The sequence below is a fragment of the Achromobacter sp. GD03932 genome (assembly GCF_029839485.1).
Classification (GTDB): Bacteria; Pseudomonadota; Gammaproteobacteria; order Burkholderiales; family Burkholderiaceae_B; genus Achromobacter; species Achromobacter bronchisepticus_A.
This window is the reverse complement of sequence record NZ_JAOCAT010000015.1, coordinates 1-165,034: the sequence shown is the minus strand read 5'-3', so window position 1 is coordinate 165,034 and position 165,034 is coordinate 1. Positions and strand designations below refer to the sequence as shown.

143 protein-coding genes, 3 tRNA genes and 2 pseudogenes are annotated in these 165,034 nt (G+C 66.5%); 78 read left to right on the top strand and 70 right to left on the bottom strand.

The features are described from left to right. Positions 1–137 precede the first annotated feature (137 nt). The 3 genes from ilvD to N5C88_RS16065 all read right to left on the bottom strand — a co-directional run bounded on the left by ilvD (position 138) and on the right by N5C88_RS16065 (position 3,884). Positions 138–2,006, bottom strand: coding sequence for a dihydroxy-acid dehydratase (gene ilvD, locus N5C88_RS16075; RefSeq protein ID WP_059377972.1), 1,869 nt, complete (start codon positions 2,004–2,006; stop codon positions 138–140). A 107-nt stretch (positions 2,007–2,113) separates the two neighbouring features. Then, on the bottom strand, positions 2,114–2,929 hold the full coding sequence (locus N5C88_RS16070) for a helix-turn-helix transcriptional regulator (RefSeq protein ID WP_280015759.1): 816 nt from the start codon (positions 2,927–2,929) through the stop codon (positions 2,114–2,116). Positions 2,930–2,993: 64 nt separating this feature from the next. Then, positions 2,994–3,884, bottom strand: a complete 891-nt coding sequence (locus N5C88_RS16065; RefSeq protein WP_280015758.1) for a LysR family transcriptional regulator — start codon at positions 3,882–3,884, stop codon at positions 2,994–2,996. A gap of 113 nt (positions 3,885–3,997) precedes the next feature. Between N5C88_RS16065 and N5C88_RS16060 the strand changes: the two genes are divergently transcribed. Together N5C88_RS16060 and N5C88_RS16055 are read left to right on the top strand one after the other, a co-directional pair. Beyond that, on the top strand, positions 3,998–4,543 hold the full coding sequence (locus N5C88_RS16060; RefSeq protein WP_280015757.1) for a GNAT family N-acetyltransferase: 546 nt from the start codon (positions 3,998–4,000) through the stop codon (positions 4,541–4,543). After that, the gene (locus tag N5C88_RS16055) at positions 4,540–5,730 is read left to right on the top strand and encodes an MFS transporter (RefSeq protein WP_280015756.1); all 1,191 of its coding nucleotides are present in this window, start codon (positions 4,540–4,542) and stop codon (positions 5,728–5,730) included. Before N5C88_RS16060 ends, N5C88_RS16055 begins: the two co-directional genes overlap by 4 nt. Positions 5,731–5,763: 33 nt before the next feature. Here N5C88_RS16055 and queC read toward each other — a convergent pair whose 3' ends face one another. Further along, complete coding sequence (gene queC, locus N5C88_RS16050; protein ID WP_118931684.1) at positions 5,764–6,483, bottom strand: 7-cyano-7-deazaguanine synthase QueC; 720 nt, start codon at positions 6,481–6,483, stop codon at positions 5,764–5,766. A 223-nt stretch (positions 6,484–6,706) separates the two neighbouring features. On the opposite strand from queC, the gene ppc reads away from it, so the two are divergent. The 7 genes from ppc to N5C88_RS16015 all read left to right on the top strand — a co-directional run bounded on the left by ppc (position 6,707) and on the right by N5C88_RS16015 (position 17,377). Then, positions 6,707–9,556 carry a phosphoenolpyruvate carboxylase gene (ppc, locus tag N5C88_RS16045; RefSeq protein ID WP_280015755.1) on the top strand — a complete coding sequence of 950 codons (2,850 nt, stop codon included), beginning with the start codon at positions 6,707–6,709 and terminating at the stop codon, positions 9,554–9,556. Positions 9,557–9,653: 97 nt separating this feature from the next. Then, positions 9,654–10,175: a sigma-70 family RNA polymerase sigma factor gene (locus N5C88_RS16040; protein ID WP_280015753.1), complete on the top strand. Its 522-nt coding sequence runs from the start codon at positions 9,654–9,656 to the stop codon at positions 10,173–10,175. Between the two features lie 6 nt (positions 10,176–10,181). After that, complete coding sequence (locus N5C88_RS16035) at positions 10,182–11,183, top strand: FecR domain-containing protein (RefSeq protein ID WP_054459435.1); 1,002 nt, start codon at positions 10,182–10,184, stop codon at positions 11,181–11,183. Positions 11,184–11,303: 120 nt separating this feature from the next. Further along, the gene (locus N5C88_RS16030; RefSeq protein WP_280015752.1) at positions 11,304–13,763 is read left to right on the top strand and encodes a TonB-dependent siderophore receptor; all 2,460 of its coding nucleotides are present in this window, start codon (positions 11,304–11,306) and stop codon (positions 13,761–13,763) included. 278 nt (positions 13,764–14,041) lie between these two features. Further along, complete coding sequence (locus N5C88_RS16025) at positions 14,042–14,977, top strand: 3-hydroxyacyl-CoA dehydrogenase family protein (RefSeq protein WP_059378003.1); 936 nt, start codon at positions 14,042–14,044, stop codon at positions 14,975–14,977. A gap of 179 nt (positions 14,978–15,156) precedes the next feature. Beyond that, positions 15,157–16,497 carry a TIGR00366 family protein gene (locus N5C88_RS16020; RefSeq protein WP_118931682.1) on the top strand — a complete coding sequence of 447 codons (1,341 nt, stop codon included), beginning with the start codon at positions 15,157–15,159 and terminating at the stop codon, positions 16,495–16,497. Positions 16,498–16,648: 151 nt separating this feature from the next. Then, the gene (locus N5C88_RS16015) at positions 16,649–17,377 is read left to right on the top strand and encodes an SDR family oxidoreductase (RefSeq protein ID WP_054459427.1); all 729 of its coding nucleotides are present in this window, start codon (positions 16,649–16,651) and stop codon (positions 17,375–17,377) included. A 47-nt stretch (positions 17,378–17,424) separates the two neighbouring features. Here N5C88_RS16015 and N5C88_RS16010 read toward each other — a convergent pair whose 3' ends face one another. Next, entirely contained in the window at positions 17,425–18,207 is a 783-nt protein-coding gene (locus N5C88_RS16010) for an IclR family transcriptional regulator (protein ID WP_059378008.1), read from the bottom strand. Positions 18,208–18,352: 145 nt separating this feature from the next. Here N5C88_RS16010 and N5C88_RS16005 point away from each other — a divergent pair, with 145 nt between their 5' ends. Genes N5C88_RS16005 through N5C88_RS15980 form a run of 6 tightly spaced genes read left to right on the top strand, consistent with a single transcriptional unit; the run spans position 18,353 to position 22,171 of the window. Next, positions 18,353–19,042, top strand: a complete 690-nt coding sequence (locus N5C88_RS16005) for a 3-oxoacid CoA-transferase subunit A (protein ID WP_013396544.1) — start codon at positions 18,353–18,355, stop codon at positions 19,040–19,042. Then, complete coding sequence (locus N5C88_RS16000) at positions 19,039–19,683, top strand: 3-oxoacid CoA-transferase subunit B (RefSeq protein ID WP_013396545.1); 645 nt, start codon at positions 19,039–19,041, stop codon at positions 19,681–19,683. The genes N5C88_RS16005 and N5C88_RS16000 overlap by 4 nt, the downstream gene beginning before the upstream one ends. 57 nt (positions 19,684–19,740) lie before the next feature. Then, positions 19,741–20,016: a muconolactone Delta-isomerase gene (gene catC, locus N5C88_RS15995; protein ID WP_042796227.1), complete on the top strand. Its 276-nt coding sequence runs from the start codon at positions 19,741–19,743 to the stop codon at positions 20,014–20,016. Between the two features lie 13 nt (positions 20,017–20,029). After that, positions 20,030–20,326, top strand: coding sequence for a YciI family protein (locus tag N5C88_RS15990; protein ID WP_059378009.1), 297 nt, complete (start codon positions 20,030–20,032; stop codon positions 20,324–20,326). 19 nt (positions 20,327–20,345) lie between these two features. After that, the gene (gene pcaD / locus N5C88_RS15985) at positions 20,346–21,125 is read left to right on the top strand and encodes a 3-oxoadipate enol-lactonase (protein ID WP_280015751.1); all 780 of its coding nucleotides are present in this window, start codon (positions 20,346–20,348) and stop codon (positions 21,123–21,125) included. Between the two features lie 5 nt (positions 21,126–21,130). Next, positions 21,131–22,171, top strand: coding sequence for a cyclase family protein (locus tag N5C88_RS15980; protein ID WP_251878060.1), 1,041 nt, complete (start codon positions 21,131–21,133; stop codon positions 22,169–22,171). Between the two features lie 72 nt (positions 22,172–22,243). Here N5C88_RS15980 and N5C88_RS15975 read toward each other — a convergent pair whose 3' ends face one another. From N5C88_RS15975 to hemA, 5 genes are all read right to left on the bottom strand, one after another. Next, positions 22,244–22,807 carry a UbiX family flavin prenyltransferase gene (locus tag N5C88_RS15975; RefSeq protein WP_054457626.1) on the bottom strand — a complete coding sequence of 188 codons (564 nt, stop codon included), beginning with the start codon at positions 22,805–22,807 and terminating at the stop codon, positions 22,244–22,246. A 7-nt stretch (positions 22,808–22,814) separates the two neighbouring features. Further along, a complete protein-coding gene (gene grxD / locus N5C88_RS15970; RefSeq protein ID WP_042797530.1) occupies positions 22,815–23,141 on the bottom strand; it encodes a Grx4 family monothiol glutaredoxin in 327 nt (108 codons plus the stop codon). A 94-nt stretch (positions 23,142–23,235) separates the two neighbouring features. Beyond that, entirely contained in the window at positions 23,236–24,060 is an 825-nt protein-coding gene (gene prmC, locus N5C88_RS15965) for a peptide chain release factor N(5)-glutamine methyltransferase (protein ID WP_118931679.1), read from the bottom strand. Between the two features lie 8 nt (positions 24,061–24,068). Next, entirely contained in the window at positions 24,069–25,151 is a 1,083-nt protein-coding gene (gene prfA / locus N5C88_RS15960) for a peptide chain release factor 1 (RefSeq protein WP_054457628.1), read from the bottom strand. 90 nt (positions 25,152–25,241) lie between these two features. Beyond that, positions 25,242–26,516 carry a glutamyl-tRNA reductase gene (hemA, locus tag N5C88_RS15955; RefSeq protein WP_280015750.1) on the bottom strand — a complete coding sequence of 425 codons (1,275 nt, stop codon included), beginning with the start codon at positions 26,514–26,516 and terminating at the stop codon, positions 25,242–25,244. Between the two features lie 301 nt (positions 26,517–26,817). On the opposite strand from hemA, the gene N5C88_RS15950 reads away from it, so the two are divergent. From N5C88_RS15950 to N5C88_RS15920, 7 genes are all read left to right on the top strand, one after another. Further along, positions 26,818–26,893, top strand: a tRNA-Phe gene (locus N5C88_RS15950). 169 nt (positions 26,894–27,062) lie between these two features. Further along, positions 27,063–29,561, top strand: coding sequence for a mechanosensitive ion channel domain-containing protein (locus N5C88_RS15945; RefSeq protein ID WP_280015749.1), 2,499 nt, complete (start codon positions 27,063–27,065; stop codon positions 29,559–29,561). Between the two features lie 35 nt (positions 29,562–29,596). Beyond that, positions 29,597–29,672: transfer RNA gene (locus tag N5C88_RS15940), tRNA-Phe, on the top strand. A gap of 112 nt (positions 29,673–29,784) precedes the next feature. Beyond that, positions 29,785–31,524, top strand: coding sequence for an ABC transporter ATP-binding protein (locus tag N5C88_RS15935; protein WP_251878066.1), 1,740 nt, complete (start codon positions 29,785–29,787; stop codon positions 31,522–31,524). A 41-nt stretch (positions 31,525–31,565) separates the two neighbouring features. After that, positions 31,566–32,333, top strand: a complete 768-nt coding sequence (locus tag N5C88_RS15930; protein WP_280015748.1) for a hypothetical protein — start codon at positions 31,566–31,568, stop codon at positions 32,331–32,333. Positions 32,334–32,468: 135 nt separating this feature from the next. Further along, the gene (locus tag N5C88_RS15925; protein WP_118931673.1) at positions 32,469–32,864 is read left to right on the top strand and encodes a hypothetical protein; all 396 of its coding nucleotides are present in this window, start codon (positions 32,469–32,471) and stop codon (positions 32,862–32,864) included. A 128-nt stretch (positions 32,865–32,992) separates the two neighbouring features. Continuing rightward, complete coding sequence (locus N5C88_RS15920; protein WP_280015747.1) at positions 32,993–35,350, top strand: copper-translocating P-type ATPase; 2,358 nt, start codon at positions 32,993–32,995, stop codon at positions 35,348–35,350. 392 nt (positions 35,351–35,742) lie between these two features. On the opposite strand, the gene N5C88_RS15915 is transcribed toward N5C88_RS15920, so the two are convergent. From N5C88_RS15915 to N5C88_RS15900, 4 genes are all read right to left on the bottom strand, one after another. Continuing rightward, entirely contained in the window at positions 35,743–36,435 is a 693-nt protein-coding gene (locus N5C88_RS15915; RefSeq protein WP_280015746.1) for an RNA polymerase sigma factor, read from the bottom strand. A gap of 21 nt (positions 36,436–36,456) precedes the next feature. Further along, positions 36,457–36,831 carry a cupredoxin family copper-binding protein gene (locus tag N5C88_RS15910; RefSeq protein WP_240633189.1) on the bottom strand — a complete coding sequence of 125 codons (375 nt, stop codon included), beginning with the start codon at positions 36,829–36,831 and terminating at the stop codon, positions 36,457–36,459. Further along, positions 36,824–37,351 carry a DUF4142 domain-containing protein gene (locus tag N5C88_RS15905; RefSeq protein ID WP_280015744.1) on the bottom strand — a complete coding sequence of 176 codons (528 nt, stop codon included), beginning with the start codon at positions 37,349–37,351 and terminating at the stop codon, positions 36,824–36,826. Before N5C88_RS15905 ends, N5C88_RS15910 begins: the two co-directional genes overlap by 8 nt. A gap of 117 nt (positions 37,352–37,468) precedes the next feature. Continuing rightward, positions 37,469–37,930 (bottom strand): Lrp/AsnC family transcriptional regulator, encoded by a 462-nt coding sequence (locus N5C88_RS15900; protein ID WP_280015743.1) that lies wholly within the window; start codon positions 37,928–37,930, stop codon positions 37,469–37,471. Between the two features lie 194 nt (positions 37,931–38,124). On the opposite strand from N5C88_RS15900, the gene N5C88_RS15895 reads away from it, so the two are divergent. Then, entirely contained in the window at positions 38,125–38,769 is a 645-nt protein-coding gene (locus N5C88_RS15895; RefSeq protein WP_118931668.1) for a LysE family translocator, read from the top strand. A 43-nt stretch (positions 38,770–38,812) separates the two neighbouring features. After that, positions 38,813–39,718, top strand: coding sequence for a DMT family transporter (locus tag N5C88_RS15890; protein ID WP_088143173.1), 906 nt, complete (start codon positions 38,813–38,815; stop codon positions 39,716–39,718). A gap of 37 nt (positions 39,719–39,755) precedes the next feature. Here the strand turns inward: N5C88_RS15890 and N5C88_RS15885 are convergent, their stop codons facing one another. The 11 genes from N5C88_RS15885 to N5C88_RS15835 all read right to left on the bottom strand — a co-directional run bounded on the left by N5C88_RS15885 (position 39,756) and on the right by N5C88_RS15835 (position 52,417). Next, entirely contained in the window at positions 39,756–40,331 is a 576-nt protein-coding gene (locus N5C88_RS15885) for a hypothetical protein (RefSeq protein ID WP_280015742.1), read from the bottom strand. 114 nt (positions 40,332–40,445) lie between these two features. Next, complete coding sequence (locus tag N5C88_RS15880) at positions 40,446–41,426, bottom strand: tripartite tricarboxylate transporter substrate binding protein (RefSeq protein ID WP_059378039.1); 981 nt, start codon at positions 41,424–41,426, stop codon at positions 40,446–40,448. 112 nt (positions 41,427–41,538) lie between these two features. Then, a complete protein-coding gene (otnI, locus tag N5C88_RS15875; protein WP_280015741.1) occupies positions 41,539–42,324 on the bottom strand; it encodes a 2-oxo-tetronate isomerase in 786 nt (261 codons plus the stop codon). Positions 42,325–42,394: 70 nt separating this feature from the next. Continuing rightward, complete coding sequence (locus N5C88_RS15870) at positions 42,395–43,348, bottom strand: hydroxymethylglutaryl-CoA lyase (protein ID WP_059378042.1); 954 nt, start codon at positions 43,346–43,348, stop codon at positions 42,395–42,397. Between the two features lie 11 nt (positions 43,349–43,359). After that, positions 43,360–44,550: a CoA transferase gene (locus tag N5C88_RS15865; protein ID WP_280015740.1), complete on the bottom strand. Its 1,191-nt coding sequence runs from the start codon at positions 44,548–44,550 to the stop codon at positions 43,360–43,362. Between the two features lie 10 nt (positions 44,551–44,560). Continuing rightward, positions 44,561–45,283, bottom strand: a complete 723-nt coding sequence (locus N5C88_RS15860) for an ABC transporter ATP-binding protein (RefSeq protein WP_280015739.1) — start codon at positions 45,281–45,283, stop codon at positions 44,561–44,563. A gap of 9 nt (positions 45,284–45,292) precedes the next feature. Continuing rightward, on the bottom strand, positions 45,293–47,059 hold the full coding sequence (locus N5C88_RS15855; RefSeq protein ID WP_059378048.1) for a branched-chain amino acid ABC transporter ATP-binding protein/permease: 1,767 nt from the start codon (positions 47,057–47,059) through the stop codon (positions 45,293–45,295). Then, complete coding sequence (locus N5C88_RS15850) at positions 47,056–47,970, bottom strand: branched-chain amino acid ABC transporter permease (RefSeq protein WP_118931661.1); 915 nt, start codon at positions 47,968–47,970, stop codon at positions 47,056–47,058. The genes N5C88_RS15855 and N5C88_RS15850 overlap by 4 nt, the downstream gene beginning before the upstream one ends. 78 nt (positions 47,971–48,048) lie before the next feature. Next, positions 48,049–49,251 carry an ABC transporter substrate-binding protein gene (locus N5C88_RS15845; protein ID WP_280015738.1) on the bottom strand — a complete coding sequence of 401 codons (1,203 nt, stop codon included), beginning with the start codon at positions 49,249–49,251 and terminating at the stop codon, positions 48,049–48,051. Positions 49,252–49,294: 43 nt separating this feature from the next. Next, complete coding sequence (locus N5C88_RS15840) at positions 49,295–50,929, bottom strand: GMC family oxidoreductase N-terminal domain-containing protein (RefSeq protein WP_280015737.1); 1,635 nt, start codon at positions 50,927–50,929, stop codon at positions 49,295–49,297. 18 nt (positions 50,930–50,947) lie between these two features. After that, positions 50,948–52,417 carry an NAD-dependent succinate-semialdehyde dehydrogenase gene (locus tag N5C88_RS15835; RefSeq protein WP_118931658.1) on the bottom strand — a complete coding sequence of 490 codons (1,470 nt, stop codon included), beginning with the start codon at positions 52,415–52,417 and terminating at the stop codon, positions 50,948–50,950. A 190-nt stretch (positions 52,418–52,607) separates the two neighbouring features. On the opposite strand from N5C88_RS15835, the gene N5C88_RS15830 reads away from it, so the two are divergent. Next, positions 52,608–53,498, top strand: a complete 891-nt coding sequence (locus N5C88_RS15830) for a LysR substrate-binding domain-containing protein (RefSeq protein WP_059378055.1) — start codon at positions 52,608–52,610, stop codon at positions 53,496–53,498. A 95-nt stretch (positions 53,499–53,593) separates the two neighbouring features. On the opposite strand, the gene N5C88_RS15825 is transcribed toward N5C88_RS15830, so the two are convergent. Then, positions 53,594–55,717 carry a TonB-dependent receptor gene (locus N5C88_RS15825; RefSeq protein ID WP_118931692.1) on the bottom strand — a complete coding sequence of 708 codons (2,124 nt, stop codon included), beginning with the start codon at positions 55,715–55,717 and terminating at the stop codon, positions 53,594–53,596. A gap of 143 nt (positions 55,718–55,860) precedes the next feature. Here N5C88_RS15825 and N5C88_RS15820 point away from each other — a divergent pair, with 143 nt between their 5' ends. Then, positions 55,861–56,568, top strand: a complete 708-nt coding sequence (locus N5C88_RS15820) for a FadR/GntR family transcriptional regulator (RefSeq protein WP_059378058.1) — start codon at positions 55,861–55,863, stop codon at positions 56,566–56,568. A gap of 36 nt (positions 56,569–56,604) precedes the next feature. Here N5C88_RS15820 and otnK read toward each other — a convergent pair whose 3' ends face one another. From otnK to N5C88_RS15780, 8 genes are all read right to left on the bottom strand, one after another. Next, positions 56,605–57,861 carry a 3-oxo-tetronate kinase gene (otnK, locus tag N5C88_RS15815; protein WP_280015736.1) on the bottom strand — a complete coding sequence of 419 codons (1,257 nt, stop codon included), beginning with the start codon at positions 57,859–57,861 and terminating at the stop codon, positions 56,605–56,607. Further along, positions 57,858–58,766 (bottom strand): L-threonate dehydrogenase, encoded by a 909-nt coding sequence (gene ltnD / locus N5C88_RS15810; RefSeq protein ID WP_280015735.1) that lies wholly within the window; start codon positions 58,764–58,766, stop codon positions 57,858–57,860. Before ltnD ends, otnK begins: the two co-directional genes overlap by 4 nt. A gap of 46 nt (positions 58,767–58,812) precedes the next feature. Next, positions 58,813–59,787: a D-erythronate dehydrogenase gene (gene denD, locus N5C88_RS15805; RefSeq protein WP_280015734.1), complete on the bottom strand. Its 975-nt coding sequence runs from the start codon at positions 59,785–59,787 to the stop codon at positions 58,813–58,815. Then, on the bottom strand, positions 59,784–60,584 hold the full coding sequence (gene otnI / locus N5C88_RS15800; RefSeq protein WP_280015733.1) for a 2-oxo-tetronate isomerase: 801 nt from the start codon (positions 60,582–60,584) through the stop codon (positions 59,784–59,786). The genes denD and otnI (N5C88_RS15800) overlap by 4 nt, the downstream gene beginning before the upstream one ends. A gap of 14 nt (positions 60,585–60,598) precedes the next feature. Next, positions 60,599–61,240 (bottom strand): aldolase, encoded by a 642-nt coding sequence (locus N5C88_RS15795; RefSeq protein WP_059378071.1) that lies wholly within the window; start codon positions 61,238–61,240, stop codon positions 60,599–60,601. Positions 61,241–61,322: 82 nt separating this feature from the next. Further along, a complete protein-coding gene (locus N5C88_RS15790) occupies positions 61,323–62,300 on the bottom strand; it encodes a tripartite tricarboxylate transporter substrate binding protein (RefSeq protein WP_059378074.1) in 978 nt (325 codons plus the stop codon). 119 nt (positions 62,301–62,419) lie between these two features. Next, complete coding sequence (locus N5C88_RS15785) at positions 62,420–63,337, bottom strand: NAD(P)-dependent oxidoreductase (RefSeq protein WP_280015732.1); 918 nt, start codon at positions 63,335–63,337, stop codon at positions 62,420–62,422. Continuing rightward, the gene (locus N5C88_RS15780; RefSeq protein WP_059378339.1) at positions 63,334–63,747 is read right to left on the bottom strand and encodes a carboxymuconolactone decarboxylase family protein; all 414 of its coding nucleotides are present in this window, start codon (positions 63,745–63,747) and stop codon (positions 63,334–63,336) included. The genes N5C88_RS15785 and N5C88_RS15780 overlap by 4 nt, the downstream gene beginning before the upstream one ends. 209 nt (positions 63,748–63,956) lie before the next feature. On the opposite strand from N5C88_RS15780, the gene N5C88_RS15775 reads away from it, so the two are divergent. The 8 genes from N5C88_RS15775 (at position 63,957) to N5C88_RS15740 (ending at position 71,312) form a co-directional block, all read left to right on the top strand. After that, positions 63,957–65,174 carry an ABC transporter substrate-binding protein gene (locus N5C88_RS15775; RefSeq protein WP_059378078.1) on the top strand — a complete coding sequence of 406 codons (1,218 nt, stop codon included), beginning with the start codon at positions 63,957–63,959 and terminating at the stop codon, positions 65,172–65,174. A 22-nt stretch (positions 65,175–65,196) separates the two neighbouring features. Continuing rightward, on the top strand, positions 65,197–66,057 hold the full coding sequence (locus N5C88_RS15770; protein ID WP_059378080.1) for a branched-chain amino acid ABC transporter permease: 861 nt from the start codon (positions 65,197–65,199) through the stop codon (positions 66,055–66,057). Next, positions 66,057–67,031 (top strand): branched-chain amino acid ABC transporter permease, encoded by a 975-nt coding sequence (locus tag N5C88_RS15765; RefSeq protein ID WP_118931650.1) that lies wholly within the window; start codon positions 66,057–66,059, stop codon positions 67,029–67,031. The genes N5C88_RS15770 and N5C88_RS15765 overlap by 1 nt, the downstream gene beginning before the upstream one ends. After that, on the top strand, positions 67,024–67,764 hold the full coding sequence (locus N5C88_RS15760; protein ID WP_280015730.1) for an ABC transporter ATP-binding protein: 741 nt from the start codon (positions 67,024–67,026) through the stop codon (positions 67,762–67,764). The genes N5C88_RS15765 and N5C88_RS15760 overlap by 8 nt, the downstream gene beginning before the upstream one ends. After that, positions 67,761–68,474 carry an ABC transporter ATP-binding protein gene (locus N5C88_RS15755; protein WP_251878103.1) on the top strand — a complete coding sequence of 238 codons (714 nt, stop codon included), beginning with the start codon at positions 67,761–67,763 and terminating at the stop codon, positions 68,472–68,474. The genes N5C88_RS15760 and N5C88_RS15755 overlap by 4 nt, the downstream gene beginning before the upstream one ends. Before the next feature lie 117 nt (positions 68,475–68,591). Then, positions 68,592–69,335, top strand: coding sequence for a GntR family transcriptional regulator (locus N5C88_RS15750; RefSeq protein WP_059378088.1), 744 nt, complete (start codon positions 68,592–68,594; stop codon positions 69,333–69,335). Continuing rightward, entirely contained in the window at positions 69,280–70,512 is a 1,233-nt protein-coding gene (locus tag N5C88_RS15745) for an alpha/beta hydrolase (protein ID WP_280015729.1), read from the top strand. The genes N5C88_RS15750 and N5C88_RS15745 overlap by 56 nt, the downstream gene beginning before the upstream one ends. Beyond that, positions 70,509–71,312: an N-acyl homoserine lactonase family protein gene (locus N5C88_RS15740; RefSeq protein WP_059378094.1), complete on the top strand. Its 804-nt coding sequence runs from the start codon at positions 70,509–70,511 to the stop codon at positions 71,310–71,312. Before N5C88_RS15745 ends, N5C88_RS15740 begins: the two co-directional genes overlap by 4 nt. A gap of 30 nt (positions 71,313–71,342) precedes the next feature. Here N5C88_RS15740 and N5C88_RS15735 read toward each other — a convergent pair whose 3' ends face one another. From N5C88_RS15735 to acnA, 4 genes are read right to left on the bottom strand one after another with little or no spacing between them, the layout of a single operon-like run. Continuing rightward, on the bottom strand, positions 71,343–72,335 hold the full coding sequence (locus tag N5C88_RS15735; RefSeq protein ID WP_280015726.1) for a GTP-binding protein: 993 nt from the start codon (positions 72,333–72,335) through the stop codon (positions 71,343–71,345). A gap of 7 nt (positions 72,336–72,342) precedes the next feature. Further along, positions 72,343–73,068: an isochorismatase family protein gene (locus N5C88_RS15730; RefSeq protein WP_280015725.1), complete on the bottom strand. Its 726-nt coding sequence runs from the start codon at positions 73,066–73,068 to the stop codon at positions 72,343–72,345. Between the two features lie 33 nt (positions 73,069–73,101). Further along, the gene (locus tag N5C88_RS15725; protein ID WP_059378100.1) at positions 73,102–74,463 is read right to left on the bottom strand and encodes an amidohydrolase family protein; all 1,362 of its coding nucleotides are present in this window, start codon (positions 74,461–74,463) and stop codon (positions 73,102–73,104) included. A gap of 30 nt (positions 74,464–74,493) precedes the next feature. After that, positions 74,494–77,193 carry an aconitate hydratase AcnA gene (gene acnA / locus N5C88_RS15720; protein ID WP_280015724.1) on the bottom strand — a complete coding sequence of 900 codons (2,700 nt, stop codon included), beginning with the start codon at positions 77,191–77,193 and terminating at the stop codon, positions 74,494–74,496. A gap of 298 nt (positions 77,194–77,491) precedes the next feature. Between acnA and N5C88_RS15715 the strand changes: the two genes are divergently transcribed. The 5 genes from N5C88_RS15715 to N5C88_RS15695 are packed head-to-tail and all read left to right on the top strand — an operon-like array spanning position 77,492 to position 81,543. Then, positions 77,492–78,214 carry a GntR family transcriptional regulator gene (locus N5C88_RS15715; RefSeq protein WP_059378105.1) on the top strand — a complete coding sequence of 241 codons (723 nt, stop codon included), beginning with the start codon at positions 77,492–77,494 and terminating at the stop codon, positions 78,212–78,214. Positions 78,215–78,235: 21 nt separating this feature from the next. Continuing rightward, entirely contained in the window at positions 78,236–79,132 is an 897-nt protein-coding gene (locus tag N5C88_RS15710) for an isocitrate lyase/PEP mutase family protein (protein WP_059378107.1), read from the top strand. A gap of 10 nt (positions 79,133–79,142) precedes the next feature. Continuing rightward, positions 79,143–79,682: an SDR family oxidoreductase gene (locus N5C88_RS15705; RefSeq protein ID WP_280015723.1), complete on the top strand. Its 540-nt coding sequence runs from the start codon at positions 79,143–79,145 to the stop codon at positions 79,680–79,682. Then, positions 79,679–80,452: an SDR family NAD(P)-dependent oxidoreductase gene (locus N5C88_RS15700; protein ID WP_280015722.1), complete on the top strand. Its 774-nt coding sequence runs from the start codon at positions 79,679–79,681 to the stop codon at positions 80,450–80,452. Before N5C88_RS15705 ends, N5C88_RS15700 begins: the two co-directional genes overlap by 4 nt. A gap of 59 nt (positions 80,453–80,511) precedes the next feature. Further along, positions 80,512–81,543: a tripartite tricarboxylate transporter substrate binding protein gene (locus N5C88_RS15695; RefSeq protein WP_280015721.1), complete on the top strand. Its 1,032-nt coding sequence runs from the start codon at positions 80,512–80,514 to the stop codon at positions 81,541–81,543. Positions 81,544–81,594: 51 nt separating this feature from the next. Here the strand turns inward: N5C88_RS15695 and N5C88_RS15690 are convergent, their stop codons facing one another. From N5C88_RS15690 to N5C88_RS15680, 3 genes are all read right to left on the bottom strand, one after another. Beyond that, a complete protein-coding gene (locus N5C88_RS15690; RefSeq protein ID WP_059378111.1) occupies positions 81,595–83,850 on the bottom strand; it encodes a TonB-dependent siderophore receptor in 2,256 nt (751 codons plus the stop codon). Between the two features lie 326 nt (positions 83,851–84,176). Continuing rightward, positions 84,177–84,545 carry a hypothetical protein gene (locus N5C88_RS15685; RefSeq protein ID WP_223283298.1) on the bottom strand — a complete coding sequence of 123 codons (369 nt, stop codon included), beginning with the start codon at positions 84,543–84,545 and terminating at the stop codon, positions 84,177–84,179. A gap of 128 nt (positions 84,546–84,673) precedes the next feature. Next, positions 84,674–85,156: a hypothetical protein gene (locus tag N5C88_RS15680; RefSeq protein ID WP_059378114.1), complete on the bottom strand. Its 483-nt coding sequence runs from the start codon at positions 85,154–85,156 to the stop codon at positions 84,674–84,676. Between the two features lie 196 nt (positions 85,157–85,352). Here N5C88_RS15680 and N5C88_RS15675 point away from each other — a divergent pair, with 196 nt between their 5' ends. Then, positions 85,353–85,742 carry a hypothetical protein gene (locus N5C88_RS15675; protein ID WP_280015720.1) on the top strand — a complete coding sequence of 130 codons (390 nt, stop codon included), beginning with the start codon at positions 85,353–85,355 and terminating at the stop codon, positions 85,740–85,742. 7 nt (positions 85,743–85,749) lie between these two features. Here the strand turns inward: N5C88_RS15675 and N5C88_RS15670 are convergent, their stop codons facing one another. The 7 genes from N5C88_RS15670 to N5C88_RS15640 form a co-directional block, all read right to left on the bottom strand. Further along, on the bottom strand, positions 85,750–87,612 hold the full coding sequence (locus N5C88_RS15670) for a 7TM diverse intracellular signaling domain-containing protein (RefSeq protein ID WP_280015718.1): 1,863 nt from the start codon (positions 87,610–87,612) through the stop codon (positions 85,750–85,752). Then, positions 87,609–88,301 (bottom strand): response regulator transcription factor, encoded by a 693-nt coding sequence (locus tag N5C88_RS15665; protein ID WP_059378118.1) that lies wholly within the window; start codon positions 88,299–88,301, stop codon positions 87,609–87,611. Before N5C88_RS15665 ends, N5C88_RS15670 begins: the two co-directional genes overlap by 4 nt. Before the next feature lie 106 nt (positions 88,302–88,407). Further along, positions 88,408–89,193: an EAL domain-containing protein gene (locus tag N5C88_RS15660; protein ID WP_059378119.1), complete on the bottom strand. Its 786-nt coding sequence runs from the start codon at positions 89,191–89,193 to the stop codon at positions 88,408–88,410. Positions 89,194–89,273: 80 nt separating this feature from the next. Beyond that, positions 89,274–89,648, bottom strand: a complete 375-nt coding sequence (locus tag N5C88_RS15655) for an Hpt domain-containing protein (RefSeq protein ID WP_118931637.1) — start codon at positions 89,646–89,648, stop codon at positions 89,274–89,276. 48 nt (positions 89,649–89,696) lie between these two features. Then, positions 89,697–90,326, bottom strand: coding sequence for a response regulator transcription factor (locus N5C88_RS15650; protein ID WP_118931636.1), 630 nt, complete (start codon positions 90,324–90,326; stop codon positions 89,697–89,699). A gap of 13 nt (positions 90,327–90,339) precedes the next feature. Continuing rightward, entirely contained in the window at positions 90,340–92,019 is a 1,680-nt protein-coding gene (locus N5C88_RS15645) for an ATP-binding protein (RefSeq protein WP_280015717.1), read from the bottom strand. A 23-nt stretch (positions 92,020–92,042) separates the two neighbouring features. Next, the gene (locus N5C88_RS15640) at positions 92,043–93,896 is read right to left on the bottom strand and encodes an ATP-binding protein (RefSeq protein WP_280015716.1); all 1,854 of its coding nucleotides are present in this window, start codon (positions 93,894–93,896) and stop codon (positions 92,043–92,045) included. Positions 93,897–94,418: 522 nt separating this feature from the next. Between N5C88_RS15640 and N5C88_RS15635 the strand changes: the two genes are divergently transcribed. From N5C88_RS15635 to N5C88_RS15590, 10 genes are all read left to right on the top strand, one after another. Continuing rightward, positions 94,419–94,955 (top strand): fimbrial protein, encoded by a 537-nt coding sequence (locus tag N5C88_RS15635; RefSeq protein WP_280015715.1) that lies wholly within the window; start codon positions 94,419–94,421, stop codon positions 94,953–94,955. Positions 94,956–95,090: 135 nt separating this feature from the next. Further along, entirely contained in the window at positions 95,091–95,873 is a 783-nt protein-coding gene (locus tag N5C88_RS15630) for a molecular chaperone (RefSeq protein ID WP_251878134.1), read from the top strand. A gap of 41 nt (positions 95,874–95,914) precedes the next feature. Further along, complete coding sequence (locus tag N5C88_RS15625) at positions 95,915–98,413, top strand: fimbrial biogenesis outer membrane usher protein (protein ID WP_280015713.1); 2,499 nt, start codon at positions 95,915–95,917, stop codon at positions 98,411–98,413. Between the two features lie 41 nt (positions 98,414–98,454). After that, positions 98,455–99,477, top strand: coding sequence for a fimbrial protein (locus N5C88_RS15620; RefSeq protein WP_280015712.1), 1,023 nt, complete (start codon positions 98,455–98,457; stop codon positions 99,475–99,477). A gap of 35 nt (positions 99,478–99,512) precedes the next feature. After that, complete coding sequence (locus N5C88_RS15615; protein ID WP_280015711.1) at positions 99,513–100,328, top strand: winged helix-turn-helix domain-containing protein; 816 nt, start codon at positions 99,513–99,515, stop codon at positions 100,326–100,328. 527 nt (positions 100,329–100,855) lie between these two features. Next, on the top strand, positions 100,856–101,416 hold the full coding sequence (locus N5C88_RS15610; protein ID WP_059378141.1) for a fimbrial protein: 561 nt from the start codon (positions 100,856–100,858) through the stop codon (positions 101,414–101,416). A gap of 13 nt (positions 101,417–101,429) precedes the next feature. Further along, on the top strand, positions 101,430–102,161 hold the full coding sequence (locus tag N5C88_RS15605; protein WP_223283296.1) for a molecular chaperone: 732 nt from the start codon (positions 101,430–101,432) through the stop codon (positions 102,159–102,161). Between the two features lie 81 nt (positions 102,162–102,242). Further along, positions 102,243–104,867 carry a fimbrial biogenesis outer membrane usher protein gene (locus tag N5C88_RS15600; RefSeq protein ID WP_280015710.1) on the top strand — a complete coding sequence of 875 codons (2,625 nt, stop codon included), beginning with the start codon at positions 102,243–102,245 and terminating at the stop codon, positions 104,865–104,867. Continuing rightward, on the top strand, positions 104,864–105,625 hold the full coding sequence (locus tag N5C88_RS15595; protein WP_280015708.1) for a molecular chaperone: 762 nt from the start codon (positions 104,864–104,866) through the stop codon (positions 105,623–105,625). The genes N5C88_RS15600 and N5C88_RS15595 overlap by 4 nt, the downstream gene beginning before the upstream one ends. 36 nt (positions 105,626–105,661) lie before the next feature. Beyond that, positions 105,662–106,852, top strand: coding sequence for a fimbrial protein (locus N5C88_RS15590; protein ID WP_280015706.1), 1,191 nt, complete (start codon positions 105,662–105,664; stop codon positions 106,850–106,852). Positions 106,853–106,920: 68 nt separating this feature from the next. Here N5C88_RS15590 and N5C88_RS15585 read toward each other — a convergent pair whose 3' ends face one another. Together N5C88_RS15585 and N5C88_RS15580 are read right to left on the bottom strand one after the other, a co-directional pair. Next, positions 106,921–109,947, bottom strand: coding sequence for a filamentous hemagglutinin N-terminal domain-containing protein (locus N5C88_RS15585; protein WP_280015704.1), 3,027 nt, complete (start codon positions 109,945–109,947; stop codon positions 106,921–106,923). Positions 109,948–110,027: 80 nt separating this feature from the next. Then, positions 110,028–111,716: a ShlB/FhaC/HecB family hemolysin secretion/activation protein gene (locus N5C88_RS15580; protein WP_280015703.1), complete on the bottom strand. Its 1,689-nt coding sequence runs from the start codon at positions 111,714–111,716 to the stop codon at positions 110,028–110,030. 343 nt (positions 111,717–112,059) lie between these two features. On the opposite strand from N5C88_RS15580, the gene N5C88_RS15575 reads away from it, so the two are divergent. Together N5C88_RS15575 and N5C88_RS15570 are read left to right on the top strand one after the other, a co-directional pair. Next, the gene (locus N5C88_RS15575; protein ID WP_347881399.1) at positions 112,060–112,839 is read left to right on the top strand and encodes a response regulator; all 780 of its coding nucleotides are present in this window, start codon (positions 112,060–112,062) and stop codon (positions 112,837–112,839) included. Between the two features lie 172 nt (positions 112,840–113,011). Then, positions 113,012–116,395: a hybrid sensor histidine kinase/response regulator gene (locus N5C88_RS15570; RefSeq protein WP_280015702.1), complete on the top strand. Its 3,384-nt coding sequence runs from the start codon at positions 113,012–113,014 to the stop codon at positions 116,393–116,395. A gap of 20 nt (positions 116,396–116,415) precedes the next feature. Here N5C88_RS15570 and N5C88_RS15565 read toward each other — a convergent pair whose 3' ends face one another. Both N5C88_RS15565 and N5C88_RS15560 read right to left on the bottom strand, forming a co-directional pair. After that, positions 116,416–117,942: a sulfatase-like hydrolase/transferase gene (locus tag N5C88_RS15565; protein WP_280015701.1), complete on the bottom strand. Its 1,527-nt coding sequence runs from the start codon at positions 117,940–117,942 to the stop codon at positions 116,416–116,418. Then, on the bottom strand, positions 117,939–118,919 hold the full coding sequence (locus N5C88_RS15560) for a tripartite tricarboxylate transporter substrate binding protein (RefSeq protein ID WP_280015700.1): 981 nt from the start codon (positions 118,917–118,919) through the stop codon (positions 117,939–117,941). The genes N5C88_RS15565 and N5C88_RS15560 overlap by 4 nt, the downstream gene beginning before the upstream one ends. A gap of 124 nt (positions 118,920–119,043) precedes the next feature. Here N5C88_RS15560 and N5C88_RS15555 point away from each other — a divergent pair, with 124 nt between their 5' ends. Further along, complete coding sequence (locus N5C88_RS15555; protein WP_280015699.1) at positions 119,044–120,009, top strand: LysR family transcriptional regulator; 966 nt, start codon at positions 119,044–119,046, stop codon at positions 120,007–120,009. A 39-nt stretch (positions 120,010–120,048) separates the two neighbouring features. Here the strand turns inward: N5C88_RS15555 and N5C88_RS15550 are convergent, their stop codons facing one another. The 4 genes from N5C88_RS15550 to N5C88_RS15535 form a co-directional block, all read right to left on the bottom strand. Then, complete coding sequence (locus tag N5C88_RS15550; protein WP_280015697.1) at positions 120,049–122,184, bottom strand: LamG-like jellyroll fold domain-containing protein; 2,136 nt, start codon at positions 122,182–122,184, stop codon at positions 120,049–120,051. A gap of 160 nt (positions 122,185–122,344) precedes the next feature. Further along, positions 122,345–122,421 (bottom strand) — tRNA-Pro (locus tag N5C88_RS15545). A 124-nt stretch (positions 122,422–122,545) separates the two neighbouring features. Next, positions 122,546–123,511: an octaprenyl diphosphate synthase gene (gene ispB / locus N5C88_RS15540; protein WP_054457702.1), complete on the bottom strand. Its 966-nt coding sequence runs from the start codon at positions 123,509–123,511 to the stop codon at positions 122,546–122,548. Between the two features lie 196 nt (positions 123,512–123,707). Beyond that, positions 123,708–124,871, bottom strand: coding sequence for a fumarylacetoacetate hydrolase family protein (locus tag N5C88_RS15535; RefSeq protein ID WP_280015695.1), 1,164 nt, complete (start codon positions 124,869–124,871; stop codon positions 123,708–123,710). Positions 124,872–124,975: 104 nt separating this feature from the next. Between N5C88_RS15535 and N5C88_RS15530 the strand changes: the two genes are divergently transcribed. The 5 genes from N5C88_RS15530 (at position 124,976) to proB (ending at position 129,146) form a co-directional block, all read left to right on the top strand. Beyond that, the gene (locus N5C88_RS15530; RefSeq protein ID WP_280015693.1) at positions 124,976–125,734 is read left to right on the top strand and encodes an IclR family transcriptional regulator; all 759 of its coding nucleotides are present in this window, start codon (positions 124,976–124,978) and stop codon (positions 125,732–125,734) included. A 284-nt stretch (positions 125,735–126,018) separates the two neighbouring features. Beyond that, a complete protein-coding gene (gene rplU, locus N5C88_RS15525) occupies positions 126,019–126,330 on the top strand; it encodes a 50S ribosomal protein L21 (protein WP_006216228.1) in 312 nt (103 codons plus the stop codon). Between the two features lie 34 nt (positions 126,331–126,364). After that, on the top strand, positions 126,365–126,625 hold the full coding sequence (gene rpmA / locus N5C88_RS15520; protein ID WP_006216229.1) for a 50S ribosomal protein L27: 261 nt from the start codon (positions 126,365–126,367) through the stop codon (positions 126,623–126,625). A gap of 191 nt (positions 126,626–126,816) precedes the next feature. Then, positions 126,817–127,953: a GTPase ObgE gene (gene obgE / locus N5C88_RS15515; protein WP_059378158.1), complete on the top strand. Its 1,137-nt coding sequence runs from the start codon at positions 126,817–126,819 to the stop codon at positions 127,951–127,953. 56 nt (positions 127,954–128,009) lie between these two features. Next, positions 128,010–129,146: a glutamate 5-kinase gene (gene proB / locus N5C88_RS15510; RefSeq protein ID WP_059378159.1), complete on the top strand. Its 1,137-nt coding sequence runs from the start codon at positions 128,010–128,012 to the stop codon at positions 129,144–129,146. Here proB and N5C88_RS15505 read toward each other — a convergent pair. After that, positions 129,115–129,825, bottom strand: coding sequence for a transcriptional regulator (locus N5C88_RS15505; RefSeq protein WP_280015691.1), 711 nt, complete (start codon positions 129,823–129,825; stop codon positions 129,115–129,117). The genes proB and N5C88_RS15505 overlap by 32 nt on opposite strands. A gap of 79 nt (positions 129,826–129,904) precedes the next feature. Here N5C88_RS15505 and N5C88_RS15500 point away from each other — a divergent pair, with 79 nt between their 5' ends. The 3 genes and pseudogenes from N5C88_RS15500 to nadS all read left to right on the top strand — a co-directional run. Next, on the top strand, positions 129,905–130,357 hold the full coding sequence (locus tag N5C88_RS15500; RefSeq protein ID WP_059378162.1) for a helix-turn-helix transcriptional regulator: 453 nt from the start codon (positions 129,905–129,907) through the stop codon (positions 130,355–130,357). A 182-nt stretch (positions 130,358–130,539) separates the two neighbouring features. Continuing rightward, positions 130,540–130,847: pseudogene (locus tag N5C88_RS15495) on the top strand (type II toxin-antitoxin system RelE/ParE family toxin). 1 nt (position 130,848) lies between these two features. After that, positions 130,849–131,097, top strand: a pseudogene (nadS, locus tag N5C88_RS15490) (NadS family protein); the annotation flags it as partial. Between the two features lie 152 nt (positions 131,098–131,249). On the opposite strand, the gene N5C88_RS15485 reads toward nadS, so the two are convergent. After that, positions 131,250–131,813: a hypothetical protein gene (locus tag N5C88_RS15485; protein WP_059378164.1), complete on the bottom strand. Its 564-nt coding sequence runs from the start codon at positions 131,811–131,813 to the stop codon at positions 131,250–131,252. Positions 131,814–132,184: 371 nt separating this feature from the next. On the opposite strand from N5C88_RS15485, the gene thiC reads away from it, so the two are divergent. Beyond that, on the top strand, positions 132,185–134,098 hold the full coding sequence (thiC, locus tag N5C88_RS15480) for a phosphomethylpyrimidine synthase ThiC (RefSeq protein ID WP_059378166.1): 1,914 nt from the start codon (positions 132,185–132,187) through the stop codon (positions 134,096–134,098). Positions 134,099–135,094: 996 nt separating this feature from the next. Here the strand turns inward: thiC and N5C88_RS15475 are convergent. Further along, positions 135,095–136,864: an acyl-CoA dehydrogenase gene (locus tag N5C88_RS15475; protein ID WP_251880771.1), complete on the bottom strand. Its 1,770-nt coding sequence runs from the start codon at positions 136,862–136,864 to the stop codon at positions 135,095–135,097. Between the two features lie 39 nt (positions 136,865–136,903). Continuing rightward, positions 136,904–138,562 carry an acyl-CoA synthetase gene (locus N5C88_RS15470; RefSeq protein WP_059380269.1) on the bottom strand — a complete coding sequence of 553 codons (1,659 nt, stop codon included), beginning with the start codon at positions 138,560–138,562 and terminating at the stop codon, positions 136,904–136,906. Between the two features lie 162 nt (positions 138,563–138,724). Here N5C88_RS15470 and N5C88_RS15465 point away from each other — a divergent pair, with 162 nt between their 5' ends. Further along, a complete protein-coding gene (locus tag N5C88_RS15465) occupies positions 138,725–139,435 on the top strand; it encodes a Crp/Fnr family transcriptional regulator (RefSeq protein ID WP_280015690.1) in 711 nt (236 codons plus the stop codon). A gap of 10 nt (positions 139,436–139,445) precedes the next feature. On the opposite strand, the gene N5C88_RS15460 is transcribed toward N5C88_RS15465, so the two are convergent. Both N5C88_RS15460 and N5C88_RS15455 read right to left on the bottom strand, forming a co-directional pair. Continuing rightward, entirely contained in the window at positions 139,446–140,150 is a 705-nt protein-coding gene (locus N5C88_RS15460) for an amino acid racemase (protein ID WP_280015689.1), read from the bottom strand. Beyond that, on the bottom strand, positions 140,147–140,605 hold the full coding sequence (locus tag N5C88_RS15455; protein WP_280015688.1) for a MarR family transcriptional regulator: 459 nt from the start codon (positions 140,603–140,605) through the stop codon (positions 140,147–140,149). The genes N5C88_RS15460 and N5C88_RS15455 overlap by 4 nt, the downstream gene beginning before the upstream one ends. 239 nt (positions 140,606–140,844) lie before the next feature. Here N5C88_RS15455 and N5C88_RS15450 point away from each other — a divergent pair, with 239 nt between their 5' ends. Then, positions 140,845–143,130, top strand: coding sequence for a nitric-oxide reductase large subunit (locus tag N5C88_RS15450; RefSeq protein WP_280015760.1), 2,286 nt, complete (start codon positions 140,845–140,847; stop codon positions 143,128–143,130). 105 nt (positions 143,131–143,235) lie between these two features. Further along, positions 143,236–144,111 carry an SUMF1/EgtB/PvdO family nonheme iron enzyme gene (locus tag N5C88_RS15445; protein ID WP_280015687.1) on the top strand — a complete coding sequence of 292 codons (876 nt, stop codon included), beginning with the start codon at positions 143,236–143,238 and terminating at the stop codon, positions 144,109–144,111. A 17-nt stretch (positions 144,112–144,128) separates the two neighbouring features. Here N5C88_RS15445 and N5C88_RS15440 read toward each other — a convergent pair whose 3' ends face one another. Then, positions 144,129–144,953, bottom strand: a complete 825-nt coding sequence (locus N5C88_RS15440) for a Crp/Fnr family transcriptional regulator (RefSeq protein ID WP_280015686.1) — start codon at positions 144,951–144,953, stop codon at positions 144,129–144,131. Positions 144,954–145,109: 156 nt separating this feature from the next. Between N5C88_RS15440 and nirK the strand changes: the two genes are divergently transcribed. The 3 genes from nirK (at position 145,110) to aceE (ending at position 149,424) form a co-directional block, all read left to right on the top strand. After that, the gene (gene nirK / locus N5C88_RS15435; RefSeq protein ID WP_059380265.1) at positions 145,110–146,192 is read left to right on the top strand and encodes a copper-containing nitrite reductase; all 1,083 of its coding nucleotides are present in this window, start codon (positions 145,110–145,112) and stop codon (positions 146,190–146,192) included. Positions 146,193–146,274: 82 nt separating this feature from the next. After that, entirely contained in the window at positions 146,275–146,601 is a 327-nt protein-coding gene (locus tag N5C88_RS15430; RefSeq protein WP_059380264.1) for a c-type cytochrome, read from the top strand. A 159-nt stretch (positions 146,602–146,760) separates the two neighbouring features. Then, the gene (aceE, locus tag N5C88_RS15425) at positions 146,761–149,424 is read left to right on the top strand and encodes a pyruvate dehydrogenase (acetyl-transferring), homodimeric type (protein ID WP_280015685.1); all 2,664 of its coding nucleotides are present in this window, start codon (positions 146,761–146,763) and stop codon (positions 149,422–149,424) included. A gap of 7 nt (positions 149,425–149,431) precedes the next feature. Here aceE and N5C88_RS15420 read toward each other — a convergent pair whose 3' ends face one another. Continuing rightward, complete coding sequence (locus tag N5C88_RS15420) at positions 149,432–150,055, bottom strand: LysE family translocator (RefSeq protein WP_059380262.1); 624 nt, start codon at positions 150,053–150,055, stop codon at positions 149,432–149,434. Positions 150,056–150,226: 171 nt separating this feature from the next. On the opposite strand from N5C88_RS15420, the gene gorA reads away from it, so the two are divergent. Continuing rightward, the gene (gene gorA / locus N5C88_RS15415) at positions 150,227–151,585 is read left to right on the top strand and encodes a glutathione-disulfide reductase (protein ID WP_280015684.1); all 1,359 of its coding nucleotides are present in this window, start codon (positions 150,227–150,229) and stop codon (positions 151,583–151,585) included. A 6-nt stretch (positions 151,586–151,591) separates the two neighbouring features. On the opposite strand, the gene N5C88_RS15410 is transcribed toward gorA, so the two are convergent. Then, positions 151,592–152,407 carry a DUF72 domain-containing protein gene (locus N5C88_RS15410; protein ID WP_280015683.1) on the bottom strand — a complete coding sequence of 272 codons (816 nt, stop codon included), beginning with the start codon at positions 152,405–152,407 and terminating at the stop codon, positions 151,592–151,594. 151 nt (positions 152,408–152,558) lie between these two features. On the opposite strand from N5C88_RS15410, the gene N5C88_RS15405 reads away from it, so the two are divergent. Together N5C88_RS15405 and N5C88_RS15400 are read left to right on the top strand one after the other, a co-directional pair. Beyond that, complete coding sequence (locus tag N5C88_RS15405) at positions 152,559–153,191, top strand: LysE family translocator (protein ID WP_059380273.1); 633 nt, start codon at positions 152,559–152,561, stop codon at positions 153,189–153,191. Further along, positions 153,191–153,487: a hypothetical protein gene (locus N5C88_RS15400; RefSeq protein ID WP_059380259.1), complete on the top strand. Its 297-nt coding sequence runs from the start codon at positions 153,191–153,193 to the stop codon at positions 153,485–153,487. The genes N5C88_RS15405 and N5C88_RS15400 overlap by 1 nt, the downstream gene beginning before the upstream one ends. Here N5C88_RS15400 and N5C88_RS15395 read toward each other — a convergent pair. Then, positions 153,458–154,420 carry a LysR family transcriptional regulator gene (locus tag N5C88_RS15395; protein ID WP_280015682.1) on the bottom strand — a complete coding sequence of 321 codons (963 nt, stop codon included), beginning with the start codon at positions 154,418–154,420 and terminating at the stop codon, positions 153,458–153,460. The genes N5C88_RS15400 and N5C88_RS15395 overlap by 30 nt on opposite strands. Positions 154,421–154,517: 97 nt before the next feature. On the opposite strand from N5C88_RS15395, the gene N5C88_RS15390 reads away from it, so the two are divergent. The 5 genes from N5C88_RS15390 to N5C88_RS15370 are packed head-to-tail and all read left to right on the top strand — an operon-like array spanning position 154,518 to position 159,354. Further along, complete coding sequence (locus N5C88_RS15390) at positions 154,518–155,495, top strand: tripartite tricarboxylate transporter substrate-binding protein (RefSeq protein WP_280015681.1); 978 nt, start codon at positions 154,518–154,520, stop codon at positions 155,493–155,495. 14 nt (positions 155,496–155,509) lie between these two features. Continuing rightward, positions 155,510–156,766 (top strand): CoA transferase, encoded by a 1,257-nt coding sequence (locus tag N5C88_RS15385; RefSeq protein WP_280015680.1) that lies wholly within the window; start codon positions 155,510–155,512, stop codon positions 156,764–156,766. 23 nt (positions 156,767–156,789) lie between these two features. Further along, positions 156,790–157,692 carry an SDR family NAD(P)-dependent oxidoreductase gene (locus N5C88_RS15380; protein ID WP_280015679.1) on the top strand — a complete coding sequence of 301 codons (903 nt, stop codon included), beginning with the start codon at positions 156,790–156,792 and terminating at the stop codon, positions 157,690–157,692. Beyond that, positions 157,671–158,855, top strand: coding sequence for a beta-ketothiolase BktB (gene bktB / locus N5C88_RS15375; protein ID WP_280015678.1), 1,185 nt, complete (start codon positions 157,671–157,673; stop codon positions 158,853–158,855). Before N5C88_RS15380 ends, bktB begins: the two co-directional genes overlap by 22 nt. A gap of 7 nt (positions 158,856–158,862) precedes the next feature. Then, positions 158,863–159,354 carry a MaoC family dehydratase gene (locus N5C88_RS15370; protein WP_118933762.1) on the top strand — a complete coding sequence of 164 codons (492 nt, stop codon included), beginning with the start codon at positions 158,863–158,865 and terminating at the stop codon, positions 159,352–159,354. Here N5C88_RS15370 and N5C88_RS15365 read toward each other — a convergent pair. Beyond that, on the bottom strand, positions 159,329–160,807 hold the full coding sequence (locus tag N5C88_RS15365) for a PLP-dependent aminotransferase family protein (RefSeq protein ID WP_251880749.1): 1,479 nt from the start codon (positions 160,805–160,807) through the stop codon (positions 159,329–159,331). The genes N5C88_RS15370 and N5C88_RS15365 overlap by 26 nt on opposite strands. A 123-nt stretch (positions 160,808–160,930) precedes the next feature. On the opposite strand from N5C88_RS15365, the gene N5C88_RS15360 reads away from it, so the two are divergent. Next, positions 160,931–161,659, top strand: a complete 729-nt coding sequence (locus N5C88_RS15360) for a GNAT family protein (RefSeq protein ID WP_280015677.1) — start codon at positions 160,931–160,933, stop codon at positions 161,657–161,659. Next, a complete protein-coding gene (locus tag N5C88_RS15355; RefSeq protein ID WP_059380251.1) occupies positions 161,650–162,549 on the top strand; it encodes a DMT family transporter in 900 nt (299 codons plus the stop codon). The genes N5C88_RS15360 and N5C88_RS15355 overlap by 10 nt, the downstream gene beginning before the upstream one ends. Positions 162,550–162,560: 11 nt before the next feature. Here the strand turns inward: N5C88_RS15355 and N5C88_RS15350 are convergent, their stop codons facing one another. The 3 genes from N5C88_RS15350 to N5C88_RS15340 all read right to left on the bottom strand — a co-directional run. Next, positions 162,561–163,499 (bottom strand): DMT family transporter, encoded by a 939-nt coding sequence (locus N5C88_RS15350; RefSeq protein ID WP_280015676.1) that lies wholly within the window; start codon positions 163,497–163,499, stop codon positions 162,561–162,563. Continuing rightward, complete coding sequence (locus tag N5C88_RS15345) at positions 163,496–163,831, bottom strand: thioredoxin family protein (protein WP_042793046.1); 336 nt, start codon at positions 163,829–163,831, stop codon at positions 163,496–163,498. Before N5C88_RS15345 ends, N5C88_RS15350 begins: the two co-directional genes overlap by 4 nt. A 111-nt stretch (positions 163,832–163,942) precedes the next feature. Beyond that, positions 163,943–165,034, bottom strand: a 1,092-nt coding sequence (locus tag N5C88_RS15340) for a Zn-dependent hydrolase (protein WP_280015675.1), incomplete at its 5' end; no start/stop codon positions are given.

Below are 165,034 nucleotides of genomic sequence, written 5' to 3'. Positions count from 1 at the left end.
CGGGCGGCCTACGAAGCACCACGGCACCGGCACCCACACCGGCACCCACACGGCGTCACCACCAACCAGCACTCACCAAACGACCAAAAAAAAGCGGCGCTAAAAAGCGCCGCCCTCTTATCCACCAGCAAGCAAAATCAACGCTTGCCCTTCTGCTTCAGCTGCGACAAATCCCGCACAGCCCCACGATCCGCCGAAGTCGCCAACGCCGCATACGCCTGCAGCGCCTGTGACACGACACGTTCGCGGCCGACCGGCTCCCAGCCGTCAGCACGAGCATCCATGGCCGCCCGGCGGCGCGCCAGTTCCTCATCGGACACCGCCAGATGCATCTTGCGGTTCGGGATATCGATCTCGATCACGTCACCCTCTTCCACCAGGCCGATCGTGCCGCCTTCCGCCGCTTCCGGCGAAGCATGGCCGATCACCAGACCCGACGAACCGCCCGAGAAACGGCCATCCGTAAACAGCGCGCAAGTCTTGCCCAGGCCCTTGGACTTCAGGTACGACGTCGGATACAGCATTTCCTGCATGCCCGGACCGCCCTTCGGGCCTTCATAGCGGATCACCACCACGTCGCCCGGAACGATCTGGTCGCCCAGGATGCCTTCCACCGCATCGTCCTGGCTTTCGAAGACGCGCGCGCGGCCGGTGAAGACCCATTGCGACTCGTCCACGCCCGCCGTCTTGACGATGCAGCCCTTTTCAGCCAGATTGCCGTACAGCACGGCCAGGCCGCCATCCTTGGAATAGGCGCTTTCCTTGCTGCGGATGCAGCCCGTCTTGCGGTCGGTATCCAGCGTCAGGAAGGTTGCGTCCTGGCTGAACGCCACCGTGGTCGGAATGCCGCCCGGAGCCGCACGGTAGAACTTCTGCGCCTCTTCGCCAGCGCCGCCGGCCACGTCCCATTGCTTGATTGCGTTGCCCAGCGTGCCGCTGTGCACGTTGCCGCAGGACAGGTCCAGCAGGTCCGCGCGCGCCAGTTCACCCAGGATGCCCAGGATGCCGCCAGCGCGGTGCACGTCTTCGATGTGGTACTTGTCGGTGGCGGGCGCCGCCTTGCACAGGCAGGGCACCTTGCGCGAAATGCGGTCGATGTCGGCCATGGTGAAGTCCACGCCCGCTTCCTGCGCCGCGGCCAGCAAGTGCAGCACGGTGTTGGTCGAGCCGCCCATGGCCACGTCCAACGCCATCGCGTTCTGGAACGCGCTCTTGGTGGCGATGCTGCGCGGCAGGACCGACTCGTCTTCTTCCTGGTAGTAGCGGCGGCACAGGTCCACCACCAGGCGGCCGGCCTGTTCGAACAGCCCCTTGCGCCAGGCGTGCGTGGCGACGATGGTGCCGTTGCCCGGCAGCGCCAGGCCGATGGCCTCGGTCAGACAGTTCATCGAGTTGGCGGTGAACATGCCGGAACAGGAGCCGCAGGTCGGGCAGGCGCTGCGTTCGACTTCGGCCACTTCGGCATCCGACACCTTGGGGTCGGCGGCCTTGATCATGGCGTCGATCAGGTCGATCTTGGCGATGACCTTGCCATCGGTGGGCGACTTGACCTTGCCCGCTTCCATCGGACCGCCCGACACGAACACGACCGGGATGTTCAGGCGCATCGCGGCCATCAGCATCCCCGGGGTGATCTTGTCGCAGTTCGAGATGCAGACCATGGCGTCGGCGCAATGCGCGTTGACCATATATTCGACCGAGTCGGCGATCAGTTCGCGCGAGGGCAGCGAATACAGCATGCCGCCGTGGCCCATCGCGATGCCGTCGTCCACGGCGATGGTGTTGAATTCCTTGGCGACGCCGCCTGCGGCCTCGATTTCCTTGGCGACCAGTGCGCCCAGGTCGCGCAGGTGCACGTGGCCCGGCACGAACTGCGTGAACGAGTTCACTACCGCGATGATCGGCTTGCCGAAGTCGCCGTCCTTCATGCCGGTGGCGCGCCACAAGGCGCGGGCGCCGGCCATGTTGCGGCCGTGGGTCGAGGTGCGGGAGCGGTAGTGCGGCATGGTTTGTCTCTGGCTGTAGCTGTTAGCGTAGGCGGCAAAACGTTAAATAATACGCTGGTTCGGGCCGCGCCCGCCCGCTGGCCGCCCCCGGGCCGCGGCCGCGGCCATCAGGCGGACGCCATGCCACGGGCCGCAAAGGCGCTGGGCGGCTCGCCCACGGCCTTGCGGAACATGGCCGCGAAGGCGCTGGGGCTTTCGTAGCCCAGGTCCAGCGCCACCTCCAGCACGCGCTCGCCGCGCGCCAGCCGCTCCATCGCCGCCAGGAGCCGCGCCTGCTGGCGCCAGCGGCCGAAAGTCATGCCCGTATGCCGCAGGAACAGGCGGTGCACAGTCTTCGGGTCCACCCCCAGCGCGCGCGCCCAATCGGCCGCGCCGTCCTGGCGTTCCGGGTGGCGCACGATGGCCCGGCAGATGCGCGCCAGGCGGGGCTCGGCGGGCTGCGGCAGATGCAGCGGCAGCACCAGCTCCTGGCGCAATTCATCCAGCAGCAGCATCATCAGCCGGCCGTCGCGCGTGTCGGGCGCCCAGTCCAGCGGCACCTCGGGGGCCGCGACCATCAGCTCCCGCAACAGGGGGGAAATCGACAACACGCAGCAGCTGGACGGTAGGTGCGCGGCCGCGCCGGGCTCGACGAACACGGTGCGCATGCGCGGCTCGCCGCTCATGCGCAGGCCGTGCGATACCCAGGCCGGCACCCAGACGCCGCGCGTGGGCGGCACCACCCAGATCCCGGCGTCGGTATCCACCACCATCACGCCGGAGATCGCATAGAGCAATTGGGCGCGGCGGTGGCGGTGCCGGCGGACGCGATGGCCGTCTTCGTAATCCACTGCCAGCCCGGCCACCGGACGCCGCGAGGACTCATAGGGAAACAGGTCCAGCTCTGCGGGCTTGTAGGGCTTGCGGGCAGCAGGCTTGTCCATTTTGCGATGATTGCGATTCAAGTGGCGTGGAATGGTCTGCGCCAGTGTACCCACGTCCTCGGATTCATCCACGCAACGCCAGCAGCGACTCCTGCAGATGCCGCACCCCCCGGCTGAGCGGTTTGTCCCGCCGCAGCACGATGGCCAGGCTGCGCGACAGGCGCGGCGCCAGCGAGCGCACCTCCAGCGCCTGGCGCCGGCCCGCGCCCGACACCGCCAGCCTGGGCAGGATCGCGCAGCCCAGGCCGGCGGCGACGATCTCCTTCATGGCTTCGGTGCTGCCCAGCTCCATCACGGGCTTGGCGGCCAGCCCGGCGTCCTCGAACCAGTCGTCCACCAGGCGGCGGGTGCGCGCGCCCGGTTCGAACAGCACCAGCGGCAGCTGCGCCAGCGCCTGCGGCGTGGCGGCCGCGGGAATGGCGGCAGCATCGCCGGCGGGAAAGATCGCCACGAACTCGTCATCCAGCACCGGCGTGACCTGGAACATGCGTCCCGGCGCGGGCAAGGTGACCAGGCCGATATCGAGCGTGTTGTTCTCCAGCCCGCGCAGCATGTCCGCCGTATTGCCGGTGCTGGCCACGATGTCCAATGCCGGAAAGCGCCGCCGCAGATCCGCCAGGATAGGCGGCAGCAGATAGGTGCAGGCGGTAGCGCCCGTGCCCAGCCGGACCCGGCCGGACACCTGCGACGCATGCGCGGTCATGGCAAGTTCGGCCTGCGCCAGCGCCGCGTCGATGACGCGCACGTGCGACAGCAGCTCCAGCCCTGCCGCTGTCGGCCCGGCGCGGCGGCCGATGCGTTCCACCAGCTTCATGCCGAAGCGCCGCTCCAACTGGCGGATTTGCAGGCTGACGGCGGGCTGCGTCACGCCGCCCCGCTCCGCGGCGGCGGAAAAACTGCCCAGTTCGATCACCTGCGCAAAGGTGCGCAGGTGATCCAGGTTGAGACCGCGCATCGCTCAATCCAAAGTTTTACTTATGCAAATCATAATGGACCAAAGCTTTATTAATAAATAAGCTTGCGCGACACTGGCGGCTTCTATTTTTCTTTCCTGCTCACGGCCCGCCCATGTCGTCCCCCGCTCCCACCGTCCTCATCCGCGACAGCGCGGAAGCCGACCTTCCCGCCATCAAGACCATCTACGCCCACCACGTGCTGCACGGCACGGCCTCGTTCGAGCTGGAGCCGCCGTCCATCCAGGAAATGCGCCAGCGCCGCGGCGCCGTACTGGAAATGGAAATGCCCTATCTGGTGGCCGAGATCAACGGCGAGGTCGTGGGTTACGCCTACGTCACGCCTTACCGCCCGCGCCCGGCCTACCGCCACACGGTCGAAGATTCGGTGTACGTGAAGGCGGGCCGCTCCGGACTGGGCATCGGCGGCAAGCTGCTGGCCGCGCTGATCGAGCGCTGCACCGCCGCCGGCTGGCGCCAGATGCTGGCCGTGGTGGGCGACAGCCGCAACGCCGCGTCGCTCGCGCTGCACGCCAGCCAGGGCTTCCATCCCGCCGGCACCCTGCGTTCGGTGGGGCATAAGCACGGCGAATGGCGCGACACCGTGCTGATGCAGCGCGCGCTGGGCGAAGGCGACGCCACGCCGCCGCAACGGCCGTGATTGCGCCGCGCGCCATCGTCTGCCTGGGGCTGACGCAGCTGGTCGGCTGGGGCGTGACGTACTACCTGATCGGCGCCCTGGGACCCGCCATGGCCGCCGACCTGGGCTGGAACGCCGCCACCGTCTACGGCGGCTTTTCGGCGGCCATCGTGGTGATGGCCCTGGTGTCGCCGCTGGCCGGCATGGCCGTGGACCGCTGGGGCGGACATCGCGTCATGCCGCTGGGCGCGGTACTGGGCGCGCTGGGCTGCGCGGGCCTGTCGATCGCGCACGCCATCCCTTGGTACTTCCTGTCCTGGGCCGTGCTGGGCATCGGCATGCGGCTGAGCCTGTACGACGCGGCTTTCGCCTCGCTGGCGCGCGCGGCCGGACCGTCGGCGCGGCGGCCCATGTCGCAGATCACGTTGTTCGGCGGACTGGCGTCCACGGTGATGTGGCCGGTAGGTCATGCGCTGTCGGGCTGGCTGGGCTGGCGCGGCGCGGCGTTGGCCTATGCCGGTCTGGCGCTGGCCACGGTGCCGCTTTACCTGGCGCTGCCGCGTGAACGCTATGCCGCGGCGCCCGGCAGCAAGGACAAGGCGCCCGCCGGCCTCACCCGCAACGCCGCCGAGCGCCGCCTGGCGGGCGCGCTGTACGCGCTGGTCGCCATGCTGACCAACTTCCTGGCGGCGGGCAACGCGGCCCATCTGATTTCATTGCTGTCGGGCCTGGGCTTGGCCGCGGCCGCCGCGGTCAGCGTCGCGGCCCTGTGGGGCGTCGGCCAGTTCGCGGCCCGTCTGGCCGATGTGGCGTTGGGCTCGCGCCTGCATCCGCTGACCTTGACCCTGGCGGTCGGCGCGATGCTGCCCCTGTGTTTCCTGCTGGCGCTGCTGTCCGGCGGCAACCTCTATGCCACCGCCGCCTACGCGCTGCTTTATGGCGCCTGCAACGGCCTCTTGACCATTACCCGCGGCACCCTGCCGCTGGCGCTCTTCGACTTCCGCAGCTATGGCACGCTGGTAGGTTCCTTGCTGATCCCCAGCTTCCTGCTCACCGCCGCCTCGCCGGTCGCCTATGCCTACATCGTGGACAGCTACGGTGCGCGCGGCGCGATGGCGCTGTCGCTGGGCCTGGCCGCGGCTATCGGTGCGGCGGCGTTCGCGCTGAGGTGGAAGTTCATCGCCAGGACGCGCGCGGCATTAGCCTGAAGCGCCCGCCGCGCGATGGCGGCGGCCGGCGTTTCAGCCTTCGGCGGCGGAAGCCACCACCCATTTTTCCCAACCGATCTTGCGCAGCTTGCAGGCGGGACACTCGCCGCAACCGTAGCCCCAGTCATGGCGCGCGCCGCGCTCGCCCAGGTAGCAGGTGTGGCTTTCCTCGACGATGGTTTCCACCAGCGCGTCGCCGCCCAGCTGATGCGCCAGCGCCCAGGTCTCGGACTTGTCGATCCACATCAGCGGCGTCTCGATCGTGATCCGCGAGCCCAGTCCCAGGCCCAGCGCCACCTGCTGCGCCTTGATGGTGTCGTCGCGGCAGTCGGGATAGCCGGAGAAATCGGTTTCGCACATGCCGCCCACCAGCACGTCCAGCTGGCGCCGGTAGCCCAGCGCGGCGGCCAGCGTCAGGAACAGCAGGTTGCGCCCAGGCACGAACGTGTTGGGCAGGCCGTTGGCCTGCATCTCGATGGCGCGGTCGCTGGTCATGGCGGTGTCGCCCACCTGGCCCAGCACCTTCAGGTCCAGCAGGTGGTCCTCGCCCAGGCGCGGCGCCCAGTCAGGGAAGTTGCTGCGGATCTCGCGCAGCACGTTCAGCCGCGCTGTCAGTTCGATGTGATGGCGCTGCCCGTAATCGAACGCCACGGTTTCCACATGGGCATAGCGGTCCAGCGCCCAGGCCAGGCAGGTAGTGGAATCCTGGCCGCCCGAAAACAGCACGAGCGCGCGACGTTGATGATTTTGCATAAATGGGGGCTTCTGGAAAGACGAAGGGACTGAAGGCTTGTACGCACAGGTGACGGCCTGCCTTTAGTGTAAACATGCTGCTGGCGGACTTTAAACCGACGCCGGCGGCTGGCGTAAAAAGTCTGCGTAAAATCTTCCTGGTTCTTTTTCCCGGTTTACCTGCAACGCCTCTTCTTTCCCACCCCTTCCCCCTCTCTCAGCAGCCTCGACGGATCCCCGCCAGATGAATGCCATGCGCCCGCAGTCCGATTCAGCAGAACCCTTGCGTCACGATATCCGGCTATTAGGCCGATTACTGGGCACCGTCATCGAGGAATGTGAGGGCAAACGCGTCTTCGACACCATCGAAACCCTGCGCCGCACGGCCGTGAAGTTCCGCCGCGAAGGCAACGACGCCGACGGCAAATTGCTGGAGCAACGCGTCAAGCGCCTGCAAGGCAGCGACCCCAACTCGGTGGCGCGCGCCTTCAGCTACTTCCTGCACCTTTCCAATATCGCCGAAGACCGCGACCAGAACCGCCGCCAGCGCGCCCGCGCCATCGCCAGCGGCGCGCCCGAGCGCGGCAGCCTGCGCGACGCCGTGCAGACCCTGGGCCGCCAGGGCGTGGGCGTGGCCCGCATCCGCCGCCTGTTGGCCGAAGCCTGCGTGATGCCGGTGCTGACCGCGCACCCCACCGAAGTGCAGCGCAAGAGCACGCTGGACGTGCACCGCGAGATCGCCAGCGCGCTGACGCAGCGCGAAGGCACGCTGACGCCGGAAGAGCTGGCCGACCTGGACGCCTCCCTGCTCGGCCGTGTCGCCACGCTGTGGCAGACCCGCATGCTGCGCTACACGCGCCTCACGGTGGCCGACGAAATCGAGAACGCGCTGTCGTACTACCGCAGCACCTTCCTGCAAGTCATTCCCCGCGTGTACGGCGACCTGTCCAAGCTGCTGAGCCGCGAATCCGCGAAGCCCTTCGCCGCTCCGCCCGCGCCGCTGGAGCCCTTCCTGCGCATGGGCAGCTGGATCGGCGGCGACCGCGACGGCAACCCCAATGTGGATGCCAGCACCCTGGAACGCGCGCTGCTGCGCCAGGCCACCGTGCTGTTCGAGCACTATCTGCAAGAGGTCCACGCGCTGGGCGCGGAGCTGTCCGTCACCACCTTGCTGATCGGCGTGGATGCCGAACTGCTGGCGCTGGCCGACGCCAGCGGCGACGATTCGCCGCACCGCCGCGATGAGCCCTACCGCCGCGCGCTGGTCGGCGTGTACGCCCGCCTGGCCGCCACCGCGCAACGCCTGACGGGCCAGGACCTGGCCCGCCGCAGCACCGTCGCAGCAAGCGCCTACGAAGGTCCGGAAGAACTGTCCGCCGACTTGGCCGTGATCGCCGCGTCGCTGGCCGCCCACCATGGCTCGCCCATCGCCAAGCTGCGTCTGGCCGGCCTGCAGCAGGCCGTGGAAGTGTTCGGCTTCCATCTGGCTACGGTGGACCTGCGCCAGAGTTCCGACGTGCACGAGCGCGCGCTGGCCGAGCTGTTCGCCCTCGCCGGCACGCAGCGCGACGGCAAGCCGCTGGACTACCTGGCGCTTACCGAAGAAGAACGCGTCGAACTGCTGCGCGCCGAACTGGCGCAGGCGCGTCCACTGGCTTCGCCCTGGATCGCCTATAGCGAAGACACCACGCGCGAACTGGCCGTGCTGCGCGCCGCCGCCGCCGGCCGCGCGCGCTACGGCAAGCAGGCCGTGCGCCAGACCATCGTGTCGCACACCGAAACCCTGAGCGACCTGCTGGAAGTGATGGTGCTGCAGAAGGAAGCCGGTCTCATCGCCCCCGCCGGCCAGGAGATCCAGCCCGAAGACGGCCTGATGGTGGTGCCGCTGTTCGAGACCATTCCCGACTTGCAGCGCGGCGCCGAGATCATGGCCGCCTGGCTGGACCTGCCCGAAGTCCGCCAGCGCGTGAAGCTGGCGCAGAACGGCGCGCAGGAGGTCATGCTGGGCTATTCAGACAGCAACAAGGACGGCGGCTTCCTCACGTCCAACTGGTCGCTCTACCAGGCCGAACGCGCGCTGGTCGACGTGTTCTCGGCCCGCAACGTGCGCCTGCGCCTGTTCCACGGCCGCGGCGGCTCGGTCGGACGCGGCGGCGGCTCCAGCTTCGACGCCATCCTGGCGCAGCCCCCGGGCACCGTGGCCGGCCAGATCCGCCTGACCGAACAGGGCGAAGTCATCCAGAGCAAGTACAAGGACGCCGAGGTCGGCCGCTGGCACCTGGAACTGCTGGTCGCCGCCACGCTGGAATCCAGCCTGGCGCCGCGCGCCGAAGCCACCAGCGCCGAAGACGCGCACATGGCCCAGCACGGCCCCGCCATGTCCTTCATGTCCGAAACCGCGCAGCGCACCTACCGCGGCCTGGTCTACGACACCCCGCGCTTCGCCGACTACTTCTTCGCCGCCACGCCCATCAGCGAAATCGCCGGCCTGAATATCGGCTCGCGTCCCGCCTCGCGCAAGAAGGGCCAGCGCATCGAAGACCTGCGCGCCATTCCCTGGGGCTTCTCCTGGGCGCAATGCCGCCTGATGCTGACCGGCTGGTACGGCATGGGCTCGGCCATCGAGGCCTATCTGGAAACCGGCGCCCCCGACGCGCCCCGCTCGCGCCGCGGCCGCCTGGCCCAGTTGCGCGAAATGGCGCGCGACTGGCCCGCCTTCCGCACGCTGCTGTCCAACATGGAAATGGTGCTGGCCAAGTCCGACCTGGCGATCGCCGCGCGCTACGCGCAGCTGGTGCCGCAGCGCGGCGTGCGCGAGCGCATCTTCGGCGCCATCAGCGCCGAGCACGGCCGCACGCTGGCCATGCTCAAACTGCTGACCCAGCGCGAACTGCTAGCCGACAATCCCACGCTGCAGGCTTCGCTGCGCGAGCGCTTCGCCTACATCGATCCGCTCAATTACCTGCAGATCGACCTGATCCGCCGCCACCGCGCGGCGCAGAAGCATCCCGAGGCCGAAATGGACAAGCGTGTGCAGCGCGCCATCCACCTGACCATCAACGGGATTGCGGCGGGGCTGCGCAACTCGGGCTAGCGCATTGCTGGCGAAATGGTGCGCGGTATAGAATGAGTCCGATTCTCATCTTTTACCCGCGCCATTTTTACCGCCTTCGCGCGTTGCAGGGGCCCGCATGTCGACCAACCAATCCGCAGCGCAGCAGGGCATCGAAGGCCTGTATGCCGATCATCACAGCTGGCTGAGAAGCTGGCTGCGTCGAAGGCTGGGCAATGCGTTCGACGCGGCGGATCTGGCGCACGACACCTATCTGCGCATCCTGCACACTGGCCGGCTGCCCGAACCGCACCAGTCGCGCCAGCATCTGGTGCAGGTCGCCCGCGGCCTGGTGATCGACCTCTACCGCCGCCGCCAGATCGAGGCCGCCTATCTCGAAGCCCTCGCCGGTCTGCCGCAGGCGCATGCGCCGTCGGAAGAAGCCCGCGCCATGGCGGTACAAGCCCTGGTCGAGATCGACGCCGTGCTGCAGAGCCTGCCAGCCAAGGCACGCGAGGCGCTGCTGCTGCGCAAACTGGACGGTTTGAGCTACCGCGACATCGCGTCGCGGCTGGCCGTGTCGGTGTCGTCGGTGGAGAAATACGTGGCTTCCGCGCTGCTGGCCTGCTACCAGGCCCTGCACGCGACCCCTGGCGGCTGACCGGGCATGTCCGCCACGCCCGGCATTCCGTCAAATCCCCAGGGCTTGAATAGGGCCATCGACCCCGCCATCGTGCAGCGGGCAGCCGAATGGATGGCGCGCTTGTGGTCGGAAGACGTCAACCCCACCGACCAGTCCGACTGCGCCCGCTGGCGCGCGCAACATGCCGACCATGAACTGGCCTGGCAACGGCTGCTGGAATTCGAGGACAAGCTCGGCAGCGTATCGCCGCAGGCCGCCAGCCACGCTCTGCGCAAACGCCCGGCTGGCGTCTCGCGGCGCCGCGCGATCAGCCTGCTGGGGCTGGGCGCAACCATCGTGGGCGTGGGCTACGTCCTGCGCGGCACCGACTCCTGGCAAACCGCAACGGCCGACTACCGCAGCGGCACTGGCGAAATCCGGACCATCACCCTGCCGGATGGGTCCAGCGTGACGCTGTCCACCGCGACCGCCATCGACCTCAGGTTCACCGCGGACGAACGCGTGGTGGTGCTGCACGCCGGAGAAATCCTGGTAGCAACCGCGCCAGATCTGGCAGCCATGGCCCGGCCGTTCCGGGTGCGCAGCCGCCATGGCTCCATCCAGGCCCTGGGCACCCGATTCTCGGTCAGGGACGATACCGAAACCTCCCGCGTGGCCGTGTTCGAAGGCGCCGTGGAAATCCGTCCCCTCGGCGCACCGGAACAGGCAGTCCTGCTTCAAGCCGGCCAGGGTTCGCGCTTTTCATCAGGCGGGGCCGCGGCACCTAGTCCTGCGCAGGAAAGCGCGGCGGCCTGGAGCCGCGGGGTATTGGTGGCCGATGCCATGCGCCTGGACGAATTCCTGGCAGAACTGGCCCGCTACCGGCCAGGCCTGCTGCGCTGCGATCCCGAGGTTGCGGGCCTGCTGGTGAGCGGCGTCTTTTCCGTACGCAACACGGACCGGGCGCTGGACAACCTCACGCGGGCTCTGCCGGTGGCGGTGAGCTACCGGACGCGCTACTGGGTGACAGTGCAGGCAGCGCAATGACAGCCAATCGGCTGTCGCCGTTACAAACTTTTCGAGGCGGCAATTGCGGATTCGGCGTTCTTGCTCGGGATATAGGGTGACCCCCTTTCATCTCCAGCACGAACCGCAAGGCATCACCCAATGTCCCGTCACCCGCAGCCCAGGTCCCATTCCCACGCGCCAGCCACGCCAGCGCTCCGCCCCGCGATTCCCCGCCTGATGCGCCTGGCGCTGTTTCTCAGCGTGGCGTTCTGCGTCATCCCTGGCGCGACCGCCACCGCGCAGGCGCAGAGCGTCGAGACCAGGCGCAGCTACGACATCGCCGGCGGCCCGCTGAGCCAGGTGCTCAATGCCTACGCCAGCGCGGCCGGCGTAGAACTGAGCATGGACGCCGCGCTGCTGCATGGAAAGCGCAGCAACGGCCTGTCAGGCAGCTATTCGGTGCGCGAAGGCTTCGGTGAATTGCTGCGCGGCCAAGGCCTGCAAGCCCTGCCGGAAAGCAACGGCAGCTACACGCTGCGCCCCGCGCCGGCGTCGCACCACGACGCCACCACGCTCGAAGCCGTGACCGTCACCGCGCAGGCCGCGGAGACCGCCACCGGCCCCCTGCATGGCTACGCGGCCCGGCTCAGCGCGACCGGCACCCGCACCGACACGCCCATCATCGAAACGCCGCAATCGATCTCGGTCGTGGGCGCGGAGGAAATCGACACCCTGAAATCCCAGAGCATTCAAGATGCGCTGGGCTACGTGGCGGGCGTCAGCCGCGCTGAAGGCATGGACCGCACGTCTGACAGCCTGTTCCTGCGGGGCTTCCGCAGCAACCTGGGCAACTACTACCGCGACGGCATGCTGTACACCGTGAACATCTACAACGGGCGGCAGGAGGTGTATGGGCTGGAGCGCATCGAGTTCCTCAAGGGCGCATCCTCCGTCCTCTACGGCTCCGCGTCGCCCGGCGGCATCATCAATACGGTCAGCAAACGCCCCACCGTGGAGCCGCTGCGCGAACTGAACGTTGAAGCGGGCAACTACAGCCGCAAGCAGATCTCCGGCGATTTCGGCGGCGCGCTCGATGAAGATGGCAAGTGGTCGTACCGATTGACCGCCTTGCTGCGCGAGAGCGATACGTTCATCGACCATGTGCCTGACGATCGGACCTACATCGCGCCTGCCATCACGTGGCAGCCCAGCGCCGCCACCTCGCTGACCCTGCTTGCGGAATACCAGAAGGACCACACCGTCTACGTTTATGGCCTGCCGGCGCAAGGCACGGTGCTCCCCAACGTCAACGGCCGGATCCCACGCAATCGTTTTACCGGCGAGCCTGGTTTCGACAAGTTCAACATGGAACGCTATTCGATCGGCTATCTGTTCGAACACGCGTTCAACAGCCAGCTTAAGCTGCGCAACAGTGCGCGCTATTTCCATGCGGACAGCACCTATCACTCCACCGACATCTGGCAGCTCGCGCCCGACCAGCGCTGGACCGCCGATCGCGGCGCCATGCCACGCTGGGATCGCTCCTCCGCCCTGATCTCCGATACGTCCCTGCAGTACGAGGTGGGCAGCGGCATGGTGCGCCACACGCTGTTGGCGGGCATCGATTACTCGCTGCCCAAACACGAAACCGAACGCTATATCCGCAGCAACAACAACATCGACCTCTACGATCCTGTGTATGGCATGCCGCTAGGCCCCGTCGCGCCGTTCCCCGGGTCCTCCTCCGTCACCGACATGAAGCGCCTGGGCATCTATCTTCAGGACCAGATCAAGATCGCCGACAAATGGGTCGTCCTGCTGGGCGGACGACAGGATTGGGTCACGGTCGACGAGCGCAACTTCTTCACCGACGAAAAATATGCGGACGGCGAAAAGAGCAAGGCCTTCACCGGCCGCGCCGGCCTGGTCTACCTGGCCGACAACGGGCTGGCGCCGTTCCTCAGCTATAGCGAGTCATTCGAGCCCACCAGCGGCCAGGACCGCCAGGGCAGCCGCTTCCAGCCCACCACCGGCCAGCAGTACGAAGCCGGTCTGCGCTACCAGCCCGCCGGCTCGGACACCATGCTGTCGGCGGCGGTCTACCAACTGACCCGCAAGAACATGACCGTGACCGACCCCTTGGACACGTCCTATCAGATACAGGCCGGCGAGGCGCGGACCCGCGGCCTGGAACTGGAGGCGCGCACCCGCATCGGCCGCAATGCCAACCTGATCGCCGCCTACGCCTACACCGACGCGCGCACGCTCAAGGCCAGCCCCCTGCAACCCGACGAGGAAGGCAAGCGCCTGAGCTCGGTCCCCTACAACCAGTTCTCGCTATGGGGCGACTATGGTTTCGGCGACTTCGGCCTGCCTGGCTTGAGAATCGGCGCTGGCCTGCGCTATGTGGGCAGCACCCGCGGCATGGCGCACGGCATGCCGGTGGAGGTGCCATCCTTCACCTTGTTCGACGCCATGATCAGCTACGCGACGGGGCCATGGAAGTTCGCGCTGAACGCGTCCAACCTGACCGACAAGACCTATATCGGCAGTTGCACCTACGGCTGCTTCTACGGCGAACCGCGCCGGGTGATCGGCACCGCCACCTACCGCTGGTGAAGTCAGGCCGGCCCGCGCTCGCGCCAGAGCGCGGGCCGGCGTCCCCTGCCTGCGAACCGTCCACCAGTCGGACACCAAAAATTCCCCATTTGTCCGCCCCCCGCGACTTTTAGTACTATCTCTTTCAGAAATTCTATATACGCACAAATGTTCGCATATAGAACAAAACGATTTTTCTGGCCAGGCGCACAGGAAGGCACCCCGGAAGAGACAGAAAGCACCCTGGTTCCGCCCGTGCCCGCCCGCAAGCCCGGCGTGTCAGCATCGAGCGAACCATCATGGATACTCCCCTCAAGAATCTCGCCATCGTCGGCGCAGGCGCCATGGGCAGCGGCATCGCCGCGCTGTTCGCCTCGAAGGGCTTGAACGTCGTCCTGATCGACCCGATGGAAGGCGCGCTGGACCGCGCGCTGCAGACCATAGACCGCCAGCTGAATGTGTACGCCCCGGGCAACGTCCAGGAAGCGATGCAGCGCATTCAAGTCGCGCCCGGGCTGGAAGCAGCCTGCAACAGCGACCTGGTGATCGAGGCCGTGCCAGAAAACCTGGAACTCAAGCGCGGCATCTTTGCCAAGCTCGATTCCCTGTGCCCCGCGCACACCCTCTTCGCCACCAACACTTCCGGCCTGTCCATCAACGCCATCGCCAGCGCGGTGGTGCGCCGCGACCGTTTCGTCGGCACCCATTTCTTCACGCCCGCGGACGTGATTCCGCTGGTGGAAGTGGTGCGCAACGACGGTACGTCTGAAGACACCGTCGCCCGGGTGATGGCCACGCTGCGCTACGCGGGCAAGCGTCCGGTGCTGGTGCGCCAGGACATCCCCGGCTTCATCGCCAACCGCATCCAGCACGCCCTGGCCCGCGAAGCCATCTCGCTGCTGGAGAAAGGCGTGGCCAGCGCCGAGGACATCGACGAAGTGGTCAAGTGGAGCCTGGGCATCCGCCTGGCCCTGTCAGGACCGCTGGAACAACGCGACATGAACGGCATCGACGTGCACTACGCGATCGCCAGCTATCTCTACAAAGACCTCGAAAACCGTACCGAACCCTCCGAACTCCTGAAGAGCAAGGTCGAAAGCGGTCAGATCGGCGCCAAGAGCGGCCAGGGCTTCTATACCTGGAGCCCCGAACGCCGCGAGCGCGTGCTGCGCGAGAAAAGCGCCGCGCTGGGCGAACTGGCTGAGTGGCTCAACGGCAAGGCCAGCGGCTCCTGACGGGCGAGCAAGCAAAGCATTCACACCATAAGGCGCGGGGCATCCCGCCACCAGCGCCAGCGGGCCACAAGCCCAACCACACAAAGAAAGCAATCGTCCCACCCGCCCCCGCCGACACCCGGCGCCGGGCGGCGCAAGACGCAAGAAAACCAGCCTGACCGGAGTTTGTAGGAAGCATCATGAATAAACTGGCTTCATTCTTTACGGAGCTGATGCGCAAGTATCTGCCCGACCCCTTCGTCTTCGCGATCGCGCTGACCCTGCTTACCGTGCTGCTGGCCATGGGCGTCGAGGGCAAGGGCATCGGCGACATCACGCGCGCCTGGGGCAACGGCTTCTGGAGCCTGCTGGCCTTCACGACCCAGATGGCCGTGATCCTGGCGATGGGCTACGTGCTGGCTACCGCGCCGCTCACCGACCGCATGCTCAACCGCATCGTCAGCCACGTGCACAAGCCGCACACCGCCATCATCGTGGCAACGCTGGTCGGCGGCATCGGCAGCTACCTGAACTGGGGCTTCGGCCTGGTCATCGGCGGCATCGTCGCCAAGAAGCTGGCCTTGAAGGTCAAGGGCGTGCACTACCCCCTGATCATCGCCGCGGCCTACAGCGGCTTCACCATGTACGGCCTGGGCCTGTCGGCCAGCATCCCCGTGCTGGTCGCCACCCCCAACCACCCCACCGCCAAGCAGATGGGCACCATCCCGCTGTCGGAGACCATTTTCTCGGTGCCGATGCTGATCACCAGCCTGGTCATCATCGTGACGCTGCCGCTGCTCAACGCCTGGCTGCACCCCAAGAAGGGCGAGAAGATCGTTGAAGTGGACCCGGCCATCGACCGCGACGCCAATACGTCCAACGCTGCCGAAGACATGCTGGAAAAAGGCACCATCGCCTCCAAGCTGAACAACAGCCGCATCCTGAGCCTGCTGATCGGCGCGCTGGGCATCGCCTACGTGACCTTCCACTTCATGGACGGCGGCTCGCTGGACCTGAACCTGATCAACTTCATCATCCTGTTCCTGGGCATCATCCTGCTGGGCACGCCGGCCGCCTACGTGGCCAAGCTGACCGAAGGCATCAAGACGATCTCCGGCATCATCCTGCAATACCCCTTCTACGCCGGCATCATGGCCATCATGGCAGCCTCTGGCCTGGTCACCACGATCTCGCAAGTGTTCGTCGACGTGGCCACGCCCGAGTCGCTGCCGTTCTGGGGCCTGATCAGCTCGTTCGTCATCAACTTCTTCGCGCCGTCGGCCGGTGGCCACTGGGTCATCCAGGGTCCGTTCATGATCGACGCCGCCAAGGAAATCGGCAGCGCGCTCAACCAGACCACCATGGCCGTCATGCTGGGCAATGCCTGGAACGACCTGGTGCAGCCCTTCTGGATCCTGCCCGCGTTGGCGCTGTCCAAGCTCAAGCTGCGCGACGTGATGGGCTATACCGTCATCATGATGCTGTGGGTCGGCGTGATCCACATCACCGCCGTCCTCCTGTGGGGTTATCTGACGCATTAAGCCCCCCCGTACGCGCTTGCGCGCGCCCCCCAGGGGGCGACACCTGCAGACCGGCAAGCCGGATCTGGCGGTGTCCCCGCCAGGGGAGGGACGGACGAATAAGTACCGCCGGCGTTTTTGCAAGCGTTGGAATTTGGAATAGGGAACCGATATGAGCAAACCTACTGCGTATCTCGTGACCGGCGGCAGCGCCGGGATCGGGGCGGCGATCATCCGCATGCTGCTGGATGCGGGACACAAGGTCGTCAACATCGACTACAAGCTGCCCGAGAATCCGCCCGCGGGACTGGTGTCGTATCAGGCCGACCTGACCGACGAAGCGCGCACCAAGGAGGTCGCCCGCGAGGTGACCGCGGCCTACAACATCGTGGGCCTGGTCAACAACGCCGGCGCGACCCGCCCCGGCACGGCCGACACGGCCACGCTGGCGGATCTGGACTACGTGGTCAACCTGCATCTGCGCACCGCCCTGATCCTGGTGCAAGCGGCGCTGCCCGCCATGCGCGAAGCCGGCTTCGGCCGCATCGTGAACATGTCGTCGCGGGCCGCGCTGGGCAAGCCTGACCGCGTGGTCTATTCGGCCACCAAGGCCGGCCTGGTGGGCCTGACCCGCACGCTGGCCATGGAGCTGGGCGGCGACGGCATCACCGTCAACGCCATCGGTCCCGGCCCCATCGCCACCGACCTGTTCACCAAGAGCAACCCGGCAGGCGCGCCGCAGACCGAACGCATCATCAACAGCATCGTGGTCAAGCGCCTGGGCACGCCCGAAGACGTGGCGCGCGCCGCGATGTTCTTCCTGTCGCCGGACAACGGCTTCGTCACCGGCCAGATGCTGTACGTCTGCGGCGGCACGACGCTGGGCGTCGCACCCATCTGAGGCCCGCCATGCGCCTGTCCGCCGCCCTCCTCCATCCCCTGCGCCGCCTAGCGGCGCAGCAGGGCGTGGTTGATCTGGTCGGCCGCACGGCGCAAGGGCGGCAGGAACGCCGCCAGCATTTCCTCACGCGTAAAGCGGTTGGCATGGCCGCTGACGTTCATCGCGGCGATCACGCGGCCGCTGCGGTCCATGATGGGCACGGCAACCGACTGCAGCCCCGGCTCCAGCTCCTGCGCGACGCAGGCGTAGCCGTCGGCGCGCACGCCAGCCAGCACCCGCTTCAACTCCGCGATGTCGGTGATGGTGTGCGGGGTGTAGGACTGGATCTGGCTCAGCGCCAGCACCCGGTCCAGCTCCGGCTCCGTCAGGCCCGCCAGCAGCACGCGGCCCATCGACGTCACCCAGGCCGGCAGGCGGCTGCCCACGGCCAGGTTGATGGTCATGACCTTGTGCGTGGACAGGCGCAGGATGTAGACGATGTCCGCGCCTTCCAGTACCGACACGGAACACGACTCCCGCGTCTGCTCGGCCACTTCTTCCATGTACGGCAACGCCAGGTTCCACAGCGGCGTGCCGGACAGGTAGGCGTAGCCCAGCTCCAGGATGCGCGGGGTCAGCGAAAACTTGCGGTCGTCGACGGTGACATAGCCCAGGTGCTCCAGCGTCAGCAGGATGCGGCGCGCGCCGGCGCGGGTCAGCCCGGTCACCGCCGCAACCTCGGACAAGGTCATCTGCGAACGGTCGGGGCCGAAGGCCCGGATCACGGACAAGCCGCGCGCGAAGGACTGCACGTAGCTGTCGCTGGGTTGCTGGGTATCTTGCTCGGCCATCCGTCTACCGCAAAAAGAGTAAATGGGGATGACGCCGCGCCGGCTCGCCTTGACGCTCGGCACGTCCCCATGAAACGATGTTCTTCAGAAGAACGAAAGTTCTAATTAAGAACAAATTATGACACGCCACCTATGAGCAAACATCATGATTTCTAAGCTTGTTGCAAGCGCGGCGGCCGCCCTGGCGGACGTACCCGACGGCGCCACCGTCATGATCGGCGGCTTCGGCACCGCCGGCCAGCCCATGGAACTGATCGACGCCCTGCTGGAGCAGGGCGCGAAGGACCTGGTCATCATCAACAACAACGCCGGCAACGGCACCACCGGCCTGGCCGCCCTGCTGGGCGCGAACCGCGTGCGCAAGATCATCTGCTCGTTCCCGCGCCAGGTGGATTCGCAGATCTTCGACGGCCTGTACCGCAGCGGCAAGATCGAGCTGGAACTGGTGCCGCAGGGCAACCTGGCCGAGCGCATCCGCGCCGCCGGCGCCGGCATCGGCGCATTCTTCACGCCCACCGGCTACGGCACCCCGCTGGCCGACGGCAAGGAAATCCGCGAGATCAACGGCCGCCAGTATGTGCTGGAGTATCCGCTGCACGCCGACTACGCGCTCATCAAGGCCGAACGCGGCGACCGCTGGGGCAACCTGGTCTACCGCAAGACCGCCCGCAACTTCGGCCCCATCATGGCCAGCGCGGCGCGCGTGGCCGTGGCGCAGGTGCGCGAAGTGGTTGAACTGGGCGAGCTGGACCCCGAAACCGTCGTGACCCCCGGCATCTTCGTGAAACGCGTCGTGCAGATCGCAGCCACCCCGGCCGCCAAGGAGCAGCAATGAGCACCAAACTGACCCGCGACCAGATCGCCGCCCGCGTGGCGCAGGACATTCCTGAAGGCGCCTACGTGAACCTGGGCATCGGCCTGCCCACGCTCGTCGCCAACCATCTGCCGGCGGACCGCGAAGTCATCCTGCACACCGAAAACGGCATGCTGGGCATGGGCCCCGCCCCCGCCAAGGGCGAGGAAGACTACGACCTGATCAACGCCGGCAAGCAGCCCGTGACCGAACTTCCGGGCTGCTCGTTCTTCCATCACGCCGACTCGTTCGCGATGATGCGCGGCGGCCACCTGGACATCTGCGTGCTGGGCGCCTTCCAGGTGTCGCAGCACGGCGACCTGGCCAACTGGCATACGGGTGCGCCCGACGCGATTCCCGCCGTGGGCGGCGCGATGGACCTGGCGATCGGCGCCAAGGACGTCTTCGTGATGATGGAACTGCAAACCCGCGAAGGCCAAAGCAAGCTGGTCGAGGCCTGCACCTATCCGCTGACCGGCGTGCGCTGCGTGTCGCGCGTGTACACCGACGTGGCGGTATTCGACATCCGCGCCGACGGCGTGACCGTCATCGACATGTTCGGCGACACCACCGCCGACGAGCTGCTGCGCCTGACCGGCCTGCCGCTGAAGTTTTCCCGCTGAGTTTTCATGATCCCGCGCTCCGGCTCCGCCGGAGCGGCATTCCTGGAGAGAGTCATCATGTTGTTCATGGTTCAAATGCAAGTCAATCTTCCCGTCGACATGCCCGCCGAGCGCGCCGACAAACTGAAGGCCGACGAAAAGGCCCTGGCGCAGCAGCTGCAACGCGACGGCAAATGGAAGAACCTGTGGCGCGTGGCCGGCCGCTACGCCAACGTCAGCATCTTCGACGTCGAAAGCAACGACGAACTGCACACGCTACTGTCCTCGCTGCCGCTGTTCCCGTACATGGACATCAACGTCACGGCGCTGGCGCGCCACCCCTCGGCAATCTGACCAGGAGCGGCTGATGCCCTACATCATCGAAACCTTCGACAAGCCCGGCCACCAGGAAGTGCGCCAGCAGCATCGCGCCGCGCACCTGGAATACCTGGACGCCAACAAGCAGCTGCTGCTGGCCTGCGGCGCCAAGCTGCAGGACGACGGCAAGGACGCCGGCGGCGGCCTATATATCGTGGCCCTGGAAACGCGCGAAGCCGCGCAGCAGTTCATCGACGCCGACCCGTTCTCCCAGGCCGACCTGTTCGAGCGCGTGACCATCACGCGCTGGCGCAAGGCCTACGTCGACGGCGTCTGCCATCTGTAATCGCAAGGAATAAACCCACATGTCTTACGCCGATCTCAGCCAGGCACGGCTGTACTACGTCATCGATGGCCCCGCCGACGCGCCGGTGCTCGTGCTCTCCAACTCGCTGGGCACCTGCTCCGACATGTGGGCCCGCCAGATTCCCGAACTCAGCAAGCACTTCCGCGTGCTGCGCTACGACACCCGCGGCCACGGCAAGTCGTCGATCCCCGAAGGCGAATACAGCTTCGAACAACTGGGCAACGACGTCGCCGAGCTGCTGGCGCACCTGAACATCAAGCGCGCGCACTTCTGCGGCCTGTCGATGGGCGGCCCCACCGGCCTGTGGCTGGCGCTCGCGCGTCCCGAACTGCTGGACAAGCTGATCCTGTGCAACACCGCCGCGCGCATCGGCTCGGCCGAAGGCTGGAGCGCCCGCATCGCCGCGGTCGCCGAGCAGACCCTGGAAAAGATGGCGCCCACGCTGGTCGAACGCTGGCTCACCGACAGCTACCGCGCGGCCGAGCCGGGCCTGACCCAGGTGCTGATCGACATGCTGCGCCGCACGCCGGACGCCGGCTACTCGGGCAACTGCGCCGCGCTGCGCGACGCCGACTTCCGCGAACAGGTGGCCTCGATCAAGGCGCCCACGCTGGTCATCAGCAGCACGCACGACCTGGCCGCCACCCCGGCCCAGGGCCGCGAACTGGCCGCAGCCATTCGCGGCGCGCGTTACTTCGAAATGAACACCTCCCATATCTCGAACTGGGAACAACCGGAAGTCTTCACCCGCACGGTCGTCGACTTCCTGAAGGGGTAAGCGGCATGCAGCGCTGGAAAAACCGGCCCGAAGGCTCCAACTGGGGCGACTTCGGACCCGACGACCAACTCGGCCGCCTGAACCTCATCACCGAAGAACAGGTCTTGAAGGGCGCACGCGAGATCCGCGCCGGCAAGACCTTCTGCCTGTCGCTGCCGCTGGACCTGCCCGGCGGCAACGTGCTCAACCCGCGGCGCCATCCGCCGCAGTTGAGCCCCACGCGCCTGGCGGACACGCCGTACTTGAACTTCCCGCTGCGCAACGTCAACCCGGACGCGGTGGACGTGCTGAGCGATGACCAGGTGCTGCTGTCGATGCAGTATTCGACGCAATGGGACGCGCTGGCCCACGTGGGCGCCCTGTTCGACGCCGACGGCGACGGCAAGCCCGAACTGCGCTACTACAACGGCTACCAAGCCGGCGTGGACGTCATCGGTCCGGCCGATGGCGACCATACCGGCTGCGGCTGCAACAGCGGCGGCCCGTCGGCGGCGCTGAAGCTGGGCGTGGAAAACCTGGCGCAGAAAGGCATGCAGGGCCGCGGCGTGCTGGTGGACCTGTTGCGCCACTACGGCCCCGGCCGCACGCTGATCGGCCACGCCGAACTGATGCATGTGCTGGCGACGGACGGCATCAGCGTCGAAGCCGGCGACATGCTGGTGCTGCGCACCGGCTACGCCGAAGCGGTGGTCGCCATGAACGGCAAGCCCGACGCCGAAACGCTGCACACCTACGGCGCCGCGCTGGACGGCACCGACCAGGCGCTGCTGCAATGGATCACGGACAGCGGCATCGCCGCCATCTGCGCCGACAACTACGCCGTGGAAGCCTACCCCGCGCGCGAGCAGACCGGCCCGCGCGCCATGCTGCCGCTGCATCACCATTGCCTGTTCAAGCTGGGATTGCCGCTGGCGGAACTCTGGTACCTGAAGGACCTGGCGGACTGGCTGCACGCCAACGGCCGCCACCACTTCATGCTGACCGCTCCGCCCCTGCGCCTGCCGCATGCCATTGGATCGCCGGTCACGCCGATCGCAACGGTGTAGTCGTCCGCGACCAAGCGCCATCGCGCAAATGAAAAGAGCTCCAGACTGGAGCTCTTTTTCATGCAGCAACCGCTACTTCATGCCTTCCCAATGCGGTCCGGGCACGATGATATCGAACAGTTCCAACACCCGCGCCACGGTGTGGTCCACCATCTCTTCGATGGAGGCGGGCCGGTGATAGAACGCGGGCAGCGGCGGAAACACGATGCCGCCCATTTCGGTGACGGCCGTCATGTTGCGCAGATGCGCCAGATTGAACGGCGTCTCGCGCACCATCATCACCAGGCGCCGGCGTTCCTTGAGGGTGACGTCGGCGGCGCGAGTAATCAGGTTATCCGACAGGCCATGGGCCACCGCCGCCAGCGTGCGCATGGAGCACGGCACGATCACCATGCCGGCCGTCTGGAACGCGCCGCTGGCCAGCGTGGCGCCCACGTCGCGCACGCTGTGCACGTGGTCGGCCAGGGCATAGACATCGTGGCGGCTGACGTCCAGCTCGTGCTTGATGTTCAGCACGCCCGAGGCCGACACCACCAGATGCGTTTCGACATCGTCCACGCCGCGCAATGCCTGCAGCATGCGCACGGCGTACAGGGAGCCCGTGGCGCCCGTGATGCCGATGACCAATCGCCGCATGGGCTGATCAGGCCGTTGCGCCGGACTGGTCCAGCAGCGTCTTCAGTTCGCCGGACTCGTTCATCTCGTTCATGATGTCCGAGCCGCCGATGAATTCACCGGCCACGTACAGCTGCGGAATCGTGGGCCAGTTGGAGAATTCCTTGATGCCCTGGCGGACTTCGTCGTCCTCCAGCACATTGACGGTGACCAGCTTCTTCACGCCACAGCCCTTCAGGATCTGAATGGCCTTGCCGGAAAAGCCGCATTGCGGGAACTGGGCGGTGCCCTTCATGAACAGCACGACGGGGTGCTGGGTCACGGTTTCGCGGATGAATTCTTGAACGTCGCTCATGGTGGTCTCTTGGACAGGCATAACGGAATACGCCAATTATAGGTACAGCAGGAAAATCCGCCCGGATACCCCGGGCGTCCCGCCGGGAATGCGGTCAGGCGGACTGGCGCCCCCCGGAAATACGCTCGATGCCGGCCAGGTCCTGGCGGCTGTGCACGTCCTGGAATCCAGCCGCGGCCAGCAGGTCCCGCACGGCCTGCGCCTGGTCCCAACCGTGCTCCAGCCACAGGGAGCCGCCCCGTTTCAGGTGGCGGCCGGCGCCCTGGACGATGCGGGCCAGGTCTTCCAGCCCGCCCGCGCCGTCGGTCAGCGCGCCGCGCGGCTCGAAACGCACGTCGCCCTGGTCCAGGTGCGGGTCGTCGCAGGCCACGTAGGGCGGATTGGACACGATCAGGTCGAAGCCCTCCCCGGCCGGCACGGCCTCGTACCAACTGCCTTCGACCAGGCGCACGGAGGCGGCCAGGTCCCAGGCGTTGCCGGCGGCGACCGCCAGCGCGGCCGCGCTGACGTCGGACGCCATCACCCGGGCGTCGCGGCGCGCCAGCGCAATCGAAATGGCGATCGCGCCGCTGCCGGTGCCCAGATCCAGCACCGCGGGCGCGGCCAGGCCGGCCAGGCATTCCAGCGCGGTCTCCACCAGCACCTCGGTGTCCGGGCGCGGAATCAGCACGTCCGGGGTCACGCGGAAGCGGTGGCCCATGAATTCGCGGTGGCCCAGCAGATAGGCCATGGGTTCCCCGGCCAGGCGCCGCTGGGCCAGGGCCTCGTAGGCCGCGGCCGTTTCGGGCAGCAAGGGATCGGTATCGTGCGCCAGCAGCCAGGCGCGCGGCTTGGCCAGCACGTGCTCCAGCAGCATGCGCACCTCCAGGCGGGGCAGGCGGGCGTCGAGCAGCAGGCTTTTCAGCTGGGGCGGCGTCATGACCGGTCTCAGATGTCGTCGCCCAGGGCCGCCAGCTGCTCGGCCTGGTGTTCGGAGATCAAGGCGCCGGTCAGCTCTTCCAGGTCGCCTTCCATGATCTGCTGCAGCTTGTACAGCGTCAGGTTGATGCGGTGGTCGGTCACGCGGCCTTGCGGGAAGTTGTAGGTGCGGATGCGCTCGGAGCGGTCGCCCGAACCGATCAGGCTCTTGCGTTCGGCGGCCTCCTTGCTCTGCCGTTCGCGGGTTTCCTTGTCCTTCAGGCGAGCGGCCAGCACCTGCATGGCCTTGTCCTTGTTGCGGTGCTGCGAGCGGTCGTCCTGGCATTCCACCACCAGCCCGGTCGGCAGGTGGGTGATGCGCACGGCCGAATCGGTCTTGTTGATGTGCTGGCCGCCCGCGCCGCTGGCGCGGAAAGTGTCGATGCGCAAATCGCTGGGATTGATGACGATTTCGGACATCTCGTCCGCTTCGGCCATGATGGCCACCGTGCAGGCCGAGGTATGGATGCGGCCCTGCGCCTCGGTGGCTGGCACGCGCTGCACGCGGTGCGCGCCGGACTCGAACTTGAGGCGGCCATAGGCGCCGTCGCCGTCGATGCGCGCGATCACTTCCTTGTAGCCGCCGAGCTCAGAGGCGCTTTCAGACATCAGCTCCACGCGCCAGCCGCGCTGCTCCGCGTAGCGCGTGTACATGCGCAGCAGGTCGCCCGAGAACAGCGCGCTTTCGTCGCCGCCCGTGCCGGCGCGGATTTCCAGGAACACGCTGCGTCCATCGTTGGGATCGCGCGGCAGCAGCAGCAACTGCAATGCGCCTTCCAGCTCTTCGAGCTTGACGCGGCCGGACTTGATCTCGTCCTCGGCCATGGATTTCAGGTCCGGGTCGGACAGCATTTCTTGCGCCGCGGCCAGATCATCCTCGGTGCGGGCAAAGGCGGTGAACGCCTCGACCACGGGCTCCAGTTCCGCGCGTTCACGCGAGAGCTTGCGGAAACGGTCCATGTCGGACGCGGTTTCCGGTTCGGCGAGCAATGCGTCGACCTCGATGAGGCGGTGGCACAGGTGCTCCAGCCGGCTGCGCATGGAAGATTTCATGGGGAATGACCAAAAAGAAAAGCGGGAAAGCGGATAGCGGGCGCCCAAAAGACGAACGCCCGCCAGGAGGCGGGACGTGGGGCAGAGTCGCTAACGGCGGGAGTCGCGGCCGGGGAACAGGCGCGGCATCCAGGCAAGCAGCTGCTTGCGGTCCTCGCCTTCGCTGCGGTTCAGGGCCGCCAGCGGGCCGTGCAGGTACTTCTGCGTCAGGCCGTGAGCCAGTTGTTCCAACACGGCTTCCGGCGATTCGCCCCGCGCCAGCAGGCGGCGGGCGCGTTCCAGCTCGGCGCTGCGCACGTCTTCGGCGGCCTGGTGCAGGTCGCGGATGACGGGCACCACTTCGCGGGACTGCATCCAGTGCATGAAGCCCTGGACGCGGGTTTCGATGATGGCTTCGGCCTGCACCACGGCCGCGCGGCGCGCGTCGGTGCCGGTCTGCACCAGGCGGCCCAGGTCGTCCACCGAATACAGGTAGACGTCGTCCAGGCGGCCGACCTCGGGTTCGATGTCGCGCGGCACGGCCAGGTCGATCATGACCATGGGGCGGTGGCGGCGCAGGCGCGTGGCCCGCTCCACCATCCCCAAACCGAGGATGGGCAGGGAGCTTGCCGTACAGGAGACGATGACGTCGAACTCGGACAGGCGGTCCGTCAGGTCCGACAGCTTCATCGTGCTGGCCGCAAAGCGGTTGGCCAGGACCTCGGCGCGTTCGGCCGTGCGGTTGGCCACCACCATGCTGCGCGGACGCTGCGCGGCGAAGTGCGTGGCGCACAATTCGATCATTTCGCCCGCGCCGATGAACAGCGTGCGGGCCTGGTCCAGGTTGCCGAACACGCGCTCGGCCAGACGCACCGCGGCGGCGGCCATGGATACCGACTGCGCGCCGATGGCGGTTTGCGACCGCACTTCCTTGGCCACCGAGAAGGTGCGCTGGAACATCTGGTGCAGCAAGGTGCCCAGCGACCCGGCTTCGCCGGCCGCGCGCACGGCGTCCTTCATCTGGCCCACGATCTGGGTTTCGCCCAGCACCATGGAGTCCAGGCCGCTGACCACGCGGAAGGCGTGGCGCACGGCGTCGTCCTGATGATGGCGGTAGAGATGCGGGCGCAGCGTGCCGGCGTCCAGGCGGTTGTAGTCAGCCAGCCAGGCCGGCAGTTGATCGGCCACGTGGCCGTCGGCGGCGCAATAGATTTCGGTGCGGTTACAGGTGGACAGGATGGCGGCTTCGCGGACCGAGCCGCCGAACGCCGAACGCAGGCCTTCCAGCGCGGGCTTCACCAGATCGACGGGCATGGAAACGCGTTCGCGGACCGAAACCGGCGCGGACGTGTGATTCAGACCGAAGGCAAGGACAGCTACCGACATGTGGGAAGGATGGCCGGGCCATCCGCGCGTAAGCGTTAAGTACTGCCACTAAGAACGAGGCGCCGCACCGGGGATATACAAACCTGGATGCAGCGTCAGACCGCTAATCATTATACCCCTGCGGGTAATCCCCAGGCCATTTCACCCCCGGGCCGCGACTCTGGGTCGCACCTTTCGTGCCGTCCGCCCAACAATTCGGCCCTTGATTCAGGCGACGCCCCGGCAGGGCGGCGAAATATCCAGGGATTTTCTCCCCGACTGGCGCAAGCCTCAAAAATTGTGTATAGTTGCGGACTTCGTTGGCCTGGTAGCTCAGTCGGTAGAGCAGAGGATTGAAAATCCTTGTGTCGGTGGTTCGATTCCGCCCCAGGCCACCAGAATTATTGGAAAGGGCCCCGAATCTTCGGGTTCCTTCCCAAAAAAAGCCCAGCCCTTACCGGCTGGGCTTTTTGCTTTCCGGACGCCCCTTTCCCTCAAGCGCGCTTCCGCGATATCGTAAGACGCCATTTTTCGTAGCCCGCCGCATCCATCCACCGGAGCCGCGACATGCGCGCCCAAGCAACGGCAAGAGCAAAAGCGCTTTTCGGTCTGATTGCACTGCTGGCCAGCCTGCTCGGCCCCGCCTACGCCCAGGGTACCGCGACGGAGCCGGCCCGTCCCGTCCCGGCTTCCACGCAGGCCCACGCGATCCTGGTGGCAGAGATCCCGCTGCGCGCGGATACCGATCACCGCTATGCCGAAAGCGTCATGGAGCGCATCTCGGGGGCCGACCCCACCGACTCGCTGGCGCCGCGCCTGGAATCGATTTCCCGGTCCGTGGACGAAAAGCTCCAGCAGTTCCTGCCGGCTCAATTGCGCACCCTGCCCATCATGCGGCTGGAAAGCCTGGAGCGGCACTGGATGTTCGATGCGAGGCGTTTCGCCGACTGGCAGGCGGACATGCGCCAGGCGACCGCCGCCTACGCCAGCGATGCCGCCGAGCTGGCGCGCCGCCGCGAAGCATGGCAAGTGCTCAAGGGCGCGCCCGGCGCCGCCGATCTGCCGCCTGCCCTGACCGCGCGGATGGATTCAGTCATCGCGCAACTGGCCCGGGCCGAACAAGCCTTGTCGGTGCCGCTGGGCCGCCAGATCGCGCTGGGCCAGCGCGCCAACTCCGTCGAAGAACGCATCCAGGCCGGACAGCGCTCGGTAGCCGACGCCATCAGCTACATCGACGCCCGCCTGCTCGAACTGGACGGACCGCCGCTGTGGGCCGCCACCTTCACGCCCACCGCCCGCAGCGACGCAAGGGCCTATCTGCGCAGCGGCCTGGACATGGAAATGCGCTTCGCCCGCCAATACGCGGCGGCCGATACCGGCAACCAACTTGCCCTGCACGTGCTGCAAGTGGTGCTGCTGCCCCTGCTGCTGTGGCTGGCCTGGCACAGCCGCCACGCCATCCGGGCCGGCGAAATGAGCGAGACAGCCGCGCGGGTGCTTGGGCGCCCGCTGTCAGCCTGGCTGCTGCTAGCCATGATGGGCGTGCAACTGCTGGAGTCGGACGCGCCACTGATCGTGCTGCAGATCGCCCTGCTGCTGGCGGTCGTCCCCGTGCTGCGCCTGCTGCCGCCAACCGCGCGCGAGCAACTCGACCTGTGGCCCTACGCCATCACCGGGCTGTATCTGGCGGAGCGGCTGGGCATCTTCTTCCTGGCCAGCGAAACGCTGTACCGGCTGCACAACCTCGTCATCACCCTGCTGGCCCTGGCCACGGCGCTGTGGCTGCATGCCCGGGCCAAGCGCCGCGGCAGTGCGGCCCAGGCGCCCGGCCGGCTGCACCAGGCCGTGCGCATCGGCGCCTGGGCCGCGGTGGCGCTGCTGGCCATTGCCGGCATCGCCAACCTCGTCGGCAACCTGTCGATGGCCGAGATGCTGACCAGCGCCGTCATCAGCAGCGGCTATTTCGGCCTGATGCTCTACGCCGGGGTCACCATCATCGTCACCCTGCTGCAACTGATGCTGGCGCGGCCCGGGGTGTCGCGCTTTCGCATCGCGCGCGAGCATGCTCCGCCTCTGGTGCAATTGCTGATCCGCCTGGTGATGGCCAGCGCGGTCGCGGGCTGGGCCATCTACACGATGGACCGCTTCCGCATCCTGCGCGCCACCTACGCCTTCACCACGAAGGTGCTTTCGTACACGCTGGCGCTCGGCGACATCACCATCAGCCTGGGCAACATCCTGGTGTTCGCGATCTCGGTGCTGATCGCGTTCTGGGCCGCGCGCGCGATCCGCCTGGTACTGCACGACGAAGTGCTGGCCCGCATGCCGCTGCCGCGCGGCGTGGGCAACAGCATCGCCTCGCTGACCTACTACTCGGTGCTGCTGCTGGGCCTGGCGGTGGCGCTGTCGGCCGCCGGCGTCAGGACCAGCCAATTGGCCCTGGTGCTCGGCGCCCTGGGCGTGGGCATCGGCTTCGGCCTGCAGAACGTGGTCAACAACTTCGTGTCGGGCCTCATCCTGATGTTCGAGCGCCCGATCCAGCCCGGCGACGTGGTGGAAATCGGCGAAACCTCCGGCCAGGTGCGCGAGATCGGGATGCGCGCCACCCGCATCCGGACCTTCGAGGGCGCCGACGTGGTGGTCCCGAACGGCACCCTGCTGTCGGAGAAGCTGACCAACTGGACCATGCTGGACCGCAACCGCCGCATCGAAATCAACCTTGGCCTGGCCTACGGCACGGACCCCGCGCAGGCCATCGAACTGCTGGGCTCGGTGGCACGCGGCACGCTGGGCGTCTCCACCCAGCCGGCGCCCATCGCGCTCTTCATGGGCTTTGGCGCAAGCTCCCTGGATTTCAGCGTCCGCGCCTGGACGCCGGACTTCGACCAATGGATGTCCATCCGCAGCGACATGCTGTCGCGGATGTACGAGGCGCTGACGCAGGCCGGCATCGAGATCCCCTATCCGCAGACCGATCTGCACCTGCGCAGCATTTCCCCGGAAGCCGGCGCCGTCCTAGCGCAAGCCCGCCGCGCGGCGCCGGATGGCGGGCCGCCGCCCACATGACGCGGATATTGTGTATAGTGGCGGACTTTCGCGTTGGCCTGGTAGCTCAGTCGGTAGAGCAGAGGATTGAAAATCCTTGTGTCGGTGGTTCGATTCCGCCCCAGGCCACCAATGAATTCAAGCACTTGGCCCCGCCTTTGGCGGGGCTTTTTGCTTTGGGGCGCGGCGGCGCGTGTCGGATAGCATAGTCATGCCGTGCCATCCCTGACTTCCCCCCTACGCGATGAAGCCTGACTCCACCTCCCCCTCTTCCTCCATCGGCATGGGCCGCGCGGCGCTCGTGCTGTATCGCGCGCTCTGGCACTACGCCGAAGGCGCCCGGCGGCAGCTGATGGGCGCCATCGCGCTGCTGTCCGGCGCGCAACTGGTCAAGCTGACCCTGCCCTGGCTGGCTTCGCACGCCATCAATGCCTTGCAGCAGAACGACATGCCCACCGCCGGCCTGTGGATCCTGTTCCTGGTCGGCAGCTACATGATGTCCTGGGTGTTCCACGGGCCGGGACGCGTCCTGGAAGGCAATGTGGGCGTGCATGTCCGCGAACGGCAGGCCGACGATCTCTATGCCCGCATCGCCGCCGCCCCGCTGACCTGGCGCGACGGCCGCCACTCCGGCGATCTGCAACACCGCGTGCTGCAATCCAGCCGCGCCTTGTCGACGTTCGCCCGCAGCATGTACGGCTACCTGCACAGCGCCTTGAATTTCATCGGCCCGCTGGTGGCGCTGACCTTGCTGTCCCACGTCAGCGGCATCATCGCCGTAAGCGGCTACCTGATCATCGCCCTGGTCACCTTGCGCTTCGACCTCGCGCTGATGCGGCTGGCCCGCGACGAAAACGACCAGGAACGCCGCTACGTCGCGGCACTGCTCGATTTCGTCAGCAATGCCGGCACCGTGATCGGCCTGCGGCTGCAAGCCGCCTCGCGCAAGATCCTGGGCCGCCGCCTGCAGGCGGTCATGAAGCCCTTGCGCCGCGCCCTGTGGGTCAACGAAGTGAAATGGTGCGTGGTGGACCTGGCGGGCATGTGCCTTACCTGGATCCTCGTCGTGGAGTATGTGCTGCGGCACCGCGAACCCGGGCAGGCGCTATTGCTGGGCACCATCTTCATGATCTATCAATACGCCCAGCAGGCCGCGTCCGTGGTCAGCGCCATCGCTTCCAACTTCCAGAGCTTTGCGCGCATGCACACCGACTACAGCAGCGCCGAACCCATCTGGCAGGCGCCTGGCAACCCCAATGCCGCCGTCCCCGCGGTCCAAGCCGACGCGCCATGGCAGACCCTGGAGTTGCGCGGCGCGACCTGGCGCTATTCGGATGAAGGCCGCGGCGGCCTGCATGGCGTCGACCTGGTGCTGCGGCGCGGTTCGCGCGTCGCGCTGATCGGCGCCAGCGGCGGCGGCAAGAGCACCCTGCTGCGCACTCTTGCCGGACTCTATCCGCCGCAGCAGGGCGAGCTGCTGCTCGACGGCAAGCCGGTGGACTGGGCCGAACTGCGCACGTTGGCCACGCTGATTCCGCAGGAAGCCGAAGTCTTCGAAGCCAGCGTGCAGGAAAATCTCACCTTCGGCGAACCTGCCGAAGCGGCCGCGCTGCAAGCCGCCGTGCACACCGGCGTGTTCGACGAAGTGCTGCAACGCATGCCCGACGGCCTGGCCAGTCCGATGAATGAACGGGGCAGCAACCTGTCCGGCGGGCAACGCCAACGCCTGGCCCTGTCGCGCGGGGCGCTGGCCGCGCACGGCAGTTCCCTGCTGCTGCTGGACGAGCCCACCAGCGCGCTCGACCCGCAAGCCGAAGGCCGGGTGTTCGACCGCATGTACGCCGCGTTCCCCACGGCTTGCATCGTGGCCTCGGTGCACCGGCCCAGCCTGCTCAACCGCTTCGACACCATCGTGGTGATGGACGCGGGGCGCGTGGTCGATGCGGGACCGCGCGACGAAGTGCTGGCCCGGCATCATCCTTGATGGGCGACAACGGCCGCCTGGGACCAATACACTCACCATCCATGACACAGCCGCCCACCCTCCATACCGCGCAGCGCCCTCCCCGCCGAAAGCGGACCAGCCTGCTCGTCTACGTCTGCCTGATCATCAGCCTGGTGTTTGTCTACCTGGGCACGGAAATGATCCGGGACGGCGCCGAGGCGGGCATTCCCGTCACGCTGTTCTTCGGCATCTGCGCCGCGACCGGTGTTCTGCAGATATGGCCGCAACTGCTGCAGCGCGACTCGCGCTCGGCCGCAACGATGCTGGTGCGGTATCCAGGCCCCCTGGAGCTCAAGGCAGCAAAAGGCAAGCTGCTGGTGTTCTCCCTGCTGTCGGCGGGCTTCGGCGGCGTGATCCTGTGGATGCTGCTGCACGAATCGCTGCCGCCGCTGAAGCAATTGATCCTGTGGCCAGGCGCCGCGTTCTTTCTGTTTGGCGCAGTCATGCTGCTGCTGCGCGCCGCCAAGGACGGCACCAGCCTGCGCCTGGGCCGCGATGGCTTCGAAACACAACAGGTATGGAACGGCAGGACGATACGCTGGCAAGACACCAGCGAGTTCAGCGTGATCAACGTCAGCCGCGCGGTGTCCAAGCTCATTGTTTTCGACGACGCGGCGGTCGAGCGGGCGGGCACGATGGGGCTCAACCGGCATTTCGTCGGCCGCAATTCCAGCCTGGGTGAGACTTACGGGCTGACCCACGAAGCGTTGGCCGAACTGCTCAATGCGTGGCGCAAGCGCGCGCTGGAGCAGGATGCGATTTTTACGCGGTGGCCTGATAACCAATGACCGGCGCATCGTGTCGGATGTACGCCCACCTGTGCCGCAACATTACAGAAAAGTAATCCCCACGTAACCTCCCCGCCCCCGTCAGCCCCCCACACTGGGGTCCATGCACTTCCAGACCACAGAAAGGAGCTGAACATGAAGACCCTGACCACCTTTTTCAGCGCATGCGCGTTGAGCCTGGGCTTGATCGGCGCGGCCCACGCGCAGGCCGCGGGCAGCGAGCATTCCACGCATCACGCCACTCCCGCCGCGGCGAGCGAGCCGGCCTCGAAGCCGCAAATGGCGCCGGGCGGCGGCATGATGAAGAACATGGAGGCGCACATGCAGGCCATGAATGGCATGCATCAGAAAATGGCTACGGCCCGGACGCCGGAAGAGCGCCAGGCCTTGATGGCCGACCACATGAAGTCCATGCCCGCCAATGGCGCCCGCATGCAGGGCTGCCAAGAGATGATGGGATCGATGATGAACCCGGCGGGTGATGCGCCGTCGGCGGCGGAACCCGCAACTTCCCCGGCGGCCAAGGGCTGACCGCCATGAGTCATCGCTGCGGCCCGCCCCGCAGCGATACCACTGCGGCAAGTCTGTTGCGCCGCAGGCGTCCGGCCTGGGCATAATAGGCGCACGAAGGATCACACCGGCACTCGAAAGGGATGGGTATGAATCACTCTCGTCACGGCGACGCTGCATCGAAGGACGGCACGCTCTATGTGTGCCCCATGCACCCGGACATCCGCCAGGACCACCCGGGACGCTGCCCCAAGTGCCAGATGCATCTGGTGCCAGAAGGACAGGTACAGGATCAGGCTGCGCATGCACACGACGGCCATGAAGCGCACCAGCATCACGGCCCCGACCACGGTAGCCGCCACGCAGGCCACGACGCCGCCGCCCAGCCTGCCGCGCCCCCCGAGATCCCCCCAGGCACCATCTACACCTGCCCCATGCACCCGGAGATCCGCCAGGATCACCCTGGGAACTGCCCCAAATGCGGCATGACGCTGGAACCGCTCATCCCGTTGGACGAGGAAGACAACAGCGAACTCAAGGATTTCCAGCGCCGCTTCTGGTGGACGCTGCCCCTGACCCTCATCGTGGCCGTGATGGCCATGTTCGGCCATCGCCTGGGCTGGTTCGACATGGCGACCCAGAGCTGGCTGGAGTTGGCGCTGTCCCTGCCGGTGGTGTTCTGGACGGGCTGGCCGTTCTTCGTGCGCGGCTGGCAATCCCTGGTGCATCGCAGTCCGAACATGTGGACGCTGATCAGCCTGGGCACGGCGGCCGCGTTCATCTACAGCGTGGTCGCCACGCTGGCGCCTGGCGTGTTCCCGGATTCCTTTGTCTCGATGGGCCGCGTGGCGGTGTATTTCGAGGCCGCCGTGGTCATCATCTCGCTGACCATGCTGGGGCAGATCCTGGAACTGAAGGCGCGTTCGCAAACGTCCGCCGCGATCAAGGCCCTGCTCGGCCTGGCGCCCAAGACGGCGCGGCGCATCAACGCCGACGGCAGCGAGGAAGACGTGCCGCTGAATCACGTGCACGTGGGCGACCTGCTGCGCGTGCGCCCCGGCGAGAAAATTCCGGTGGACGGCGTCGTCACCGAGGGCCGCAGCGCCGTGGACGAGTCCATGCTTACCGGCGAGCCCGTACCCGTCAGCAAGCGCGAAGGCGACAAGCTGATCGGCGCCACGCTCAACACCAGCGGCACCCTGGTGATGCGGTCAGAAAAGGTCGGCGCGGCCACCATGCTGGCGCAAATCGTGCAGATGGTCGCCAACGCCCAGCGTTCCAAGGCGCCCATGCAGCGCATGGCGGACGTGGTGGCGGGCAAATTCGTCATTGGCGTGGTGCTGGTGGCGATCTCCACGCTGCTGGTATGGGGCTTTTTCGGGCCGGAGCCCAGCTGGGTGTATGGCCTGATCAACGCAGTCGCGGTGCTCATCATTGCCTGCCCCTGCGCGCTGGGGCTGGCCACGCCCATGTCGGTCATGGTGGCCACGGGCCGCGGCGCCGCACAGGGCGTGCTGTTCCGCGACGCCGGCGCCATCGAAAAGATGCGCGAGGTGGACACGCTGATCGTGGACAAGACCGGCACCCTGACCGAAGGCAAACCGGCCTTCGACACCGCGGTCGCCGCGCCCGGGTACACGCCCGACGAGGTGCTGCGCCTGGCCGCCAGCCTGGACCAGGGCAGCGAACATCCGCTGGCCGACGCCATCGTCAGCGCGGCGCGCGCGCAGGGCCTGACGCTGGCCAAGGCCGAGGACTTCGATTCCGGCAGCGGCATCGGCGTGCGCGGCATGGTGGAAGGCAAGCGCCTGGCGCTGGGCAACACCGCCCTGATGGAACAGCAAGGCGTGCAGGTCGACGCGCTGCGCGCTGACGGCGAACGCCTGCGCGGCGAAGGCGCCAGCATCATGCACCTGGCCGTGGACGGCCAGTTCGCCGGGATCCTGGCCGTGACCGACCCGATCAAGCCCAGCACGCATGAGGCCATCCAGAACCTGCACGGCAGCGGTCTGCGCATCGTGATGGCGACAGGCGACGGCCTGACCACCGCCCGCGCCGTCGGCGCCGCGCTGCGCATCGACGAGGTGCACGGCGAGGTCAAGCCGGCCGACAAGCTGGCGCTGGTGGAAAAGCTGCAACAGGACGGCCATGTGGTGGCGATGGCGGGCGATGGCATCAACGACGCGCCGGCACTGGCGCGCGCCGACGTGGGCGTGGCCATGGGCACGGGCACCGATGTGGCGATGAACAGCGGCCAGGTGACGCTGGTCAAGGGCGACCTGCGCGGCATCGCCGCCTCGCGCCAGATCTCCATCGACACCGTGCGCAACATGCGGCAGAACCTGATGTTCGCCTTCGTCTACAACGGCATCGGCGTGCCGATAGCGGCGGGTGTGCTGTATCCGTTCACGGGCTGGCTGCTGTCACCGATGATTGCGGCGCTGGCGATGAGCCTGAGTTCGGCTTCGGTGATATTCAATGCGTTGAGGTTGCGGGGCGAAAAATAAACGCCCCATACTGCATGGACGTCCATTACTTGGGGTAGTACGAACGGCCACGTCAATGCGCTCGCACTGGCCAAACTCGATTCATCGCAGAAATGAGAAACCCGCCCTGGGAGCACTGTGCCTGCGCTCGTGCACAGGCCTGAAGTGTGGCGGGTGTTGTTAAGCGCAGTATACCTAGAGGCTCGGCAATGGAAACGCCCATTCTTGCACTATAAGACTGACACACGGGCCCTTGCTTCGCCGGTTGCATACGCTTCTCTCGTCGTTGCGGATTTCAGCAATTCTGGCTCTACATCGACGATGCACACAACAGCGTATGGGACGTTTTCGGCCTATAAGGTGCCTGCGCTCAGACGCGTTGTTCCTATATGCAGGTACATATCAACATTTACCTAGTTTCCGGAACACTCGCCCAACCGCTGCAGCGTCCTCGCCACCACCCTGTCGCAATCATCCCCATCGAACTCAAACAAGCTCTTCTCCACCACCCCCACATCCCGCGCCAGCGCCTCGCGCAGCAAGGCGTTGGCGCGGAAATGGCGGCTGCGGACGGTGGCTTCGGGGATGCCCAGGCAATGCGCCGTTTCCTCGACGGAAAGCTCCTCGACCGAGCGCAGCACGAACACGGTCCGGAACGAGACCGGCAAGGCGTCCAGCCGCGCTTCGAGCAGGCCCCTGAGCTCGGCTCGAGCAGCGGCGTGGTAAGGCGGGTTGAAGTCGTTGATGGTCATCGCATCAATCTCTTTCTCTATGTCGTCGGCGATGGGCAACAGCGCCTCGCGCCGGCTGTGCTTGCGCAGCCGGCCGTAGCATTCGTTGAGCAAGAGCCGCGTCAGCCAGGTGAACAGCGTCGATTCGCCGCGGAACGCGGCCATGTTCCGGTATGCCGCCAGGTAGGCTTCCTGCAAGGCATCCTCGGCGTCGGCGTCGTTGCGCAGGGTGGCTCGCGCCAGGCGGTAGAGCCGCCGGTTGTGCCGCCGCATCATCAATTCGAACGCGGTCTGCTCGCCCGCAACGATACGATGCGCGAGCGCCAGGTCTTCATCTTCGGCCAGCGGTGCCGCCAGCGCCGCAAGTGCAGTCATGGGTCTGACCTCCGCCATGCGTCATTGCGCAATCAACGTGCCCTGCATCGTCGGATGGAACAGGCAGACATAGGCGCTGCTGCCCGCCTCCCGCACAGTGTAGGTCCATGAGGCGCCGGCTGCGATAACCCCTGAGTCGAACGCCTTGGATACTGCGGAGGCGGTATGCGGGACCAGGTCCTTGTTGATCCAAGTAACCTTTTCGCCCGGCTTCAGCGTCAGCGTCGCAGGCGTGAACTGCATCCCTTCGATGGTCACCACATGTTCGGCCTGCTGAGTGGCGGGCGGGATCTGTTGGGCGGTGGCCAACCCGCCCGCCAGCAACAGGCCCGCAGCCAGCGCGGCCAGACTTGCGCGTCCGGACCCGCGCGCGCCGGGGATCGTTCTTTCAGCCACCGTTGAGCCTCTTTTGCAGGGATTTGGCATGCTCCAGGTGCGCGATGAACGCCGGCCGCACCTTGACCAGCAAGGCCTTCAACTCCGCGTTGGTCGCGCCCGGAATCAGGGTCGTATCCAACGCCTGGATCACGGCCTCGTGATAGGCCACCTCGTGATCCACATAAGCCTTGTCGAACGCGGCGCCGCTCATGCCCTTGAGCGCGGCGAGGTTCTTGTCGCCGCCTTGCTGCAGGTTGTCGCTGGTCGGATTGGGTTCGGGCGTGACCTTCAGCTTTTGCACCAGTTCGCCGGCCGACTGGTTGACGGCGCCATGGTCGGTCACCATCAACGCGGCGAACTCGCGCACATCCTTGTTGCCGGTCTTGTCCTGCGCCAGTTTGCCGGCGTCGATGTCGACCTGGTTGGCAACCACGACTATGGCCGCGATCTGCGGATCCGTCGGCCCGTTGCCATGGGCAAACACGCCGCAGCTCACCAGGGCCAGCGCATAGAACCATCTTGCTTGAATCGCTTTCATCTCATCCCCCAAACCATGAATGCAGGCGCGGCCGGAATGGCCAGGAACCTTGCCTGCTTATGGGGTTGGATGTCGCGAAAACGCGCCGCGTTCCGGCGCGGACTGCACGGGGGGGAATCAGCCCACCGGCACCGCCATGCCGTACTTGGCGCGGTTCAGCACCACCAGCGTGGAAAAGCGCTTGACGTTGGGATTGCCCCAGAAATTGCGCTGGGCGAAGGCCTCGTATTCGGCCATGTCGCGCATGGTGATGGTCAGGACGAAGTCCACCTCGCCCGTCACCGACAGGCACTGCATGATTTCCGGCGCGGACTGCATGGCGCGCTTGAACTGGTCGAGCTTGTCGGCGCGTTCGCTTTCCAGCGTCACCAGCACGACCATCATGATGCCGCGGCCCACGGCGACCGGATCGACCACGGAAACGTCCCCCAGCACCACCTTGGATTCGCGCAGCCGCTTCATGCGGCGCAGGCAGGACACCGGCGACAGGTTCACGCGCTGCGCGACTTCCTGGCTGGTGCGCTGGTTGTCTTCCTGCAGGCTTTGCAGGATCTGAAGGTCAAAATCGTCTAGTTCCATAAGGGTCTCGGAACGGCTGGAAACGGGCTGGAAAGGGCTCGCCAACAGATTCTAAGCCCGGCCGCGCCGGAATCCGGCCCCATTTTGACGGGAAACTTCATTTCCGCGTCCCGCGATGCAGGAATTATTCAGCAGGCTTGCTTACACTGGGAGCCCTCTGCCCGCGCCGCGGGTACGTCCGTCCCCCCCGTATCATGCCGTCACTCCAGCTTTTCCTGCTGTTCCTCGCTGCCGACGCGGCGCTCAAACTCACGCCCGGCCCCGATATGGCGCTGACCCTTTCCCGGGGCATGACGCAGGGGTTCCGGCCCGCCTTCCATAGCGTCCTGGGCAACGTCGCCGCCGGATTCATCCAGGTGCCGGCGGTGGTGCTGGGCCTGGCCTCGGTGCTGCAGGCGTTCCCGTCGCTGTTCATGGGGATCAAGGCGGCCGGCGGCATGTACCTGGGCTACCTGGGCGTCAAGGCCATCGTCCGCTGCGCGCGCTCGGCCGACGTATCGCTGGCCGCGCGCCCCGGGGATGCGCGCGACGCCTTCTGGCAGGGCTTCACGACCAATCTGCTGAACCCCAAGGTGCTGTTGTTCATGATCGCCTTCCTGCCGCAGTTCACCACGCCGGACAATGGGCCGGTGTGGATCCAGATGCTGGTGCTGGGCGTGACGATGAAAGTCTTGAGCCTGCCCTACGGCAGTTTCTTCGCCTACGGCGCTTCCCGCATCCGCGGCTGGGTGGGGCGCAATCCCTGGTTCCTGCGCATGCAGCAAGGCCTGCTGGGCGCCGTCATGCTCGGCCTGGCGCTGTATGTGCTTTACTCCACCGCCGCAAATCTGACGCCCTGAGCCGCCCGCCGTCCTGTACGTATCCAGCCTTTCCGCCATTGCCATGACCGCCGCAACCCTGAACACCGGACGCAACGCGTCGTCCTCCACCCTGCTCCCCATCCTGTCGTTGATCGGCGCGATGGCCTCGCTATGCGTTGGCACGTCGTTCGCCAAGTCGCTCTTCCCGATGGTGGGCGCGCAGGGCACCACCGCCTACCGCATCGCCATCGGCGCGCTGATCCTGGTGGCGATCTGGCGCCCGTGGCGCTTTCCGCTGACGCGCCAGGCCGCGGCCAAGATCGCGCTGTACGGCGTGACGCTGGCCTGCATGAACCTGCTGTTCTACATGGCCTTGCGCACGCTGCCGCTGGGCGTGGCCATCGCCATCGAATTCATCGGCCCGCTGACCCTGGCGGTGGCGCTGTCGCGGCGCGCCATCGACTTCGTCTGGATCGGCTGCGCCATCGCCGGGCTGGTGCTGCTGATTCCCACTGGGCAATCGGTGCATGACCTGGATCCCGTCGGCATCGCCTTTGCGCTGGGCGCGGCGGTGTGCTGGGCGCTCTACATCATCTTCGGCAAGATGGCCGGCAACGTGCATGGCGGACAGGCCACCTCGCTGGGACTGACCGCGGCAACGCTGGTGGCGCTGCCCATAGGCGCTGCGCACGCCGGCACGGCCCTGCTGGACCCGACCCTGATCCTGGCCGGCATCGCGGTGGGCGTGCTGTCCAGCGCCTTGCCCTATTCGCTGGAAATGGTGGCGCTGCGCCGCCTGCCGCAGAAGACCTTCGGCGTGCTGCTCAGCATGGAACCCGCCATGGGCGCGCTGGCTGGCGTGATCGTGTTGAACGAGCAACTGTCGCAGACGCAATGGCTGGCCATCTGCGGGATCATCGTCGCTTCCGCAGGCTGCGCGGCGACCGCCCGGCGGCAAAATACCGCCCCCACGCCCGCGCCGGACTGAGCGCGGACGCGCGCCGCCGCCGTGGCCAAGGGCCGCTTCAGCCGAATCCGATCTCGCGCTGGGGCGGCGCCAGCGGGTCGAAGTCTTCCCAGTGGTTGTTGCGCCAGCGGCCGTTGGCGTGTTCCACGTCCACGCCGCCGGCATCGCGCAGGACGCGGCATGCCAGCATTTCGCGCTGCGGCCGCGTGCGTACCGCGACCATCACGCCGGCCTGCCGGATCTCGGCATGGGAATCGGGATTGAAATGGCCATGCTGGGTGCTGCCGTGGCCCGTCACCCAAAGGGCGCCAAAGAGCGATCCCAGATAGGCGCCGACGCCGGCCGCGGCCAGGATCAGCGGCGTGGAATCGCTGATCTCGGACATCACGAACCCGCCAAACACCGCAAAACCTGCGCCCACCCCGCCCGCGCCCAGAAATGCGCCGATGTCGGCGCGTCCCGAGTCCGGGTCGGAGTGGCGGTCGCCGCCCAAGGGGTAGCGGCCATGCTCGCCGGCCGGATTGACGTAAAACGTATTGATGTCCCAGTCGGGAAAACCGCTGGCGGACAGGCGCTCGGCCGCGGCGTTCGCCGCTTCGAAACCCTCGAACCGGGCTGCTACGATCAGAGACATGATGTGCTCCTTGCCCGGGCTGCCGGGCAGGATGTACGTGTCTTTATCGTACGCCCGCGCCGCCTGCGCGCGCGCGCGCCGGTTACACCTTGCGGCGGCTGTTACCGGCCGCCGTCAGTTGGCGGAAATGTTCTTGCTCCGGATCACCGCCCCCCAGCGCTCGTATTCCTTGCGCGCATAGTCCGCGAAGGCCTGCGGCGTGCTGCCCGTGGGTTCCATGCCCTGCAGCTTCAACTGCTCGGCCACCTCCGGCGAACGCAAGGCCTGCGCGATGGCCAGGCTGAGCTTCTCCACCACTGGCGCTGGCGTGCCAGCGGGTGCCACCACGCCCTGCCAGGCGGCCGCCTCGAACGCCGGACCACCCGCCTCGGCGAAGGTCGGCACCTGCGGCAATTGCCCGGAACGCTGCGCCGCCGGCACCGCAATGGCGCGCAGCTTGCCCGCCTGGATCAAGGGCCGGGCGGCGGCCAGGTCGGCCATCATCATCGGCACCACGCCGGAAGCCACGTCCTGCAGGGCGGGCGGCGTGCCCTTGTAGGGAATGGCCGTGGCGCGGCCCTGGACGGTATCCAGGAACAGCTCCATGGCCAGGTGATGGGGGCTGCCCACGCCCAGGGACGCATAGCTGCCCGGCTGATCGCGCTTGAGGTAAGCCTTCACGTCGGCCAGCGTATGCATCCGGGAATCGGGCGACACCACCAGCACAATGGGCAGCGACACCAGCGTGGAAACCGGGGTCAGGTCCTTCCCCGGATCGTAGGGCAGCTTCTGGTACAGCCAGGGGTTCAGCGCCAGCGTGCTCATGCCGGCCGTCAGCAGGGTGTAGCCATCAGGCGCCGCGCGGGCGGTTTCCTGCGCGGCAACGATGGTGGCCGCGCCCGGACGATTTTCCACCACCACCGGCTGTCCCAGCGCGTCACCCACATGCTTGGCGACGATGCGGGTGGCGATGTCGCTGCCCCCGCCCGCGCTGAACGGCACCAGCCAGCGGATCGGATGATCGGGAAACCCTGCCGCCGCAGCCTGGCCCGGGACGATCGCAGCCCCTGCCAGCACCGCGGCCAGCAAGGCGCGATGCAGTGTGCCTTTGAACATGACGCGCTCTCCTCGCCTGCTTATTTATTTAACATATTAATGATTTATTATCGGGCCCGGCACGCAGGTACACACCACGGGAGAAACCCGAAGTCCGTGGACGCGGCACGGGTCAGGTGCGCGCGGCGGCAAGCCAGCGCAGGCCCGTCGACGTGCCGGCGGCCGGCCGATACTCGCAGCCTATCCAGCCGCCGTATTCCAGTTCGCGCAGCACGTTGAACACCCAGCCATAGTCCAGTTCGCCGCGGTCGGGCTCCTGGCGCAGCGGCACGCCGGCAATCTGCAGATGGCCGACCCGCCCGGTAGGCAGGTATTCGCGCAGCTTCATGGTGACGTCGCCCTCGACGATCTGGCAGTGGTAGAGATCCATCTGCACTTTAAGGTTGGACGCATTGACCGCCTGCACCACGGCATGCGCCTCGTCCTGGCGGTTCAGGAAATAGCCGGGTATGTCGCGGGTATTGATGGGTTCGATCAGCACGGTGACCCCGGCCGAGCGCGCCTGGCGCGCGGCCCAGTCCAGGTTCTCGCTATAGCAGTCCAGCATGGCCTCGCGCGCCGCGCCGGGCTGGACCAGCCCCGCCATCACATGGAGATTCGGACAGGCCAGCGCCGTGGCGTAGGACAGCGCCTGTTCAATGCCCGCCTGGAATTCCGCCTGCCGGCCCGGCTGCGCGGCCAGTCCGCGATCGCCGCGAGCGGCCACGCCAGGCGGCGCGTTGAAGAGCACCTGCGTCACGCCGGCCGCGTCCATGCGCTCGCGCACGAAGGCGGCCGGGGCCTCGTAGGGAAACATGCATTCCACGCCGGCGTACCCGTCCGCCGCGGCGGCCGCGTAGCGGTCCAGGAACGCGTGTTCCGTGTACATCATCGAAAGATTGGCGGCGAACTTCAACATGGCGGAGGCTCCGGACCGGGCGGCATGCATGGAAATTAGCACAACCGCCCGCCCCGCCATCGCCGCGGCGCTAGGCGCCGAAGTCCGGCGCCGGGTGCAGGGTCAGCCGCGGTCCCGCCTTGAGCAGCTGGCTGGGAATGTCGTGCCCCACCAGCGCGGGCAAGGTCGCCGATACGCCAAGTATGGCGTCCAGGTCCACGCCGGTGTCATAGCCCATCAGTTCCAGCATGTGCACCAGTTCTTCAGTGCAGACGTTGCCGCTGGCGCCAGGCGCGTAGGGGCAGCCGCCCAACCCGCCCAGCGACGCGTCGAAGCGGTCGATGCCCGCCTCGATGGCCATCAGCGTATTGGCCAGCGCCATGCCGCGCGTATTGTGGAAGTGCATGGTGGTGATCAATCCCGGGAACAGCTTGCGAACCTCGCGCCCGATCTTGCCGACCTGCGTGGGAAAGGCCATGCCGGTGGTATCGCACAGCGTCACCCCGTCCACGCCTAACGCCGCGAAGCGCCCCACCAGTTCGAACACCTCGAAGGCATTGATGTCGCCTTCCATGGGGCAACCGAACACGGTGGACAGCGACACGTTGATGGCGACGCGGCTGCCGCGCACCGCATTGACCACATCGCTCAATTGCTCGAACGACTGCTCCCGCGTCATGCGCAGGTTGGCGCGGTTATGGGTCTCGCTGACCGACATCACCAGATTGACCTCGTCCACCTTGCACTCCAGCGCCCGCTGCGCGCCGCGCACGTTAGGCACCAGCACCGTGTAGACGACGTCCGGATTGCGCTCGATCTCGTGCATCACGATCTCGGCGTCGCGCAGGGCCGGAATGGCCTTGGGCGACGTAAACGACGTAGCTTCGATCTTGGCGAATCCGCTGGCGGACAGCCGGTTGATGAAGGCGATCTTGTCCTGCGTTTCGATGAACTGCTTTTCGTTCTGGAAGCCGTCGCGCGGCGCGACTTCCTGGATGTACAGCCGCGGGCGGCTGGCAGTGGTTTCGGGGTTGGTCATATTCATGGCCGCTATCCTCAGATGATGCCGCGCGTGCGCCAGTCCTGGCGCTGCGTCTCGCCGATGCCCAGGCCAGTCAGCACCTCGTCGGTGTCCTGGCCCAGGGCGGGCGCCGGGCTGCGCACTTCGCCCGGGGTTTCCGACAGCTTGGGCACGATGCCCGGCACCTGCACGGGCGTGCCGTCGGGCAGCGCGCCGTCCAGGATCATGCCGCGCGCCTGGTAATGCGGGTCGGCCGCGATGTCGGCCACGTCATAGATCTTGCCCGCGGGAATCTGCCCGTCATTCAGGCGCTCCAGCACCAGGTCCAGCGGATGCTGTCCGGTCCATTGCGAAATCGCGTCGTCCAGCATGACCACGTGCTTCACGCGTCCGGCGTTGTTTGCCAGTTCCGGCGCTTCGGCCAGGTCGGGCCGGCCGATCACGCCCATCAGGCGCTTGAAGATGCTGTCGCCATTGCCGGCAATCAGCACGTACTTGTTGTCCTGACAGCGGTAAGCATTGCTGGGCGCGATGCCCGGCAGGCTGCTGCCGGCCGGCTGGCGGATCTCGCCGAACACCGAATACTCGGGCAGCAGGCTCTCCATCATGTTGAAGACGGATTCATACAACGCCACGTCGATCATCTGGCCCGTGCCATTCTGGTCGCGCGCGCGCAGCGCCAGCAGGATGCCGATGACGCCGTGCAACGCTGACAACGAATCGCCGATGGACACGCCCACGCGCACCGGCGTGCGGTCGGGCTCGCCGCTCAGGTGGCGCAGTCCGCCCATGGCCTCGCCGATAGCGCCGAATCCGGGCAGATCGCGGTACGGACCGGTCTGACCGTAGCCAGACACGCGCAGCATCACCAGCCGCGGGTTGATGGCGCGCAGTTCTTCCCAGCCCAGGCCCCAACCTTCCATGGTGCCGGGCTTGAAGTTCTCGACCACCACGTCGATGTCCTTGACCAAGGCTCGGATCAGGTCCTGCGCTTCGGGCTTGCGCAGGTCCAGGCTGACCGATTTCTTGTTGCGCGACTGCACCTGCCACCAGACGGAAGTGCCGTCGTGAATCAGGCGCCAGTTGCGCAGCGGGTCGCCCTTGCCGGGCGGTTCGATCTTGATGACCTCGGCGCCGAATTCGCCCAGCATCTTGGCGGCGAACGGTCCGGCGATCAGCTGGCCCAACTCCAGCACTCGGATACCGCTCAATGGTTTGGATGACATGATTGCCTCGTCAGCTCTTGTGTTTGCCCAGATAGGCCTCGCGCACGCGCTCGCTGGCCAACAACTCCTGGCCCGTGCCCTCCATCACAATGGAGCCCACTTCCAGGACATATGCGCGGTCGGAGATAGCCAACGCCTGGTTGGCCATCTGCTCGACCAGCAGGATCGTCATGCCGCGCTCTTTCAACGACTTGATGATCTTGAAGATCTCGGCCACGATCAGCGGCGCCAGTCCGAGCGACGGCTCGTCCAGCATCAGGATGCGCGGCTTGCTCATCAGGGCCCGGCAGATGGCCAGCATCTGCTGTTCGCCGCCAGAAAGCGTGCCCGCGTACTGCGCGCGGCGCTCTTTCAGCCGCGGGAACATCGCAAAGCACTGCTCGATCTGCGCGGCCAGTTCAGCGGGCGGCTCCTTGCGCAGGAACGCGCCCAGCATCAGGTTGTCGTAGACGGTTTGGTCGGGGAACACCTGGCGCCCTTCCGGCACGTGGGCGATACCCAGCCCTACGCGCTTGTGCGCGCTGATTCCGCCCAAGTCCTGCCCGGCGAACGCAATGTCGCCGGTGGATTTCTCGATGCCCGACAGCGCGCGCATCATGGTGCTCTTGCCCGCGCCGTTGCCGCCGATGATGGTCACGATCTCGTTCGTGTCCACATGCAGCGACACCTGCTTCAGGGCATTGACGGCGCCATAGCTGACCGCCAGGTTCTTGATGTCGAGTAAACGGCTCATTGCGGTCTCCTATGCCGGCGCGCCCAGGTAGGCTTCGATGACTTTCGGATTCTCCTGGATGTGGTTCGGCAGGCCTGAGGCGATCTTCACGCCGTAATCCAGCACCACGATATGGTCGGAAATCGCCATGACCAGATCCATGTGATGCTCGATCAACAGGATGGTCAGGCCCATGTTCTTCAGCTTCACGATCAGGTCCGTCAGCTGGTCGGTTTCTGCGGGATTCAGGCCGGCGGCAGGCTCGTCCAGCAGCAACAGGTCCGGCATGGCCGCCACCGCGCGGGCGATTTCCAGGCGGCGTTGCAGGCCGTAGGGCAGGCTGTTGGCGGCCTCGTCCGCGTAGCGGTCCAGTTCGAAGAACTTGAGGATGGCGTAGGCCTGGCGGCGGATGCGTCGCTCTTCCGCCAGGCTGCCGGGCAGGCCCAGCAGGTTGGAGAAGAAGCTGGATTGCTGCACCCGATAGAAGCCCACCATCACGTTCTGCAGGGCGCTCAGCCCGTCGAACAGCTTCAGGTTCTGGAACGTGCGGCCGATGCCCGACGCAGCAATCTCATTGGGCGACAGGCCCACCATCTGGCGGTTCTTGAAGCGGATGCTGCCGGCGTCCGGCGCCACCAGGCCCGACAGCAGGTTCAGCGTGGTGGTCTTGCCGGCGCCGTTGGGACCGATCAGCGACACGACGGAACCGCGCTCCAGCGAGAACGACACCTTGTTGGTCGGCACCACGCCGCCGAAGGCCTTGTACAGGTCCTTCACTTCCAGGAAGCCGGACGCCGCGCCGCCATGGTCGGCAGGAGGCGCCGGCGTCCAATCGGCCGCGCCCGCCTCGGCGGCCAGCGCCTCGCGCTGGCCGCGCTTGGGCAGCACCTTGGCCAACAGGCCAGCCAGTCCTTCCGGCATGGCGTACAGCGCGAACAGCAGGATCAGGCCGTAGGCGAAATGCTGCACTTCCGGCCAGCGCGCCAGCATGGCGTCGATCACCGTCAGCACCACGGCGCCCAGGAAGGAGCCCGCCGGCGTACGGCCGCCGAACAGCACCAGCACCAGGAAAAACACCGACAAGTTGAAATTGACGAAGTCCGAATTGATGTACTGGTTCTGCTGCGCCACCAGGCCGCCCGCGATGCCGCAGGTGATGGCGCTGATGGCGAAGGCCAGGATCTTGAAGCGGTAGACGCTGATGCCCACGCTCTCGGCCGCAATTTCAGAGGTGCGCACCGCGGCAAAGCCGCGGCCGAAACGGCCGTTCAACAGCAGCGAGGTCATGGCGTGCAGCGCCAGGCCCAGCACCACGACCACCACCACCCACTGGCGGCTGTCCAGCGTGGCGCCGCCGAAGGTCAGGCCGGTGATGCCGTAGAAGCCTTCCTGGCCCTTGAACACGTCGGTCCATTCGGACACGATCTTCTCGATCAGCAGGCCGAAGGCGATGGTCACCATCGCCAGGCTCGGCCCCTTGACCTTCAGCGCCGGGATGGCGATCACCACGCCGAAGACCGCGGACACAACCGCGGCGCAGCCCAGCGCCAGCCAGGGATCGACCTGGTAATTCACGGTCAGGAGCGCCACCGTATAGGCGCCCACGCCGAACAGGCCGGCATGGCCCAGCGATTTCTGGCCGGTCTGGCCGACCAGGATGTTGAAACCGGTGGCAGCGATGTAATAGACCCCGATGTTGAACAGGATCAACAGATAGAAGTCATTCAGGCCCGAATAGGCGTAGCCGATGGCAAGCGCCGCGATGACCAGCGGAATGAGAATCTTGGAGAGCTTCATACTTTCTCCGCGTGCACGCGGCCGAGGATGCCGGCCGGGCGGAAATACAGCACCACGATGATCAGCGCGAACACGGCGATTTCGCGCAGGTTCGAATACCAGAGGCCGATCAGCGATTCCAGCAACCCGATCAGAAAGCCGCCAAAAATGCAGCCGCGCGGATTCTCCAGCCCGCCCAGGATCGCGGCCGAAAAGGCCTTGAGCGACAACAGCGTGCCCACGAATACCGAGGCGGTCGCAATCGGCGCCACCATCACGCCGGCAATCGCGGCCAACGCCGAACTGATCGCGAACACGGCGATCGCCACCGCGTTGGCATTAATGCCCATCAAGCTCGCGGCGGTCTTGCTGAACGCCACCGCGCGCACTGCCTTGCCCATCTTGGTCTTGTGCAAGACCCAATCGAACACGATCATCAGCGCCAGCGTGGTGCCGAAAACCAGGATCTCCTGCGGCCGCACGCCGGTCCCCAGGACCGTGATGATGCCCTCGCCCAGCGGCGAAGCCACTGCTATCGGCGCCGGTCCCCAGACCAGCAGCGCCAGGTTCTGGATGATGATGCCAAAGCCGATGGTGCTCATCACCCAGGACAGGCCCGCCTCGCCCACGAAGTGGCGGATGGCGGTGATGTAGAGCACGTACCCCAGCAAGCTCAGGACCAGCATGGCGGCCAGCAGGGCGAACAGGAACGTGCCCCAGGTCACGTCCTCCGGATTTGGAAAGCCGATCAGCTTGCCCTGGCTGACCAGCAGGATGGCGCTGATGCCGATCAGGCCGGCCAGCGCCAGGAACGCACCCTGTCCGAAGTTGAAGGTCTTGGTCGTGGTGTACGTGATGCTGAACCCGAATGCGACCAGGGCATAGACGCTGCCCATGGCCAACCCGCTCAAGATGGCTTGTAGTATTTGCATGCTGGATGCCCCCCTATTGACGACTCCCCGGCGCGCCGCGGCGCACCGGGGAGAGATCTTTCTCGTTGCCGCGCCGTCTTACAGCTTCAGGTCTTCCGGCTTGATCGCGCGGGTGTATTCGTCATCCACCGACACCACCTTGCCGTCGATCCAGCGCACCAGGCGGAAGTCCTTCACCGACAGGGCTTCGTGGTTTTCCGCGGTGAACGGCTTCTCGTAGGTCTTGATGACGCCCTTGGCCTGGGCCAGGTTCTGCAGCGCGGCCTGCACGGCTTCGCCTTCGGTCGACTTGGCCTGCTCCATGGCGGCAGCGATGAGCTTGACGGAGTCATACGCCTGCGCGGCCATGACGTAGGTCGGCACGCGGCCGTCGCGCTTCATCAACGTGTCATACAGCGCCTTGGACTCGGGCGAGGAGTCTTCGGTGATCGACGCCGTGAAGATCATCTTGCTGGCCAGCTCGGGACCGGCGATGCGCAGGAACGGCGAGCTCAGGTTGGCCCAGGAGGCCAGCGTGGTCGGGAAGTAGCTGATCTTCTCCAGGCTGCGCATGACGTGCGCGTTCGAATCCGCCAGCGCATAGACGATCAGCGTATCGGCGCCCGAACTCTTGATCTTGTTCAGCTGCGACGACATGTCCGTGTCCTTGGGACCGAACTTCTCGTTGGCCACGGGCGTGATCTTGTGCAGGGCCAGGATCTCGACCGCGTCCTTGGCGCCTTGCTGGCCGTAGCCGGTGGTGTCGGCAATGATGGCGACCTTGCCGTTCTTGCTGGCGCGGGCGGCGTAGGCCGCCAGCAACGCGATTTGGTCGCGATCGCGCATGGACACGCGGAACACGTAGTTGGGTGGCGACTTGGCGTAGCGGCCGGTGATGTCGGTGGCAGTGGCCACGGGCGAGATCGTCGGGATCTTCTTCTGCTGCACCAGATGCAGCCAGGCCAGCATATTGCCGGAGTTGACCCCGCCCAGCATGGCGTTGACCTTGACGTTGTCGACCAGTTCGTTGGTGTTCTGGATGGCCTTGGGCGGCGCGCCCACGTCGTCGCGCTCAACGATGACGATCTTCTTGCCCAGCACGCCGCCGGCCGCGTTCAGCTCGTCGGCCGCCTGGCGCGCGCCGGCCAGGGCCGAAATGCCGAAGTCCGCCGAGCCAGTGGCCGACATGTCGCTGTTGAAGCCGATCTTGATGTCGTCGGCCAGCGCGGCGCCGCTGGCGCCCGCCAACGCCGCCGCCAGCAGCAGGGATTTCATGGTCTTGGGGAAATATTTGAAGTACATCTTGTCTCCTTCTGGATCACTCTGGTGACCGCTGATTGGCAATTCAGGATTGTTTGAGGAGGTCGGCGGCCTTGTTGCCGATCATCATGGTGGCCGCGCAGATATTGGCCGACGGCATGGCCGGCATCACCGAGGAGTCGATGACGCGCAGATTGCCCACGCCGTGCACCCGCAGCTGGGGGTCGACCACCGCGTACTTGTCATCGGCCTGGCCCATGCGGGCCGTGCCGTTGACGTGATAAGACGACACGCCATAGCGGCGCGCGAAGTCCAGCAATTCGGAATCGGATTCGCACAGCGGGCCGGGCAGCACCTCGCTGTCGAAGTAAGGCGCCAGAGCCTGTGAACGCAACAGCTGGCGCGCCAGCCGGATACCGCGCACCAACGTCATCTGGTCGCGCTCGTTCTCCAGGTAGTTGGCCAGGATCACGGGGTCCTGCAGCGGGTCCGCCGAACGGATGCGCACCTGGCCGCGGCTTTCGGGCCGGTGCTGCCAGACGCCCGCTGTCATGCCGGGGAAGTCATCCAGCATGCCCACATAGCCTTCCTTGTAGCTGGCCGGCGTGAACACGCCCTGCAGGTCGGGCAAGACGAGGTCAGGCGTGGACTTCCAGAAGTAATGCAGCAGCGACGGACTCAGGGCCATGATGCTGGGACGCTTCATCATCCAGCGGCTGATCTGGCCGGCCAGGCTCAGACCCTTGACCAGCTGGTTCATGGTCTGGCTGTTCTTCACGCGCGCCACGACCCGCACCGAATAATGGTCACTCAGGTTCTCGCCCACGCCCGGCAGATCGCACACCACGTCGATATTGTGCTGGCGCAGCAGGTCCGCCGGCCCCAGGCCCGACAGCTGCAGCAGCTTGGGCGTGTTGATCGCGCCGCAGGACACGATCACTTCCCGACGAGCACGCACCGCGCGGATCTGCGAAGGATGCGCCGGGTGGCAATAGGCCACGCCGGCAGCTTTGCCGCCATCGAACAGGATGCGCGTCGCCTGCGCGTAGGTACGCACTTCCAGGTTCTTGCGGCCCATGGCGGGCTTGAGGAAGCACTTGGCCGTGCTCATGCGCCAACCGCGGTCGATGGTGCGCTGGAAGTAGCCCACGCCGGCCTGATCCGCGCCGTTGTAATCGGGGTTGCGCGGGATGCCCTGTTCCACCGCGCCGGCAATGAAGGCCTCGCAAAGCGGATGGATCCAGTCTATGTCCGTGACCGGCAGCTCGCCCTTGCGGCCGCGGTAGCGGTCGTCGCCGCCCACGCGCCGTTCCATGGACTTGAAGTACGGCAGCACTTCGTCGTAGGACCAGCCGCTGTTGCCCAGCGCGGCCCAGTGGTCGAAGTCGGCCGCCTGGCCGCGGTTGTAGACCAGGCCGTTGATGGAAGTCGACCCGCCCAGGGTTCGGCCCTGCGGAATCGGCACGCGCCGTCCGTTGGTCTGCGCCGTACCTTCGCTGGAAAACTGCCAGGCGTACTTCTTGTTGAATACCGCCTTGATGAAGCCTGCGGGTATGTGCAGGTAGGGACTGCGGTCCGGCGGGCCGGCCTCCAGCACGCAGACCGTCGAGCCGTCCGCGCTCAGGCGGTTGGCCAGGATGGAACCGGCCGCGCCGGATCCCACGATCACATAATCGAACTGATCCGCGTCGCGGAGGGAGGGCTGCTGTGCTTGGCTCATGTCTGGAATCCGCGGGCGTCAGGGAATCGCGTTGAACGACTTGCCGGCAAGGCAGACGTACTTGATTTCCAGGAACTCTTCGATGCCGTACTTGGAGCCCTCGCGGCCCACGCCCGACTCCTTGATGCCGCCAAAGGGTCCGACCTCGTTGGACACGGCGCCGGTGTTCACGCCGACGATGCCGTACTCCAGCCCTTCCATCATGCGCCAGACCCGTTCCAGGTTGGCGGTGTAGAAATAGGCGGCCAGGCCCGAGGCGCTATCGTTGGCCCGCGCCAGCACGGCGGCTTCGGACTCGAAGGTGCTGATACCCACCACCGGGCCGAAGATCTCTTCGTGCGCCAGTTCCATGGCATCCGTGATGCCGGCCAGTAGGGTCGGCTCATACAGCAGCGAGCCGGGCTCGCGCAGCTTGCCGCCTGCCAAGAGGTGTGCGCCGCGCGCCGTGGCGTCGTCCACCAGGCGGGCCACCTTGTCCACGGCGCGCTGGTCGATCAGCGGCCCTTGGGTAACCCCCTCTTCCAGCCCGCCGCCCACCTTCATGCGGCGCATTTCCGCCAGCAGCTTGTCATTGAAGGCGTCGGCGACCCTGGCGTGGACATAGACGCGGTTGGCGCAGACGCAGGTCTGGCCCGCGTTACGGAACTTGGAAAGGACCAGGCCTTGCACGGCCTCGTCCAGGTCGGCATCCTCGAACACGATGAAGGGCGCGTTGCCGCCCAGTTCCAGCGACAGCTTCTTGATGTTGGAGGCGCTCTGCTGCATCAGCAGCCGACCCGTCTGGGTGGACCCGGTGAAGGTCAGCTTGCGCACCGTGGGGTTCTGCGTCAGTTCCGTGCCGATTGGCGCGGGATCTCCAATGACCACGTTGAGCACGCCGGGCGGTATGCCGGCCTGCTCGCCCAGCCAGGCCAGCGCCAGCGCGGTGAACGGCGTCAGTTCGGACGGCTTGAGCACCACCGTGCAGCCGGCGGCCAGCGCCGGGCTGACCTTGCGCGTGACCAGGGCCGACGGAAAGTTCCAGGCGATGATGGCCGCGCATACGCCCACGGGCTGGCGGATGGCCAGCATGCGCTGGTCGCCTCGCGTGTGGGGCAGCACGTCGCCGTAGACGCGCTTGGCCTCTTCCGCGAACCATTCGACGAAGGACAAGGCGTAATTCAGTTCGCCGCGGGCCTCGGCCAGCGGCTTGCCCTGCTCCAGCGTCAGCAGCAGCGCCAGGTCGTCGGCATGCGCCTCGATCAGGGCATGCCATTTGCGCAGGATGGCACCGCGCTCCTTGCCCGTCCTGGCCCGCCAGGCCGGCAGGGCGTCATCGGCGGCCGCGATGGCGCGGGCCGTCTCGGCCTGGCCCAGATTGGGCACCGTGCCCAGTACGCTGGCGTCAAAGGGATTGCGCACCGTGATGGTGGCGCCGTTGTCGGCGTCGCACCAGGCGCCGCCGATGTAGGCCTGCTGCCGCAGCAGCTGGCTATTCTGCAGATTCATTTGTCTCGCGCTCCATCCATCATGCTCCGCACCGTCCGCGCTTGGGCCGTGCGAAATTTTTTGGGGAGGATAGCCCTGGCGCCCGCCTGCGCAACAGCAGTCATTAGCGATGCCGCCATCACCATCCGCGATGACAAGCCCGCCCATGGCTACAATGGAACCTCTCGTCCGCTTTCCCGCCCGTCCCGCCATGCGTCTCGACCCCACCTCCCTCAAGCTCTTCATCAGCGTGGTCGAGCAAGGCACCATCGCCGCGGCGGCCGAACACGAGCACATCGCCGCGGCCGCCATCAGCAAGCGCATCAGCGAACTGGAAGAGAACCTCAAGATCCGGCTGCTCATCCGCACCAACAAGGGCATCCGCCCCACGCCGGCCGGCGTCGCGCTGTCCACCATGGCGCGGCGCGCGCTGCATGAACTCGATGAAATATCGGTGCACATGCGCGACTACTCGCGCGGCCTGCGGGGCTTCATCCGGGTACACGCCAATATTTCCGCGATCACCCAGTTCCTGCCTCAGGACATCAAGCTCTTCCTGAACGACTACCCCAACGTGCAAGTCGATCTGGAAGAAAAAATCACCTCGACCATCATCAAATCGGTCGCCGAGAACGCGGCGGACGTGGGCATCTTTTCGGGCACCGCGCCGGACCACGACGTCGAGATCCACCCCTACCGCGAAGACACGCTGGCGCTGGTGGTGCCCGCTGACCACCCGCTGCAGGACAGGCCTGGCTTTCGTTTCGCCGACGCGCTGGAATACGACTTCGTGGGGCTGCACCGCGGCAGCGCCATCAACCGCATCCTCTCCAACGCCGCCAGCGATGAAAAGCGCAACATCCAGCTCAAGGTGCAGGTCACTGGCTTCGACGCGCTGTGCTTCATGGTGAACTCTGGGCTGGGCATAGGCGTGCTGCCGCTGGACATCGCGCGCCGCTACTCGGCCATGTTCGACATCCGCATCATTCCCCTGACCGAACCCTGGGCACGACGGCAGATCCAGATCTGCGTGCGCTCCTTCGACGCCCTGCCGACCGCCGCCAAGCTCTTCGTAAACCATCTGAGCAAGCGCCAGCCCTGAGCGGACGCCGTGGAACCGGTCCCTGCATCGGCGCGCGTGCAAAAAAAAACGGAGACGGGGTTGCCGTCTCCGCTGCTGCTGTGTGTTTCCGAGCCTCAGTACGTCATGCGCACGCCCAGCAGCACACTGCGCCCGGGCAGCGGCGCCACCGTCGAAATGAAGGAGGCATGGTTGTACGCCAGCTTGTTCAGCAGGTTGGTGCCGCGCAGGTAGACCTCATAGCCCGTGGCGCCATACTGGCCGCGATAGGCCACCACCGCATTGACCATGTTGTAGCCAGGCGTGCTTTCCTCGTAGGCGGCGATGTCCTTCTGCGCAAACACGCGCGCGTATTCGACGCCGCCCGACCACTGCTGCCACTTCATATCGGCGCGCACGCCGGCGCGCGCTGCCGGGATGCGCGGCAGGTTGCCGTCGCCGCCCGTCAGTTTGCCGCGCACATAGTCGCCGAACACCGCGGCCGAGAACACCGGGGTGAACTGGTGGCGCAGTTCGCCTTCCACGCCCGTGAACTCCGCGTCGCGCTGGGTGTACTCGATCAGGCGGAAGTCCTCGTAGCGGTCCAGCGTGTTGGCGTAGATGTAGTTCTTCACCCGGTTATGGAACACGCTGGCCGAGAACGTCGTGTCGCCGGAATGCTTGCGCAGGGTCAGGTCGATGTTGTGCGATGTCTCGCGGCCCAGGTCCGGATTGCCCAGTTCGTAGGTGTTGGTGGCCAGGTGCACGCCGTCCGCATACAGTTCCTGCGCGGTGGGCAGGCGCTGCGAGCGCGACAACGACAGGGCCACGGAATACTGCGGCGCGAAGTCCCAGATGGCCGCGGCCGACAATGACGTACCGGACAGGCTGCTGCGTTGCGCGCCGCCCGTGGGCGAGATGCGCTGCCAGTCCTGCCGCGCGCCCAGTTCGAAGCGCCAGTCGTTCAGTTGGTACTCCTCCAGCACGAACAGGCCGTAAGAGCGCGTCTTGCTGCGCGGCAGGAAGGCCTCTTCGCCATCGGCGCGGAAATCGCTGTAGGCATTCTGCACGCCCACCACCCCGCGCCAGCCTGCGATGGGCTTGTGCTGCATTTCCACGCGCAGGTCGTAGCCCTTGTTCTTGAAGCGGGTACCCACCTCGCCGCCTTCGATTTCGTCATGCTGGTAGTCGGTCAGGCCGCCACGCACGCGGATTTTCTCGAAGCCAGCGAACGGGTCCTGGTACTCGGCGCGCAGATCGAGGCGGTTGCTGCGCAGCTTCACGTAAGGCACGCCGCCGTGTTCGTGCTCGTGGTCGTGATCGTGGCCGTCTTCGTCGTGGCCATGATCATGGCCGCCGCAATGCAGGTGCGTGCCATGCGGGTGGCACCCTTCGTATTCGTGGTTGTGTCCGGGCAGGCCGTACTTGCTTTCCAGATGCGTGAACGCCAGGCCGACGTAGCCGCGCGGCGTAATCCAGGACATGCCCACCGTGCCCTGCGTCGACTCGCTGTACGAGCCCTCCAGCTTGCCGCCCGGCCAGTCGGGCACGTCGTAGTCGCTGGTGCGGCGCTTCAGGCCCTCCACGCGCACGGCGAACTGCCCCTCGCCCGCGGTAATGCCGACCGCGCCCGCACGTTCCTTGGTGCCCGTGGCGCCGCGCAGTTCGGCCTCGGCCTCGATGCCCTTCTCCGGCACCGCCGTCGGGATCTTCTTGTCCACCACATTGACCACGCCGCCGATCGCGCCGCCGCCATACAGCAGCGTAGCCGGACCGCGCAGCACTTCGATGCGTTCGGCCAGCAGCGGCTCCACGGTCACGGCATGGTCGGGAGAAATGCTGGACGCGTCCATGACCTCGGAACCGTCGGACAGCACCTTCACGCGCGGCGCGGTCTGCCCGCGGATCACGGGGCGGCTGGCGCCGCCGCCGAAGGTGTCGCTGTTAACGCCGGGCAGATTCTTCAGCGTGTCGCCCAGGGTGCCGTTGCGCTGTTCGATCAGCGCGTCGCCTTCCAGCACCGAAGCCGGCAAGGTGGTGCTGTTCAGGTCCAGCCCCAGCGGGTTGGCGGAAACCGTGATCGGCGCCAGGGTTCTGGCGGCCGAACGTTCCGCGGCGGCTTCCGCAGCTTCGTCGGCCTGCGCGGCGGGCGCGGCCAGCATCAACGCGCAGACCAGAGGCTTCAGCGCGCCCCGGCGCCCCGCCCGCAGGGCAACCCTGCCGCCGCGTTCTCTCTGCCACCCCAGTTTCTTGCCATTCATCATCGCCCTCTTTCAAATGTTATAACGTACCAAATAATTGGCGAATGATATAACATTTCGAAAATGGCGCAAGCTTGGGGACGCCGTGAATCGGCCGCCGCGGCTCATGGCCGGGCCGGCGCGGGCGCGCGTATCATAGGGCGATGGTGTTCCCCCGACTCCCGACTCCTCCCACGCTGACCGACACGGTCGCCAAGCGCCTGCTCGCCGAGATTGACGAGGGTCGCGTGCCGCCCGGGGAAAAATTGCCCACGGAGACCGCGTTGGCCGAACAATTCGGCGTCAGCCGCACGGTCATCCGCGAAGCGGTTTCGCGGCTGCGGCAGGACGGTATCGTCGAAGCGCGGCAAGGCAGCGGCGTATACGTCACCGGCCACGCCGGCAACCGCGCCCTGCGCATCGATGCGGCCGACCTGTCCTCGCTGGACGCCGTGCTGCATATCGTGGACCTGCGCCGCGCGCTGGAAACCGAGATCGCCGCGCAAGCCGCGGCAGTGCGGAAAAAGCAGGACATGGCGGAGATCGACGCCGCGCTGGCCGCCATTTCGCAGGCGGTGGAAAACGGCGGCGACGGCGTGCAGGAAGACGTAGCCTTCCATCGCAGCATCGCCCGCGCCACCGGCAATCCCTATTTCCTGACGACCCTGGCCTTCGTCAGCCAGTTCCTGGAAGCGGCCACACGCGTCACGCGCGCCAACGAGGCCCGCCACGCCAGCCTGATGCGCGACGTGCTGCAGGAACACGTCGCCATCGTCGAAGCCATACGCAGCAAGGACGTGGACGGCGCGCGCGAGGCCGCGCGCATTCATATGGTGAACGCGGCCAAGCGCTTGAGCCAGGCGCACCGCTAGGCGGGAAAGCCGCGGCGCGCGCGCTGCGGCCGGCGCCTAGCCGAATGCCTTGATGAAGAAATCCCGCGTGCCGAAATTGCCTGATTTCAGCGCGATGCTGATGTCGCCTTGTGCCGCGGGCGCATGGCCGGAACACCAGGGCACGCCGGGATCGATCTGCTCGCCAATGACGACCTGCTGCAATCCCAAGGCCTGCACCACCGCCCCCGAGGTCTCGCCGCCCGCCACGATCAGTTGCCGCACGCCGCGTTCGACCAGGCCCGCCGCGATGCGCGCAATGGCGTCCTCGATCATGGCGCCCGCGCGCGCGGCGCCGAGTTCGCTCTGCGCCTGCCGCACCTGCTCGGGCTGAGCGGTGGAGTAGATCAGCACCGGGCCGTCATGCATGCGCGCATCGGCCCAGGCCAGCGCCTCTCCCACGGCGTCGTGGCCCGCCGCCAGCCGCAACGGATCCAGCGCCAGCGCCGGCCGGCCGCTTTCCATGAACGCGGCCACCTGGCCATTGGTCGCCGCCGAGCAACTACCCGCGACCACCGCCTGCAAACCGGGCGCGCGCGGTTGCCGCGCGTCTGCGGACGCCGCCGTCAGACCCCAGTTGCCGGGCAGTCCGATCGCCACGCCCGAACCCGCCGTCACCAGCGGCATGCCGGCAAGCGCGGGTCCCAAAGCCAGCAGGTCGGCATTGGACACGGCATCCACGATCGCGATCTCCACCCCCTGCGCCCGCAACTCCCGGATGCGGGCGCGGATGGCCTCGCTACCGCGCGCCACGACGCTGTAGTCGATCAGCCCGACGCGGCGCGAAGTCTGCGCGGACAACACGCGCACCAGATTGGGATCGGTCATGGGCGTCAGCGGATGGTGCTGCATGCCCGATTCGTTCAGCAGCACGTCACCCGCGAACAGATAGCCCTTGAACACCGTGCGCTTATTGTCCGGAAAGGCCGGCGTGGCGATGGTGAAATCCGTGCCCAGCCGCGTCATCAGCGCATCCGCGACCGGTCCGATGTTGCCCTCGGGCGTGCTGTCGAAGGTGGAGCAATACTTGAAGTAGATCTGTTCCGCGCCCTGCGCCAGCAACCAGTCCAGCGCCGCCAGCGACTGCGCCACGGCCTCGGCCGCGGGCAGCGTGCGGGTCTTGAGCGCGACCACCACCGCATCCGCCTCGCCGCGCAGGGGTTCGCCAGGAACGCCTATGGTCTGCACCGTGCGCATGCCGGCGCGCACGAGGTTGTTGGCCAGATCGGTGGCGCCGGTGAAGTCATCGGCGATGCAGCCCAGTTTGATGCTCATTTAGCCTCCGGCAAGGCGATGCCCGGGAATATCTTGATGACCGCGCTGTCGTCCTCGCGGCCGTGGCCGGCGCTGGAGGCCTGCATGAACATCTGATGCGCGGTGGAAGCCAGCGGCAAGGGAAAGCGGGTATGCCGGGCGGTGTCCAGCACCAGTCCCAGGTCCTTGACGAAGATGTCGACCGCGGACAGCGGCGTATAGTCGCCCGCCAGCACATGGGCCATGCGGTTCTCGAACATCCAGCTGTTGCCCGCGCTGTGCGTGATCACTTCATACAGGGCGTCCGCGTCCACGCCCTCGCGCAGGCCCAGCGCCATGGCTTCCGCCGCAGCGGCGATGTGCACGCCCGCCAGCAGCTGGTTGATGATCTTGACCTTGCTGCCCGCGCCGGCGCGATCGCCCAGGCGGTAGACCTTGCCGGCCATGGATTCCAGCACCGCGCCGCAGGCGGCGTAAGCCGCCGCGCGGCCCGCAGTCATCATGGTCATCTCGCCGGAGGCCGCGCGCGCGGCGCCGCCCGAGATGGGCGCATCCAAGTACAGGATGCCCTGCGTTTCGAGCCGCGCCTCCAGCGCGATGGACCAGTTGGGATCCACGGTGGAACACATCACGAACACCGCCCCCGGGCGCAGCGCGGCGGCCAGGCCGCCTTCCCCGTACAGCACCTCCTCGGTCTGCTGGGCATTGACGACCACGCTGATGACGATGTCGCAGGCGGCCGCCATGTCGGCCAGGGTGGCGCAGGCCACGCCGCCCTGCGCCGCGAACGCCGCGCAAGCTTCCTGGCGGACGTCGAACACGTGCACGTCGTGGCCGGCCCGGCGCAGGCTTTGCGCGATGCCCGCGCCCATGGCGCCGAGGCCGATGACGCCGACGCGGCGGGAGGGGGTTTGAGGATTGCTCATATCGGTGGCGGTCCCGGCTACGGTAGGAATGGAGAGCAGCCTGCGCTCAGCGCGGCAGGTCGTCGGCCATGTAGGCGCGGATGATGTCCGCGAAATCGGCGTCGCCGCGCAAGCCCAGGCGCTCGGCCCGAGCAGTGTCCCAGCGGCCAGGCCAGCTGCCCACGATGCGCTCGACGCGCTCGTCAGGCTGCCAGCCGACGCGGCCGGCGACCTCCTCGCCCGCGACCTGGCGCAGCGCCTGCACCATCTCGCTTGCCGTGACCGAAACCCCTGGCAGATTGATGGGCGCACGGTCCGCGACGGCGGCCGCTTCCAGTTCGCAGCCGGCGATCAGGGCCTGGATCGCGCCGCGCGGCGACAGCAGCCACAGGCGCGTGTCGGCGCTCACCGGGCAGGCGGCCTCCAGGCCGTTCAAGGGTTCGCGAATGATGCCGCTGGCGAACGAGGAAGCCGCCGCATTGGGCCGCCCCGGACGCACGCTGATGGTGGGCAGGCGCAGCACGCGTCCGTCCACATAGCCGCGCCGCGTGTAGTCCGCCAGCAGCAGTTCGGCAATGGCCTTCTGCGTGCCGTAGGACGATTGGGGATTGAGCGCGGTATCGTCGCGCACGGTGTCGGGCAGCACGCCGCCGTATACCGCGACCGAACTGGTGAAGATCACCCGCGGCTTGTGGCCCAGCGCGCGGCAGGTCTCCAGCAGCGCGCGCGATGCGTCCAGGTTGATGCGCATGCCCAGATCGAAATCGGCCTCCGCCTGCCCGCTGACGATGGCCGCCAGATGGAAGATGGCGCGAGTCTCGGCGTCGATGGCCTGCCGCAACACTGCGGGATCGGCGATATCGCCGACCTGCGCATGGATGCGCGGATCGTCCGGCCCCGGAGCCAGCACCACGTCCAGCAGGTCGATCCGCGTGATGGCTTCAGGCTTGCCGCCATCCAATGCCAGCGTGCCGCGCTCCAGCAGCTTGCGGGCCAGGCGCTGCCCCAGGAATCCGGCGCCGCCGGTGATGAGTATCTTCATATCGCGGTATGCCCCGTGTGGGTCAGATAGGACCGGGCCCAGCCCAGCCCGGCGGAGGTGCCGGCCCGAGGCCGGTATTCGCAGCCGATCCAGCCGGCATAGCCCAGCGCATCGATCTGTTCGAACAGATAGGGATAGTTCAGCTCGCCCAGGTCCGGCTCGTGGCGCTCCGGCACGCCAGCGATCTGGATATGGCCAATGCCCGCCATGTCCCGCTTGAGCTTGACCGCGATATCGCCTTCCACGATCTGGCAGTGATAGATGTCGAACTGCACCTTCAGGTTATCGGCGCCGACCTCGGCGCATATGGCCTGGGCCTCGTCCTGACGGTTGAGGAAAAAGCCCGGAATGTCGCGCGTGTTGATCGGCTCTATGACCACCGTCACGCCGGCGGATGCCGCGGCGCGCGCGGCCCAGGCGAGGTTCTCCAGATAGACCGCGCGATGCGCTGCGCGGTCCTGCCCGTGCTGTATCAGCCCGGCCATGAGATGCAGCTTGCGGTTGCCCAGCACGGCGGCATATTCCAAGGCCAGGTCGACCCCGCGCCGGAACTCGCTGGCGCGGCCCGGCAGCGAGGCCGTGCCGCGCTCGCCTGCGGCCCAATCGCCGGGCGGCGCGTTGAACAGCGCCTGGGTCAGCCCCTGCCCCTGCAGCCGCGCCTGGAGCTCGGCCGCCGGATATTCGTAGGGAAACAGGAACTCAACACCCGCGAACCCGTCCCTCGCAGCCGCCGCAAAGCGGTCCAGGAAGGGATGCTCGGTGTACATCATGCTGAGATTGGCGGCCAGGCGCGGCATCGCGGTTCCTTGATTCAGTAGCGCGCGCCGAACACGACCCGCAGTTCATCGATGGCCGCGGCGCTCAATGGCGCCGGCCGGGGATCGCTCATCAGCCACAGGCGGGCGGTTTCTTCCAGTTCTTCCAGCGCGTAGGAGGCATGCGCCACGGAGCGTTCCCATACCACCGGCCCCAGGCGCTCGAACAGCGCCCCGCGCACCTCGCCGGCCACCGCGGCGACCTCGGCCGCGGCTTGCGGATCGCCGGGACGGCGATAGGGGATCAGCGGAATCCGGCCGACCTTCATGACCTGATAGGGCGTGATGGGCGGCAGCACTTCATCGGGCCGCCAGACGCCCGCCAACGTCAGCGCCACCAGATGCGTGGAATGCGTGTGCACGATGCCGCGGGCGCCGGGACTGGCCTGGTAGATGCCGCGATGCAGCTCCAGCGTCTTGGACGGCTTGCTGCCCGACACGTGCCTGCCCGCCGCATCGACCTTGGACAGTTCGGCGGGATCCAGCCGTCCGAGGCAGGCGTCGGTCGGCGTGATCAGCCAGCCGTCGTCCAGGCGCGCGCTGATGTTGCCGGCGGCGCCCACGGTATAGCCGCGGTTGTAAAGACTGGCGCCGACGGCGCAGATCTCTTCGCGAATGCGGGATTCTTCAGAATTCATAAGGTCATCATACAAATTTTGGCAAAAAAAGACACCCAGGGTAAGTCCCGGGCAGGAATCCGCGATCCCTGCCCGGCCAGCCTCAGTTCACCGTTATCCCGGCATCCCGGATCAGTTCGGCGAAACGCGGCACGTCGCGCGCGATCAAGGCCTGGAAGGCCGCGGAGCCCTGCTCCTGCGTCCCCGGCGCCTGCGCCGCCAGCTTGTCGAGCGACTCGCGTACATTCGGGCTCTTCAGCGCCGCCGCCAGCGCCTCCTCCAGCCGCGCCACCACCGCCGGCGGCGTGCCCGCCGGCGCGGCAATGCCATTCCAGACGCTCATATTGAATTGCGGCACGCCGCCTTCCGCGAACGTAGGCACATCGGGGATCTGCGGCAGCCGGCTCGGGCTGGCCACGGCCAGCGCCGTGACGCGCTTGCCTTCATGGATGGGAATCATGGTGACCGTCTGGTCGATCACGGCTTCCACGGTGCCCGCCATCAGGTCGCTGATCGCCGGCCCCGCGCCCCGATACGGAATCTGCATGCCCTGGGTCCCGGTGACGTGCAGGAAATAGGCCGCCGCGATATGGCTGGTGGAACCCGAGCCGGCGTTGCCGAAGTTCACGTCCTTGCCTTGCTTGCGCAGGCGTTCGACGAAATCGGACAGCTTGGTGATGCCGCTGGCCTTGCTGACGGAAAGCACCATCGGCACGGTCGCCACCAGTCCGATCGCGGTCATGTCGCGGCGCGGATCGAACTTGCTTGCGGGATAGAGCGACGGCGCGATCGCCAGCGATCCCATATTGCCGAAGGTGATGGTGTAGCCGTCCGGCGCCGCGCGCGCCACGCGCTGGTTGCCGATCATCGTGCCGCCGCCGCCCTGGTTTTCCACCACGACGGGTTGCCCCAGATTCTCGCCCATGGCTTGCGCCACGATGCGGGCCAGGCCGTCCGTGGACCCGCCGGGCGCATAAGGCACCACCATCGAAATGGCGCGGGCGGGATAGCCCTGCGCCCCCGCCAGGGCGCTGAATGCAAACAGGCAGGCGCCAGCAGACGCCAGTATGGTCTTCCTCATGGTTTTGCTCCTCGGTTTTCATGGTTGCCGGCAACAGCCGGCCCTCCGCCTTGTGCCGGCGGATTCTTGCGCTACGTTGGAAGGGAAGCGGCGCGGGCGACAGCCCGGCCGCGGCTTGCTCAGCCTTTGGGCTTGGCGCCCAGCTCCACGCCTGCGAGCTGTTCGGACAGGCGCGCAACGGCGGTATGGTCCTGGCCCTTGCCCAGCGTCTTGCCGGCCGAGGCCCACAGTTCGCGGCACAGCGAGGCGAACGGCGTGGGCGTGCCGGTATCGGTCGCGATGCCCAGCGCGATGCCCAGGTCCTTGACCATCAGGTCCATGCCGAATCCCGAGTTGAACTGGCGCGACAGCACGAATTGCTTGAACTTCTTCTGGGTCGAATTGTTCATGCCGGTCGACGCGTTGAGCACGTCGACGATCACGTTCGGATCCAGGCCGAACTGCTGGCCAATCAGCATCGCCTCCACCCCGATCAGGAAACCGCCGGCCGACACCAGGTTGTTCAAGGCCTTCATGGCGTGGGCGCTGCCGACCTCGCCCACCGGCGTAATCGTCGTGCCCATGCTGGACAGGGCCGGGCGCACCCGCTCCAGCGTCGCGGCGGGTCCGCCGTACATGATGGCCAGCTCACCCGTACGTGCGCGCGGCACGCCGCCGGACACCGGGGCGTCGACCATGACGCCGCCGGCGGCGGCAACGGCCTGCGCCAGGCGCTGCGTATGCGCCGGCACGCCGGAACTCATGTCGACCACCACGCTGCCCGGGCGCAGGCCCGCCAGCACGCCTTGTTCGCCGTTGAGCACCTGCTCGACGATCGCGCTGGTGGGCAGCATGGTGAAGACGATGTCGGACTGAGCCGCCAATTCCGCGCAGGTGGCGGCGGCCTGGCCGCCCACTTCCTGGGCGAACTTGTCCGCCTGGCCCGGCACGGCGTCGAACACCGTGACGGCAAAGCCGGCCTGTACCAGACGGGCCGCCATGGGCCAGCCCATGCTGCCGATGCCGATCAGGCCCACGCGCTCCTGCGCGGCGCTCATGCCTTGGACTCCTTGAAGGCGCCCTCTTCTTCCAGCACCTGGTTGGCGACCTTGAACGCATCCAGCCCCGCCGGAATGCCGCAGTAGACCGTGGCCTGCAGCAGGATTTCCTTGATCTCCTCGACCGTCACGCCGTTGTTCAACGCGCCCTTGACGTGCAGCTTGATCTCGGCGGGACGGTTCAGTGCCGTGAGCATGGCCAGGTTAAGCATGCTGCGCGTCTTCTTCTCCAGCCCCGGGCGGCCCCAGGTGTAGCCCCAGCACCACTCGGTGGTGATGTGCTGGAAGGCCATCATGAATTCATTGGCGCGGGCCAGCGAGCCGTCCACGTATTCGGTGCCCAGCACTTCGCGGCGCAGGTTCAGGCCTTGGTCGAACAGGGCCTGGGTTTCGGATTTGGTGTCTGCCATGAGTTCCTCTTGCGTGATGGGATGAGGGGTTGCGGAGCAGGCGTCCGCCTGGTCCATTTTGTCTGATTGTCCGGCAACTTTCCCGCAATCGTCAATAGTCAGATTGTCAGACAATCTTCTTGACTGCTTAAAATTTGAGCAGAATAATGTGCCGCAGAGCGCCGGGCCGGCAGCCTTGCGCCACACCCGAAAAAAGCCAGGAGACAGACATGACAAAACCCCAACAGGCCATGCGCCGCGGGCGCAGGGAATTCGTCGCTGGATTGGGCGCGGCCGCGCTGGCCGCCAGCTTGCCCGGCCGCGCGCTGGCCGCGCCGGCGGAAATCAACGTCGGCGTGATCCTGCCGCTGTCGGGCGCCAACGCCCAGTTCGGCATCAATTCGCGCCAGGGACTGGAGCTGGCCGCCGACGAGATCAACGCAGCCGGCGGCATCAAGGCCATGGGTGGGGCCAAGCTCAAGCTCATCATTGCCGACGCCACTTCCCAGCCCACCACCGCGGCCACCGTGGCGCAGCGCCTGATCACGCAGAACCGCTGCGTGGCCATCATCGGCGCCTACGCCTCGTCGCTGACGCTGGCAATCTCGGAAGTGACCGAGCGCCGCGGCATCCCCCTGCTCACCATGTCGTTCTCCGACGTGCTCACCGAGCGCGGCTTCAAGCACATCTTCCAGGTGGTATCCAAAGGCTCGGTGCTGGGCCGCGCGCAGTATGACTATGCGGCCTCGGTGGTGGCGGGCGCTTCGGACATCAAGAAGATCGCGCTGCTGTACGAGGACACCGCCTACGGCACCTCGCAGGCGGTCGGCGTGCGCAATGCGGCCAAGGCGGCGGGCGCGCAGGTCGTGCTGGACGAGGCCTATCCGCTGGGCATCACCGACGTCACGCCGCTGATCAGCAAGCTGCGCGGATCGGACGCCCAGATCGTGTTCCCGATCTCGTACCTGAACGACAGCCTGCTGATCATCCGCGTCATGCGGCAGCAGCGCCTGACCGTGCCCATCGTGGGCGGAGCCGCGGGCTACGTCATTCCCGACTTCGCCAAGGCCCTGGGGCAGTACTCCGAGGCGGTGCTGTCGATCGCCCCCGCCAACTACGACCAGGCGCCCGAATACACCGAGCGCTACCGCAAGCGCTTCGGCACCTTCATGCCGCACGAGGCGCTGGAACATGCGGTGTGCGCGGGCGTGCTGGCCCAGGCGCTGGAAGTCGCCGCGTCCGACAAGCCGGAAGCGGTCTCCCAGGCGCTGCGCGCGCAGAAGTACGACCAGGGCTGGGCCGGCGTGATGTCGGGTGGCGGCGTGCATTTCGACGCCAACGGCCTGAACACCATGGCGCAGCCCATCATGGTCCAGTGGCAAAAGGGCGAACTGGTCTCGGTCTGGCCGCAGGCGCTGGCCAAGGGCCGCGTCATCACGGCCTCCTGAACCCCACGCGCGGAGCACGGTCATGCAATTTCTGCAGGCACTGGTGGACGGCATTCTGCTGGGCGGGGTCTACGCGGTCATCTCTATCGGACTCACGCTCGTCTTCGGCGTGGTGTCCATCGTCAACTTCGCCCAGGCCGAATTCCTGATGGTGGGCATGTTCGTGGCGTACTTCGCCTGGAAGCTGCTCGGCCTGGACCCCCTGCTGGGGTCGCTGCTGTCGTTCGCGGTGGCCTTTGCGCTGGGCGTGCTGACGCAGAAGTACCTGATCAACCGGGTACTGAAGGCGCCGGCGGTCGCGCAGATCTTCCTGACGGTGGGCCTGCTCATCGTCATGGAGAACCTGGCGCTGATCCTGTTCGGATCCGAGTTCCGCTCGGTACAGACGCCCTACCAGATGACCGCGCTGGCCGTGGGCCCCATCCTGCTCAGCGCCCCCTACCTGCTGGCCTTCGCGGTCGCGTCGGTGGCGGGCCTGGCCCTGTGGTGGGTCCTGAAGAAAACCTGGTGGGGCATGGCGGTGCGGGCCACCGCCCAGGATCCCATGGCCGCCAGGCTGTCCGGCATCTCCACCCACCGCGTGCACCAACTGGCTTTCGGGCTGGGCGTGGGCATGACGGCGCTGGGCGGCGGCATCATCCTGCCCTACTTGACCGCCTCGACCACCGTCGGCGCGCAGTTCAGCGTGCTGATGTTCACGGCGGTGGTGCTGGGCGGGCTGGGCAGCGTGATAGGCGCGGTGGTGGGCGGCGTGGCGGTCGGCGTGATCCAGTCGCTGTCGTCGCTGGTGCTGCCGATGCAGCTGCAGAACCTGGCGCTGTTCGCCATCTTCATCCTGGTGCTGGCCGTGCGCCCGGAAGGTCTTCTGAAAAGGGCGGGCTGATGACCAAGAACCGACAACTCCTGCTGTGGGCGCTGCCGCTGGCGGCCGCCCTGATCGTGCCGTGGCTGATGGAAGACCAGGGCTACGGTATCCGCGTGCTGACGCTGGTGCTGCTGTTTGCCGCCATGGGCCAGTCCTGGAACATCGTGGGCGGCCTGGCCAACCAGATCTCGCTGGGCCATGCGGCCTTCTTCGGACTAGGCGCCTACACCTCGACCCTGCTGCTCATGCGCTACGGGATCTCGCCCTGGCTGGGCATCGTCGCCGCCATGGCGGTGGCCGCGGCCGCGGGCGCGCTGCTCAGCCTGCCCACCATGCGGCTGCGCGGACATTACTTCGCGCTGGCCACGCTGGCCTTCGGCGAAGTGCTGCGCGCCATCGCCAACACCTGGGCCTCCGTAACGGGCGGGCCGGTGGGCGTGTCCATCCCGTTCTCGGAAGGACTGGCCCAGATGCAGTTCAAGTCCAGCATCCCCTACTACTACCTGATGCTGGCGGCCGCGGTGATTACCTCGATCGTGTTCGCGCTGATCAGCCATTCGCGCCTGGGCTACCGCCTGCGCGCGGTCAAGGCCAACCCGCAGGCCGCCGAAGTCATCGGCGTCGACACCGCCCGCACCCGCATCCTTGCCGCCGTCATCTCGGCCGCGCTGATGGGCGCCTGCGGCACGCTGTACGCGCAGTTCATCTACTTCTTCGACCCGGACACGGTCTTCTCGCTGGTCGGCATCTCGGTGCGCGTGGCGCTGATCTGCATCATCGGCGGCGTGGGCACGGTAGCCGGCCCGCTGATCGGCGCGCTGGTCATCATCCCGCTGGAAGAGACGTTCAACGACTGGCTGTCGGGCCACACCGCGGGCGTATCGCAGCTGGCCTTCGGGCTGATCCTGATCGCCATCATCCTGATCGAGCCGCGCGGCCTGTCGGCGCTGTGGACTCGGCTGCGCAACCTGACGCGAGGCCAGCATGCCTGACATCCTCAAGGTCTCACGCATCCAGCGCCGCTTCGGCGGCCTGAAAGCCGTGGACGACGTGTCGTTCACCGTGGCCCGCGGCGACATCCTGGGCCTCATCGGCCCCAATGGCGCCGGCAAGACCACCCTGTTCAACCTGCTGGTCGGGCTGTACCGCGGCAATGGCGGCAGCATCGAACTGGAAGGGCGCGACATCAGCGGCCTGCGGCCCCACCAGATCGCGGCGCTGGGCATGACCAAGACCTTCCAGAACGTGGCGCTGTTTCCCGAGATGACGGTGCTGGACAACGTGCTGGTCGGCGGGCTGCTGCGCCACGACGTCGGCCGGGCGCGCCGGCTTGCGCTGGACAATCTCGACCGCGTCGGCCTGTCCGGCATCGCCGCCAAGCCCGCCGGCGAACTGTCGTTTCCCGAGCAGGCGCGGGTGGAACTGGCGCGCGCGCTGTGCACCGACCCCAAGGTATTCCTGCTGGACGAGGTCATGGCGGCGCTGAACGAATCCGAGATGGACGCCCTGCTGGACCTGATCCGCACCCTGCGCGACGAGTCCGGCATCACCTTCATCGTGGTGGAACACCATATGCGCGCCATCATGCGCCTGTGCAACCGGATCCTGGTGCTGTCGTTCGGCCAGAAGATCGCCGAGGGCAGCCCGGCGCAGATCGCGGCCGATCCCACGGTGATCGAGGTCTACCTGGGCAAGTCGCTGGAGCAGTTGGAGGTGCCGGCATGAGCCTGTTGCAGATCCAGGGGCTGACCGCCGCCTACGACCGCAGCCCGGTGCTGCGCGACATCACGCTGGACGTGCCCGCGGGCGGCTTCGTCGCGGTGGTCGGCGCCAACACGGCCGGCAAGAGCACGCTGCTGCGCTGCATCTCCGGCCTGCTCGACAAGGTCGGCGGCAGCATCAGGTTCGACGGGCAGGAGATCCTGCGCCTGGCGCCGCACCGCGTCCCCGAGCTAGGCATCGCCCACGTGCCGGAAGGCCGTCACGTCTTTCCGGAAATGACGGTCGAGGAAAACCTGTACCTGGGCGGCTACACCCGCCGCCGCGACATGGCGGCGGTCAGGCGCGGCTGCGAGCGGATCTACGCGCTGTTTCCACGGTTGCGGGAACGGCGCCGCCAGCAGGCCGGCACGCTGTCCGGCGGCGAGCAGCAGATGGTGGCCTTCGGCCGCGCCTTGATGCTGGAGCCGCGGCTGTTGCTGCTGGACGAGCCCAGCCACGGCCTGGCACCCAAAATCGTCGAGGAGATGCACCAGGCCATGATAGACATCCACCGCAGCGGCCTGACCATCTTGCTGGTGGAGCAGAACACGCGCCTGGCGCTATCGGTGGCCGAGTACGCGTACGTGCTGCAGTCGGGTTCCCTGGTGCTGTCCGGCCCCAGCGCCGAACTGCTGGAAGACGGCCGCGTGCGGGCGGCCTACCTCGGTTTGTAGCCATGGCCCGCCGACGGGATATATTGCGTCTTTACGTAGACACGGCGGTTCGCCGCGGCGCGGCCATGAGCCTGCGCCGGCGCGCCGGCCCGCCGCCAGCTTAAGCGAGAGACAGCCATGGCCAGCCCGACAGGCGCGGTATTCGAAAAACCCGGCACCCTGCGCACCCGCGTGGAGGAATTCCTGCGCGCGTCCATCATGGACGGACGGATCAAGGGCGGAGAACGCCTGCGCGAACAGGAACTGTGCGATCAGCTCGGCATCAGCCGCAGCACGCTGCGCGAGGCGCTGCGCACCCTGGAGGCCGAGCGCCTGATTTCCATCGAACCGCACCGCGGCCCCACCGTGGTGCGCATCACCGAAAAAGCGGCCCGCGACCTCTATGCCCTGCGCGCCCTGCTGGAAGGCTACGCCGCGCATGAATTCGCCAGGCTGGCAAGCGATGCCGACGTCGAACGCCTGCGCAAGGCGGTGGACGCCCTGCACCGCCAGGCCAAGGGCAGCAACAAGGCGGCCCTGCTGGCGGCCAAGCGCGACTTCTACGACGTGCTGCTGAGCGGCTGCGACAACGACCTGGTCAAGGACATGCTGCCGGGCCTGCTGTCGCGCATCAATCTGCTGCGCGCCACCTCGTTCGCGCGCGCCGACCGCCTGCCGGAAAGCATGGCCGAAATCGACCTGATCTTCGAGCGCATCCGGGCTCGGGATCCGCAAGGCGCGCAAAGCGCGGCGCAGAGCCATATCGTGAACGCGGAACGCACCGCGCTCGAAGTGCTCAAGCGCCAGCAACAGGAGACATCCGACAGTGAAGGCGATCGTCCAGAAACTAAAGGCCGGGGCAGCCCTGGCTCAGCAGGATAGCGAATTCATCCTGGCCGCGCGCGGCCTGCCCTGCGCCATCTGGCTGCAAGCAGGACCCGCTCCCGATGAAAGAATCGCGGCCTGGGCAGGCCAGCCCGCCGCCCCCTCGCAATGCATTGTCGTCAGCGCGCCGCCCGAAACCTGGCACAAGCTGCTCAGCGACACCCCGCCCCCGGGCTACCACTCCTTCACCGCGGCCCGCCGCCAGGCGCAAGGCCTGCGCGTCAGCGGCGACGCGCTGGCCGTCGCCCAGGCCCTGCACCCGCTGGAACGGCTGTTCGAGATCCTGCGCGGCCAGCTCGCCGCCACTCCCGAATGGCTGGACCGCAGCCCGATTTCCGGCGCCTACGCCACCCTCGATATCGGCCCGGCCCGGACCTCTCTCTACTATGAAACCAGCGGCCTCGACGCCGCCCCCCCACTGCTGATGCTGCACACGGCGGGCGCGGACTCCCGCCAGTACCATGCGCTGATGGCCGATCCCGAACTGCGACGGCAATGGCGCATGATCGCCTTCGACATGCCCGGGCACGGGCGCAGCATGCCACTGTCCGGCCAGGCCTGGACCGCTGAAGGTCTCACGCGCGACGCCTATCTGCAGACCTGCCTGGCGGTGATCCGCCAGATCGCGGGCGCGCCGGCGGCGCTGCTGGGCTGCTCGATGGGCGCGGCGATGGCGCTGGTGGTCGCGACAAGCAGCCCCGCCGACGTGGCCGGCGTGGTCGCGCTGGAGGCTCCTTATAAGGCCGCTGGACGGCGCACCCCCATGCTGTGCCACCCCCAGGTCAACCAGGCGGCGCACAACCCCGCCTACGTGCGCGGCCTGATGGGACCGGCTTCCACCCTGCAGGCGCGGCGCGACGCGGCCTGGATCTACTCGCAGGGCGGCTTCAATGTCTATGCCAACGATCTCTGGTTCTACAGCGAGGATTTCAACGCCGCCGAGCACCTGGCCGGCCTCAACGCCGATGCCTTCGGCATATCGCTGCTGACTGGCGCCTACGATTATTCGGCCAGCCCCGAGGATTCCCGCCGGGTCGCGGCCCTGATTCCCGGCGCGCGCTTTCAGGCCATGCCGGAACTGGGACATTTCCCCATGGTCGAGAACCCGCAACGCCTCATGGACTATCTGCGGCCCGAGCTGGACCGCCTGCGCAAACACGGAGCCATCGAATGACGCTGCCCAACTACGAGGTCTACGCCCTGCGCTACGCCACGGTGGCGCGGCAGCGCAGCCAGAACTTCATCACGCCGCCCGACCCGCACGACGGCCCCATGCCGATGGACTATTTCGTCTGGGTCATCCGCGACGGCGCGCGCGCCTACCTGGTGGACACGGGATTCAATGAAGAGGCTGCGCGCGCCCGTGGCCGCGAGTTCCTGCGCTGCCCAATAGAGGCGCTGGCGAAACTTGGCATCGCGCCCGCCGACATCCGCGACGTCATCGTCACGCATCTGCACTACGACCATGCCGGCAACATCCGCAAGCTGCCGCAAGCCCGTCTGCATCTGCAGGAAAGCGAGCTGCATTACGCCTGCGGCTGCAATATGCGCTTCGACATGCTGCGCCACGCCTATGCGGTGGAAGACGTGGTGGACGTGGTGCGGGGCGTGTACGACAAGCGTGTGGCCTTCTACCACGGCCACGACGAGATCGCGCCCGGCCTGCAGTTGCTGCACATCGGCGGCCACACCCGCGGGCTGCAGGCGGTGCGCGTGCACACCGCGCGCGGCTGGATGGTGCTGGCCTCCGACGCCAGCCACTACTACGACAACATGGGCCGCGATGCGCCCTTTCCCATCGTCGACAACGTGGCCGACATGCTGGCGGGCTACGAGATCCTGCTGAAATTCGCGGAATCGCCCGACCACATCGTGCCAGGACACGATCCTCTGGTCAGGACGCGGTATCCGGGCCTGAGCGGCGCGGATACCGAAGTGGTGGCGCTGCACCTGGGCCACGGCGCGCGCCCCTGAATGCTGGCGTTTCGCGCCAGCGGCGCGGCATCACAAGCCCAGCGGCCGGATCGCCTCGTCCACGTCTTCCGCCGACATGTCCTGCACGATGAGGACCATGGCGCCCGCCCGCTGCGCGCCATCCGCTCCTTCCACAGGCTCGGGCACCGAGAAGACATGGCGCACGCCGTGGACAGCCCGCAGGGTCCCGTCCGTCCAGAGCAAGAGCCCCTTCGCACGCAATAGCCGGTCGCCGACCTGGCGCTGCATGTGCCGGGTCCAGCGCGCATAGTCCTCCCAACCCACCGGCCGGCTCTGGGTAAAGGCGTAGGACACGATGCCGTAGCGCAACACGTGCGCCAGCGGCCCCGCGGTTGGCGCCGCGTGCAGCGCCGCAACATCCAGATGCTCGGCGCGCAGTCCGTCGAACAGCGCGGGCGCGTCCCCATCCACGGTGTCCGGCGACACGGGGCGAATGGGCGCGCTGGCGTTGTAGCCGCGCAGCGCAACGCGCAGTGCGCCCACGGCGGCCTCATCGGCCAGATCGGTCTTGGTCATCGCGATGCGGTCGGCGATGGCGATCTGGGTGCTGGCTTCGCGGTAGGCGTCCAGCGTCGGCAGGCCATGCAGCGCGTCCGCCGTCGCCACCACGCCGCCGAAGCGGTAGTGGCGGGCAATGAGCGGATCCGCCGCCAGCGTGTTGATGACCGGACAGGGATCCGCCAGCCCCGAGGTTTCCACCACCACCCGCGTAAACGCGGGGATCTCGCCGCGCTGGCGCCGGTAATAGAGCGACTCCAGCGTATCCTGCAGCGAACTGGTCGCCGCGCAGCACAGGCAGCCGGAATCCAGCAGCACCACGTCGGTATCGTCGGCGCGGCCCACCAGCATGTGGTCCAGGCCGATCTCGCCAAACTCGTTGATGACCACCGCCGTGTCGGCAAAGCGCGGGCTGCGCACCAGGCGCGACAGCAGCGTGGTCTTGCCGCTGCCCAGGAAGCCCGTCAGCAGGTAGACCGGCAACGGTCCGGCGGTCGTGGGCATGGGCAGCTCAGGCCTGTTCCGCGGCGGGCGCGGGCAGGTTGCGCAGATAGTCCTGCACTTCGCGCGACGGAATCACGTCGGCGTACTTGCAGTTCAGGTCGAACAGGCTCATCGCGTGGCTGGCCTGGAAGCGGTCGAACGCAGCCTCTTCGGGAATGATGACCTTGAAGTTGTACGAGTAGGCATCCACCGTGGTGGCGCGCAGGCATCCCGAAGACGTGCAGCCCACCAGGATGAGGGTGTCCACGTCCAGGAAGTTCAGGTGGCTCATGAAGATGGTGCCGAAGAAGCAGGACGGCTTCTGCTTGGTGATGCGGATGTCCTGCGGCCGCGGCGCCAGCGGCTCCACGGTCTGCGTGGCGTGGGTATTGGCGAGCACGGTCTTCTCGCCGCCGCGATGGTTCTTGCCCACTTGCACGCCGCTGTCCAGCAGATCGGCGCGGCGGCCGCTTTCGGTATAGAAGACCGGAATGTTCTTGTCGCGCGCCAGCTCCAGCAGCGGCACGATGTGCGCCACCGCGTCCCAGGCCTCGCGGCCGCAATGGGTGCGGTACTGCTTCAGTCCTTCCAGGATGTCCTCGGGCGTGTCACCGCAGAAGTTGTACTGCACGTCGATGATGAACAGGGCCGGACGTTTGCCGAAGCCGCCGCGCTTGCCATAGCCGGCCTGCGCCAGCACCTGCTTGTCGCGCTCGGTCAGAAAATCGTCCCAGATTCGCTTGGTTTCGCTCATGGTAATGCCTGCCAGAAAAAGAGTAGGTTCAGTTCAAAGACGCTTGAGATAGCGGCCGCCCGGATTGCTGCGCGCGGCGTCGGTAATGCGGCCGTCCAGCGCCACGGTGCGCCCGCGCACCAACGTGCGCACGGGCCAACCCTTCAGGGTCATGCCCTCGTAGGGCGAGTAATCGGAATTGGATTCGAGCGCAGCGGGATCGACGGTGCGCTCCAGGTCCGGATCCACCAGCACCAGGTCGGCATCCTTGCCGATCTCGATGCTGCCCTTGGCCGGCATGCGATAGATGCGGGCGGAGTTCTCCGTGCCGACCTTCATCAGCGTTTCCAGCGGCACGCCACGGCGGTGATAGCCCTCGTGCAGCAAAATCGGCAGCATCAGGCCGGTACCGGGAAAACCGTTGCTGGCCGCCCAGATGTCGGTGTCCTTGGTGGCGCGCTTGCGCGGCACATGGTCGGTGCCGATGGTGGTGATGGAACCGTCCAGCACGCCCTCCCACATCGCGTCCACATCGGCCTGGCCGCGCACCGGCGGATTGACCTTGGCATAAGTCCCGGCGGGCGATTCGTCATTCAGGAACAGGTAGTGCGGGCAGGTCTCGACGTAGATCGGCGGCGCGTCGGGCGTGCGGCGGTGGCGCCGCGCCTCGTCCAGCGCCTCGCGGCTGCTCAGGTGCACGATGTTGACCGCGGCGCCGGTCTTGGATGCGAAGTAGCAGACGCGGTGCACGTTCTCCGCTTCCAGGAAGTCCGGGCTCTGTTCGTTCCAGGCCTTCAGGTCGTCGCGGCCGGCGGCGCGCAGCGGGTCCCGCAGGACCGGAATCACTTCTACGTTTTCACAATGCACGCCCATGATCGCGCCCGGGATCGCCGCGGTGGCGCGCAGCGCTGAATACAGCAGACCGTCGTCGATATCGGTAAAGCCCTTGGACAGCCCTGCGGCGCCCTTGTACATCATGTAGAGCTTGTAGGAATTGACGTTGAAGCGGCGCGAGATTTCCTCCAGCGTCTCCACGTGCAGATTGCTGGTGATGCCGAAATGGAAGCCGAAATCCACGCAGCTCTGCGACAAGGCGCGATCGCGCACCTTATCGAAGGATTCGCGGATATCCGCCGAGCGATGAAACGACAGCACGGAGGTGGTGCCGCCCAGGGCGGCGAAGCGCGACTCGGTTTCGAAGTCGGTCTCTGGCGAGCCGAAGCCGAAATGCACGTGCGGATCGATCAGTCCCGGCAGTACCCACAAGCCCTGGCAATCTATGGTCTCACGGGACTCGAACTGCGCGCCCGGCTCGGCAATGATGGCAATCCGGCCGTCGATGACGCCGAGCACGCCTTCGGTCAGCCCCTGCTGAGGCAAGTACAGTCTGGCGTTGGTAAGTAGCAGATCCAGCATGATGTGGTTTTTCCCGATAGATGCGTGTTTTCAGCAATGGACCGCGTCCGCGGCCTGCGTGTCGTTCAAGAATCCGTTGAGGACGCTGGCGGGGATGCCGCCCTCCGCCATGAGTTTGCGTTCGGCGCGAGTGAGCACCTGGGCATAGGCCTGGAAGACGATGCGGCGCTCGCCGTCTTCGGCGACGACGGTGATGGGCTCGCCCTTGCGCACACCATTAGCCACGTTGTCGAAACGCAGGGTTTCCGCCCCCGTCAGGCCCAACTGGCGCCAACCCTCGCCCGGGGCGAAAGCCAGCGGCAACACCCCCATGCCCACCAGATTCGCCCGGTGGATACGTTCGAACGATTCCGCGATCACGGCGCGCACGCCCAGCAGCGCCGAACCCTTGGCGGCCCAGTCGCGGCTGCTGCCCATGCCGTAGTCCTTGCCGCCCAGGATCACGCTGGCCACACCCTCAGCGCGGTAAGCCTCGGCCGCGTCGACCACCGCCATGCGCTGTCCGCTGGGGAAATGGCGGGTCACGCCGCCCTCCATGTCCGGTACCAGTGCATTCTTGATGCGGATGTTGGCAAAGGTGGCGCGGGTCATCACATGGTGATTGCAGCGGCGCGCCACATAGGTATTGAAATCGCGCGGCGCCACGCCCTTGCCGATCAGGTACGCGCCAGCCGGCGTATCCGTCGGGATCTCACCGCTGGGCGAGATGTGGTCGGTCGTCAGCGAATCGCCGAACGCGGCCAGCACACGGCCGTGCGTCAGGCTGGATTCCAGGTCGGCCAGGGCATCGCGGCCGGGCTCGGTCCTGAAGAATGGCGGCTCGACCAGGTATTGCGATTCCGGGTCCCAGGGAAAGCGCAGCCCCGAGGGTGCCGGCAGGTCGCGCCAGATCGCGCTGTCCAGGCTCGCCGGGTCATAGACCTCGGCGAACAAGACCGGATCCGCGGCCAGCGGCAGCAGGGCCGCGATCTCTTCCTGGCTGGGCCAGACATCGCGCAGATAGATGGGTGCGCCATCGGCGCCCGGCCCCAGCGGTTCGCGTTCGAAGTCCAGGTCTATCCTGCCGGCCAGCGCGTACAGCACCACCATGGCGGGAGAGCCAATGTAGTTGGCGCGCAGCAGCTTGTGAATGCGGCCTTCGAAATTGCGGTTGCCGGACAGCACGGCCGCCGCCACCAGGCCGCCCTCGGTGATGGCATCGGCCGCCGTCGTCTCCAAAGGACCGGACTTGCCGCCGCAAGTGGTGCAGCCGTAGCCGATCACGTGGAAACCTTGCGCCTGCAAGGCTTGCAGCAGGCCGGCGGATTCCAGGTAGCGCGTCACCGCGCGCGAACCCGGCGCCAGCGAACGCTTCACCCAGGCGGGCGGCGTCAGGCCCAGCGCCAGCGCTTTTTTTGCGACCAGGCCGGCGGCCAGCATCACGCCTGGATTGGACGTATTGGTGCAGGAGGTGATGGCCGCCAGCGCCACCGAGCCATGGCCCAGGGAAGCGCGGCTGGGCGGATACGCGACCAACGCGTCGGCGTCCACGCCGAATCCGCCCTCGGCCAGGGGCTGGCCCAGGCGGTGGCGGAAGTCCGCCGCGACCTCGCCCACGTCCATGCGGTCTTGCGGCCGTCGCGGACCCGCCACGCTGGGACGCGCGGCCGACAGGTCGATCTCTATCACCCGGCTATAGACGGGTACGACCTCGCCGGCATCGCGCCACAGGCTGTTGGCGCGGGCATAGGCCTCGATCAGCGCCAGCTGCTCGTCGCTGCGCCCGGTCATGCGGGCATAGTCCAGCGTGCGGGCGTCTATCGGGAAAAAGCCGCAAGTGGCGCCGTACTCGGGCGCCATGTTGGCGATGGTGGCGCGTTCCGGCACGCCGAGCGCCTGTGCCGCTGGGCCGAAGAATTCGACCATGCAGCCCACCACGCCCGCCGCGCGCAGCTGCTGCGTGATCAGCAGGGCGGCGTCGGTGGTGAGCGCGGGCGCCTCGATGGCGCCGCGCAACCGCACCCCCACGACCTCCGGGATCGGAAACGTATAGGCATGCCCCAGCAGGGCCGCCTCGGCGTCGATGCCGCCTACGCCCCAGCCCAACACGCCCAGGGCGTTGACCATCGGCGTGTGCGAGTCGCCGCCGATGACGAAATCGGGATAGGCCCAGTCGCCATCCGGCCGTGACTGGCGCGCGACCACCGGCGCCAGGTACTCCAGGTTGACCTGATGGATGATGCCGATGCCCGGCGTGATGACCCGCAGTCCCTTGTAGGCCTGTTGCGCCCATTTCAGGAAGCGGTAGCGCTCGTCGTTGCGCTCGAACTCGCGGCGCAGGTTGCGCTGCACCGCGCCCTCATCGCCCCAATGGTCGACCTGCAGGGAATGGTCCACGATCAGGTCCACGGGAATCCGGGTGTCCACCCGCGCCGCGTCCCCGCCCGCCTGGGCCACCGCGTCGCGCAACGCCGCCAGGTCCTGCAGCACCGGCAGGCCGCTGGAATCCGGCAGGATCACACGCGCCACGTGCAGCGGCAGGTCGGCGCCGGCATGCTCGCGCCAATCCCAGAGCCTGCCGATCTCTTCGTCGGACACGGCGGCGCCCCAGGCGCGATGACGCAGCAGGTTCTCAAGCAGCACGCGGATGACATAGGGATATGCGTGAATGTCACGCCCCGCGGCTTGGGCCGCGGCGGACAGGTCCGCGTAGCGCAGCGTCCTGCCGCAACAGGAGAAAGACTGGATCATGGCAGCGGTAATCGGGAAAATCTCAACTGAGGCCATCTTACGGCTTACGAAAGAATAGTGTCAACACTATTGCATTATTCAAAATCAGATAGAGACCCATCAAAAACAGTTTTTGCCTTACGCAAGTGAAGTGTAAATAGATGGGGCCTCATCGAAGGCCTAGGGATAACCCCTTACAACATCGGTAAAATAGCCAAAACATCCATGGCGATGCCGCCGATCTGGCATCGATTTCACACTCAAGCCAACTCCAAAAGAGTTGACACTTTTTAAATTCCTTTGATAGGCTGTCAACACTATGAACATCGCCACGACCTCCATCGCCATCAAGGACGACGCCTCCGGCCCGCTGGCCGACGTCGTTTTCGACCAGGTGCTGGACGCGATCTACCAGGGCCGGCTGGCCCCGGGCAGCGTCATCAATGAAGTCGCGCTGGCGCAGGAATTCGGCGTCAGCCGCGGTCCGGTGCGTGAGGCCGTGCGCCGCCTGCAAGGGATCCAGCTGATCACGCGCGAGCCCTACATCAAGGCGCGAGTGGTGACGCTGTCGGCGGAATCCGCGCTGGAACTGTTCCAGATGCGCATGGCACTGGAAGGCGTGGCCTGCAATCTGGCCACCCGCCGCATGAGCGACGAAGAAATCGCGCAGCTGCTGGCCGAGCTGGAACAGGACCGCCAGCGGCGCCTGGCAGCGGCCAATGGCGGCGCCCCCGCGCCGCGGGTCTTCGACTTCCATGAGCGCATCGTGCGGGCCAGCGGCAACAACCGCATCATCAACGCCCTTTGCGGCGACCTCTATCACCTGCTGCGCGTCTACCGCCGGCACTCCGGCACCGTGCTGGAGCGCAAGGACGACGCCTATGCCGAACACTGGCAGATCCTGCGCGCGATCCGCGCACGCGACGCCGAATTGGCGGAATCGCTCATGCGCTCGCACATCGAACGCGCGGCGCAACACCTTTTTGAACATCTGGCGGAAGGGGCGTCCGGCATCGCCGGGCACCCCGTCTCCGCTGCCTGACACTCTTTGGAGCAGTACGACATGCACAACCCGCGCCACCAGTTCCGGCAATTGCTGAAGAACGAACCCTTCATCGTCTCCCCCGGCGTGTACGATGGATACAGCATCCGCCTGGTCGAGGCCGCGGGTTTCAAGACCGCCTGCACCAGCGGTGCGGCAGTGTCCAACGCACTGCTGGGCATCGCCGACATCGGCGTGATGGGCCTGTCGGAAAACGTCACCCACTGCCGTCATCTGGCACGCTCCGTTTCCATTCCCCTCACGGCTGACGCCGACACCGGCTACGGCAACCCGGTGAACGTCTACCACACGGTGCAGATGTTCGAGGAAGCCGGCGTCGCCGGCATCAACCTCGAAGACCAGGTCAGCCCCAAGCGCTGCGGCCACATGCCCGGCAAGGACGTGGTGAGCGAAGCGGAAATGGTCAAGAAGATCGAAGCCGCCTGCCTGGCGCGGCGCGACGATGACTTCGTCATCATCGCCCGCACCGACTCGCTCGCGATCGAGGGCATCGAAGGCGCGGTCAAGCGCGCCCGCGCCTACGCTCAGGCCGGCGCCGACATGCTGTTCCCAGACGCCGTGCGCACCGAGGACGACATCAAGCGCCTGGTGGACGCCGCCGGCATTCCGGTCAGCATCAACATGGGATTCGGCATCCGCAACCGTCCCACCACGCCGCTGATTCCCCTGCCGCGCCTGAAGGAAATCGGCGTCAAGCGCATCAGCCTGCCGCGCATGCTGCCGGCCGCCGCCATTTACGGCATGCGCCAGGCGCTGCAGGTGATGCAGGGCGTGATCGCCAGCGGCGAGCCGGCCGACCGTCCCGACTTGCTGGTTGGCATCGAAGACATCATGCAATTGATGGGCTACGAGCAGATGCGCGCCATGGAAAAACGCCTGACGACGCTGGCCGACTGAGCGCATCGCCATGACTGAGCGGAATGCGCAGGCGCATTGCGTCCTGACGGGCGCGTCGTCGGGCATCGGCCTGGCGCTGGCTGAACTGCTGCTCGCGTCCGGCTGGCAGGTGACGGGCGTGGACATCGCGCCGGCGGCAATCAAAGGCCATGGACAGTATCGCCATCTGGTGTGCGATCTGACCGACGCCGCCGCCTTGCGCGGTCTATGCGCGCTGCTGGACGGCTGCGCCGTGCTGGGCCGCGCGCAGCGCCTGGCCTATGCCGCGACCAAATCCGCCCAGATCGGCCTGGCGCGCAGCCTGGCCGCCGAACTCATCGTGCGCGGCATCACCGTCAACGTCGTCGCGCCCGGCGCGGTCGACACGCCCATGCTGCGCGATCCCAAGCGCGGCGCTCCGCCGCAGGTGGAGTTGCCGCTGGGCCGCCTGATCGACGCGGGCGAAGTCGCCGCGGCCATTGCCTTCTTCCTGGGCGCGCAGGCAGGCGCCATCACCGGACAGACGCTCTACGTCTGCGGCGGCGCCTCGCTGGGAGCGATGCCGCTATGACGCAGGCGAACGCACCCACGCTGCATGGCAAGGTCGTGATCCTGACGGGCGCGGCCGGTGGATTGGGCCAGGCGATCGCGGCGCAATGCCTGCTTGCCGGCGCCCGCGTGGCCTTGCTGGACCGCGACGCGGAACTGCTCGCGCAAACCCGCCAGACCCTCGCTGCACCTGACACCCAGACGCTGGCGATCGCCTGCGACGTGACGGATGCGCAAGCGACGCGCGAAGCCGTCGAAAAAACGGCCACGCATTGGGGCGCGATCCACGCCCTGGTGAACAACGCCGCCACCGTCACGCCGGGCAACAAGATCGCGGACCTGACGCTTGAACAATGGCGCCAGGCGCTGGACGTGAACCTAACGGGCGCGTGGCTGATGAGCAGATGCGCCATCCCCCACATGGCGCAGGCGGGCGGCGGCGTCGTGTTGAACATCGCCTCGCAGCTGGGCAGCGTGGCCGCGCCGGGCCGTGGCGCGTATGGCGCCAGCAAGGCCGGTCTGATCGCGCTGGCGCGCGCCATCGCCGTGGATCACGCGGCCGATGGCATCCGCGCCTTGAGCCTGTCGCCGGGCGCGGTCCTGACCAGCAGGCTGGTCGCGCGCTATGGCAGCGCACAGGCCGCCGGCGCCGCCTTGGCGGCCAAGTACCCAGCCGGACGCCTCGGCACGGCCGAGGAGATCGCACAGACCGCAGTTTTCCTGATCAGCGACGCCGCCTCGTTCATCACGGGCACGGACATACGCGCGGACGGCGGCTACACCGCGCTATAGCTCCGGCCGCCACCATCGACTTCACACAAGACTTACATCACACAGCAAGGGGTAGAACCATGAAGCACATCACCACCACCTCCGCAACGCACGGACGCCCGGCGCGTCCGGCCCTGCGCCGCAGCATGCTGGCGCTGCTTGCCGGTGCCTTCGGGCTGGCCGCCGCCCCCGTCTTTGCGCAGGGCACGGACAACTTTCCCAACCGCGCGGTCACCATCGTCGTACCCTTCCCGGCCGGCGGCGCCACCGACATCACCGCTCGTCTGGTGGCCGAAGGCCTGTCCAAGAAGTGGGGACAACCCGTGGTGGTGGAAAACAAGCCCGGCGCAGGCGGCAACGTCGGTTCGGAATACGTGGCGCGCGCCGCGCCCGACGGCTACACCCTGGTGCTGGGCGTGACGGGTTCGCACGGCATCAATACGTCGCTCTACAAGAACATGCGCTATGACCCGGTCAAGGATTTCGAGGCCATCACGCAAGCCACGCTGTATCCCAATGCCATCATCGTCAACAACGATGTGCCGGCCAACAATCTCCAGGAACTCATCGCGCTGTTGAAAAAGCCCGATGCGCACTATTCGTACGGCTCGGACGGCAACGGCACGGCATCGCACCTGGGCATGGAGCTGATCAAGAACCAGGGCAAGTTCGAGATTTCCCACATTCCGTACCGCGGCAGCGCGCCGATGGTGACCGACCTGCTGGGCGGCCAGATCCAGGTAGGCATCACCGGCCTGCCCGCGGTGCAGGCCTATGCCAAGAGCGGCAAGCTGAAGATCGTGGCGCTGACCACGGCGGGGCGCTTCGCCAGCGCGCCCGACTATCCCACGGTGGCCGAACAAGGCTTCCCCGGCTACGCCGCTCCGCCCTGGTCGGGCTTCTTCGCCCCCAAGGGTACGCCCAAGCCGCTGGTGGAGAAGATCTCGGCGGACATGCGCGAAGTCATGGCCGATCCCAAGACCAAGGAGAAGCTCGCCGCTTCCGGCAGTGAATTCACGCCTTCCACGCCCGAACAGTTCCAGGCTTTTGTGCGGCAGGAAATCGCGAAGTGGGCCGAGGCCGTCAAGATCTCCGGCGCGCGCATCGACTAAGGCGGCATGCACGACGCCAGCGCCGCGGCTGCGGCGCTGGCGTGATGCGCATCAGTTGTAGCGGAACGTGGCGGTCAGCATCGCCGAACGGCCGGGCGCCACGTAGCTGAACAGGCCCACGTGCGAAGCCTCGTAGATGGTCTCGTCGGTCAGGTTGTTCAGGTTCAGCTGCAGGCCGAAGTTCTTGTTGAACTGATAGGCCGCCATCGCGTCGTAGCGCCAGTAGGACGGCAGCTGATAGACGTTGGCATCGTCCACATAGCGCTTGCCCGTGTAGGTGGCGCCCGCGCCCACCGTCAGCTCCGGCAGGAACTTGTAGGTGGTCCACAGGCTGGCGCTCTGGCGGGCAATGAACTTCATCTGATTGCCGCTGTAGTCGGTGCCGCCGCTCTGGTAGCTGGTGACCTTGGGGTCCATGTAGCTGTAGCCGCCCCAGACCTGCCACTTGGGCGTGATGGATCCCGCCACGCCCAGCTCGATGCCGCGCACGCGGTTGCTGCCGGACAGCGTCACATCGCCCGTGATGGGATCGGAGCTGCGGGCATCGGTCTTGCGGGTTTCGAACACCGCCGCCGTCAGCGACAGGCGCTCATCGAACACGTCCCACTTGGTGCCCAGCTCGATGCTGCGGCTCTTTTCAGGCGCCAGCGCCGCGGTGCCCGCGGTCAGGCGGCCGCCTGCCGCGCCGTCCGCGCCGCCGGACTGGCCCGCCGTTTCACCGGACGGGTTGGACGAGGTGCCGTAGGACACGTAGATGCTGCCGTTGGGCGCGGGCTTGTAGACCAGACCCAGCTGGTAGTTCCACATGTTGTCGGTGCGCTCGACGTTGCCGCTGGTCACGCGGTAGTTGTCATAGCGCAGGCCGGCGTTGGCTTCCCATTGCTCGCTGAACTTGACCGTGTCGAACACGTAGGCCGCGCGCGTAATGGTCTTGGCGGCGTCGTAGCGCGGCCCCCAGCGCAGGCTGCCGGTATACGGCTGGCGGGGATTGGGGTTGTACAGGTCGTCCTGCAGGGTCTTGTCGAAGCCGCCCGAGGGCACGCCGTCGCGCTTGCTGATCGTCTCGGTGCTGAACTCCAGGCCGGCCACATAGCTGTGCCGCAGGCCGCCGGCGGTGAATTCGCCGAACATGTCGGTCTGGTTGATGAAGGAGCGGTTGGTCTGGTTCAGGCTGCGCAGCGCCTTGCTCATCTTCACGCCGTCCGCCTCGTTCGAGCACGGCGCCACGCCATAGGCGGGGTTGGGCCTGCCGCCCACGCGCGCCGCGCAATTGTCGAAGGACGGGCGCGTCATCACGTATTCGTTGGTGGACTCGCTATAGCGCGTGCCGTTGCGCAGTTTCAGCTTGTCGCTGAACTTGTGCTCGACCATCAGGGTGGTCATGTCGGCCTGGTTCTTGCGGTAGTCGCGGCCGATCAGGCCGTAGTAGTTGTTGCGATCCACCTTGGGCGGCGTGACGCGGTCCGGGCGCGACTCGTTCTTGAACGGAATGCCCAGGTCGGGCGTGTCGTCGTTCTGCAGATGGTAGTAGCTGAGCGTGACTTGCGTCGGCGTGCCCAGCCCCCACGAGAACGAGGGCGCCACGCCCCAGCGGTCGGTCTCGACGTGGTCGCGGCCCGGGATGTCGCCGCCCTGCTTCATGAAATTCAGGCGGAATGCCGAGCTTTCGCCCAGCGCCCAGTTACCGTCGCCGGTCAGGCGCCAGTTGTCGTCGGTGCCCACGCCGACGGTGCCTTCCGCGAAGTTCTCCAGCTTGGGGCTCTTGCTGACCAAGTTGATGCTGCCGCCGGTCGAACCGCGGCCGGAGTATGCGGAACTTGGCCCCTTCAGGATCTCGACCGACTCCAGGTTGAAGGTCTCGTGCGAGAAACGGCCCAGGTCGCGCATGCCGTCGACCATCATGTCGGTACTCGCTTCGTAGCCGCGCACGAAGGGCCGGTCGCCGGTGGGCGTGCCGCCCTCGCCGGCGCCGAAGGTAATGCCCGGGGCGGTGCGCAACACATCCATGAGCGAAGTCGCGGCGCGGTCGCGCATCAGCTGTTCGGTGATCACGGTGACCGAACGCGGCGTGTCCAGCAGGGGCGCCGTCATCTTGGGCGACGAGGCGATGTTGGCTTCGTAGCCATCGCTGACCGCTTGCCCCTGCACGTGCACCGGCGACAGTTCGTGCACGGCGCCTGGCGCCACGCTGCCCTGCGCCAGGGCCAGGCCCGGCGACATCAGCGCGCCGCACACCGCGGCATAGATGGAGGTCGAAGTGTTCCCACCGGCCTTGGCATGGGCCGTCGATGTATCTGCTTTGTTCATTGGACTCTGTCAGAAACCGCCCCGCGGCGGCTGCGCTATCAGCGCGGTCTTGGTTTTTTAAGAGTGCCAATGATATTCATTCTTATTTTTACATTCAACAAATAGTCAGGATTTATTCAGAAAATTGTCAATTTTGTGGAATTTGGCAGGATCAAAAGACCATAATGCGGCGCGATAGCAACAATCCGTGCGCATCAATCTGTTCACAGCACGCGCGCATTGACGCTCATCCTCAGGCTTTGCGCATGAAAAAAGCCCCTTTCTCCAGAGATCGAATCCTCTGGGGAAAGGGGCTGGACAGACTCCCAGCCACGCGTCGCCCAACCTTACAGCGAGTACCGGTACTCGCAGTTGAGGGTGGCCTTCAGCGGCGTATCGGCCTGCACGCCCGACACGCTGCGCGGCCGCGGCGCCATCAGCTTGGCCTGAAACTTGCCGGCGGCGTCGCCATTGCTTTCCCGCTTCACCGTCAGGCTGGACGGCATGGCGTACAGCGTGAGCGGCTGGCCCTGGGCCGCGATCACCAGCGTGAATACGGACTGCGGAAAGTCCGCCACCACGAAACCCTGGGTCGCATCCGAGTCGAACGTCAGGCTGCCGTCCGCGTAGCTCAGCTTCAGCTTCATTTCCTCGGACGATGGTGATGGGATCGCGCCTTCCAGTTTGACCTTGCCGCTTTCGGATACGCAGTTCAATTCGGCGGGTGCAGATCCCGCATGGACAACGCCGCTCAACGACAAGCAGGCCGCAAACCAAATTCCTCGCACCGCCATGAGACTCTCCTTCGTGGGACCCGGTCTTGATCCGGGATCATTACGCAGCATCAGTGCGCGCTTTCGTCCGCCGGCTTCAGCACGCCGGCTTCCCGCAGCGTCTCGGCGGCGCTATGGCGGATCGCCGACAGGCAACGCGCGACGATGCCGCGCAGCAAGGCCTCCGAGGGCAGCGCGTCGGGTGCCGCCACAAAGCTCTCGATCGCAGCCGAAACGCGGTTCGTCACCGGGTCTCCGCTACCCTGCGTGATGTACAGCTTCACCGCCTTGCAGCGATTGTTGACCGTATTGATGATCTCCAGCAGCTCGGCGCGGCCCAGGCCTATGTCGGCCGCATCCACAAAAGACGGATAGACCAGGCGCAGAAACTCCGGATCATCGGCGGTCAGGCTGAAATACAGGGTGCCCAGTTCGGGATGGCGGAACAGGACGTCGCCCTCTTCGTCGACCCGGGCGACCAGGCCCAACTCTTCCTGAACCACATGTTGGTAGAGCGCGGCAAGCGGCGTCGCGCCGGCAGTGATGTTCGACATGTTTCGACTCTCTTCGTATGGATCGCACGGCGGATGCCGCGCTGAACCTTGCGCCGCGAAGCATAGCGCCCATTGCGTGCTCGCGCTGGTCAGATTTGCGCCAGAGATCAGCCCGCGATACATGCGCTAGGATGTAGGAACCCGCCCGAGCCCTCAAATGGGGCCAGGCCAGGATGTCCATCAGAAGGAGCTTGCCATGCCATCAATGAGACAACTCGCCCGCGCGGCCGCGCTTGCGCTGCTGCTGCCCTGCGCGGCCTACGCGGAAACGGTCGTGCTGCAGGTGGCGCGGGCCACCGCCGGCGCCGACCCGCAAACCTCCGCCAGGACAGTGGACATCGAGCTGAAACCCGAAAGCCGCCAGGCCCTGGCCGACTTCACCCGCGACCGCGTGGGCAAGCGCATCCAGCTGCGCTCAGGCGGCGTATTGCTGTCGTCCGCCACGCTGCAAAGCCCCCTTGAGGGCGACAGCTTCCGCATCACAGCGGGGGAACATGGCTTTGCCGGCAAGTCCGCGGAGGAAATCGCCCAAAGCATCATGAAAAGCGGTGGCCTGACGGTGGACGACGAAAACACCGCGAAGTGACCAGCCATCAAGCCTGAGGCGCGCGCAGCCCCAGCGTGGCGGTCAGCGCGGTCCGTCCCGGCTGCGACGCAACCTCCAGCGCGCCCCCTACCCTGGCGATGCGGGTATGCATGCTGCGCATGCCCACGCTGATGCCCGCGCGCAGCACCGCGGCCACGTCAAAGCCGACGCCGTCATCCTCGATGCGCAGTTCGAGGTGGTCGGATTCGGACTGCCGCAGCTCCAGCTCCACGCGCCGGGCGCGGCTGTGCTTGAGCACATTCACCAGCGATTCCTCAACCAGCCGCGTCAACGCCATGCATTGCAGGGCGCTGGGCGGCGTGCGCCATAGTTCCGGCACCCGCCAGGTGGCGCTGATGTCCAGCTCGTCGAACAGCTGCATGAAGCGGTGGCGCAACGGCGCTATCCATTCCCGCGGCGTGGCCGGCACCGTGACGCCCGCGCTGGAACCGCTGTCTATGGTCTGCCGCAGGTCATCGCGCAACAGCTTGAGCATGGAAAGAAACTGCTGGCTGTGCAGCGGTGCGCTGGCCTGCTCCACCACGGCCATCATGCGGACCAAGGAGCCGCCCAGCCCATCGTGCAGATCGTGCGCGATCTGCAGCCGGTCCTGAAGCCGGGCGTTTGTCAGCGCCAACGCATGTTCGCGTTCCAACGTGGTGGCGAGTTCGGTGCGCGCCTGCTCGATGCCGCTGGCCAGCTCCTGGTTGAAGCGCTCGATGCGGCGCACGCTGCGCGCATGGCGCAGCCCCAGCACCGCGGACATGCATAGCATGACCACCACGCTGGTGAAAGGCGTATAGGTTGTATCGCTGTCGATGAGCCTCAGCACCCGCAGCAGATCGTGGGCGCAGGCTGCAACGAAAACCAGCAGGCAAGCCGCCAGCATGGCGTGCTCGGGTCGGCGGGTACGCCACGCGTGCACCGGGAATTGCAGGCAATTGGCGAAGAAGATCGCGGACACGATCAGCACCACGCCCAATTGCACCTCCGCCAGATGCCGCTGCGGCACGAAGGCCATCGCCGCCAGCAGCACGGCCGCCAGCAGCCACAGCGCCTTCTCGATGCGCGGCACGGACTGCCCGCCAAAGCGCCACGTAAAGATGCAGAAGCAGGCAACGTACAGCACCAACACCATGATGTTGGCCCGGGCCGCCGTCAGGCTGTCGGAGAACGGCCAGGGACTGGTCACAAGCACGTTGGCGATGAACAGCACCCAGAACAAGGCCATCAGCGCGTACCAGCCAAAGGCGCGCTGTTCGCGCCGCATGAGCCAGATGAAGAAGCACAAGCCGCCCAGGACGGCCGAGACGATCAGGTTGAGCGTGAACAGCGTGCGGTTGCGCCACCACAGGTCTTCGTACTGCTGCAACACCGTCCACTGCCCGCCCAGATGCACCGGCCCCAGGCCGGGCGTCTGCCCCGCCACGCCGACCACGCGGATCCACAAGGTGTTCTCGCCCGGATGCAGCAAGGCATCGGGAATCACCCAGTAACGCGGCATGTTCCAGCTGCGCGACAGCGGTTCTGTCAGGTGCGGATCGCTCCAGATCCGTTCGTCGTTGATATAGGCCTCGCCCGCCATGACGACGGATTCCAGCGCCAGGGCCACCTGGCCGGGCGCCGCGCCGGCGCAACGGCGCGTCCAACCGATCCGGTACCAGGCGGTGCCGCTATATCCCGGCCAACGGGCGCTCCAATCGTCGGGCAGCTCCACCGCCTGCCATTGCGGCGACTCCGGACGCCGGCCATCGTCGCCGCCCTTGGCGACCTGCACCGACAGTACCTGCGCCGTACAGGCGTCAGCAGGCTGCTGGGCCCACGCCGGCGCCAGCCATAGCGCCAACCACAGGACGGCCAGCCACTTCAATCGAGCAAGCCGCGCGTGCGCGCCGCGTGTATGGCCCGCGTCCGCGAGGAGACCGCGAGCTTGCGGTAGATGTGCTTGACGTGGCATTCGACGGTGTAGCGCGACAGATGCAGCTCCTCGGCGATCTCGCGGTTTCCCAGTCCCTCGGAGACCAGCCGCAGGATCTGGCTTTCGCGCGGACTCAGGGTTTCGACGGATTCGTCCGCAGCCTCGTCGGCACGTTCGGCCCGTCTGGGGCGCAGTTCTTCGATGATGCGCCTGGCCACGAAAGGATCGATCGGCGCCCCGCCCCGCAGCACGCTGCGGATGGACAGGGACACCTCCAGGTCGTCGCGCTCCTTGAGCACATAGCCCGTGGCGCCCGCGCGCAGCGCGGCAAGAATTGCGTCTTCCGTGCTCCATGCTGAAATCACCAGGATCGCCAGGCTGGAATCCTCCGCGTGCATCTCGGCGATCAGATCGATGCCATTGCCGTCGGGCAGGCCCAGGTCGACCAGCGCCAGCGCAAACGGCTGGCTGGCGAGCTGCTCGCGCGCCTGCGCCAGCGTGGCGGCAAACACCAGCGCCTCCTGCGCGTAGCCAAGCTGCAGCAGCAGGCCTTCCAGCCGGCGGCAGATCAGGGGTTCGTCCTCCACCAGCAGCACCGGGGCAGGCAGGGTCGACTCGGAAGCAAGCATGTGGGCGGTCATCGGATGAGGGAGGGCGGAATTGCCCAGCCTGAACTATGTCTCAGCCGCGCGAAACCGGATATCCCTGGAAGTTGGTATTTTCACAGGAATTTCGCGCCAGGCGTGGCTACCGCTTCCGGCTTTCGATGAACTCGGACAATACGACGGGCGGCGACAGCACATAGCCCTGCCCGTGGCTGCACCCCATGGACTGGAGCAAAGCGATGTCCGGCGCGCTTTCGATGCCTTCGGCGATCACGCGCAGGCCGAGCCGTTCCCCCAGCAACACCGACAGCCGCGTGATTTCCCGCGCTTTCCGGTCGCGGCGGATGCGGCGCACGAAGCGTCCGTCGATCTTCAGCTCGGCGATGGGCAGGGCGTTCAATAGCTGCAAGGAAGCATAGCCGGTTCCGAAATCGTCCATGCTGACCTGGCAGCCGGCCTTCGCGAATTTCTTCAAGGACTTGCGCAGCAGTTCGAGGCGGGTGATGGGCTGGTCTTCGGTCAGCTCGATCCGGAAGCGCGTCATTGGGATGTTTGCCGCGGCGGCATAGCCCGTCAGGACGTCGACCGCATCATGGCTGACCAAGGTTGAGGCCGACGCGTTGATCGCCAGCGGCACGTCGATTCCCTGCTCCTGCAGCGCCTGCGCCGCGTCCACCGCCAGCCGGCAGATCTGCTCGAAGAAAAACAGATCCAGGCCCAGTCGATGGACGGCGGGCACGAAATCAGCCGGGCTGATATCGCCCATGGTCGGGTGTTTCCAACGAGCCAGACATTCCGCGGCGACCATTTCGCCATTCAGCAGGTTGAATTGCGGCTGTAGGGCGACGCTCAAGCCGTTGCCTCGCCATGCCATCAACATGACTTCGTGGTCGCCAAGTTGCTGGCATTGCGCTGCAGCGCGTTTCATACATCATTCCTGGTGGACAGGGGAGGAAATTCACATACAGCCACTCTAAGGCGCTTCGGGAACGAAAAATGTAGGAGGATTCAGAATGTGCGGCTCACGCGCTCCAGAACCGCGCTCAGATTCTTGACGACCGGGACGTAGTCCGCCAAAAGCTCCTCACGCGCCTGCCCAGGCTCCCTGACTAGCATGGTCTCAACGCGCAGACAAAGTTCAACCAGGGCGCTGCAGCCCAGCAATTGCGCGGTATTCAGAATTCGATGCGCATATCGTTTGACGTCTAACCACTGCTCCTGTCCGATCGCCAGCTGCAAGGCATCGACGTCCTTCCTGTGGTTGACGTGCAGGCTATGCGCCAGCTCCGCCGCGATGCTCCGGTCGTTACCGACCTTGGAAAGCAGTTCATCGCGCAGCGCAGCCACCGCCTGATCCTGTGAGCTTTCCTGGTCGGGATGCATGGCCGAAGCCGCTGGGTTGTTCACTCGGAAATAAGTCCTATAAGGTTTTCACATCGATATTTTCGATTTTCTGGCGAAATCGACCAATTCAACCAAGGAACCGATCTGCAATTTGGTCATTATCCTGGTCTTGTGCGTGCTGACCGTTTTATTGCTGATGAATAGCGCGTCACCGATTTCCTTGTTGCTCAATCCTTGGGCCAGCATCTGCGTGACGACCATTTCCTTGTTGGAAAGCAGCTCGAGTTTCTTCTGATACGCGTCTGCCACATCCGCCTGGTTGGCCGTCTTGGCCGCGTTCGGAAACACGCGGTAGCCCGCCAGCACGGACTCGATGCAGCGGACCAGTTCCTTGATCTCCAGGCGCTTGCTGGCGTAACCACAGGCGCCGAGCTCGGCCACGCGCAAGGCGAAGACCGAAGGATCATGCGCCGACACCACCAATATCCGCAAGTCCGGATTGACGGCGAGGATTCTGGAAATGGCTTCCAGGCCGCCCATTTTGGGCATATCCAGATCAAGCACGATCAGATCCGGGCGTTCGCTGCGGGCCAGCGCCAGCGTATCGACCCCGTTGTCCGCTTCCAGTATCCGGCTGGCGCTGGGCAATAGGGCGATTTGCGTCCTGAGCACCAGACGAAACGCTGGATGATCATCCACAATCAAGACTGTCGACATGCTGCCCCTCCCTTCAATGTATCTTAGGTGTGCCGCCCGGCGGCCGCTTGGCATGCGCGAGGATGAAGGACTGCAGCGTCTGCAGATCCACCGGCTTGATCAGCACGGCGTTCATGCTGGCACGCGCGCCCGAAGCCAGATCGAGCTCAAGTTCGCTGGCGGTATAGCCCAGCACCGGCGTGGCCGCATTCATGCCGCCGCCGGCTCTCAAGGCGGCAGTGAAAGCGGTGCCGTCCATGACGGGCATGACGCAGTCGCAGATGATCAGATCAAACTCCAGCCGTTCCGCCAATGCCAGACCGGCCGCGCCATTCTGCGCGAATTGCGCGGAATGCTTCAACATCCGCAATTGATGCTTGAGCAGCAACCGGTTGGCTTCATGGTCGTCGATGACGAGCAAGCGCAAGCCGCCGGCATCGGCCGCAGTTGGCGCAGTAGCCGCCGCCACAGTGGCGCTTTCCGAAGGCGGCAGCGCCAAGGGCAAGCGCACCGTTACCCTGGCGCCCTGCCCGGCCGTGCTGGATATTTCCATGGAACCGCCCATCAGACGCGTCAATTCGCTGCATATGGACAGTCCCAGTCCGATGCCTGCGCCTTGTTCCCGAACCATGGGTTCAAAGTGCGGCACTGCCAGTCTGGCCTGCACCTCCTCGGCAATCCCGGGGCCGGTGTCCGCGACGCACAGCGTAATCCACTGCACCTCCTCCGTCGCGCGCGTGGCGCTCAGCGAGACATCGATGCGGCCATGATCCGTAAAGCGGACCGAATTGGATAACAAGTTATCCAGCAATTGCTTCAAGCGGATCGGATCCGAAAAATGACGCTCGGCAAGGTCGCTGCCGATGTCCAGTGTTAGCTGCAGGCCCTTTGCCTGCGCTGCGGCCCGAAACGGAGCCAGCGTGTCCGCCGCCAGCGCGCGCAGGTCGACATTCTGCCGCCGCAGCTGCAAGTGACCGGTTTCCAGCTTGGATATGTCGATCAGGCCACCGATCAGCGACAGCAGCGATTGGGCCGACTGGCGCGACATGGCAAGCCGCTCGCGCACCGCGCCAGAAAGTCCATCACGCGACAGGATCAGTTCAAGCATGCCGATGATCGCGTTCAGAGGGGTACGGAGCTCATGGCTGATGAACGCTAGATACGTCGACTTCATCAAATTGGCTCTTTCCATGTTCAGCCGGGTTTCGGACACGTCACGCAACATGTCGGGAAAACCGCGAAAACGCGCGCTACCCCCAATCAAGCCGATGAGGGTGCCGTCCTCCCCTCGCAACGGCGCCGCCCACGCGGCCACCCCGCAAGTGGAATCATGCTGGAACGGATGTTCGCGGACCAAGGTTTCGCCGCTCGCCAGCACTTGGCGATAGTCGCGGATTATTTCGTTCAGATTGGCCGGCAGGTCGCTGCCGGAGGCCGGCGCGGACAAGGAGTCCTGCGGAACATGCAGAGGGCGGTTCCAACCCTCGCGGCGACAGATAGCTGCGTACTCCTTGAGCGCGTCGTTGCGCGTCACCAGATTCAGGTCGAGATCCCGGATGAATATCCCGGCGGGCAGCGTATCCGCCAAGCTCGCAAGCTCGGCCAGCTCGCGGCGCGGCGACCTGGCGCCGAGAATGCGCAGCGCGATCCAGACCAGCATGACCACCAGCGCCGCGACCAACGCCATGTTCAGGAACACGGAAAGCGTGAGCATGGCGCCAGGCTCGCGATGAACCACTATGCCGCTCCGTCCCGCGCCAGTGCGCTTGCGCCGAGCGCCGCCGGCAGACAGGAATCAATGGCGTCAGCCAACGCCCGCAGACCGGCGGGCTTGACCAACACCTCGTTCATGCCGGCCCGCAGGCCCGTCTCGCGATCCTCTGGACGCGCACCGGCCGTGTATCCCAGTACGGGAATGGCCGCGTTTTCGCCCGCGCCTGCGCGCAACGTCCGCGTGAACTCGGCTCCGTCCATGTCCGGCATCTCACCAGCGCAGACGACCAGATCGAACCCGCTTCCCCTGATCAACGCCAAGCCCTGCGCGCCATCAATCGCCATCTGCACGGCATGGCCGAGGAATTCCAACTGGCTTTTCAACAGCAGGCGGTTGCCGGCCTCGCTTTCAACCACAAGCATCCGCAGCCCGGTGGCGGGCCGCTGCGTCATTCCGAGCATGATCTCTTGCGGCGGGTCGGGCTGCTCGCCGGATCCAAGCATCAGCGGCACGCGGACATAGACGTGCGTACCCTCGCCCACGACGCTGGAGATGCGGATGGTTCCTCCAACACGATCCACTATCTGCCGGCAATAGTGCAAGCCCAGTCCGGCGCCATCGGGCGAGGCGCTCAACCCCGCTTCGTAGCGGGACGCCGACAGCTTCTGCTGTATGTAAGGGTCTATGCCGCTGCCGGTATCGATCACCGACAGCGTGAGCCATTGCCGGCCATCCTCCACCGGAGCGCCGTCCAGATGTATCCGGACGCCACCCCGTTCCGTGTACCGGATGGCGTTGGAAAGAAAGTTGTTGAGCAACTGATTCAGCCCCTGAACGTCCATCATGTGGCTGGCGGCAACCCCGGGAGCCACTTCAACCGTCAGGCTTATGCCCTTCTCGTAGGCGCTAGGCGCGAACAACGAAGCCACGTCGGCCAAGACCCTGGGCACCGAATTGGATACACGCGCGCTCGCCAGATCGCCAGTCTCCATCCTCCGCGTATCGACGATGGACGGAATCAACTGGAGCAGAGACTGGGTGGACAAACGCACGGTCGCCAACATTTCTTTCGACTGCCGCGGCATCGCGGCGTCAAAGGACGCCATTTCCAACAGGCCCGCCATGGCGTTCAAGGGATTGCGCACATCTCGGCTGACCGCAGCCAGGAATCGGGTCTTCATGTTGTTGATGCGCTCTGCCCTGCGGTGTGCGCCTGCCGAGTCGTCCAGCGACTGGCTATGACCCAGGAAGTAGCTGCCCACGCATAGCACGCCAATGACGTGGCCATCCAACCCGCGTATAGGCGCGGCCAGCCCTTGGTATGGCGCCCTGATGCCGACAGCCTCCAGCACATTGTAAAAATCGAACGCACAAGTTTCCCCCGTGGCCACTGCGGCGCGATACACCTGCACGACCTCGGCCGTGTTGCGCGGCAACGGAATCTGGTCTTTCTCCTCGCCGGACAAGAACCCCAGATCGATGTACTCGGGTCTCGACCACCCATTCCTGACGACAATGTCTGCGAAGCGCTGCATACCCGCGCTGGATCCGACCATGCGCAGCGACTTTTCGCGGACGGACATATCCACGGGGGCCGCAGCGATCAGATGCACGGCTTGCCGCAAGCGCCGCTGCGGATCGCGGTCTTGTGCCGTGGTGCGTTTCAGTATCAGCCCGACCCACAGAAGGGCAAGAAGCAATACGCCGTTTAGCGCCCAGGACAGGGGCTCGGCCAATGCGAACCGCTGCCAGAACGCGGCAGCAGTCGGTGCGCCCAGTGCGCATAGGGAGACAAGAATGGCGGCCGCCCCAACCGCCGACCGGGCGCGGACGACGCCGCTGCGCTGCATGGCGCTCGCAAGAACTTCCGGCTTCATCTGGAGAGTGTCGGTGGTCGTGCCTGTGGCTGGATTTGGTATGCGCTGCGCACCGGCGATTTTATCGCAGAAGGCCTGCCGTCATCCTATTGCACACGTCCGCGCGTCAGTAAAACCGTTGAAACGTTGCTTTCAAATCACGATCCAGAAGAGCCCAAAAAATACCAATCAAGACGCCTTATTCGGACAATATTGGCAATTATTGGCAAGAATCGCCAATCATCTTTTTCATATGAAATTTCATACAACAAGAAGGGAGGATTCCTACACTATCAGAATCCTGATTCCATTAATTTTCAGTCACCGACGAAATGCAGGCAGCGGGATTCGGAGGAGCAGAAAAATGGATTATTTGACTGCGCCCTTTCATCGATATTCGAATTGAATTTCGATAATAGCCGGATCGCACGGAAGTTAATTCCTGAAAACCGAAAGACAGCATTTCGAAAGTCGGTCGCCCCCTGTTTTCAATAACCCCAGGCGGCGCTTTTGATTATTAATCGACTCAGGATATTTACTTCCATGAACAAGAATACGATTGCCAAGTTTGCCCTGCTCGCCACGGCGGCAGCGGTTTCCCAAGCCGCCCTGGCCGAAGACGGACGTGTCCAATTCAACGGCGAAATCGTCGATGCGCCTTGCTCGGTCTCCCCTGGCGCGACGAATCTGGTCGTCCCCCTCGGCAAGGTTTCGCGCGCCAGCATGGACGGCGCCGCGGGCAAGCATTCGACTCCCGCCCAATTCGAGATCCAGCTGACCGATTGCAGCGCATCGGCCAAGGGCGCGAGCATCACGTTCAGCGGCACGCCGGACAGCATCAGCACCGACGTGCTTGCCATCTCGAATTCGGGCGGCCTGACCGCCAGCGCCTCCGGCGTCGCCGTCGAACTGCGTGACGCTTCACGCGCCAAGATCGCGTTGAGTTCGCCCTCTCCGAAGTATGTACTCGGCGTCGGCACCAACAACCTGAAGTTCGAGGCCGCCTACGTTTCGACCGCCGCCACCGTCACCCCCGGCCCGGCCAACGCCACCGCGCAGTTCACGGTGAACTACAACTGACGCCGTTTTGCCCGACCGCCGGCCCCGCGTGGGGCCGGCGCCAAGCCTCCACACAGCAGACGGCTCCAACGGAACCGCGACCTGAATCGCCGCCAAAGCCCATGGAAGGCTTGCGAGCAAGACATCGAGATCCTCATGCTGAAAGACATCGCGCAACAGTTCGTGCTCAAGGCGCGACCCTTCATGATTTTCGCCCTGGCGGCCACGCTGGCCCACGCCAATGCAATGGCTGGCGTACTGGTCGGCGGCACCCGCGTCATTTTCAACGAGAAGGACCGCGAGTCCTCCATTCCCGTCAAGAACACCGGCACGTCCCCTTACGTCGTGCAGGCCTGGATCGATAGCGGCGAAGGCAATACCAAAACGCCGTTCGTGGCCAGCCCGCCACTGTCGCGGCTGGACCCCGGCCAGGAAAACGTGCTGCGCATCCTGCGCTTGGCCGGCAATCTGCCTCTCGACCGCGAATCGGTGTTCTGGTTGAACGTCAAGGAAATCCCGGAAAAGAGCCCGGACGAGAACGTGCTGCAGATCGCAGTGCGCACCCGCATCAAACTGTTCTACCGGCCTGCGGGCCTGTCGGGCAAACCTGGCGAACAGCGTCAGCAGCTGCAATGGGCTGTCGCCTCCGGCGGCAACGGCGCGGTGCTGAAGATCGCCAATCCTTCCGCCTATCACGTCACCTTCGCCACGCTGAACATCAACAACGGCCAACAGCAGATCAACGGCGGAATGGTGTCGCCCGGCGCCGTGCTGGAGTACCCCTTGTCCGGACTGTCCGCGCCTGGAGACCTGGACGTCGTGTTCACGACCATCAACGACTACGGCGCCGAGACTCCCGAGGAAAAAGTCCGCGTGCCCAGCGCGCAGGTCCCGGTTCACGTCAAGGCCGAACCCATCGCGCCTGCCGCAAGCCGCTAACGCCCGGAGCTCAAGCAATGAAAGGCGTATCGCAGGGTCGCATGCCCCCTTCCGCGGCATTGGCATCGCTGTTGCTGGGCCTGGCCTCCTTTTCAGGCCAGGCCGCCGAGCCGGCGGGCGCTGTCTTCAATCAGGAATTCCTCGGCACGGGTGGCGACCAGCCGCAGGCAGACCTGTCCATCTTCAGTTTCGGCAATAGCGTGCTGCCGGGCGAGTACCTGGCCGACGTGATCGTCAACGACCAGTCGCTGGGCAAGAGCAGAATCATCATCCAAGCCCAGGAAGGCCAGCAGCAGCCCTCGGTCTGTCTGACCCGAAACCAGCTGGAAACCTGGGGCGTCAATATGGCCGCGCTGCCCGAATCGGCAGGCGCGGACGGCTCCTGCGTGGACCTGGCCGCCCTGATACAGGATGCGACGGTGAGCTTCGACGGAGGAAAACAGCGGCTGCTCCTGAGCATTCCGCAGGCCGCGGTCAAACGCAAGGCCCGCGATTCTGTCGATCCGGCCCGCTGGGATAGAGGCATCACCGCGGCCTTGCTGGACTATCAGCTCAACATGTCCCGCCAAGGCGGCGGTTCATCCCGCAGCGACGACGGCTCATCCAAGAACGGCGCCGAATCGCCCTATATGGGCTTCGCCGGCCTGCGCGGCGGCTTCAACTTCGGCGACTGGCGCCTGCGCCATAGCTCCAACTACAACCGCGGCTCCGACGGCCGCGGCAAATGGCAGACGGTGGAAACCAATCTGCAGCGCGACTTGCGCTCGATCAATGGCCAGCTGTTGATCGGCGACGGCAACACGCCCGGCAACTTCTTCGACAGCGTGCCGTTCCGCGGCGTGCAGGTCTCTTCGGACGACTCCATGCTGCCGGACAGCATGCAAGGCTACGCGCCCACCATACGTGGCATCGCGCGGACCAATGCGCTGGTCACCGTCAGACAGAACGGCTACATCGTGTACAGCACCTATGTCGCGCCCGGCGCCTTCGTGCTGGACGATCTGTACCCCTCCTCCTCCGGCGGGGACCTGGAAGTCACCATTACGGAATCGGACGGCCGCCAGAACCGCTACGTGCAAGCCTATGCCTCGGTGCCCACGCTGTTGCGCGAAGGCACCTGGCGCTACAGCGCCACCGCCGGGCGCTACCGCAACGCCTACGGTTCCAGCGAACGCGAGCCCACCTTTGTGCAAGGCACCGTCGCGCGCGGCCTGGGCCAGGAATTCTCGCTGTATGGTGGCGTCACCGCAGCCAGCATCTATCAATCCGGACTGGTGGGCGTGGGCAAGAACCTGCGCAGTTTCGGCGCGGTTTCCCTGGATCTGTCACATGCCCGCACCTCCACCGAGCGCTTGAAGACTCAGGGGCAATCGGTGCGCTTCCTGTATGCCAAGTCATTCGACGAAGCAGGCACGAATTTCCGCATCGCCGGCTATCGCTATTCCACCAGCGGCTACAGGACTTTCCAGGAAGCGACCGGCGCCGACGAATTCGAACTGGGCGGCAGAATGCCCAACCGCCGCAATGAACTGCGGTTGGACGTGGCGCAGTCGCTCGGTTCCTGGGGGTCGGTCTACGCGTCGGCGCGCCAGCAGTCGTACTGGCAGACGAATCAGAAGGAACGGCTGATCCAGGTCGGATACTCCGGCTTCTACAGGCAGGTCAGCTACAACGTCTTCGTCAACATGAACACTGGCCGCGATGGTTCGAACGACCGTCAAGTCATGTTGTCCGTGTCGATTCCGCTGGGTACCTCGCGCAGCAGCGCGCAGTATTCCGTGGTCACGGGCAACAACGGCCAGACCGGCCACCAGGCCAGCGTTTTCGGCTCCGCGCTCGAAGACGACCAGCTTACCTACAACCTGACGGCCGCCACGTTCAATCAGAGCGGCGTCAGCAGCACCGGCAACGCCAGCTATCTGTCCAAGATCGGCCGCTTCGATCTGGGTGCGTCGCAGGGACGCGGCTACAACCAGATCAACCTGGGCCTGTCGGGCGGGATCGTGGCGCATGCCGACGGCGTGACGCTGGGCCAACCCCTGGGTGAAACCGTTGCCCTGGTGCGCGCGCCGTCAGCCGAGGATGTGCGCTTCGAATCGCATCCAGGCGTGAGCACCAACGCCAGCGGCTACGCCATCGTCCCGAGCCTGAGCCCCTACCGTTCCAATCGCCTGGCCATGCGCACCGCTGACCTGGGCGACACCGTTGAAGTCAGGAACGCGGCGGTGAACTTGGTTCCCACCCGCGGCGCAGTGATACAGGCGGGATTCGATACGGTCGTGGGCTATCGCCTGATGATGACGCTGACCCGCAAGGACAACAGCGTGGTGCCGTTCGGGGCGCGCATCGACGACGAAGCGGGCCAGGAAATCGGCATCGTGGGGCCGGACGGCCAAGCCTTCGTGACGGGTGCTCAGCAGTCCGGAAAGATGCGCATCGTGTGGGGCCGTGGCGCCAGCGACAGCTGTGGCGTGTCCTACAGCCTGCCGCAAGAGGAGCGTCCCGCCCCCATACGGGAAGTCAGCTACGTGTGCCAATGATGCGCGCATTGAAAATCGCAAGACACATGAACGGATATGAGATGAAAGCACCTCACGCGGTCAAGGGAAAACACATAAGCGGCATGTTGGCGGCGGCATGCCTGGCGCTGACGTTGTTCGGGTATGCGCCGCAAACTCTCGCGCAATGCGTACTGGGAGAAGGGATAGACAAGAATGTGATTACTCTGGACTTTGGTCCCGTTGTCGTACCGCCGAACACGCCGGTGAGCCTGACCACCCCGATAGCTGACAAGAGATTTCGGATCAGCCATAAGAGCATAGTCCTGATCGATTGCAGGAAAAGCAGTATCGACGGCGCCAGGTTGGGCTCCATCCTGAAAGGAGAGAAGGTAGGCGGCTCCAACTCCGTGTTTCGGACGAACATTCCCGGCATCGGCATTCGAATCGGATTTCGGATGTGGGAGCAGGACGGAACCCAGTATTTCCCCATTACGTCGCCCATGGGCAAGGGCAGCTACGGAACAAGCACCAGCCCCAACTGGGTAATACATGCCCAGATCTTCAAGATTGGCCAAACCACCGGGAACGGAGCTCTCGAACCAGGACAGTACGCAGCCATGTACTCGTCCCACGAGCCGCTGAAGGCTCTGCAAGTGACCGTCAGCGGGCGCTCCACGTCCATCGTCACCCCGTCATGCACCGCCGTCCCCACCGTGCCCGTCCAGTTAGGCAAGGTCTGGAAGAACCTGTTCAGCTCGGTCGGCAGCACCGCCGCCGAACAACGCTTCAACATCCAGCTGAACTGCCGCGAAGCCAAACCCGAACTGAATGCCGTGTACCTGCGCATGGACGCCAAACCCGACGCCTCGGGAATACCCGGCGTGATCGCCTTGAGCCCCGACGCCAATGCAGCGACCGGCGTGGGCATCCAGATCCTGGACAAAGACCGCCAGCCGGTCACCTACGGCCAAAGCAACTTGGTCGGCATGTCCAAGGACGGTGTCTACGACGTGCCATTCCACGCTCGCTACTACCAGACTGCAAACCAGGTTACCGCCGGCGTGGCGAACGGCACGGCCACGTTCACGCTTGAATACAAATAAGCCCCATCGAACCCACGAACCACAGGCCACTGATCATGAAAAAACCCGCTTTCAACCACACCGTCCATGTTTGCGTCGAAGCCATAGAGCCGGCCGCGACGCTGGTGCAGGGACTGGGCGACCGCGTCCAGATGGTATGCCTGACCCAATCCGTCCTTCGATTGCAGGAGCAGCTGGCCGAGCCAGGATTGCACTATGTCGTCATGCACGGCAGCGTGGAGTGGCTGGCCGCCATGCTGGGCGCGCGACGCGGCCCCTACGTCGCCGGACTGGTGGTCATGATCACCGCCAATGACTCCTCCAATGCGCGGGCCGAACTGATATGCGCCGGCGCCGACGCCTGCCTGGCCTCGAACGCGGGCATCGATGAACTGCTGGCGGCGCTGAGCAGCCTGGAACGCCTGTCCTCGGCATTGCGTACGCGCCTGCAGCGTGAAGCCGCCACTGCCCCCGAAGCCCTGGCGCGGCAGCGCCGCGCCCCGGCGGGGACCATCGCGACGGTCCGCGTGACGCCGGTCCGCGAATGGGCGCTGGTCGAAACGGAGAAAGCGCTGCACGCGCCTGACAGCGCGGGCAAGATCGCGTTGAGCAACAAGGAATTTGCACTGCTGTCGTGCCTGCGCGGGCATGACTTCCAATACTGCAGCATCGCGGACCTGCACCGCGAGGTCTGGCCGGATGCCGCAGGCCGCCCCGTGCATCTGCAACGCGCCATCGTTTCCAGCGTGGTCGGCCGCCTGCGCCGGAGGGCGCGCATGGCGGGAATCGAACTGCCGCTGCGCACGAGCTATGGGCAGGGCTACACCTTCGTCCATCCGCTCAACAGCGCCAGCCAATGCGTCACCGGTTGAACAGACGCAAGATGATCAGGTGACGGCCGGGGTGGCGAATGGCACCGCCACGTTCACGCTTGAATACAAGTGAGCCGAGTCCAACCCTCGAACCGCTGGCCCCCGATCACAAGAAGCCCGCATTAGGCCATGCGCCCGACAGCGCGGACATGACCTCCAATACTGCAGTATTGCGGATCCGCAACGCGAGGTCTGGCCGGATGCCTCTGACCACCCGGCGCATCCGCAACGTTCCCGGCCAACGCAACCCTACGCAAATTCGTAATCCTCAGACGCGGAAATCGATGTCTTCCGACTAAATTTCCCGGCCCTGCCCCATAAAGTATTCGTACTCGCCGGCTCGCACAGATTCGAGCATGCGGCCGACGGGTACGAACCGCCTGGATATCACCGCATTCGCGGCGTCCGGCCTTACATGAATCCCCAGAAAGATCACTGCTTTCCGAACGCGCAAGGACCCCGGTCCGTCCCGCGCCTGGGGCAGTTTCGATCGCCGCGGGCAAGCCTAGCTTCAAAGGAAACACAACATGAAACGCAGTCTCGTCGCCTCTCTCCTGGCCTCCGGAGCCCTGATCTCCGTGCTCGCGCCGGTACCTGCCCATGCGGTCGACGGCGTCATCAACTTCATGGGCGTCATCCGCGCGCCCGGTTGCGACATCAACGGCAACACCCCGGGCCTGGGCAACACGCAGACAGTGCAGCTGGGCACGCCCACGCCGGAAGAGGTCGGTCTGGGCAATGCCGTCGAAGCCGAATTCCAGCTGAATCTTGCAGGCGGGGCAGGCTGTACCGACGGCAGGAAGGTCCGCATCATGTTCGACCCGACCAACGGCACCTCAGCGGGCAACCTGGCGCTGCTGGACGCCGACCGCGCGCCCAACGTGGAGATCCAGATCCGCAACAACGCGGCTGGCAACACCGGCATCATTCCCATTGGCGGTTCGGAAATCACGCCGCAGGTCGCCACGATCACGGGCAATCCGGGCACGGCGGAACTCAAGTACGCCGCCAAGTATGTCGAGGTCGGCGGCGCGGCGGGCGCTGGCTCCGGCGCGTCGAGCATCAAGTATCTGCTGTCCTACAACTAAGCGCGGGCCAGTCATGGCGTCGATAGCGCGCATCGTTTCATCCCTGACGGCCGTCTGCGCCATGACCCTGTGCGCCTGGGCTACACCGGTCCGGGCCGGACTGGTGCTGCAAAGCACGCGCCTGGTCATCTCACCGGATTCCCGCGACACGACGCTGGCCATCCGCAACGCGGGTGCCGGCCCCGTGCTGGCGCAGAGCTGGCTGGACGATGGCAATGCGGACAGGTCACCGGCGGACATGCGCGTGCCTTTCGTCCTGGCGCCCGCGGTCGTGCGTGTGGACCCGGACAGCGGCGCCGTGCTGCGGATCTCATACACCCGCGAGCCGCTGCCCGCAGATCGCGAGAGCCTGTTCTATCTCAACGTGCTGGAGACGCCGCCGCGCGATCCGAACGACTCCAATGTGTTGATCTTCCAGTTCCGCTCGCGCATCAAGGTGTTCTTCAGGCCCGCCTCGCTGCGCCCCCACGTCCAGGCCGCGCCGGCCCTGTTGAGCTGGAAGCTGCGCGGACGGGCGCTGGAAGTCACGAACCCGACGCCTTACCACGTCTCCTTCGCCAGCGTCGATCTGGTCGCGGGCGACAAGCGCAGCGCGCTCGAGGGTGGCATGGTCGCCCCATTCGACACCGCGCGCTTCGCGTTGCCGCCCCGCGCGGCCAAACCCGCGGGCCCGGTCTCGGTCCGGTACGAGGTCATCACCGACTACGGCGGAACCACCAAGGCAGAGCAGGCCGTTACCGAGTAAAGGCGCGGCGCGGATTGCGCCCGCGAACCACAGAGCTGACACGTCCCGATGGAAAATCTACACGCAAGGGCTTGCCCCCGCTTGCCAGACCTTGCTCGCCCCGCGAACCGGCGCCGGGCGGCGGAAAGGCTCGCATCCGGTCTTGCCGCCGCGCTGGCGGCGGCCTGGGTCGCTCCCGTACACGGCAAGCAGGCGTTCTTCGACCCCCAGATGATGTTCCAAGGCGCAGGCGGCACGGCCATCGACACCAGCCGCTTCGAGCGCGGCAACTTCATGGAGCCCGGCCTGCACAAGCTGGACGTCTACGTCAACGGCCAGTGGCGCGGCGTGGAGGAGGTCCCGTTCCGCCTCCTGGCCGGCAGCGACGGCACCACGCCGTGCTATGACAGCGCATTGCTGGCGCGCCTGGGCCTGGACGTCGACAAGGCCGCGCGCGGCGAGGGCATGCTTGCGCTATCCGCTACCGCCGCCTGCGGCGAGCTGTCGCGCTACGTGCCCGGCGCGCAGGTCAAATTGGAGGTGGCCGAACAGAAGCTCTATCTCACCGTACCCAAGTACTATCTGCGCATCTCCACGCCCGGCGTCTACGTGGATCCGTCGAACTGGGACTTCGGCGTGACCGCGGCCCGGCTGAACTACAACAGCAATCTCTTCACCTCTGAAAGCCGCGGCACACGCACCACGCGCGGTTATGCGGGCCTGAATGCCGGCATCAACGTGGGCGCATTCCGGCTGCGCCACTACGGCAGCGCAACCTGGTCTCCGGGCCACGGCGCGAACTATCAGCGCGGCTATACCCATCTGAAGACCGACGTACCGGCATGGAAGGCGCAGCTGTTGATGGGAGAGAGCTCCACCGACGGCGACCTGTTCGACTCCGTATCGTTTCGGGGCGTGCAACTGGCCAGCGACGAACGCATGCTGCCCAGCGCGTTGCGTTCCTATACCCCGGTTGTCCGCGGCACGGCCAACAGCAATGCCCAGGTATCGGTGTATCAGCGTGGCTACCTCGTATACGAAACCACCGTGGCGCCCGGCCCCTTCGCGCTCGAAGACCTGCAGGCGGCGGGATATGGCGGCGACCTGGACGTGCGCATCGTGGAGGCGGACGGTAGCGCGCGCAGCTTCGTCGTGCCCTTCGCCACGACAGTCCAACTGCTGCGGCCCGGCACCAGCCGCTACAGTCTGACCGCGGGGCGGGCGATAGATCTGGGCCTGGGCAGCAGCTCACAATATTTGCTACAGGGCACGTTCAAGCGCGGGCTGGGCGACATGTACACGGGTTACGGCGGCCTCGCTTTCACCCGGCACTATGGTTCGGCGCTGGCTGGCGCCGCCGTGAACACCGCGCTGGGCGCATTCGCGGCCGACGTCACGCTATCCCGCGCCGAGCTTCCGGACGAAGGCACGCGGACGGGCGCCAGCTACCGCCTGTCGTACAGCAAGAACCTGCCCAATAGCGGTACCAACTTTTCGCTCCTGGCCTACCGCTATTCCACCAGCGGCTTCGTGGGCTTGCGCGAGAGCATCGCGCTGCAAGGCGCGCCGCAGCGCTACCGCTGGTTCGGCGACGTGGGCCGCACGCGCGGGCGGCTCGACGCCAACATCAGCCAGCAACTGGGTGTCAACGGCGGGAACGTCTATCTATCGGGGTCGGCCATCCAATACTGGCAAGGCCGTGGCAACACCATCAACTTCGCGCTGGGCTACAGCAACCGTTGGCGCGACATTTCCTATTCCTTCGGCGTGCAGCGCATGCAGAACCTGGCCACCCGCAATTCCTACCGGGGCGGCGGCCGCGACAATTCCACCCTGGTCACCGTGAACCTTTCGATTCCCCTGGGGCGGGCCGAGCGCGGCGCCCCCACGCTCAACAGCTACTACAGCGCCGATTCCCGCGCCGGCGCCAACTTCACCACCTCGGTCGCCGGCTCGATGGGCGAGTCCGACCGCGGCACCTATTCGGTATCCGCGTCTCATGCCAGCCGCGAGAACGCCAACTCGGCAAGCGCAAACATCGGCTACCGGCTGCCGCAGTCCTGGGTGGGAGCCGGTATTTCGCAGGGAGCAGGTTACCGCCAGGCGTCGCTGAACGCGTCGGGCGGGGTGCTTGTCCATGCTGGCGGCGTGACCTTCTCGCAGACGTTGGGGGAAACAATCGCGTTGGTAAGCGCTGACCACGCGGAAGGCGCGCAGATCGGCTACGGCGGCGACCGCCTGGACGGCCGCGGCTACGGCGTCGTCGCCAGCCTGAGCCCCTACCAGCTCAACACCGTCGACATCGATCCGCGCGACATTCCCGACGACGTAGAGCTGCAGGCCAGTTCGCGCAACGTGGCGCCCCGCGCCGGCGCAGTCGTGCTGCTGTCCTACCCGACCCGCGTGGCCCGGCCGGTGTTGATCGACGCCCGCCAGGCCGACGGCGCCGCGCTGCCCTTTGGCGCGGAAGTGCTGAACGCCGCCGACGGCAAGCCGGTGGGCGCGGTGGGTCAGGGCAGCCGAATCGTCATGCGGGTGGAGCAGGATCAGGGCCGCGTCATCGTGCAGTGGGGACCCGGGCCGCAGCAGCGCTGCGCCATCGACTACGCCCTGCCCGAGCGCGCGCGGCAACGCGCCCGGGGTTACGACGCGCTTTCCCTCACCTGCGCGCCGATGCCGGCGGACGGCGGCAGGCCTGCGGGCCCCGGCCCGGTGGCGCGCCGATGATGCGCCTTCTGCGCGCATGCGCGCTGCGCCTGGCAGCCTGCCTGCCGATGGCCGGCATGGCAGCCTGGGCGCATGCGGATCTGACCGTGACCGGCACACGCTTCATCTATCCTGCGCAAGCCAGGTCGCTAACGATACGCACCAGCAACTTGGGGGAGACGCCCATCCTGGTGCAGACTTGGCTGGATCAGGAGCAAGCGCAGGCGCGCACCGATCCCAGCAAGCTGCCCGTTCCTTTCGTGCTGACACCCCCGGTCTACCGGCTGGATGCCGGCGAGCGCAAGGCGCTGGAACTGCGCTACACCGGCGAACCCCTGCCGCGCGACCGCGAATCGGCATTCTGGATCAATTTCCTTGAAATCCCCTCGCTGCGGCTATCGCGCCGCAACCAGCTGCAGCTGTCATTCCGGCTGCGGATGAAGGTCTTGTTCCGTCCGCCGGAGTTGCAAGGCGATCCTCGGGAGGCCCCGGCGCAAGTCGCTTGGAAGTATCGGCGCACGGGTGACGTCGCGGCGCCATGGCTGCTGGAAGCGCACAACCCCACCCCTTTCCATGTGTCCCTGGCGCGGCTGGAGCTTCCCGCCGCGGCGGGCGTGCAACGCCTGGACGGCTTGACCTTGCCGCCCTACGCCACCGCCCGCTTCGCGCTGCCCGCCGGCCATCAACCCCAGGCGCACGCAAGCACGCTGCGCTACGAGGCCGCCGATGACACCGGCGACCTGATCCACGGCGCGGCAGCGCTCGCAGCCGCAAACTGAGTCCGAGCCGATCCCGGCTTCCAGGAGTACACCCTGATGAGCAAGCACTCTATTCCCGTACGCACCCGTACGATCGAAAAACCGGCACGGCCCGCCCTACTCCTGCTGGCCGCCGCAGTGGCATTGCCGTGCGCCCCGGTTCGCGGCGAACTGGTCATGAACCGCCCCGCCATCCATTGCAGCCAGTCGAACCAGGCCGGCGGCCCCTGGCGTGAAGTCTCGCCGCTGACCAGTTCCTCGCAGATCGGCGATGTGCTGTTCGAGCGGGGTGCCGGGCTATTCAACAATTTCCAGCTTGGTTCGGGCGTGGGAGCAGGCATCCTGCACGAACTGGTTGCCGCTGCGCAGTGGGGCCCCAATACAGGCGTGGCCGCCGACGGCACGGCGCAGACAAACGTACCCGGCATCGGGCTACAGGTATCCGTCATGGGCGCCGACGGCGTCGAAAGACGGATCAAACCCGGCGCGCTGCCCGTGGTCCTGGACAAGCGTCCTGTGTACTACGACACCGCCGGGTCCACGTCGCAGAAAAACTCCACCGTCACCGAGTACATTCAGCGCCTGGTACTGACCGACGCCGCGGCCAACCTGCCCAGCGGTGAACTGAAAGTGACGGGCGTGGACCCCAACATCACGCTGATGCTCTATGCCATCAACTACCCGCAGGGCGCGGTGAGCTACGGCGAGGCCATCCAGAACTTTCCCGTCTGGACACCGGGCATTACCGGCGTCTGCGGCAGCCTGCCGTTTTCCTACCAGGGCACCGGCGTCATCGGCATTGGCGGCGGCACGGGGGTAATCGTCCCCAACAAATGCGAGGTCGGCGCCTACCGGACGATCCCTGTCTCGCTGGGCGACCTGCCCCTCTCTCTGTTCGATACACCAGGAGCCACCTCGCCTGCCAAGGAATTCTCCATCGTGCTCACCCAATGCAGCGCCTCGGCCAAACCGACCATTACTTTTGCCGACAAGTACGGCCCCAACACCGATCCCCATGTGCTGAACCTGAAGCCCGGGTCTGAAGCCGCCGAGGGCATAGGCATCGCCATGATCAACGATACCGGCAAGGTCCCGGTCCGTTTCGGCGCCGCATATGACATGCAGCGCGTCGGCGACCAGGCCGTCCTGACGCTGCGGGCCCACTACATCCGAACGGCGCCGGTCGACGGAGCGGTCAAGGCCGGCATCGCCGACGGCAGCGCGGAGTTCACCTTCGAATTTCCCTGAGACCAGGGCGCCTCATGCCAACAGGGCCATGGACGCGCGCGCCCATGGCCCTGTTCATGCACTGTCCATCAACGCTCGACGATGCCGTAGTTCAAGCCCACCGGTGGCACCAGGGATGCCAGCCCCAACGTGCTGTTGGCGCGCATCACCCCGTAGTTCGCGCCGGCCAGTCCGCCATAGGTATGCTGAAGAGAGTTGGCGAAATTCACCTTGCCGCTCGCGCTGGAATAGGAAACCGCGCCCTGGTTGAGACCCGCGATGCCACCCAGGTAAGCCTGGCCGGCGCCTCCCACCTCACCGGCGGAAGACGACTGCAGGACCTCCCCCATGTCGCCGTTCTCTCCCACCACGCCGCCAACGCGGCTGCTGAAGCCACCGTAGACATTGCCGTTGGCCATCGCGGAAACGATCAAGCCCTGATTGGCCCCGACCAGCCCTCCGGCCGCGCTGTTCTTCCCGGCCGTCACGTTGCCGCTGGCGTTGACCGTTCCCAGCGTCCCGGTGTTGTAGCCGACCAACCCGCCGGCGTATCCGTAGTCTCCACCCGCAACCTTGCCGCGGGCTACGGAGGCCTCTATCGTGCCGCTGTTGTAGCCGGCCAGACCGCCGGCCCGGCCTCCATTCCGGTTGTAGCCGGCCTTGACCTCGCCACCCGCCTCCGCCGTATCGATGCGTCCATCGTTGGCGCCGACCAGGCCGCCCACATTGACGCCATAGGCGGCCGTCACATCACCCCCAGCCTTGACATCCAGCAGCAGGCCGCCGCCGCTGTTGCGTCCTGCGAAACCGCCGGTGGAGCCGCCGCCCTCGGCACTGACGCCACCTTCCGCGGCCGAGCCCGAAATGGTCCCGCTATTCACCCCCACCAGGCCTCCGGTGTATGCGCTGCTGCCGTTCTGCACCCGCCCGGTCGCAACCGAGCGCTCGATGTCGCCGCCCAGGTTGCTGCCCACCAGCCCGCCAACATTGAGGCCTGCGCCGGTGGCCTGCGTGTTCGCGTGGCTGGACGCGTCCGCAACCAAGCCGCGATTCACGCCAACCAGACCGCCCATGCCGCCCAGCTCATCGCGCTGCATCGCGCCCGATACGACATTGCGCGAGACGCTACGCGTAATGACGCCGCGGCTCGCCGCGGAATTCAGATTTTCACCTGCCAGCCCGCCTATGGCGATCGTGTGCGAACCTGCATATACGCTGCCTGCAACGGTGGCGCGGTCGATACTGCCGCCGGCGTTGGTGCCCACCAGACCGCCCACCACGTTACGGTGATACGAACTGCCCTTCACGGACATTCCGGCCGTGGACACATTGACGATCTGGCCAGAATTGCGGCCCACCAGCGCGCCCACCGACATGGATGCCGCGCCGGTGGCCGGCGCATTGACAGTCATCGACGCCAGGTTGACATTGCTGATGCTGCCGGACGACGCGGCGAACAAGCCCACGTTGGGACCGGCGCCGCTGACCGAATAGCCGCCGAGCGTATTGCCCAGACCGTCGAACGTGCCGGAAAAGATGCCATACGGACCGCCTATCGCCTGGATCGAACCGCGTCCGCTCAGGTTGTTGCCCAACACGTACAAGCCGCTCAGATTGCGGTCGATGTCCTGCAGCTGGGCGAGGTTCTGGATCACCGCGTAACGCTGGCCATGGGCGCTGAACGACGCGCCTGCGCCGGACAGCGTGATCGCCGCCCCCTCGCCCAGCACATGGCCTCCCGGCGCCTGCATGGACAGGGCGCCATTGACGCCGCTAATGGCAGTCTTGCCGGCAAGCGCGATTTCCCCGCCGGCGGACATGGCGATGGCAGCGTTCTGGCCGGTTGCGGCCAGGTCTCCGTTGACCGCGATATCACCCGCCGCAACCAAGCCGAGCGCGTTGCCGCTGTGCCACGCTATCGGGCCATTGAGCGCGACGTCACCCGCAGCGCCTTCCAGCACGATGTTGGTGGCCGCGAGGTTGCTGGCGACGGTGTCCGCGTGCACCGTGACGTTTGCCGCCGTGGCGTTAGCGCCCACCGTCACCTCTGACGACGCGATGCGCCAGGTTCCGCTATCGCCGTTCAATGCCCGCGCATCGACCTCGGCGCCGAGCCGCACGGCCACCTGCTGCCCGCGTATCTCTACCTCGCCGCCGTTGCCATGCGAGGCGAGCGCGCTGGCATTCATCTTGCCCGCAGCCACCACCAGACCGTCACCGCCGCCGTCCAACGTAATCTTGCCGCCTTGACCCTGCAGCGTCTTCGCTTCGATGATGCCCTGACTGTTGACCACCGTGCGCAAGGCCGCTCCCGCGGCGCTGGCCGTCATCAGCACCTGCCCGCCGTCGGCGCTCAGCATGCCGCCATTCTCGGCCAGGGCGGACAGCGCGGCGCCATCCATCCGCAGATCGAGCAAGCCATTGCCGTCGAAGTTCACGGTGAACTCTCCGCCGGCCGCCAGCGCGATCCGCCCCAGCCGCGCCCGGATCACCCCCTGATTGCTGACCTTGGCGCCCAGCAGCGCGACGCTGCCGCGGTCGCGCGCGGCAATCACGCCCTGGTTCAGCACGGAGGCCTCCGATGACCCCGTGAAGCGATAGTTGCCCGCGTTGAAATCGGCGTCGGAAAGCTGCTTGGTCGAGGCGACCAGTCCGCCCACGTTGACCTCCGCGCCCTTGCCGAAAACAATGCCGTTGGGGTTGACGAGGAAAACCTGACCGTTGGCGTCCATGCGCCCCAGGATGGAACTGGGCGACAGGCCATTCACACGGTTCAGCGCGATCGAGCCGCTGCCGGGCTGGTTGAAGGTGACGCGTTCGTCCGCGCCGATACTGAAGCTGTTCCAGTCGATGATCAGCTTTTGCGTATGCTGATTGATCGACACCTGTTTCTGGTCCAGCGTGGCGTGGATATCGCCTATTCCGTTGCCGGCCGCGATTGTTCCGCCCGTCGGCGCGGCATGCGCGCAAGACAGGCCCGCCAGGCCGGCGAGGGCCAGCACGGCAACGCGGCCGCGCCTGCCGCTCCCGGCTTTTCCGCGGCGGCGCGCGGACTCGCGCGCCACGTTCCAGCGTTGTCTGGCCTCGTTCCATACCAGTGCATATGTCTTGTTCATGATTGCCTCGCAAGAATGGCGGATCCGCCGCAATGGCAGGCCGCGCCGGTTAAGAAAACTGCGCGCGTGGTGCGCCCGAGTCAGAAATAGCGCGACGCCTGGAGCCAGAAGCGGGGCTCCCGGTCGGATTCCGTGGCGGGCGGCTGCCGGCCCATCGGCCAGGCGACGCTCAGGTTCACCTGATGGCTGGCGCCGTACTGCGTGACGCCGAGTCCCGCCGCAGCCAGGCCGTTGTGGTTGCGGCCGGGCGTCCAGCGGCGTTTGCTCAGGCGCACGTTGCCCCGGTCGGCGAAGGCGCTCAGTTGCCACCCGGGAGCCAGTTGGTAGCGCAGTTCGGCGCCGGCCAGCCAGCCCTCGTCGCCGCTGGCCGCGCCCAACGGATAGGCGCGCACGCCATAAGGCCCGCCCAGGCTGAATTTCTCGGAGCTGTCCAGGTTCTTCGAAGCCCACTGCGCATCCACCCGCGCATACAGCTGTAAGCGGCCAGTGAGCTGCTGCAAGCGGCTGATCGAGATATTGGTCCTGGCGAACCAGCCGGCGGCGCGCACTGTCTGGCGGTCCTCGCCCTCGGCCTGTGGATCGCCCAGGCGCAGCCGGCCTCGGCCATGCGACAGTTGCAAGGCGGTCCGTCCTCCGCCGAACCATCCGTCCTCGCTGCTGCCGGCCAGGGCCAAAGTCCATAGCCCGATACGCTTGCGGCTGCTTACCTCGAAGAGATCCATGCTGTCGACCAAACGCTTGCGCTCGTGCTGCAATTGCAGGCGCAAGCTGGCGTGGCGCGAGCGCACCAAGGGCTGCTGGATGAACACGGTCGACACGTCGGCGCGGCCGTGCGCCTCCAGAGGGCCGAAACGCCTGCCGAGTTCGTACCGCATGCTGGACACGCCCATGCCGACGCGCGTGGACCGGGAGCCAAGTGGAAGCTGATAGGCGGCGTTGTAGTAGCGCTGGCCGCCATCACTCCCCAACAGCCGCAGATTGAGCTGGTCGCCCAGGCGCAGGGGGTTGTTGACGCCGATGCTTCCGCTCAGCCGGTACTCGCCTGTGTAGTAGCCGCCAAAATTGTCCGCGTCCAGACTGCCGAAGACGAGCGGTCCCGCTTCGGCGTCCACCAGCAGGCTGGTGGTCCCGGTTTCCGCACCAGGCTGCAACGTACCCTTGACCGCCACGCCGGGCAGGTCGCTCAACAGCAGCAGCGCGCGCTCCAGCTCGCCGGCCTGCACCGCCTCACCCGGACGCAGGGCGGAGAGCGCCTGCTCCAGCACGGCATCGCGGACCCGCGCGCGGTTCCGCAGGCCAATCTCGCCATATCTGCCCTCCAACACGGCGATGCGCACGATGCCCGCATCGATGGCTTGCGGCGGCAGATAGGCGCGCGCCAGCACATATCCCTGATCGTGGTAATAGGCGGTGATGCGATCAGCGGCGGCGCGCAGGTCCGGGAACGTCAGTGCCGCGCCCGTCAGATCGGCCAGCACCGCCTGCAATGTCGCTGCGTCAACGGCGTGGTTGCCTTCGACATGGAACTCGAGCACCCGGACGGCGGGGCCTGCGGCCGCAACGCCGGACACGGCTGCAGGCGGCTGCGGCTCGGGCAACTGCACCTCGGGAGCCGTGTGGCCCGAAGGCATGGCGGGCAAAACCGATTGCAGGTCACGAATGGCGCGCCCCGCATCCGGGATCTGCGCCCGCAAAGCGTCCGCACACAAGGCCATGGCCAGCCCCGCGCCCAGCGCGGCCATCCGATAGCGCGCTTTCTCCCCTTTCATCCCCCATCCCCCCGCTCCTTGCCGTTCTTGCACGGGAAGCGCTCGTCCCCGACCGGCTGACGCGCCGGCCATGCCGGGCGCTACTCGTCTTGCCGGCAGAGTACGGAGCGGACGGGTGTGGAACTGTGGGAAGACTACGAAAGCGGAGTCGTACTTCTACGATTTGGCGACCGCCCGCCGCGCAGCGCGATTGGCTGCGGTTGCGGCAAGCGCCGTACTTTAGTACTCCTCCTATTCTTTCGCGAGGACGCCGTCGGTAATATGGCTGCAAGCGGCATAGTCACAGCCGCCGCGCACATACAGCGTTTCAAACGTCTGCTTGCGAAACTTGGCGGCAATCGCCATGGACGCACGGCAGTTCCGCAGCAGGCTCTGGATGAACGGGAAAAGAAACATGTCACACGGCCGCATCCGCGTCATCATTGCCGACGACCATCCCATCGTGTCCCTGGGCGTGAGCTATGAGCTCGCGCGAGACCCGGCCATCGAAGTGATCGGCTGCGCCAGGAACTCCACGGACCTGGTGGCCCTGCTGGAAACCCAACCCTGCGACGCAGTGGTATCGGACTACGCGATGCCGGGCGGCAAGCACGGCGACGGGCTGGGGCTCATTGGATTTCTGCGGCGACGCTACCCGGCGCTGCGAGTGGCCGTGCTCACCATGGTCGAGCATCCCACGCTGCTGCGGGCGCTGCTGGCCGAAAAGAACCTCTGCATCCTCAGCAAGGCGGATTCAACGCGCCATATCGCCGAAGCGATACACGCGATGAGCCGCGGCCGGACCTACTATTCGCCGACCGTGAAGGACATGATCATCCGCGAATCCCTCTCGGCGCAACAGCCACGGTTGACGCGGCGAGAGGCAGAGATCATCCGTCTGTTTTGCGCGGGCGCCACCATTACCGAGATATCGCAGATCTCCAGCCGCAGCGTGCAGACGGTCAGTTCCCAGAAGCGCAGCGCGATGAGGAAGCTGGGCATCGAACGCGACGCGGACCTGATCCGTTACGGCTGCGCTGCCCTGCCAATGACCGACGTGACGCTACCCGAAGCGGAGGATGAGAATGCGGCTGAATCTCCGGCGGCGGCTGCGCTTGCCTCTTGTTCAATGTCGACACGCTGAACGCGACCGAGCCCGAGTGGCAGCCGCTTGATCCATGTCAAAACCGCCGGTACGCCTTTGCGCCACGCCTGTCGGAAAAATGTTCAAGTAACTGCGCCCGCCCCCCCTGAAACCTGCAGCGCCCCCATCCACGACCGCATGCCGGCGCCACCTGACACGCATCCCCCGCGCCTTGATTCGACTACGCCACCGCCTGAGCCCCTCGCGGCTCGACACCGTGACGCGCTTTCGCCGCTATCAGCGCTGGCAGAGCCTGGGCGGCGGCGTGCTGATCACGGTCGCGGTGCTGCTGACCTTCGCCCTGGAAGCCAAGACCACCGCCGAAAAATATCTGGAGTACGTGCGCCAATCGTTCGTGGCCGAACACGCCGTGCTCATGAAGGAAATCTATACGCGCGAGAACGCCTTCCGCATCAGCCAGGCAAGCGCGGAGCTGATGTGGCGGGAAGCGGCGCCCTTTGATGCCGCTCAGATAGCAAAGTACCGCAGCCGGGGCGAAGAGCTGCTGGTGGAGTCCGACGAGGATTCCCGCTCTCAATGGATATTGGGTTCGGGCGGCGGCCGGGTGACGAACGGTGCGACAGGAAAGTTCTTCAATCTGGCCGAGCAGATCGGCCGCATTCCCTCAGGCGGGCCCGCAGCCCATGACAACTCGCTGGCCTCGTTCTTCTTTGGCGTCAATGGCAGCATCGCCGGCCTGGTTCCCGCCCCCGAAGCAGCGGTCCGCCAGCGGATCCTGGCGGACCGCGACCGCTACCTCGCCCTGCTGACCGGCGAAGTCAGCCGGCGCATGCTGATCGCCACCGATGCCGGCACCGACACATGGCGCTCCTTGCGCTGGATCCCTCCCGTCGCCAATCCGATCACGGGCAAGCAGGTATTCCGCATCGGTGGAACCATACTGGACAAGGGCGTGCCCGTCGCCGTGCTGGTGACGGAGTACTCCCCGCTGCAACCCGGCGCTTCGCAGGCAGTGAACCGGCAGGCGGGCGACTTCGCCATCATGTCCGCCAGCGGCCAACTCATCGCTGCATCGCCGGGCGCCGGTGCCGGCGACGCTCAGGAAATGGCTCCGGCCGCCGACCTCGCCGATATTCCTGCCGGAACGCGCCAGGAAAGGACGCGCTCTGGCCAGTTTTCGATTTCGGAAGGATTGGGGCCCACGGACTGGGTGCTGGTCTTTACGCTGGACTGGAGCAGCATCGTCAATGCCATAAGCGCACAGCTGACCACGCCCGCGATCATGACTGCAACCACGCTGGCGTTGATATGGGCGCTGCTGCTCTACTTCGAGCTGCGCGTGGTCCGACCCTTGATGAACCGTTCCAGGCTGGCGCTGGAGAGCGAGCATCTCAACCGCACGCTCATCGAGACGGCTCCCGTGGGCCTGGGCCTGATCGACGCTGCCAGCGGCAGTCCGCTGCTGCACAGCCCGGCCATGGAGAAGATGACCGCGCGCGTGGGCGTGGGAAAATTCAGCCTTTCGGCAGAGCTGGCCAATCGTTATCGGCGGCGCGCCAGCGCACCCACAGGGAAGCGCGACACGGATGTGGTCGAGGAAGACCTCTCGTTCGTGGCCCGCGATGGCACTCCCGTCACCTTGTCGGTCAGCATGGCAGGCGCGCGCTACCGCGGGTCGAACGTGGTCGTGGCGGCGTTCATCGACGTCACCGAAAAATACCAGCTAGCCCACCGCCTGCGCGAAGCCAAGGCCGCCGCGGACCGCGGCAATGCCGCCAAGTCGGCCTTCCTGGCGGCGATGAGCCATGAAATACGCACGCCGCTGCACGCCATCCTGGGACACCTGGAGCTGCTCTCGCGCTCGCGCCTGGCGCCGGTCCAGCGCAACCGTCTCGAAACCGTGCGGGCGTCCTCGGGACTGCTGCTCGCCACGATCAGCGATGTGCTGGACTTCTCCAAGATCGAGGCCGGCGAACTCAGCCTGGAGCAGGCGGAGTTCGACCTGCTCGAAGTCACCTCGCACGCTCTGTCCATGTTCGCGCCCCAGGCCCAGGCCAAAGGACTGGCCTTGCTGGGCGATCTGGGCGCTGCGCTCAGGCAGCCAATGCGAGGAGATGCCACCCGGCTGGGACAGGTCATTCACAACCTGCTCTCCAATGCCATCAAGTTCACCGACCAAGGCAAGGTGGTACTGCGTACCCGGACCGACGCGGCCGGCATCGCCGTCGAGGTCGAGGACACTGGCATGGGCATGACGGAAGAACAGGCGCAGAGTGTCTTTCGCGCTTTCAGCCAGGCCGACGCGACCATAGGCCGGCGCTATGGCGGCACGGGCCTGGGGCTGACCCTGTGTTGCCGGTTGGTGGAGGCAATGGGCGGCTCCCTGTCCGTGCGCAGCGAACCTGGAAGCGGCAGCCTGTTCGCGTTCTCCTTGCCGCTGGGCATCGAAGCCCGCGAGGCCGACAGGCCATGGTTCGCCGGCGAGCAGGTGTTGCTGCTGGCCGCGCGCGACAACTGCCGTCACCGCCTGGAAGCCATCCTGCGGACCTGGGGACTGCGCGTCAACGCCCGCCGCCATCCATCCGAACTGGACGAAGATATGCTGGACGAAGCGACGGTTCTCATCATCTGGGGCGACAAGATCGACTGGCAGCCGGAGGACGAAGACAGATTGCTGGACGAATCTTCATGGGTGATCGATTGCGGCATGCTGGGGCCCGCCACGCCGCAGGACACGGGACGCAAGCTCAGCGTTTCCATGTACGGGCTGCATGGCCTGGCCTCGGCCCTGCGGCATGTGCTGCAGGACATGCCTCTCGCTACCGCGGCGTCCACGCCCGCACCGCGGCATTCGGTCCGTTCGTTGCGGGTGCTGGTGGCCGAAGACAACGCCGCCAACCGCGGCCTGTTCGAAGAACAGTTCAAACTGCTGGGCTGTGAAGTCGATCTTGCGGAGGGAGGCGCGCAGGCTTGCGCGCTGCTGGCATCGCAGCGCTATGACGTGCTGGTCACCGATCTCGCGATGCCCGGCATGGACGGCTACGCGCTGGCCCGACAGGCCCGATCCATGCGGCCGGACATGCCCGTCATCGCTGCCACGGCCTGCGTGACGAAGCACGAGCGGCAGCGCTGCTGCAAAGCCGGCATCGCGCGGGTGCTGACCAAGCCCCTGCCGCTAGCCGAACTCGAACTCGCCTTGCTGGACGTGTGCGGACAAACCGGACCCGGCCCGCGGCAAGCCCCGGAGGCGGCCGACAACGGTCCGCAGGCCTTGACCGGCGGACGCGCCTTTCCCCCGGCACTGCTGCGCACGCTGGAGCAATCTTGCTCGCAGTCCCTGGACACCATCAAACGCGCTGCCGTCGACGAGGACAGCGGCCGCCTGCGCGGCGAACTGCACGCCTTGCGCGGCATGCTGGCCATTTTCCGCCTGCCCGCGCTGGCCGAACAGTGCGCTCAGCTGGATACCCGCCTGAACCAGCCAGGCGTGCGCGGATCGGCAGACGCGGTGGCGCGCATCTGCGACGACGTGCTCGCCGCAGTGAAAAGCGCCGTGGCCATGCCTGATGCCCAGCCGGCCACTGAGCAGGCTTGACCCCTGTTTGCGCCGCGCGTTCAAGCGATACCCGATGCCGGCACGCGCGCCGGCAATTGGTCCGCGGGCCGGGTTGCGAGCATGGCGGCCAGTTCCCGCCGCTTCGCGGCATGACCCGGATCATCGAAGAGATTGTCCATCTCGTCCGGATCTTCCGTCAGGCAATACATCTCACCCGCGCCGCTGCCCAGTTCGACGGTCAGCTTCCAGTCGCGCGTGCGCACGGTGCGCAGCTTCAGCTCCACGCCGCAGCGCGATGCCGCCACATCCCATTCGCTCAAGGCGAACTCGCGGGAGGCATCTCCGCCTTCCAGCAACGGGCGCAAGCTGCGGCCGTGTTGCGGCCCCAAGGCCGACGCTCCGGCGTAGTCGCAGAAGGTCGCGGCGAGGTCCAGCGTGGAAACCGGGTCTTCCACCCTTCTCCCGGCCGCGATGCCAGGGCCGCTGGCCACCATGGCCACGCGCAGCAGGCCTTCATATGGCATGGGCCCCTTGAGCATCAGTCCGTGGTCGCCCAGCCATTCGCCGTGGTCTGAGGTGAAGATCACGATGGTGTCCTGATCCAGCCCGTACTCGCTCAGCGCCTTCATGATGCGCCCCACCTGATGGTCCACCAGCGAGATCATGCCGTAGTAGTTGGCGATGATCCGGCGCAGCGCCTCGTCCGATTGGGTCGGCATGCGCGAGAAATTCTGCCGCACCGCCTGCACTTCGGCATTGCCCATGGGCTTGCTCTCCATGCTGGCCCTGTGCCACCAAGGCCGGCGATCGTAGTCGGTGACGCGATGGCGCGGCAGATCGACCTCGTCGGGATGGTGCAGGCGCGACCAGGGCTCGGGGCAATCGAAGGGGTGATGGGGATCGGGGAACGAGGCCCACAGGCAGAACGGCCGGTCGCGATGCTCGCGCAGGTAGTCGATGGTGCGATCGCCGATCCAGGCGGAGTTGTGCCAGGCTGCGGGCAAGGCGGAATTGAAGGTCTGCGGCGCGCCGCTGGCCGGCCCCAGGTCGGTCTCGTACAGCTGGTTGCGCAGTTCGCCCAAGCCGTCGCCGTAGTGCCAGCGCGAATGGTTCAGGCCGCCGGGCAACGGCGTGGGCAGCCAATAGTTGTGGCCCTCCACCACCAGCTCCACATGCTTGAAGCCCATGTACGGCCCCGCCCAGTCCGGTCCCATGCCAGCCTCGCTGTACTGGCATTCGGGCCGTCCGGTGGCCTGGAAGGTATGGTGCGTGGAGAAATGCGCCTTGCCGATGAAGCCCGTGTCGTAGCCGGCAGCGGCGAGGCTGCCAGCAAAGCCTGCCTCGCCGGCGCGCAGATCCAGGTCGATGCCGTTGTCGCAGACGCCATGCGTCAGCGGCAGCAGGCCGGTCAGCATGGAGGCGCGCGAAGGCTGGCAGACGACGTTGGGCGTTATGCAGGCCGCGAAATGCGTGCCCGTGCTCGCCAGCAGGTCGATGTGCGGCGTCTTGACCCGGCGTCCCGCAAAGCCCAGGCAGTCGCCGCGATGCTGGTCGGTCGTGATGAGAAGAATGTTGGGGCGTTTCATTGCTGCTTGCTGGTGGCGGTCTTGATGTCGGAAAGCACGGGCGCGAGAACACGGGTGTCATGGGCGATGCGTTCGCTCAAGCCCAACCCGTCCTGATCGCCCACGATCATGCCCTGGGCCTGCATCTTGTCCCGGACCTCTGGACTCTTCAGGACGGTGGCCACGGCGCGCTGCAAATCGGCCAGCACCGGCGCAGGCGTGCGCGCCGGCGCGAACAGGCCGAACCAGCTATAGAACGTGAAGTCCTTCACTTCGTCCTTCACCATCGGCAGGTCGGGCGCGCCCGCGATGGGCGCGGCTCCCGCATTGGCCAGCCCCTGCACCTTGCCGGCCTTGATCTGCGGCACGGCCGTGCTGGCGACGATGAACATCAGATCGACCTGGCTGCCCATCACGCCGACAAAGCCCTGGGGCGCGGCCTTGTACGGCACGTGCTTGAGCGAGATGCCGGCCGCGTGCTCGAACAGTGCCATCGCCAAATGGTGAGTCGAACCCGGGCCGCCGCTGGCATAGGTGATGGCGTCAGGCCGGGCGCGCGCCTGCTCCAGCAGTTCACGCAATGACTTGAATGGCGCTGTAGGCGCCGCCACCAACACGTATTGCAGGGTCGCCAGCGTCGCGACGGGCGCGAAGTCCTCGGTGCGATAAGGCACGTCCTGCATCAGGTAAGGCACTGCCGTGAACGAGGCGTCCGGCCCCAGCAGCAGCGTGTAGCCATCAGGCTTGGCGCGCGCCACGGCCTGGGCGCCGATGACACCGGCGCCGCCCGCGCGGTTTTCCACGATGACGGGAACGCCCCATTGTGTGGACATTTCCGCGGCGACCAGGCGTCCGACCACGTCGGCCGCGCCGCCGGGCACCGAGGGCACCACCAGCGTGACGGGGCGGTCCGGATAGGCCGCGGCCGCCGCCAGGGGAACAGCCAGAGGTACGGCCAGGCTCAGGGCAGCCAGGGCGCCGCGCGCAAGTTTCAGCATGATTGTCTCCATCCTGCGGCTCGCCTCATTCGCGGACGGCTCGCTGGCAATCATCTTCGGCCAGCCCATCATTCCAGTCCAATGATATATTTTTCACTTTCCATATCAGAGTTGATATGTAGAGATGAGCCCTCCCGACTCCGCTGCTCCCCTGCAGCCAGGCTGGTATCTGCGCGGCCGGCTGCGCCTGCGCCATCTACAGCTCATGCTGTTGCTGGACGAAGTCCACAACGTGGGCATGGCGGCGCAACGCATGGCCACCACCCAGCCCGCCGTGTCGCGCATGATCGCGGAACTGGAGGACATGCTCGGCGCGCGGCTGTTCGACCGCACGCCCAAAGGCACTTTCCCCACGCCCCACGGCGACTCCCTGATCCGCCATGCGCGCTGGGTGCTGGGCGACCTGGAACGCATGAGCGGCGAATGGTCCGCCGCGCCCGACCTCGACGTGGAAACCATCCATGTCGGCGTCAACTCCGCGGCAGCGGCTTACCTGGTGCCGCGCGCGCTGCTGCGTTTCGAACAGCAGACGGCCAACGTCAATGTGCTGGTGCGCGAGGGTTCACTGGAAGCGTTGATGCCGGACCTGCACACCCGCAAACTGGACTTGCTGGTCGCGCGCATGGGCGCAGCCGCACGCACGCCTGACACCCTGACGCAAGTGCTGTACGAAGAGCCGATGTGCGTGTGCGCGCGCAGCGGACATCCGCTGATGGATGTAGCCCAGGTTTCCTGGGCGCAACTGGCGGCCTATCCGTGGATCATGCCGCCGCGCGGCAGCCCGGCGCGCATCGGTCTGGACATGCTGTTGCAGCGCCATGGCCTGTACCCGCCTTCACGCATCGAATCAGCGTCGGCCCTGAACAACATGATGTTGATGGCCAACAGCGACCTGCTGTCGCTGCTGCCCCGCTGCGTCGCACGGCACGCCGCCGGCGGCCGCGAAATCGCCATCCTGGATATAGAACTGCCGCCCGTGTTCGGCCCGCTGGGCATCGTGCGGCACAACAGCCTGGACTTGTCGCCGCGGATGCGGGATCTGATCGAGTGCCTGCGGGCCGAGGCTGCAGACGCGGCGGCGCCGCGCTGAGCGCATGCGGGACGCGTGGCGCGCGCCCCGCATGAAAGGCTAGCCGACGCGGCGCGCGGTCAGCCACTGCGCGGGCTTGAGCGCCTTGTCCACGATGCGTATCTCGCCAATGCTGCCGAAGAAGCCGTCGGCGCGCTCGCCGTCCCACGAACCCGCGCCGATCACCCAGGGCATGTCGGCGGCCAACGTCGCCAGGCCGGGGGCATTGCTGACATTGCGCAATACCGGCGCGCCCTCGATGTACAGAATGGTCTCGTGCGTGTCGGCGTCGTTGACCACCGCGACGTGGAACCATTTGTCCGCAATGATCTCACCCGACCAGTTGGTCTTGCCGCCGCGCTCGCCCGCCACGACCGGCACGATTTCCCACTGGATCTCGCGCAGACTGGACACGGCGAAGATCAGGGGCGGAGATTCCGGATCGCCGCCATTGAATCCCGCCAGGTCGCCGCGCTTGCCGTCGCGCGTCATCACGTTCATCCAGGCGTGCTTCTGTGCGCTCCAGTCCCGGTCTATCTTCAGGAACGCCTCGACCGTGTAGCCGTTGGGCACCGTGGCGCTGTTGATCGCCGCAGCCGCTTCAGTGGTGAAGTAGCTCATGCGCGCGGTGTTCTTGTCGGTGTTCAGGAAGCGCACCGAACCGGGCGCGGCGGACAGGTAGTGATGATCGTCCGACCAGACCAGGTCGCCTTCCTGCGCGCCCGCCACGCCGTCGATGTTGAGCGCCGCGCGGCGGATCGGATTCAGCCCGGTCAGATCCGCGACGGTTTCACCCACCTTGACGGGCAGGCCGGCCTTGCCGCCAAAGAAGCGCCAATGCGCCAGCGTCCCCGCCACCAGCGGATAGTCATTGCTGTCGGCGGCCGGCTTCTGTTCGACGGTCGCGGGATCCGTGTAGTTGGCCAGGATCAGCGCCGTGGCCTGTTCCACCAGCGAGGTGTGCGAGGGAGCCGCGGCCTTGAACGTCTTGTTGAAGCCGGAGAAGCGGCTGGCGAAGTCCATCTTGATGGTGAACTGCTCGTTGGGCGTGGTCAGCACCGCCTGGTCGAACGCGTTGAGCGTGTCCTTGGGCTTTTGCGGCACCCAGGGCGAGAACGACAGCACCCGGATCTCGTTGTTGCCCAAATCGAATTCGTACAGCCGCATCAGGCCGTTGCCGCCCTGATAGGCCATCTGGTAGTCCACCACCATTTCCTCCACCGCGTGGCCGTAGGCATTGGTCTTGGTCAGGCGGGTGGCGCCGTGGTAGTGGCCATTGAGCGTCATGAAGATCTGATCGTTGTCGCGGATCAGTTTGTCCCACAGCATCTTGCCGTAAGGAACTTCCAGCGGGCTGACGCCATCCTTGTCGATGTTCAGCAGCTGGTGGTTGATCAGGATGGCGGGCAGCGTGGGATTGGCGCGCAGCACCTGGTTGGCCCAGGCCAGGGCGTCGTTCGACGCGCGCCAGGACAGCGACAGCACCAGGAACTTCTGCCCTTCGGCCTCGAATACGTGGTACTCGTGAAAGCCGCTGGCGTCGCGGCCGCCGAAGGTGGCCTGCTGCTTGGCGCGCGTGACGCTGAAGTGCTGCAGGTAGGGTTCCTTGGCCAGGTCGCGCTGCGCGTCGGTGTTGGCCGACTGGCTGCTCTCGTCCACATAGTCGCGGTCCACGATCACGTCGTGGTTGCCCGCCAGGATCGAGTACGGCACCTTGGCGTCTTCCAGCACCTTCATCGCGGCGCTGGCCACCTTCCACTGGTCGGGTTTGCCCTGCTGGTCGACCACGTCGCCCAGATGGACCAGGAACGGAATATTGAGCGTCTTCGCATGCTCGGCTACCCAGCGCGTCTGCGCCTGGTAGGGCTCGCTGCCGTACTTGCGCATGAACTGCTGGTTCTCGGCGTCGGTGGCGTAACGCGAATAGAACTGCGTATCCGGCAGCACTGCTAGCGCGAAACTCGACACCAGGGCCGGTTGGGGCTTGCCGATACCGCCGTCGCCTTCATCGTCATCATCATCGCCGCCGCCGTTGCAGCCGCTGAGCAGGAAACTGCCGCCCATGGGCAACAACGTCACGCCCAAGCCCGCGCGCAGCAGGCTGCGCCGCCGGTTGTCGGGCGCCTGCGGCAAGGCATCCGCCACCTGCTCCACGATCTGCGTATTACCCTGGCCGTGCTTGCTGTCCTTCGTCATCTCTGCTGCCTGTTCGAAAAAGGCGGGAGTCTAGAGACGCGGAATGACGGCGGGATGACTGAGTCCGACACGCAAATGCAAAAAAGCCGGCAACGCTTGCGCGATACCGGCTTTCAGCCAAAGGCGTCGGGAAACACCTTCATGAATTCGACCACATGAGTGGTCGGGGCGAGAGGATTCGAACCTCCGACTCCTGCGTCCCGAACGCAGTACTCTACCAGGCTGAGCTACGCCCCGAGTCTTAGTACAACTCTTACTACTACTGACTTCGCTGCGCTCAGTGCAACCAAATCATCTTTCGCTTTCATCAACCGCCACGTTTCAGGCCACCGGGTTTCCCCAAATTTTTCGCCTAATTCGCTTAGCGATCTCTGTTCACCGCGAAAGCGCAGAATTCTAACAGAGATTTTTGAAAAGGGGAAATGGGATAAGCAGAAAGTGCTTTTCGGGCCAGATCCGCCTCGGCCACGGCGGCCTGGCGGGCATGTTCCAGGGCGTCCGTCGCCTGGATGGCGGCGGCCACGGCGGCGAAGTCGGCGTCGCCGGTCTTGATCGCGTCGCGAATCAGTTGCTGCTGTTCCGGGGTGCCCACTTCCATCACGCGGATCAGCGGCAGCGTGGGCTTGCCCTCGCGCAGGTCGTCGCCCACGTTCTTGCCCAGGGCGGCGGCGTCGCCGCTGTAGTCCAGCACGTCGTCCACCAGTTGGAAGGCGGTGCCGACGTGGCGGCCGTAGGCGGCCGCGGCGGCTTCCTGCTCGGGGGTGGCGCCCGCCAGCACTGCGCCCACCTGGGCGGCGGCCTCGAACAGCTTGGCGGTCTTGTAGCGCACCACTTGCAGATAGCGTTCCTGCGAGACGTCCGGGTCGTGCACGTTCAGCAGCTGCAGCACCTCGCCCTCGGCGATCACCGTGGTGGCTTCGGACAGGATGCTCATGACGCGCATCGAGTTCGCTTCCACCATCATCTCGAAGGAGCGCGAATACAGGTAGTCGCCCACCAGCACGCTGGCGGCGTTGCCGAACACCGCGTTGGCGGTTTCGCGGCCGCGGCGCAGGTCGGATTCATCGACCACGTCGTCGTGCAGCAGGGTCGCAGTGTGGATGAACTCGACCACGGCAGCCAGCAGTTGGTGGTGCGTGCCCTCGTAGCCCAGCGCGCGCGCCACCATCAGCACCATGGCCGGGCGCATGCGCTTGCCGCCCGCGCCTATGATGTAGTCGCCGATCGTGCGGATCAGGACCACTTCGGAATTCAGCCGCTCGCGGATGACCGCGTCGACGGCTTTCATATCGTCTGCAATGGGGGCAACAAGCTCGGGGAGATTCAAGACGTATCCGGGAGAGTGAAACGAGCCGCGGCGCGAACGCGCGCCGGCTCTTACCGCTGGGCCCGCCGCAGACGGCGGGAGGATTCGACCAAGGATTATACGGGGAGTGACGGACCGCGAGCCGTCATCCTGGCGGAATCGCCGACAGGAACGGCGCCCGGCGCGCCCTCCCTGCCCAGCGCCGTCTGGCGACGGCTCAGGTCCCTTGCCGCAACAGGCCGCGCCCGGCCAGATTGGCATAGAGCGCGCGCACCCCGAAGGTCCAGGGTTCGATCTCGGTGGCCAGCCGCACTTCGTTGACCAGCGCGCCCAGGCGCTCGGACGCGATCACGACGCGGTCGCCCAGCTTGTGGGTGAAGCCGGTGCCCGGGCCCATGCGGTCCTGGGTGGGCGAGAACATGGTGCCCAGGAACAGCATGAAGCCGTCTGGATACTGGTGATGCTTGCCGCAAGCCTGGCGCACCAGGTCCGGCGGATCGCGGCTGATCTCGCGCATGTGGCTCACGCCGTCCAGCACGAAGCCGTCCAGGCCCTCGATGCGCAGGGACACATCCGCTTGACGCACGCTGTCCAGGCTGAAGCCGCCGTCGAACAGGCGAATGAAGGGACCGATGGCGCAGGAGCCGTTGTTGTCCTTGGCCTTGGTCAGCAGCAAGGCGCTGCGGCCTTCGATGTCGCGCAGGTTGACGTCGTTGCCCAGCGTGGCGCCGACGATTTCGCCGCGGCTGTCCACCGCCAGCACGATCTCGGGTTCGGGATTGTTCCAGCGGGATTCGGGCAATACGCCGATTTGCGCGCCCGTCCCCACCGACGCCATGGGCGGCGCCTTGGAGAAAACCTCGGCGTCCGGGCCGATCCCCACCTCCAGGTATTGCGACCACTGGCCGCGCTCGGTCAGTTCAGCCTTCAGTTTGGCCGCTTCGGGCGAGCCCGGCCGCAGGCGGGACAGGTCCGAGCCGATCAGCGCCTGCATGCGGACACGGATTTCCTCGGCGCGGCTGGCATCGCCGCCGGCCTCTTCCTCGATCATGCGTTCCAGCAGACTGATGGCGAAAGTGACGCCTGCCGCCTTGACGGGCTGCAGGTCGCAAGGCGCCAGCAGGCGCAAGCCCTCCTGGCCTGCCAGGCTGGCTGCCATCAGGGCATGCACGTCGCCCAGCGACTCGCCGGCGGCGCTGGCCGCGAGCGCCACGCGGTCGGGACGGTCCAGCAGGTCCGCCATGGTGGGCGCGGCCGCCGTGATGTCGATCACTTCGCCGCGGCGCACCGCCACGACGCAGGGGCCATGCCCCGGCCGCCACACCCGCCCCACCAGCAACGCCTGTTCCAGATCGACGGGCAGCGCCTTTGCTTGGTCCATGAGTCTCCTCGCCTTGTTCGAATGATGTGCGGGGCAGTCTAGGAGACTTCCATTATCATGTCCAACATCATGAATTTATGTCCAATATATTGGACAAATAGAGCATGGCTACCGTACACGACGTCCCCGCCATCCGCCGCACGCACGACATCCTGCAAGTGCTGGCCGGCCGCAACACGCCGGTCAAGGCATCGGAACTGGCCGAATCCTGCCAACTCGCCCGCAGCACGCTCTATCTGCTGCTGGATTGCCTGGAACAGCGCCGCTGGATCGAGCGCCGGGATGGCGGCTATGTCATCGGCATCGAACTGATGGCGCTGGGCCATGCCTATCTGCGCCAGGACGGGCTGCAAGCGGCATTCCAGGCGGCCGCGGGCGCTTTCGTGGCGCGGCACAACGAAGTGGTGCAGCTGGCGACGCTGGATGGCTTCGATGTGGTCTACCTGGCCCGCGAGGACGCGCGCCGCCCCGTGCGGCTGGTGTCGGACCTGGGCCTGCGCCTGCCGGCGCACGCCTGCGCGCTGGGCAAGGCGTTGCTGGCCAGCCTGCCGCCCGAAGACCTGGCCGCCCGCGTACCGGATACGCTGCCGCGCGTCACCGAACGCAGTCTCGCCACCCGCGCCGCGCTCGACCAGGAACTGGAACAGGTGCGCAGCACGGGCCTCGCGCAGGATCTGGAGGAAGTGGCGACCGGCCTGGTCTGCTATGCCGCCTACGTGGGCATGACGCCGCTGGGCAAGCGGGTAGCCGTCAGCACCTCCATCCCCACCGACCGGCTGGACGAAGCCCACCGCCGCGACGTGATCGACGGGATTCAGCGGGTGGCGCGGGACATCGCCCTGCGGGTGATCCCCGGCGCTTGAAGCGCGCATGCGACACCTAAGCCCTTAGCCTGCAACAGCTTTTTGACTTTCTGAAAGTCCCGGGCTAATATTCCGGATTCGGTCAGCAATGCCCGAATTACGTCGGTTGCATTTGCGTCACCCCTCTGGGTGCCAAGGAAGGTTCAACTTTCCCAGGCATCAAGGCCTTTTTTCTTCCGCCAGGCTCTGGCGCCAGGAGAAGAAAGCGCCCCGCCAGAGCGGCAATCCCGCCCAGCAGGGCAGGCAGCGCAGATGGACCCATTTACCTATTTAAGGAATCCCCCATGTACGCGGTCGTAAAAACCGGTGGCAAGCAGTATCGCGTTGCCGCTGGCGAAAAACTCAAGATAGAACAGATACCGGCAGACATTGGGCAAGAAATCACCCTGGACCAAGTGCTGTCCGTGGGCGAAGGCGACCAACTGAAAGTTGGCACGCCCCTCGTCTCCGGCGCCGTGGTCAAGGCAACGGTTCTTGCGCAAGGCCGCCACGACAAGGTCAAGATCTTCAAGATGCGCCGTCGCAAGCACTACCAGAAGCGTCAGGGCCACCGTCAGAACTACACCGAAATCCGCATCGAAGCCATCACGGCTTAAGAAGCGACTCGGTACCACTTAGCAGGAGCTAAACATGGCACAGAAAAAGGGCGGCGGCTCTACGCGGAACGGACGCGACTCAGAATCGAAGCGTCTGGGCGTCAAGGCATTCGGCGGCGAATTGATTCCCGCTGGTTCGATCATCGTGCGTCAGCGCGGCACGCGCTTCCACGCTGGCGTGAACGTCGGCATGGGCAAGGATCACACCCTGTTCGCGCTGATCGACGGCAAGGTTCAATTCGGCTTCAAGGGCGCGTTGAACAAGCAGACCGTTTCGATCGTCGCTGCCGAGTAATCGGACCAGCACGGTCAGCAACGCGGTTCGCCGCGTTCCAGAACGGCAAAAGCCCTGTCGCATGCGGCAGGGCTTTTTTGTTTTAAGCTTTTCCAGATTTCGGGCAGCAGCCGGACGGTTCCGGCCCCTGCCTCCCGGCGGCGCCGAATGACGGCCCCGCCCCACTCCTTACCACTACACGCGCGGACATCATGAAATTCGTAGACGAAGCCACCATCGAAGTCGTCGCCGGCAAAGGCGGCAATGGCGTGGCGAGCTTTCGCCGCGAAAAGTTCATTCCCAGAGGCGGCCCGGACGGCGGCGACGGCGGACGCGGCGGCACCATCTTCGCGGTGGCCGACCGCAACATCAACACGCTGATCGACTACCGCTACGCCCGCCTGCACCGCGCCAAGAACGGCGAAAACGGCCGCGGCTCGGACCAGTACGGCGCGGCCGCGCCGGACATCACGCTGCGCGTGCCGGTGGGCACCATCATCCATGACGCCGACACCGGCGAAGTCCTGTTCGACCTGAACCAGCACGAACAAAAAGTCGTGCTGGCCGCCGGCGGCCAGGGCGGCATGGGCAATATCCACTTCAAGTCCAGCGTCAACCGCGCACCCCGCCAATGGACGCCCGGCAAGGAAGGCGAGCACCGCTACCTGCGCATGGAACTGAAGGTGCTGGCGGACGTGGGCCTGCTGGGCCTGCCCAACGCCGGCAAGTCCACGCTGATCACGCGCATTTCCAATGCCAAGCCGAAGATCGCGGACTACCCCTTCACCACGCTGCACCCCAACCTGGGCGTGGTGCGCACCTCGCCGTCGCGCAGCTTCGTCGTGGCCGACATTCCCGGCCTGATCGAAGGCGCCTCCGAAGGCGCCGGCCTGGGCCACCTGTTCCTGCGCCACCTGGCGCGCACCCGCGTGCTGCTGCACCTGGTGGACGTGTCCACGCCCGACCCGGACGCGGATCCCGTCGAGCAGGCCGTGGTCGACGCGCGCGCCATCGTCGAGGAACTGCGCCGCTACGATCCGGAACTGGCCGCCAAGCCGCGCTGGCTGGTCCTGAACAAGCTGGACATGGTGCCCGACCCCGAGGACACCAAGCGCCGCTTCCTTGAACTCTACGACTGGAAGGGTCCGGTGTTCGGTATTTCCGGCCTGTCGGGCGAAGGCACGCAAGACCTGATCTACGCGCTGCAGGACTACCTGGACGCCGAGCGCGAAAAGGAACACCTGTCGCAAGACCAGGCCGAAGAGAACTATGTCGCGCCGGACCCGCGCTTCGACGACAAGCGCTCGACCGCCGACCAGCGCCCCGCGCCGCGCGGCGATGACGAATAAGCCATAATCGCAGTCCTTACGATTACGCCTTTTTCTCGCCGCAGCCGGCCGCCATCATGTCTGCTGAAACACCTGTCGTTTCCGTCGTCACCAACGCCCAGCGTCTCGTCGCCAAAGTCGGCTCGTCGCTGGTCACCAACGAAGGCCGAGGCCTGGACCGCGCCGCCGTGGCGCACTGGGCTGCGCAGATCGCCGCCCTGCACAAGCAGGGCAAGCAGATCGTGCTGGTCTCCAGCGGCGCCATCGCCGAAGGCATGGCGCGCCTGGGCTGGCGCAAGCGCCCATCGGTGATGCACGAACTGCAGGCGGCCGCGGCCGTGGGCCAGATGGGCCTGTGCCAGGCCTACGAGGCGGCCTTCGCCGAATACGGCCTGCGCACCGCCCAGATCCTGCTGACGCACGAAGACCTGGCCGACCGCCACCGCTACCTGAACGCCCGCAGCACGCTGTTCGCGCTGCTGCGCCTGGGCGTGGTGCCGATCGTGAACGAGAACGACACGGTCGTCACCGACGAAATCCGGCTGGGCGACAACGACACCCTGGGCGCGCTGGTCACCAATCTGATCGAAGCCGACACGCTGATCATCCTGACCGATCAACGCGGCCTGTACGACTCCGATCCGCGCAAGAACCCTGACGCCAAGTTCATGTCGCACGCCCAGGCTGGCGACCCCGCGCTGGAAGCCATGGCTGGCGGCGCGGGCAGCGGCATCGGCACGGGCGGCATGCTGACCAAGGTGTTGGCGGCCAAGCGCGCGGCGCATAGCGGCGCGCATACCGTCATCGCGTCGGGCCGCGAGCGCAACGTGCTCACGCGCCTGGCCCAGGGCGAGTGCATCGGCAGCGAACTGCGCGCCGTGCTGCCCGTGTGGTCCGCGCGCAAGCAGTGGCTGGCCGATCACCTGCGCCTGCGCGGACGCGTGGTGCTGGATGACGGCGCCGTGCAGGCGCTGCTGCGCGAGGGCAAGAGCCTCCTGCCCATCGGCGTGACCGAGGTGGAAGGCGAGTTCGGCCGCGGCGACGTGGTCGCCTGCGTGGATGGCCAGGGCCGCGAATGCGCCCGCGGCCTGATCAACTACTCATCGGCCGACACTCGCCGCATCCTGCGCCAGCCTTCGTCGCAGATCGCGCGCATTCTGGGCAGCATGACCGAACCCGAGCTCATGCATCGGGATAACCTGGTAGTGCTCTAAGACCCTGCATGCTTGCTGCGCCTTGGGGCAGCAGGATGTAGCCCCACCCCCGCACCGCGAGCACGGGCAAGTCGATATTGAGGCGGCGCGCCTTGCTGCGCAGCCGCGACAAGAGCACGTCAACCCGCCGCGCCCCATCCAGGGCTTTGCGCTTACCGGCAGGGAAAAAGCATTCGCGGCGCAGGCAATAGCCCGGCGCGCTCAACAAGCGGACAAAAAAAGCGCGCTCGGTGACCGTCAACGGCAGAAACTCGCCAGCCGGCCCCGCCAGCGCGCCAGCGTGCGGGTCTAGCCTCCAAGGCAAGGCGGTGGACGGCGCGCGCCGGTACAGATTGCGCAGCAGGGCATCCCATTCCAACGCGTCCATACCCGCAGCGGTACAGACGTCCGCGCCCGCATCCAACGCGGCGATGCGATCGGACGCGTCGACATCTGCGGCCTGCCACAGCACCGCCATAGCGGGCGCCGCCCGGCGCAGCATGGCAATGAGGCTTGACACTCCCTGAGTACCTCCCAAAAGTACCAGGGCATCAGCGCCCTGCGCCTGCAAGTGTTCCAATACGGCAGCGGACGAATCGAACACGCGGACCTGCCAACGCAACAGACGCAAAGCCTCGGCGAAATTCTCGTCCGCCCTTGCGTCGAGCCGTACGACGAAGACGCTGCCTCGTTGCTCCATGCGCTCACCTTTGATAAATATCACTTAAGTAATATTTATAACCACCAAAGCGCGTGACCAGCAAGCTTCAATCGCCGGTGTGAAAACATTCTCAGACCGACTGAAGCATGCGCGCCTGCTGCGTGGCCACACGCAGAAAGACCTCGCTCGTCTGGCGCGCATTTCGCAAAGCGCCATCGGCAGCTACGAAAGCGGCCTGCGGCACTCAAGCCGCTCGGCCCGCAAGCTGGCACAGGTCCTGAAGGTCGAGGTCGAATGGCTGGAAACCGGCAAGGGCCCGCTGGAACTTCCCGTGGAAGGCTACGACCTCAGCAACACGCTGCCCGCGCCTGGCGTGGCCGAACCCGTACCGCGCCCCGGCGGTCGGCCGCGTCCGATGGCGCCCTGGCCCTTCCCGAATATTTCGCCTTCGCTGTTCGAATCGCTCACAGCCGACGACCGCGTGATCCTTGAATCGATCACACAGGCCTACATCGAAAAAACCATCCTCATCCGCCGCGGCGCCAAAACGCGCGGCCGCAAGCTGGGCTGATCGCGGGCAGCCTTTGCGGGCCTCGCGCAAGCTCACGTCCGCCAAGCGCATCCCAGTGACAGAAATCGCGCAGTAGCTCCCCTGCCTCTCGATAAAGCACGTACAGTGGTCGGCGATTTTTCGCGCCGCCGCTTGGGATATTACGTGCAACTTCGACTACGCCATTGGCGTACAAACCAATCATGGTTTTCATAGAAACCAGCGTCTTTACCCGCAAATCACCTCCCTGCTGCCCGATGATGGCTATCGAGAATTGCAGCGATGCTGCTGGAGGATCCCGCATGCGGCCATGTGATTCCTGGCGGAGGCGGCATACGAAAGGTGCGTCACGCGGCCAGGAACCGGCAAGAGCGGTGGGATACGGGTGATCTATTACTGGCTCACCGATGACGACCAGATTCTGATGCTGTTGGCCTACCCAAAGAGCGTGCGGGACAACCTGAGCGCAGCGAAACTTTCTGAACTGCGGGCGTTGGTAAGGGACTTGTGAAATGGACAAGCAGTTATTTGCCGATTTGAAGACAAGCCTCAAAGAAGCGGCAGCGATACGCAAGGGAGAGACGCGTCCTTCGAGGATATCCACGCTCGATCCTCTGGACGTGAAGCAGGTGCGCGAACAGACCAAGCTGTCTCAAGCTGAGTTTGCGGCGGCGTTGCAGGTCAGCGTTCGCACCTTGCAAAACTGGGAGCAAAAGCGCCGGGTCCCTACCGGACCGGCTGCCGCGCTGCTGAAAGTCGTGGCCAACGAGCCTGAGATCGCGCTACGCGCCTTGCACCGTCAGGCACATGGGGCCGCGCAAAAGACGCCAAGCCCTCATCAATCCTCCTCCCGCGCATCGTGCGCGGACGTAAAAAAGCCCGGCATTGCCGGGCTTTTCGCCGCTAGCCTCGCTCAGGGCTTGGCAGCGGGAGCCGGAGCAGCACCGCCAGCCGGCGGCACGGCGGCGTCGCCGCGGATCTTGGCGGCGATTTCCGAGGCGGCCTGGGCCGAGGCCACACCGAAGGCCAGCACGCCGCGGTTCAGCGGTTCGCCGATGAGCGGGGCGGCGACCAGTTCCTGGTCGATCACGAGCGCCAGCATGTTGCCGACGTTCTTCGTGCTGACGTCATTGAGCTTGCGCGCGCCGGCTTCCGAGAAGCGCAGGCCGACGAAGTTCTGGCCCTGGCGGTCGACCAGCGCGGCGGCGTCGGTGAGATCTGCGCGCGTCAGGACGGGCACCGTCTGCATGTAGAGCTTGCCGTCGGGCAGGTTGATTTCGCGCATGCCGGCGCCGGGCTGCTTCTGCGCCAGGTAGAAGTCCACTGAGGCCGCGGCGGCGGCGGGCTTGGCGGCCTCTTGGCCTGCTTGCGGCGTGGCGGTATCGCCAGACGTCTTAGTCGGGGCGGTCTTGCAACCCGCTAGCGCCAACGTCACGACTACCAGGGCGGGCGCCAATTTGCGTAGGGTCAGTTGCATGCTCGTTTCCTTCTTAATGTGGACTAAGACCAGGCGATGCACTCCATCCCCGGCACTGGAAAAGTGTACCGAACCTGAATGACAGTGTCGCCCCAGTCTGAATCCAATTGTAAAGCGGTAATACCAGCTGCCGCCTGCTCCGGCTGACACGGCGCAGCAGCCACGCGATTCGTCGGAACGCGCGCCAGCCTCTATACTTCGCTTTCGCGCAGGGGTACTCGTCCCGCCTACATGGCAGGACGTGTTGAGAGAGTCCCTTCGTACCAGTACGGATAATGCCGATGCTGGGAGCCGTATTCCCGCCATGCGTCTTTGCGCGCGCGGCGGGAATTCCTTCCCGATCGGCTCCAACCACTCGCTTGGAGCTTTCCATGAACGCCAATCCCAAATTCCTGGCCGCTACCGCCGAAGTCGACGCGGCGGCCGTCGCACCGCTGCCCAAATCCCGCCGCGTGTATGAAGTGGGCTCGCGCCCCGACATCCGCGTGCCATTCCGCGAGATCGAGCAGGACGATACGCCGACGATGTTCGGCGGCGAGAAGAATCCGCCGCTCACCGTCTACGACTGCAGCGGCCCCTACACCGACCCCGAAGCCAAGATCGACATCCGCCGCGGCCTGCCCGAACTGCGCCGCGCCTGGATCGAAGAGCGCGGCGACACGGAAGTGCTGTCGGGTCCGACCAGCGACTATGGCAAGGAACGCCTGACCGATCCCAAGCTGACGGCCATGCGCTTTGACCTGCAGCGTCCGCCGCGCCGCGCCAAGTCCGGCGCCAACGTGTCGCAGATGCATTACGCGCGCCGCGGCATCATCACGCCGGAAATGGAATACGTGGCGATCCGCGAGAGCCTGCGCCGCGAACACTACCTGCAGACGCTGCGCGACAGCGGCCCCGACGGCGAGAAGATGGTCAAGCGCCTGCTGCGCCAGCACCCGGGCCAGTCCTTCGGCGCCTCCATTCCCGCGGCCATCACGCCCGAGTTCGTGCGCGACGAGATCGCGCGCGGCCGCGCCATCATCCCCGCCAACATCAACCACCCTGAAGTGGAGCCGATGGCCATCGGCCGCAACTTCCTGGTGAAGATCAACGCCAACATCGGCAACTCCGCCGTCAGCTCCGGCATCGGCGAGGAAGTGGAAAAGATGACCTGGGCGATCCGCTGGGGCGGCGACACGGTCATGGATCTGTCCACCGGCAAGCACATCCACGAAACGCGCGAATGGATCATCCGCAACTCGCCCGTGCCGATCGGCACCGTGCCGATCTACCAGGCGCTGGAGAAGGTCGACGGCAAGGCCGAGGACCTGACCTGGGAGATCTTCCGCGACACGCTGATCGAACAGGCCGAACAGGGCGTGGACTATTTCACGATCCACGCGGGCGTGCGCCTGCCGTTCATTCCGATGACGGCCGACCGCATGACCGGCATCGTCTCGCGCGGCGGCTCGATCATGGCCAAGTGGTGCCTGGCACACCACAAGGAGAGCTTCCTGTACGAGCGCTTCGAGGAAATCTGCGAAATCATGAAGGCCTACGACGTCAGCTTCTCGCTGGGCGACGGCCTGCGTCCGGGCTCGGGCTACGACGCCAACGACGAAGCGCAATTCGCCGAGTTGAAGACCCTGGGCGAGCTGACGCAGGTGGCCTGGAAGCATGACGTACAGGTCATGATCGAAGGCCCGGGCCACGTGCCGATGCAGATGATCAAGGAAAACATGGAGCTGCAGCTGGAACATTGCCACGAGGCGCCGTTCTACACGCTGGGCCCCCTGACCACCGACATCGCTCCCGGCTACGACCACATCACTTCCGGCATCGGCGCGGCGCTGATCGGCTGGTACGGCACGGCGATGCTCTGTTATGTGACGCCGAAGGAACACCTGGGCCTGCCGAACAAGAAGGACGTGAAGGACGGCATCATCACGTACAAGATCGCGGCCCACGCGGCAGACCTGGCCAAGGGCCATCCGGGCGCGGCGATCCGCGACAACGCGCTGTCCAAGGCGCGCTTCGAATTCCGCTGGGACGACCAGTTCAACCTGGGGCTGGATCCGGACACGGCGAAGGAATTCCACGACGAGACGCTGCCGAAGGATTCGATGAAGGTGGCGCACTTCTGCTCCATGTGCGGACCGCATTTCTGCTCGATGAAGATCACCCAGGACGTGCGGGATTATGCGGCGGCTCAGGGGGTTAGCGAGAAGGACGCGTTGCAGAAGGGGATGGAGGAGAAGTCCATCGAGTTCGTTAAGAAGGGGGCCGAGGTTTATCATCGGCAGTGATGTTGTTGCTACGTCTGTTTTGAGTTCTTGAGACGCACGACGCGGCAGTGGCCTGCCGGGCGCGGGGCAACGATTGCGGTCCGGAGCCTTCGCTCCGGACTTCCCCGTCGTCATCGTCGTCCAGGCCTTCGGCCTTCCCTTCCGATTCCCTCGGGCTTATCGACGCCCCGCGTCCCGCAGGCCCCCGACGCGGCTGGCTCGTCTAGTTGAATCTTCACGGGCGCTGGGGCGGGTGGTGTGCTTGGCGTTCTGGTCACGAACGGTGGGGTGGTGGTGGGGCTTGCGGGGCCCGCCCCAGGCCGGCCGCGCGGGCGGCCTCTTGGGGCTTACGTGGTGTCTTGCGTCGCGTGATGGCGCTGCGCGCGGGTGGTGGGGACGTGCTCTTGGTGACACGTATGGCAGGTGATAGCCGGGTAATTTGGTGGGGCGCTGCGTTCGAGGTGATTGCGCAGCGCAGCGGTCGGCCAGCAATCGTCATTTCAACGCGGGTGCCGGATGGGTGGCGCGCGTCCGGGTCTGCATGCGCAAGCGGCTATTCGCCGCGCGCCACCCATCACCGCCCATTCCCCCATGAGCTGGGGACCAATAGCAAATCAGTCATCGCATTCGCGTAAGCGAACACAATAGAAATTCAAGAAATCACGTATGTCATTCTCGGCCGCCCGCGCGGCCGAAAATGACGGGCAACACGAGCATCGTCCCTGACCACGGCTCCAGCAGCGCCCCAAGCCAAGATTCAAATAGCTCGTCGGCGCGGGCGCCTGAGTGGCGGGCAACCTCGATGCGCCCGAGGGAATCCGTAGGGAAGGCCGCAGGCCTGGACGAGGATGACGACGGGGCAGTCCGGAGCGAACGCTCCGGACCGCAATCGTGGGCGCCCGCCACTCAGGCGCCCGCGTCGACGAGCGGCCTACGAAGCACTGGAACGCAACCCCGAAAGCCGCAAAGCCTCAGACGCCCCTTGTATCAAGCCCGCCTGACGCCAATCGTCGGCAGTTAAGGCTGCACCTCATACTCTCCAGATCCCAGCACCACCGTCGCAAGCCCCGGCGCCTGGCTCAGCTTATGCAGCGCGTAGCACTGCGCGGTGGCGATCTTGGCGTCGTGGAAAGCAGGGTCTTCCTGGCGCAGGTCCAGGCTGGCCAGCAGCGCTCGCGCCATCTGCCAGCCGGCAAACGTGGTGCCCGCCAGCAGCAGATACGGCACGGCGGCCGCGAACACCGCGTTGGGGCGGCTGGCGGCGTTGGCCAGCACGAAGTCGATGGCGTCGGCCAGCGCCGCGCGGGCCTGGCGCAGCGGCGTCAGCATCAGGCGGGCGGCGGGTTCGCTGCGGGCCTCCAGCGCCGCTTCGGTCTTGCCGACTTCCGCCAGCAAGGCGCGGGCGACGGCGCCGCCGTCGCGTAGGGTCTTGCGGCCCACCAGGTCATTGGCCTGGATCGCCGTGGTGCCTTCGTAGATCGTGAGGATGCGCGCGTCGCGGTAGTACTGCGCCGCGCCGGTTTCCTCGATGAAACCCATGCCGCCGTGCACCTGCACGCCCAGGCTCGCCACGTCGATGGACATTTCGGTGCACCAGCCCTTGACGATGGGCACCAGGTATTCCTGCACCGCCAGATGGCGCTTGCGGGCCTCGGCGTCCGGGCTGGCGTGCGCCAGATCGGCGTGGCCCGCGGTGTAGTAGGCCAGCGCGCGGCCGGCTTCCGTCAGCGCGCGCATCGTGCCCAGCATGCGGCGCACGTCGGGGTGCTGGATGATGGGCACCGCGTCCTTGGACGAGCCGTCCACCGGGCGGCTCTGCACGCGCTCGGCGGCATAGGCCAGCGCGTGCTGGTGGGCACGGTCGGCGACGGCCACGCCCTGCACGCCCACCGCGTAGCGCGCGGCGTTCATCATGATGAACATGGCGTCCAGGCCGCGGTTTTCCTGGCCCACCAGATAGCCCAGCGCGCCGCCCGCATCGCCGAACTGCAGCGTGCAGGTGGGGCTGGCCTTGATGCCCAGCTTGTGTTCGATCGACACGCAATGGACGTCGTTGCGCGCGCCCAGCGTGCCGTCTTCGTTGACCAGGAATTTGGGCACCAGGAACAGCGAAATGCCTTTGACGCCTTCGGGCGCGTCGGGCAGGCGCGCCAGCACCAGGTGCAGGATGTTCTCGGCCAGATCGTGCTCGCCGTAGGTGATGAAGATCTTGGTGCCGGAGATGCGGTAGGTGCCGTCGCCCACGGGCTGCGCGCGCGAGCGGACCATGGCCAGGTCCGAGCCTGCCTGCGGTTCGGTCAGGTTCATGGTGCCGGTCCAGCGTCCGGAAATCATGGGCTCGATGAAGCGCTGCTTCAGTTCAGGCGAACCGGCCGTCAGCAGCGCCTCGATCGCGCCATTGGTCAGCAGCGGACACAGCGCGAACGACAGGTTGGCGGCGTTCAGCATTTCCGAGCAGGGCGAACCGATCAGGCCGGGCAGGCCCTGGCCGCCGTATTCCACCGGATGCGTCATGCCCTGCCAGCCGGCCTCCGCGTACAGGTTGAACGCCTGCTTGAAACCCGGCGAGGTGGTGACCGCGCCGTCGCGCCAGGAGCTGGGCTCACGGTCGGCGGCATGGTTCAGCGGCGCCAGCACGTCGCCGGCGTAGCGCGCGGATTCCTCCAGCACGGCCTGGGTGGTGTCGGGCGTGGCCTCCTCGAAACCTGGCAGCGCGGCGACTTGCGGCAGGCCGGCAAGATGGTTCAACACGAACAGCATGTCTTTCACGGGGGCTTGGTACGTCATGGCGTCGGAGCTCCTGGATGGGATTTGGGGACGTGGAATTCAGCCGGTCTTCTTGCCGGAACCGGCCACGTCGATGGCCTGGGTCGCGCCGACGGCGGCGCGCAGTTCGAATTTCTGGATCTTGCCGGTGGAGGTCTTGGGCAGTTCGCCGAAGCGCACCGCGCGCGGCACCTTGAAGCCGGGCAGCAGCAGCTTGCAATGCGCAATGATCTCTTCGGCGGTGGCGCTGCAGCCGGGCTTGAGCTCGACGAAGGCGCAGGGCGTCTCGCCCCATTTGGGGTCGGGCATGGCCACCACGGCCACCGCCGCCACCGCGGGATGGCGATAGAGCGCGTCTTCCACTTCGATGCTGGAGATGTTCTCGCCGCCGGAAATGATGATGTCCTTGCTGCGGTCCTTGATGCGGACGTAGCCGTCGGCCGTCATCACGCCCAGGTCGCCGGTGCGGAACCAGCCGCCGGCAAAGGCCTGGTCGGTGGCGCGTTCGTTCTTCAGGTAGCCCTTCATGCAGATGTTGCCGCGGAACATGACCTCGCCCACGGTCTGCTCGTCGGCCGGCACCTCTTCCATGGTGTCGGGATCGCGCACGGACACGCCCGCCTGCAGGTGGTAGCGCACGCCCTGGCGCGCATTCCGCAGCGCGCGCTCTTCCTCGTCCAGCGCGTCCCAGGCTTCCTGGCGGGCGCACACGGCCGCGGGTCCATAGACCTCGGTCAGGCCGTACACATGGGTCAGCTCGAAACCGATGTCGCGCATCTTGGCGATGACGGCGGGCGCGGGCGCGGCGCCCGCCACCATGGTGCGTACCGTGTGGTCGATGCCGGCGCGCAGCTCGGCCGGCGCATTGGCCAGCGCGCTCTGCACGATGGGCGCGCCGCAATAATGGGTGACGCCTTCATTGCGAATCAGGTCGAACACGGTCTGCGGATCGAACTTGCGCAGGCACACGTTGACCCCGGCGCGCGCGGCCACCGTCCAGGCGAAGCACCAGCCGTTGCAATGGAACAGCGGCAGGGTCCACAGATAGACCGGGTGCTTGGGCATGTCCCATTCGAGGATGTTGCTGATGGCGTTCAGGTAGGCGCCGCGGTAGTGGTAGACCACGCCCTTGGGATCGCCGGTGGTGCCGGACGTGTAATTCAGCGCGATGGCGTCCCATTCGTCGGCGGGCGGCTTCCAGTCGTAGCGGGCGGGGGCGCCGGCCAGGAAGGCTTCGTAATCGACCGCGCCGGGCAGTTCCGCCGGGGCGCTTTCCAGGTCGTGCACCGAAATGAGCTTCAGGTGCGGGAATTCGGTCCGCGCGCGCTGGGCGAGTTCGGCGTACTCGGTGTCCACGATCAGCGCCTGCGCTTCGCCATGCCCCAGCATGAACAGCACGCTGGGCGTGTCCAGGCGGGTGTTCAGGGTATTGAGCACCGCGCCCAGCATGGGCACGCCGAAATGGGCTTCGACCATGGCGGGAATGTTGGGCAGCATCACGGCCACGGTGTCGCCGCGCTTGATGCCGGCTTGCGCCAGCGCGCCGGCCAGGCGCTGGGCGCGCTCGTAGGTCTGGGCCCAGTTGCGCCGCACCTCGCCGTGGACGATGGCCAGGCGCTGGCCATAGACTTGGGCCGCGCGGGCGATGAAATCCACCGGGGTCAGGGCTTCGTAGTTGGCGTCGCGGCGCTCAAGGCCGCGGTCGAACATACCGCTCATGCTTGTCTCCAGTTGGGACGCGCAGGCGTCCCTTATCCGTATGCCGGGAGTTTGATCCCCGTCGCTTGCCCTAGCTTACGGGGCCGCCGAAAATACTGTCTGTCACCTGCATGACAGACGGCCGGCCGACCTGGCTTCCCCAAGTTTTACACAGTTATTCCCATGTCCGACGTTTCAAACATCGTTTCCGCCGCGGAACTGGCCGGCCTGTTCGAGGCTTGCGCCTGGTTCGACGCGCTGGAGGCCCGCCACCAGGACCTGGTGCTGGCGACCGCGCGCGCCGAACACGTGGCCAACGGCGCCTGGATCGCGCGGCGCAATGCGCCCTCGGACTTTTGGCTGGGCGTGCATACGGGTCTTTTGAAGCTGGCCATCTACAACGAGTCGGGCCGCAGCTGCACCCTGTCGGGCGTGCCGCCGGGCGGCTGGTTCGGCGAAGGCAGCGTCATCAAGCGCGAACTGCGCAAGTACGACGTGGTGGCGATCCAGCCGTCGCTGGTGTTGCAGGTGCCTACGGCCACCTTCCATGCGCTGCTATCGGCCAGCCTGCCTTTTTCGCATTTCGTCATCGGCCAGTTGAACAACCGCATGGGCGAGTTCATCGCTTCCATCCAGAACCACCGTTTGCTGGATGCGGACGCGCGCGTGGCGCAGTCGCTGGCGCAGCTGTTCAATCCGCAGCTGTATCCGTCCACCGATCTGACGCTGGCGATCTCGCAAGAAGAACTAGGCTATCTGACGGGCCTGTCGCGCCAGCGCGTCAATCAGGCCCTGCAGGTGCTGGCGGACCAGGGCATGCTGGCGCTGGCCTACAACCAGATCAAGGTGCTGGATCTGGAGCGTCTGCGCCAATTCGGCCTGGACCAGATCTGAAGACGCCGGATCAGGCGCCGCGCAAGGCGCGGCTGAGCGCGGCGCGCGCCAGAATGCGGGTCGAATCCAGCGTGGGCAGGGCGGCATTGCCGTCGTTCAGCACCAGCGGCAACTCGGTGCAGCCCAGTACCACGGCGTCGCAGCCAGCCTCGCGCAGGCGCTCGATCACGGCTTGCAGCCGGGCCACGGATTCGGGCTTGAACACGCCGTACACCAGCTCGTCCATGATGACGCGGGCCAGCGTGTCGCGGTCTGGTTCCGCCGGCCGCAGCCATTGCAGGCCGCGCGCTTCCAGCTTGTCCGGATAGACGGTGCTGTCCACCAGCCAGCGCGTGCCCAGGATGCCGATGCGGCGCAAACCGCGCGCCTGGGCCTCGGCCGCGACTTCCTCGGCGATGTGCAGCCAGGGCAGGGGCGACTGCGGCAGCACATGGCCCAGCGCCTGGTGGATGGTGTTGTCCGGGCAGATCAGGAAATCCGCGCCCGCGCGCGCCAGCTTGCCCGCCGAGGACTGCATCAACGCGCCCACGCCGGCCAGGTCGGCGCGGTCCAGGCAGGCGACGTAATCCGCCAGCGAATGCGTGTGCAGCGAAATCTCCGGATGCGCGTGCGGGCCCAGGCGTTGGGCGCATTCCGCGCACAGCGTGCGGTAGCAAAGCGCGGCGCCTTCCGCCGAGCAGGCGACGATGCCGATATGCAGGGGCGTGGCGTTCATTCAGCAGACTCCTTGCTGGAGGCGCGCACGTGGCGCGCAATGTCCAGGAAGCTTGTCGCCATGGCGTCCTGCTGCGCCTGCGGCAGCCGCGACAGGAACAGTTCGTCGACGGCGGGGCCGTAGACCTTCCACATCTCGCGGCGCAGCGCGCGCCCCTTGGGCGTGAGGCGGGCGTAGGTGGCGCGGCGGTCCTCGTCCGAACGGAAGCGTTCGACCAGGCCGTCGGCCTCGATGCGGTCCATCAGGCGCGTCAGGTTGTAGCGCGCGATCACCATGCGCTCGGCGATCTCGAACATCCTGGCCGTGCCGTCAGGCGCGCGCTCCAGCGCCCATAAGGCGTCATACCAGGCCAGCGGCGGCAGGCCGGCGGCTGACAGGCGCTTTTCGATTTCTTCCACCACCAGCGCATGCGCGGTCAGGAAGAGGCTCCACGCATCGGGCTTGCCCCTGGCCATGCGGTCGGTTCCTTTGAAAGAGGTGGGAATGCAGCAGGGATTGTAAGAGGCGGGCGCCTGGCGCGACGCCGGCATTTCGTGGTCCAAACGACCCTTTATCGGTGATTTATACCCTGGCCGGCAATGGTGAAAAAGACCGGGTGAATCGCAATGCCCTGATTTGCATGGGATTTTTCCTGGCACGAAATTCGCATATGGGTACGTACCCCAAAACCGCAACACTGGAGGGCGTTCCCATCATGGGTCCGTATCGGAAATTATGGTTCACCTTGATCGCCGTATTGGCGGTCACGTTCGCATTGCTGGGTTTCTACGGCGGCGAGGTCTATCGCCAGGCGCCGCCGATTCCCGGGCAGGTCGTGACGACCGACGGCAAACCGCTGTTCGGGCGCGACGACATCCTGGACGGCCAGACCGCCTGGCAATCGGTCGGCGGCATGCAGCTGGGATCGGTCTGGGGACACGGCGCCTACCAGGCGCCCGACTGGACGGCCGACTGGCTGCATCGCGAACTGACGGCCTGGCTGGACCTGGCCGCGCGCGAGCAGCACGGCCGGGACTATGCGCAGCTGGACGCGGGCGCCCAGGCCGCGCTGCGCGCGGAACTGAAGGCCGAGTACCGCGCCAACCGCAGCGACGCCGCCACCGACACGCTGGCGGTGAGCCCGCGGCGCGCGCGCGCCATGGCGCAGACGGCGGCCTACTACGACCAGCTGTTCTCCGACGCGCCCGCGTTGCATCGCAGCCGCGAGAATTTCGCGATGAAGGAAAACACGCTGCCCGACGCCGCGCGCCGCACCCAGCTCACGCATTTCTTCTTCTGGACAGCGTGGGCCGCGGCCACCGAGCGCGAAGGCAAGTCGGTCACCTATACCAACAACTGGCCGCATGAGCCGCTGATCGACAACGTGCCCAGCGCCGAGAACGTCATGTGGTCCATCCTCAGCGTGGTGGTGCTGCTGGCCGGCATCGGCTTCCTGGTCTGGGCCTGGGCCTTCCTGCGCGGCAAGGAAGACGACGAGCCGCTGGCGCCGGCCAAGGATCCGCTGACCACCTTCGCCCTGACGCCGTCGCAGCGCGCCCTGGGCAAGTACCTGTTCCTGGTGGTGGCGCTGTTCGGCTTCCAGGTGCTGCTGGGCGCCTTCACCGCGCACTACACCGTCGAAGGGCAGAAGTTCTACGGCATCGACCTGTCGCAATGGTTCCCGTATTCGCTGGTGCGCACCTGGCATATCCAGAGCGCGCTGTTCTGGATCGCCACGGGTTTCCTGGCCGCTGGTCTGTTTCTTGCGCCGTTGATCAATGGTGGGCGCGATCCCAAATTCCAGAAGCTCGGGGTCGACATCCTGTTCTGGGCGCTGGTGCTGGTGGTGGTCGGATCGTTCACCGGCAACTATCTCGCGATCGCGCAGATCATGCCGCCGGACCTGAACTTCTGGCTGGGTCACCAGGGCTATGAATACGTGGACCTGGGCCGCCTGTGGCAGATCGGCAAGTTCGCGGGCATCTGCTTCTGGCTGGTGCTGATGTTGCGCGGCATCGTGCCCGCGCTGCGCACGCCGGGCGGCGACAAGAACCTGCTGGCGTTGCTGACCGCTTCGGTGGGCGCCATCGGCCTGTTCTACGGCGCGGGCTTTTTCTACGGCGAGCGCACGCACCTGACGGTGATGGAGTACTGGCGCTGGTGGATCGTGCACCTGTGGGTGGAGGGCTTCTTCGAAGTCTTCGCAACCACGGCGCTGGCCTTCATCTTTTCGACCCTGGGCCTGGTGTCGCGCCGCATGGCCACCACCGCCAGCCTGGCCTCGGCCTCGCTTTTCATGCTGGGCGGCATACCCGGCACCTTCCATCACCTGTACTTCGCCGGCACCACCACGCCCGTGATGGCCATCGGCGCCAGCTTCTCGGCGCTGGAAGTGGTGCCGCTCATCGTGCTGGGGCATGAGGCCTGGGAGAACTGGCGCCTGAAGACCCGCGCGCCCTGGATGGAAAACCTGAAGTGGCCGCTGATGTGCTTCGTGGCCGTCGCCTTCTGGAACATGCTGGGCGCGGGCGTCTTCGGCTTCATGATCAACCCGCCCGTTTCGCTGTACTACATCCAGGGCCTGAACACGACGCCGGTGCACGCGCACGCGGCCCTGTTCGGCGTGTATGGCTTCCTGGCGCTGGGCTTCACCCTGCTGGTGCTGCGCTACATCCGTCCGCAGTATGCGCTGAGCCCCGGCTTGATGAAGCTGGCGTTCTGGGGCATGAACCTGGGCCTGGCGCTGATGATCTTCACCAGCTTGCTGCCGGTGGGGCTGATCCAGTTCCACGCCAGCGTCAGCGAGGGCATGTGGTACGCCCGCAGCGAAGGCTTCATGCAGCAGGAGCTGTTGCAGAACCTGCGTTGGGGCCGCACCTTCGGCGACGTGGTGTTCCTGCTGGGCGCGCTGGCCATCGTGATGCAGGTGATCCTGGGCCTCTTGAGCGGCAAGCCCGCGCTGGCCGAGCCGCGCCTGCAGGCCAAGGCGGCGCGCGGCTAGCGTCCCGTCCCGCGCAGGCGTGGCGCACGCTTGCGCGGCAGGACGCCAGGCAAGCGCCGGGCTCTTTGCTTCAGCGCAAAGAGCCCGGCCGCCGCAGCCGGTCCAATGGAATCCAGCCCGCGCCCGACCGGCGCGGGCATTCCGGAGCACCGCCGCATGCGCATCCTGCCGACCGTCATTGTTCTATTGCTGTTGACCGCTTGCGGGCCCCAGGACGGGGCCCGCTTGGCTTTGCCGGAAATCACGCGCCTGCCGCCGGGCGAGGTGAGCTACGTGCCGCCGGGCGAGGCGCTGCGCAACGGCTATCCCGCCACGCCCGCGCCCCGCAGCGCGCGCTACCCGGATGGCCTGGCCATCATGACGCGGCAGGTCAGCCAGGCCGACTACGCGGCCTGCGTGCGCGCCGGCGGCTGCAAGCCGCTGGACCCCGCACAGCGCCAGGCGGCTGCGCCCGACCTGCCGGCGGTGGGCATCAGCTGGACCGACGCGTCCGCCTATGCCGCCTGGCTGTCCGAGCGCACCGGCAGGCGCGTGCGCCTGCCCAGCTATGCGGAATGGGTCTACGCGGCGGGCGAAGCCTATCGCGAGGAAGCCTTGCCGGCCTTGCCTGGCGGCAGCGACCCCGCGCAGCGCTGGCTGGCGGAATACGAGCAGCAGAGCCGCCGCGGCGCGCAGGGCGACGCCACGGTGCGGACCTTTGGGGCCTACGGCCGCAATCGCGCCGGCCTGATGGACATGGCGGGCAGCGTGTGGGACTGGACTGACGATTGCCATGCGCGGCGCGTGCTGGACGGGCTGCGCGATGGCGCAAGCGTCACCGCTGCGCAGGAGCAGGAAAGCCGCAACTGCGGCATTCGCGTTGCGGCGGGCAGGCACATCGCCTATCTGCCCGACTTCATCCGCGATCCCAAGGGCGGGGCGTGTTCGGTAGGCGTGCCGCCGGCGAACCTGGGTCTGCGGCTGGTGCTGGAACCCGGCTAGGCCATGTTGCCTGCGCGCTACGCGCCGGCCAGCTCGGCGCTCGTGTCGCAGGCCTCGTCCGCGGCCGGCGATCCCTGGCGACAGGACAGGCAGGCCGAACAGTCCACGGCGGGCGCGGCGTGCTCGCCCAGGCGGGCCAGCGCGGCGGGCGAGCGCAGCACCACGCGCTTGCGTCCGGCCGAGACGATGCCGCGCTGCTTCCAGTCGCTGAGCAGCCGGCTGACCGTGTGCAGGGTGGTGCCGGTCATTTCGGCGATGTCCTGGCGGGTGATGGGAAAGCCGATGCCGATGCCGTCCTGCATGGGCTGGCCGGATTGCTGCACCAGCCTCAGGATGGCGCGCGCCACGCGCTGTTCGACTTCGTCGGTGGACAGTTCCTGGATGCGGACGTGGGCGTCCTGCAGGCGCTGCCCCATGGTCTGCAGCGCGGCCGCGCCCAGCTGGGGATGGCAGGCGATGAAGCGTTCCCAGGCCGCGGCCGGCCATGCCAGGCAGACGCTTTCCTGCACCGCCTGCACGGTGGCGGGATAGCAGGGCTGCCGCATGGCGCAAGCCAGCCCGAACATGTCGCCGGGATGGACGTAGCGCACCACGACTTGTTCGCCCTCCGGCGTCAGCTGCGCCACCTTTAGACAGCCATGCAGCAGCACGAAAAAGTGCGCGGCCGCGGCGCCCTGGCGATAGGCCAATGCGCCGGCCTCCAGGCGGCAGGGCAGCGCGCCGCGCAGCGCGGCGTCCAGTTGCGCATCGGACAAGGGCCTGAACAGATCCAGGTTGCGGAGCAGGGCATGGCACAGGGGCGACGAGGCCGCAGGCCGCCCGGAAGCGTGTGGAGGGTCCATGCCCCGATGGTGACATCGCATCCGCGCAGCGGCAATGCGCGCCGGGCCGCGGGTTGGTTCGAAGTTTGCGCTACAGCAAAGAACACGAGCGATGCCCGGCCTTCAATGGAACTGCCGACAGATTCGGCGTTGCAGAAACCCGAACAGGAGTTGCACATGAACGCTTTGCGCCCCACCTTGCTTGCCATGGCATTGATCGCAGCGATGGCGGGCGGCCCAGCCGCCGCCCAGAACGCCGATCAGCTGGAACGCGCCAAGGTTGCGCTGGTCGCCCCGCCCATGGTCCACCCGCATGAGCAGGTGGCCCGTTCGGGCCCCAAGGTGATCGAATTCACGATGACCATCGAAGAAAAGAAGATGGTCATCGATGACAAGGGCACGACCTTGCAGGCAATGACGTTCGACGGGTCCATGCCCGGTCCTACCCTGGTGGTGCACGAAGGCGATTATGTCGAGCTGACCCTGGTCAATCCGGCCACCAACGCCATGCCGCACAACGTGGATTTCCATGCCGCCACCGGCGCGCTGGGCGGGGCCAAGCTCACCAACGTGAACCCGGGCGAGCAGGCCACGCTGCGCTTCAAGGCGGACCGCAGCGGCACCTTCGTCTACCACTGTGCGCCCGAAGGCATGGTGCCCTGGCACGTGGTGGCGGGCATGAGCGGCACGCTGATGGTGCTGCCGCGCGACGGCCTGAAGGATCCGCAGGGCAAGCCGCTGCGCTACGACCGCGCCTACACGATAGGCGAGTTCGACCTGTACATCCCCAAGGACGCGAACGGCAAGTACAAGGACTACGCGACCTTGGCGGAAAGCTATGGCGACACGGTCGAAGTCATGCGCACGCTGACGCCATCGCATATCGTCTTCAATGGCAAGGTCGGGGCCTTGACGGGGGCGAACGCGCTCACGGCCAAGGTCGGCGAGACGGTGCTGCTGATCCATTCGCAGGCCAATCGCGACACGCGCCCGCATCTGATCGGCGGCCATGGCGACTGGGTCTGGGAAACCGGCAAGTTCGCCAATCCGCCGCAAAAGGACCTGGAGACCTGGTTCATCCGCGGCGGCTCGGCGGGCGCCGCGCTCTACACCTTCAAGCAGCCCGGCGTGTACGCCTACCTGAACCACAACCTGATCGAGGCCTTCGAACTGGGCGCAGCCGGGCATATCAAGGTCGAGGGTAAATGGAATGACGACCTGATGAAGCAGATCAAGGCGCCGGGTCCGATCCCGCGCTGAGCGCTGCGGCAGGGCGCGCTCAGCGCGCCTTGCCCGTATCGGTCCGCCACGCCGTCACGCATTTTCCTTCCGGAGCCATTCCATGTCCTCGCTTTATCGAATCGCGTTCGCCGCCGCGCTGGCCAGCCTGCCCGTCCCGCAAGCGGGCGCCGAGTCGCTGGCCGCCATCAACCCTGCCGGAGAAAAACTCTACAAGTCCGCCTGTGTCGTGTGCCACGCCAGCGGGGTCGCCAACGCGCCCAGGCTGGGTGACAAGCAGGCCTGGTCGCCATTCATCGCGCAGGGCGCGGACGCGCTGTTGGCGACCGTGCTCAAAGGCAAGGGCGCGATGCCGCCGCGCGGCGGCTCATCGGCGGACGAGCCCACGCTCAGGGCCGCGGTGGAATTCATGATGGCCGCGTCCCGCTAGCCGCCGCGCGCGGCGGGCGGGCGGATTAATAGTTGCACTTGCAATTATTAAGAATCCTCCATACGATTGCAATTGCACATAATGCAATTGCAATTCACGATGCGAAATGACGGCGGCCGTACACCGGGATGCCGCCTTCGCGCCCACCAGGAGGACGCCATGGACACCCCGATAGAACCGACCGACGCCGATCCGCAGGAAACCCAGGAATGGCTGGAGGCCATGCAGGCCGTGCTGGCCCACGAGGGCCGGCCACGCACCCACTATTTGCTGGACCAATTGATCGGCCAGGACCGCGCCGGCCACGGCGGCTACGCCGCGCCGAACGCCACGCCCTACGTGAACACCATCCGGCCGGCGGACCAGGGGCTGTTCCCGGGCGACATGGGCATCGAGCTGCGGCTGGACGCCTATCTGCGCTGGAACGCCATGGCCATGGTGCTGCGCGCGGGCAAGACCTCGGGCGTGGGCGGACACATCGCGACCTACGCCTCGGCCACGACCTTGTACGAAACCGGCTTTCGCCATTTCTTCCGCGCGGCCACGCCGGATTTTCTGGGCGACATGCTGTACATCCAGGGCCACTCCGCGCCCGGCATCTATGCGCGCGCCTATCTGGAAGGCCGCATTTCCGAGGAAGAACTCGATCGCTTCCGGCGCGAGACGGCCGGCGGCGGACTGGCGTCCTATCCGCATCCGCGCACCATGCCCGGGTTCTGGCAGTTCCCGACCGTGTCGATGGGCCTGGGGCCGCTGATGGCCGCCTACCAGGCGCGCTACATGCGCTACCTGGAAGACCGCGAGCTGATCCCCGCGCAGGGCCGCAAGGTATGGGGCTTTCTGGGCGACGGCGAACAGGACCAGCCGGAGACGCTGGCGGCGGTGGCGATGGCCGGGCGCGAAAAACTGGACAACCTGATCTTCGTGGTGAACTGCAACCTGCAGCGCCTGGACGGTCCGGTGCGCGGCAACGCCAAGATCATCCAGGAACTGGAAAGCGTGTACCGCGGCGCCGGCTGGAACGTCATCAAGGTGATCTGGGGAGCCGGCTGGGATGCGCTCTTGGCCCAGGACCACGACGGCCGCCTGCGCCGGCGCATGATGCAGTGCGTGGACGGCGAGTACCAGGTGTTCAAGGCGCGCGGCGGCGCCTACGTGCGCGAACATTTCTTCGGCGCGGACCCGGTGCTGCTGGAGCGCGTGGCGCACCTGAGCGATGAAGAGATCGGCGCGCTGAACCGTGGCGGCCACGATCCGGCCAAGATCTATGCCGCCTACGCCACGGCGCTGGCCCATCGCGGCCAGCCCACCGTCATCCTGGCCAAGACCGTCAAGGGCTATGGCATGGGCGCGGCGGGCGAGGCGGCCAACACCAACCACCAGCAGAAGAAGATGGCGGACCCGGCGGTGCGCGCCTTTCGCGACCGCTTCTCCATCCCGGTCCCCGACGATCTGCTGGAACAGATTCCCTACATCAAGCCCGCGCCCGGCAGCGCCGAACGTACCTATTTCGACGCCGCGGTCGCGCGCGCGGGCGGCCATCTGCCGCGGCGGCCGGCCGGGCCCGGCCCGTTGGCCACGCCGCCGCTGGAGGCTTTCGCCGCGCACCTGAAGGGCAGCGACGGCCGCGAGTTCTCGACCACCATGGCCTTCGTGCGGGTGCTGGCGCAATTGCTCAAGGACCCGGCCATCGGCCAGCGCGTGGTGCCCATCGTGCCCGACGAGTCGCGCACCTTCGGCATGGACGGCATGTTCCGGCAGGTGGGCATTTATTCGCACGTGGGGCAGCTGTACACGCCGCAGGACGCCGACCAGCTGAGCGTCTACCGCGAAGACCGGCGCGGCCAGATCCTGCAGGAAGGCATCAACGAATCGGGCGCGATGGCCTCGTGGATCGCGGCCGCCACCGCACACAGCACGCACGGCGTGGCGACGATTCCGTTCTACATTTTCTATTCCATGTTCGGCTTCCAGCGCGTGGGCGACCTGGCCTGGGCGGCGGGCGACATCCGCGCGCGCGGCTTCCTGCTGGGCGCGACCTCCGGACGCACCACGCTGGAAGGCGAGGGCCTGCAGCATGACGACGGCCACAGCCACGTGCTGGCTTCGGTCATCCCCTCATGCGTGGCCTACGACCCGGCCTACGCCTACGAGATCGCGGTGATCGTGCAGGACGGCATGCGCCGCATGTACCAGGACGAAGAAGACGTCTTCTACTACTTGACGCTGATCAACGAGAAGACCGCGCATCCGCCCATGCCGCAAGGCGCCGAGGAAGGCATCCTGCGCGGCATGTACCGCCTGCGCGACGGCGGCGATGGCGCGTTGCGGGTGCAGTTGCTGGGCAGCGGCGCCATCCTGGGCGAAACGCTGGCGGCGGCCGATCTGCTGCGTCAGGACTTCGGCGTGGCGGCCGACGTCTGGAGCGTGACCAGCTATTCGGAACTGGGCCGCGACGGCCAGGAGGCAGAACGCTGGAGCCGCCTGCATCCGCTGGAGGACAGGCGCCGCGGCTACGCGGAAACGGTCCTGGCGGACAGCGAGGGGCCGGTGGTGGCGGCCACCGACTACATGAAGACGGTGGCCGAACAGATACGCCCGTTCATGCAGGACCGCCGTTACGTCACGCTGGGCACCGACGGCTTTGGCCGGTCCGACACGCGGACGGCCTTGCGCGCCTACTTCGAGGTGGACCGGCATCACATCGCGTTGGCGGCCCTGAAGGCGCTGGCGGACGACGGGCTGATGCCGCGCGACTGCGCGGCGGACGCCATCGCCCGCTACGGCATCGATCCGGAGGCCGTGTCCGCGGCGCGGCCCTAGGGGCAGGCTAGACGCGCCGCGCCAGCAAGGCCCAGATCCCGGCGGCGGACAGCAGGGCGCCGCCGCCCAGGTTGAAGCCGCGCTGCGCGCGGGGCGAGGCCAGCAGGCGCCGGGCCGACCCGGCGAAGATGGCGTAGGCCGTGGCATTGATGCCGGCGCAGGCGACGAAGGTGGCCGACAGGATCCAGAGCTGGCGCGTCACGTCGCCCGCCGGATCGATGAACTGCGGCAGGAAGGCCACGAAGAAGATGATGCCCTTGGGGTTAAGCGCCGTCACCAGATAGGTGTTGGCGAACAGTTTCCAGCGCGAGCCCGCGGCGCTGGCGGCGGGCAGCGTCGCCGGCGAGACGCCGGCGCGCAGCAGCTTGAAGCCCAGGTACAGCAAGTACAGGCCGCCCACGATCTTGACCGCCGTGAACCAGAACGCCGACGCCGCCAGCAGGGCGCCCAGGCCCAGCAGCGACAGCAACAGGGCGGTGGAGTCGCCCAGCGCCACCGCCAGCACCAGCGGCAGGCGGGCGCGCCGGCCTTGCGCGATGGAGTAGCTGATGACGGTGAGTATCGTGGGGCCGGGCAGCATCACGAGCAGGGCGGACGCGCCCAGGAAGGCCAGCCAGGTTTCAAGCGACATGGGATCTGCTCCAGGGGTGGGGCTGTGCGCGGCGGCCAGCCTGCGGGCCACTGTATAGCAATCGCGGCCGCCTGCAAACCGGGCGCGGCCGGGCGTCAGCGCCGGGTGGTGTTAAATACAGCTTTCCCGGACAGTGAACGCGGCGCCGCAAGGCGACGCGAAGGAAACACCATGGCATTCGATTTTGATCTGTTTGTGATCGGCGCAGGCTCCGGCGGCGTGCGCGCGGCGCGTTTCGCCGCGGGCTTCGGCGCGCGCGTGGCGGTGGCGGAAAGCCGCTACCTGGGCGGCACCTGCGTGAACGTGGGCTGCGTGCCCAAGAAACTGCTGGTCTATGGCGCGCATTACAGCGAGGACTTCGAGCAGGCCCGCGGTTTCGGCTGGAGCGCCGGCGAGCCCAGTTTCGACTGGCCCACGCTGATCGCGAACAAGAATCGGGAAATCGAGCGTCTTAACGGCATTTACCGCAATTTGCTGGTCAATAGCGGCGTGACCCTGCTGGAAGGCCACGCCCGCATCCTGGATCCGCACACGGTCGAGATCAACGGCAAATCCTATAGCGCCGCTCATATCCTGGTGGCGACCGGCGGCTGGCCCCAGGTGCCGGACATTCCGGGCAAGGAACACGCCACCACCTCGAACGAAGCCTTCTTCCTGAAGGAACTGCCGCGCCGCGTGCTGGTGGTGGGCGGCGGCTACATCGCCGTGGAATTCGCCTCCATTTTCAACGGCATGGGCGCGCAGACCACGCAGGTCTACCGCGGCCCGTTGTTCCTGCGCGGCTTCGACCAGGGCGTGCGCGAGCATCTGCGCGACGAACTGGTGAAAAAGGGCATCGACCTGCGCTTCAACTCGGAAGTGACGCGCATCGACAAGCAGGCCGACGGCACGCTGGCCGCCACCCTGAAGGACGGTTCCGTGGTCGAGGCCGATTGCGTGTTCTACGCCACCGGCCGCCGGCCCATGCTGGACAACCTGGGCCTGGAGAACACGGCGGTCAAGCTGGGCAAGGGCGGCTTCATCGAGGTGGACGACGAATACCGCACGGCCGAGCCTTCCATCCTGGCCATCGGTGACGTGATCGGCCGGGTGCCGCTGACGCCCGTGGCCCTGGCCGAAGGCATGGCGGTGGCGCGGCGCCTGTTCCGTCCCGAGGAATACCGCAAGGTCGACTACCAGCTGATCCCGACCGCCGTGTTCAGCCTGCCCAACATCGGCACGGTGGGCATGACGACGGAAGAGGCGCGCGCCGCCGGGCACGAGGTCAAGCTGTTCGAAAGCCGCTTCCGGCCCATGAAGCTGACGCTGACCGAGTCGCAGGAAAAGACGCTGATGAAGCTGATCGTGGACACCAAGACCGACCGCGTGCTGGGCGTGCACATGGTCGGTCCGGACGCCGGCGAGATCGTGCAGGGCATCGCCATCGCGCTGAAGGCCGGCGCGACCAAGCAGGTGTTCGACGAGACCATCGGCATCCATCCCACGGCGGCCGAAGAGTTCGTGACCCTGCGCACCCCGGTCGCCCAATAGGGCGCGCTACAGGCGTTCGATCATGGCGCGCGCCGCCAGCGGCGCGAGTTCCTTGGCGCCATTGATGAAGAACGCGAAGACGTTTCCCGGCCGCGCCGTCTTTTCCGGGGCGCCGGCGAGCGGCAGGTCGGCCGGGTGGCTGCCGCGGGCCCAGCCGCGCAGGCGGTCCGCCCAGGCGTCCAGCGCCTTGGGCGCGTAGCCCGCCTTGTAGGCGGTACTGGCGCGCATCAGCCGCGCATAGACGAAATCGGCGGTACGGTCGGCGATGGATGGGTAGTCCTCGCTATCCGTGTAGACGGTGGCTGCGCCGTGGCGCCGCGCCAGTTCCAGGTATTCCTCGCAGGCGAAGCTGGCATGGCGCACGTCCAGCACGTGGCGCAGCGGCAAGCCGTCCACCTTGTCTGGCAGCAGCGCGAGGAAGGCGGCGAAGTCGTCCGCATCGAACGCCTTGGTCGGCGCGAACTGCCAGACGATGGGCCCAAGCTTCGGACCCAGTTCGGCGATGCCGCTGTGCACGAAGCGGTGGATCGAGTCCTTGGCGCCCGCCAGTTCGCGGCGGTTGGTCGCGTAGCGCGAGGCCTTCAGCGAAAACACGAAGCCTTCGGGCGTCTCATCGCGCCATTTGGCGAAGGTGGCCGGCTTCTGGCTGCTGTAGTAGGTGCCGTTGATCTCGATGGCGGTGAGCTGGCTGCTGGCGTATTCCAGTTCGCGCGCGTGCGGCAGGTTTTCGGGGTAGAAGACGCCGCGCCAGGGGGCGTAGGTCCAGCCGCCGATACCGATGCGGATGGCGCCGTCTTTCGGATGAGGATGCGCTTGCGGCATGTCCGGCCCTCCAGGCGTGGGAACCGGACAACTGTATCGCCGGCGCCACTGGTCCGCAAACCGCTGCCGGAAGTTCGCTGTTCCGATACAGTTTTGCGCTAAGGTGTGGATTCACGTTTCCACTTTCCGCGCGGCCTCGCGCCGGCCCATCATGCCCGACCTTACCCATCTGATGACGTTCGCCCTGGTTGCCCTGGGCATGGTGCTCACGCCCGGGCCCAACATGATCTACCTGGTCTCCCGTTCCATCTCGCAGGGCGCGCAGGCGGGTCTGATTTCGCTGGGGGGCGTGGCGGTCGGCTTTGTCTTCTACGTGCTCTGCGCGGCCTTCGGCATCACGGCGCTGCTGATGGCGGTGCCTTACGCCTATGACGCGCTGCGCATCGGCGGCGCGCTGTACCTGCTGTACATGGCCTGGCAGGCCCTGCGCCCGGGCGGGCGTTCGCCGTTCCAGGTGCGCGAACTGCCCAAGAGCAGCCCGCGCACGCTGTTCACGATGGGGCTGGTGACCAACCTGCTCAACCCCAAGATCGCGATCATGTATGTGTCGTTGCTGCCGCAGTTCATCCAGCCCGAGCGCGGCAGCGTGTTCACGCAGTCGCTGGCGCTGGGCATGACGCAGGTGGCCATCAGCCTGACGGTCAATGCGCTGATCGCCATCATGGCCGGTTCCATCGCCGGGTTCCTGGCGGGCCGTCCCTTGTGGATGGTGGTGCAGCGCTGGCTGATGGGCACGGTGCTGGCCGGGCTGGCGGTGCGCATGCTGATGGACAATCGCCGCTGATGCAGGCCGAAGACGGTTTCTTCGCTTCCCTGGGCGGCATGCTGGGCGAGGCGCTGCGCAGCGTCGTCGCGGGCTTGAAGTGGCTGCTGGGCGGCCTGGGCCATGCCTTCGGCGATTTCTACTCGGGGCTGGCCGGCGCAATGGGCATGAGCCCTTCGATCTTCAATTTCATCCTGCTGGTGCTGGGGCTGATGTGCCTGTGGGCCGCGGTCAAGGCGCTGCTGCGCCGTTCCATCATCGGCTTCCTGTTCTGGCTGGTCGTGGCGCTACTGCTGCTGGGCGGACTGGGCGCCTAGCGCCTCTCCCAGCGCTTCCCGCAAGAGGGCGATGCGGGGGTTGGCCGGTCCCTTCCGGGTTATCAAGGCCACCACGCTGGAAGGCGGTTCCGGAAGCACGCGTATCTGCCTGACCGCGCCTGCAAGCGCGACATCGTGGCGAATGAGGGCCATGTCCGGCACGATGCCGATGCCCAGGCCGCTGGCGACGAACTGCACGCCGGTGGTGGGGCTGGTTGATTCCACCACGGGCAGCGGCGCGGGCAGACCGGCATGGATGAAGCAGTCTTCTATCAGCTTGCGGCCCATGGATCCTTCGGCCGGCATGATCCAGCGTTCCCGCGCCAGGCGAGTCCAGTCCACGCGCCGTGCGCGGACCAGCGGATGGCTGGCCGCCGCGATCACCGCGAACTGCACTTTAAACAATTTGACGTACTGAAACGCGGCCGCCCCGGATTCCAGCATCTGCAGCGGGAAAGTGGAAATCAGCGCGTCGATTTCGCCCAGCTCCAGCGCGTGGAGCAGGGCGGGCACGCGCTCCTCCAGCAATTGCACGCGCATCGGCCTGGCATGGTTCACCAGCTTCTCGACCACGCCGCGCAGGTAGGTCTGCGCGAGGAAGGGAGGCGCGCCGATGCGGATCTTCGCTGCATAGCGATCGGCGGTCTGGGCGTCGGCGCGCAGATGTCCCAGCTCTTCAAGCAACAGCGCGGCGCCGCGCAGCACCACCTCTCCTTGCGCGGTCGGTTTCAGGCCGCGCGCGGTGCGCAGGAACAAGGCAAAGCCGAACGCGCTTTCGACTTCCGTCAGCGCCTTGCTGAGCGCGGGTTGCGTCAGATTGAGCGCCTGGCTCGCGGCCCGCAGGCTGCCCGTTCCCTGCACTACCTGCAGCATGCGCAGATGGCGGAAGCGCAGCTTGGATACCAGATGGTCGGGTTCGATGGCGCCGGTCATGGATTGATATAGAACTGAAAGTTATCGCTATATCAAAATATATCAATTTTTCGATTAACTGCGATCGCCTATCCTGCCCGCATAACAAGGAGACAACATGCAACGCCGTACTTTTTGCCTGGGCGCCCTCGGCGCCGGCATGATGTTCCGTGCCATGGCGAACGCCGCAGAGAGCTATCCGTCGCGGGCCGTGCGCGTCGTCGTTCCCTATGCCGCAGGCGGCGGGCCCGACATCATGGTGCGCCAATTCGGCCCGGTGCTCAGCGCCAGCATGGGTCAGCCGATCGTGGTGGAGAACAAGGTGGGCGCGGGCGGCGTGCTGGCCGCCCAATACGTGGCCCAGGCTGCGCCCGACGGCTATACCGTGCTGCTGGGTTCCAACTCGCATCTGATCCAGAAAGCGCTGCAGCCCAGCCTGATGTTCGATCCCGAGCAGGACTTTCTGCCGGTCACGGTGATCGGTGCTTCGCCCAGCGTGCTGGTCGTGTCTGCCAAGTCGCCCTACCGCACGGCGCAAGATCTGATCGCCGCCCTGAAGGCGCAACCGGGCAAGATGAACTACGCCTCGGGCGGCATCGGGTCGGCGGCGCATCTGGGCGGCGCGACCTTTGTGACGCTGCTCGGGGCCGAAGCCACGCACGTTCCCTTCAAGGGGTCGGTGGAGATCCCGACCTCTCTGCTGCGCGGCGACACGGATTTCGCCTTCGCTATTGCCGGGACCGCCGTTCCGCAGGTGCAGGGCGGCCGGCTGCGCGCGCTGGCCGTGACCAGCCGCGAACCCATGGCGGAGCTTGCCGGCGTGCCCACGCTGCGGGAGATCCTGGGCAGCGATCTGGCGGTCCAGGAATTCTGGTTCGCCTTCTGGCTGCCGCGCAAATCGAGCGCCGAGGTGGTCGACAAGCTCTATGGCGCGACCACGGCTTCGCTCAAGGATCCGGGCGTCAAGAGCAATTTCGAGGCGGCCGGCGTCAGCGTGATGCATAGCGACAGCCCGCAAGCCGCCGCGTCGTTCGTGCGCGGCGAAGCCCGCAAATGGGCCGAAATCATCAAACTGACCGGCATCACCGCCGGCTGATCCGCAGGAAACTTATGGCCAAGCCTCTTGAAGGCGTACGCGTGCTCGACTTGTCGCACGTGATCGCCGGTCCTCTCGCTTCCTTCTATCTGGCGCAGCTGGGCGCCGAAGTCATCAAGGTCGAACCGCCGCTGGCGGGCGAAGTCCTGCGTTCGATGAAGAACGGCGTCGACACCGACACGCCCACCGGCTTCGCGGCCATCAACGCCGGCAAGCAATCGCTGGCGCTGGACATCCGGACCCGGCAGGGGGCGGACTTGCTGCGCTCGCTGGCCGCCTCGGCCGATGTGTTCATCGAAAACTTCAGGCCCGGCGTGGTGGCGCGTTACGGGCTGGATTACGCCTCGATCAAGGCGGTCAAGCCCGACATCGTGTACTGCTCCATCTCGGGCTTCGGCCAGCAAGGGGCCTGGTCGCAGCGCGGCGCTTACGACCATGTGGTCCAGGCGATGACCGGCATGATGATGATGTCGGGCGAGGGTGACGACGCGCCGCCGCTGAAAGTGGGTTTCCCGGTGATCGACGTGGCGGTGGGCATGCTGGGCGCGCTGTCCATCGTGTCGGCGCTGCACCGCAGGTTGCGCGAAGGCGCTGGCCAGTACATCGACGCGTCCATGGTCCAGGCCTCGCTGGCGCTGATGTACACCAATACCTGCGCCTACCTGAGCGACGGCACGCCGACGCGCAGGGTCGGCAATCGGGGCTACACCGGCAGTCCCGCCGCCGACACCTACCGCTGCGCCGACGGCTGGCTGGCGGTGGCCGCGAACACGCCGGAACAATTCCGCAAGCTCACCGCCGCCATTGGGGTGGAAGCACTATGCGGCGACGCCAGGGCGCTGGATCTGGAAGCCTTCAACCTGCCCAACGGATTCGTGGTGCCGAACGACCGCGAGTACGTGGTGCAACAGTTGAGAGCCGCGTTTTCGACCCGCAGCGCCGCGCAGCTCGAGGACCTGCTCAGCCAGGCCGGCGTGCCCGCGGCCAAGGTGAGAAAGCTCGAGGAGTTCCTCGACGAGGCGGAAGCCACCGGCTGCGTCAACTTGCCCGACCATCGTTTTCAGCAGGGCGGACGCGAGCTGCGCACGCATGGGCTAGGCTTTGCCTTCGAGCAGGACGGCGGCCCTTCCGAGGCCGGGGCTCCCGCGCTGGGCGAGGGCACGCGCGAGGTGCTCAGGCGCGTAGGCCTGGATGACGCGGCGATTGCCGAGCTCGAGCGCGCCGGCGTCCTGAGGACCCAGGCCGACACCGCGCTTCCCCTGATCCCCTGAACAACCATTCATCCGGAGACTCTATGACTCAACTTTTGCAAGGCCGCGTCGCCATCGTGACCGGAGCCGGGCGTGGATTGGGCCGCTCGCATGCGCTGGAGCTTGCGCAGCACGGCGCCCAGGTGCTGGTCAACGACATGGGCGCGGACCAGCCGGACGCGCCGGCCCAGGCCGTGGTGGACGCGATCCGCGCGGCAGGCGGGGATGCCATGGCGCATGGCGCCGACGTGACCCAGCCGCAGCAGGTCGAGGCGATGGTGCAGGCGGCCATCGCAAGATGGGGGCGCGTCGACATCCTGGTCAACAATGCAGGCATCCTGCGCGACAAGACGTTCGCCAAGATGAGCCTGGAGGACTTCCGGCTCGTGATGGAGGTCCATCTGATGGGCGCGGTGCACTGCACCCAGGCGGTGTGGAACGCCATGCGTGAACAGAACTACGGCCGCATCGTCATGACCACGTCGTCCTCCGGGCTTTACGGCAACTTCGGCCAGGCCAATTACGGCGCGGCGAAGATGGCGCTGGTCGGCTTGATGCAGACCCTGGCCCTTGAAGGGGAACGCTACGGCGTGCGCGTGAATTGCCTGGCGCCGACGGCTGCCACGGCCATGACCGAAGGCCTGCTCGACGAGCAGGCGCTGGCCTTGTTGACGCCGGGCTCGGTCAGTCCCGCCCTGGTTGCCCTGGTGACGGAAAACGCGCCGACCCGGACCATCCTGATGGCGGGCGCGGGCAGTTTCGAGCAGGCCCACATCACCATGACCCGCGGTATCCACCTGAACGGCGCGGACTTGTCCGCCCAGGCACTGATCGACCGCCTGGACGAGGTTTCCGACCGCGCGCAAGAAACCGTTCCCGCCACTGGTTTCGACCAGTTGCGCCACGAGATCGCCAAGGCCCAGGCATGCGAAACCGAGAAGTTGTAGTCCTGTCGGGCGTGCGCACGGCCATCGGCAGTTTCGGCAAGAGCTTGAAGGACGTCCCGCCCACGGCGCTGGCCGCCGAGGCGCTGAAGGCCGCCGTGGCGCGCGCAGGCCTTGCGCCTGCGCAGGTCGAGCACGTCTGCTTCGGCCAGGTCATCACCACCGAAGCGCGTGACCTGTACCTGTCCCGGGTGGCGGCGATCGAGGCCGGTTGCGCCGACGGCACGCCGGCATTCAACGTCAACCGCTTGTGCGGTTCGGGATTGCAGGCGGTCGTTTCCGCGGCGCAATCCATCCTGCTTGGTGACTGCAAGGTCGCGGTGGCGGGCGGCGCCGAGAGCATGTCGCGCGCGCCGTACGCCACATCGGCGCTGCGCTTTGGCGCGCGCATGGGCGATGCGCCGATGACCGATATGCTGCTGGGCGCCTTGCATGATCCGTTCCACCGCATCCACATGGGCGTCACGGCGGAAAACGTCGCCAGGCGCTACGGCATTACGCGGGACGCGCAGGATGCGCTGGCGCTGGAGAGCCACCGCCGCGCCGCGCGCGCAGCGGCCGAAGGCCGCTTCGACGCGCAGCTCGTGGCCGTCACGACACCCGGCCGCAAGCCCGTCGTGTTCGCGCGGGACGAGCACGTCCGCGCCGATATCGCGCCGTCGGAGCTTGCCGCCCTCAGACCCGTATTTTCTTCCGACGATGGCACGGTCACGGCGGGCAACTCGTCCGGCATCAATGACGGCGCGGCCGCGCTGGTGCTGATGGAACGTTCTGAGGCGCTGGCCCGTGGCGCGCGTCCCATGGCCCGCCTGCTTGCCTATGCCCATGCCGGCGTGGACCCGCGCTACATGGGCATGGGCCCGGTTCCCGCCGTGCGCTGCGCCCTGGCCAAAGCGGGCTTGTCCGCCGCCGATATGGATGTGATCGAGTCCAACGAGGCCTTCGCGGCGCAGGCCTGCGCGGTGGCGCGCGAACTGGATCTGGATCCGGCCAAGGTCAATCCCAACGGGTCGGGCATCGCGTTGGGGCATCCGGTGGGCGCCACGGGCGCGATTATCGCGGTCAAGGCCTTGCACGAACTCGAGCGCATTGGCGGACGGTATGCGCTGGTCACCATGTGCATAGGCGGCGGGCAGGGCATCGCCGCAATTTTCGAACGCATCTGAAGCCGCCATGACACACAATCCTGTTGCCTCTCCGCAGCCGTTCGGCTCGGTCCAGTCTTTGCTGGACGCCGTGGGGCAGCCTCCCATTGTTTCCGATGCGCTGCTGATCGATCAGGGCATGATCGACCGGTTCGCGCAGGTCACGCTCGATACGCAGTGGATCCATGTGGACCGGTTGCGCGCGCAGGCGGAATCCCCTTACGGCGACACCATCGCGCATGGCTTTCTGGCGCTGTCGTTGCTGACGCACTGGCAGAACAGCTGCATCGCCTTTCCGGGCGCGGCGATGTTGCTGAACTACGGATTCGACAAGGTCCGCTTCACCGCGCCCGTGGTTTCCGGCACGCGCGTGGCCGCCAGCTTTTCCTTGGCCGAGGTCGTGGAGAACGGCACAGGCGTGGCTCGCTGCGCCTGGAAGGTCGCGATCCAGGCCGAGGGGACGCCCAGGCCGTCGGTGCACGCCGACTGGCTGATCATGGTCCGCTACGGGAGCCCTTGAGGCCCAGCGCCACGTCGCGGAGCCTGCGCACCAGGCCCGCGAACCGCTCGGCCCCGGTGTTGCCGTATCCGATCACCAGGCCGTTGTCCTCCGCCCGCGGCGCCACCGCAAACGACGACAACGCGCCCGGATTCATGCCGATCTTGCGTGCCTGCTCCACGATCTCCCGGTCGGAATACGCGGCAGGCAGGCGCACCGTCAGATGCAGCCCGGAATGTCCGCCCAGGACCTCGTGTTCGATCCCCAGATGCGCCGCCAGCGCCTCGCGCAGCGCTCCCTGGCGTTCGCGGTACAGGCGCCGCATGCGGCCCAGGTGGCGCGAGAACTGGCCGTTTTCCATGAAGGCCGCCATGGTCAGCTGTTCCAGCCGGTGGCCGCCGCGCAGCATCTCGATGATGGACGGCATTGCCTGCGCGGCGATGGCTTCGGGCAGCACCAGGAAGCCCAGGCGCAGCGCCGGGAACATGGTCTTGCTGAAGGTGCCCACGTAGAGCACCGGCGCGTCTTCGACCAGGCCTTGCATCGCGGCGATGGGTTCGCCTTGATGGCGGAATTCGCTGTCGTAATCGTCTTCGATGATCCAGGCGCCGGCCTGGCGGGCGCGTTCGATCAGGCCCAGGCGGCGCGGCAAGGACAGCACCGCGCCCGTGGGGTACTGGTGCGACGGCGTGGTCTGGATGAGGCGGGGCGGACGTTCCTGCCAGGCGCTTTCGGGGATCACGATGCCATCCGCGTCGACGCGCATGGCCACCACGTCCAGGTCGCCGCCATGGAAGGCGGACTTGGCGCCGCGGTAGCCGGGGTCTTCCAGCCAGGCGGTGTCGCCGGGGTTGGTCAGCAGCTGCACGCACAGCGCCAGCGCGCCCTGGGCGCCTTCGGTGATGACGATGCGCGAGGCGTCGCAGCGCACGCCGCGCGACACGCGCAGGTATTGGGCGATGGCTTCGCGCAGGGCGGGTTCGCCTACCGGATGGCCGTAGCCCAGGGCGGTGGCGGGCGCCGCTTGCAGCGCGTGGTCCTGCGCGCGGCGCCAGGCGCTTATTGGGAATTGCGTCAGCGCCGGGGTGCCGGGCGTCATGGGCAGCGACCCGTCATGGGCGTAGCGCGTGGAGACGATGCGCGTCAGCCGCTTGGCCGTCAGCGAGGGCTGGTCCGTGGGCGGTGTCGCGCGCTTGGCGGCGATGGCCGCGGCGGCCGACAGGGGCGCGACCCGCGTGCCCTGGCGGTCGGCGATCACGTAGCCTTCGGCCGTCAGTTGCTCGTAGGCGATCAGCACCGTGTTGCGCGAGATGGCCAGTTCCTCGGACAGGGCGCGCGACGAAGGCAGCTTGCCGCCCGCCGGCAGTTGGCCGGCCAGGATGGCCTGCTTGAGGCGCTGGATCAGCTGGCGCTGGCGCGGCAGCGCGCCGGGGCCGCGCGTGAGCGGGCTGGACAGCAGGGCGGGGGTGTTCATCTTGGCCCTATTAAAATTCGGGATCGTGGTGCTTTTTATGATGCCACGATTCCGATATCGTGAGGGCATGCGTACTGCGTCCGTCCCTTCGGGCGGCGCGCCAACCTGAAGAGGCCCCGTAGCATGCAACCCCGCGTCAACGCCTACCAGCAACCCATCGGCCCGGACATGACGGGCTGGACCACGCGCCCGCGTCCGCCCCTGACGCCCGTCGTCGGCCGCTATTGCCGGCTGGAGCCGCTGTCGGCCGAGCGCCACGCCGAGGATCTGTATCACGCGTTCAGCCAGGCGCCGGATGACAGTGACTGGACCTATATGTCGGTGGGGCCGTTCGCAGACCTGGCGGCCTACCGCCAATTCGCCGAGAAGGCGCAGGCCGGCAACGACCCCTTGCACCACGCCATCATCGACCTGGAAACGGGCCGCGCCATCGGCACGCTGGCGCTGATGCGCATCGACCCGGCCAACGGCGCGATCGAAGTCGGCTTCGTGTCGTTCTCGCGCCAGCTCAAGCGCACCCGCATCGCCACCGAGGCCCAGTTCCTGCTGATGCGCCGCGCCTTCGATGAGCTGGGCTATCGCCGCTACGAATGGAAGTGCGACAGCCTGAACGCGCCGTCGCGCGCGGCCGCCGCCCGCCTCGGATTCCAGTTCGAGGGCATCTTCCGCCAGGCCACGGTGTACAAGGGCCGCAGCCGCGACACGGCCTGGTTCGCGATGGTCGACGGCGACTGGCCCGCGCTGCGCGCCGCTTATGAACGCTGGCTGAGCCCGGACAACTTCGACGCGCAAGGGTGCCAGCGCCAGGGCCTGTCCGAGCTGACGGCCGAGGCGCGCGCCGCGTGCGCCTGATCCCGATTGCGCTGGCCCTGTTCTGGGGCCTGAACTGGCCGGCGGTGAAGATCATCCTGTCGATCTTCCCGCCGTTCACGCTGCGCCTGCTCGGCCTGGGCAGCGGCGCGGTATTGCTGTTGCTGCTGGCGCGCGCCAAGCGGGTCAGCTTGCTGCCGCCGCGCGAGTCGTGGCGCGGCATCATCGTGGGCGGCTTGCTTGCCGTCGCGGCCTTCAACCTGCTGGTGGCTTGGGCGCAGCTCAGCACCAGCACCTCGCGCGCGGCGGTGCTGACCTTCACCATGCCCATGATGTCGGCCCTGCTGGCCTGGGCGGTACTGGGCGAACGCCTGGACCGGCGCCGGGCGCTGGCGCTGCTGCTGGGCGCGGCGGGAGTGTCCATCCTGGCCTGGCCGGTGCTGCGCGCGGTCTTCGGCGAACACGACGCGGCCGCGGCCAAGGGCCTGGTGTTTCCGCTGGTGGCGGCCTTCGGCTGGGCTGCCGGCACGGTCTACCTGAAGGGCTGGCCGGTGGCCGGCGACCGCATCGTCGTCACGGCCTGGCAGTTGGCGGTGGGTGCGGCCTGCGCGCTGGGCGGCATGCTGATCGCGGGCGAATCGTTTCCCACGCAGGGCTGGAACGGCCGCGTGGTGGCGGCGTTGTCGTTCCACATCATCCTGGGCACCGCCGTCGCGTACTGGCTCTGGTTCGTGCTGAGCGAGCGCGTCAGCGCCACGGTGGCCGCGCTGACCACATTGATGGTGCCGGTGGTGGGAGTGCTGGGCGCGATGGCGCTGGTGGGCGACCGGCCCGCGGCCCTGGACTGGTGGGGGTTCGCCCTGGTGCTGGGCGGCGCCGCGCTGATCGTGCTGAACCTGGGCGCGGCGCCCGCGCCGCGATCCAGGCCATAGGCGCGGGCGGTTCAGTGTGCGCGCCGCAGCTTCTCGCGCAGCAGTTCGGCGCCGCTCACCAGGGTGATGCCGGCCAGCACCAGCAGGGCGCCCAGCACAAAGCCGGCGTCCAGCGGTTCGTCCAGGATGAGCACGCCGAAACTCACGCCGAACAGCGGCGTCATGAACGACAGGACGGACAGGCGCGAAGCCAGGTAGCGGCGCAGCAGCCAGAACCAGGCCAGATAGCTGGACAGTGCCACCACCACGGACTGGAAGGCGACGCTTAACACCGCCGCCTGCGTATAACGAAAACCGGCGTTGCCGGTGGCCGCGGCGTATGCCAGCAGGGTAATGGCCGCGACCGCCATCTGGTAGAACAGCGTCTTGGCGGGCGCGGCTTCGGACAGCGAGGTCTTGCGGATCGCCACGGTGGTGGCGCCCCAGAACAGGCCGGCCAGCAGTCCCATCGCATCGCCCAGCAGCATGTTGGGAGCGGCGTCGGAGCCCGCGGGCTGGCCCTTGCCCAGGAAGGCCACGGCGATGCCGCAGAAGGCGATGGCCACGCCGACCCATTGCAGCGGCTTCAGGCGTTCTTCGGGCAGCAGCCAGTGCAGCCCCAGCGCGGCGAAGATGGGCGCGGTGTAGAGGAACACAGACATGTGCGAGGCGGTGGTGTAGACCAGGCCCTGCGCGACGAACAGGAATTCCCCGGCGAACAGCAGGCCCACGATCAGGCCGGGCAGCGCCGTGCCGTCCATGACGGCGCGCAGGCCTTCGCGCCGCCACACTGCCACGGCCAGGACCAGCGCCGCGAACGTCGAGCGCAGTCCGATCTGCATGATGGGCGACACGTCCGCGGCCACCAGCTTGATGGCGATCTGCTGGAAGCCCCAGCAGACGCACAAGAGCAGCATGGCGCCGGTCGCCAGTCCGTCCAGCGGCTGCCGCAGGGGCTTGGCGGCGCTCACGGCAGTTCGGCGGGGTAGCTGTCCAGGGCCAGCCCGATCTGCTGGCGCAGGTCCCATTCCGCCAGCGTCGATTGCACCGGGCCGAAGAAGGCGCCGTCGCGGGTCACGAACATGGCGGGCAAGTGGAAGACTTCGTAGCGTTCGACCAGGCCGCGGTTGTCGCCGGCATCGACCCAGCACACGCGTTCCACGGGCAGCTCCAGCTGCGGCAGTTGTTCGCGGGCGATGCGGCAGGTGCCGCAGGTGCGGCTGTGGAAGACCAGCAGGGACAGCCCGGGCGCGTCCAGCAGGTAGCGGTCGGCGGTGCTGTCGTTGAGTTCTATCTGTTCCATGGGGCGGGCAAGGCGGGAGAGGCGCGCCGGTCGCGGCGCGAGGCGCCCATTATGGCAGCGCCCCGCCCGTGGGCGGGAGATACCCGCGGACCTGGCAGGGACGCCCCGGCCTCAGGCGGCGCGCAGCTTGCGGTCCAGTTCCAGTACCGACTGGTACAGCACGCGGGTGCCGTCCAGCAGCTGCGCGGGCTCGATCCACTCTTCCGGGCAATGGCTGCGGCCGTTCAGGCAAGGGATGAAGATCATGCCGATGGGGCCGGTGGGCGCCATGTAGACCGCGTCGTGGCCCGCGCCGCTGGGCAGGCGCATGGAGGCGTAGCCCAGCTGGTCGGCGGCGGCCTGCACCGCGTCCATCACCAGCGGCGTGCAGTCGGTGGGGCGCGCGCGGCTCAGCTGCGTGAAGCTTGCGGACAAGCGCAGCGCGGTCAGGTCCGTGGCCACGCCGGCCATCAGGGTCTCGGGGAAGGCGTCCAGCACGGCGTCGCTGTCGCTGCGCATTTCCAGCGTCAGTTCGACGCGGCCCGGCACCGCGTTGGCGGCATTGGGCGTCATGGACAGCCGGCCCACGGTGGCGACCACGTAATGCGGATTGCCGCTGGCGGCGCTGGCCTGGCGGTGGGCGGCATCGATGATGCGGGCCGCGCCCACCAGGGCGTCGCGGCGGATGTCCATGGGTGTGGTGCCGGCATGGTCCGGCTGGCCTTCCACCGTGATCAGCACGCGGCGGATGCCGACGATGTTGGTGACCACGCCGATGGGCAGGCCGCGGCTTTCCAGCACCGGACCTTGTTCGATATGCAGTTCCACGAACGCCGCGGTGCCATCGGCAGCGCGCAGCGGCGCGCCCAGCGCCGACGGGTCGCCGCCGATGCGCGCGATGCCGGCCGCCAGCGTCTCGCCCTCGGGGTTGCGGGCGGTCAGCATGTCGGGCGTCAACTGACCGCAGAGCGCGCGGCTGCCGACGCAGGAAATGCCGTAGTCGCTGGGCTCCTCGGACAGGAAGTCGATGACCTCGAACGGGTGTTCCAGCTGCACGCCCTGTTCACGCAGGGTGTGCGCGACTTCGATGCCGGCCAGCACGCCAATGATGCCGTCGAAACGGCCCCCGGCCATCACGGTGTCGCAGTGCGAGCCGGTGGCGATGGGCTTGCGCGCCGGGTCGCGCCCGGCCAGCGTGCCTATCAGGTTGCCGCCCGCGTCCAG

Coding starts and splice junctions, on each gene's coding strand:
- N5C88_RS15610 (WP_059378141.1), top strand. CDS start 100,856: ATGAAACGCAGTCTCGTCGCCTCTCTCCTGGCCTCCGGAGCCCTGATC.
- N5C88_RS15585 (WP_280015704.1), bottom strand. CDS start 109,947: ATGAACAAGACATATGCACTGGTATGGAACGAGGCCAGACAACGCTGG.
- denD (WP_280015734.1), bottom strand. CDS start 59,787: ATGAAGATACTCATCACCGGCGGCGCCGGATTCCTGGGGCAGCGCCTG.
- N5C88_RS15705 (WP_280015723.1), top strand. CDS start 79,143: ATGACTGAGCGGAATGCGCAGGCGCATTGCGTCCTGACGGGCGCGTCG.
- N5C88_RS15765 (WP_118931650.1), top strand. CDS start 66,057: ATGACCAAGAACCGACAACTCCTGCTGTGGGCGCTGCCGCTGGCGGCC.
- prfA (WP_054457628.1), bottom strand. CDS start 25,151: ATGAAATCTTCCATGCGCAGCCGGCTGGAGCACCTGTGCCACCGCCTC.
- N5C88_RS15630 (WP_251878134.1), top strand. CDS start 95,091: ATGCTGAAAGACATCGCGCAACAGTTCGTGCTCAAGGCGCGACCCTTC.
- N5C88_RS16020 (WP_118931682.1), top strand. CDS start 15,157: ATGAATAAACTGGCTTCATTCTTTACGGAGCTGATGCGCAAGTATCTG.
- N5C88_RS15560 (WP_280015700.1), bottom strand. CDS start 118,919: ATGCTGAAACTTGCGCGCGGCGCCCTGGCTGCCCTGAGCCTGGCCGTA.
- ltnD (WP_280015735.1), bottom strand. CDS start 58,766: ATGAGCAATCCTCAAACCCCCTCCCGCCGCGTCGGCGTCATCGGCCTC.
- N5C88_RS15660 (WP_059378119.1), bottom strand. CDS start 89,193: ATGAAACGCGCTGCAGCGCAATGCCAGCAACTTGGCGACCACGAAGTC.
- N5C88_RS15650 (WP_118931636.1), bottom strand. CDS start 90,326: ATGTCGACAGTCTTGATTGTGGATGATCATCCAGCGTTTCGTCTGGTG.
- N5C88_RS15380 (WP_280015679.1), top strand. CDS start 156,790: ATGACTCAACTTTTGCAAGGCCGCGTCGCCATCGTGACCGGAGCCGGG.
- N5C88_RS15795 (WP_059378071.1), bottom strand. CDS start 61,240: ATGAATTCTGAAGAATCCCGCATTCGCGAAGAGATCTGCGCCGTCGGC.
- N5C88_RS15915 (WP_280015746.1), bottom strand. CDS start 36,435: ATGACTGCACTTGCGGCGCTGGCGGCACCGCTGGCCGAAGATGAAGAC.
- N5C88_RS15645 (WP_280015717.1), bottom strand. CDS start 92,019: ATGCTCACGCTTTCCGTGTTCCTGAACATGGCGTTGGTCGCGGCGCTG.
- N5C88_RS15640 (WP_280015716.1), bottom strand. CDS start 93,896: ATGAAGCCGGAAGTTCTTGCGAGCGCCATGCAGCGCAGCGGCGTCGTC.
- N5C88_RS15385 (WP_280015680.1), top strand. CDS start 155,510: ATGGCCAAGCCTCTTGAAGGCGTACGCGTGCTCGACTTGTCGCACGTG.
- N5C88_RS15880 (WP_059378039.1), bottom strand. CDS start 41,426: ATGTTCAAAGGCACACTGCATCGCGCCTTGCTGGCCGCGGTGCTGGCA.
- N5C88_RS15580 (WP_280015703.1), bottom strand. CDS start 111,716: ATGAAAGGGGAGAAAGCGCGCTATCGGATGGCCGCGCTGGGCGCGGGG.
- N5C88_RS15930 (WP_280015748.1), top strand. CDS start 31,566: ATGACACAGCCGCCCACCCTCCATACCGCGCAGCGCCCTCCCCGCCGA.
- N5C88_RS15675 (WP_280015720.1), top strand. CDS start 85,353: ATGCCATCAATGAGACAACTCGCCCGCGCGGCCGCGCTTGCGCTGCTG.
- pcaD (WP_280015751.1), top strand. CDS start 20,346: ATGTCTTACGCCGATCTCAGCCAGGCACGGCTGTACTACGTCATCGAT.
- N5C88_RS15860 (WP_280015739.1), bottom strand. CDS start 45,283: ATGAGCCGTTTACTCGACATCAAGAACCTGGCGGTCAGCTATGGCGCC.
- N5C88_RS15485 (WP_059378164.1), bottom strand. CDS start 131,813: ATGCAACTGACCCTACGCAAATTGGCGCCCGCCCTGGTAGTCGTGACG.
- N5C88_RS15900 (WP_280015743.1), bottom strand. CDS start 37,930: ATGGAACTAGACGATTTTGACCTTCAGATCCTGCAAAGCCTGCAGGAA.
- N5C88_RS15850 (WP_118931661.1), bottom strand. CDS start 47,970: ATGCAAATACTACAAGCCATCTTGAGCGGGTTGGCCATGGGCAGCGTC.
- N5C88_RS15840 (WP_280015737.1), bottom strand. CDS start 50,929: ATGAGCCAAGCACAGCAGCCCTCCCTCCGCGACGCGGATCAGTTCGAT.
- N5C88_RS16025 (WP_059378003.1), top strand. CDS start 14,042: ATGGATACTCCCCTCAAGAATCTCGCCATCGTCGGCGCAGGCGCCATG.
- N5C88_RS15715 (WP_059378105.1), top strand. CDS start 77,492: ATGAACATCGCCACGACCTCCATCGCCATCAAGGACGACGCCTCCGGC.
- N5C88_RS15830 (WP_059378055.1), top strand. CDS start 52,608: ATGCGTCTCGACCCCACCTCCCTCAAGCTCTTCATCAGCGTGGTCGAG.
- N5C88_RS15725 (WP_059378100.1), bottom strand. CDS start 74,463: ATGCTGGATCTGCTACTTACCAACGCCAGACTGTACTTGCCTCAGCAG.
- N5C88_RS15710 (WP_059378107.1), top strand. CDS start 78,236: ATGCACAACCCGCGCCACCAGTTCCGGCAATTGCTGAAGAACGAACCC.
- N5C88_RS15730 (WP_280015725.1), bottom strand. CDS start 73,068: ATGAGCGAAACCAAGCGAATCTGGGACGATTTTCTGACCGAGCGCGAC.
- N5C88_RS15865 (WP_280015740.1), bottom strand. CDS start 44,550: ATGTCATCCAAACCATTGAGCGGTATCCGAGTGCTGGAGTTGGGCCAG.
- N5C88_RS15760 (WP_280015730.1), top strand. CDS start 67,024: ATGCCTGACATCCTCAAGGTCTCACGCATCCAGCGCCGCTTCGGCGGC.
- N5C88_RS15555 (WP_280015699.1), top strand. CDS start 119,044: ATGAGCCCTCCCGACTCCGCTGCTCCCCTGCAGCCAGGCTGGTATCTG.
- N5C88_RS16070 (WP_280015759.1), bottom strand. CDS start 2,929: ATGGACAAGCCTGCTGCCCGCAAGCCCTACAAGCCCGCAGAGCTGGAC.
- ppc (WP_280015755.1), top strand. CDS start 6,707: ATGAATGCCATGCGCCCGCAGTCCGATTCAGCAGAACCCTTGCGTCAC.
- N5C88_RS15770 (WP_059378080.1), top strand. CDS start 65,197: ATGCAATTTCTGCAGGCACTGGTGGACGGCATTCTGCTGGGCGGGGTC.
- N5C88_RS15620 (WP_280015712.1), top strand. CDS start 98,455: ATGAAAGCACCTCACGCGGTCAAGGGAAAACACATAAGCGGCATGTTG.
- N5C88_RS16035 (WP_054459435.1), top strand. CDS start 10,182: ATGTCCGCCACGCCCGGCATTCCGTCAAATCCCCAGGGCTTGAATAGG.
- N5C88_RS15400 (WP_059380259.1), top strand. CDS start 153,191: ATGCAGGCCGAAGACGGTTTCTTCGCTTCCCTGGGCGGCATGCTGGGC.
- N5C88_RS15535 (WP_280015695.1), bottom strand. CDS start 124,871: ATGGACCAAGCAAAGGCGCTGCCCGTCGATCTGGAACAGGCGTTGCTG.
- otnI (WP_280015733.1), bottom strand. CDS start 60,584: ATGCCGCGCCTGGCCGCCAATCTCAGCATGATGTACACCGAGCATCCC.
- catC (WP_042796227.1), top strand. CDS start 19,741: ATGTTGTTCATGGTTCAAATGCAAGTCAATCTTCCCGTCGACATGCCC.
- N5C88_RS15945 (WP_280015749.1), top strand. CDS start 27,063: ATGCGCGCCCAAGCAACGGCAAGAGCAAAAGCGCTTTTCGGTCTGATT.
- ilvD (WP_059377972.1), bottom strand. CDS start 2,006: ATGCCGCACTACCGCTCCCGCACCTCGACCCACGGCCGCAACATGGCC.
- N5C88_RS15410 (WP_280015683.1), bottom strand. CDS start 152,407: ATGCCGCAAGCGCATCCTCATCCGAAAGACGGCGCCATCCGCATCGGT.
- N5C88_RS15470 (WP_059380269.1), bottom strand. CDS start 138,562: ATGAGCGGTATGTTCGACCGCGGCCTTGAGCGCCGCGACGCCAACTAC.
- N5C88_RS15445 (WP_280015687.1), top strand. CDS start 143,236: ATGGAATCCAGCCCGCGCCCGACCGGCGCGGGCATTCCGGAGCACCGC.
- N5C88_RS15365 (WP_251880749.1), bottom strand. CDS start 160,807: ATGAACACCCCCGCCCTGCTGTCCAGCCCGCTCACGCGCGGCCCCGGC.
- N5C88_RS15605 (WP_223283296.1), top strand. CDS start 101,430: ATGGCGTCGATAGCGCGCATCGTTTCATCCCTGACGGCCGTCTGCGCC.
- otnK (WP_280015736.1), bottom strand. CDS start 57,861: ATGAGCATCAAACTGGGCTGCATCGCCGATGACTTCACCGGCGCCACC.
- N5C88_RS16015 (WP_054459427.1), top strand. CDS start 16,649: ATGAGCAAACCTACTGCGTATCTCGTGACCGGCGGCAGCGCCGGGATC.
- prmC (WP_118931679.1), bottom strand. CDS start 24,060: ATGACGCCGCCCCAGCTGAAAAGCCTGCTGCTCGACGCCCGCCTGCCC.
- N5C88_RS15420 (WP_059380262.1), bottom strand. CDS start 150,055: ATGTCGCTTGAAACCTGGCTGGCCTTCCTGGGCGCGTCCGCCCTGCTC.
- N5C88_RS15855 (WP_059378048.1), bottom strand. CDS start 47,059: ATGAAGCTCTCCAAGATTCTCATTCCGCTGGTCATCGCGGCGCTTGCC.
- N5C88_RS15590 (WP_280015706.1), top strand. CDS start 105,662: ATGAGCAAGCACTCTATTCCCGTACGCACCCGTACGATCGAAAAACCG.
- N5C88_RS15460 (WP_280015689.1), bottom strand. CDS start 140,150: ATGAACGCCACGCCCCTGCATATCGGCATCGTCGCCTGCTCGGCGGAA.
- N5C88_RS16030 (WP_280015752.1), top strand. CDS start 11,304: ATGTCCCGTCACCCGCAGCCCAGGTCCCATTCCCACGCGCCAGCCACG.
- N5C88_RS15870 (WP_059378042.1), bottom strand. CDS start 43,348: ATGAATATGACCAACCCCGAAACCACTGCCAGCCGCCCGCGGCTGTAC.
- N5C88_RS15665 (WP_059378118.1), bottom strand. CDS start 88,301: ATGACCGCCCACATGCTTGCTTCCGAGTCGACCCTGCCTGCCCCGGTG.
- N5C88_RS15885 (WP_280015742.1), bottom strand. CDS start 40,331: ATGTCTCTGATCGTAGCAGCCCGGTTCGAGGGTTTCGAAGCGGCGAAC.
- N5C88_RS15825 (WP_118931692.1), bottom strand. CDS start 55,717: ATGAATGGCAAGAAACTGGGGTGGCAGAGAGAACGCGGCGGCAGGGTT.
- thiC (WP_059378166.1), top strand. CDS start 132,185: ATGAACGCCAATCCCAAATTCCTGGCCGCTACCGCCGAAGTCGACGCG.
- N5C88_RS15405 (WP_059380273.1), top strand. CDS start 152,559: ATGCCCGACCTTACCCATCTGATGACGTTCGCCCTGGTTGCCCTGGGC.
- N5C88_RS15655 (WP_118931637.1), bottom strand. CDS start 89,648: ATGCATCCCGACCAGGAAAGCTCACAGGATCAGGCGGTGGCTGCGCTG.
- N5C88_RS15680 (WP_059378114.1), bottom strand. CDS start 85,156: ATGTCGAACATCACTGCCGGCGCGACGCCGCTTGCCGCGCTCTACCAA.
- N5C88_RS15780 (WP_059378339.1), bottom strand. CDS start 63,747: ATGGCAGACACCAAATCCGAAACCCAGGCCCTGTTCGACCAAGGCCTG.
- obgE (WP_059378158.1), top strand. CDS start 126,817: ATGAAATTCGTAGACGAAGCCACCATCGAAGTCGTCGCCGGCAAAGGC.
- N5C88_RS15980 (WP_251878060.1), top strand. CDS start 21,131: ATGCAGCGCTGGAAAAACCGGCCCGAAGGCTCCAACTGGGGCGACTTC.
- N5C88_RS15370 (WP_118933762.1), top strand. CDS start 158,863: ATGACACACAATCCTGTTGCCTCTCCGCAGCCGTTCGGCTCGGTCCAG.
- N5C88_RS15820 (WP_059378058.1), top strand. CDS start 55,861: ATGGTGTTCCCCCGACTCCCGACTCCTCCCACGCTGACCGACACGGTC.
- N5C88_RS15360 (WP_280015677.1), top strand. CDS start 160,931: ATGCAACCCCGCGTCAACGCCTACCAGCAACCCATCGGCCCGGACATG.
- N5C88_RS15465 (WP_280015690.1), top strand. CDS start 138,725: ATGTCCGACGTTTCAAACATCGTTTCCGCCGCGGAACTGGCCGGCCTG.
- aceE (WP_280015685.1), top strand. CDS start 146,761: ATGGACACCCCGATAGAACCGACCGACGCCGATCCGCAGGAAACCCAG.
- N5C88_RS15775 (WP_059378078.1), top strand. CDS start 63,957: ATGACAAAACCCCAACAGGCCATGCGCCGCGGGCGCAGGGAATTCGTC.
- N5C88_RS15530 (WP_280015693.1), top strand. CDS start 124,976: ATGGCTACCGTACACGACGTCCCCGCCATCCGCCGCACGCACGACATC.
- N5C88_RS15925 (WP_118931673.1), top strand. CDS start 32,469: ATGAAGACCCTGACCACCTTTTTCAGCGCATGCGCGTTGAGCCTGGGC.
- N5C88_RS15700 (WP_280015722.1), top strand. CDS start 79,679: ATGACGCAGGCGAACGCACCCACGCTGCATGGCAAGGTCGTGATCCTG.
- otnI (WP_280015741.1), bottom strand. CDS start 42,324: ATGTTGAAGTTCGCCGCCAATCTTTCGATGATGTACACGGAACACGCG.
- N5C88_RS15575 (WP_347881399.1), top strand. CDS start 112,060: ATGGACGCACGGCAGTTCCGCAGCAGGCTCTGGATGAACGGGAAAAGA.
- N5C88_RS15920 (WP_280015747.1), top strand. CDS start 32,993: ATGAATCACTCTCGTCACGGCGACGCTGCATCGAAGGACGGCACGCTC.
- rpmA (WP_006216229.1), top strand. CDS start 126,365: ATGGCACAGAAAAAGGGCGGCGGCTCTACGCGGAACGGACGCGACTCA.
- N5C88_RS15975 (WP_054457626.1), bottom strand. CDS start 22,807: ATGCGGCGATTGGTCATCGGCATCACGGGCGCCACGGGCTCCCTGTAC.
- N5C88_RS15505 (WP_280015691.1), bottom strand. CDS start 129,825: ATGGAGCAACGAGGCAGCGTCTTCGTCGTACGGCTCGACGCAAGGGCG.
- N5C88_RS15455 (WP_280015688.1), bottom strand. CDS start 140,605: ATGGCCAGGGGCAAGCCCGATGCGTGGAGCCTCTTCCTGACCGCGCAT.
- N5C88_RS16040 (WP_280015753.1), top strand. CDS start 9,654: ATGTCGACCAACCAATCCGCAGCGCAGCAGGGCATCGAAGGCCTGTAT.
- N5C88_RS15845 (WP_280015738.1), bottom strand. CDS start 49,251: ATGTACTTCAAATATTTCCCCAAGACCATGAAATCCCTGCTGCTGGCG.
- bktB (WP_280015678.1), top strand. CDS start 157,671: ATGCGAAACCGAGAAGTTGTAGTCCTGTCGGGCGTGCGCACGGCCATC.
- N5C88_RS15450 (WP_280015760.1), top strand. CDS start 140,845: ATGGGTCCGTATCGGAAATTATGGTTCACCTTGATCGCCGTATTGGCG.
- N5C88_RS16000 (WP_013396545.1), top strand. CDS start 19,039: ATGAGCACCAAACTGACCCGCGACCAGATCGCCGCCCGCGTGGCGCAG.
- acnA (WP_280015724.1), bottom strand. CDS start 77,193: ATGATCCAGTCTTTCTCCTGTTGCGGCAGGACGCTGCGCTACGCGGAC.
- N5C88_RS15790 (WP_059378074.1), bottom strand. CDS start 62,300: ATGAGGAAGACCATACTGGCGTCTGCTGGCGCCTGCCTGTTTGCATTC.
- N5C88_RS15625 (WP_280015713.1), top strand. CDS start 95,915: ATGCCCCCTTCCGCGGCATTGGCATCGCTGTTGCTGGGCCTGGCCTCC.
- N5C88_RS15475 (WP_251880771.1), bottom strand. CDS start 136,864: ATGACGTACCAAGCCCCCGTGAAAGACATGCTGTTCGTGTTGAACCAT.
- N5C88_RS15785 (WP_280015732.1), bottom strand. CDS start 63,337: ATGAGCGCCGCGCAGGAGCGCGTGGGCCTGATCGGCATCGGCAGCATG.
- grxD (WP_042797530.1), bottom strand. CDS start 23,141: ATGAGCGACGTTCAAGAATTCATCCGCGAAACCGTGACCCAGCACCCC.
- hemA (WP_280015750.1), bottom strand. CDS start 26,516: ATGTCGGTAGCTGTCCTTGCCTTCGGTCTGAATCACACGTCCGCGCCG.
- N5C88_RS15990 (WP_059378009.1), top strand. CDS start 20,030: ATGCCCTACATCATCGAAACCTTCGACAAGCCCGGCCACCAGGAAGTG.
- N5C88_RS15595 (WP_280015708.1), top strand. CDS start 104,864: ATGATGCGCCTTCTGCGCGCATGCGCGCTGCGCCTGGCAGCCTGCCTG.
- N5C88_RS16005 (WP_013396544.1), top strand. CDS start 18,353: ATGATTTCTAAGCTTGTTGCAAGCGCGGCGGCCGCCCTGGCGGACGTA.
- rplU (WP_006216228.1), top strand. CDS start 126,019: ATGTACGCGGTCGTAAAAACCGGTGGCAAGCAGTATCGCGTTGCCGCT.
- N5C88_RS15390 (WP_280015681.1), top strand. CDS start 154,518: ATGCAACGCCGTACTTTTTGCCTGGGCGCCCTCGGCGCCGGCATGATG.
- N5C88_RS16060 (WP_280015757.1), top strand. CDS start 3,998: ATGTCGTCCCCCGCTCCCACCGTCCTCATCCGCGACAGCGCGGAAGCC.
- nirK (WP_059380265.1), top strand. CDS start 145,110: ATGAACGCTTTGCGCCCCACCTTGCTTGCCATGGCATTGATCGCAGCG.
- N5C88_RS15740 (WP_059378094.1), top strand. CDS start 70,509: ATGACGCTGCCCAACTACGAGGTCTACGCCCTGCGCTACGCCACGGTG.
- N5C88_RS15615 (WP_280015711.1), top strand. CDS start 99,513: ATGAAAAAACCCGCTTTCAACCACACCGTCCATGTTTGCGTCGAAGCC.
- N5C88_RS15550 (WP_280015697.1), bottom strand. CDS start 122,184: ATGACGAAGGACAGCAAGCACGGCCAGGGTAATACGCAGATCGTGGAG.
- N5C88_RS15895 (WP_118931668.1), top strand. CDS start 38,125: ATGCCGTCACTCCAGCTTTTCCTGCTGTTCCTCGCTGCCGACGCGGCG.
- N5C88_RS15695 (WP_280015721.1), top strand. CDS start 80,512: ATGAAGCACATCACCACCACCTCCGCAACGCACGGACGCCCGGCGCGT.
- N5C88_RS16010 (WP_059378008.1), bottom strand. CDS start 18,207: ATGGCCGAGCAAGATACCCAGCAACCCAGCGACAGCTACGTGCAGTCC.
- N5C88_RS15690 (WP_059378111.1), bottom strand. CDS start 83,850: ATGAACAAAGCAGATACATCGACGGCCCATGCCAAGGCCGGTGGGAAC.
- N5C88_RS15935 (WP_251878066.1), top strand. CDS start 29,785: ATGAAGCCTGACTCCACCTCCCCCTCTTCCTCCATCGGCATGGGCCGC.
- N5C88_RS15565 (WP_280015701.1), bottom strand. CDS start 117,942: ATGAAACGCCCCAACATTCTTCTCATCACGACCGACCAGCATCGCGGC.
- N5C88_RS15430 (WP_059380264.1), top strand. CDS start 146,275: ATGTCCTCGCTTTATCGAATCGCGTTCGCCGCCGCGCTGGCCAGCCTG.
- N5C88_RS15345 (WP_042793046.1), bottom strand. CDS start 163,831: ATGGAACAGATAGAACTCAACGACAGCACCGCCGACCGCTACCTGCTG.
- queC (WP_118931684.1), bottom strand. CDS start 6,483: ATGCAAAATCATCAACGTCGCGCGCTCGTGCTGTTTTCGGGCGGCCAG.
- N5C88_RS15750 (WP_059378088.1), top strand. CDS start 68,592: ATGGCCAGCCCGACAGGCGCGGTATTCGAAAAACCCGGCACCCTGCGC.
- N5C88_RS15735 (WP_280015726.1), bottom strand. CDS start 72,335: ATGCCCACGACCGCCGGACCGTTGCCGGTCTACCTGCTGACGGGCTTC.
- N5C88_RS15755 (WP_251878103.1), top strand. CDS start 67,761: ATGAGCCTGTTGCAGATCCAGGGGCTGACCGCCGCCTACGACCGCAGC.
- N5C88_RS15890 (WP_088143173.1), top strand. CDS start 38,813: ATGACCGCCGCAACCCTGAACACCGGACGCAACGCGTCGTCCTCCACC.
- N5C88_RS15635 (WP_280015715.1), top strand. CDS start 94,419: ATGAACAAGAATACGATTGCCAAGTTTGCCCTGCTCGCCACGGCGGCA.
- N5C88_RS15835 (WP_118931658.1), bottom strand. CDS start 52,417: ATGAATCTGCAGAATAGCCAGCTGCTGCGGCAGCAGGCCTACATCGGC.
- gorA (WP_280015684.1), top strand. CDS start 150,227: ATGGCATTCGATTTTGATCTGTTTGTGATCGGCGCAGGCTCCGGCGGC.
- N5C88_RS15905 (WP_280015744.1), bottom strand. CDS start 37,351: ATGAAAGCGATTCAAGCAAGATGGTTCTATGCGCTGGCCCTGGTGAGC.
- proB (WP_059378159.1), top strand. CDS start 128,010: ATGTCTGCTGAAACACCTGTCGTTTCCGTCGTCACCAACGCCCAGCGT.
- N5C88_RS15395 (WP_280015682.1), bottom strand. CDS start 154,420: ATGACCGGCGCCATCGAACCCGACCATCTGGTATCCAAGCTGCGCTTC.
- N5C88_RS16065 (WP_280015758.1), bottom strand. CDS start 3,884: ATGCGCGGTCTCAACCTGGATCACCTGCGCACCTTTGCGCAGGTGATC.
- N5C88_RS15440 (WP_280015686.1), bottom strand. CDS start 144,953: ATGGACCCTCCACACGCTTCCGGGCGGCCTGCGGCCTCGTCGCCCCTG.